Raw genomic sequence first — 230,686 nt, forward strand, 5'->3', positions numbered from 1 at the left:
TTGATGGCGTGACGACGAGCGACCACCTCCAAAATACGCAGCCCTTCTGGCATGACTTCCTTGCCGATCCCATCTCCCGCGATCACGGCAATACGATGAACGTTACTCATTCCTCTTTCCTTGTGGTTTTACATGGCCGCAACGGCCTTATTCTGACAAGATGCTGCCCCGCTCAGGAAACAGCAAGCGGCCTGCCCGCGTCCCCGGTGCTGGCAGGCTGACCGAAACTGAAAATGCTTAATACCCCAGCGTGTGATCGACTTGCCCTGAAGCAGGCTTGCCTTGCTGCAACAGCACGATACGCGAGCCGATCTGCTCCAAGGCCAGGTCACGCACGGTGATGCCCGAGATATGCGGCGTAACCATCACAGAGGCAATACCCCAGTAGGGATGATCAGCCGGCAAGGGCTCCTGGGTAAACGCATCGAGCAAGGCGCCAGACAAATGGCCACTTTGAAGTGCTTCCACCACGTCAGCATCCACCAGATGCCCACCACGAGCCACATTGATCAAAAAGCCGCCCGGCTGCAGATGCGACAGAAGCTCGCGATTGATCAGACCTTCGGTTTGCGCAGTCAAGGGCAACGCATTGACCAGAATACGACTGGCCGAGACACAGTCTTTCAGCCCCTGATCACCGGCATAGCAAGGGAAATCCGCTTCACGCAGCCGACGGGACCAACCCTGTACGGGATAACCCAGACTGGCGATCACCTGGGCTATCTTGCTGCCAATCGCCCCCAATCCCAACACCGCGACCGGCCACTGGCGACGATCAATCGGGCGATACGCCTTCCACGTACCCTTTCGCGCTTGCTCCTCATAAGGCGTGAAACGACCCACAGCACGCAAAACACCGTACAAGGCATATTCCGCCATTTGCTCGGCCATGCCAGCATCTTCAAGGCGATATAAGGGCATGCCAGCCGGAATAGAACCGGCCACTGCGTCCACGCCCGCGCCCAGATTAAACGTAGCGCGTAAGTCGGGCTCCTGCTGAAACAGGATCGGGTCCGGTTGCCACACCACGGCGTAAGTCGCACCCGTGCTGGGCTGTCCGGGGACGAACTCATCAACCTTCCAATCGGGATAGGCGTTGCGAAACTCCTGCGCCCACCGAGCGGTTTCAGTTGACCGCGCCGTAGCGATGATCAAATGAGGCTGTGATACTGGCATTAACGCTTCCCCCCGAACAAAGATCCCAACACCCCACGCAGCACTTTGGTCGCGGCCCGTTTGGTTTCCGTTTTGATCATGCTCTGCACCAAACCATCCTTTTTGCCACCTCGTGGCCCGGTTGATCCAAACAGAAAATCATTGACCACACCCATCAGCCCTTCGTCCTTGACTGCTGGGCCACCGGCTTGTGTTGCTCCAGCCGCCCCATTGGCAGCCGCATCCGCCGCCTTTTTCGCCAGCACCTCGTACGCCGATTCCCGGTCAATGGCCTGGTCATACTTCAAGCCGAGCAAGGAGGCCTGACGCACCATCTGTCGCTCAGCCTCCGTAGCCGGGCCAATCCGACTGCCCGGCGCCACCAGCCAGGCGCGCTCGGTAGGTGTGGGAATACCCTTGGCATCGAGCATGGATACCAGCGCCTCGCCCACACCCAGCTCGGTAATGGCCGCCTCAATGTCCAGGCCGGGATTGGGACGCATGGTTTGCGCCGCTGTTTTGACCGCCTTCTGATCGCGTGGGGTAAAAGCGCGCAAAGCATGTTGAACCCGATTGCCCAGTTGACCCAATACCGTGTCGGGAATATCCAGCGGGTTTTGCGTCACGAAATAAATACCTACCCCTTTGGAGCGGATCAGGCGCACCACCTGCTCGACTTTCTCCAGCAAGGCCTTTGGCGCGCCGGTAAACAATAAGTGGGCTTCATCAAAAAAGAACACCAGACGAGGCTTGTCCAGATCCCCCACCTCCGGCAGGCGCTCGTACAAATCAGCCAGCATCCAGAGCAGAAACACCGCGTACAAGCGCGGCGACTGCATCAGCTTGTCGGCAGCCAGTACATTGATCATGCCGCGCCCGGAGGCATCGGTACGAATCCAGTCCATGACATCCAGAGCAGGTTCGCCAAAGAAACGATCCGCCCCCTGGGTTTCCAGACGCAGCAAGGCGCGCTGGATGGCTCCGACACTGGCCGCGGCAATATTGCCGTACTGGCTGCGCAGTTGGGCCGCACGATCCGACACATCCAGCAGCAAAGCCCGCAAATCTTTCAAATCCAGAATCAGCTGCCCCTCGTCGTCGGCCACACGAAACACGATATTCAGAATGCCTTCCTGGGTATCGTTCAATTCCAGAATCCGGGAGAGCAGTAACGGCCCCATGTCGGAGATCGTGGCGCGAACCGGATGGCCCTGCTCGCCAAAGATGTCCCAGAAGGTGACCGGGTTTGCCCCCCAGACCGGCTCTGGCAGGCCCAGCCGCTGCAGGCGCTCCTGCAGTTTGGGGTTGGCTTGTGCTGCCTGGGATATGCCGCTCAGGTCGCCTTTGGCATCGGCCAGGAAAACGGGCGTTCCCAGCCGGGAGAAGGCTTCGGCCAACACTTGCAAGGTGACGGTCTTGCCGGTCCCGGTGGCGCCCGTAATGCAACCGTGACGGTTGGCCAGCGCAGGCAGCAGATAGACGGGAGTATGGCTGTTTTGAGCAAGCAAAATCGGATCGGCCATGATTGTTTGTTCTCTTCCAGATAGAATGCCAAGTGCCTAGATTCTAGCGACTTTCACCCAAGCTCGGGCCTTGTCGCCCAGACAGGTTAAAATAGATCTGTTTTTCTTTGAACGTAGTCTACTGAATTGGTAATACTTTATGGCCGGACATAGTAAATGGGCGAATATTCAGCACCGTAAGGGTCGTCAGGACGCAAAACGGGGCAAACTTTGGACCAAGATCATTCGTGAGGTCACCGTGGCCGCACGTACCGGCGGCCCTGACCCCGAGTCCAACCCACGTTTGCGCATGGCCTGGGACAAGGCAACCGCAGCCAATATGCCCAAAGACAATATCCTGCGTGCCATCCAGCGCGGCGCAGGCGGCGCGGATGATGCCAACTACGAAGAAATTCGCTACGAGGGCTATGGCATTAACGGTGCTGCCGTGATCGTGGACTGCATGACCGACAATCGTCAGCGCACCGTCTCGGATGTGCGTCACGCCTTTACCAAAAATGGCGGCAATCTGGGTCTGGACGGCTCGGTGGTGTTTCAATTCCGCCACTGCGGCCAGTTCCTGTTCGCCCCGGGCACCTCGGAGGACACCATCATGGAAATCGGCCTGGAGGCCGGTGCCGACGATATCGTCACGGACGAAGAGGGCCTGATTGAAGTGCTGTGCGCTCCCTCGGACTACCCGGCTGTGCAGGCTGCCTTTCAGGCCGCAGGCCTGACGCCTGAGGTCGAAGGCGTGGTCATGAAGGCGCTGAATGAAACCGAACTGAGCGGCGAGGACGCCGCCAAAATGCAAAAACTTCTGGACGCACTGGAAGGCCTGGACGATGTTCAAGAGGTCTACACCACCGCCGTCATGGACGAAGCCGAATAAGCCATTTCTGTAACCTCCTCTTTGCGGGCCCTGCCCGACTCATCACTATGAAGCTACTTGTTGTCGGCAGCGGCGGCCGTGAACACGCCTTGGCATGGCGCCTGGCCCAATCTGCACGTGTGCAGACTGTCTACGTTGCCCCTGGCAATGGCGGCACTGCGCGTGCCGAACGTATTGAAAACCTGGCCATCACCGATATCCAGGAACTGATTGCCTTTGTGAAGCAAGAGAAAATTGCCTTCACCGTCGTCGGCCCGGAGGCCCCGCTGGCAGCCGGTATCGTGGACGCTTTCCGGGCGGCCGGCCTGAAGATCTTCGGCCCCACCCAGGCAGCAGCCCAGTTGGAAAGTTCCAAAGACTACGCCAAGGCCTTTATGGTGCGTCACAACATTCCAACGGCGGCCTACGCCACCTTTACCGACCCCGAGGCGGCCAAGGATTACATCCGCCAGCAAGGCGCTCCGATTGTGGTCAAGGCCGATGGCCTGGCCGCCGGCAAGGGCGTAATCGTGGCCACCACGCTGGAAGAAGCGCTGGGTGCGATTGACGACATCCTCGGTGATGGCCGCTTTGGTGCTGCCGGTGCCCGCGTCGTGGTGGAAGAATGCCTGACCGGCGAGGAAGCCAGCTTCATCGTGATGTGTGACGGCAAAAATGTGCTGCCCATGGCGACCAGCCAGGACCACAAGCGTTTGAAAGATGGCGACCAAGGCCCCAACACCGGCGGGATGGGCGCGTACTCGCCTGCGCCTATCGTCAGCCCCACGCTGCACAACCGCATCATGCGCGAAGTCATTCACCCCACCATGCAGGGAATGGCCAAGGAAGGCCTGCCCTACTCCGGCTTCCTGTATGCCGGCGTCATGATTGGCGATGGCCCGGATGCCACCCGTCCCATCAAGGTACTGGAATTCAACTGCCGCATGGGCGATCCTGAAACCCAGCCCATCATGATGCGCATCAAGAGCGATCTGACCGAAACCTTCGAGCTGGCTCTGGCCGGCAAGCTGGACGAAGCCACGATTGAATGGGATCGTCGTACTGCTATTGGTGTGGTTCTGGCCGCGGCCAACTACCCCGAAGAACCCCGCACGGGCGATGTCATCACCCAGTTTGCCAACGATACCGACGAGTGCATCACTTTCCACGCTGGCACCCAGATGAAGGACGGCGTCGTGGTGACCACGGGCGGCCGTGTGCTCTGCGTGACCGCAATGGCCGATTCCATCCGTCGTGCCCAGGAAGCAGCCTACCAGGCCATTTCCCAGACTCATTTTGACGGCAAACAATTTCGCACCGATATTGGCTGGCGCGCCCTGCCCAGCAGCGAAACCTGATTCACGCAGCAAGGTCTTTCCATGTCTTTACCCATTGATACCGTCCAGGCTTATTTCCGTCAGTTGCAAAGCCACATCGTGGACACCCTGGAGCAATTGGACGGCACGCCCTTCGAGTCGGACCAATGGGATCGTCCAGAAGGCGGGGGCGGCTTGTCCCGCCTGCTGGAGAACGGCCCCGTGTTCGAACGGGCAGCCGTTTTGTTCAGCCACGTCAAGGGGCATACCCTGCCCCCCTCGGCCAGTGCTCACCGTCCAGAGCTGGCCGGTCGCCCCTGGGAGGCCATGGGGGTATCGCTGGTGATTCACCCGCGCAACCCCTTTGTGCCCACCACGCACATGAACGTGCGTATGTTTGTGGCTCAGGCCCAGACAGCGGACCAGGCCGATGTGTTCTGGTTTGGTGGCGGTATGGACTTGACGCCCTACTACCTGAACGAGGACGATGCCCGTCATTTCCATCAGGTCTGCCACGACGCCCTGGCCCCACATGGTGAGGATTACTATCCGCGCTACAAGCGCTGGTGCGACGAGTATTTCTATCTGAAGCATCGCAACGAAACCCGCGGTATTGGCGGCATTTTCTACGATGACCTGAACGAGCCCGGCTTTGAGGCCAGCTTCGCACTGACGCGCTCGGTAGGCAATGCCTTTACCGACGCCTACGTACCCATAGTGCGTGCCCGCATGGATCACGCCTATACACCAGCGCACCGGGACTTCCAGGCCATACGCCGTGGGCGCTACGTCGAGTTCAATCTGGTGTTTGACCGGGGCACCCTCTTTGGTCTGCAGTCGGGAGGACGTACTGAATCCATCCTGCTGTCCATGCCTCCTCAAGCAAACTGGCGCTACAACTGGTCGCCCGAACCGGGCACGCCGGAAGCGGCCCTGGCGCAATATCTGGTGCCGCGCGAATGGATTTAAAGCGTGTAGGGCTTCTGGGAGGCAGTTTTGATCCCATCCACAAGGCTCACGTCGCGCTGGCGCTCGCCGCGCTTGAGCAATTGCAGCTGGATCAGGTACAGCTTCTGCCTGCCGCCCAGCCCTGGCAACGCGATGCGCTGGGCGCCAGCGCCCAGGATCGTCTGGCCATGGCGGAACTGGCGGCGCAAGGCCACTCCGGCTTGCGGGTGAACCCGGTAGAGATCGAACGCGGCGGCCCCACCTACACCATAGACACCGTGCGCCAGTTGCCTGCCGGAACACGGTTTTTCTGGATTTTAGGCAGCGATCAGTTGCATAATTTTTGCAGCTGGAACGACTGGCAGGAAATTCTCGAGCACGTCGAACTGGCTGTTGCCCAGCGCCCTGGCAGCCCCTTGGAAACGCCCACGGCCTTGCAGCAGGAACTGAGCCGGCTTCAACGCCGTTTACATCAGATCGACTTTCTTCCCATGGATGTCTCGGCGACCCAGATTCGGGAGCGAGTGCAGCGTGGTGACAACATCACAGCCCTGGTCCCGGAAAAAGTCGCTCAATACATTGACAAAAAACGGCTCTATCTTTCCCACCCACAGGCGCGCCCTGTATAGTTCTTTTTATGAATATAGAAACACTTCAACGACTCGTCATCGATGCCCTCGAGGACGTCAAAGCTCAAGACATCAAGGTCTTTAGCACAACCCACATGACCGGCCTGTTCGATCGTGTGGTCATCGCCAGTGGTACGTCCAACCGGCAAACTCGCGCTCTGGCCCAGAGCGTTTCTGATAAAGCACGTCAAAACAAAGTCGAAGTCCTGGCGCATGAAGGCGAGGACACCGGTGAATGGGTGCTGCTGGACTTGGGTGACATCGTGGTGCATTGCATGCAACCCGCCATCCGCCAGTACTACAACCTGGAAGAACTGTGGGGCGAGCGCCCCGTCGAAGTGGAGCTGCTGCCGCAATCGCGTCAGGTCCCACCGGCTGGCTTCTTCGCCAGCGCTGCCGACGACGAAGACTAAGCCCCCCCTCCGCCCTTTCCCGGCGGTACTCAGGCCGCAACCAAGCTTGCGGCCTTTTTATTGCCGGGCCGCTCCCAAAGCTCGGCGCCTGCGGTAAAAAATGTCCCCTGGCGAATCCAAGCGGCTTGCTGGCCGCGAGGTGGAGCGCAAACCGAAGGCGCAGCGTGAGGGCTTTTTACCGCCGGGCCGCCCCAAGGTAACAAGCGCCCCGTCGGGAGAAGCAAGCCGAAGGCGTAGCGTGGGGGCCCTTTTTTCCTTCATTTCTTTTTTGTTTCTTCTGACGACGTTTCATGAAACTCATTGTCATCGCGGTAGGTCAGCGTATGCCCGACTGGGTGGAACAGGGCTGGCAGGAATATGCACGCCGCATGCCCCAGGACTGCGCCATAGAACTCCGTGAAATCAAGGCCGAACCCCGTACCAGCGGCAAAACGCCTGCCCAGATGATGCAGGCCGAGGCAAAACGTATTGAAGCGGCCATTCCCGCCCAGGCGATGCGCATTGCCCTGGACGAACGCGGCAAGGATCTGACCACCGTCAAACTGGCCCAGGAGCTGGAGCGTTGGCGCAATAGTGGTCAGGACATTGCGATTCTGGTGGGCGGCCCGGATGGCCTGGATTCGACCTTAAAGCAGAGCTGCCATGGCATGTTGCGTCTGTCCTCGCTAACGCTCCCCCATCCGCTGGTCCGCATCTTTCTGGCCGAACAACTGTATCGCGCCTGGTCCGTGATGACCGGGCACCCTTATCATCGCGCCTAAACCTATTTTTACTTCTGGTTCCTATGCCTTTTCAGCCCATCTACCTGGCTTCAGCCAGTCCTCGCCGCCACGACCTGCTCAACAGCATACAGATCACGCATGAGGTTCTGGCTGTTCCCAGCCCTCCCGGCGAGGACGAACCCCGTCTGGCACAAGAAACCGTACTGGAGTACGTACGTCGCACGGCTCGTGACAAGCTACAGCGGGCCCTGCAGTGGCGCGCGCAAAACAGCCAGCTGGATCAGGAGCGCGCCATTTTGAGCGCCGACACCACCGTGAGCATGGGCGAGGACATTTTTGGCAAACCCGCCGATCCGAGCGATGCGGCGCGTATCCTGCGCGAACTCTCGGGCCGCCGCCACAAAGTGACGACGGCCTTGTCACTGGGCGTAGGTGGAGTGGAATTTGAAAGCATCAGCATCAGTGAAGTCAGTTTCAAAACCTTGAGTGAGCAGGAAATCCAGGAATATTGCGCGGGCGGGGAACCGATGGGCAAGGCGGGTGCCTATGGTATTCAGGGTCTGGGCGGAGCGTTTGTCAGCCACCTGAGTGGCAGCTATACCGGTGTCATGGGACTGCCCGTCCATGAAACCTACCGCCTGCTGGAGCTGGCCAACCTGAAGCTGCGTACTTAAGTCCAGACCACAGCGGAAATACAGCCCGCTCGGAACAGGAATGGGGAACTATCCCTGCGCGACCTAGTCCCATTCTTTTATTCCATTTGGCTCTTAGTATATGTTTTCTGGATATATACATTCACCGACTGTTTTGCAGGATTAACACCATGCCGCTTTCCTCTTTTTCGATTCGTCTGGCTCTGGCCAGCCTACTGTACGCCGGCACCGCCGCTTACGCGGCTGAGCTTCCGGCTGCCTTGAAAGCCCTGGAAGAACAGGGGCTGTCTGTTGTGGGTGAATTTGACGCCCCGGGCGGGCTGAAAGCCTGGGGGGCCTACAGTGGTAATCAGGCGCTGGCCATTTACAAGCTGCCCGATGGACAACACATGATGGTGGGCACCATGATCGATGCCAAGGGCGAGGAAGTACGCCCGGCGGGTCTGGACAAGCTGGTGCAGCCGGTCATTGCCAAGGACATGCTGGGCAAGCTGGAAAAATCCCGCTGGATCAAGGATGGCGAAGACACAGCACCTCGCATAGTCTATGTCTTCACCGATCCCAACTGCCCTTACTGCATGCAGTTCTGGCAAATGGCCCGCCCCTGGGTCGAGTCCGGAAAAGTGCAGTTGCGCCATGTGATGGTGGGTATTCTGGCTCCCAGCAGCAGTCTGAAGTCGGCTGCCATTCTCGCCGCCGACAATCCCACCCAGGCCTTGAACGAGCATTCCCTGGCCATGCTGAAAGACCGCAGCGCCGGTATCAAAGGCCTGGACAGCGTGCCCAGCGACATTGAGGCCGACCTGACCCGCAACGAAGATTTGATGATGGGATGGGATCTGCGCGCCACGCCCGCCATGATCTGGCAAGATGAGCAGGGCCGTATCCAAATGCAGACCGGAGCCTCACCCGACATCAGCGAACGGGTTTTCGGCCCTCGCTAATTCACCAGGAAAACCGACTCATGACAAGCCGTGTACTCTTGCATGCCCCCACCCCCGACGCCCTGGAGCGGGCCCGCAGCAATGCGCGTAACCTGCTCAAGGACATGCCCGAGGCCCAGATTCGCATCATTGCCAACGCACAGGCCGTTCAGGCTTGTGTCCAGGGCATGGAACACGATCTGGACACCGTGACCTTCCTGTGCCCGAATACGCTGCGCAATCAGTCGCTCCGCGCACCTGAACGCTTTCAGGTTCTGGCGCAGGGAGCCATCACGACGCTGGTGCAATTACAGGCTGAAAACTGGATTTATATTCGCGCCTGAGGGCATGTAGGGTCAGAACAACAGACCATACAGACCGGTCATGATTTTGTCGCCGCTGCCCCAAACCTTGATACGATAACGAGGCCCGCCACAAGCGGGCCTGTTTTTACCCGTATCACAAGGAAATCTGCCATGCCCACTCTCATTCGTTCTGCACTGCGTCCCTGCCTTTTAGCCATTCTGTGTACCGTAGGAACCAGTCAGGCACTGGCGCAGCAAACCACGGTGGGCGTGGGTGTCGGTTTTGCACCCAAGTATGAGGGGGCTGACAGCTACGGCGGCCGCTTCTATCCCCTGCTGTCACACCGCAATGGGCACTTCTTTCTGGCCCCCAAAGCTGGCATGCCTGCCCTGGGCCTGCAAACCAATCTGACCGACAACTGGACCATCGGCACCTATGCGTCTTTGGCCCGTGCCCGTAAATCGGGTGATGCTGACCGCCTGCACGGCACGGACGATATTGACCGTCACGGCAACCTAGGGGTGTTTACGGCCTACCGTCTGGGCAATGCCAAAATCGAGGGCAGTTACTATCAGGCGCTGAAAAGCGGCTACGGTGCTACAGCCGTTCTGGACTTGAGCTACCGCCTGTGGAATGACCAGGACAGCAGTTTCTCGATGGGTGCCGAACTGAAATGGTCCAATGAAAAAGCCATGCGTACCTACTTCGGGGTGAAATCGCATGAGGCCGCCGCCAGCAATGGTCAGTTGCAACGCTACCGTCCCGATGCTGGCCTGCGCTCCTATGCGCTGTACGGCCAGTACACCCACAAGCTCAGCGAAAGCTGGTCCCTGCAAGGACTGGTGGGCGTAAACACCTTGGGGGAAGAGGCCAAAGACAGCCCCTTGGTGGAGAAAAAAAGCAGCGTCTTTGGCGGAGTAGGCCTGGGTTACAGCTTCTAATTGGCTCTCAGGGTCTGCCTACCCGTTTGACCGTCAAGCCCTTTTCTTCCAGGCGCGCCTGCACAAGGGCTCGATGGTCTCCCTGAATTTCCAGACCTGCCTCTTTCAGTGTCCCGCCTGCCCCGCAGGCGTTTTTCAGCTCCTTGACCAAGGCCTTGAGCTGCTCCTCAGGCATCACCAGTCCTGTGACCACGGTCACGCCTTTTCCTTTGCGCCCTTTGGTCTCCAGACTCAAACGCACTGGCCCCTGCTCCTGGGCCAGCTTTTCCTGACGGCGCTTCTCCTCGCAACAGCACTGGTTTTTCGGCTGTTCACAGTCCGGGCATACGCGCCCCTGGTCCGTGCTGTAGACCAATCTGGACAACTGATCCGCTAAGCTGGCCATTAAATCCGCTCCGTTTTAAACACAAGAAACAAAAAAGGCCACATCCACGGTTTGCAGCCCCACACTAAAAAGCCCACCGGACTCCGGTGGGCTTTGCACTGGACCAGGTCCAGACCAATTACATCATGCCCATCAGGACCAGGCCCAACAACTGCTCGGACGTAAAGCGCTGACCGTTGATGTCGAACACACGATCCTGACCGTTGTACTTGATCGTGGTCGAAATGCTGTTCTCATCATTGTTGAGCATCTTGGACTCGGCATAAGGAGCCACGGCGGCATCCAGAACCATGTCCAGCATGGCGGCATTGCCCTCCTCGGCGGACAGGCCCTCTGCCTTGTCCATCTCCGCGGCCAGGCCACGCAGCATAGGCTTGGAGATCAGGACATCCAGCTGGGCAGCAGGAATTGCCTCAACCCACAGCTCGGGGCTTTCCAGCAATTCTTGTTGCGTCGCATTGGGCTTTTGGAACTCCATGCGCAGATTGGCCTTGGATTCACCAGCCTCTGTGTACCAACGCAGGGGTTCGATACGCAGCACAGGCTTGTGCTCCAGCGCTTGCAGCGCCAGCTCCATCACCTTCTGGGCGGTAGGCCCGTCAACCGCTTCCAGATCGTCTTGCACCTTGGTGTCAGAAATCAGTTTGGAGATGGCGGAGATAGCCGGCGCATACACGCGATCAAAACCCATGACCAGCTCAACCGAGCCCAGCTTGACCTTGTCCTCAAACACCAGGTCGGTCAACAGGTAGCTCACCTTGGTATCGCTGATGGAGTCTTTGGTGACGGCATCCGAATTGACAGCGATCTGCTTGAAGGTAATACCCTCGGTCTCGGCCGACTGCATCTTGACATCATCTACGCTCAGCTTGCCGACCTGGTTACCATTGACATTGATGTCACCGGTCTGCTTGAAGTCCATGATGAAGTTGGAGGCTTCCAGCTTCAAGGGCTCTTCGCTGATGTCATCGACAAACAGCTTGGGGAAGCTGCCGGTCACAACAATATCCTTGCTCTTGCCACCGGCTTTGGTACGCAACTGGCCGCCGCTGAACTCGACCTTGATCTCATCGCCTTGATGCTTGATAGCTTCAAAGTGAACATTGGAGTCCACCGCGCCGTCAAAGCCCACCAGACTGTCGGCCCACAAGGGAGTCTTGTCGCCCGTCAGCTTGAACCAGCCTTCCGTATCTTTGGTCTTGACCAGGGTGCTGTGCGACAAGGCCGCAACAGGGGTGAAGTTGCCCATTGCCAAGGCGGACATGGGCAGCGGACCGTGGCTGATCTTGTCGTCGAAGGTCAACTCCAAGGGTTGCTCTTGTGCGTCGGCTGGCGTGAGTGTGAGGGTGTAACGAGCGGTAGAGGAAAACACGCCACGCTGGTAGTCGACTACATTCATGACGACCGTCTCGTTCATTCCCATTTGCTGCATTTGCTCGGCAGCCAGGGTGTTGAACTGGGCCACTTTCTCGCCCACGAGCGCTTCTGTTTTCTTGCCGGTGTACCAAGTCGAACCGCCATATGCGGCCGCTAGCACGACAACCAGTGTGACCAGCCCTGTACTTTTCTTCATGACTTCCCTTTTGTAGACCTACAGTCCCAACTTCAAATAGCCGACATAATACCGAAACTAAGTTTGACTGATGGTAGTTTATTCCCCGTAATTGTAACTATTCACCTGCGTAATGCGAGCGACATCTTCCTTACCCAGTCCCATCCGGTGGGCGTTGCGGTACGTTTGTTGGGCAGCATGGGCCACCGGCATGCTCGTATGACTGACACTGGCCAACTGCGCCACCGTGTTCAAATCCTTCAGCATGGTGTCCACCGATGCCTTGACCTGCGTGTCCGGACGGGTCATGCGGGGCACGAACAATTGCAGCAAAACCGAATCGGCCCAGCCGCCCCCCAGCGCCTCGCTGATTCGGGAAGCGTCCACGCCATTGTCATTGGCCAGGCTCAACGCCTCGGCAATCGCCGTCAAAGTTGTGGCCACAATGGTCTGATTGCATAATTTTGTTACCTGACCAGCGCCCACCGCGCCCATCAGGGTCACGCGCTGTGAATAAGCGGCCAGCACAGGACGAACCCGCTCCAATGCCGCTGCCTGTCCTCCGACCATAATGGCCAGCGTACCTTGTTCGGCGCCACCGACACCGCCTGACACGGGGGCGTCCAGCCAGTGCGCGCCACAACGTTGCTGCAACTGGGCTGCCATGTCACGGCTTGCCTGCGGTGAAATCGAGGAATGGTCCACTACGATGCGCAACGCGCCCTGGACGCTGGCCAGCCCCTGTTCACCCAGAACGGTATCGTATACCGCCTGCGCATCAAAAACGCACAGAAACACGGCCTCACATTGCTCGGCCATCTGTGCCGGCGTATCGCAACAAATGGCACCAGCCTCTACCAAGGGGAGCACCTTGTCCCGGGAACGATTCCAAACCCGAACCTGATAACCCGCCTGTAACAGACGCCTCACCATAGGCTGGCCCATCCGGCCCAGCCCACAAAAACCAATCATCATGTTTCGTCCTTTACGCCCTCCTGCCAGGAAGCTCCCAGCAAGAAGTCAAGAAAAACCCGCCTGACAGGCGGGTAACGTCCGGTCGGCCCCCGACCGGATCACCGTCACACCGCGCGTTCAAGCAGCATCGGGTTGACGGTCGGGAGCTGCTTCCTGAAAGGCAGACAGTTCCAGGCATTTCTCTTCTACGGCCAACAAGCGGGGGAAGGCGGTCAGATCGATGTCAAAGCGACGGGCATTAAACATTTGCGGAATCAGACAAATCTCGGCGATGCTGGGGAGATCACCAAAAATGAAGGCCTGACCCTTTTTGCCATGCCGCAGCACCAGGGCCTCCAGCCCTTCCAGGCCAACGCTGACCCAGTGGCGATACCACTGGTTGCGCGCATCCTCCTGAACATGTAAATCATTTTTCAGGTACTGCAATACGCGCAGATTGTTCAGGGGGTGAATATCGCAGGCTACCGTCTGAGCCATGGATCGCGCCCAGGCCCGATCTGCCGAGGCCTTGGGCAACAAAGGCAGCTCGGGATAACGCTCGTCCAGATACTCCAGAATGGCCAGAGATTGCGTAATGATCAGACCGTCATCATCCAGGGCGGGCAACAGTTGAACAGGGTTGACCTGCACATAATCGGGCTGATGCTGCTGTCCCCCATCTTTGAGCAGATGAACCGGCCTGATCTGGTAATCCAGACCTTTGAGATTCAGACCGATCCGCACCCGGTACGCGGCGGAACTGCGAAAGTAGCTATATAGAATCATCTTGTCTCCTGTCCACCCTGCAAAATTCGTTTTTTTATTTGTTCAGGCTTTCAATCTTGCGCGACAGCTCTCGGGGCAGCGGGAAGGCAATATTTTCTTCCACCCCATCCAGGGCCCGCACTTTGCCTACGCCCAATTCCTGCAAGCGCTGAATCACCTGATTGACCAGAACTTCTGGTGCCGATGCGCCCGCTGTCACGCCCACGCGCTTTTTACCCACCAGCCAGGCCGGATCAATCATCTCCGGCTTATCCAGCAGATAAGCTTCCGCGCCCTTGCGCTCGGCTACCTCACGCAAACGATTGGAGTTCGAGCTATTGGTACTGCCGACCACCAGAACCAGATCACACTGCGGCGCCATGATCTTGACCGCATCCTGGCGGTTCTGGGTGGCGTAACAGATATCGCTTTTCTTGGGCTCGACAATGGTGGGGAAACGTTCGCGCAAGGCTTGGGCCACGACCGCCGCATCATCCACCGACAAGGTGGTTTGCGTCACAAAGGCCAGTTTGTCGGGGTCGGCCACATTCAGCTTGGCTACATCTTCCGGCGTCTCGACCAAGTACATCCCTCCGTCGGCTTGACCCAATGTGCCTTCGACCTCGGGATGGCCCACATGACCAATCATGATGATCTCGCGACCTTCGGCCCGCATACGGGACACTTCAATATGCACCTTGGTCACCAGCGGGCAGGTGGCATCGAACACTTTCAGGCCACGCCGCTCGGCCTCGTCACGCACCTGACGCGACACGCCATGCGCTGAAAAGATGACGATCGCACCGGCCGGGGCCTCGTCCAGCTCTTTAATGAAGATGGCCCCCTTGCTGCGCAGATCTTCCACCACATACCGGTTGTGAACAATTTCGTGGCGCACGTAGATAGGCGCGCCGTGCAACTCCAAAGCACGCTCGACAATATCAATCGCACGGTCAACCCCCGCACAGAATCCGCGGGGTTGGGCCAGAACAACCTCAGCGTTCTGAACAGGAGCAACTTGACTCATTACAGAATCCCCAAAATATGAACATCCAGACGCAAGGCCACACCGGCCAAGGGATGGTTGAAATCGAACAAGGCAGTCTTGTCGTCAATTTCCTTGAGCACGCCCGAGTAGCGGCTGCCATTAGGGGCAGCAAACTCGACCATATCACCGGGCACGAACTCCACGCCTTCAGCGGCGTTGCTGGCCAGCATTTCGCGGGTGATACGCTGCAAAAGGTCAGGATTACGGGCGCCGTACGCCTCCTCAGGGGCGATGTCGAGCTGAAAACGCTCATCTTCACGGTGCCCCAGCAACTTCTCTTCCATACCGGGGGCCCACTGACCGTTGCCCATCTGCAAGGTCGCCGGACGGCCAGTAAAAGTATCCGCAAACACAGAGCCTGCTGCCGGGCCGCTGGCCAGCTCTATACGATAGTGCAAAGTCAGGTAGGAATCCTGACGGACAATTCCAAGCTCGGAACTAGCAGAGTTACTCACGATCGCTCACTATAGAAAATCATTCAATTACCGCATTTTAGCGTTTCTTATGGCCACATCCACTTTACGCCGCCAAGGGCCCCGTGAGCGCATGTTGGCGCACGGCCCCACCTGTCTGACGACCGCTGAACTGCTGGGTATTGTGCTGCGCACCGGGACACGCGAGCGCAACGCTGTCGAGCTGGGCCAGATGTTGCTGGACCATTTTAACGGACTCAAAGGATTATTATCGGCCGATGCTTCAGCCCTGCGCCAACTGGATGGAATCGGCCCAGCCAAATGCACGGAACTATTGGTCATCCGCGAGCTGCAACGCCGCTGCGCCCTGGAATCCCTAAACGGCCTGCCAGTGCTGAACCATGCCGACAAAGTGCGCGAATACTGTCTGGCCCATCTGGGTCATTTGCCAGTGGAACACTGTCTGGCCCTGTTCCTGGACAACCAGCTTCGCTTGATCTGTGCGGAAGAGATCGCCCGGGGGACGATAAATCAAGCATCGGTCTACCCTCGGGAAATTGTGCGCTCAGCCCTGCGCCATCACAGCTGCGCCTTGATTCTGGCCCACAACCACCCCTCGGGCGCCGCGCACCCCAGCGCCTCCGATATCCGTCTGACCCGCCATATTCGTCAGGCCTTGGCCTTGGTGGATATCCGCTTGCTGGACCATATTATTGTCACCCCCAGTCAGACCGTCTCCATGGCCGAACGCGGAGATCTGTAGCCTGCTGCCCGACGGCGCATATCAGTTTTTGCCACCGTTTGACACGCTTGCCCGTAAAATCCAGAACACACCAACGCTGAGTACGGAACCTTATGTCTGATACCGCCGTGAAGTCCTTTGTCGGACGCATACGTGACATTCTTCACGATCTCTCCCCATCTGAACGACGCCTGGCGGAATTTGCCCTGGACTTTCCGGGGGATCTGGCGGGCTACACGGCCTCCGAACTGGCGTCCCTGGCCCATGTATCCAATGCGACTGTCACCCGCTTCATCCGGCGACTGGGTTATCGCAATTATGAAGCGGCCCGCAAACAAGTCCGATCTGAAAAAAAAGCGGGTTCTCCTCTGCTGCTGGCAGCCACCGAAACGGAAGCCGAACGATCACTGACGACGCATTTGCAGCAAAGTCAGAACAATCTGGCCTCCACATACCGACGCCTGCCCGAATCGCTGCTCAAGGAAGTGGCTCAGTCCATTCTGGATGCGCGCAAGGTATGGGTGCTGGGATTTCGCTCCAGCCAGGCCCTGGCCAGCTACTTTCGCTGGCAATTGCTCCAAATCGTCCCCGAGGCTCAACTGATTCCTGGCCCGGGTGAGACCATGGGCGAACATCTGGCAGGCATACATGCCGACGACGTGGTGGTCATTTTTGCCCTGCGCCGTCGGGTGCGCAATATGGACCAGCTTATTGAACAGATGGCGCAGCTGAACCCGAATGTGCTGCACATCACTGACCAGCTCAGCGCAGAGAAAAGCGCCTGTCGCTGGACCCTGCGCTGTGACGTCCAATCGCCCGGTGTGCTGGATAACCATGTGGCCGTGATCGGCCTTTGCCATTTGATCCTGAGCCAGGTCATGGATCAAGCCGGTCCTGCCGGACGTCGTCATTTAGGCCTGGTAGAGGCTTTCCACGACAGCTTTCTGGAGCTGTAGCTTACCGCCCTCGCCTCACAGGCACTTATCCAGCACGCCCACCCAGCCAGGTGTGCCCGCCCCCGGCGATGTCATGGCAGGAATCGTATAAGGATCATACGCAAATTGCGATGATCCTTTTTTTATTAAAAATCCTTTTATATCAACACCCTGCCCTAGTCTTACGCAAGATATGCAAAAACTTTCTCGTTTACCCTAGTTTTGAAAAGATTTTTTCATTTTCATAATGAGTGAAAAAATGATGTTGGGCCATACGCGTCCTGAAACGAGGAGAAACCATGTCTAGCAAGCAGCAAACCTTGCCAGCCGACACCGGGCCGGCACCGGCCAGTTCTACGGCCAGCGATCACCCTACGGTTCAGCAGCAACTGGAAAACTCGCTGGAAACCATAGGCGTCACCCATTCGCACCGCAAAGTGCTGGCCCTGATTTTGCTGGGCGTGCTCTTTGATGTGCTGGAGCAAAATGCCGTGGGCCTGGTCGGCCCGCTGCTGCAGGAACACTGGGGGCTGACACCGCGTGACGTCGGCTTTCTGAACACCCTGACCTTCGCCGCTGCTGCCCTGGGGCGCTTGCTCTCGGGCTATATCGCCGACCACTATGGTCGACGCGTCATGCTGACCATCAATCTGGCGCTGTTTACGCTGGGAGCCCTGATCTGCGCCCTGGCCCCCAGCTACTGGGTGTTAGGGCTGGGCCGGGTCATTGTGGGCTTTGGTCTAGGCGGCGAAATCTCGATTGCCGTCACCATGCTGGCCGAGTTCTGCTCCTCGCGCTTTCGCGGAACCGCCGTGGGCACCATCAACGTGGCAGGCGGCGGCCTGGGCAATATGCTCGCCCCCGCTTTCGGCCTGCTGGTCTTCACCCTGTTCCCCGGCCCTGAAAGCTGGCGCTGGGTATTTGGCCTGCTGGTCATGCCCGCTTTTATGGTGCTGTTCTATCGTCGCTACATACCTGAAACGCCGCGTTTTCTGGTGTCGCAAGGCCGGATCGAAGAGGCCAATCAGGTTTTGAACATTCTGGCTTCGGGCAAGCTGGGCCGCCCTGTTGCCCAGCCCTACCCTTATCTGCACAGCGGTCCGCAAGGGCAAAAAGTCGAACGTGTGCGCTTGGGCGAGATTTTCCAAGGCCCTCTGGCCATGCGTACACTGGTCACCGGCATCGCCGTGTGCATGACCTACGGGGCACAACTGACGGTTCTGACGCTGATGCCCACCTTGCTGGTCGAACAAGGCTACTCGCTGGTGAAAAGCTACACCTTTACGATCCTGATGCAATCAGGCAGTCTGCTGGGTGCCTTGACCGCCTCCTGGCTGGGGTCGCGTCTGCCCCGCAAACGTGTCTTTACCACGGGAGCCTTGCTGGCCTGCGCCAGTGGCCTGGCCTTCGGATTTCTAAGTACCAATATTTATCTGGTGCTGCTGTTTGGCGCAGCTTTCCAGTTTTGCGTCCTGCTGCTGAACACCACCATCTGGATTTTCGCCCCCGAGCTTTATCCCACCCGTGTGCGAGCCTTTGGAACCGCATTCATTCTGGCCCTGGGTACCCTGGCGGGCGCTTTCATCCCGACGCTGAGCGGCTGGGTACTGGAAGCTCATGGCGTAGCCGGCATGTTCTCCCTGATGGCGGGGATGTACATCACCTTTGCCGCGGTTCTGCAATTGGCACCCGAAACCTTTGGTCGCCCCCTCGATACCTGATTTCAATTGGATAAGCCGTGTTGCTGCGGCCCTCGTATTTATGTCTCATACCGTACTGCTCATCAATCCCAACACCTCCCGCCCCACGACGGACATGATGGTGGCGCTCGCCCAGGCGTGCTTCCAAAGCCTGCAGCGAAGCGATATCCAGGTCCGGGGGCTAAGCGCTCCCCAAGGCCCAGGCATGCTGACCACCCAGGAGGAGTTGGAGCAGGCTGCCGCCATGGCGGAACACCCGCTGGTACTGGCTCAGGTCAGGAACGCGGACGGTGTCATCATCGGCGCTTTTGGTGACCCTGGCCTACAGCCCCTGAGCCAGAGCGTGAGCATACCGGTGATCGGCATAGGACAGGCTGCCATGCAGCAAGCCGTGCAGGCAGGCTCCCCTTTTGGCATCGCCACCACCACGCCACAGCTGGAGCAATCGATTCTGAATCAGGTCAGACGCTATGGCTGGATCGAACAATTCTCGGGCCTGCGCCTGACCCCCACCGCTCCGCTGGATCTGGCCCAGGCGCCGGAGCGTCAGTATCAGGAATTGGCCGACAGCGTCGCGGCATGTATTGAGCTAGACGGCGCGCGGGCCGTCATCATCGGCGGCGGGCCCCTGGCACAAAGCGCACAGGCGCTGCAAAACAAGCTGGCCGTCCCCGTCATCAACCCCATCGTTGCTGCCTGCGAGCTGATGGCCCAGCGCCTGCCCCCCACTTAGCCTTAACACGCGGTACCCACCTCAGGAGACTTCAATGACGAGCAGCACCCTCGTGGACGGCGCGCGCGCCTTGTCCGCTGATAAACAAGAACTGGACCAGATCTACAAGAAGGTCATGTGGCGGATCTTGCCCTTTATTTTTCTGCTGTGGATGCTGGCCTGGATAGACAGGCTCAATATTGGTTTTGCCAAACTGCAAATGCAGCCCGAACTCGGGTTCTCCGAAACGGTGTACGGCATAGGCGCGGGGATCTTCTTTCTGGGGTATTTCTTTTTTGAAGTACCCAGCAACTGGTTGCTGCTGCGCATTGGTGCGCGCAAGACCTTGGCCCGTATCGCCTTTGGCTGGGGGCTGATCTGTGTACTGATGATGTTTACCAAAACAGCTGCCTACTTTTATGTGATGCGCTTTCTGCTGGGTGCGTTCGAGGCCGGCTTTCAGCCTGGCGTGCTGCTGTTCCTGACGTTCTGGTTCCCGGCTCATCGGCGAGCCAAAGCCTTCGCGGTCTTCATCTCGGCCTCGGCGGTGGCCTCGGTGGTAGGCGCGCCCCTGGCGGGCCTGATCATGACCCGCCTGGACGGGGTCAACGACTGGTCTGGCTGGCAATGGTTGTTCCTGCTTGAAGGGCTGCCCACAATTTTTGCTGGCATTCTGGCCGTGATGTTCATCGTCGACAGCCCCGAAAAAGCCAGTTGGCTCAGTCAACGGGAAAAAGATCTGATCAAGCAAGAACTGGCTCTGGACGCCAAGGCCGCAGGACCACGCGAACACAGCTTCAAAAAAGCCTTGGGCAACCCCGACCTGTGGACCTTGACCCTGATGTTTTTTGGCATTGTGGCTGCCAACTCCACCTTGGCCTTTTTCGCGCCCACCCTGGTTCGCTCACTGGGCCCCAGCGATCCTTTACAGGTTGGCCTGCTGGTCGGACTGGTCTATGTCTTTGGAGCGGTCTTTCAACTGGCGCTGGGCTTTAGTGCCGACCGTCATCGCGAAGCCCGTCTGCACACCGGCGTCCCTGTCATCATCGGAGCAATCGGTCTGGCGGGGGTAGGACTGTTCCTGGGCAATAACACTGCCCTGGCCTTTATCAGCCTGATTATTGCCGTGTCCGGCACCATGGGATGCATTCCTGTTTACTGGCAATTGCCCAACGCGGTCCTGGCGGGCTCGGCGGCAGCTATCGGGGTGGCCTTCATTAACTCTGTCGCCAATCTGGCCGGCTTTGGCGCGCCCTTTATGTTGGGCGCCCTCAAAGACTCCAGCGGCAGCTTCCAAAGTGGCTTGTGGATTATCGCGGCTCTGGAGCTGGCTGTGGGCTTATGGATTCTGTCCTTTCGCAAGCGGCAGCATAAAGGCTGAAACAGTGTGCCCGCCTTGAGCGGGACGCAGCCCGAAACGCAACCGTGACACGGATTTCGGGCTGCTTTTTTACAGCGCACAATGGTGGCGCCCCGTGCAGTGAGACTGGGTAATACGCTGATTTCGATGCCCAATACAGGACCTTGTCACGTTGTCGCCCGGATCAGGCTAGAGCCAAGCGCACCGCCACGCCGATGGGCCGGGAATCCTCTACACTGACTCTTACTTCTTTTAGCAGCAGCGAGCACAGCATGCGTACGATCTGGGACATTTCCCCGCCTGTCAGTGATCGATCGCCGGTTTTCCCCGGTGACACCGCCTACCAGCAACGCTGGACAGCCACCCTGGACACCCACTGCCCGGTCAATGTGGCGGAAATCCGCTTGTCTACCCATCTGGGGGCGCATGCCGACGCCCCCCTGCACTACGACCCTCACGGCCCAAGTGCCGGCCACATGGCGCTGGAGCCATTTCTGGGACCCTGCCGCGTCATCCACGCCCGTCATGGCCGCCCACTGATCGAGCCAGCCGATCTGCTGCCTCATTTGAGCAATTGCCCGCCGCGCATCCTGGTCAGTACCACCGCCAAGGCCAAGTACGATGCCTGGAGCGATCATTTCACAGCCTTCGCCCCTTCAAGTTTGCAATTATTAGCCGACCAGGGCATACAGCTGGTGGGCATCGACACGCCCAGCGTCGATCCGGCCAGCAGCAAGACACTGGAAAGTCATCAGGTCCTACGTCATCATGCTATGCGCGTGCTCGAAAATCTGGTGTTGGACGAAATTGCTCCGGGCGACTACGAGCTCATCGCTTTGCCTCTGGCCCTGATTCAGGCAGATGCGAGTCCGGTTCGTGCCATTCTCCGCTCTCTGGACTGACAGCAGGACGCGAACTGCCAACCATCCACTGACCTTCTCGACTCGACCTGGTCCGCACGATAGGAAGCACCCGCCACCAGCACTAGGCACCCCGTGTTCGAACACATAGAGCTGCCACTTCTCTGCGGCACGGCCAGGCACGGTTTTGCGTGCTTTCCAGGCAGACACGGGGCGGTTCAATCCACGCCTTGTTGCACTTGTGCCGCGCTTTTGCCGAGTTTTCTTTGAAAAGCGCCTGCTCAATGCTAAAATTTCAGGCTTTATCGGATACGTGGCAAAAAGTCTTTAGGCATTATTCAATCGGGCGCTTTACAAACCCGGTTAAAAAAACAGTCCTCTAGCTTTTTAGTGCCGGTATTTACAGGACGAGGACGTGAGCCCTGCTTTACGCCATTTTTTGTAGATACGTGCCTTGCTGGCGGTCCTAACTTGTCAAAACAGGAATCATCATGAAAGAAGGCATTCACCCAGAATACCGTGACGTGGTGTTTCTGGACCTGCAAACGGGCAACTCCTTTATCACCCGTTCCACCGTCCAGACTCGCGAAACCACCGAAAAAGACGGCAAGACCTACCCGCTGTTCAAGTGTGACGTGACGTCCGAGTCGCACCCCTTCTACACGGGCGCTCAAACCCGTATCGTGGAAACTGGCCGCGTTGAAAAATTCCGCGCCCGTTTTGCCCGTACGGCTGGTACCGTCAAGAAAGGCGAATAAGCTCTCTTTCTCGGCATACCGCGTTCAGCGCAAAAAGGCAGCTTTGGCTGCCTTTTTTTATCCGCCGGGCCGCCCCAAGGTCAATAGCCCCCTCGGGGATGAGTCCGGATACACAACAGCTCATTGCGAACTGCTGTGTGCCTGGCGAATCCAAGCCGCATTCAGGCCGCGAGGTGGAGCGCAAGCCCAAGGCGCTGCGTGGGGGTCCTTTTTTACCGCAAATTTCGCGGCCAAGGCGCCCCCTTTGCATTAAGATAGGGCGAATCAACAGACTGTTTTACCCTAGACGTGTCATCCAGCCTCATACCCACCTCCACCCCTGCCCGCCTGACCGCCACCGCTGCCGTCAAACTCCCCCGCCTGGTTCTTCTTGTTGTTGGGACCATCTATATTCTTGCGGGCCTGTTTTTTCGTGACCCCTGGAAAGCAGACGATGTCATCGGGCTGGCGACCATGTTGACCGCTTTGTCTGACCCCAGCGGTCAGGCCCTGTTGTTGCCCCAGGTAGGAGATCTGGCCCATGCCCAGGACGGCCCACTGAGCACCTGGCTGGGTGCCCTGTTCATCACGCTCTTTGCCCCCCTGCTCAAACTCTTCACCTCCGAGCTGAATGCCAACATCGTGGCATCCCGCCTGCCCAATCTGCTGTGGTTCGGCATGCTGGCGGCCTCGGTCTGGCACAGTGCATACTGGTTGGCCCGCCGCCCAGAGGCTCAACCGCTGCGTCTGCCCTTCGGAGGCGAGCCGTCCTCCACCGCATATGGACGCATGATTGCCGATGCCACCTTGCTGCTGACCGTTGCAACCGTGGGCATCATCTGGCGCATGCACGAAACCTCGGAAGTGCCCGCCATCATCGCTTTGCAGGCACTGGCTTTATACAGCCTGGTGCGCATGTTCGACCGCCCGGCATCGGGAGCGATCATGCTGGGCCTGTCCCTGGGCGCCTGCTTCCTGACCCGTGGCTGGCTGGGAGCCGGCCCCATCATGCTGGCAACCGTTTTGTGCTTTATTCCCCGGGGCCCCTTGCGCCAGCATAGCCAATGGCTGGCCCTCAGTGCTGTCCTGACGCTGGCAATCATCATGGCATGGTGGATACCCGCCAAACGGGTCAGCGTGTATTGGACCGAGCAATGGCGTCTTTGGCATCTGGCCGCCTGGGGGTGGGCCGGCTTCAAGGAGCAGTTGAACAACCTGCGCGATCTGCTGTGGTTCCTCTGGCCGATCTGGCCTTTGGCCTTGCTGGCGCTGTGGCAATGGCGCAGTTGGCTCAAGGCGCCCCACATTTATGTGCCCGCCATCAGCTTTCTGGTCCCCTTGCTCAGCCTGCTCTTCATGCGCGATGCTTTCGAGCCAGAATATGCCTTGCTGGTGGTTCCCTGCGCCATTCTGGCTGCCTTCTCGCTGCCCACCTTGCGTCGGGGGGTCATCAACACCCTGGACTGGTTTGCCATCATGTGTTTCTCACTGACGGCAGCCACGGTCTGGCTGGGCTGGATCGCCCAGCAAACGGGCTGGCCACGGCAGATTTCACACAATATTGCCCGCCAGACCCAGGGATACGACACGTTCATCTCCTGGCCGGTCATGATCATTGCCGTGCTCGGCACGCTTGCCTGGATTGCGCTGGTGCGCTGGCGCCTGTCAAGCAATCCGCCTGGCTTGCTGCGCGGTACCGTCTTGTCGGCGGGTGGCCTGATTACGACCTGGCTCCTGCTGGTCACGCTGTGGATGCCTTCGTTAGACTACGTACGTAGTTACCGCGAAGTGTCTGGCGAATTGTCCGCGGCTTTGCGTGAACACAAGCAGCCCTGCGAATGCCTGCGCTCCTGGGGACTGGGCTCGGGACAACGGGCCTCCTTCCTGGTGTTTGACAACATCAACATCAACTTCGACAATCGCTGCTCCCTGGTACTGGAACAGTTCTCCTTGCGCGATCTGCAGGACGGCAAGGCCCCTATTCCGGACAATGCCGTCCAGCTCTGGCAAGGCAAACGCGGGCCAGATCGTCACGAAGCATTTCGTCTGCTGCGCATACAGGCTCACTAAGTTTTCATCATGTCCTCCGTGTTTCATCACAACTGGAAGGGTCAGGCAGGCCAGATCCTGCGCCAGGCCTGGCCCGTGCTGGTCGGCTCCTGGGCAGGTATCGCTTTTGGCGTTCTGGATACGGTGATGGTTGGCCACAGCAGCGCCATAGACCTGCAGGCCATGGGCCTGGGCGTTTCCATTTACATCACCGTTTTTATCGGTTTAATGGGGGTCATCCACGCCCTGATCCCGATCATTGCCCAGCAATTTGGCGCACGCCGCCTTACAGAAGTGGGCCGCTGGTGGGGGCAAGGAGTATGGCTGGCCCTTTTGCTCACCCTGATCGGCACCTTGGGGCTGGCGTTTCCGGATATATGGCTGCGCTGGTCAGGTGACCTGAGCCCTGAGGTTCATGAGCGGGTCACCTGGTATCTGCGCAGCCTGATACTGGCCTTGCCTGCCGCTCTGGTATTCAGGACAATTTACTGCCTGGGGACGGCAACCTCGCATCCCAAGGCGGTCATGTTGATCAACCTGTTCAGCGTGGCCTTCAAGGCTCTATTCAACTGGGTGCTGATTTTTGGCAAACTGGGTTTGCCGGCAATGGGTGCCGTAGGCTCAGGTCTGGCGACCACGGTCGTGTCCTGGCTGATGCTGGCCGCCGGCCTATGGCTGCTACGTGCCGACCGCTATTACCAACCCTTTAGCCTCAAACTGGGCCTGCCCACCTGGGCAGCACAGAAAGAACTGCTGCGCCTGGGTCTGCCCATGGGCGGCTCTTACCTGATTGAAATCTGCGCCTTCAGCTTCATGGCCTTGCTCGTCGCGCGTGAAGGTGTATTTGCGTCTGGCGCTCACCAGATCATGGCCAATCTGGCCGCCGTCTGCTTTATGGTGCCTATGGCAGTGGGCGTAGCAGCCGCCTCAGTCAGCGCACAGGCGATTGGCGCGGGACAGTTTCATCGTGCCCGCCATGTGGGCATGTTAAGCCTGGCCATCGTACTGGCCGGGGTTGCCCTTACCATTACCTTGCTGGTGCTGCTGCGACCCAGCCTGGCCAATGCCTACACCGACGATCCCGATGTCGCCCTGCTGGCCCTGCTCTTGCTGCAGCTACTGCCTTTCTTCCACTTTTGCGATGCGTTCCAGTGCCTGATCTCCTATCTGCTGCGCGCTTACAAAGTGGCTTTTGTACCCATGCTGCTGCAGTTTTTCGCCTTGAGCGTGCTGGGGCTGGGTGGAGGCTGGTGGTTTGGTTTTGGCCCAGGCGCCGGAGCATTGGACAGTATCATTCAATGGCTGGCACCAGGCGCTCCCCTAGGCGCCGCAAGCCTGTGGACCATGGCCAGTCTGGGATTGGGAGCCTCCGCCTTGCTGCTGCTGTTCTGGTACAGCCACATATTGCGTCTCTACAATCCCGCGCGGCGCAAGACTTGCACCCATCAATAGGCAAGAGGCTGCCGCTTAGCGCCTTGAGCTCGCCGCACTTATAAAAGGGCGGGTAAAGGCGCTCCTGAGTTGGGAGGAACAGGCACCCCTACCAGTGGGGGCCGACAAACCCATCCGGTACTGCCTGCAGCACGAAGAACCCAGCAAGAAAAGGGCCTGTTAGGAAACAGGCCCTTTTCTTGTTTGCTGCGAGCACAACAACACGTTCGTCAACGCACTTGGCTGCCCTCAATGGCCTCCAGAACTGCCGCAGTATCGTCTTTGACGGTGTTGGGTGATGCCTCGACCGCATCAATGAGTGGGCTAACCAGATCCACTACCTTGCTGCGCGAGAGCAAACCCAGAAACTCGTCGTTCTCACCAGTAACCGCCAAGGGCTCGCTGCTACGCAGCAATTGACCGAGAATCTCATCCAGTCCCATGGTGGCGGGTACCGAACTCATCTCATCTACGAACGCGGAAATATCCCGCGCACCTTGCTGCACAGCTTCCTGCGCCCGCGAACGCATCAGCACGCCCGCCAAGCGTTTGCCATCGAGCACCGGTGCATAACGCACGCCGCGCTCGCTCAAACGCTCAAGCGCATGAACCGCCCGGGTACGCATGGTAAAGGTCAGGGTCTTGCTGGAATCGCGCACGGCATGGGCGGCATTGAGCACTTTGCTGCGGTTCACGTCCTGCAGGAACGCCTGAACATAATCGCTGGCCGGTGACAGAAGGATGTCCTCGGGAGACCCTTCCTGAATCAGCTCGCCATCTTTCAGAATGGCTATCCGGTTCCCCAATCGCAGGGCCTCGTCAAGATCATGCGTAATGAACACAATGGTCTTGTTCAAACGAGCCTGCAGCTCCAGCAACTGATCCTGCATTTCGCGCCGAATCAAGGGGTCCAAAGCCGAGAAGGCCTCATCCATCAAAAGGATGTCGGCATCGGTTGCCAGGGCACGAGCCAGACCCACACGCTGCTGCATACCGCCAGACAACTGGTGCGGATACTGCCTTTCAAAGCCCTGCAACCCAACCTGCTCAAGCCAATACGTGGCTTTTTCTTCGCGAGCCGCGCGCCCCATGCCTTGTACCTGCAGGCCATAGGCCGCATTTTCCAGCACGGTGCGATGCGGAAACAGGCCAAAGCGCTGAAAGACCATGCTGATCTTTTGCTGACGGAACTGCATCAGTGCCTTGCCGTCCAGACTCATCACATCCACATCGTCCACCAGAATTTGCCCGGCAGTTGGCTCAATCAACCGGTTGAAGTGGCGGATCAAGGTGGACTTACCCGAACCGGACAAGCCCATAATGACGTAAATGCTGCCGTGCTCAATAGACAGGCTGATGTCACGCAAGCCCAGGGTATGGCCGCTTTTTGCCAGCAGTTCGTCCTTGCGCACACCATTGCGAGCCTCATCGAGCCAGCGCTCGGGTTGAGAGCCGAAGATCTTGTAAATATTGCGCACTTCAATCTTGCTCATGAGGCCTCCCGAGTCTGAAAGCGACGGCCGAACTCTTGCGTAATCCGGTCAAACAGGATGGCCAGCAGCACAATACCCAGGCCAGCCATCAGGCCACGGCCCACTTGCAGGCGGTTAATGCCTTGCAGCACTTCGTAGCCCAGCCCCCGCACACCAATCATGGAGGCGATCACCACCATGGCCAGGGCCATCATGGTTGTCTGGTTGATGCCGGCCATGATGTTGGGCATGGCTAGAGGCAATTGCACGCCATAAAGCTGCTGCCAACGATTGGAGCCGAAAGAGCGAGAGGCTTCCAGCACTTCGCTGTCGACCAGGCGTATACCCAGATCGGTTAGGCGAATGACGGGAGCAATGGCATAAATAATCGTGGCAATCAGTGCGGCGATCTTGCCCAGATTGAACAACATCACCACGGGGATCAAATACACAAAGCTGGGCATGGTTTGCATCACATCCAGCACCGGCATCATGATACGACGCAGCCAATTGAAGCTGGCCATCAGCAAACCCAGCGGTATGCCTATCAGCACAGACAGAAAAACGGCCACAATCATGAGCGCCAGGGTCTGCATGGCCGCATCCCACAGGCCAATCAGGCCGATCACAAACAACATGGCCCCCATGGCCACGGAGAACAGCACACGGCGGCTGGCCAGCCAACCGAGCAGAACCACCACCAGCACCACGGCCCACCAAGGGCTGCTGCGCAGGACCGACTCCATGAAAACCAGCATATCCAGCAGGGGCTGGGTCATGGCCCGCAGGGTACTGGAATAATTGGCCACCAGATCGCCAACGAACTGATCGATGGGCAAACGTAAGGCGCGCGGATCAATCAACTCAGGAAACATAAAAAACACTCCGTAAAACTCGTGCTTGCAGCGCGGGCTTGTGGCCCGGCCATAATCCTGCCGACCCAGGACGGGCCAGGCAGAAAAGCGAGGTACGGCTCGGTTCCTGCACCCAGACAGGATGCAGCCACCAAGGCCGGCCTCGCCCTACACCATCACGAATACTAAAGAGCGGCTTTTACGCGCTGAGCCACTTCCATAGGCACCCACTTGGACCAGGTGTCCTCGTGTTCTTTCAAGAACCAGTGCGCCACATCTTCGGGTTCACCTTCGGTTTTTTCCATGTGCGCCATGGTTTCGTTCATCAGCTCCAGGGGCATGCTGACATTGGCCAGGAAAGCCGTCAGTTCGGGAGCCTGCTTGGAGAATTCCGTATTCACGGCCGTGAATACCGGGTTTTCGGGGTAGTCACTAGGCTCTGGATTGGCACAATTGGGGTCGGTCAGACACCCATGCTTTTTCTCGTCGTAAGCCGGCAGTTCCAGCTTGACCAGATCCATGGAGCCCACCAGTGGCGTGGGGTACCAGTAGTAGAACACCACGTTTTCCTTGCGCTGATACGCAGAAGTCAGCGCAGCCTTCTGGGTGGCACCGGTACCGGGCGAGAACAAGGTGTAGGTATCCCCCAACTTCAGGGCATTGAACAAATTGCCACTGACCACTTCACATCCCCAGCCTGCCGGGCAGCCATAAAAACGGCCTTTACCAGGCTCTTCCGGGTCCTTGAACTCATCCTTGAATTTGGGCAGGTCGGCTGCCGACTTCAGTTCGGGCAGGCGCTCAGCGGTATAGCGTGGGATGAACCAGGCTTCGCCGCCCATATAGATGTCGCCAATACGTTTTACATTTCCCTTGGCCTCGGCCTGTTTCCAGGGGTCAGCCACACTGTTGAGCCAGATTTCCGAGTTGACATCCAGGTCGCCTCGCTCCAGTGCAGCCAAGGCCGGGAGCGTCTCGACCGAGACGACCTCGGTCTTGCAGCCATAACCTTTGTCAGCGATAAAACGCTCAACTTCAGTCAGGACCAGATTCGATTCCCAATTCATGCCACCAAAGCGGACTGCGCGGTCCAGCTCGCAGGCTGCCGGACTTGCCGCCTGCGCGGCAGAGGACAGCCCCAGCAGAAGGCTGGTCAGCACAGAGGCTTGAATCAGGGGAAAACGGTGCAAGCGCGACTTGGCACCGGCGTGAGGGAAGTATGAAGACATGATGCTCCTCCTTGAGTTACTGTGGACGCGTCCTGCATGATCAGTCGGCGCCAAGGCTAAAGGGGTGTGCGGAAGACGATGCTCTTATCGCCAATACATACCTACGTAAAGAGCGAGTGCCAGGCACTCACGAAAAACCCGGAACGGTCAGGGGGTCAAGCCCCTTTTTCCTACCGCTCCCTGCCTTGACCGAAACAACACGGCTGGGCCAGGGTTACACCGCGCGGGGCGATGATTGCTGCGAACAAAACACGCTGTTCGGGCGGTTCTGAATCGAATTGATGAATCTGATAAGGAGGCCATTCTACGGCCCTTTGCAATCAAAAACAAATTCTTACCGTATAAAAACCGAAAAAACAGCGAATATGTCAATGGTAAAAACACAACAAAACCCTTGTTTGACGTGGTTTTAGCCATTTTATGAATTTTTTTTTGTTACTTATTAATTCAAAATCTCAGGAACGAAGCGCTGCCAGGGTCGTTACGTGCACGAGAAAAACAAATGACAAGGCATCAAACCTTGTCATTTGCCATTTAAAACAAGAAGTTAGCGCTGGTACATATAATCCCGGCGCCAGGGGTACATCAAGTTCGGCGCGTAATCCAGCTCCTGCGCCCTGACAGCGCTTTGTGCCTGAGCCAAAACCTGATGAAGCGCAATCCAGCCGTGCTCAAACCCCATCGCGCAGCCGGCCAAGTACACCCGGTAGGCACGCAGGGACTTTTCCCCCTGCTCGGAATTAAGGGTTGCCCTGGCTTTATCCAACTGTTTCTCCAAGGCGTCGCTCCAGGCCCATAAGGTACGGGCATAGTGAGGGCGCAAATTCTCAATATCCAGCCCCTCCAAGCCTCCCTCGGCCAAGTGACGCAAGACGTGACTGATATGGGTCAGCTCTCCACCAGGGAAAATATATTTCTCGATGAAGTCGCCCATTCCCGCTCCCAGCTGGCTATTGTCAACCCCACCGGCGGTAATGCCATGATTGAGAATCAGCCCCCCTGGCTTTACCAAACGCCGCAGCTTGTCAAAATAGGCGCTGAGCTGAGCGCGGCCCACATGCTCGAACATCCCCACCGACGCCAGTTTGTCATACGGTTTGAGTTCATCCAGCTCGCGATAATCGAGCAACATCATGCGGGCCCGGCCCGACAGGCCTTTTTGCTCGATCAGCCCGTTCACATAGGCATGCTGGTTACGAGACAGGGTGATGCCTGTTACATCCACATCGTAGTTTTCGGCGGCCCACATCAACAATCCACCCCATCCGGCCCCTACATCCAGAAAGCGCTCGCCGGGCTGCAAACGCAGCTTGCGGCAAATGAGATCCAGCTTTGCTTCCTGAGCCTGCGCCAGTGTCATGTCCGGTTCACGATAATAGGCGCAGGAATAGACCCGGCGAGGGTCCAGCCACAAGGCATAGAAGTCGTCCGACAAATCATAATGAAACTGAATCTGCCTGGCGTCCTTTTCCTGAGTGTGACGCCACACGGAGGTCAAGTGCTTGATGATCGAAGTCAGCCAGCCTGCTTGGGCTGCATCAACAGGCGAACCGGGCAAAATATCGGCGGCCAGTTGCATCAGATCCCGCATGGAGCCTTCAAAATCCATGCGCCCTTCCACATAGGCCTCGCCCAACTGACCCGATTGTCCGGCAGCCAACTGCGCCAGCGTCGCATTGTCCTTGATGCTCAGATGCACTGACGCATTGGCATCGCCCACCTGCTCCCCGCTAGGCAGGGTCAGCCGAACCGGAATGCTGAGCTGATCGAGTTTGGCCTGGACCATTGATGAAATTGAACTCAACTTCGCCTCCTTGTATGTAAACAAACAAAGATGACGATGTGCCATCTGTGTCGACACACCGCCCGTAAGCCGTCAATCCTGTAGCCTAATACATCTTGACCCTAAATCCGTTGCACCAAAGTCACGGACCGTGTACTTCAAACCTAAAGCACTTACGCCGAAATTGATCGTCCCCCATGCTAAACTGCCTGCCTTTGGCCCTTTGCATCGGCTTGTATTGATGCGCGGCAGACGGTAGTGGGTTCAGGCTCTCGGCCAGGATCTGCCTCACCTTAATACTTGGCCCGATGACACGCAACCACTCTCCTGCATTTCCTCCCTGGCTCGTTTTGATGGGGCTGCTCACTGCCCTGGGCCCCCTGGCCATTGATATGTACCTGCCCGCCTTCCCGGCGATGGCCCAGGGCCTGAATACCTCGGCGGGCATGGTAGAGCGCACGCTGGCCGGTTTTCTGCTGGGCGTGGGCCTGGCGCAACTGGTCTATGGCCCCATGGCAGACCGCTTCGGGCGCAAGCGGCCGCTGCTGTTTGGCGTCCTGCTCTTTACATTGGCCTCTTTTTTCTGTGCTCGCGCCAGCACGATTGATGAGCTTACTGTCTGGCGCATTATCCAGGCCTTTGGGGGCGCGGCCGGTATGGCGATCCCACGCGCGGTCATCCGCGATCGCTTTGAAACCCGGGAAGCCGCCCGCGCCTTGTCCATGCTAATGCTTATCATGGGAGTGATGCCTATTCTGGCGCCTCTGATCGGCGGCCAGATCCTGCTGTTCAGTGACTGGCGAGGCATTTTCTTCTTCATGACCGGCAGTGGCATCTTGCTCTGGCTGCTGACTTTTTTCACCATGAAAGAGTCGCTCGCTCCCGAGCGTGTGCTGCCATTGCAACCTAAATTGATCGCTCATAATTACAGCGCCTTGCTGCGCGACCGGCCCTTCATGTTTTATTCCCTGGCCGCCGGTTTCAGTTCTGCGGGCATGTTTGCCTATATCGCCGGATCGCCCCGCGTCTTTATTGATTTATTTTCTGTCGAGCCGCGTCATTTCGGTTTTTATTTTGGCGCCAATGCCGCCTGTCTGATTGTTTTCTCTCAAGTCAGCGCCCGTTTGCTCAATACGTATAGCCCACCCACTTTGTTGCGCGTGGCACAGGGACTGCAGGTGATCGTTACCCTGCTGGGTGCCATTTTGACCCTGCTAGGCATGCTGGACCTGACCTGGTTGATGGTGACCTTAATGGGCTTTATGGCTTGTCAGGGTTTTGTAAACCCCAACTCCGCCGCCCTGGCCCTGTCCGAACAGGGCCATCGCCTGGGAACCGCCTCCGCCCTGATGGGAGCCTTGCAAATGCTGTGTGGCGCCCTGGCCGGTTTTGCAGTCAGCAGTTGGGCATCTTCCGATGCCTTGCCCCTGACCGCGGTCCTGGCCGGCTGTGGTGTCTTATCGTGGCTGTTTGGCCGCAATGCAGCAAGGAAAGCACGGTAAAACTTGATCTAAGTGATTTTTCCATATTAGAATAATCTTCTTTGTACCCCAGCACTGGGGTTAACACGATCCTAATTTTACAATCGCCCGCGGCTTTTTTCGTTTAGCGGAGGCTGATTTAGATCTCAAGGGGTATGACCATGGCACGCGTATGCCAAGTGACCGGAAAAGGCCCAATGTCGGGCAACAATGTTTCGCACGCCAACAATAAGACCAAGCGTCGCTTCCTGCCAAACCTGCAGTCCCGTCGTTTCTGGGTTGAAAGTGAAAACCGCTGGGTTCGCCTGCGCGTTTCCGCTAACGCTATCCGCACGATCGACAAGAACGGTATCGACTCCGTTCTGGCCGAAATGCGCTCCCGCGGCGAAAAGTACTAAGCTGCGCTTCTTAAACATTTAACCAGGAGCTCATCATGGCAAAAGGTATACGCGAAAAAATCAAACTCGAATCGTCCGCCGGTACGGGTCACTTCTACACCACCACCAAAAACAAGCGCAACATGCCTGAAAAGATGGTGATCAAGAAATTTGACCCCGTCGTTCGCAAGCACGTCGAGTACAAAGAAACCAAGCTGCGTTAATTCGCGCCCGCTCCTGCAGCGGATTGGTTTTCAAAAAAGCCCCTGCCCTGCAGGGGTTTTTTTTGCCCTTCACGGGCTGCTGTGGCAGGCCCACCTCCTGTCTGCCATTACGTTCATGCACACTGCCCGCCTTGCAGCCGTCCACAGCGAGATTTGCCCCGTATAATGGCGGATACTCCTTTACTTCTGTCTAAAACGGTATTGCCACTCATGCAGGAACGTTACAACCCCAGCGAGGTCGAACAACTCGCTCAGCAAAACTGGACCGATCGGGACGCCTATCGTGCCGTCGAGAACGCCACCGCTCCGGATGGCTCGCTCAAACCCAAGTTTTACGCATGCTCCATGCTGCCCTACCCCAGTGGCAAGCTACACATGGGCCACGTGCGCAACTACACCATCAACGACATGATGGCGCGCCAGCTACGCATGCGCGGTTTTAACGTTCTCATGCCCATGGGCTGGGATGCTTTTGGCATGCCCGCCGAAAACGCCGCCATCAAGTCACAAGTGCCGCCTGCCAAGTGGACTTACGACAATATCGCCTACATGAAAAAGCAGATGCAGGCGATGGGGCTGGCAATCGACTGGTCGCGCGAAATGTGCGCCTGCGATCCTGAATACTACAAATGGAACCAGTGGCTGTTCCTGAAGATGCTGGAAAAAGGCATTGCCTACCGCAAGACCCAGACGGTGAACTGGGACCCAGTGGACCAAACCGTTCTGGCCAACGAACAGGTTATTGAAGGCCGTGGCTGGCGCTCCGGTGCGCTGGTTGAAAAGCGTGAAATCCCCGGCTACTACCTGCGCATTACCGATTACGCCGAAGAGCTGCTGGATACCGTGAAAACCGGCCTGCCCGGATGGCCCGAGCGTGTACGCCTGATGCAGGAGAACTGGATCGGCAAGAGCCAGGGCGTACGCTTTGCGTTCCCTCACGACATTCGTGACGAGCAAGGCCAACTGATTCAGGACGGTCGTCTGTACGTGTTCACCACCCGCGTGGACACCATCATGGGCGTTACCTTCTGTGCGGTTGCTCCTGAGCACCCGCTGGCTGCCCTGGCTGCCCGCAACAATCCCGAGCTGACGGCCTTTATTGAAGAATGCAAGAAAGGCGGCACCACGGAAGCCGACATGGCTACCCGCGAAAAAGAAGGTCTGCCGACCGGCCTGAGCGTCAAGCACCCCTTGACGGGCGCGGACGTTCCTGTCTGGGTCGGTAACTATGTCTTGATGAGCTACGGTGACGGTGCCGTGATGGGCGTGCCTGCTCACGACGAGCGCGACTTCGCCTTCGCCCTGAAATACCAATTGCCTATCAATCAGGTCATTGGGGTAGAAGGCAAGGAATACGACGCCACCCAATGGCAAGACTGGTACGGCGACAAGCAGCAAGGTCAAACCATCAATTCCGGCAAGTACGACGGCCTGACGCACGTCGCGGCCGTGGATGCCATTGCCGCAGACCTGAACGCCAAGGAACTGGGCGAAAAACAAACCACCTATCGTCTGCGCGACTGGGGCATTTCCCGTCAGCGTTACTGGGGCACCCCGATCCCGATCATCCACTGCGACGATTGCGGACCGGTTCCTGTTCCAGAAAAAGATCTGCCCGTGGTCTTGCCCGAAGAGCTGATTCCCGATGGCAGCGGCAACCCGCTGAACAAGCATGACGCCTTCCTGAAGTGCGCTTGCCCTTCTTGTGGCAAACCCGCACGCCGTGAAACAGATACCATGGACACCTTTGTGGACTCGTCCTGGTACTTCCTGCGCTACACCACACCCAATCTGAACGATTCCATGACCGATCCACGCACCGATTACTGGATGCCCATGGATCAGTACATCGGTGGTATCGAACACGCTGTGCTGCACTTGCTGTACGCCCGCTTCTGGACCAAAGTCATGCGCGACATGGGCCTGGTCAAGATTGACGAGCCCTTCACCCGCCTGCTGTGCCAGGGCATGGTGCTGAACCACAGCTACACCCGCCGCACCCCACAAGGGGGTATCGAATACTTCTGGCCTGAAACTGTCGAAAACGTTTACGACGAAAAAGGCGCGATTATCGGTGCCCGCTTAAAGAGCGATGGTCAGCCCGTGCAGTACAACGGCATTGGCACCATGTCCAAGTCCAAGAACAACGGCGTGGACCCTCAATCCCTGATCGACACGCTGGGTGCGGACACCGCCCGCCTGTTCATCATGTTCGCCAGCCCGCCAGAACAGACGCTGGAGTGGTCTGATTCGGGTGTGGATGGCGCCAACCGCTTCCTGCGTCGCCTGTGGGCCTTCTGCTACAACCACGCCGATGCGCTGCGCGCCGGCAACGCCCAAGCTACCGATTGGAGTGATCTGGACGCCGCTGCCAAGCGCGCACGCCTGGAAATTCACTCGCTGCTCAAGCAAGCCAATTACGATTACGAGCGCATTCAATACAACACGGTTGTTTCGGCGTGCATGAAAATGCTCAACACGCTGGAACAGACGCAGTGGGAAGACACACCGGCAGCACAACGTGCGCTGGCCGAGACCACCTCCATCCTGTTGCGTGTTCTGTACCCGGTTGTCCCCCACATCACCTGGCAGTTGTGGCGTGAGCTGGGTTGGGCTGATACGCTGGGTGATCTGCTCGATGCAGCCTGGCCCGACGTTGATGAACAGGCCTTGATTGCCGACGAAATTGAACTGATGCTGCAAGTCAACGGCAAGCTGCGCGGCTCACTGGTCGTGCCTCAGGGAGCAGAAAAAGCCGCCATTGAACAAGCCGCTGCCCAACACGCCGCCGTGCTCAAGTATTTGGAAGGCCGCCCTGCCAAACGCATTATCGTCGTGCCCGGCAAACTCGTTAACGTCGTAGGTTAATCATGCACTCAGCCCGCCTATTTTCTTCCAGCTCCATGTCTGCTCCTGCACCCAGGTTCTGGGGACTGGCGGGCCTGATCGTCCTGCTCAGCCTGGTGTTGACCGCCTGCGGTTTCCATCTGAAAGGCGTGTCTCCGCTGCCGTTTGACACGCTATACACGAACATTACGGACAACAGCGCTTTTGGCGCGAACCTGCGCCGCACTTTATCGGCCAGCTCGCCGCAGACCCGCTTTGTTGAGCGCCCGCAAGAGGCAGAGGCCCTCTTGCAACAGCTCTCGCTCAACCGTAATCAACGTGAGATCTCCATCAACGCCAAAGGTCAGGTGGAAGAGTACGAACTGCAGCTGACCTTCGTGTTTGAACTGCTGGACGCCAAGGGCCGCCCCATCCTGCCTCCCACCACCTTGAACGTGATTCGAGAGGTGCCTTATGACGCTGAAGCGGTTCAGGCCAAAGACAGCGAGATCGAGATGATTTTCCGTGACATGGAACAGTCACTGATCAACCGAATCGTGCGCCGCCTGAGCTCTCCCGATGTCGCCAGCGCCTACCACTTCCTGCGCAGTCAGCCCGAGGCCAGCTCGATGGAAGAGATGGAACTGCTGCCCGCGCGAGAACAGGCGCCGTTGTAAGTATGGGACGCAGGGCCGACCACGACACCTTGCTGCGCGAACTGGCTACGCCATCCGCCGCTTTCCAACCACTTTATGTGGTGTCTGGCGACGAGCCCCTCTTGCTGGTTGAAGCAGCCGACGCGGTACGCGCCCGTGCCCGTCAGGATGGTTTTACAGAACGCAGCAGCTTTACGCTGGATGCACGCGCAGACTGGTCCCAGCTATTTGCGGTGGCCCAGAACATCTCCTTGTTTGGCGATCAAAAGCTGGTGGATATCAACATCCCCAGTGGCAAACCCGGCAAACCGGGGGGCGACGCCCTGCAAAAACTGTGCGAACTGATTAGCGGTGGCCAGATGGACGGCACCAGCTTTCTGATCCAACTGCCCAGATTGGACAAGGCCACGCGCAACAGCAAATGGTGTCAAGCTCTGGAACAAGCGGCCTACTGGGTTGAAATTCAGCCCATCAGTCGCCACTCCCTGGCGGGCTGGATTGCCCAGCGCCTCCAGGCTCAGGACCAAAGCCTGGAGCGCAACAGCCTGGAATGGATGGCTGACAAGGTTGAGGGCAATCTGTTGGCTGCGCATCAGGAAATCCAGAAACTGGCCCTGATTTACCCACCTGGACAGCTCACCCAGCAAGAACTGGAGAGCGCGGTACTGAATGTGGCACGATACAGCGTGTTTGATCTGCGCGACGCCATGCTGGCGGGCCATAGCCAACGGGCGCTCACCATACTGGATGGCTTGCAGGCAGAAGGCGAGGCCTTGCCTCTGGTCTTGTGGGCCGTGGGTGAAGAGGTCCGCACCCTGGCGCGCCTGTCGCAAGCGCGTCAGCAAGGGATGGATTTATCCAACCTGTTTCGTCAATACCGCATTTTCGGTCCGCGTGAAAAACTGGTACGCCAGGCGCTGGATCGCATCCCGCCCCACAGCTGGCCCGCCTCGGTTCTGCACGCCCACGATATAGACCGTTTGATTAAAGGCCTGCACCCCAACGGACGTCAGCAAGACCCGTGGGAAGAAATGCGCCGCCTGACCATGCGTATCGCGGTCGCGACACAAGCGCCCCGTCGCTAAGCGTCCAATACCCCTTAATGTCTTAATTGTTGCGATAATGCTCTCTTGAACCGGAGAGTTACACGGCTATGAACGATATCACCCAGTCCTCTGCCGCCACCCAGGTCGGCGATCTGTCCTCCATGATGCAAGATTTGGGCAAGCGTGCCCAGCTTGCTGCACGCCGCATGCGCGCCGCCACCGGCAAAGCCAAGGCTGACGCCCTGCGCTACATGGCTGACGCCCTGATTGAACAAAAAGCCCAGTTGCAGGCGGCCAACGAGCTGGACCTGCAAGCGGCACGTGAACGTCAGATTGCCCCGGCCATGATCGAGCGTCTGGCCCTGTCCGACCGTGCCCTGGAGATCATGACCACAGGCCTGCGTCAGATTGCCGACATGGACGATCCGGTCGGACAGATCAGCGCCTCGCGTACTCGCCCCAACGGCATGCGCGTCGCCCAGATGCGCGTGCCATTGGGCGTGATCGGCATCATTTACGAATCGCGCCCCAACGTGACCATTGACGCCGCCGCCCTGTGCCTGAAATCGGGCAATGCCACGATTTTGCGCGGTGGCAGCGAAGCATTCCACTCCAACCAGGCTTTGGCGCAGATTATTTCCAACAGTCTGGAGCGCGCCGGATTGCCCAAAGACGCCGTGCAAGTAGTGCCCACGACCGACCGCGATGCCGTCGGCCTGCTGGTGACCATGAATGACTACGTGGACGTCATCGTGCCGCGTGGTGGCAAAAGCCTGATCCAACGCCTGAGCGCCGAAGCAACCGTGCCGCTGATCAAGCATCTGGATGGCAACTGCCACGTCTATGTGGACGAGTTCGCCGATCTGGAAAAAGCCAATCGTATTGTCTTTAATGCCAAAACCTACCGCTATGGTATTTGCGGCACGATGGAGACCTTGTTGGTTCACCGCAGCATTGCGCCGGCTTTCCTGCCGGAAATGGCCCGCCAACTACAGGAAAAAGGCGTGGAACTACGAGGCTGTGAGCAGACCCGTGCGCTGGTCGCCAATGTCGCTCCCGCTACCGAAGAGGATTGGGAGACCGAGTTTGCCGCGGCCATACTGGCCGTACGCATTGTGGACTCCATGGATCAAGCCATGGACCATATCGCTCAGTACAGCTCCGAACACACCGAATCCATTGTGACGGAAAACCTGAGCCAGGCCGAACGTTTCCAACGTGAAGTCGATTCCAGCTCTGTCATGGTAAACCTGCCCACCTGTTTTGCCGACGGCTTCGAGTATGGCCTGGGAGCCGAAATCGGCATTTCCACCAACCGTCTTCATGCCCGTGGTCCAGTCGGCCTGGAAGGGCTGACGACTTATAAATGGGTGTTGCACGGCAACGGCCAGATGCGTGGTTAAATGATGCTTTGGCTAAAGACCTTTCACATCCTGTTTGTGACCTCCTGGTTTGCCGGGCTCTTCTACCTGCCCCGCATTTATGTCAACCTGGCCCAGGAGCACGACCCCAAAACCCATGAAACGCTGCTGGGCATGGCTCGACGCCTGTATCGCTTCATGGCGCCCCTAGCCGTCCTGACCTTGCTGACGGGCCTGGGGCTGTTTTTGTATTACGGCATAGGCAAAGGACAGGGATGGATGCACGCCAAGCTGACCCTGGTTCTGGTTCTGTTTGCCTTTCACGGTGTGTGCGGACGCTATCTGCGGCAGTTCCAGCAAGGACAGCAAAACCGCTCACACGTATTCTTCCGCTGGTTCAATGAAATTCCGGTCATCGTTCTGCTGCTGGTCCTCATCCTGGTGGTTATAAAACCCTTCTAATACCTTATTCATGTCAGACCAATCTGAACGCAAGACACTAAGCCTGAACCCAGGCGCCAAAAAGAAAGCCAGCAACGCGGAACCCCGCGTGCGTTCGGGTGCACGCGCCCGAGCAGCCAGCCTGCAGCAGGACCGCCAGGGCGGTGCCCAACGAGAGGCCCGTCCCTACGTAGAAAAGCGCGATCAGGAGCGCCGTGAACGCCCCGCATTTAACCGTGACCGCGACAGCCGCCCACAATCGGGTGAACGTCGTGAGTTCTCCGGCGAGCGCCGTGAACGCCCCGCATTTAACCGCGACCGCGACAGCCGCCCACAATCGGGTGAGCGTCGCGAGTTCTCCGGTGAGCGCCGTGAACGCCCCGCATTTAACCGCGACCGCGACAGCCGCCCACAATCGGGTGAACGTCGCGAGTTCTCCGGTGAGCGCCGTGAACGCCCCGCATTCAACCGTGACCGCGACAGCCGCCCACAATCGGGTGAACGTCGTGAGTTCTCCGGCGAGCGCCGTGAACGCCCCGCATTTAACCGCGACCGCGACAGCCGCCCACAATCGGGTGAGCGTCGCGAGTTCTCCGGTGAGCGTCGCGAACGCCCCGCATTTAACCGCGACCGCGACAGCCGCCCACAATCGGGTGAACGTCGTGAGTTCTCCGGCGAGCGCCGTGAACGCCCCGCATTCAACCGCGACCGCGACAGCCGCCCACAATCCGGTGAACGTCGTGAGTTCTCCGGTGAGCGCCGTGAACGCCCCGCATTCAACCGCGACCGCGACAGCCGCCCACAATCCGGTGAGCGTCGCGAGTTCTCCGGTGAGCGTCGCGAACGCCCCGCATTCAACCGTGACCGCGACAGCCGTCCACAATCCGGTGAGCGTCGCGAGTTCTCCGGTGAACGGCGTGAACGGCCTACCTTCAAAGACAACTCCGAATCCTCAGAGCGCCCTGCGGCTGGCAATATGCCTAGCGGGCTGTTTAGTCCGGCCAGTGATTCTGACGCTTTCCCCCAGTATGTCTCCCCTATTCAGCGTGTAGACAGCCCCCAGGCCCCTAAACCCGGCCAACGCCTGCCCGATAGCAATATCGAACAAAACGAGCGTGTCCAGGTCAAGGCCCTGCAAGGCGAGCGCTACCGGTTGTTTGCACCCTGCCCTCAAGGACTGGAAGAAGCACTGGCTTTGGAGCTGCAGGCTCTGGGCTATGAAAACGTTCTGGCCGGTCGTGCCGGCTGTCATTTTGATGCAGACTGGATTGGCGTCATGCGCGCTAACCTGTCCTCACGACTGGCGACGCGCATTTTGCTGGAAGTCTCGCATGCTCCTGTCACCAACGAGGAAGACATTCTGGCCTTGGCCCGTGTGACGCCGTGGGAGCGCTGGTTTGGCCCCGAGCACACACTGCGTGTCGATACCTCGGCCGTACGCAGTCCAATGCAAAGCCTGCAATACTGCAATCTTCGCGCCAAAGACGGAATTTGCGACCGACTCAGGGACCTGGAAGGTGCCCGTCCCTCGATCGACACGGTGCGCCCCGACGCCAAGGTACATTTGTTCCTGGACGAGACCACGGCCACTTTCTATCTGGACACCAGCGGCGAGTCCTTGTTCAAACGCGGCTGGCGTCATGACAAGGGCGACGCCCCCTTGCGTGAAAACCTGGCAGCCGGTCTGCTGGTCCTGTCAGGATGGGACCCAAGCAAACCCTTGATCGACCCCTTCTGCGGTAGCGGCACCATTCTTATCGAAGCCGCCTGGATGGCTCTGGGGGCTCCTCCCGGCATCTGGCGTCCATTCCACTTCGAACGCCTGCGCTGCCATGATCAGCGTCTGTGGCGTGACATCAAGGACGAAGCGCGTTCCATGATCGCCCCTCGTCTGGACACCCCGCTGATTGGCTACGACATCAACCCCACCGTTCTGGATGCCGCCCGTTCCAACCTGGAGCGCTCGCACCTGACCTTGGAGACGATTCGCTTCGAACAGGGCGATGCCCTGAAGATTCGCCCCGAAACAGAAGCTGGCTGGATTGTGACCAATCCTCCTTACGGAGAGCGTCTGGACCATCAGGACGAGGACTTCTGGCCCAGCTGGGCCAGTAACCTCAAGCAGAACTTTGCCAACTGGAGCGTAAACATGATCAGCAGCGACCTGGAGCTGCCACGTCATATGCGCCTCAAACCCAAGCGCCGTTACCCCTTGTATAACGGTGCGCTGGATTGCCGCCTGTTCTGTTTTGACATGGTTCCGGCCAGTTATCGCAATAACGATGCAGCCTCGGACGCCAGCGAAGACTCGGCCAGCGCTGAATAAGCGTCAAGCAGTCTTGTAAAAGGCGACAAGGGCCAGGACCATGCAAATGGCTTGGCCCTTGTTTATGGGGACAAGCCCCCCATATCATGGTTACCGCTCACATTTTTAACGCTTCTCTCGACACCAGGCCGTGTTCCAGACCCCAGCACACCTTGCTGGTCAGCCCTGAACGGGCAGCATTCCGTTAGCAGGCGATATACGCGATAATGGAAGTCTTCCCTGCATCAAGACGCACCATGACACCCTCCTTTACTACCCCAGGCCGCTGGCGACGCTTTGCCTGCATGATGTATGAATCCATTCTGCTGTTTGGCGTCATTTTTACCACTGGCTATCTGTTCGATACCTTGACCCAAAGCCGTAGCGGCCTGGATCTGCGGCATGTGCGTCAGGTCGTTCTGTTCATTGCTCTGGGGGTGTACTTTGTGCTGTGCTGGCGCAAAGTGGGTCAAACCTTGCCCATGAAGACCTGGCATATACGCCTGGTTGACGAGCACGGCCAGATTCCTGCCCTGCGCACCCTGGTGCTGCGTTATATTCTGCTATGGCCCCTGCCCTTGCTCGGGGCATTGCTGGTTCAGCTCCTGTCTGGCTACACAGGTTTTGCCTCCACAGACCTGCTTATCGTCTTTACGCCGTTTCTGAACTTTATCTGGACCTGGTTCGACAAAGACCAGCAGTTCCTGCACGACCGTCTTAGCAAGACTCGTCTGATCAATGCGCGCCCAAGCCGGGTTAGCTCGGCTGCTGCCTGATCGGGCAAGCTGCCTCTTCATTTTTTAGTAGTACAGCAAAGTCATGACTGACATTTTAAAAAAATACCTGTTCGCCGACCAAAGCACACGCGCCCAGATTGTTCATCTTGAGCAAGCCTGGCAAATGGGTCTGGAGCATCAGCACTATCCTGCCTGCATCCGCGACCTGCTGGGTGAACTGGTTGCGGCCTCGGTGCTGCTGGCCGGCAATCTCAAGTTCGATGGCTCCTTGATTCTACAGATTCAAGGCGATGGCCCAATTGCCCTGCTGGTCGTCGAATGCACCTCGGACATGGACATCCGCGCTACCGTGTCCCTGCGCGAAAATCATCCTGTCCCCCAAACGGGCACCTTGCAAACCCTGCTGAATCCACAGGGCCAGGGCCGCTTTACCGTCGTGCTGGCGCCACGCCAAAGCAGCAAGGACTTCCGCCCTTATCAGGGCGTCGTCCCTCTGGAAGGCGAGACTGTTGCCGAGGTATTGCAAACCTATATGCGTACCTCCGAGCAATTGGATACTCACCTGTGGCTGGCTGCAGATGAAAACCGATGCGCGGGCCTTTTGTTGCAACGCATCCCGCCACAAGGTGGCCACAGCCTGGCTCAGAACCTGGACACCTGGGAGCGTGCGCTGGCGCTGGGCTCAACCGTCCAGACGCAGGAACTGCTGCAGCTGGACAGCGATACCCTTATTCACCGTCTGTTCTGGGAAGAAGACCTGCAGGTCTTTGAACCCCAATCCGTGCGTTGGCACTGCCCCTGTTCCCGTCAACGGGTCAGCAATATGCTGCGCATGCTGGGACAGGCAGAAATCGAACAGATGCTGGCAGAGCAAGACACGATCAATGTGTCCTGCAATTTTTGCGGCAAGCCCTATCAATACGACGCAATTGATTGCGCCTCTCTGTTTGTCGATAAAGGGGATACGCAGCCCGGTGATGACACCCTGCACTAAGCCCTGATCCCTACGAAGCACTACGCCGGTACAAGTGCTTCTATCAGGCTCAAGGACAATCAGCCATGATGGCAACATCATGGCTGATTTCTTTCTCTCATCACATCGCCAATCGGGCCTGGCGGGCTCTCACATTCTGGGAGCCCTTCTAGCCATGATTCTGCTCAGCTGGCTGGTGCTGGACGTCTTGACGCTGTACTCCTTACGCGTGCGTCTGCAGCACGGCCTGCTACAAGCAGCCCGCCAAGCCAGCGTGCATCATGCCCGGCCTGAAACCATTGCCGTGGCATTCAGCCAAACACTGGCCGCTGCCAAAGTGCCACTGCACGATCAGTGGCAAATCCAGATTCTGTCTCCCTCAGCACAGGCTTTTATATTGCATGGCAGACCTTCCAGGCTGCATGGGGGGCGAACCAGCATTACCCAGGGCTGGCAGGCGCAACAAGCGGAACAAAGCAGCCATAGCGGCCCCAGCATTTACCAGGCCAACACACTACATTTGTATCTACTCTACGCCCATAAGCCCGGGCCCCTTTCCTTGCTTCGTCTGCTACCCAAGCTTGCCCTGAGTATGCCTAACCCCGTGGGGTCGACAGCAGTGTGGCTACGCCTGGAAATCAAACACCCCATGCAATCTGATGCCGTACAGTGGAATGATCTGGCTGACGGTCGAGTCATCTATGCCCAGCAGCTTGAGAACACGCGTGTCTTGCCCGTTTCCCAAACAAGCGGGTTAGCAGAACGGGAGCCCGCGAAAACGCCCTCACCGGACGTGAATGCCCGTCTACCGTCATGGGATGGTGCTGCCCCTGGGTCAGACACGGGTTCGCTTTCTCCACAGCCTGCCGCCCCCACTCCAGACTCAGGAGGAGCTCCAGCCCCGCCCCCAAACCCCGCCTGCTACTAATCGACGCATCAGCCAGTCTCAACAACGAAGGGCGCCACAAAGCCCGGATCACCGATCCAAACACACAACAGAAGAATCATCAGAAATGAACTGGCTGATCAGCCGTTCTAGCCGCACATTGCGCGCTGCTTGTTATCGCGGATTGGCATTCGTGGCCGACGAACCACCGGGAGGCACAATCTGCACAAAAATCTCGCCTTCCCGCATCATGCCAAACTCGCTGCGGGCACGCTCTTCGACAGCGTGGGTTCCCGAACGTAAATCCTGAACCTCGGCCAGCAAAGCGTTGTTGCGCGCCGTCAGGGCTTCATTGGTTTCTTTTTGCGCGACCAGCCTGGTCTGCATTTGCCGTACATCCAGCCAGCCGCCCTTGCCCCACCATAATGCGTAATGGGTGATCAGGGTCAGACATAGCAGCAGCAGAACAATAAGGCGCATGGTGATATAAGAACCGGGTCTTGCGACCCGGTTCCTCAAACAGAATTAGCGCAGATTATAGAACGCTTCGCGACCTGGGAAGGTAGCAACTTCTGCCAATTCTTCTTCAATACGCAACAACTGGTTGTACTTGGACATGCGATCGGAACGGGACAAGGAGCCTGTCTTGATCTGCATGGCGTTGGTTGCCACGGCGATGTCAGCAATAGTGGAGTCTTCGGTTTCGCCGGAACGGTGCGAAATAACAGCGGTATAACCGGCTCGCTTGGCCATCTCGATGGCGGCGAAAGTCTCGGTCAAGGTGCCGATCTGATTGATCTTGATAAGGATGGAGTTGCCAATACCCATCTCGATACCCTTTTTCAGGATCTTGGTATTGGTTACAAACAAATCATCACCCACCAACTGGATCTTGTCGCCCAGTTGCTGGCTCAGAATGCGCCAGCCATCCCAGTCGTCCTCGGCCATCCCGTCTTCGATGGAGATGATGGGGTACTTGTCGCACCAGTTAGCCAACAGATTGGCAAAGTCTTGCGAGCTTAGAGACACGCCGCCTTCGCCAGCCAGGTGGTATTTGCCGTCACGGTAAAACTCGGACGCTGCGCAGTCCAGAGCCAGTGCAATTTGCGTACCGGCTTCATAGCCTGCTTGTTCGATAGCACGCAGAATCAACTCGATAGCCGCTTCGTGGTTGGCCACGTTAGGAGCAAAACCACCCTCGTCGCCCACGGCGGTGGACATGCCTTGGTCGTGGATCAGGCCTTTGAGTGTATGGAACACTTCGGCACCCATACGCAAGGATTCGCGAAAGCTCTTGGCGCCCACGGGCATGATCATGAACTCTTGCAGGTCCAGGGTGTTGTTGGCGTGCGCACCACCGTTGATGACGTTCATCATCGGTACAGGCATGGCCATGGCACCACTGCCGCCAAAATAGCGGTACAGGGACAGGCCTGAGTCATCGGCAGCAGCACGAGCCACCGCCATACTGGCAGCCAGCATGGCGTTGGCGCCCAGGCGGCTCTTGTCTTCGGTGCCGTCCAGTTCGATCAGGGTGCGATCGATAAAGGTTTGTTCCTGCGCATCCAGACCCATCAACGCTTCGGAGATTTCTGTGTTCAGATTTTCGACAGCACGCAAGACGCCTTTACCCAGGTAACGGCTCTTGTCACCATCACGCAGCTCCAACGCTTCGCGAGCACCCGTGGATGCGCCAGACGGCACGGAGGCACGCCCCATTGCACCCGACTCGAGCAATACATCACACTCCACCGTTGGATTACCACGGGAGTCCAGAATCTCGCGGCCAATAATATCTACGATTGCACTCATGATTTTGACAGTCCTGCCTGAAGTAGCATTAAGCTAGATAAGTTAAACAATCCTGCTGCCGGGCCTACTGCGCCGGGCCAATCGGAAGATCGACTGGAAAAGGCGCCTGGCCTGGAAGTTGAAAAGATCAGCAAGCGCGACCGCTACCTTGCAATCTGCGCCCCCTGCCCTCCTGCTAAAACAGGATTGTACCTGCCCATGACACAGCCGTGCCATGTCTGGTTTCGAAAGCTGGAAAAAAGCCCGGATTCATACCGTGGCCCTTACGCAGCTGGAACCGGCACGTGTTTATTATCACCAGAAATTCCGAGACTAGGCGGCGTCTCTGTAAATACAAAAAGTACCGATGCGTCTCAAAGTAAATCTTTGTCGCCCGCTTTGAGCAAGGCGCTCTCCCAGTTGCTCAACAAGGTAATCAGCTGGTTCAAATCCTGATCGGAAAAGTCCTGCAGCATGGCTTCAACCAGGCGCCGCCGCCGGGGCAATGTGGCTTCCACCAGCTCACGCCCCGCCTGACTAAGGCGCACATTGGTGAGACGATTGTCCTGCTCATCGGTGAACCGTTCGATCAAACCCAGGGTTTCAATGCTTTTGAGCTGCCGGGTTACCGCGGCTGGATCAATGCGCAACAAGCGTACCAGTTGCTTTTGAGACAGGCAGCCATTTTCTTGATACAAGCCAATCAAAATACGCCAGCGGGGCAAGGGCATGCCCAATTGCTGGTCAAACGCGGCCATCAAACTGCGATACGTGCGCCCCAATTGTTGCGCCGCTTGAAGTTGCGGGAATTCGTTCATCATGCTCAAGACTGTTCTTGACGAGTAAATCGTATCGGTGGCACCTTACGTACCCAATAGAAACACCAGACGATCAGCAGCAAGGTCACCGCCATGCCCATATTGACGGCATGTGCCAGGGCATCGCGGGCCAAGCCCAGATACATCTGCCCCTGCTCCCCCGCCTGCTCCAGAAACTGCGTCTGTTCACTGACACTCATCAGTACCTGCGGGTCTTGCAAAGCATGAGCCACTGTTTCGGGCAAGGCGACCAACTGAGTGCGAATGGCCTCGCCGTACTGGTAATTGATCAGCGTTCCGATCACAGCGGTTCCCAACATGCCGCCCACCATGCGCATGGACTGTAGCATGGCCGTCGTTATCCCCAACATGGAGCGCTCGACAATTTCCTGCGCAAACACCGTCAGATTGGGCATGATGCAGCCCACTCCCGTACCGGCAAGCGTGGCATACAGCACGAAATGCCAATGCGGGTCGGTTTTCCTGTTAAACACCATACCCAGACACGCGATGGTGAGCAGTACCAGCCCCAGATACAACATCATGGCAGGGCGCCGCAAACGAGTAATTGTGCGGCCATTGATAATACTGCCTACCGTAATGAACACGACCAGCGGGGTAATCAAGAGGCCCGCAGTTTGCGGCCGCAACCCGTACCCGCCCTGCAACAATAAGGGGGCATAAAACAAAAGCCCGAACAAGATAAAGCCTAGGCCAGCCGATAACACCAGCAGAGACAATTGGGCGGGGCTACTAAACAACACCAAGGGCAGCAAAGGCTCAGCTACTCGACGCTCCCAGGCGACCAACAGCGAAAATGCGACCAGACTACATAGTCCCAGCAACACCATCAGGTAACTGCCCCCATAGAGCGGCAGCAATTCCACCAGCAACTGAATGCACGCCAAGCCGATCATCAGCAACACAGCCCCGAGCCAATCCAGACGGACCTTGTCCTGACGAAAATGCCGAATCTGCGGCAGGTAGCGATAAACGAAATACAGACTGAGCAAACCCACCGGTAAATTCACATAGAACACCGAGCGCCATCCATAGTATTGGGTCAGCACCCCGCCCAGAAACGGCCCAATGCCATTGGCAATACCAAACGAGGCGCTTAGCATGACCTGCCAACGCAAGCGCACCCGTGGGTCAGGAAACAGGTCCGGAACGCAGGCAAAGGCAGTGCCAACCAACATACCACCGGCCACGCCCTGCAACCCTCGGGCCAGCACCAGTTGCATCATGCTTTGCGCCATACCACAAAGCACAGAGGCCAGCGTAAACAGCACGATGGACACCAGCACAAACCGGCGGCGTCCATAAAAATCCCCCAGGCGCCCGAAAATCGGCACGGTGATCACGGACGTGAGCAAGTAGGCGGTCGCAACCCAGGCGTACAGCTCAAAGCCATGCAGCTCCGAGACAATAGTAGGCAAAGCCGTGCCCACGACGGTCTGATCAATGGCGACCAACATCACCACAAAGCACAGCCCCATCATCGCCAGAATGGATTCGGTGACCGACAAGACACGACCTGGGTTTTTTTGTTCTGTTTCCGATACCTTTGCCATTTTATTGACCAAACAATAATTGCCTAGTCAATGATTTTACGGGACAGTTAAAAACCTGACAAGCGAGCGCTGAATCTCAGTCGACCCAATCCAACTGGTTCACAATAACGATCTGGAAGAAAACCGACTCACCGCAGAATCTGCTTACAGGAAAAGTGCATGGACATCATGATTGTGGGCGCCAGTATGGGCCTGGGGCGCGCCTTGATGGATGGTCTGGCGCAAGACGGACATTCGATGCACGGCGTAGCCAGACGAGCTCCTGCTGCGGCAAGCAGCGCTTTACCCCCGGACGCCTTTTCCAAGCAGCATTGGATCAGCGCCGATCTCTCCCACGCCGACGCCGCGCCAGCGCTGGCCGCCGCCTGCCCCGATGCACTGGACGTACTGATCTATAACCTGGGTATCTGGGAAGACACGGCGTTCACCGAGCAATATGATTTCCTGTCGCAATCCGACCAGGCACTGCGTCGCCTGGTCGATGTCAACCTGACGGGTGCCTTATTGACCCTGCGCCACTTGCTGCCCTATCTGCTGCGCAGTAGCCAGCCTCGTTTGATTCTGACGGGCTCAACGTCGGGGCTGCGCCAAAGTGGTCGTCCCGAAGTAGCGTTCGGGGCCACAAAATTTGCCTTGAATGGCTTGGCAGACAGCCTGCGCGAAGGCTACCGCGATCAAGGGTTGGCGGTCACCTGCCTGCAACTGGGATACCTGAACACCACGGATGGACTGGACGTCCCCCTCCAGGCGGCAGCTCAACGAGACTTGGGTGAGACTATTCCCGTGCATGACGTGCTCACAATCGTGCGCAGCCTGCTGCAATTGTCCCCCGCCAGCTTTGTACGCGAACTGACGCTGCCCGCCCTGCGTGATTCCCGCTTTTAAGCTCCCGGCTTGATCTGTCTACGCTTCATAAGCCGCCCCCCATCGCCTCAGGGCAAGTTCAAGGCTCTCTCCCCGATCACAAAGATCTGTCCTTTGCTGGCTCCTACCTTGCCCCGCCCCCCTTTACACCCCAGAGCCAGGCAGCACCAACAGCCTCGCTCAGGCCTGGCAGGCGCTAAGTGCTCATCCAAAAAAAAAGAGAGTGTTTCCACACTCTCTTTTTCACGCGTTCCAGCAGAACATAAGCTGCTTTTTACAGCCCTTGCACCACGTACATGGTCATTTTGGCAGCACCTTCACGGGCTTTGCGGGCGCGACGGTATTCCTCGGAATCATGGAACGCCTGGGCCTGTTCCAGAGTATCAAACTCCATCACCACAGTACGCACAGGCGCATTCCCTTCCAGGGCAATCGTTTCACCACCCCGCACCAGAACTTTCACGTTGTGGGTTTTCATGGCAATGCTGGAAAATTCCTGGTATTGCTTGTACTGCTCGGGGTTGCTGACTTCAACATTAGCAATCAAATATGCGGACATAGTGTCTCCCAACTACCTTTAATAGCCGTGCTGCAAGGCACCGCTGTTTTTAACAATCGAATCAATCTGTTGCAGTGTCCGCAACAAGTCTGCCATCTGTGATAACGGAACAGCATTCGGGCCATCGGACAGGGCCTTGTCGGGATTAGGGTGGGTTTCCATGAAAACGCCCGACACCCCGGCAGCCACCGCAGCACGTGCCAATACCGGAACAAATTCGCGCTGACCACCCGACGAGGTCCCCTGCCCGCCCGGCAATTGCACCGAGTGAGTGGCATCAAATACGACAGGGCACTCGGTGGCACGCATAATCGCCAAGGAGCGCATGTCCGATACCAGATTGTTATAGCCAAACGAGGCGCCACGTTCACAGACCATGATGGTGGAGCCATCTCCGCCCATTTCCAGTGCAGCCGCACGCGCCTTTTCCACTACCTGCACCATATCCTGAGGGGCCAGGAACTGGCCTTTCTTGATGTTGACGGGTTTCAGCGTCGCGGCGCAGGCTTGGATAAAGTCCGTCTGACGACACAAAAATGCCGGTGTTTGCAGCACATCCACCACGGCGGCCACATCGTCGACCTGATCTTTATCGTGCACATCCGTCAGGACAGGCACCTTGTAGTGGGAACGCACATCGGCCAGAATCTGCAAGCCTTCCGCCATGCCGGGGCCGCGATAGGACTTGCCTGAACTGCGGTTGGCTTTGTCAAACGAGCTCTTGTAGATAAAGGGAATACCCAGAGCCGCGGTGATCTCAACCAATTGCCCCGCTGTGTCGAACGCCATCTGGCGCGACTCAATAACACAAGGGCCAGCGATCAGGAAAAAGGGCCGATCCAGGCCGACGTCGTAACCGCATAAATCCATAATAGACCTCGTTTCAGTATTGCTGCATTCTCCCACATTCCTGAAAGCCTGGACACCGCAGCGCAGCAGGACTGTCAGCCCAATCGTTTGGAGATTTCGATCAGTTTCTAATCCGGGTCGCACCCGTGGACGGCGCAAAGCCGCCCTGTTGCGCCGGCATGCTGAGCCGGCCCGGCCTACCAACCGCCCGTTTCGTCCTCTCATACGGAATGAAAAAGCCCGCATAACGCGGGCCTTTTCAATCATAACAAACGATCAAGCCGACTTTTTCTGGTGTTCCAGGGCCGCTTTGATATAGCTGGTAAACAGCGGGTGTCCATCACGCGGAGTCGACGTGAACTCCGGATGGAATTGCACCCCCATAAACCAGGGGTGGTTAGGCAATTCCATGATTTCCGGCAGGTTCTCGGTAGGCGTACGCGCCGAGATCACCATACCCACCTCTTCCAGACGCGGTACGTACAAGGTGTTGACCTCGTAACGGTGACGGTGACGCTCGTTTACCTCAGGCCCATAAATGGCTTCAGCACGCGAACCGGGTTTGACCGGGCAACGTTGTGCACCCTTGCGCATGGTACCGCCCAGATCGGAAGAGCCATCACGATGCTCGATCTTGCCATCGCGATCTGCCCACTCGGTAATCAAGGCCACCACAGGATGCACCGCCGAGGGATCAAACTCGGTGGAGTTCGCGCCCACCAGATTGCCCACATTGCGCGCAAACTCGACCACAGCCAATTGCATGCCCAGGCAGATACCCAGGAAAGGCACGCCGTTTTCGCGAGCGTATTGAATCGCGCGGATCTTGCCTTCGGTACCGCGTTTGCCAAAACCGCCTGGCACCAGAATGGCGTCCAGACCTTTCAGGCAATCGGTGCCTTCGTTCTCGATGACTTCCGAATCCAGATACTCGATCTGGATGCGGGTGCGGGTATGAATACCGGCATGAACCAGGGCTTCACTGAGCGACTTGTAGGACTCGGTCAGGTCCACGTACTTGCCGACCATACCGATGCGCACTTCATGCTCGGGATTTTCCAGGGCCTGCACCAAACGGTCCCACATCGACAGATCTGCCGGTGGTGGCGACAAGGCCAGTGCATCACACACCAGGCTGTCCAGACCTTGCTTGTGCAGCATGGCCGGAATCTTGTAGATGGAATCCGCATCCCACACCGAGATCACGGCATCCATGGGTACGTTGGAAAACAGCGAAATCTTGGCCAGCTCGTCATCAGGAATGACACGGTCGGCACGGCACAGCAAGGCGTGCGGGTGAATGCCGATTTCGCGCAGTTTTTGCACGGAGTGCTGGGTTGGCTTGGTTTTCAGTTCACCGGCCGAGGCAATGAACGGCACCAGTGTCAGATGAACAAACGCGGTGTTGTTGCGGCCCAGACGCAGATTCATCTGGCGGGCTGCTTCCAGGAAAGGCTGGGATTCAATATCACCCACTGTGCCGCCAATCTCGACGATGGCAACATCGGCCTCGCCATTGTAGGCAGCCTTGGCGCCACGAATGATGAAGTCCTGGATTTCGTTGGTGATGTGCGGGATAACCTGCACGGTCTTGCCCAGATAGTCCCCGCGACGCTCTTTGCGCAGCACGGATTCATAAATCTGGCCCGTGGTGAAGTTGTTGACCTTGCGCATGCGAGCGGAAATGAAGCGCTCGTAGTGGCCCAGGTCCAGGTCGGTTTCCGCACCATCCTCAGTAACAAACACTTCACCGTGCTGGAAGGGGCTCATGGTGCCCGGGTCTACGTTGATGTAGGGGTCCAGCTTGAGCATGGTCACGCGCAGACCGCGAGACTCCAGGATGGCAGCCAGGGATGCGGCCGCAATACCTTTGCCCAGGGAGGACACAACGCCTCCCGTTACGAATACATATTTGGTGGTCATTATAAAAGGCGCCTGAGGTCAAATCAGGCGATAGCGGGAAATTTGGATTATAACGGCAAGCGCCCATGCTTGGCGACCAGGCGAGTGGCTTTTCACAGCGGAAATACCACTAGCCTGTGCAACTATTGACAAGCGCAGACGATGACGATCAGATCGCCTGCGTTCTTTGTTCGAGCCACTGGCGTGCCTCACCCTGCACACGCGGCAAGAGACGTTCACGCACCTGCTGATGATATTCATTGAGCCAGTTACGCTCGGCAGCCGTCAGGAGTGCAGCATCTATACAACGCGTATCAATGGGGCACAAGGTCAGGGTTTCAAAACGCAGAAACTGGCCATACTCCGTGCGCATGGCAGGCACTGCCGCCACCAGGTTCTCAATACGAATGCCCCACTGGCCGGGGCGGTACAGGCCCGGCTCGTTAGAGGTAATCATGCCAGCGCGCATGGCCGAATGCGGCCCGATGCGACCACGCCAGGAAATGGACTGCGGGCCTTCATGCACATTCATGAAGTATCCCACGCCGTGACCGGTGCCATGACCAAAGTCCAGGCCCTGCTCCCACAAAGGCTGACGGGCCAGCACATCAATTTGCTGACCGGCAATGCCTTCGGGAAACACCAGCATGGATAAAGACACCATGCCTTTTAGAACCAGCGTGAAGTCCCGAATCTGCTCTGCTGAGACAGTCCCTACCGGCACAACACGAGTAATGTCGGTGGTACCACCCAGATACTGCCCACCCGAGTCGATCAACAACAAGCCATTTCCATCAATGCGGGCATGGGACTGCTGGGTAGCCTGATAGTGCGGCATGGCACCGTTGGCGTTAAAAGCCGCAATCGTGCCAAAACTGGGGCTGACAAACCCTTCCTGGCGGGCTCGGGCGGCACAGAGATGCGCATCCACATCCAGCTCGTTCACCTCACTTTGTTGCTCAAACCAAGCAAAGAACTCACACAGGGCAGCCCCATCTTTTTCCATGGTCTGGCGCACCTGAGCCAGTTCAGCATCGGTCTTGCAGGACTTGAGCAATTGAGCCGGGTTGATATATTCGATCACGTGCAAATGCGCCGCCAATTGGGCGGCCCAGGCCGTGGTTCGAGCCATATCCAGCAATAGGGGCATGGATGCCGGCAAGGCGCGCAAGAAGGAGGACAGCTCGGTGTAGTTTTGAACCTGCACACCATCTGCCGCCAACGCTTCCTGTAGGCCTGCCGTCAGCTTGTTGCTATCCACAAAAAGAAAAGCCTGGTCCGGGCCGATCAGCAAGTACGACAGGAATACCGGGTTATAGGACACATCGCTGCCGCGCAAATTCAAAGTCCAGGCAATATCGTCCAGCGCACTGAGCAAGTGCCAATGGGCGCCCTGCTCCTGCATGGCAGCCCGGGTGCGAGTCAGATTTTCCTGGCGAGTGCGACACGCAAAAGGCGGCTGATGCTCTACCACCTGCCCACACGGCGCGGCGGGCCGGTCAGTCCAGATCGGGCTGAGCAGATCGGCTTGCAGCACCCACTCGAACTCCTGCGCTTGAGTGGTTTTCTGCCAGGCAAGAAGGCTTTGAGCCGATACCGACTGACTGTCCAGGGCTACTCGCGAACGGGCAGGCAAATGATCGGCCAGCCAGTTGGCTGGCTCAGGCACGCCCGCTTCCCCTGCACGCTGCAGCTCGATGCCACTGCCGTGCAGCTCCTTGGCGGCCTGCTCCCAGTAACGGCTGTCGGTCCATAAACCGGCCCAGTCGGCTGTCACGACCAGCAAGCCGGCCGAACCAACAAAACCACTGAGCCACTGACGGCTTTTCCACCGATCGGGCAGGTATTCAGACAAATGGGGATCAGATGTCGGCCAGATGCTTGCCTGTACGGACTGAAATTGCATTTGTTCGCGCAGCGCCTGCAGGCGTGCGACCACGGGGGTAAGGGCCATACCAACTTCCTTTACATAAACAGCGTTCACGCACCGAACGAGCATAAAAAAAGCTTCGACTCGCGCCGAAGCTTTTCTAGCCAGAGTGAGCGCTCAGGCCAAAGCGCTGACGTCCAGCGGGACGCCTGTCTTGGACTGAATGTACTCAAGGCTGACTTCTGGTGCCAACTCAAGCAACTTTAAACCATTTTCCGTCACTTCCATCACTCCCAGATCAGTAATGATGAGGTCGACCACCCCAACACCGGTCAGGGGCAAGGTGCAGGCGGGCAAAATCTTCAGATCTTCGGTGCCATCTTTTTTAGTGGCCACGTGTTCCATCAGAACCACCACACGGCCCACTCCGGCTACCAGGTCCATGGCGCCGCCCATACCCTTGATCATTTTTCCAGGGATCATCCAGTTAGCCAGATCGCCTTTTTCCGACACCTGCATCGCGCCCAGAATCGCAATATTGATCTTGCCGCCACGAATCATCGCAAACGAATCTGCCGAGGAAAAAATGGACGAACCGGGCAGGGTTGTAATGGTTTGTTTGCCGGCGTTGATTAGGTCAGCGTCAATCTTGTCTTCGGTCGGGAATGGGCCAATGCCCAGCAAACCGTTTTCCGACTGCAACCAGACCTCAATACCTTCAGGCACATGATTGGCAACCAGCGTGGGCAAGCCAATGCCCAGGTTGACGTAAAAGCCGTCCTGAAGCTCCAGGGCAGCACGGGCCGCCATTTGATCTCTATTCCAAGCCATTATTATCTTGCCTCACTCATCAGGAAGAACGAACGGTACGCTGTTCAATGCGCTTTTCAGGATGGGCATTGAGCACGATGCGGTGTACATAAATGCCGGGCAAATGCACATCATCCGGGTCCAGGCTGCCGGTCTCGACGATTTCCTCGACCTCGACAATGGTGATTTTTCCCGCCATTGCCACGTTCGGGTTGAAGTTGCGCGCGGTCTTGCGAAACACCAGGTTGCCGCTGCGGTCCGCCTTGTAGGCTTTGACCAGCGACACATCAGGTACCAGCGCCTCTTCCATCACGTATTGCTGACCATTGAACTCGCGGATTTCCTTACCCTCTGCCACCACGGTACCCACCCCGGTCGCCGTGAAAAAAGCGGGAATCCCCGCCCCGCCGGCACGCAGCTTCTCAGCCAGGGTGCCCTGAGGGGTGAACTCCAGCTCGAGCTCACCGGCCAAGTATTGGCGCTCGAACTCTTTGTTCTCGCCCACATAGGAGGAAATCATCTTGCGGATCTGACGCGTTTCCAGCAACTGCCCCAGACCAAAGCCATCCACCCCGGCATTATTGCTAATGCAGGTCAGATCTTTGACTCCACTATCGCGCAGCGCAGCAATCAGCGCTTCGGGAATTCCGCACAGGCCGAACCCACCTACCGCAACTGTCTGTCCGTCGGCAACGACTCCCTGCAACGCCTCCTTGGCGCTTGGATAGACTTTATTCAATTGACTCTCCAATAACTCTTTAATTGGCCTAAACAGCAAACTTTGTCCAATAATGCCGCGGTGCACCCTACCGGGCTATCAGGCATTCTACGACTTGACTATGCTTTCCGTATACGTAAAGCTTAACCCTGAAAAACTGAATGTATCTGTTCGCGCTCTTTTTCGGTCCACGGTTGTGAACCGCCCTGGGGGTTGATGGACACCAGCACACATCGTCCGCGGGCGTACATGACATCGGCTTGATCTGCATCCCCGACAATGACTTCCAACTCAATGCTGCTACCACCGACCTTGATCAGTTTATGCTCGATGCGCACCGTGGCCGGATACAGGACCGAGCGCAGGAAGTCCAGACTGGCATGCGCCAGGACCCCGGTACGTGGCGACGGTGGCACCATGCCCAGCTTCATCATCAACTGAACACGGGCTTCCTCAATGTAGCGAAAATAGACCGTATTATTAACATGATTCATGGCATCCAGATCCCCCCAGCGCACGGCAATATCAAAGGTGGCTCCTGCACCAGAATCAACGACGTGTGTCATTACATGCTCTCCTTGCTGATAGTTACTGATGAACCCAACGCTGCCAATGACCGTTCCTGGCCGCTGAACTCAAAACGGAATTGCTCAGACTACAATACAATCGACCGTACGCACAGTACACGACCTTCACCCGCCAACAATCAAGAACAAAGCGCTAAGCCGTAATAGGAGATCAGCAGCAATGTCTGAACGTGAATCGATGGAATACGACGTCATTATCGTCGGTGCTGGCCCTGCAGGCCTGGCCACCGCGATACGTCTGAAACAGCTCGCCCAAGAAAAAGAACAAGAGATCAGCGTCTGTGTGCTGGAAAAAGGCGCGGAAGTGGGAGCCCATATTTTGTCAGGCGCCGTCATGGATACGCGTGCCCTGGACGAGCTGCTGCCCGACTGGAAAGCGCAAGGCGCCCCCATTTCGGTAGAAGTCACCGAGGACAAGTTTCTTTTCCTGACCGAGAAAGGCGCTCGTTCCACTCCCATGTGGTTGCTGCCTGACTGCTTTAAAAATCACGGTAACTACATCGTTCGCCTGGGCAATGTCGTCCAATGGATGGGAGAACAGGCTGAGGCCCTGGGTGTGGATATTTTCCCCGGATTCGCTGCCGCCCATATCCTGTACGACGACAAAGGCGCGGTACGGGGAGTGCTGACAGGTGATATGGGGGTGGCCCGCGATGGGACACATACTCCCCACTATCAACCCGGCATGGAACTACTGGCCTCCTACACCATTTTTGCAGAAGGCTCACGCGGTCATCTTGGCCGTGAACTGACGGAACGATTCAAACTGAACGAATCCCGCAATGCTCAGAGCTACGGCATCGGCATTAAAGAATTGTGGGAAGTGGACCCGTCCCAGTCCCAGCCTGGTCTGGTTATTCATACGGCTGGCTGGCCTCTGGATTCGGACACCTACGGCGGCTCCTTCCTCTATCACCTGGATAACAATCTGGTGATGGTCGGCATGGTCGTGGGCCTGGACTACGCCAACCCCTGGCTGTCGCCCTTTGAGGAATTTCAGCGCTACAAGACGCACCCTGCGCTGCGCGCCACCTTTGAAGGCGGCAAGCGGATTGCGTATGGTGCTCGTTCTCTGACCGCTGGCGGCTTGCTGGCGCTTCCCAAGCTCAGTTTCCCCGGTGGTGTACTGGTCGGTTGCGATGCAGGCTTTCTCAATGCTTCGCGCATCAAGGGTAGTCATGCCGCGATCAAGTCCGGCTCCCTGGCCGCTGAGGCCGCTTTCGACGCCTTGCAGGCTGGCCGCAAGCAAGACGAACTGTCGCAATACGCCGAGAAGTTCAAGCAGTCCTGGTTGCATGAAGAGCTGAACAAGGCTCGCAATTTCAAGCAATGGTTCAAGAAGGGTCGGTCAATCGCCTCCGTGATGACCTTTGTGGAACAGGGCCTGCTCAAGGGCAAAATGCCCTGGACACTGCGCAACAACAAGCCTGACCACGCCTGTTTGCAGCCTGCGGCCGAATGCGCCCGCATCGACTACCCCAAGCCCGATGGCAAGATTACCTTTGATCGCCTCAGCTCCGTGTTTATCTCCAACACTAACCACGAGGAAGATGAACCGGTCCACCTGACGCTGAAAGACCCCAGCGTCCCCGTTGCGATCAATCTGGCGCGCTATGGCGGTCCCGAAGCACGCTTTTGTCCAGCGGGCGTTTACGAATTCATCAAGACTGAAACCGGCGACGACAAGTTGCAAATCAACGCACAGAACTGTGTCCATTGCAAAACCTGTGACATCAAAGATCCGACCCAGAATATTGTGTGGGTGCCACCGCAAGGCGGCGAAGGTCCGGTCTACAACGGCATGTAAAAACAATCCTGGCCTTGGCGGGAACTCCAAGGCCAGCCGTGTTGATGCTGAAAAAAGCCACCCCAACGGGTGGTTTTTTTATGTTCTTTTGGACCTGCGCGAGCGGCTGGGCCAGTTCACCACAAACAGCCCCAATAGAATCAGACCTGTCCCCATCAATTCCAACAGTGTGGGCAATTCGTCCAGCAACAGCCAGGCCAGCAAGACAGTCAGTGCAGGCACCCCCAGACTGGACATTCCGGCCACAGTCGCGCTGACGCGACTGACTACCGCCATCCACAGCAGCCACCCTACCCCGGTTGCGATCACGCCCAGATACAGTACGCCGCTGAACATCTGCCACTCCGTCACTACGGAACGCTGGGGAATCAGGAAGCTCAAGGGCAAAACAATCACAATCCCCAGCAGGCACTGCCAGACGGTGGCATTGAGCAGTTCGACTCGATGGCGCTCAAAGAGCTGCTTGGAAAAAACCGCCCCCAAGGCCCAGCTCACGCCACTCAAGGTTGCAAGAACAGAACCGGGTAGGCCGCCCATTCCTTCCCAAGGTGCGATCAGGAGCATCAAGCCCAGAGTCGCGGGCACCATCCCCATTACATGACGCATCTGGGGACGCTGTCCCAGCATGGGCCAGGACAACAACAGAATCCAGATTGGCATGGTGTAGGCCAGAGCCACCATCTTGCCCGCCCCACCCGCCTGCAAGGAAAACTGGCTTAGCAACTGAAAGCCGGTAGTCTGAAAAACAGCCACGCCCAGACTCAGTTTCCATGGCGTAGGCCGTAAATGCCCTCCTTTAAGACGCAGTACCAGCCATAAAAAGACAAATGCCACGGCATAGCGTGCCGCAATCAGATCCACTGGCCCAATGTAGGCGGTCATCGCCTTCATCACAACCCAGCTCATGCCCCAGGTCAGTACCACCAAACCCATCAGCGCCAAAGCGCCTCTGTCTGTCTGCTGTTCCCCGCTCAAGCCTTACCCCTTTTTTGCATTCTTGGACCAATATTTTTGGCCCCAGCATAATGCTAGGCCAATTCCGGACCATTCAGTCTTTCAAGAGCCACATTGTCCAGGGGAATAAAAAAACCCTGGTTCTGCGAGAAAACCAGGGTCAAACAGGAACGGGGAAAAATTAATGCGCTTCGGACAACTGATCCAAGATGGCAGGATTTTCCAGGGTGGACACATCCTGGGTAATCGGCTCGTTATTAGCGACGAAACGCAGCAAACGACGCATGATCTTGCCCGAGCGTGTCTTGGGCAGGTTTTCACCAAAACGGATTTCCCGCGGCTTGGCAATAGGACCGATTTCCTTGCCTACCCAATTGCGCAACTCGGCAGCAATCTTGTCTGCCTCCGCCCCCGCTGGCAGATCGCCATTGAGCACCACAAACGCCACAATCGCTTCACCCGTTGTCGGGTCAGGCTTGCCAACAACCGCTGCTTCTGCCACAAGAGGGTGGGCAACCAACGCCGACTCCACTTCCATCGTGCCCAAACGGTGCCCGGAGACGTTCAGCACGTCGTCGATTCGACCCATGACCCAGAAGTAGCCATCGGTGTCACGCTGCGCACCATCACCGGCCAGGTAATAGCCTTTCAACTCAGGGGGGAAGTAACTTTTCACGAAACGGTCCGGATCACCCCAGATCGTGCGAATCATGTTGGGCCACGGTTTGCGAATGACCAGAAAACCGCCATTGCCACGCTCGGCTTCTTCGCCCACCTCGTCCACAATCGCCACGTCCATGCCGGGAAACGGCAGGCCGCACGAGCCGGGTTTCAACGGTGTAGCACCAGGGAGCGGCGTGATTACATGGCCACCGGTTTCTGTCTGCCACCAGGTATCCACAATCGGACAACGTTCACGACCCACATTCTTAAAATACCACATCCAGGCTTCGGGATTGATGGGCTCCCCTACCGAACCAATGATGCGCAAGGTATCCAGATTGTATTGTTTGGGATGAATGGCCTCGTCTGCTTCCGCGGCCTTGGTCAAGGAACGAATGGCTGTCGGCGCCGTGTAGAACACGGTCACACCGTGGCGCTCAATCATATTCCAGAAGCGGCCTGCATCCGGATAAGTTGGCACGCCTTCAAACACAACCTGAGTAAGCCCGGCGGCCAAGGGGCCATAGGTAATAAAGGTGTGACCGGTCACCCAGCCAATATCGGCCGTACACCAGAACACATCACTGTCCTTGGCGTCGAATGTCCACTGCACACTGAGGATGGCCCCCAACAAATAACCTGCGGAAGAATGCTGCACCCCCTTGGGTTTACCGGTAGAGCCAGAGGTATAGAGAACGAACAAAGGGTGCTCGGCATTGACGGAAACCGCCGGGCAGTCCGCGCTTTGGCCCTTGACGACCTCTTCCCACCACAGGTCACGACCTTCATGCCAGGCAACCGGGCCACCTGTGCGCTTGTAGACGATCACATGACGCACCGCCTGGCAATCACCTGCACTGAGGGCTTCATCTACCGCGTTTTTCAAGGGAATGGCACGACCGCCACGGCGCTGCTCGTCCGCCGTGATAACCAGCGTAGCGCCCACGTCCACGGCACGCTCGTGCAGACTTTTGGCGGAAAATCCGCCGAACACCACCGAGTGCGTAATCCCCAAACGAGCACATGCCTGCATGGCCACAATGGCTTGTACCGACATGGGCATATAAATCAGGGCGCGTTCGCCCGTTTTGTAACCCAGAGCCTTCAAACCATTGGCAAACTGACAAACCTGCTCATAAAGCTCGCGAAACGTGACCTTGGTAACTTCGCCGCCATCGGCTTCAAAGATAAGCGCAGTCTTGTGCTCGGTAGGGGTACCCAGATGCTTGTCCAGACAGTTGGCCGAGACATTCAGTTCACCATCGTGGAACCACTTATAGAACGGAGGCTTGCTATCGTCCAGAACCTGTGTGAAAGGTTTGGTCCAGACCAGGCGATCACGGGCCAGATCCGCCCAGTAGCCGGGATAATCCTGCTCGGCCTTCTGGCAAAGCTCCTCGTAGGCCGCCATGCCAGCGATGCGAGCATCGCGTTCCAGATTCGGGAACACAGGAAACACCCGGCTTTCCGACAGGACGGATTCAATAGACGTGGGACCGCTCATAGTTTGGCTCCTTTATTTTCCAGATTTGGTGTTTTTCTTGGGCCGCGCATGGCTAGCCCAGCTTAATTTTATATAAACGTAACGCGCCTTACTTACTCAATCCTGACAAGCCAGATCGGCCTGATTCTTGGCCAAAATGCCTCGTTGAAAATTCAAACGCGACAAGATAAACAGTCCGCTTAAAAAGAACAGACCGGTGCAGGCCAGCGCAAGTCGATGGTTGCCGCCGCTCAGCCAGGTCACCAGACCGTAGGACAGCGGCCCGCATACCGCTGCCAGCTGGATGGCAAAGGTCCACAAGGCAAAAAATTCGGCCAGCCGGCTCTTGGGCGCCAACAAACCCACCATTGCCCTGCCCGCACTCTGACTGCTGCCAATGCACAGCCCCGCCACGGCCGCGGCCGCCCAGAAACCGGCCAGGGAACTCGTGCTAACGGCAATGGCCACCATAATCAGCCAGGCGCACAGCGTCAGCGCCAGGGCGCGTCGATGACCTACCCGGTCCTGAATATGCCCAAACAGCAAGGCGCCCACTGCCGCCGCAATATTGACCGTGAAAATCAGGGTCATGGTTTGAGCCATGGTAAAACCCATGGCTTCCGTAGCGTAAACAGCCGAGAGCGTGATGATGACGGCGATGCCGGCCTGATACGCAGCCCCACAAAGCAACAAGGTGCGAAAATCGGGAAAATGATGATGTATGTCCCGAGCCGATTCCGCCAGACGGGACAGCATGCCCTGCGGTCTGGCTCCGCTGGGCGCAGTACGTTCATGCAGAAACAGAAAAGATGGCAGGGCGGACAGGGCAAACAAGCCGGCCGTAATCAAGGCGATCCCCGGCACATAATCCTGAGCGGTCCAACCCTGTGAGGTGGCCCACGTCAGAAAAGCCAAAGAAAGCCCCAGGGCCAACATGCCGCCAAAGTAGCCGAATCCCCAGCCCCAGCCCGACACGCGACCCAGCGCTTCAGGCCTGGCGATTTCGGGCAGGAAGGCCCCAATGACCGACTCGCCAATACAATAGCAATAGTTGGACAGTGCAATGAAAACCAGAGCCCAGACGATGTCACCGGGCCCTGCCCAATACAACATCAGCGTAGCCAGAACACACCCTATCGTGCTGCTGAACAAAAGCCGTCGCTTGCCCTGACGTGCGTCGGCTTTGGCTCCCAGGCCAGGCATGGTGAACATGATGCTCAGATACGAGATGGACAAGGCCGCTGTCCAGGCCAGCGTGGCCCAGCTGCGTCCTTGGGCCACGACACCCACAAAGTAGGCGCTATAGACACTGGTCAGGATGACGGTGGTGTAGCCAGAGTTTGCAAAGTCGTACATGGCCCACGCCCACAACTCGCGCAATCGCACACCATCATTCAGGGCTTTCCCTAGGGTCTGTCCCATAACTCGCATCATTCAATCCTATAAATACAAAAACGTCGCCCTACTTCCCGCAACTTGCAGCCAACTTCAAAAAAGAGCACTGGACTCATGCACAGCACCGGAAAATCCCGCTAAGACGCAGTTTGCAACAGTATGATTCAATCGCAAAATACCCTCCTACAACGCTTTACGGTGTAATTTTCCTCCGGTACACTGCCTGACAACCTAACGTACAGCACCCTCGGCAAGGTATGTGCTTTTAGCCATACTTACAGCCCTGATACCCATCAATTGCTGCTAATTTCAGCAAAAATAGGCATCAAGGTTGTGCTGCTGCCCACCAAGTCCTTAAAAAAGCCCTGGTCATGCCGCCACATTACCTGAATCCACACGCACTTTTGCATATTACTTATCGCAGCGCCAAATATCTTTTGCTCGCCGGTGCCCTGGCTCTGACAGGATGCGCCACCACGGGTACCCAGCAGTCCAGTCAAAACAGTGATCGTGCAGAACTGGATCACGGTTATTACGCCGATTACGAATTCCAGACCGAGTCCGATCCGCTGGGCACTTATCTGGCCAATCGAGCCCGTAACGACATCAATATTGCTTACAGCAGCGATCGCCGCCAAGGGCGCGCCGAAAGCCGCAACCAGCAGAATTCCTCTTCCACGCATGGTCTCGCCAACGCCGCACTCGATTTTCTGGGTGTGAAGTACAGTTTTGGCGGCGATGCTCCCAACACCGGCTTTGATTGCAGCGGACTGGTCTCCTATGTAGCCGAAAAGTCCCTGGGCCTGAAATTGCCCCGTCAGTCTAAAGACATTGCCAAGGAAGGGATTTCAGTCAATCGCAACGAGCTGCGTAAAGGCGACTTGGTCTTTTTCAATACCCGAGGCGCTCGCTTCTCTCATGTTGGAATTTACCTGGGTGACGACAAGTTTGTTCATGCTCCACGCACCGGAGCGGTCGTGCGGGTTGAAAACATGCAGGTGAGTTACTGGAAAAAACGCTACAACGGTGCACGCCGCCTGGCTGCTGCCGATACACAGCAATCCGAGACGCGGCTGCGCAGCGTTCGATAAAACGGCCCTGTCAATCGGCCCTCAGCACAAAAAAAGCCACTGTTATCAAACAGTGGCTTTTTAGTCTTTACCGATTCCTTCTTTGCCCCAGTCAGTCATGCGGCCACTCTAGTGCCTTTTGGACTTGCCCAGCGGACAAGCCTCACAATAGCCGCACTGAGTCAGCGCCTGCTTCATACTGCATACCGAGCGTCGGCAGGCGACGACCCGGATACCTGATTTCAAGGCCGCTGCGCGGAACGTTTTCATGACGTTATGCCCCAGAAAATCAGTCAGAAGAATCAATAGATCGGTTCCCGAGGGCAACTGCAAGGTCTTTTTCTGATGAGCCGGATCACGCCCGCTAATATGGTGTTTGATGGAAATATTGTGGATCTTGAGCAGATCGGGAATATTGCCCAGACGGTCCGCTCCAACCACGACTGCGCTGACGTATTGAGACACAGAAAACTCCATTGGCTAAGAAAGTTAGATAATGATAATCATTCTTATTATCATAGTCAATCGAGTCGATAGCTTGTTTCAATTTTTACTTATAGCCTTTAGCCATACATACTGGCGTAGGCCAACACCGCCCTGACGGCCGAGACAAAAGGGCCACCGTGCATTGACGGTGGCCCTGACCTGAACCCATGCAGCCAGCGCATGAGACTTACTGGCCGCTGGCCTGCTTCTCGTCCAACGCGCTCAACACCACATCGCGAGTCAATTCCGGGGCCAGCATCTCCAGCAACTCAAAAATATAATCGCGCAAAAATGCCCCCGCCTTTACCGCCACCTTGGTATGGTGAGCGCCAAACAAGTGCCCGGCAGGCAAACCCACCAGCCCTTTGTCGCGCCGTGGATCAAACGCAATACCGGCAATAATGCCAATGCCCAAACCGACATCCACGTAGGTCTTGATCACGTCCGCGTCGATCGCCTCAAGCACAATGTCGGGCGTAATGCCATGCTTGGCAAACGCCTCATCAATCGAGCCCCGGCCAGAAAAAGCATGGTCATAAGTGACGATGGGATATTGAGCCAGCGTCTCGATGGACAGTTGCTTGTTGGCGGGCAGGTCTGCCAGAGGGTGATCCGGTGTGACCACAACCGTGTGTTCCCAGGTGTAGACGGGCAAAGCGACCAGGCCCGGCGTCAGCGCCAGAGTCTCGGTAGCGATGGCCACATCGGCCTGCTCATGAATGACCATCTGAGCCAATACAGGCGGGCTGCCCTCGGCAAGGGACATATGCACCTTGGGAAAGCGGCGACGGAACTCGGGTATGACCTTGGGCAGCAAATAACGTGCCTGGGCGTGGGTACATGCGATCACCAATGTCCCTTCGTCCCGGCGGGCGAAGTCATCGCTGACTCGCTTGAGGTTATCGATCTCGCGCATGATGCGGTCAATCACCTCGGCGACGGCCTCTCCCGGTCGGGTCAGGCCCTTGATGCGTTTTCCATGACGTTCAAAAATCTTGATGCCCAGCTCATCTTCAAACTCGATGATCGCCTTGGACACTCCTGGTTGGGAGGTATACAGCGAACGAGCGGCTTCAGTCAGATTGAAGTTACGTCGGATGGTCTCTCGGACAAAGCGGAATTGTTGAATATTCATATAATAATAGCCCTAGGTACAGGGCTATTATATGTAATAAGAAACAGCTCGTTTATTGCATTAAGTTATATATTTAGATTCAACCATTACGTCATGCTGATGGTTGTGTTCATGGTATTGGCATGAGCCTGCCAACGGGCAGTCACTGTTTTAGTCTGTGTCCAGAACTGAACGGCCTGTTTGCCATTGGGGCCCAAGTCGCCCAGCTTGGACGCGCGCGAACCGGTAAAGCTGAACCAGGCCACGGGCACTGGGATGGGGATATTGATCCCGATTTGCCCCACATCGATACGGTTTTGAAAGTAACGCGCATGGCCGCCGTCCTGAGTAAAGATGGACACACCATTCCCATTGGGGTTGCGGTTGACGAACTGCACCGCCTCTTCCAAGGTGTTGACGCGCACGATACACAGGACAGGACCGAAAATCTCTTCCTGGTAAATACGCATATCGGTCTTGACATCGTTAAAGATGGTTGGCCCCACAAAGTTGCCATTCTCGTATCCCGGCACCTTCACACCCCGGCCATCAAGCAGAAGCGAGGCCCCCTCCTGTACGCCGGATTCAATCAAGGACTCAACTCGCTGACGGGCACGAGGCGACACCAGCGGTCCCAGATCGGCTTGGCGGTCTGTGCCCACATTCACCTTCATGGTTGCCGCGCGCTTGACCAGTTCATCAACCCACTCACCGGTTTCTCCCACCATCACGGCAACGGAAATTGCCATGCAACGTTGACCAGCCGCGCCGAAAGCAGCACCCAGGAGCTGGTTAATGGCGACATCACGATCTGCGTCAGGCATCACGATGCAATGGTTCTTCGCTCCCATCATCGCCTGCGAACGTTTGCCGGCTTCTGTCGCACGACGGTGAATTTCAGTGCCAACCGCAGTAGACCCAATAAAGGACACGGCCTTGACCTCGGGATGCGTCACCAAGGCATTGGCAATCTCGGCTCCGCCATGAACCACATTGAGCACGCCGGGGGGCAAGCCCGCTTCCAGCGCCAGTTCGGCCAGCATCAGACTGGCGCTAGGGTCCTGCTCGGAGGGTTTGAGCACAAAGGTATTGCCGCAGGCCACCGCCAGCGGGAACATGAAACAAGGCAGCATGACGGGAAAGTTGAACGCGGTGACACCGGCACACACGCCCAAGGGCTGGATTAGGGTGTACACGTCAATACCACCGGCCGCGTTTTCCGCATATTCACCCAACTGCATTGAGGCAATCGAGCAGGCGTACTCAATCACTTCCAGCCCCCGGCCTACTTCACCTTCCGCATCGGGCAAGGTCTTGCCGTGTTCACGGGAGATGGCTTCGGCCAGCCTGGCACTGTTTTCACGCACTAGTCGCTGCAAATTAAGCATGACGCGCATGCGGGCGCCCTGACTGGAATGACGCCAGCTTTCATAGGCTTTGGCCGAACTGGCGATGATTGTTTCCAGTTCGTCCATCGTGGCGTAAGGAACCTGGGCCACCACTTCCTGGGTGGCAGGATTGAGCACATCGTCCCAGCGGGTGCTCTTGGACTGCACATGTTGTCCATCAATCAGCAAAGGAACACGAACCACTTCCGTCATAACCTGTCTCCAATGAATTGCTCAGGCGGCTAAGCCTTATTTTGTTATCCCCCTTGTATGAGGGTTCTCATTGAGTGTAGAGGCCTCAGAACCTGTTTACCATGTTGAAAATTGCACAGGAGCTGGGCATTTATGCACAAGTCTTTTTCAGGGCGGGCTACTCACCATGGACTGGGATAATCTGCGGTATTTTCTGGAGGTGGCCCGCTGTCAACGAATCAGCGTGGCGGCACAGCGCCTTGGGGTGCAACACAGCACCGTGGCACGCCGCATCCAGGCTCTGGAACAGGAGCTGGGCTTGCGCCTGTTTCATAAGTCCACGGTCAGCGGCTATAGCCTGACCAGCGAGGGACAAAACCTCCAGCAGAAAATGGAACCGGTGGAAAGCCGTTTACTGGCCGCGCGCGATGCGATCACGGGCAAGGCAAGGCCGCTGACGGGCAAGCTGCGCCTGGGCTGTACCGAGGCCTTTGGCAGCTACGTACTGACCCCGCTCTTAAGTGTGTTCCAGGCCCATTATCCTGAACTGACGCTGGAACTGCTACCTGTCCCCCGCCCAATCAGCTTGTCGCGTCGGGACGCTGACCTGGCCATTGCGCTGGAACGCCCCCAACGCGGGCCTTATTGGTGTACCCGTCTGGCAGACTACAGTTTGCGGCTCTACGCCCATCAAGACTATCTGACCGCGCACGCGCCCATCGAGACGGTGCAGGATCTGTCTCAACACCGTTTTATCGCCTACGTGGATGATCTGGTATTCAGCGACAGTCTGCGCTATCTGGAGGAGATAGTCCGATCGGCTGCCGTGCGTTTTCGCAGCACCAGCGTCATTGCGCAATATCAGGCCACCTTGCAAGGCCAAGGCATTGCAGTGCTGCCCTGTTTTCTGGCGAAAACCGATCCGCGACTGCGCTGTGTCTTGCCCGATCAGGTCGAACTACGCCGTCGCTTCTGGATGTTCTGCAACGAAGAGCAACGCCAGAATCCCAGCCTGACGCGATTGTGGCATTTTCTCAAGCAATCCGTGGCGGAGCGGCAAGACCTGCTGGACGGCGCCTGAGCCGGCCACTTTATCCAGCGTAATGGGGAAAGCCCCAAAAAAGGGGCAGGACGCTGCCGGTATGCTCTCTATCAGCTCGCTGCAGGCGGTTTGGGGGCCTTGATGCGTAACTTACGCCACATCATAAAGACCATAATCAACAAGAAGATCGCATGGACCAGCCATAGACCCAGCTCAAAACCCAACTGACCGTTTCGGATCCAGCCTCGCGACAGGTTGATCAGATTCATGTACAGCAGCCCCACCAGTCCCGCCATCAGAATATTGCCGGAGCGGCCCAGACGCGGATTCACCGCTCCCAGGGGGATGGCCAGCAAGGCCAGATTCAAGGCAGCCAGGGGCAAGGCCACGCGCCACATGATCTGGGAGCGCGCTTCGTTGTTATCATCCGTCAGCAACATACCCGTCTGGCGGGCCTTGATCTGCTGCTCTGCACGAGCGCGGATGGTTTCAGCGGTATTGCCCGCATCCCGACTTTCCAGACGCATGCCATAGCTTTCAAAATCCACCATGCGAAACTCTGCCTGCCCCGGCTTCAAGTCATAACGGTGACCTTCGCTCAAAACCAGAAAACGGTCGCCATTGGGCTGCTCCTCCATCCGAGCGCTTTGCGCCGTCACAATGCTCAACCATTGCGGATCGATCACGCGAGCGATGACATTACCCAGTTCGTCCCCTTCTTGCTCCGGCGAATCCGCATAAAACACGCGCGCGCCGTCATCAGACTCGATAAATTGTCCGGCGGTCACCTTGCTCAAGTCCGAGCGTTGCTCAAAGCGCTGCCGGTACTCGGCGATCTGACGATACGCCCAGGGCGAGGCCTGCAAGGTCAACACAGCGATCAGGATCGCTACGGGTACGGCGCACTGAAGCACAGGCGTGATCCAGTTTTTCAGGGACAAACCGCTGGCGAACCAGACCACCATTTCAGACTCGCGATAACTGCGCGTCACGGTAGTGAGAACGGCAATAAACAGGGAAACGGCCAAAATGATCGGCAAGGCGGTAATACTGGAAAAGGCGGCCAGACCCAGCACCACATCCGGGCCAATGGCACCATTGGCGGCTTCGCCCAGCAAACGTACCAGAAGTACACTAAGCCACACAATCAGCAAAGTGGACAGCACCACGCCGCTGTGACTTAAGATTTCGGATACCGCAGAGCGTTTAAATAGAGACATATGAGAATTTGCGAGATAATCGCAGGTACGATTTGCGACACACTGAGGATAGTTGAATGGAATTTAGCACACAGACATCCGCTTCTTTGCACCAAATTAAGACAGCCGCGCTCGGCGTGGGCGTCTTTACCGAGGGCATTCTAAGCCCCGCAGCGGAACTTATCGACCGCGCCAGCAACGGAGCGGTGAGCGCTGCCGTGAAAGCCGAGTTTAAAGGCAAGCCCAACACCCATCTGGTGCTGCGCAATCTGCCCGGTGTGAAGGCCGAACGCGTTATTTTAGTCGGCTTAGGCGCCCAAGAGGAATACAAAGCAGAAACGCATACACAGGCACAGGCTTGTCTGGCCTCTTACTGCCTGAAAGCGGACCTGAAAGAAGCTGTGTCGGCCTTGGCCAGCATCGACTGCAAAGGCACGACCTTGCGCAGCCGGGCCCAAGATGCCGCCGTGGCGGTGTGCCGAGCCAGCTACCGCTATACGGCCACACTCAGCAAGCCCGAACCCGCACCCCAACTGAGCCAGTTCCTGCTGTGGACAGCCCGCACCCAAGCCAGCGAAGCCAAAGCCGGTCTGGAGCAAGGCCAGGCCATTGGTAACGGTGTCAACCTGACGCGTCTGCTGGCAGATCTACCCGGCAATATCTGCACGCCCACCTATCTGGGCAAGACAGCCAAGCAACTGGCCAAGGAATTCAAGACACTCAAAGCCGAAGTGCTCGAGCGCAAGCAGATTGAAGCCTTGAAAATGGGCTCGTTTCTGTCGGTGGCCAAAGGCTCGGATGAACCCCCAGCGTTCATCGTGCTGCGTCACACTCCCACCACCAAGACCAAGCACGAGGACGGCCCTATCGTTCTGGTGGGTAAAGGTCTGACATTTGACTCGGGCGGTATCTCCATCAAGCCAGCCGGCAATATGGACGAGATGAAGTACGACATGGGCGGTGCTGCCAGCGTTCTGGGCACCATGCGTGCCATTGCCGAACTCAATATTGATCGCGAAGTAATCGCTGTCGTGGCCTCTTGCGAAAACATGCCCAGCGGTCGCGCCAACAAGCCGGGCGATGTAGTGACCAGCATGTCGGGCCAGACCATTGAAATCCTGAATACGGATGCCGAAGGTCGCCTTGTCCTGTGCGATGCCCTGACCTACGTCGAGCGCTTCAAACCGGCCGCCGTGATCGACATGGCTACCCTTACCGGTGCCTGCGTGGTGGCCCTGGGCCACATCAATACAGGTCTGTTCTCGCCGGACGACGAACTGGCCGAGGAACTGCTGCAAGCGGGCAAGCAAACGGGCGACACCGCCTGGCGCATGCCGCTGGATGATGCCTACCAGGAGCAATTGCGCTCGAACTTTGCAGACATGGCCAATATTGGTGGGCCACCTGCCGGTTCCGTCACCGCCGCCTGCTTCCTGGCGCGCTTTACCAAAGCCTACCGCTGGGCTCACCTGGACATCGCCGGTACCGCCTGGCGCGGTGGCAAGGACAAGGGCGCCACGGGCCGTCCCGTGCCTTTGCTGGTTCAGTACCTGCTTAATCAGTGTCGCTAAGCATGACTCGCGTCGATTTTGCTTTCGGCGCGCCAGATCGCTTGCGCATGGCCTGCGAGGTCGTGCGCAAGCACTACGAGGCGGGTCGTCAGGTGGTGGTCTATCTCTCCGACCCCCGTCAACTGGCTCGCTTCGATCGATTGCTGTGGGGTTTTGAATCCACGGCCTTTGTGCCACATGTAGGCGTCGAAGACTCCCTGGCCGCCCAGACCCCTGTACTGCTGACCAGCACCGCCCCCATAGCCCGCGATGAGCAAAGCTGGCTGTTGAATCTGGATGTGCAGTGCCCACCCGGTTTTGAGCAGTTTTCACGCGTTCTGGAAATTGTCTCTGAACGGGAAACCGACCGTACCCAGGCCCGCGAACGCTGGCGTGTGTACCAGACACAGGGTTGCCAAGTGCATGCCCATAAGCTGGGTACTTGAACAATCAAGAAGCTTCTTGATTATTCAGGTAAATGTCAGTTATTCTTGATTCATGATCTCTCTGCATTCTAAGGACTCATCATGAGCGAATTTCGTCAATCAAGCTTGCCCGAGCATAACGGCACCCTGGGCGCCCAGTCGCTGATTGCTCGCAATCGCGTCCTGCGCAACACCTATTGGCTACTGGCCCTGTCCATGATTCCCACCGTCTTGGGAGCCTTGCTGGGCCTGTCTTCGGGCATTAACCGGGTCATGGGCGCCAGCCCTGGTCTGAGTGCCATTGTTTTTCTGGTCGGTGCCTTTGGCCTGATGTTCCTGGTCGAAAAGAACAAGAACAGCTCGCTGGGCGTCGCCCTGCTGATGGCCTTTACCTTCTTTATGGGCATCATGTTGTCGCGCCTGCTCGGCTTTGTGCTGGGCATGGGTAATGGCGCTCAACTAATCATGCTGGCTTTTGGCGGAACCGCTGCGGTCTTTGCCACCATGGCAACCGTCGCCAGCACCACCAAGCGTGACTTCAGCGGCATGCAGAAGTTTCTGTTTGTCGGTGCCGTTATCTTGCTGGTAGCCGCCCTGGCCAACATTTTTCTGCAACTGCCTGCATTGATGCTGACCATCTCCGTAATGGCGATTGGCATTTTTTCAGCCTTTTTGCTGGTGGACTTGCAACGCGTCATCAATGGCGGCGAGACCAACTATGTGTCAGCCACCTTGGCCATCTATCTGGATGTCTACAACATCTTCAGCAACCTGCTGATGCTGTTGGGCATATTGGGTGGTAACCGCGAATAAGATCGCAAACCCGAACACCCCTGCCCCCTTTGCGAAGGGGGCTTTTTTTATCCTATCCACCGCACTCGACGCTGAAAGACCCTTTTCAGGCCTTGCTCATCCAGCCTGAGCACCCCACCCTTCCATCGGCTTGGGGTGTGCCTGCGCGGACTTTTCAAGCGGGCTGTCGCGGCCCTGAATCACCCTGATGAATCATCCTGTTTTTCGTGTCCTTGCCCAGACGCGCAGGTATAGTAAACCTTATAGAAAAATTTCCCCTTTGGAGAACACTGGTGGCAGTCTTTGAAACTCAACATATTGTCGATAATCTGCGTGCGGCCCGCGAAGAATGGCGACAGGCGCATCAACGCCTGAACGAGCTTGAGGGACAGGAGTTTCCGTCGGTACAAGCTCTGATTCAAGTGATCGAGCAGCTCAAAGGAATTTTGTTTCCGATGCGTCTGGGCAGCCCGGAACTACGTCGCGAGTATGAAGACCACTTTGTAGGACACCACCTGGGACAGGCACTGAACACGCTGCTGCAACAAGCCCGTATCGAGCTGCAACGCGCAGCGCTGCTGCGTGGTGATCAATACGATCGTGAAACGATTGAAAACCAGGCTCATCAGGCCATCCAGGCCTTTGCCAATAAACTGCCCGACTTGCGCCGCACCCTGGATCTGGACGTGGTGGCAGCCTACCAGGGAGATCCAGCCGCCCGCAACGTGGATGAAGTGCTTTTGTGCTATCCGGGTCTGCTGGCCATGATCCATCACCGCATCGCCCACGCCCTGACCAATCTGGGCCTGCCCCTGACGGCGCGCATCATTGCTGAACTGGCTCACAGCCAGACGGGCATTGATATTCATCCAGGTGCGCAAATTGACCATTCGTGCTTCATTGACCACGGCACCGGCGTTGTCATTGGCGAGACGGCGATTATCGGCAAGCGGGTGCGTATCTACCAGGCAGTCACACTCGGTGCCAAGCGCTTTAGCAAGGATGAAAAAGGTTTGCTGCTCAAAGGCCAGCCTCGTCACCCGATTGTGGAGGACGACGTCGTCATTTACGCCGGCGCCACGATTCTGGGCCGTGTCACATTGGGGGCAGGCTCGACCATTGGCGGAAATGTCTGGATTACCGAAGACGTACCAGCTGGTTGTTCGGTGACCCAGGCCAACCTGTTGCGCAATCAGCCCGACTGTCCAGAAAAGCTGCTCTAAACCATCTGAGGCGGTGACACGGAACTGAGGCGGGCTTGCTGCCTCCGGTCTTTATGAAAAGATCACCCTCATAAAAAAACGACTCCATATCGCTGGAGTCGTTTTTTTTTACTGAGGATTCATTTCCGGCGCAACCCTCACGCCAGCGAGTTGCCCACTATCAGGCTTGGCAGGCGCAGCATGCCCAAGCCTCATACCTTGGGGGGCGGCACGAGGGGACCTGGACGCCACATGTTGATCAAGCCTTCCAGCGCCATTAAAGAAATCGCAATCCAGATCGGAATGTAGGTCCACCATTGACTGGCACTCATAGGCTCATTCAGCAGCAAATAGGCCACCCAGAACAACAGGACAGGCTCCACATAGCCCAGTATTCCGAAAAGGGCCAGGGGCAACTGCCGACTGGCAGACAAGTAGCTGACCAGAGCCACTGAACTGATCAGGCCCAGGACCGGCACCTGCCAGAACAAACGAGGCTCGTCCGCAAATACGCCCCACATCTGTGTATCTTGCACAAAGAGCAGCCAGCATGCGGGTAGAAACAAAAAGCTCAGATCAAACCACAGCGATGCCAACGAACCCAGCCGCAGGTGACGGCGCAACATAAAATACGGTGGGTAGCCTATCACCACCACAGCGGTCGCCCATGAGACGCTTCCCACGCGCAACAGCTCATGCAGCACCCCCAGGCCGGCCAGAGCAACAGCAATCCACTGCATGCGGCTTAGCCTGTCCTTGTAAATCACCCGCCCCACCAGCACCATCATCAGCGGCAACAGAAAGTAGCCCAGTGATACGTCCAGTGCCATTTGATGCAAGGGCGCCCATACGAAAATCCAGAGCTGCACGCCCACCAAGGCGGCGGCCAGCAGCAACAGGGCAAAATAGCGCCAGTTGCCGGGCCAGTGACGCAGTACCCAACGCACCTCTCGCCAACGTCGCGCGCGGGTGATCACCAATGCCAAAGCGGGCAAACCCAAGACAATACGCCAGGCAAAAATCTGCTCGCCACTGAGCGGATGCAAGACCGTGGCATAGTAATACAGACAAGCGAACAAGGCTGAGGCCAGAACCGACAGCAATACTCCCTGCTTCATGAATGTGCCTCGTCCATTTTCTGTCGCCGTGCATAAGCCTGGCCTACGCTAAACAAGCGATCACGCTTTAATAAGGTATGGGTATCCAACGCCTGGGCTTCGGGTGTCAACATCAAGGCTGGCAAGGCATCGAGCAAACGCTGCATCAGCTCGGGATAAGCGCTCATATACAAACCCAAGAGTTGGTCCGGCTCCCACAAGCTGATCCCCAGGCGACGCAATTCAGAACGATTGAAGTCTTTTAGATTACGCGTCAGGATACCGACTGCCTGATCGGGGTAGCGCTGCTGTGCTAGACGAGCACTGGCAATCACATGCCAGTCCTTGGCATCAGAGTAGCGCAGGTTTTTCTTGAACTCGCTGCTGTCGCCCAAATCCGCCTCGGGATAGCGTTGCTGTAACTGCTCCCATTGCTCTTCGATGGACAATGGCATGACCTTCCAGAGGCGGCCCGCATTGCGACGCCATTCATCCCCGATGACCGGGCTCCAGACAGGTTTGAACAACTGTTCGTCGGCCAGAGCCAAAAGCAGACGGCGCAACACATTGGAAATCAGTACGCAGGTATCGAGAACCAGCACGGCAGGAAGAGAGGCGGCCATATCAATAGCGTTGCAGCTGCATAAGAACAGAGCGGGTATGCAAGGGGCGGCCCAACAGGCTGTTGAGCCGTTCACGCAAGCGTATGCGCAATTCAGGCTCCCCAACAGGATCGTCAAAATCAGGCGTGGCCTCATCAAAGCCATAGCCTGTCTCGGTCAGCAGCACCCACTCAAAGCGCCGCAAGGCTCCCGCCACAGGAGGACGAGGTACCTGGGCCAGATGTACCAGGGCTTCCTCATAGGCATCGTATAAAACAGGATGGGGATCTTCGCGTGGCAACAAACGAATCAATAATTCATTCATATACCAGGCCGACATCAGGGCACGTCCCTTTAAAGGCCGAATTCCGGCACAGTCCGCTCGCGTCAATGTCTTGACTTCGTTTTTGCCCGACCAGGCCAACAACAAAGGCTGAAACACAGACAAAGCAGGCCGCAAAATGGAATGCGGCCTTTTCGCGCCTTTCGCGACCATCGGCACCAGTCCGTGGTTGCGTGTAAAGGCATGGCAGATCAGAGACGTTTCACGCCAGGCACTGGTGTGCAGTATGTAGCCCGCTTCGTCCTGAAAGCGATGACGGGGATTACTCATACCCCAGGTCACGCAGGACCGCTTCACGATCAGACCAGCCTTTACGCACCTTGATATACACGTCCAGGAACACCGGCTTGTCGATCAACTTGGCAATATCCTGGCGAGCTTCAGTTGCAATGCGCTTCATGTGCATGCCACCGGCTCCCAACAGAATCGGACGATGGCTCTCGCGCTCGACGACGACGCAAGCCGCAATGCGCGCGCCCTGCTCGTTCTCATCCCATTGTTCAATGACAACGGTGCAACCATAGGGCAATTCATCGCCCACCAGACGGAAGATCTTTTCGCGCAGCAGCTCTGAGGTAATGAAACGAACCGAGCGATCGGTGATGGTATCCGCATCGAACATGGCTTCGCCCTCGGGCAGACGCGAGGCGATCTCATCGAGCAAAGGTTCCAGTTGCAGGCGTTTTGCTGCACTGACCGGAATCACGGCACCGTACTCAAACTCCTGGGACAGGCGAGCAATGTAAGGCAACAAGTCATTCTTGCTCTTGAGTGCGTCAACCTTATTGATCACCAAAATGGTCTTGCCGCCTTTGGGCAGCATGGGCAACAGCTCAGCGTCTGCCGCGGACCACTTACCGGCTTCAACCACATGCACCACCACATCCACATCGGCCAGAGCCTGAGTCACCACGCGGTTCATCATGCGGTTCATGGCGCCGCCGTGCTTGGTTTGAAAGCCGGGGGTATCCACAAACACCATCTGATCATGCTCACGCGTCAACACGCTGTTGATGCGATGCCGGGTCGTCTGCGCCTTGCGCGATACGATCGAGATCTTGCTGCCGATCAGGGCATTGGCCAGTGTGGACTTGCCCACATTGGGCCGTCCTACGATAGCCACGAACCCGCAGCGAAAAGGGGTATCTGTCATTGTGTTTCCTGCGACACCGCCACGGGCAGAGTCAATTGTGAGGGGCGACGATGGCGGCTGGCGCGCGTCGTCTTGGCTGGAAATTCAGCTTCTAAAATAGCGATTGCCTGTGTGGCGGCGGCTTGTTCCGCAGCACGCCGGCTGCTGCCACTGGCTTGCACATGGATATTGAGCTTGGCGATCGTGCATTCAATATCGAAGAGCTGATCGTGAGCAGCGCCATGCGTGGCCACCACGGTATACACCGGCAAATCCAGCTTTCGGCCTTGCAACAACTCTTGCAGCAAGGTTTTGGGGTCTTTCCCCAAGGTCTTGGGGTCCACATCGACCAGCATGGGTTCATACAGCTGGGTGATGACGGTTTGGGCTTGCGTAAAGCCGGCATCCAGAAAAACAGCGCCAAATATTGCTTCCAGGGCGTCGGCCAGAATGGAGGGGCGACGAAAACCGCCGCTCTTGAGCTCCCCTTCCCCCAAGCGCAGATAATCCGACAAACCCAGGCGCGTTGCAATTTCAGCCAGGGCAGCCTGCTTGACCAGATTAGCGCGCAGACGCGACAGATCGCCTTCGTCAATACGTTGAAAGCGCTCAAACAACAAGGCCGCAACCGTGAAGTTCAAAACCGAATCGCCCAGGAACTCCAGACGCTCGTTATGACGAGCGCTGTGGCTGCGATGGGTCAAGGCCTGCTCCAGCAGGCCTATGTCTTTAAAGGAGTAGCCGATAGCGGCTTCAAGCAAAGCAAGACGTTTCATTAATGGAAGCGACCTATACGACTAAGTTCGCGGAAATTCATCCAGATAAAAAAGGCGCGTCCCACAATATTCTCATCGGGTACAAAGCCCCAATAACGACTGTCCAGACTATTGTCGCGATTATCTCCCATAACGAAGTAATTACCCTCTGGCACGACACACGAGATGCCATTGGAGAAATACTCACAGGAGTCGCGATGGGGGAACGCCACGATGGGCATCAGTCCCTGCGGCTGGGTCTTGTTCAACAGGATGTTGTGCTGCACCTTGCCCAGCTCTTCCAGATAGCGCCCGATATAGGCAGAACGATCCGGCTCATAATAATCACCACTGCGCACCTGGGTAATAACCTGTCCATTGACGGACAGCACTTTGTCACGGTACTCGATCCGGTCACCGGGCACGCCAACTACGCGCTTGATGTAATCCACGCTGGTGTCCACAGGGTAGCGAAACACAATCACATCGCCCCGCTCGGGCTGACCCAAGGGCACCACCTTGGTGCCACTGACGGGCAGACGAATGCCATATTCGTACTTGTTCACCAAAATGAGATCGCCATTTTTCAGTGTAGGCAGCATGGAGCCGGATGGAATGCGAAATGGCTCAATAATGAAAGAGCGCAGTACAAACACGAACAAAATGACCGGGAAGAAACTGACACCATACTCAATCCACCACGGCATGCGATTGGCCTGGTCATAGGCTTCCTGGCGCAACTGCTGCAAATGCTCGGGGTCTTGAGCTGCCGTTTCCGGTACCGCCTGCATCGCAGCCTGCGCGCGCGCCAGACGACGTGCCCGCAAGGAGAAACGATCCAAAAACCAGATTGCGCCAGTCAATATCAGCAGTACAAACAAAATCAGAGCGAAATCCCAGCTCATCGGTTTCCTTTAAAGAAATTAAAGCAGTCCTGGCTGTGGCCGGCTTGAACCGCCGGCCCCCAGCATTACTTATCCTCGACCTGCAAAATTGCCAAAAAGGCTTCCTGCGGAATTTCCACGTTTCCAACCTGCTTCATCCGCTTCTTACCGGCTTTTTGCTTCTCAAGCAGCTTCTTCTTGCGAGAGATGTCACCGCCATAACACTTGGCCAGCACGTTCTTGCGCAGTGCCTTGACGTTCTCGCGAGAAATCACTTCGGCACCAATGGCGGCCTGAATCGCAATATCAAACATCTGGCGCGGGATCAGGGATCGCATCTTGGCGACCACTTCACGGCCGCGGTAACGGGCGTTGCTGCGGTGCACGATCATGGACAGCGCATCGACCCGGTCACCGTTGATGAGGATATCGACCTTGACCACGTCCGCCGAGCGGTATTCCTTGAACTCATAATCCATCGAGGCATAGCCGCGCGAGACGGATTTGAGCCGATCAAAGAAGTCCAGCACGATCTCGGCCAAGGGCATTTCATAGACCAGGTTCACCTGACGGCCATGATAGGTCATATTTAACTGCAAACCGCGCTTGGCTGTACACAGGGTCATGACCGGGCCCACGTATTCCTGCGGCATTAGCAGCGAAACCACAACAATGGGTTCGCGTACGTCTTCAATATGCGCGACTTCCGGCATGCGCGAGGGGCTTTCAATCATCAGCACTTCGCCATCGCGTCGCTCGACTTCGTACACCACCGACGGCGCGGTGGTGATGATGTCCATGTCGAACTCACGCTCCAGACGCTCCTGGACGATTTCCATATGCAGCAGGCCCAAAAAGCCACAGCGGAAACCAAAACCCAGTGCCTGGGACACTTCAGGTTCGAACATCAGGGAGGAGTCGTTCAGCTTCAGCTTCTCCAGCGAGTCACGCAGTTGATCGTATTCACTGCTTTCCACCGGATACAGACCCGCGAACACCTGGGGCTTCACTTCTTTAAAGCCGGGCAGCGCGCTTTCAGCTGGTTTGCCCGCCAGTGTGATGGTATCGCCCACCTTGGCGTGCTCCAGTTCCTTGATGCCTGCAATGATAAAGCCCACCTCACCGGCAGACAGATGCGGACGGTTTTCAGACTTGGGCGTAAAGACCCCGATGTGCTCGACCAGGTGCGTCGCACGCGTGGCCATCAGCAGAATCTTTTCCTTGGGCTTGAGTACCCCATTGACAATGCGGACCAGCATGACCACGCCCACGTAGTTGTCAAACCAGGAGTCAATGATCAGAGCTTGCAGTGGAGCAGACGGATCACCCACTGGCGGGGGAACACGCGCCACAATGGTTTCCAGGATATCGTCAATACCCAGACCGGTCTTGGCGCTGGCCGCAATCGCATCGCTGGCATCAATGCCGATAACGTCCTCTACTTCCTGGCGTGCTGCGTCAGGATCAGCCGAAGGCAAGTCCATTTTGTTGAGCACGGGAATCACTTCCACGCCCTGGTCCAAGGCGGTATAGCAGTTGGCCACGGTCTGTGCTTCCACCCCTTGCGAAGCGTCCACCACCAGCAAAGCACCCTCACAGGCCGACAGGGAGCGGCTGACTTCGTAGGAGAAGTCGACGTGGCCGGGGGTGTCGATCAGGTTCAGGTTGTATACCTTGCCATCCCGAGCCTTGTAGTGCAAAGCCGCGGTCTGGGCCTTAATCGTAATGCCACGCTCTTTCTCGATGTCCATCGAATCCAGAACCTGGGTCGACATCTCGCGGTCGGCCAGGCCACCACAGCGTTGGATCAGGCGGTCAGCCAAGGTCGATTTGCCATGATCGATGTGGGCAATAATAGAGAAATTGCGGATGTGATCCATAAACCCGTTACTAAACAAAGAAATGTTGAGGCGCAATGCCAGAAGGGACGGCACAAGAAAGGGGCGCCCATGACGCCCCTTTTCAGTCCACGCGCCGAAAACGCAAGACCCGTCCTGTCAGACGGGCGCACGTGGAGCCATTATCTACTCGAAGCTGACTACACCCTCGAGTAGTGGCGGAGAAACTCCGGCCAGGGGCCGGAGTCCATCAATCACTACCATTTTAGCCGTTTTAGAAAAATTTTATTTCGATGGCGTAATCAAAATCCATTGCGACTGGCCTGCACGCAAAACCAGCAGGGCTGCTGCTTTGGATTTATCCAAGGAAGCCACCATTTTAGCGTATTGCTCTGGCGTCCCTACGTCTTTATCGTTGACACGCAAAATAAGGTCACCTGGTTGCAGACCGGCCTGGTTGGCAGGAGGGCCCACGTCGACGACCTGAACCGCACTTTCTACCCCCAGGCGCTTCAAATCGGCCTCCGGCACTGCCGTCACTTTCAGACCAAACGCATCGGTGCTGCTGGCAGCCGGCGCGTCTTTCTGATCTTTTCCGGCAGCAACCGGGTTGCCGGAAGGCATTTCCTCGACATTAATCTTGACGGTCTGCAGTTTGCCCTTGCGCCAGATTTCCAGCGTGGAGCTCTGGCCTGGCTTGGTGCTGCCCACAATACGTGGCAGATCCGTCATTTGGTCAATGCTGCGGCCATTGAATTTCAGGATGACGTCACCGGACTGGATGCCAGCCTTGGCGGCCGGACCACCCTCTTCCACGCTGCTGACCAAGGCGCCCTTGCTGTCTTTCAGGCCCAGCGCAGTGGCCACATCATCAGCCACCGGCGTGATCTGTACACCGATGCGACCGCGCGTTACCTTGCCGTCCGTCTTGAGCTGCTCGACCACGTTCATGGCTTCGTCGATCGGGATGGCCAGGGAAATACCCATAAAGCCGCCACTGCGCGAGATGATCTGCGAGTTCACACCCACAACCTCACCGTTCAGATTGATCAGCGGCCCACCCGAGTTACCGGGGTTGACGGCTACGTCGGTCTGAATGAAAGGCAGGTAGTCCCCTGTCTCACGATTGATGGCGCTGACAATGCCGGCAGTGACCGTGGACTCCAGGCCAAAAGGCGACCCAATGGCCAGAACCCATTGCCCTTTCTTGAGTTGCTTGGAATCGCCAATCACCATGGGTTTCAGATCTTTGGCCTCAATCTTGATCAAAGCCACATCCGTACGTTCGTCCGTACCGATGATCTTGGCCGGGTATTCCTTGCCATTGCTCAGGGTGACAAAAATGCCGTTGGAATCTGCCACCACATGATTATTGGTCAGGATGTAGCCGTCAGCTGAAATGATAAAACCCGAGCCGACGCCACGCGGTACGGTGCGCTCTTGAGCTTGTGGAGCGTTATTGCCGCCATGAGGACGCTGGGGCGTCATGCCAGGAGGCATGAAGTCAGGTCCGAAGAACCAACGGAACATATCGTACGGGTCTGAGCCGGGGCCCATGGCCGGTGACCGTACCTGCACTGCCTCTGTAGTGCGGATGTTGACTACCCCATCCTCGGTTTTGGCAACGATTCCCGTGAAATCAGGCAGACCGAGCGTTGTGCTCTGGACCTGCTCGCTTGTCGTGACAGCTTGGGCCTGCGCGTAAGCCATGGGCGCACCCGCTGCCAGTATCACGGCAGCTGTCAAAGCCGAGAGAACAGGAATACGCATTTTTTTACTCGATTTTTCCATTCAAATACTCCTGGTGGACGATAGTCAATGTGTCCGGGATAGTGGGGTGAACTGTGTGCCTTCAAGCAAAGCGCGCAGTGTCTGTACGGGAACTGCTCCCGTACTGGTCAAAACATAATCGTTGATACGACTGCGGTACATATTCATGGAACCACGATGGAAAGCTCCCAGACTGTTTTCCTCGGCCTCGGGGGTTCCAACCCGCTCCAGAAATACAGAAATGGCAGCCAGGCCATCAGACATCATCAAGTGCGTTACCTGGCGCCCAGCGCGCATAGGCCGGAGCATTTCGGAACGCAGGGTGAAACCGGCAGGCAAAGCGAACTGCCAACCCTGCTCACCTATATCAATCTTGCGCACCTCGGGTTCGACCACCTCCCACTTGCTGGGGTTCCAGCTGGTGCGCAACTCCTGCAAATCCACCTGTTCGCCAAAAGCGACCGAGGCAAAGGCAATCTGGTCTACTACCTCTTGTTGTGGGTCCAGAGTCTGCATTTTCAACAGCAAATGATGATCGACATCCGCACACACCCGATAACCATAGCGTTTGTCATCCTTGGGCACCAGCTCGATCAGCTCACAAGGACGGCCCGCAACACGTTCGCGCGATGGCAAACGACGCATATCGTAAAAATTGGGCAGCTGACTGACGTCGCCGACCAGAAAACTAGGAAAACGCTCGTTTTCACGGCGCTCGATCACCACCATCTTCTTTTCGGGAATCAGGCATTGCGTGACTTCGTTCTGGCGTAAAAACTCGCGCGGTTCACCGTCCAGAATTTCCAGGCGCTCACGTTCACCTGTACCGTCAATGATATGCACCAGTTTCATGGACTGGCTGGACTGACCCTGGGTATACATAATGACACCCGAATAATCCAGATCGCGCGCCGCCTTATGCACCTTCTGCAGCCAGGGCAAATCAAGGGGCTCGAGCCCCTTGGCCTCTTGAGCCAGCACGGGGGTACACAGCATCGCCAGAGAAAAGGCCAGCAAACCCTTGTAGAAGCGCGCCCGGCTCACCGGTGACGGCATGCGTACAGACCTCATTGACCCAGGGCTCCACTTTCAAAGGAAACATGGCGTACCGGACCGGTACCAACAAAATCGCGGTGCAAATCCGCGTAATCATTCCAGAGCTGATCGTCCTGGGCGCTGGCTACCAGAGTAGCCGGACCAGACGTGCCCCCCATATAAGGCAAGCCCACCCACAAGGCAGCCGCCACAGCAGCCACCACCGCCAGGCCGCTGACGCCGTAGCGTTGCACCAAGGGCCGCTTCATGGCGTTGGGCGCGAGCACTGTGGGCTCTTCATCAATCGCTTTGGACAGACGTGCGTAAAAGCGATCCGACGTACGGATCGCCAGCGCCTCCGTGCGCATGACATCACCGATCAAATGATAGGTATCCCAGACTTGACGCCCGTACGGGGAGTCCAGTTCCTCGGGGCGTATTTCAGCCTCACCATCCACCCAGGAAGACACGGCGGCCTCCCAGGCATTGAGTTGATCGTCATCGGAATGGGATTTCAGGGCTTGCATCATCAATCCTTACCACCGTCGTTCACTATCTTCACCATCGAGTATGGGACGCAACTGCGCGGCAATGGCGTCTCGGGCTCGAAAGATGCGTGAACGTACAGTTCCTATAGGGCAGTCCATGGTCTGAGCAATATCTTCATAGCTCATCCCTTCTATTTCACGTAGCACAATCGCGGTCCGTAACTCTTCGGGCAGTGCCTGAATTGCTGTATTTACCGTTTCAGCAATCTGGCGGCTGACCATCATGGATTCCGGTGTGCTTATATCGCTTAGGTTGTCAATTCGGTCAAAAGTTTCACCTTCTTCGGTTTCGACGTTCTGTAACGTGTTGGGACGTCGCGCGGCCGAGGCCTGCCAATTACGAGCCGTGTTGATCGCAATGCGATACAGCCAGGTGTAAAAAGCGCTCTCGCCCCGAAACTGGGGGAGAGCCCGATAGGCTTTGATGAAAGTTTCCTGAGCCACGTCCTCGATTTCAGACGGGTCACGGACCATGCGACTGAGCAGACGCATGATCTTGCGCTGATACTTGAGTACCAGCAGGTCAAAGGCTCGCTTGTCCCCACGCTGAACACGTGCAACCAGTTCGGCATCGGTATCGCGTTCACTCATTAAGAATCCTTATTCTGAGCACGGACCTGATGGGACAGCCGCTTGGCACAAAGACACAATGCCCACCAGGCCTGTGGGGGCTGAGCACTGCGCCATACGGTAACGGTGCGACAGCCCTTGCCAGGTGGAACACTGCGCAAACGCAAAGTCATAAACCAGGCAGAGCACCAGAGTTGCTCGACTTGGACACGCTGTTCCACAGCCTTAGCGTCTTGCAAGGAGTATAGCCCTGCATGATGCGCTAGTGTAGCGCGCTGACTCCATACCGGACGATAGCAAGCATACAGAAAATAAGCCCACAAAGCACTTGCCAGCAGGGCCACAATCCAGGGCACTTGCCAGCTATGCATCGTCCAGGCCAGAGCGGATGCAAGGACCGCATAGACAAAAGCGCCCAGTCGGCGCACCAGAGCCGGAGCTCCGATCGACCAGGACTGGGCGTGACGAGTGGGGCAGTCTGACTTAACGAAGACGACGAACCACCATCGAACCGTTCGTGCCACCAAATCCAAAGGAGTTGGACAAGGCCACATCAATCTTCATATCACGAGCCTGATTGGCGCAGTAATCCAGATCGCATGCCGGATCCTGATTGAAGATATTGATGGTTGGAGGCGAGATCTGGTTGTACACCGCCAACGTAGTGAATACCGCTTCAATGCCACCAGCTGCACCCAGCAGATGACCCGTCATGGATTTGGTGGAGTTGACCACCAGCTTGTAGGCGTGATCGCCAAAAGCCAGCTTCAATGCCTCGGACTCGTTCACGTCACCCAGCGGCGTAGAAGTGCCATGAGCATTGACGTACTGAACCTCATCCGGGTTGATGCCACCGTTGCGCAAGGCATTCATCACGCCACGACGTGGACCGTCACGGTCCGGCGAAGTGATGTGGTGAGCATCCGAGCTCATGCCGTAGCCGGCGAACTCACCATAAATGCGGGCGCCACGCTTTTTGGCATGTTCGTACTCTTCCAGCACCAGAACACCCGCGCCTTCACCCAGCACGAAGCCATCACGGTCCATATCCCAGGGGCGCGATGCCGTCTGCGGATCGTCATTGCGGGTAGACAAGGCACGCATGGCCGCAAAACCGCCGATGCCCAGTGGCGAAACGGTAGATTCCGCGCCGCCGGCAATCATCACGTCGGCATCGCCATACTCGATCAGACGAGCGGCGTCACCAATGGAGTGCAGGCCGGTTGTACATGCCGACACCACTGCATAGCTGGGACCTTTCAGACCCAGGCCAATCGACAACTGACCAGACACCAGGTTGACCAGGGAGCCGGGCACAAAGAACGGGGAAATCCGACGCGGCCCCCGTTCCAGATAATCTTTTTGGGTTTCTTCGATACGGGGCAAACCACCAATCCCCGACCCTACAATGACGCCCACACGCTCAGCATCGATGCTGTTGATATCCAGGCCGCAATCTTTCCAGGCTTGCATCCCTGCTACCACGCCGTAATGGATAAAGGTATCCATCTGCTTGGCTTCTTTGGACGAAATATAAGGTGTTAAATCAAAATCCTTGACCTCACCCGCTATCTGGGCGCTAAGGGCCGAAGGATCGAAACGGGTAATACGCCCGATGCCCGAACGCCCATTGACGATGTTATCCCACGCGGTAGGAATATCGTTGCCGACCGGGGAAACAATACCCAGCCCGGTAATGACGACACGTCGCTTCACGGATGACTCCTAAACACAAAAAAAGCGGTTTAAAGGGAATAACTGCGTCTTGCAAGCTAAAGCCGCCGGGCACAAGCTATTCTCTGGAAACCGCTCTGGAGCGAGGGCGTGCACGATGCCGCCCACCCTCTTAATTGAACTTACTGCTTGCTGTGAGAATTGATGTAGTCCACAGCTTGCTGGACCGTCGTGATTTTCTCAGCTTCTTCGTCTGGTATTTCGGTTTCGAATTCGTCTTCGAGCGCCATCACGAGCTCGACCATGTCGAGCGAGTCGGCACCGAGGTCGTCGAGAAAAGAAGATTCGTTTTTGATCTCGGCTTCGTTAACGCCAAGTTGTTCAGCGACGATCTTCTTGACGCGCTGTTCGATGCTTTCCATGCAGATTCTCCAAGTTGGGAAAAATTCCCGCAAATTATAGCCAATCCATACTATTAAGAGGGATAAGCTATGACAAAAAACGGCGTTCTTGTATGAGGCCCAACGTTATTCTTACAACGCCGGCTCAAGCAATAGGCCCCAAATAATCCCGCAATTTTACCTCAGCCGGGCACGATGCCAAGCCTTACATATGCATACCACCATTGACGTGGATGGTACTGCCCGTAATATATTGCGCTTGCGACCCGGCCAGGAAGGCGACTGCGTTAGCAATATCTTCCGCAGCGCCCAGTCGTCCCAGAGGGATTTGCGACAAAATGGCCGCCGACTGCTCAGGGGTCAAAGAGCGTGTCATGTCCGTATCGATAAAGCCCGGAGCGACGCAATTAACTGTAATGTTACGGCTACCAAGCTCGCGCGCCAAGGCGCGGCTCATGCCGGCCACGCCCGCTTTGGCGGCGGCGTAGTTGGCCTGCCCGGGATTGCCGCTCTCGCCCACCACCGACGTGATGCTGATAATGCGGCCCCAACGGGCTTTCATCATGGGGCGAATAACCGCCCGCGACAGGCGAAACACGGCACTCAGATTGGTCTGAATAACAGCGTCCCAGTCTTCATCTTTCAGACGCATGGCCAGATTGTCACGCGTAATGCCCGCATTATTAACCAGAATGTGCGGACCGCCGTCTTCTTTGCTCAAGGCCGAGACCAGCGCTTCGCAGGCCGCTGCATCATCAACGTTCAAGACATGGCCGTAGCTGCCATTCTGGTCGAGCACCGCGGAAATCGCCTGTGCGCCCGCCTCAGACGTGGCCGTACCCACGACCTTGGCGCCGCGTGCCATTAATGCTTTGGCAATCGCCTGACCAATACCACGCGATGCGCCGGTTACCAGGGCGGTCTTGCCGCTAAGATCCATTTCTTGCATTTATGCTCCCTCCAGGGCTTCCAAAGTGGCCTGCAAGGACGCAGGGTCGCTGATCGACAAGGCAACAAGATCACGATCAATGCGTTTGACCAGACCTGTCAGCACTTTGCCCGGACCACACTCGACCACATGGGTGACACCCTGGGCCTTCATGGCCTGAATCGTCTCCACCCAGCGCACGGGGTGCCAGGCCTGACGGACCAGTGCATCCTTGATCTGTTCCGGGTCGGTGGGCGCGGCTACGTCCACATTGTTGATCACGGAAATGGCAGGTGTATTCACCTGCACGGAAGCCAGGGCCTGGGCCAGCACCACTGCAGCCGGCTCCAGCAGGCTGCAGTGGAAAGGCGCCGATACGGGCAGCACCAAAGCACGCTTGGCACCGGCTTCTTTAGCCAGGGCACATGCACGATCTACCGCTTCCACATTCCCGGCTATCACAACCTGGGCAGGTGCATTGTAGTTAACAGCCTGAACAATCTGCTGTCCCTCAGAGGCACGAGCACACACATCGCGCACTTGATCGTCATCCAGACCCAGCACGGCAGCCATGGTACCGACACCCACAGGTACGGCAGCTTGCATGGCATCGGCACGGATGCGAACCAGCGGAACAGCTTGTTCCAGGCTCAGAGCACCGGCCGCAGTCAGGGCCGAGTATTCACCCAGGCTATGACCGGCCATCACGGCAGGAGCGGGGCCACCAGCCTGAATCCAGGCTTGGTACATGGCCACGGCGCTAGCCAGCATGACAGGTTGAGTATTGGTAGTCAGGTTCAGAGCCTCGGCAGGCCCTTGTGCCATCAGCTGAGCCAGGTCCTGGCCCAGCGCCTGGCTGGCTTGTGCAATGGCTTGCTGTACGACAGCCGACTCGGACCAGGCATCGAGCATGCCAACGGACTGCGAGCCTTGTCCTGGAAAGACAAACGCAATTTTCATGGAAGAAAAACCCAAAGAGATGAGGCGGTAATCCGGATCGCGCTACTTAGCAGCGGACCAGCACCGAACCCCAGGTAAAGCCGCCACCCACGCCTTGCAACAAGGCCAGATCACCGGCACGGATACGACCATCCCGGCGAGCGGCATTCAGGGCCAAAGGCACACTGGCTGCCGAGGTGTTGGCATGTTGATCAACCGTGATAACCACCTTCTCGGAGGGGATACCCAGCTTGCGACCCAGAAAATTGATGATGCGAACGTTGGCCTGATGCGGAACCAGCCAATCGATATCAGCCAGGGAAACACCTGCCTGTTCGCAAACTTGATTGGCCGAGGCGGCCAGAGAGGTGACAGCCAGCTTGAACACAGCCTGACCATCCATGCGCAGGAAGGGATCGCCCACCACCTGGCCATGCGAGACATTGCCTGCCGCGCACAAAATACCCATTTGGCTGCCATCAGCATTGAGTTGGGCGGCCAAAATACCGGGCTCATCACTGGCTTGCAGAACCACCGCCCCCGCCCCGTCACCAAACAGGACACAGGTGGCGCGGTCGTCCCAATCCAGAATGCTGGAGAACACTTCGGCGCCGATAACCAGCGCATTGCGTGCACGGCCAGCCTTAATCATGGCATCCGCCGTGGTCAAGGCATACACAAAGCCGCTGCACACTGCCTGTACGTCGTACGCGGCAGCGCCTTTATTACCCAGTTCGGCCTGCACAAGGCAGGCGGTGCTGGGAAAAACATAATCGGGGGTGGAGGTTGCCACCACGATCAGGTCCAGATCCTGGGCAGCCAGACCGGCATCTTCCAGCGCCTGACGTGCAGCCTGAGTCGCCAACTGACTGGTGCGAACACCGGGATCGGCAAGATGACGCTGGTGAATACCGGTACGCTCAACAATCCACTGATCGGAGGTTTCGATACCTTTTTGAGCCAGCTCAGCAGCCAGATCATCGTTAGACACAATCCGAGGAGGCAGGTAGCCGCCTGTACCGATAATCTTGGCAAATATCGTCATAATTAGGTTCCCGATCAAGCCCGTTCTTATGAGGACGAGGGCTCTGAAGTATGGCGTGTATCTGGTTCGCCGCTTTGCTCTTCATGCAGGCTGACGCTTTGCATGATGCGCTCGACTGCCTGGCTGGTGCCGCTGAGCAGACCATTGAGCACCGCACCGCGGGCTCGCTGCAAAGCATAACCGAAAGCGTAGGCATCGGCAGAACCATGACTCTTGATAACAATACCGCGTAAACCCAAAAGGGCCGCACCGTTATGTCGGCGATTATCCACCCTGTCGCGGAAACGATTCAAGACCGGACGAGCCAGCAAGGCGGATAATTTGCTCAAGGGGTCACGGGTAAATTCGTCGCGCAGCATACTGCCGACCATCTTGGCCAGCCCCTCAATGGACTTGAGGACCACATTGCCCACGAAACCGTCGCACACGACCACGTTGACGGTACCTTTGCAGATATCGTCACCTTCCACGTTGCCGTAAAAATTCAGTCCGCTGGAGCGCAACAACTCCGCCGCCTTCTTGACGACTTCGTTGCCTTTGATGACTTCTTCCCCAATATTGAGCAAGCCCACGGTGGGACGCTCATGGCGATCCACGATGCTGGCCAGGGCAGAGCCCATGATGGCGAACTGCAGCAGGTGTTGTGCGGAACAATCCACATTGGCACCCAGATCCAGCATGATCGTGGCCCCGCCCTTCTGGTTCGGAATGGACGTGGCAATGGCTGGGCGATCAATCCCATCCAGAGTTTTGAGTACGTAGCGCGAAATTGCCATCCATGCGCCGGTGTTGCCCGCGGAAATGCAGGCATCAGCTATCCCGTCCTTGACGGACTGGGCAGCCACACGCATGGAGGAGTCTTTTTTGCGGCGCAAGGCCACCTCAACCGAATCGGCCATGGTGACAACTTCGGATGCGGGAAGAATGTCGTACCAGGAGGTATCGACATTACCTTGCGCACGCAATGTTTGCTCGATGGCCTGAGGCTCGCCAACCAATAAGCAGTGCACATCCGGATAGCGCTTGGCAAAAAGAAGCGCTGCAGGGACAGTGACGGATAAACCGATATCGCCGCCCATGCAATCGATGGCAATACGTATTTTTTTGTTAGACATCAAGCATGCAACCTATGTTGCTTGCAACGACAAAGAGACTATTACTCGTCGTTCTTTGTTTTCAGGACTTTACGGCCACGATAGATGCCGTTGGGGCTGATGTGGTGACGCAGGTGCAATTCACCGGTCGTAGGCTCGATAGCCGTCGAAGGACCAGTAAGCGCGTCGTGCGAACGACGCATGTTACGCCGGGACGGGCTCTTTTTATTCTGCTGAACAGCCATGATGACTCCTGTAGATGGACAACCCCGAATAAATGGGTGCAGCCCGAAAAAATTAATGAATTAGTAACAACAATCAAGACTTCTTGAGCGAACCCAATACGGCAAACGGTGACGGCCGCTCAAAGGCGGACTCGTCCAGGTCGTCCGATTTAGCTTCCATGGACAGGGACTGAGCCTCGGGACAAACCTCATGGCGCGGCACATAGGGCACACTGAGAATCAGTTCATCCTCGACCAAGCCCAAGACATCCAGGTGGCCTTCGCACAAGATGCGATCAGGACCTTCGGCATCGTCATCATCCAGCTCAAGCTCGGCCTCGCTTGCCACAATCTGTACTTCGTTAGAAATATCGATGGGCCACTCGAAGGGCTTTACACAGCGCTGGCATTCCAGAATGACACTGCCTTTGGCCTGCACATGCACAAAACGGCGCCGGACAGAATCTTCCCGACCCGACACGCTCCAGTCAATGCGCAAATCGCCTTGATCGGGCAAATCGGACACCAGACGAGACAAATCTTCCACCCGCACCTGGCCCGCCATTTCCTGGGGAGCGCGAGCAAGGTTCAAAGTGTCGATATACAGTGTCGTCATAAGTATGCTCAGGGCATCAAACCGCGGCTTAACCAAGATTTGGATACCGCGTATTTGCTTTGCTTGTTTGCTGCTTGTTTACGGCTTATGTGCATTACGTGCATTTACTGCTTTGGTATCGCCTAAAGCTCTACCATTTTTTCTTGCACTGCTTTTTCCTGCCCTTCGTTATTCAAGCCTGTAAAACATGACCCGCTTATCGCCAAGCCCGCCCACAGCCATTTCAATAACGAAGAAAACATTAGATAATACCGTGCTAAACACAAGGCAGTCAAACCAAAGCACAGCTAAAACACACCATGCGTCTCATCCTTGCATCAAGCTCAGTCTATCGCCGCGCTATGTTAGCGCGTTTGGGCCTGCCTTTCACCTGTCAGTCCCCGGACATTGATGAAACCCCCTTGCCCGGAGAAGATCCGGCTGCGCTCAGCCTGCGGCTGGCACGGGAAAAAGCCGCCCGGGTCAGCCAGCTCAACCCGGGTGCGCTGGTTATTGGCTCCGATCAGGTCGCTACGTCCGGCAAAGATGCCATTGGCAAGCCCGGCGACCATGCTGGCGCGCAAAAGCAGCTACGACGGTTGAGTGGCCAGAACATCGATTTCCATAGTGCCTTGTGCGTCACAGACGGGAAGGAATTTCTCTGCCGCGATATTGTTACCAATTGTCGCTTTCGCGCCTTGAACGATGAGGAGATCGAGTATTACCTGCAACAAGAAAAACCCTATGACACTGCCGGCAGCGCCAAAGCGGAAGGGCTGGGAATTGGCCTGATGGAATCGATGCGTTCCGATGACCCCACCGCTATTATTGGCCTGCCCCTGATCGAGCTGTGTACCTTGCTGCGCCACTTTGGTCTGAACCCCTTGCTCCCCCACCCTTTCCCCCTTTCCGTTTAGGACCGCCCCCTCATGCCCCAAGTCGCCCCTCTGCATCTGATCCCCGTCGGCTTAAGCGAGAGCCCGATCAGTGGCTGGCTGCCTGCCGATGTCAAGGCGCTGACGCGCGAGCTGACCGTCTTTATTGCTGAGAACGCCAAAACTGCCCGCGCTTTCTTGAAGCTGGTCGAGCCCGCCGTGCCCCTGCAGGAAATCACGATCCACACCCTGGACAAGCGGGGCAACAAGCCAGGCGAAATGCGCGAATGGCTGAAACCAGCCCTGCAGGGCCAGGCCATCGGTCTGGTTTCGGAAGCCGGATGCCCCGCGGTGGCCGACCCCGGCGCGCTGGTGGTGGCCATGGCCCACGAGATGAAAATCCCTGTGCGTCCGCATGTCGGCCCCTCCTCCATTTTGCTCAGCCTGATGGCCAGCGGCCTGGAGGGCCAGCAGTTTGTCTTTCACGGCTACGCGCCCGTCGATAGCAGCGCACGGGCCAAGCAGCTCAAGCAATGGGAAAGCCAGTCCCAAAGCCTGAAACAAACGCAGATCCTGATCGAAACACCCTATCGCAACCAGGCCATGTACAGCACCTTGCTGCAGTCTTTGAAACCCACAACGCGTTTATGCCTGGCTCGTGACTTGACCGGCTCGCGTGAGCTGATCCAGACCGCCACGATAGAGCAGTGGCGTGAGCGTCAGCCGCCTGCTCTGGACAAAACCCCCTGCATCTTCCTGTTCCTGGCGGGCCGTTGACATGAGAGCCCTCTCTCGCGCCCTGCGCATCGGCGTAATCAGTCTGACTGCGTTGCTGGCTGCCTGTGGCAGCAGCGGCCCTTTTAAATTCGACGACAGCTACAGCGCTCAGGGTCAGAACAGTCGTGTTCGCTATCTGGTCCTGCATTACACGGCAGGCGATCACGCCACCTCCCTGAAGGTCCTGACGCAGCGGGATGTCAGCGCCCATTATCTAGTGAGCGACGAACGCCGTCCTACCGTCTACCGTCTGGTTCCCGAAGAGCGGCGCGCCTGGCATGCGGGCGTGGGTTCCTGGTACGGCTTCACAGACCTGAACACCGGCTCGATAGGCATCGAAATCGTCAATATGGGCCGTCTGCCCGACGGCCGTTGGGCGCCCTACACGCGCTCCCAAATCGAGGCTCTGAAGGTACTGATTAAAGATCTGGCCCAACGACATGGCGTCACCCCACGCAATATCATCGGTCACAGTGACGCCGCCCCTCAGCGCAAACTAGACCCGGGCCCTCATTTCCCTTGGAAGGAGCTGGCCCAGGCAGGTATAGGCCGCTGGTACAACGAAGCCCAGGCCCGCGCACTGCAAGCACAGTACGCCACCCGCCCCTTGCCGTCTGCTGCCCAGACCCAGGCCCTGCTCCGCAAGGCAGGTTATGACACCCCGGACAGCGGCGTTTTTGACAAAGCCACGCAGAATGTCATTGCCGCCTTCCAGATGCACTATCGTCCCGCACGCTATGACGGTTTGCTGGACGCAGAGACCGCCGCCATTTTGCAAAGCCTGAACTGATAAAAAAAACAGGTAATGAGCACAAAGCCCATTACCTGTTTTTCTGTTGATCTACTTCTTTTACTTCGCAGGCTGATTCAATACAGGCCAACGACGCAAGATCAGCAGCCCCACCAGTACCAGTCCGTAGACATACACCTCCACCACGTCATTTTTACCGATCCGAATCAGGTAGAAATGCAAAACGGATAGTGCCGCTGCCAAAAACACCGTCTGATGCAAACGGCCCCAGCCACGACCCAAACGCTTTTGCCAGCCATGCGTGGACGTCAAAGTCAGCAGCAAAAGAATGACGGTAGCGATCAGGCCAATCGCAATCAAGGGCCGCTGCACAATATCCTGCCACATGGACAGCCAGTTGCCTGATCGATCCCACCAGGCCCAGGCCAGCGTATGCAGGGCTACATAAAAGAAACTGAACAAGCCCAGCATACGCCGCCAACGCACCAGAGCCGGTTGCGCCAGCAAACGTCGTACCGGGCTTAAGGCAAGCGTCACCAACAGCAGCACCAAGGCCCAGGTTCCACTGGATCGGGTCAGAAACTCGGCTGGATTGGCACTCAGCCCGTTGTTAAAACCAAGCCATACCCAGCGCCCCAACGGAAACAAACCCACTAGGAACACCAACGGCTTGAGCCTGTCCAACTGCGCGGCTTTCCAGGTCTTCATCAGTAATAACGCCTCAAATCCATATTGGCATACAAACTGGCCACATCCTCGGCATAACCGTTAAAGGGCAACGTCGCTTTCTTGGTGGCAAAAAAACCGGAACCAATCACCCGCTCTGTTGCCTGACTCCATCGCGGATGAGGAACATCCGGGTTCACATTGGCGTAAAAGCCGTATTCATGCGGCGCAACTTTCATCCAGCTGGACTCGGGCATGGTGTCGGTCAGGGTAATTCGCACCAAGGACTTGGCCGACTTGAAACCATATTTCCACGGCACAATCAGCCGCACCGGCGCCCCGTTCTGTACCGGCAGGCTTTTGCCATACAAGCCGGTCGCCAATAAGGTCAGGGGGTGCATGGCTTCGTCCAATCGCAACGCTTCCACATAGGGCCAGTCCAGAATCCGGGAACGCAGGCCCGGCATGGTTTCCGGCTCCGCTGCCGTTTCAAACCGCACAAAGCGAGCCGACCCCATGGGCGAGGCCTGCTTTAACAGGGCCGACAGGGAATACCCCACCCAGGGCACCACCATGGACCAGGCTTCGACACAGCGCAGGCGATAAATACGCTCTTCCAAAGGAGCCAGCTTCAAGATCTGGTCCATATCCAAAGTCAGCGGTTTGTGCACCAACCCATCAACCTGCACGGTCCAGGGCTCGGTCTTGAACTGACCGGACTGGCGGGAGGGGTCTTCCTTGCCCGTGCCAAATTCATAGAAATTATTGTACGTGGTGACATCGGCCTCGCTGGTGGGCGTTTCATCCAACTTCCAGCGTTGGGAAGGGTTAAACGACAAGGCCTGCCCCACAGGGACAGCCTGGGCCAGCCCGGGCAAACCGGCCGCCAGGGCCAAAGCACCCGGCGCCTGCAAAAACAAGCGACGTCGAGCCCGCCACACCGATTCATCTGTAATTTCAGAGGACTGTATGGGCTGCGAGCGTGATTTGAACATTTCCATCTCCTGAAACTATCGGGCAAGATGGCTTTCACACCCGCTTGCCGCCTTTTAAGTACGTTCCAACACCCAGTCGCGCATTTGCGCCACATTATCAACCATGACCGTAGGTTCGGCTTTGGCCAGAGTCTGTGGGTCGTGCGCGCCATAGGTCACCGCCACGCTATCCATGCCGGCATTGGCCGCCATGTGAATATCGTGCACGGTATCGCCCACCATCAAGACCTGTTCAGGCTCCAGCATCAATTCCGCCAGCAATTGATGCAGCATTTCCGGATCAGGCTTGCTGCGGGTTTCATCCGCACAACGGGTGGCGTCAAAAAAAGTGCTGAGATTGACCTGCTGCAGCACTCTGTCCAGACCTTGACGACTTTTTCCCGTTGCTACCCCTAAGGCAATCTGACGGCCACGAAGTTCACCCATGAAAGGCAAAATTCCATCAAAAAGTTTGATATGCGGGTCGCGCTGCATAAAGTGATGACGGTAACGCTCCAGAAACAGCGGCATTTGCTCGGCCGTCAGGTCCGGCACGGCGCGGTACAGAGCGCTTTCCAGGGACAAACCAATCACCCAGCTGGCTTGCTGGATCGAGGGCACGGGCAACTCCAGATCCGCACTGGCCAACTGAATGGAGCTGGCTATGGAGTACGTGGAATCCATAACAGTGCCATCCCAATCAAACAGAACGGCGGCATAACGCGTCATAACGACTTCTCCAAACGCTCAAGAACCGCCTGACAGGCGGCAGGTAAAGGAGCCTCCAGAACCAGAGGCTGTCCGGTGACAGGGTGATTGAACTCCAGGCGCCCCGAATGCAGGAACATGCGTTTGAAGCCCTGTCGGGCGAACTGGTCGCGAATGGCATCGTCGCCATACTTATCGTCGCCCACTATCGGAAAGCCCGAATGGGCCAGATGCACCCGAATCTGGTGAGTGCGCCCGGTCTTCAGCTCCGCCTGCACCAAGGAAAAGCGGCCAAAGCGGCGCTGCATGGTGATGATGGTGTGAGCCGGCTTGCCTGTTGGGTCCACCCTGACACGCCGCTCTCCGCTGTCCGTCAGCCAACGCAACAAGGGGAGACGAATATGTTGACGATCATTCACCCAATCGCCTTGCACCAGAGCCCAATAAAACTTGCGGGCCCGGATTTCGCGAAACATGTCGTGCAATCCCACCAATGCTGCCCGACGTTTGGCAATAATCAGCAAACCCGACGTCTCCCGGTCCAGCCGATGGGCCAGCTCCAGAAAAGGCTCCTGGGGTCGTGCGGCGCGCAGTTGCTCAATCACGCCAAAGGACACACCGCTGCCGCCGTGCACGGCCACTCCGGCAGGCTTGTCGATCACCATCAGGTGTTCGTCTTCAAAAACGACCGGAAAGACCGCCGCAGGGACATGGCGTGGCTGCTCGGGCTCGGGCAGCCGCAAGGGCGGAATCCGCACCATATCGCCCTCTTGCAAGCGATAGTCGCTGCTGATGCGGCCTTTATTCACCCGCACCTGACCGCCGCGGATCGCTTTATAAATGTGGCTTTTTGGCACCCCTTTACATTCGCGTATCAAAAAATTGTCTATACGCTGACCCGCCCGCGTTTCATCAATGCGTAACATTCGCACTTGGGGGACAGATCTTTGTGATTCATGAGGTTTGCACATAACAAAAAGGGGCATATAATCGCTTCAGCCTATGGAAGCTGAGACTGGGTCCAGCGTAGAGATGCAAAGGGTGCGTCTCCGTTGGATGACCAAGGACTGATAATTGTATCCTTGAGTTCCAGCTTCCGGGTCATAAGGTCGCCGGGGTGAGTCCGAAATAGCGAAAGTCGTGTGGCAAGAAGGCCCGCTTTCCAAGAGATGTTTTCCTCCCGCGTGCGGCGCTGAATTCCTGCACAGATTGTCCCGCTCTTTTGCACCAGCCGCGTGATTCATGCGGCTGCCGTTCCCCCAGCAATTTTATATTCGTCAAACACATACCGTGACTCTGACCCCTCTGCTGATTGAACTTCGCGCTCTGGCGCGACTCGTGCCTCCCAGACTATAAGCCGGTAGGCCGATTTTGCCTGCCTGCACCAAACTGATGCAGCTATAGCGCTACACACCTGTGACCCGCGGTCGTGCGCCGATATTTCGGTGCTCCATGACAACGGAGATCCACACTCATGAAACGCATGTTGTTCAATGCGACGCATCAAGAAGAACTACGCGTCGCCATTGTCGACGGTCAAAAACTCATTGACCTCGACATCGAAACAGCCGGGCGCGAACAGCGCAAAGGCAATATTTACAAAGGGGTCATCACCCGCATCGAACCTGGCCTGGAGGCCTGCTTCGTCAGTTACGGCGAAGAGCGTCACGGCTTTCTGCCTTTCAAGGAAGTTGCTCGCAGCTACTTCAAGGAAGGGGTTGATGTACGCAGCGCACGCATCCAGGATGCACTGGTCGAAGGCCAGGAATTAATCATCCAGGTTGAGAAAGAAGAACGCGGCAACAAAGGCGCAGCCCTGACCACGTTCATTTCGCTGGCAGGTCGTTATCTGGTCCTGATGCCCAACAACCCTCGCGGGGGTGGCGTATCGCGTCGCGTAGAAGGCGAAGACCGCCAGGAACTGCGCGAAGCCATGGACCAGCTGGACATCCCGCAGGGCATGAGCATCATTGCCCGCACCGCAGGTATCGGCCGCAGCGTCGAAGAGCTGCAGTGGGACCTGAACTACCTGATGCAGTTGTGGACCGCCATTGACGGCGCGGCCCGCGACAATGCTGCCCCCATCCTGATCTATCTGGAATCCAGCCTGGTCATCCGGGCGATCCGCGATTACTTCTCGCCCGACATTGGCGAAATCCTGATCGATACGGACGAAATTCACGAGCAGGCCGCCGCTTTCATGAGCGTGGTCATGCCCGACAATCTGCATCGCGTGAAGATGTACCGCGATGACATCCCTCTGTTCTCGCGCTTTCAGATTGAGCACCAGATCGAGACCGCCTACTCGCGTACTGTGCAGTTGCCCTCGGGCGGTGCCGTCGTTATCGATCATACGGAAGCGCTGGTAGCCATTGACGTGAACTCGGCGCGCTCCACACGTGGCGCTGATATTGAAGAAACCGCCCTGCGCACCAACCAGGAAGCCGCGGACGAAGTGGCCCGCCAGTTGCGTCTGCGTGACCTGGGCGGCCTGATTGTCATCGACTTCATCGACATGGAAGACAGCAAGAACCAACGTGCTGTCGAGCAACGCCTGCGCGATGCGCTGCACCTGGACCGCGCTCGTGTCCAGATGGGCAAGATCTCACGTTTTGGCCTCATGGAACTGTCGCGTCAGCGCCTGCGCCCAGCCCTGAATGAAGGCTCCCACATCACTTGCCCGCGTTGCACCGGCACCGGCGTGATTCGTGATGCCGAATCCAGCGCCCTGCACGTGCTGCGTCTGCTGCAGGAAGAGGCCATGAAAGAAGGCACCGCCGCCCTGCACGCTCAAGTGCCAGTGGATGTCGCGACTTTCCTGCTTAACGAAAAGCGCGCTGACATCACCAAGATCGAGTCGCGTCTGAACATTGCCCTGATCCTGATTCCGAACAAGAATCTGGAAACGCCGCACCACATCATTGAGCGCCTGCGCCATGATGACCCGCGCCTGGACGAACTGCGCAGCAGCTATGAGCTGGTACAGCAGCCAGAACAGCAGGACAGCCTGGTGCCCCACCGCAGCCACGAAATCAAGCCTCGTCCGGAAGCCCTGGTCAAGAGCACAACACATGCCCAGCCTGCTCCCATGAGCAAGCCTGCTGCTGCGGCAGCCGCTGCAACCGCCGCGACTTCCGTTGCCAGCGACGACAAGCCCGGCTTGCTCAAACGCCTGCTGAACTGGCTATCCGGCAAACCCGCCGAGCCTGTGACCGAAACCACCAAAACCGAAAGTGACAAGTCCCCCTCGGGTCGTCGCCAGGGTCGCTCCGGCCAAGCCAATGCCGGCCGAGGCCAAGGTGGACGTGGTCGTCGCCAGGCGAATCGTCCAGAGGCAGCTCAGGAAGAAAAAGTCAGCACGGAAAGCGCCAGCAGCACGACACGCGGTCGCCGCCGTCAGGCATCGGCTGGCACCGAGTCCGCTCTGGAAACGCCTCAAAACACCAACGTCAGCACAACCCCCGCCACTGCCGAAGAAGGCAGCAGCAACAGCCGCAACCCGCGTAACCGACGTGGCCGTGGTCGTCAGCGCCGAGAAGAAGGCAATGCGGAAAACATCGAGCTGAACAAAGATGACAACACCACGGACGCTCAGCCAGAGCAAGCGCTTGCCGCCGCGGCTGTTGCCAGCGTTGCCGCCGTGGCCGCCAGCAAGCAAGAAGCACCAGCCCGCGCTGAACAGCAGATTGAGGTCGACACAAGTGATACGGGCGACAACCCGGATGCTGAAACAGACGAAAGCAGCGAAAACAGCGCCCTGGACCCAGAGCGCAAACGTCGTCGTCGTCGCAGCCGCCGTGGACGTCGCAACACAGACGCGAACGCCGTAGCTGAAAACGAAGAGAACAACGAAGAAGGCAGCACCAGCGCCTACGTTGCTCACGAAACGCCCAGCTTCAATCCCGCAGCTCTGGATGCCCAGGAACAAGCCGCTGCTCAGACTGCAACGGCTGAGCCTGAACAGCCCCAAACAGCGAAAGAAGCACCTGCCGTCCAAGAAGCCGCCCCTGTCGCCGTGGAAGCCGCACAGGAAGCTCCTGTCGCTGCCCAGGCTGCCCAACAAGCTGAAGAGGTCGTCACGACCCAAGCTGTCACTGTTGAAACCGCTCCCGCTCAGGAAGAGCTTGCTGCCGCTCAGGCCGAAGTAGCCCCAGAAGTTCCTGCCGCAGCCGAAACCGTTGCTCCTGTGCAAGCAGAAGCCGCTGCCGAAGCTGCTACAGCAGAAGTCGCCCAAGCTCCAGCTGAAGTCGTAGAAACAGCCGCCGCTCCTGCTCAAACCCAAGCCGTGACAGACGCTCCCGCCGTTGACGCTGCTCCGGTAGACACTGGCGCCGCAGAAACTGCTACTGCCCAGGAAGAAACGACTGCTCCAGCCGCCGAAGCAGCTCCAGAAGCTCCTGCAGCTGAAGAGGTCACCGCTCCTGTACAAGCAGAAGCTGCTGCCGAACCAGCCAAAGCAGAAGTTACTGAAGCTCCAGCTGAAGCCATGGAAACAGCAGCTATCCCTGCACAGGTTCAGCCCACAGCTGAAACGCCAGTCGTCGAAACCACTCCAGTGGAATCTGCAGCCGTAGAGACTCGCGTAGAGACTCAAGCTGCTGCAGAAAAAGCCCCTGCTGCTGAGCAAGCGCCGAAACCCGCTGCCGCTCCCCTGGAGGCCGTGCTGAACGCAGCAGGCATCGAACTGGTAGAAACTACTGCTCGCTCGGCAACACAGGACGACTACCAGCCCGCGCCCGTGCGCCTGGGTCGCCCACGCAAGCAACGTGCTGCAGAAACCGAGAACAGCGAACCGCTGCAACAGGTCGAAACGCAGTAAACAGCAAGACTAAAAACGCCGCCCTCTAGGGCGGCGTTTTTTTATGTCTGTTTGATCTGAAGACGGCAGGCACTCGGCATCCTTCTCCTTCTCCTTCTTCTTCCTGCTACTCCGAGCCGCTCCCGCAACAGCCACTACTCTCTCTCACTCAGGTTCCAGCCCAGGCCCATCTGCCTCAGTCTTGTACTCGACATTCAATCCGCCTTGGCCTTGGCCTCAAGCCCATAACGCTTTCAACTCCAGCGACAAACAACGCCGAAAATAGACGTAAAGAGAGAAAACAAAGCTAAAGCCAACAGCGCAGAAAAACGTACGCAGTTACACAGACGAACGAGGTATAGGCCCAAACACGGGGACAGAACAAGACAGGGCAGTTGCAGTTTCAGATAGCTTACACAGCCCTCTACCTGAGCCCTCCGCGATACTTCTTTTTTCCTGGGATGGGGGAACACGGCCCTGGTGCGAGTCAGGGCTTTAGCCGCGGTCTATTGAGCGATTCAGGATGCAAGCCCAGTGCTGTTTGGGCCAGGCGCTTGTACTGGGTACGGGGGACCCAGTACCTGGCGAGTTCAGTGGACGCCTGGACTGTTCCATCGCCAAGGGTACCCGTGCGCAGCGCGGGCCCAAGCCCCGCTCCAGGATCGTGCTCCCCCACCCTAAGAAAACCAAACCAATCTCGCCCCGAAGTCTTAACCAAGAAGCCCGAATCCAAAAAAGACAAACTTTTCTACAAAAAATACCAAATCACAGCAGGCAATAAAAAACGCCACCTGACTCCAGATGGCGTTTCCCCCTAAGCTCAAAGCCGTAGCAGTCAAGGATGGCGCGACACAGCCTCCGCCGGCTGACGAGTCAGCAAAGCCAACAACTCCGCCAACTCACGCTGCAATTCGCGTCGATCCACCACCATATCGATAGCGCCCTTTTCCAGCAGGAACTCGGCACGCTGGAAACCCTCTGGCAGCTTCTCACGCACTGTCTGCTCAATCACACGCGGACCCGCGAAACCGATTAAGGCGTTAGGCTCGGCAATCACCACATCGCCCATAAAGGCGAAACTGGCCGACACGCCACCCATGGTAGGATCAGTCAGAATGCTGATGAACGGCAAACCCGCCTCAGACAGTTCCGCCAAAATCGCCGTGGTCTTGGCCATCTGCATTAGCGAGAACAAACTCTCCTGCATTCGCGCACCACCCGAAGCGGCCACACAAATAAAGGGGCTGCGATTGGCTATGGCAGCCTGCACCCCACGCGTGAAGCGCTCGCCAACCACCGAACCCATGGAACCGCCCATGTACTCAAACTCGAAGCAGGCGACCACCGCGGGCACAGACAAGATCGTGCCGCTCATGACTACCATGGCTTCAGTTTCACCCGTTTGCTTGGTCGCCTCGGAAACACGCTCCGTATACTTGCGTGAATCACGGAACTTCAAGGGGTCCATAGGACGAGTATTGGAACCAATCTCGGTCTGGCCTTCGGGGTCCAGCAAGGATTTGATCCGGGCCCGAGCACCAATACGCATGTGATGGCTGCACTTGGGGCAGACATTCAACGTGGCCTGGAGATCTTCCTTATAGAGCACAGACTCGCACGACGGACATTTCACCCACAGCCCTTCGGGCACGCGACGGCTGCTTTCAGGGTTACGGTTAATTCGCGGCGGGAGTATTTTCTCGATCCAGCTCATTGTTAGATCCTGTTTTCGCTTGGCCGGCGCGAGGCCCACCAAGCTCTTTATTCTGAAAAAAAGCGCCTGTTCATCAAGAACAGGCAGATGATTCTATACGCGGAATAGGTATTTGGGCTAATTATCCAGCGCCTGGCGTATCTGCGCGAGCCATTGACCAGCTGCCGCTACTGCTGCCGCATCAATGTCCTTTTGCGCTTTGCCAGCATTTTCCTGCACCGCCTGCTCCATGGTCTGGATCAGCTTGGAACCGATGACCACCGCGTCCGCCGTGCGGGCAATCGCCCGGGCGCTTTCGGCGTCACGAATCCCAAAACCCACCCCGACCGGAATTTTGACGTGCTGACGTATCCGCTGCAAGTGCATTTCCACATCAGCCACATCAATCTGGGCTGAACCGGTCACCCCTTTGAGGGATACATAATACACATAGCCTTGGGCCAACTCCGCCACCTTGGCGATGCGTTCGTCCGTGGAAGTGGGCGAGAGCAGGAAAATGGTATCAACGCCCTGCTCGGTCAGCAAACGGGTGAAATCCTCGGACTCTTCGGGGGATAATCCACCGTCAGCACCCCGTCCACCCCGGCCTCGCCCGCCATGACGGCAAACTCGGCCTGACCAATGCGCTCAATCGGGTTGGCGTATCCCATCAGCACCACCGGAGTGTCCTGGTCGATCAGACGAAACTGCTGCACGATCTCCAGCACTTTGCGCAGACCCACGCCGCGGCTGATCGCCCGTTCGGCCGCCTGCTGAATCACCGGGCCATCGGCTGTGGGATCAGAAAAGGGCACGCCCAGTTCAATGACGTCCGCCCCTGCCTGACGCAAGGCATGCATCAACGCCACCGTCGCAGGCACCGAGGGATCACCGGCCGTAATATAAGGGACCAGGGCGCAGCGCCCGTTCAACCCGTCAAACGTCTTTTTCAGACGCACATTACTCGACATATCAGTTCCCGATTGCTTACAGTGTCAAGCCGCCGTACTCGGCGACCGTGTGCATGTCTTTATCGCCACGACCGGACAAGCTCACCAGGATAATCTTGTCTTTAGGCAGGGTCGGGGCGATACGAGCCGCATGAGCCAAGGCGTGCGAAGACTCGAGCGCCGGCATGATGCCTTCGATGCGGCAGCAATCGTGAAACGCTTTCAGGGCATCTTCATCGGTGCAGGTGGCATATTGGGCACGGCCGCAGTCCTTCAACCACGCGTGCTCAGGACCGACACCGGGGTAATCCAGGCCCGCCGACACCGAGTGCGTGGGCATGACGTTACCGTCATCATCCTGCAGTACATAGGTGCGGTTACCGTGCAACACTCCCACCATGCCCTTGTTCAGGGAGGCCGAATGTTCCAGCGTGTCCAGACCACGCCCAGCCGCTTCCACCCCGATCAGCTCGACATTCTTGTGCTCGATATAAGGGTAGAAAATGCCCATGGCATTGGAGCCACCGCCTACCGAAGCCAGCACATAATCGGGCTGGCGACCGGCATCCTGAGGCATCTGCTCCACACACTCGTTACCAATCACGCACTGGAAGTCGCGCACCATCATCGGATAAGGATGAGGCCCGGCAACCGTGCCAATAATGTAGAAAGTATTGCTGATGTTGGTAACCCAGTCGCGCATGGCTTCGTTCAGCGCATCTTTCAGGGTGCGCGAACCCGATTCCACGGGGACCACGGTCGCACCGAGCAGTTTCATGCGGTACACGTTGGACGCTTGACGACGCACGTCCTCGCTTCCCATGTAAACCACGCATTCCAGCCCATAGCGGGCAGCGACCGTCGCCGTTGCCACGCCATGCTGGCCTGCTCCGGTTTCCGCGATAATGCGTGGCTTGCCCATACGGCGAGCCAGCAGAATCTGTCCAATACAGTTGTTGATCTTGTGTGCGCCAGTGTGATTGAGATCTTCGCGCTTGAACCAGATCTGAGCTCCACCTAGTTGCTCCGACCATCGACGGGCATGGTACACGGGGCTGGGACGACCAACAAAGTGCTTGAGCTCATAGTGAAACTCATGCAAAAACTCAGGATCGTTCCGATACTGTTCGTAGGCTGCTTTCAACTCGTCCAGGGCGTGGACCAGCGTTTCAGCGACAAACGAACCACCAAACTGACCAAAATGTCCATCCGGGTCGGGCAAGGTATAGGTTTTCAAAGCTCGCTCTCTTGATTGACAAGAACAATCGCGGGCACAACGCCCGCGAGGTGTAGGTTGACTGATTTTAGCAGTTCAGGACGAGTAGCGGCGGGCGCTGACCCCCGATAACTCGTTCAAGGCCGCCAACGCCTTTTGAATTTGCTCGCCATCACGCACTTCAATCGTAAATATCATGCGCGTCAACGAGCGACGACTCAAGGTATTAATACCGGTCACGTTCAAACGCAAGCGGGCAAACACTTCCGACAGATCACGCAACAGGCTGGGGTGTTCCTGCGCCTCAATGGCCAGATCCACCGGATATTGCGTATCTCCCGTGTCGCCCCAATCCACACTGATCGCCCGTTCAGGCTGTCGCTCGGCCAGTTCCTGATAGGACTTGCAGTCAGCACGGTGTATGGACACTCCGCGCCCCCGGGTCACAAAGCCAGCAATCAGGTCCGGAGGAGCAGGACGACAGCAACGGGCCAGTTGCGTCATCAGCGAATCGACTCCCACCACCAATACACCGCTTTTTCCGGTTTTCGAGACACTTTCCCGGGCCGCGTCAAACACACGCTGAACAGGTTCCTCTTCCTGCACATCCTCACGGAACAAGGCGTCCACCTGCCGCAGACTGAACTCATCCTTGGCCACCGCAACATACAAGTCATCTGCCTTGGCAAAGCCCAGCTGTTGCGCCATCTGCTCCAGGTTCACGGCAGTGCGGCCCAACCTTTGCAGCTCTTTTTCGACCATGCTCTGGCCTTGGGAGATGCGCTGCTGCAACTCAATCGCATTAAACCAGGCCCGCACTTTGGAGCGCGAGCGTGGGCTGGCCAAAAAGCCCAGTTGCACATTTAGCCAATCACGCGATGGCCCTCCCGACTTGGCGGCCACAATCTCTACGGTTTGCCCTGTCGACAAACGGGTGGATAAAGGCACCATCTGCCCATCAACCCGCGCCCCCCGACAACGGTGACCCAAGTCGGTATGCAAGTAATAGGCAAAATCGACCGGGGTTGCACCCACAGGCAACTCAATGACACGGGCCTGTGGCGTCAACACATAAATATGTTCGTCCTCCTGCGCCTTCAAGGGGCGAGCCAGCGCCTCCTTTTTGCTGACAGGCGCATTGTCTGCCGCAGAGCCAGCTGACTCCGTGCGACTGTCAGGCAGAGACTCCGAGGCACTCGCGTTGGAGGTAGCCGCTTCCCTGTCCCAGGCCAGCAGTTGGCGCATCCAGGCAATCTTGCGGTCATCCTCGCCATCGGCCGTCTGCTGCCCGCCTTGCGCCCCCGCCTCCTTGTAACGCCAGTGAGCCGCCATCCCGTACTCTGCAAACTGATGCATGTCACGCGTGCGGATCTGAATCTCAAAGCAACGGCCCTGCGCGTCCGCAATCACGGTATGCAAGGAGCGGTAACCATTGGGCTTGGGCCGGGAGATGTAGTCGTCAAACTCCTCGGGCACGGGGGTCCACAGGGAATGCACCACCGCCAGGGTGTGATAGCAACTGCGTTCATCCTCGACAATGACGCGCAAGGCACGCAGATCAAACAGCTGCTCGAAATCCAGATGCTTGTTACGCATCTTGTTCCAGATACTGAAGATATGCTTGGGCCGGCCAGACACCTCGGCCACAATATGCTCGCGCTTTAGGGCTGCCAACAATTGGTCTCGCACCTGAGCAATCAAAGTCTCACGCTCTACGCGCTTGTCTTCCAGACGGCCTGCAATGTCCTTGTAGACCTCGGGGTTCAGGAAACGAAAGGCCAGGTCCTCCATTTCCCATTTGATCTGCCAGATACCCAGACGATTGGCCAGCGGCGTATACAGCTCCAGCGTTTCACGGGCAAACCCGACCGGACAAACTGTTTTGGACTGCCGATACCAGCGCAAGGACTGCAGCCGCGAGGCCAGACGCATCAACACAATACGCAAGTCGGCCGCCATCGCCAGCAACATCTTGCGCTTCATTTCTTTCTGATCGCCGCCGCCCGTCTGTTCCTTGGCCTGGCCGGTAATCGAGCCCAGTCGATACAGAGCACGCGAGCCTCGCACCAATGTCATGACTTCGGTGCCAAAGGCTTTTTGAACCGGGTCCTGCTTGACCTCCGGCCCCGGGGCCGGGGTCACGGCCAGCAAGGCACTGGCACGGGTTTGAGCGTCCACGCCCAGACCCGCCAAAATAAGCGCCACCTGAGCGCAATGACTGTCCAAGGGCTCGCCGGTGCTGCCAGTCAGATCCAGCAATACAGGCCCCGCCCAGTCGGCTGCCGCCTGCAAGAGCATGCGCCCTGCCTCATCCAGTCCGTGGCTGGCTTGCGCGAACCATAGCGGGGTAAAGGCCGACTCGGCCGTAGGGGGAGAAGCGGTGTGATTCATGTGGGTTACGTCGATGTGGCCACTCAGCGCGAAGAGGGCTCTCTATACTGTAGCCGCTAGTCTATCACCGCGAGTAAGAGCTTATGAGTCTGAACACATGCCGTCAGCTTCTGATGATCTGGCATTCCCGTACTGGCGCCGCCCGCCAGTTGGCCGAACAGGCCGAAGAAGGCGCGCTGGAGGTGCTCAGGGAGCTGGACATGACCGATCACCTCCGTATCAAACGTGTGCATTGCGATCGCGTGCAGGCACAGGATTTACGCGATTCCCAGGCCTACCTGTTCTGCGCCCCCGAGAATCTGGCCAGCCTGAGTGGGGCCATGAAAGAGTGTCTGGACCGGAACTACTACGAGGTGCTGGATCAGCTGAATGGGCGCCCCTATTCCGCCTTGATCAGCGCAGGTAGCGATGGGCAAGGTGCGCAACGACAACTGGAACGGATTTGCACAGGCTGGCGGCTGGAGCTGGTCGCCCCCATCCGTATCTTCAATTTCCACGCCCAGACGCCAGAAAGCATTCTGGCCCCCAAATCTTTGAGTAATGAACAAATTGCCCAAGCCCGTGAAGCCGGCGGGCATCTGGCGGCTTTGCTGTGTCTATGAAAAAAGCCCTCTGCCTGGGCAGAGGGCTTTGATTCGACGGATTCGCTTGGCAGCCTTATCGTCTTGTCGTTCAAGCGCCTTATCGCGTGGTAAGACGCTCGCTACAGGAACCACTCTTTGTACCGCCTTGCCTGCGTTACCGGAGGCACTGTATCCACAGAACCCGCGGCAATCAGCACGCGCTCAAGCCGGTGGCAGCTGGAAAACCTGTCGCAAGTAAGCCAGATAGGCCGGATCATCACACATGGTCTTTTCAGGAGCATCGGACACTTTCGCCACAGGCTGACCATTGCAACGCACCATCTTCATGACGATCTGCAAAGGCTCATGCCCCAGATCATTGGTCAGATTGGTCCCGATCCCGAACGACACTTTGCACCGACCGGCAAAACGCAGGGCCAGTTCAATCGCCTTGGGGATAGTCAAACCATCGGAAAACACCAAGGTCTTGGTGCGCGGATCGGTACGGTTGGCTTGATAGTGCGCCAGCAAACGCTCGCCCCAGATGAAGGGGTCGCCCGAGTCGTGACGAGCGCCATCAAACAGTTTGCAGAAATACATATCAAAATCGCGCAGGAAAGCATCCATGCCGTACACGTCCGACAAAGCGATACCCAGGTCACCACGGTACTCTTTCGCCCATACCTCCAGGGCGAACGTCTGCGAGTCCCGCAAGCGCGGACCCAGGGCCTGACAGGCCTGCAAGTACTCGTGACCCATGGTGCCCAGGGGCGTCACCCCGTACTTCATGGCCAGCCAGACATTGCTGGTACCGGCAAAATGCGGCTTCATCTGCTCGATCATGGTGGTGACCACTTCTTCGTGCCACTGCTTGGAAAAGCGGCGGCGCGTGCCATAGTCAGCCACACGAAAATCGCTTAACGCCGGATCATCCACCACCAGACGCATCTTGGATTGCAGGCGCTCGCGCCCTTCTGTCCAAGGCGGTTGCGGACATTCGTTGCGAAAGTAGACCTCGTTCACAATGGCCAGCACGGGGATCTCAAACAGAATTGTGTGCAACCAGGGGCCCTGCACCGAGATCTCGATCTCGCCGGGCACTTCGCCTGCCTGCACCTGAATGCAGCGTTCAGGCAAATGAAACAGACCCAGGAAATCCACAAAATCGCTTTTGATAAAGCGCAGGCTCCGCAAATAGTCCAGCTCGGCGTCTGAAAAACGCAACTGACACAGCGCATGAATTTCCGCCCGGATCTGGTCCAGATACTGGCTCAAATTAATATTGGGAGTACGGCATTTGTAGCGGTACTCCACGTGCGCAGCCGGGAAATGATGCAAAACAACCTGCATCATGGAAAACTTGTACAGGTCCGTATCAAGTAAAGAGGTAATGATCATCACAAACCTACCGATTTTGATTGCGCAACCATAGCACGGGCGCCCGTTCTTGCGTACCGCTATCTAGCGGAACAGCTATTGCGCCATCTCAATAAGCAAGACGCCGAATATTCGTTAAAATCGAAAGATTCGATTTAAATCCCATTTTTATCGTTCAGGCCCTGTGCGTTGTGGCGCACCCAGACACGGACCTTTCCGTGATTAACCGCCTTAGCGATACCGCAGGAGTGTTACTGAAATGACCCACGTCGTCACCGAAAACTGTATCAAGTGCAAATTCACCGACTGTGTGGATGTGTGCCCCGTCGACTGTTTTCGTGAAGGCCCGAACTTTCTGGTGATTGACCCGGACGAGTGCATCGACTGCGCCGTCTGTATTCCCGAATGCCCGGCCAATGCTATTTTTGCCGAAGAAGATGTGCCGCAGGACCAGGTTCCCTTCATTGCGCTGAACGCCGAACTCAGCCCCATTTTTGGCAGCATCAACCGCTCCAAAAAACCACTGGAGGATGCTGACGACTGGAACGGTGTGGAGAACAAACTACAGTATCTGGAGCGTTAAGCCCATCACGCTCCCTCTACCAGCCTGAGCAGGTGGCTGAGTTCATGTCCAGCCACGCTTGCGCCTAATCCCGCCTTTTGATAAAAATCTTGCTGCATTGCAGCAAGGGGAAAATCCCAAGTCCAGAGGAACGGTAAACATCGTATTGTTTCCCACAGGAAATAAGCATATACATTCCTCTGTATCAAACCTGGCAACACCAAGGCGCACTCTATGCTTTACGATCTGCACGAACTCCAGCGGGCTTTTCTGGCTCCGCTGGCCGCCTTTACCGGCACCAGCTCCCAATGGTTCTCCAATCCCTACAGTCCACTGGCCTATACCCCCCTGTCGCGCCAACTGGCGGCGGCCTCTGAACTGGTACACCGTATCGGCAAGGATTACGAAAAGCCCGCCTGGGGCCTGAGCGAAACCCAGATTGACGGCCAAGCCGTCGCCGTGCGCGAAACCGTGCGTCTGGACAAACCTTTTTGCAGACTGATCCATTTCGAGCGCAATCATCCCAAGGCCGATCAGGACCCCATCGTCTTGCTGGTAGCGCCGCTCTCCGGCCACCACGCCACCTTGCTGCGTGAGACTGTACGGGCGCTGCTGCCCGACCATCGCGTGTATGTCACCGACTGGATTGACGCACGCATGGTGCCCCGCTCCGCCGGCCCCTTTCATCTGGACGACTACGTCCTGTATGTGCAGGAGTTCATCCAGACACTGGGGCCGACTGTCCATGTCATGTCCGTCTGTCAGCCCACTGTGCCGGTACTGGCCGCGGTGTCACTGATGGCCAGCCGTCGCTCGGCTGTCATGCCCCGCAGCATGATCATGATGGGCGGTCCCATCGACACCCGTCAGTCCCCCACGGAGGTCAATCGTCTGGCCACCACCAAGTCCTACTCTTGGTTCGAGAACAATCTGATTCATCGCGTGCCGGCTAAATACCCCGGCGCGCATCGTCGTGTGTATCCCGGTTTTCTGCAGCATGCCGGTTTTGTAGCCATGAACCCGGATCGCCATGTCAGTTCCCACTACGACTTCTATCAGCATCTGATCAAGGGCGACGACGATGACGCCCAGGCGCACCGCCGTTTCTACGACGAGTACAATGCGGTGCTGGATATGCCTGCCGAGTTCTATCTGGACACCATACGCATCGTGTTCCAGGAGCACCGCCTGCCTAAAGGTCAATGGCATGTCCATGGCGAACAAGTTCGTCCTCAGGATATTGAAGGCGTGGCTCTGTTCACCATCGAAGGCGAGCTGGACGACATTTCGGGGCAGGGTCAAACCCATTCTGCCCAAGGACTATGCTCGAAAATCGCGCCTGCCCTCAAGCAACAATTTACTGCGCCCAACTGTGGCCATTACGGGATTTTCTCCGGAAGCCGCTGGCGCACGCTGATCTGTCCTAAAATCAGGGACTTCATCCGTCAGCACAACTGATTATCTGGCTTAAGCCGTTTCCAACGGGGCCGGAAGGCCCCGTTTTTGTATTCATGTCCGACACTTTGATACGGCGCATTGACGCCCTGCTTCCCCAGACCCAGTGCACCCGCTGTGGTTACGACGCCTGTCTGCCCTATGCCCAAGCCATTGCGCTTGAGGGTGAGGCCATCAATCGCTGCCCGCCTGGCGGGCAGGAAGGCGTACAGGCCCTGGCCGAGCTGCTGGGTCGTGCCCCCCTGCCTCTGGACCCGGACTGTGGGGAATTCACCGGGCCCAGCCGGGCGGTGATTATCGAAGAACACTGTATTGGTTGCACGCTTTGCATTCAGGCCTGCCCGGTAGATGCCATTATCGGCGCCAACAAACTGATGCATACCGTGCTGGCCGACCGCTGCACCGGTTGTGAGCTGTGCGTCCCTCCCTGCCCGGTAGACTGCATCAGCATGGTGCCTACCGACGAATGGAGCCAGGAGCAGGCTGCCCAGGCCCGCCAGGACACGGAGCAACGTCGCGAACGCCTGCTGGCCCGCCACAAAGAAAGCTCGGACCTGGCCGCCCGTACGCTGGCCAACAAGCCGGTACTGGCCAACCATGCCGACCAGGCCGACAAACGGGAGGCCTCCATCGCCTCTGCGCTAGCCCGCGCCCGTGCCCGGCGCGCCAGCAAAACCGCCGGTGAGACCACACCATGAATGCCGCCAAGCGCTACGAGATTTTCAGCCGTTTTCAGGCAGCCAACCCCAAACCCACCACCGAACTGGAATACGCTGACACGTTTCAACTGTTGATCGCGGTTATTTTGTCCGCGCAAGCCACAGACCGTTCGGTGAATTTGGCAACCGCCCGCTTTTTTCCGGAACATGGCACACCCGAGGGTATTCTCGCGATGGGCGAGGAAGGGCTACGCGAAGCCATCAAGACGATCGGCCTGTACAAAACCAAGGCTGCCAACGTCATCAAAACCTGCAAGATTTTGCTGGAACAACATCAAGGCCAGGTGCCCTGCGACCGCGCCGCTCTGGAAGCCCTTCCTGGCGTGGGCCGCAAAACCGCGAATGTTGTTCTGAACACTGCTTTTGGCTTGCCCACCATTGCTGTGGATACCCATATTTTCCGCGTCGCGAACCGCACAGGGATTGCACCGGGAAAAAATGTGGTGGAAGTGGAAAAAAAGCTGGAACGACTGATTCCCAAACCTTTTTTGCTGGATGCTCATCACTGGCTGATTCTGCACGGCCGTTATATCTGTGTTGCTCGCAAGCCCAAGTGTCCCCAGTGCGGGATAGCGGATCTGTGCGACTTCAAGCCCAAAACCGTTAACACTTAAGTAACAGATCAGTGGTTTGCCAACATTTGTTTACCAATCTGTGAAATAAAGCAAACCATCCTATGACAAACCCGCATGGTTTTGCGGGGCCAGGGCTCTCATACTGAAACGCATAAAGGACTCTGCCTAGCGTTTGCGAGAAATAACATCACCGCAGTCAAAGGCAAAGGACGCGTAACGGGTTCCTGCGCTGATCAGCCAACGTACAGGCCCATTTTGACGACTCACGACAAGGAGCGTTCTCATGATGCAGGCTGCCCTGGATATTGAGAATCTGTACGCTTGGCACCGAGAGTTTCCGCTCTTGCGCGGATTGAATCTACAGGTTGCCTCCGGCGAGATATGCACCGTCTTGAGCCGCAACCGGGCTGGCCGCAGCGCCATGTTACGTGCCATCGTGGGCTTGACGGACAGCCGTCGAGGCTCCATCCGCATTCAAGGCACCGAATCCATTCATCTGAGCCAACATCAGCTGGTGGATCTGGGGGTGGGCTACAGCCCTTATGAGCAAAGCATTTTTACGGGGCTAAGTTGTGAGGAAAACCTCCTGCTGCCTCCGGCTATCGGCACGACCTTGGGCGGCGGGATGTCGTTGATGCAAATTTATGAGCTGCTGCCCAGCCTGGAGCAGCGTCGGCATCATATGGCCACTCAACTATCGACGGGCGAACAAAAAATATTGGCGATTGCCCGACTGCTACGCACAGGGGTCAACCTGCTGCTACTGGACAAAGTCTCGGAAGGTCTGGCGCCGGTGCAGGCCCAGACCTTGATCAAACTCATCTGTACCCTGCGCGACGAAGGCTACACCGTCGTACTGGCCGAGCAATGCCCCCAATTCTCTGCTGCCTTCAGCGACCGCTTCTATGTATTGGAGCATGGGCAGATCGTAGAACGATTTACACGTAGCGAGCTGAGCCACAAATACGAAACCTTGCATGCCCTCCTGGGAGACTTAGACCTTTAGCCAGCGTCTTGCGCCTACATGGGGCCACCACCGCCGCTTGCCGGCCCTGCTCGCAAGTTGGCCGCCCTGCCCCAGCCATGCCCTCAGGCAAAAGCTGAAAAAAAGCACATAAGCCACGGGGTTTTTTATTTCCAGCGGTTTACCAAGTGATGCAAAAAAAACACACGAGGCTTGAATTGGCCTCAGACGATTTCCGCTTCCTTGATCTACAACAAGGTCAGGCAGTCAACTACTTCTGAAGCTTGCTTTGGATCAAGTCCGGGCCCTCTGGCCTCATGCACTCTGTAGGCTTTACACACACCTACGGAGCTCCTATGAAATCCCGCTACTTGTTTCCCGGTCTGCACCTGTCCTTGCTGGCTGCTGGGCTGGCCGCTGTTCTGTATGCCCCTCAAGGCCAAACACATGAAGCGGGTGATTTCTTGCTCAAGGGCGGCGTGACCTGGGTGTCCCCCAAATCCAACAATGGCACGGTTGCAGATGGCACCGTCAAGCTGGACGTGGGCAACAACGCCCGCCCCAGCTTCTCGCTGACCTACATGGCTACCCGCAATATTGGTGTTGAGCTGCTGGGCGCATTCCCCTTCCAGCACAATATCGACAGCAATCTGGGACGTATTGGCAAAACCAAGCACTTGCCCCCTACCCTGAGCCTGCAATATCACTTTCTGCCTGACAGCGACTTCCAACCCTATGTCGGCGTGGGCGTGAACTACACCATGTTCTTTGACACCGAATCGCGCGGTGCGCTGGCCGGTTCCGACCTGAAACTGAAAAACAGCTGGGGGTTTGCAGCCCAGGTCGGCGTGGATTACAAGCTGGACAAGAACTGGTTCCTGAATGCCGATGTGCGTTACATCAGCATCCGTCCCGACGTGCAACTGAACGGCCAGTCCATTGGCAAAGCCAAGCTGGACCCCGTGGTTGCCACCATCGGGGTCGGCTACCGCTTCTAAGCGTTCGCCTCTTCCTGCTCGCGTTTGCCCTGCCCCAAACCCAGATAGCTTTCTATCACTCGGGGATTATGAGCCAGGTCAGACGCGGGCCCTTGCAGCACCACATCGCCCGTCTCCAGAACATAACCGTAGTCAGCCACTTGCAAAGCGGCACGCGCATTTTGCTCGACCAGCAAGATGGCCACACCGGTACTACGCAGTCGGGCGATGATCATGAAGATTTCCCGCACCACACGCGGCGCCAAGCCCAGGCTGGGCTCATCGAGCATCAGGACTTTGGGTTGTGCCATCAAGGCACGTCCCACCGCCAGCATTTGTCGCTCACCGCCTGACAAGGTCCCGGCCAGCTGCGTACGACGCTCTTTCAGGCGTGGGAACAAGGTATAGACCTTATCCATGGTGTCACGCCATCCCGCTTGACGAGCCCGATACAGACGAAAGCCGCCCAGCAGAAGATTGTCCTCGACCGTCATGCTGCCAAACAATTCGCGGCGCTCGGGCACCAGGGAAATACCGGCCGCCACGCGACGCTCCACTTCCCAATGACTGATCTCCTGGCCCTCGTACTGTACCGAACCGGTGCTGCGTCCCACGCTGGGCAAAGAGCCCATCATGGAATTGAGCAAGGTGGACTTGCCCGCGCCATTGGCGCCGATCACCGTCACAATGCTACCTGCCCGCACGTCCAGGCTGGCCCCCGTCACCGCGGTGACCTTGCCGTATTGAGCGGCCAGATTGTCTACTTTAAGGATAATGTCTTTCGATTGTGCCGAACTCATAGCGCTGCTCCTGCCGAGGCGGGCTCATTGACCTGGTCCAGATCCAGGTCGTCATCAATACCACCCAGGTAGGCTTCCAGCACGGCTGGATTTTCCTGAATTTCCTTGGGCAACCCTTCGGCCAGCTTGGTGCCAAAATCCATGACAACCAGCTTGTCCGTCAAATTCATGACAAAGTCCATGTCATGCTCAACCAGCAAGATACTCATGCCTTCACTGCGTAACTGACTCAGCACTTTGGCCAGCTCCTGCTTTTCTTTGTAGCGCAGGCCGGCGGCAGGCTCGTCCAGCAGCAAAAGCAGCGGATCAGAGGCCAGGGCACGCGCAATTTCCAAAATACGCTGTTGACCCAGGGCCAGATTACCCGCCTCTTCGTACAGGTAGTCGCCCAAGCCCACCCGCTGCAGTTGCACCGCCGCTTCATGCAAAAGTTCCGCTTCACTACGACGCTCGGTATGCAGGACAGCGGACACCACGCCCACATTCCGACGCAAGTGAGCGCCCAATGCCACGTTCTCCAGAACCGTCATGGTAGGCAGCAATTGCACATGCTGGAACGTACGGCCCACACCGAGGCGGGAAATCTCGCGTGCAGGCTTGCCATCAATGCGTTGCCCCAGGAAGCTGACCTGTCCACTGGTGGCCGACAGCACGCCGGTAATCAGGTTAAAGGTCGTACTCTTGCCCGCACCGTTAGGACCGATCAGGCCCATGATCTGACCAGCATTCAAGGTGAAGCTGATGTCGTTCACGGCGACCAGACCACCGAACTCCTTGCGGATCTTGTTCACTTCTAGAACCAGCGAACCGGCCTGAGGACGCTCACGCTGAGGCAAAGCTTCGGCTTGTGGAGGAGCTGCCTGATTGCGCTTCTGTGCACCGAAGACCTGTTCCCAGACCTTGTGCAGGATGGGCCACAAACCGTCACGGGCGTACTGCAGAATAAGAACCATCAGGATACCGAAGACGATCAGCTCGAAGTTGATGTCGGTATTGAGCAGTTTAGGCAGCCAGTTCTGCAATTGATCTTTCAGGCTCAGCACCAGGGCCGAACCCAGAACAGCTCCCCAGACACTGCCTGCGCCCCCCAAGACGGCCATGAACAGGTACTCAATGCCGTAGTTCAGGCCAAAGGGGCTGGGCGATACCGCGCGCTGGTAGTGGGCATAGAGCCAACCGGATACGCAAGCCAGCAAGGCGGCATAAACGAACACAATGACCTTGTAGTTGGCCATGTTCACGCCAAAGGACTCGGCCATGCCGCTGCCATGCTTCAAAGCCCGAATGGCACGTCCAGGACGGGAATTGAGCAAGTTGCGTGTGCCCCACATGGCCAGCAAGGCAAAAGCCCAGATCAGGTAGTAAATATCCCGCCCCGAGGACAGTGAAATACCGAAGAACTCCAAAGGAGCAATACCGGAAATACCGTCGTACTGACCCAGAAACTCCAGGTTGCCAAACAGGTAGTACAAGGCCAGACCCCACGCCAAGGTACACAGGGGCAGGAAGTGGCCGGACAAGCGCAGGGTGATCGCGCCCAGAATGTAGGCCACCATCATGGTAATGGCCATGCCAATCAACAGGTTGAACCAGGGCGACCAGCCCAGGCGAGCGGTCAGATAAGCCGTGGTGTACGCGCCCAGACCCACAAACGCAGCCTGACCAAACGAAGTCAGGCCACCCACGCCCGTCAACAGTACCAGACCCAGCACGACCAAGCTGGTCAAGCCAATGTAGTTAAGCTGGGTAATCCAGAATTCGGGCGTTGCGCCCAACTGCGGCAAAATCAACAGAACCGCGATAAACAATAGCGTCAGCAAGTGTCTCATGTGATTTACTCCTCATCATCCACGTGCTTGCTACCGAAGGAGCGCCACAACAACACCGGTATCACCATGGTAAATACAATGACTTCTTTATAGGCACTGGCCCAGAAAGAGGAAAACGCTTCCAGAACCCCCAGGAACAAGGCGCCCAACAGGGTAACGGGATAACTGATCAGACCACCGAAGATCGCGGCCACAAAGCCCTTGAGACCGATCAAAAAGCCGGTGTCGTAGTAAATGGTCGTTACCGGAGCGATCAACATGCCCGAGAACGCACCGATGGCCGCCGCCAGGGTGAAGGTCAGCGAGCCGGACATGTTGGTACTGATCCCCACCAGACGGGCACCGCGACGATTGACGGCCGTGGCACGCAAAGCGCGACCATAAAGGGTCTTGCCAAAAAAACCCCACAAGGCCAGGATCAGCAACACGCAGGCCCCCATCACGAAGAAGGTCTGCGCCGACCAGCTCACCGCCCCCAGGGACACTTCACCTTCCATGAAGGGAGGCGTACGCCAGCCTTCGGGGCCAAAGAACACCAGACCCAGGCCCGTCAAGGCAAAGTGAACGGCTACCGAGGTAATCAGCAGCACCAGCACGCTGGCCTCGGCAATCGGCTGATAAACCAGTCGATACACCATCGGTCCCAGCGGGATCACAACGGCCAACGAGAACAGCACGGCCACCCACAGGGGCAACTGCGCGCTGACAATGGCAGGAGCGGCAAAATAAACCGCTACGGGAATGACGATATTGACCAGGAATTTGCGCGGCATACCGCTCAGGCTGCGGCTGCGCAAGGCAGAGAGCAGCTCCAGCAAAAACACCAGAGCACCGGCGATCAACAGCAAAATAACGGTTCCCGGCATGCGGCCATTGACCACAAAGGCCAGGGTCAAGGCGCCAAAGGTGACGAATTCACCTTGCGGGATGAAAATAACGCGGGTAACCAGGAAAACCAGAACCAGGGCAAGCCCGAGCAAGGCATAGATGGCACCATTCAATATGCCATCCTGCAACAAAATTAAAGCGATGGTGGTATCCATGTCGGACAACATCCTGTACAACAAAAAGGGCGGAGGGCTTACGCAAACGCAGGCCTGTAGCGGGAACGGGTGCCAGAACCTTCCAGCACCCGCCTCGGAAAAAACCGGCTATTGAGCCGGTTTTTGCCTGTCAGATATTACAGATCAGGCTGATAGGTCCATTTACCGTCGACCACTTTCACAATGACGTGGGCCCGTTTATCCAGACCGGCGTGGTCGGTGGCCGACATATTGAACACACCTTGGGAAGCCGCCAGTTCCTTGGTCTGCTCCAGTGCGTCACGCAGGGCGGCGCGGAACTCGGGGGTGCCGGGCTTGGCACCCGACTGCAAGGCTTGCGGAATGGCTTCGGTCACCAGCAAACCGGCATCCCACAGGTGGCCACCAAACGTGTTGATCGAGCCTGCGCCATACTTGGCCTCATATTTTTCCTTGTATTCCATGGCGGTCTTTTTAACCGGGCTGCTGTCAGGCAGCTGTTCGGCAACCAGCAAGGGACCGGCGGGCAAGATCATGTCGTTACAGTCTTTGCCGCAGACGCGCAGCACATCACTGTTGGCTGCCCCGTGGGTCTGGTAAATGATGCCGGCATAGCCACGGCCCTTGAGCTCGCGCTGGGGCAAGGCAACCGGCGTGCCCGAGCCGGCAATCAAAATGGCATCGGGCTTGGTGCCCAGCAGCTTGAGCACTTGTCCGGTCACGCTGGTGTCATTGCGACCATAGCGCTCGGCACCCAGCACCTTGATGCCTTTGGCCTGGGCGGCCTCGGTGATCACATTCAGCCAACCATCACCATAGGCGTCGTTGTAGCCGATAAACCCGAGGGTCTTGACGTTTTGCTTGACCATGGCCTCGGCCAGGGCGCCCGCCATCAACTGGTCGTTCTGAGGCGTCTTGAACACCCAGGTGCGAGCGCCTTCAACCGGCTCAACAATCTTGGCGTTGGCAGCCACACTAATCATGGGAGTCTTGGTTTCGCCGGCCACATCCACCATGGCCAAGGAACCCGGTGTCACGGATGTACCGATCACCACGTCCACTTTGTCATCGGTGATGAGCTTGCGCATATTGCGTACAGCCACCGTAGTGTCTGTGGCATCATCCAGCACAATGTATTCGACTTTCTGTCCGGCCACTTCGGTAGGCAGCAGGCTGACCGTATTGCGCTCAGGAATCCCCAGCGAGGCCGCCGGTCCTGTTGCAGCCACCGTCACCCCCACTTTGATCTGCGCGGACACCGCCACGGGCAGACTCAAAGCCAGGGCTGCAGCCAATGTCGTGAGGCGCCCAGTAGTAATGCAGTTCATCCTTTTCTCCCAATATTTGTTCATTGTTGTGGACCGGATTAACGGTCAAAAAATCGTAATACAGATAATCAACAGCACATACCAGAAACGTATCAAGTCACACGGATTTCAGATATTGGTGTTTACCTTAAATATTAAAAGTTTAAATAGTGCACTAACTAAACGGATTACTGACAGTTCAGGTGGTGCCAACAGGGGTTTTCCTGGTCAGGCAAGCGCAAGACCTTGCACTTTGGAACCCTCTGTTCCAAACACGCTCTAATTGTCGATTACTATGTAGGAATGCGCCTCCTGTAGGCATTGATCTGTTTTTCATAAGGCAGCACACGTGAAAAAAGTACATAAAACCGAGGCTGAGTGGCGCGCCCAGCTCAGCCCTGAAGAATTCTATGTCACCCGTCAGAAAGGCACCGAACGCCCTTTTACAGGCCGCTACTGGGACACCACGACGGCCGGCATCTATCGCTGCGTCGGTTGTGGCACCCCCCTGTTTGCTTCGGACACCAAGTTTGATGCCGGTTGCGGCTGGCCCAGCTACTTTACGCCCCTGAACCCGGACAATGTGCGCGAAGAACTCGACACCAGTCACGGCATGCGTCGTACCGAAGTGCTATGCAATGTCTGCGACGCGCATTTGGGCCACGTCTTTGAAGACGGCCCCCCGCCCACTGGGCTACGATACTGCATCAATTCCCTGTCCCTGACCTTTGAACCTGACGCATGAAGAAGCTTTTATTCGATCTGTTCCCGCTGGTTCTGTTCTTTCTGGCCTTTCGCTTCTCCGATATCTATGTGGCAACGGGTGTGGCCATGGCCGCCTCGATTTTGCAAATCGTATGGCTCAAGCTCACCAGCAAGGCCATCGAGACCTCGCACTGGATCAATCTGGCCGTGATTGTGGTCTTTGGAGGTGCCACCCTGTTTTTCCATAACGATGTCTTCATTCGCTGGAAACCCACGGTGCTGTACTGGATTTTCGCGCTGGTCCTGCTGGGCGGGCGCTACCTGATGCATCGCAACCTGATGCAAAAATTCATGGGCACCCATCTGGTACTGCCAGGCCATGTCTGGGACAAATTAAACCTGGTCTGGGCGAGCTTTTTCGTCGCTATGGGACTGGTCAATCTGTTCGTTGCCTTTTCGGGCCACTTTACCGAGTCCCAGTGGGTCAACTTCAAGGCTTTCGGCCTGCTTGGCTTGATGCTGGTGTTTGTCGTTGCCCAATCCTTGTGGCTGGGTCGCTACCTGCAAGACTCCTCGGACAACTCCACTCCCCCAAAATCCTGATTTCGCCATGACAGACGCACTTGCCTCCCTCATTCACGAACGGCTCCAGGCCCTGGAGCCTTCGGAGCTGGACATCATCAACGAATCCCATCTGCATGCGGGCCACGCTGGCGCACAAGGTGGTGCCAGCCACTTTCGGATCATCATCGCCTCGAAACAATTTGATGGAATTTCAACACTGGCACGACACAGACTTGTGTATGATCGCGTCCACGATCTAATGCCTTTCCCTATTCACGCATTGGCTATTCAAGCCAAACCCACCGCTTAAGGATGCTCATGAAACGTATTGCCGCATTTGCCTTGACCTGCGCCCTGGCTGCTCCCGTCTATGCACAGACGATTGCCACCGTAAACGGCAAAAACATCACGCAAAAAGACCTGGATCAGTTCGTCGCCGTTCTGGTCGAGCAAGGCGCCAAAGACTCGCCCGAGCTGCGTGAGCAGGTCAAACAGGAAATGGTCAACCGCCTGGCCGTGGTGCAAGCCGCTGAGAAGGCCGGTATCGACAAGACCAACCAAGTCCAGCAAGAGCTGGAACTGGCCCGCCAAAGCATTCTGGTCCGTGCCCTGATGGCGGATTACCTGAAGAAGAACCCCGTCACCGAAGCTGACCTGACCAAGGAATACAACACCATCAAGGCGATGGAAGAGGGTCAGCAGGAATACAAAGTACGCCACATTCTGGTCAAGGACGAAGCCGCTGCCAAGGACTTGCTGGCCAAGATCAAGTCCAAGAAAATCAGCTTTGCGGACGCTGCTAAAAAAGACTCCATTGATACCGGTAGCGGCCAGCAAGGCGGTGATCTGGGCTGGGCACCAAGCTCCACCTACGTGCCCGAGTTTGCCCAGGCTGTAGAAAAAATGAAGAAAGGCGAACTGAGCGCAGCCCCCGTGCAGTCTCAGTTTGGCTGGCATATCATTCAGGTGGACGATGCCCGTCCCGTGACCTTCCCGGCGATGGCGGAAGTCAAGCCTCAGCTGGAAGAGATGATGCGTCAGCGCAAGCTGGCCGAATACCAGCAAAAAATCCTGAAAGAAGCCAACATCAAGTAATGGCCTCAACCACCGCTTTGTCTGCTCGATAAAGCGGCTGTCAGGAAAAACAACGATGGCGCCTCCAGGGCGCCATCGTTGTTATTGATCACAGCGAGGCTCACGCGCTTTTTCAGACTTGTAGTCCAGGCTCGCTTGCCCTGGGCTGATCACCGCCAGCTTGAAACAAGGAGTAAGGCATCACGAGGCCTACCTGCGTTTGCCCCGACCCTAGTCCCCAGCCAGTAAAGCCAGGAACTGAGCCTCGTCCAGAATGGTCACGCCCAATTCCTGTGCCTTGGTGAGCTTGGAGCCAGCCTCGGCACCGGCCAGGACAAAGGCGGTCTTTTTGGAGACCGATCCACTGGCCTTGCCGCCGGCCTCCAAGACGCGGCGTGTCGCCTCATCACGGCTCATGCTGGGCAATGTGCCCGTGATGACAACCGTTTTGCCCGCCAAGGGCAAATTGGCACTATTTGCGCGAGCCTGCGCCTGTTGGGGGCTCACTCCCGCTGCCAGCAAGGCGTCCAGCGCCTCACGATTATGCGGCTCCTGAAAAAAATGCCGTACAGAAGCAGCTACGACAGGGCCAACTTCATTGACCTGCAACAGCGCCTCTTCATCGGCCTGCTCCAAGGCCTGCAAGGTGCCAAAATGCTGGGCCAGGTCTCGGGCCGTCGTCTCCCCAACATGGCGGATACCCAAGGCGTAAATCAGACGATTCAAGGCTGGCTCACGCACCTTGTTGATCGCTTCAATCAGATTCTCGGCAGACTTGCGTCCCATACGCTCGAGCAGGACAAGCTTTTCGACCTTCAATTTGAAAATATCGGCCAAGGTATGGACCAGTCCGGTTTCCACCAACTGATCCACCAGTTTTTCCCCCAGGCCTTCAATATCCAGAGCTTTGCGACTGGCCGCGTGAATCAGGGTCTGCTTGCGTTGAGCGGGGCAAATCAGGCCGCCTGTGCAACGCCAGGCAGACTCACCCTCCAGCCGCTCCAGGGCGGAATGGCATGCCGGACACTCCTTGACCATTTCAAACGGCACACTGTCTTGCGGACGCTGTTCCAGCACCACAGCGACGACCTCCGGAATCACGTCACCGGCTCGGCGTACCACGACCGTATCGCCAGCGCGCACATCTTTGCGACGCACCTCATCTTCGTTATGCAAGGTGGCATTGGTCACCGTAACCCCGCCCACGAAAACCGGTTTCAAACGCGCCACAGGAGTCACCACCCCGGTGCGGCCGACCTGAAACTCAATATTTTCCACGCGCGTCATTTCTTCTTGCGCAGGGAACTTATGAGCGACGGCAAAGCGCGGGGCGCGCGCCACATAACCCAGTACGCGCTGCGCGGCCAGGGAATTGACTTTATAAACCACACCATCAATTTCAAAGGGCAGGCCGGAGCGACGCTCCTGAGTCTGGGTATAAAAATCCAGCAGGCCCTGTACCCCCTTCACAAGCTTACGATCGCGACTCAGGGGCAAGCCCAGACTCTCGAGCCAGTCCATCATGCCTGACTGGGTATCACGAGGCAGCCCGTCTCCCGTCACGTCCGCAAACAAGGTATTTTGCGGCTGATTCGTAAGTGGCAGGGGGCTGATTTCACCCCATCCATAGGCAAAAAAACGCAAAGGCCGTTTCGCCGTGACTTTGGGGTCCAATTGGCGCAGGCTGCCTGCCGCGGCATTGCGCGGGTTGACAAAGACTTTCTCGCCACGCTTGAGCTGACTCTCGTTCAGACGTTCAAAGTCCGCCCGGTTCATCAGGACTTCACCACGCACTTCCAGCACGGCCGGCAATTGCGCAGCATCGCCACGCAAACGCAAGGGAATGGATTTGACGGTGCGAATATTGCTGGTGACGTCCTCGCCTGTGGTGCCATCACCCCGCGTCGATGCCTGCACCAACAAGCCTTGCTCATAGCGCAGACTGATCGCCAGGCCATCAAATTTGTATTCCGCCAGATAATCAACCCGACGATCCAGGCCCACCATACCAGCCTCGACAAGCGTGTCGGCAACCCGTTTATCAAATGCCTGGACTTCCTCATCCTCAAAGGCGTTGCCTAAAGAGAGCATGGGAACGGCATGCTGGACCGTCGCAAAGCCATCCAAGGGAGCCGCGCCCACGCGCTGCGTGGGAGAATCGGGGGTAATCCACTCCGGGTGCGCGGCCTCCAGCGCCAGCAGCTCGTTCATCAGTGCGTCATATTGCGCATCCGAAATGCTGGGCGCATCCTGAATGTAATAGGCCCAGTTATGCTGGGCCAGTTCTTCACGTAACTGCTGTACTCGCTTCAAACTCACGAAAAAATCCTGCCTGTACGTTCCTGACCTGCTGTGAAGCCTGCTTGCTCCAGACGCTCGTACAAGGTACGTAGTTGTTCATCAATATTCTGATCCGTGCTCTCGGGCAAGGGGCGGCCCTGGTCATCGAGCACCACACCATCCAAACGGCTGGCCAGATCGCGGGCCACGGTTGCCATTCTGCTGAAGGCGTGATCGTCCGCCGGGCTGTTGGGCAAATCCAGCAGCAGGTCGATGCGCTCGATGCTGGCGGACTGAATATCCTTGGGCTGGGCGCCGTCAAACATGGCCGTGAACCGGGGCTGGCCGGAATCGGCCAGCCAGGCCAGCTGCTGGCCAAACGGCAAGAAGCCCGCGTCCTTGACCATTTGAATGACGGACGAGGCCGGCAGGGGCCCAGGCAAACGCACCGACACGCCGACCAGCGCGTCCAGATCGGCGCAGGTATTGTCCAGGGCGGCCGCACGACGCAGCACCTCATCCTGCTCAGGACCCTCTACCGAGCCGTCAAACTGTTGCGCCAGACCCTGCGCAGCCATCCAGACCTGCGACCACTCAATGGCCGACAAGGGGCCGCTGCGATTGGCCAGCAAAACGGCAATCTGCATGCTGGCGTAGGATTCGCCCGCACGCAAACGGGCACGGTGCCCTCCCCCTTCGCATTCGGCAAAATAACGCACTGGTTTGGCGCCAGTACGCGACACAGCCTGTAGGGCCTGGGCCAAATCCTGGGCATCCACGGGCTGACTGAAACTGATGTCAATCACGGCCTCAGTGGTGCAGTCCACTTCGGACGGATCATGGTCCCCCTCGGTAGAGGCAGGATCACTGCCACGTCCCATGCTGGGCTCGCGCCGCTCCAATTCGCTGAGCTGGCTCATCAGAGGATCGGTGTCCCCGTCCGGGAATTGGCTTTGCATCTGCTGGCGCACCCGGCGGTCTTGCCACCAGTTAAAGACCACCACGAGCAAGATGAGCAAAATGCCCAATAAAATCAGTGCGATTTGCAAATCACTCATTGTCAGTTCCGTCGAATCAACACTACCGGATTAAAAAAAACAGGCTTACACATTGCTCATTTGCATGGCCGCGTCCACATCCACCGCCACGATACGGGACACACCTTGTTCTTGCATGGTGACACCAATCAGTTGTTTTGCCATCTGCATGGCAATTTTATTGTGAGAAATAAACAAAAACTGAGTTTGGTCACTCATACTGGCCACCAGATTGGCATAGCGTTCCGTATTGGCATCGTCCAGCGGCGCATCCACTTCGTCCAGCAAGCAAAATGGCGCGGGATTCAGTTTAAAGAAGGCAAAAACCAAGGCCGTCGCGGTCAATGCCTTTTCACCGCCAGAGAGCAAATGAATCGTGCTATTGCGTTTGCCCGGTGGCTGCGCCATCACTTGGACCCCCGCTTCCAGCACTTCGTCGCCCACCATCGTCAGTTTAGCCTCTCCACCACCAAATAGCCGTGGGAAAAGCTCGCCAAAGTGCTGATTAACGATGTTGAATGTTTCCATGAGCAACTGGCGCGTCTCGCGATCGATCTTGCGTATGGCGTCCTCCAGCGTCTCGATGGCATCACTCAGATCCTTGTGCTGCGCATCCAGGTAGGTCTTGCGTTCCTGGGCAGTGGTCAGCTCTTCAAGGGCGGCCAGGTTGACCGGCCCCAGGCTTTCAATCTGGCGTGAAATACGTTGCACTTCCGACTGCAGCCAGCCCACGCGTTGCCATTCTGGTGTTTTTTCCTGTAACAAGCTCCAGAGCTCGGAACGATTTACCTTTCGGCTGTCCAGTTGTTCTGCAAACTGCTCGACCGCCAGGCGCGAGGCTTGTTCCTGCAACTGCAATTCGGTGACCTGCTCACGCAAGGGGCCCAGATTCTTTTCGTGCTCGGCACGGGCCTGCTCATGTTCTCGTAATTGAGCAGCCAGCGTATCGAGCTGGATTTTTGCCAGTCGAACCGCCTCTTCACGCTCGGCGCGCAATTCCAGCGCGTCCTGCAACCCGGCTTGTGCGGCAGAAGCATCCAGATCCAGCAGCTCGCCTTGCAAGCCCTCCAACTGACCGACAGTGCGCTGCGCCTGCTCCTGCGCCAGGGCCAGATTGCGCTCCAACTCGGCCATACGCTGCACCAAGGCGCGCTCGGCAAACCGGGCGTCCTGTACCGCGCGTTCACGCTCATGCACCGTACGCCGGGCCTGCTCGGCCAGCTCCGCGCCCTGTTCGCCATCCATCTGCGCCTGGGCAAACGCCCCCTGATGCTCGGCCAGTTCTTCGTCCAAGGCTTCAAAACGGGCCTCGAATTCCTCACGGTTCGCCTGCAGCTCTTCACGCTGTACCGCCAACTCCTCCAGCTCCTCGTTGATTCGAGAACCTCGCTCCTGCGATTGCTGAGCTTGTTGCGCCAGCTTGGAATACTCCAGTTGCACATCGTGCATGCGGGCCGTCAGCTCACCGACACGGGCCCGGGCGGGAACCAAACCATTGCGAACCTGCTGCAAAGCCATTTCGGCCTGGGTGCTGGCATGCCCAAGCTCATCCACAATCAGTTGGGCACCACGCAGCTCACGCTCCAGATGAGCAATCTCCTGCTGGCGCGCCAACATACCCGCCTGCTCAGAGTCGGGGGCATAAAAGCGAATACTGTAGCGATCCACCACATGACCATCCCGCACCACGATGGCCATTTGATCCGTCAATTGCTCACGCAAGCTCAAGGCCTGCTTCAAATCTGGGCAGACATAAATCTGCTGTAACCAGTTGTCCAGCAAACTGCGTAAACCGCCGTCCTGCTGTCGCAAAACCGAGCTCAACAAGGGCAGGTCCAAGCCCGCCTTGCCTGACACCCCCGCCTCAGGCAACTGATAAAAACTTAAACGGGCCGGAGGGGCATCACTGGCAAACGCTGCGGTCATATCCAGCCGACGCAGCTCCAACGCCGTCATGCGCTCGCGCAGGACCGATTCCAGCGCCGTTTCCCAACCTTTTTCCACGTCCAGGCTTTGCCAGAGCCGCTTCATGCTCTCCAGCCCATGCTTGGCCAGCCAGGGCTCCAACGTTCCCTTGCGAGCCACATCCTCCTGCAGACGGCTCAGGGCCAGATGGCGTGCCTCCAGACGAGCCATATCCTGCCCGCCTTGCAAGGCCTGTTGCTGGGCTTGCTTGCGCTCTTCTTCGAGCCGGGGCAACTGAGCCTCCAGATGCTGCATGTGTTCCTGGGCCTGCTGCAGCTGGCTCTGCAGCATGTTCAGATCACCTTGCAAACGCTCCAGATTGTCCGGGTCCGGGGCATTGAGTTCGCACAGCTCTTGCCTGAGGCGTTCCTGACGCTGCTCCAGCCCCTGAATCTGCCGGTCGGCATCGCGTTGGGATTGTGCCGCCAGCGCCAGGTTTTGTTCCAGACGAGCCAGGACCATACGCATTTCGTCACGACGCTGAGCCTGCTCGCGTACATGCTGCTCCAGTTCGGGCAAGGCGGCTTGAGCCTCTTCCAGCAGAATCTGCAGCTCTTCCAGCTTTACCGCTGCTTCTTCGCGCTGCTGCTCGCTGTTTTCCAACTCCTGCTGACAGTGCTCCTGCTGCTCGATCCAGTCATGCTGCTGTTGCTCCAGCTGTTCACGACGTTGAGCCATGCGGCTGCGCGAATCGAGCACATGACGGATTTCCGCCTCCAGGCTGGACACTTGGGAACCCGCTTCGTAAAGCTGGCTTTGCGCCAGATGCAAGGCGTCGCCCGCCTGCAAATGAGCCTGTCGTTGCGACTCCAGGGTCGCTTCGGCATGGCGCAAACCGGCAATGGATTGTTCCAACTTGGTCTGAGCCTGCTCAATGGCCAGAAATCGGGCTTTCTGATCGCTCTGCGCGTTGGACTCTTTCAAGAGCCACAATACATTTTGCTTGAGTTCACCGTCTTGCTGCAGATCGCGATATTGACGGGCCACTTCCGCCTGGGCCTGCAGTTTTTCCAACTGCGCATCCAGCTCCCGCTGAATATCCTCAACACGCAGCAGATTTTCACGAGTGTCGCGCAAACGGCTTTCCGTTTCGCGACGGCGCTCCTTGTAGCGCGACACGCCCGCCGCTTCTTCCAGAAATACACGCAGCTCTTCGGGCTTGGCTTCAATCAGGCGGTTAATCATCCCCTGCCCAATGATCGCGTAACCCCGCGCGCCCAGTCCAGTACCCAAAAAGATGTCATGAATGTCACGCCGGCGAACGGCTTGATTATTCAAAAAATAGCTGCTGGTGCCGTCCCGGCTCAGAACACGCCGTACCGAGATTTCGGCATAGGTGCTCCACTGGCCCGAGGCGCGCCCTTCGGAATTATCGAAAACCAGCTCAACCGAAGCTCGCCCAGCCGGTTTGCGTTGCGAGGAGCCATTGAAAATCACGTCCTGCATGGACTCGCCACGCAGTTCTGACGCTTTGCTCTCGCCCAGCACCCAACGCACCGCGTCGATGATATTGGATTTTCCACAGCCGTTGGGCCCGACCACCCCGACCAACTGACTGGGAGTTGGAATGGAAGTCGGGTCCACAAAGGATTTGAAACCGGCTAGTTTGATCTGGGTTAAACGCACAGGGTAGAAATCAGCTCAGAAAAGACCACTTTTGAACAAGCGCACAGGCGCATTTCGATCTGCCTGGCATTGCGAGTCGTATGATACCGCAGCACCTGCCGCCCACAGCAAAGACACGGAAAAAACAAATGAAAACCACCGCAGGATCAGCGAGGTGATAAGGCAGTAAACTAATTGCTGCCGTCAAGACCGGTTTACCCTGCCCGCTCAAGCAGCCAGACGCTGCAGGCCGAGCTCTTACAATGGCGCTTTGCCCGTATCGGCCCGGTCTGAAAATTCGAGCATAGAGACAGGCGCAATGAATTTTCTAATACCACTGCCCCCGCAGTCCCTGTTATTCTTGCTCCCCATCTCTGTTCGTAAATTTCGCACCGGCTCAGGCTTTGTCAAGAAACTCAGGGCGAGCAGCCCACGGCAAGCTTGTTCTGTCTGATACCTGGCTTTGATTCGTGCCCGTGGTCCGGCGACCGCAGTTTGGCGCACACGCATTCGGGATGTATTTTGAATAAAGGATTTTATCTGGTCATGGCCGCGCAGGCATTGTCGTCAGTTGCCGACAATGCCTTGTTGATTGCCGCCATCGCCCTGATCGCAGACCTTCACGGGCCAATCTGGATGGTCCCCATGATGAAATGGTGGTTTGCGCTGTCCTATGTGCTATTGGCCGCGTTTGTGGGAGCCTTTGCCGACTCGTATCCCAAAGGCCGGGTCATGTTCGCCACCAACGCCATCAAGCTGATAGGGTGCATGCTGATGTTCTGCCATCAGTACTTTGGAATGAGCGACTCCCAGCAACTGGTGCTGGTCTTTGTGTCCTACACCCTGGTTGGCGTGGGAGCGGCCGCCTACTCACCAGCCAAGTATGGCATCGTGACCGAAATGCTCAAGCCTGAACAACTGGTCAAAGGCAACAGCTGGATCGAAGGCCTGACAGTCCTATCCATTATCGCAGGCACCGTACTAGGCGGCATCCTGATCAATCCTTCCATTGCAGGCGCCCTGGCCGAACACCCGTTGATTGCCTCCCTGGCGCAGACTCGTGCCGAAGTTGCCATCCTGCTTATTTCCCTGATTTACCTGGCGGCAGCCCTGTGCAATTTGCTCATTCCCCGCACCAATATCCACTATCCACCACAACAGAAAAATCCCGTCCTGCTGCTCAAGGAATTTCGTACCTATGTACAAATTCTGTGGCGTGACAAGCTGGGCCAGATTTCGCTGGCGGTCACCACCTTGTTCTGGGGCGCTGGCGCAACCTTGCAATTCATTGTGATCGAGTGGGGGGCACAGCATCTGGGCTACCGCCTGGATCAGGCTTCGGTTCTGATGGGGGTGGCGGCATTGGGAACCGTCTTTGGCGCGATTTTTGCCGCTCGGGTTCCCTTGAAAAAATCGCTGGCAGTCCTGCCCGTGGGCGTGGCGATGGGCTTTGTCGTGTTGCTTATGCCGCTGGTCCACGAAAAATGGGCTGTCTATACCCTGCTGATGGCTATTGGCGGTCTATCGGGCTTTTTCGTGGTACCCATGAATGCGCTGTTGCAACATCGTGGTCACGTCATGCTCTCGGCAGGCCACTCGATTGCGGTCCAGAATTTCAACGAACAGCTCAATATTCTGTTCATGCTGGCGCTATACAGCCTGCTGCTATGGCTGCGCTTGCCGATCAATTACATCATTGTGTTTTTTGGCCTGCTGGTGGCATCCCTGATGACCGTCTTTATCATGTGGAAAAACGCTAATCTGCGTGAACATCCTGAGCTGGAAGCCTGCATTGGACAGGAAGGTCATGGCCAAGCCCTGACGGCAAAATAAAGAGGTACAGGCAGAGCGCCCTGGGCCTGCCGCTGCGTGGCGGCGACCCGCTCAGGGCTGAGCCTGCAACTGCCGTAACAAGGACAGATCCCGCCAGGCGTTGGCCTTGTGCTGCGGGCGCAGCAAGAGCGAAGCAGGATGGTAAGTCACCACCAAAGGCACGCTACGGCCCAGCGTGTCGGTGTAACTCAGGACCTGACCGCGCAAAGTTTCCAGATCCTGCTCGCAACCACTAAGCGCCATTGCGGCCACATGACCGACCGCCAGCAAACGTCGCGGCTGCACCAGACGAATCTGCGCATCCAGAAAGGCCCGACATGCAGCCAGCTCCTCCGGGGCGGGAGGACGATTTCCCAGTGGGCGGCACTTGACCAAATGCGCTTTATAAATCGAGGCGTTAGGAATGGCGCTGTTGAGCATGGCCTGCAACAACAGCCCTGCCTTGCCATCAAAAGGCTGTGCGCTACGATCATCGCTGGTCCCTGGTGCTTCGCCCACAATCATCCAGTCGGGTTCGGCCACCAGCTCTGACCCAAAGACGACCTGCGCACGACCAGTATGCAGGCCACACTCCTGGCATGCCTGTGCCTGCTCCAACAAGCTGGCCATATCCCGCGCCTTCTCGGGCTGAATCAGCACGGCAGGGCGCTGAACCACCTCTTCGACTGGCACGGGAGCCGCTGGTCGGGCCCCCGATTTACGCAATACCGCCAAAGCCTGATCACGCGCTGACAGCGCATCGCTGGCTGCGCCGGAAACAGCGGCCACCGGCACAGGGCGGTCAGCAGGTGGAACCGCCCGCTCAAGTGCGGGGGCCGCAGCCGACGTCCCGACTGGCGGCGCAGGTGCCAGCGCTTGAACGGCAGGCTGGGCCTGGGGCAAACGGGCCAGAAAGGCGCGCTCCAGCCCCAGCTCCAACAGCCAGCTACGCTGTAAGGGGGAGATAGGCTGAAAGTCGATCATGCCTCTGCCTTATCGGCCAGGCTCAAGCTCATCAAGACCGCGTCTTCCCGCACGCCTTCTTTGAAAGGGTAATAGTTTTTACGCACGCCATCGGGCTTGAAACCATACTTCTCATACAAACCGATTGCTGCTGCATTTGAGGCCCGCACTTCCAGAACGAGCCGCTCCACTGCGCACTGTCGTGCCCATTGGAGACCGTCATCGAGCAACTGGCGCGCCAGACCTTGCCGCCGCTGCTCAGGAGCGACCCCGATCAGCAACAGCTCGATCATGTCCGGGGCCTGCAGCCAAATAGCATAGCCCTGTACCTGCCCCTGCTTATGGATAATCCGGCAGCAATACGCTGTGTTACCCAAGGCATCCGTCACGTTGCCCGCCGTCCAGGGGTGGCTTTCCACGCGCCGTTCTATATCCAGCACGGCCGACACATGCCCGGGCTGCATGGCTTCAATTTGCCAGGGCTGATCCAAAGCGGCCGGGTTGCCGCCCAAGCCCTGCTCGCGCTCCGAAATGGTGTAGGCGACTTTTTCGCGCACATACAACGGCATGGCCATATCAGGAGCAATACCCTTCCCCTGGTCCAGATCATGCAAGGCCAGGCGTGCAACACTGGCGCTTGTCGCGCGCCATGCCGGCCCGACCTGCCAATCGTGCGCCCGTACAGCCGATGTCAGATCGGGGAACTGCTGCAAGGCATCTCCCACCACCAGAATCTGCTGGTGTCTCGCAATCACGCCCTCGGCCTGCAAACGGGCAATCCAATCAGTAAGCTGGGCGGCATCCAGCAACACCGGGCTTTGCTGCACAGTCCAGGCCGTCTGAGCCGACCAACTGTAGACGGCTGCATACACCTCCTGCATGCGCGCATCCTGCGCCACCACATAGGCTGTATTTTCGACCGGTGAACCACTGGCGGCCGCCGCCAGGAGAGAAGACACGGGCAAGACGGGCAGACCCAGCGCAAAGGCCATGCCCTGAGCGACGCCGCAAGCCACGCGCAGACCGGTAAAACCGCCCGGACCCTGCCCGAACGCAATGGCACTTAAGGCCTGCCGGTCAAGGCCGGCCTGCTCCAGCAACTGCTCGGCCATCGGCAAAAGCCGTTCAGCATGATCACCACTGCCCTCGTGGCTCAGCCCCACAAGCGAGATACCCGCAGGTGTGCGAGACAACAAGGTCAGTTCACAGAGATTGGAGGAAGTCTCCAGGGCAAGAATATGTGCATCCATCACGCTATTTTAGTTTAAGCGGACTGAAAATAGGCGGCTCTGAATACACGGGCAAGGACAAAGCCCGGTTCGAAGCAGTCCGGGACAACTTGTTTGGCGGACGGGCGTTTTATAGACCAGAGCCAAAACGACCAATGAGACTATTTGCTGCCGTACAATCTCGCCGAAGAATGTGCCAAACCTGCCACAAGGCGCATAAATAGTACAAAACACTTAATGTGTAATATTTTTCTACACCCCCCTATACGCGCTTTCTGATGCCTGTTACATTTTCGCTATGAATACGCCGACCCCCCCCCTCACCCGCAAAATCCTTGTCGTTGACGACGATCCACGCTTGCGCGATTTGTTGCGCCGCTATCTGTCTGAACAAGGGTTCAACGTCTTCGTTGCCGAAGACGGTAAAGAAATGGCCAAACTCTGGCAACGCGAGCATTTCGATCTGCTGGTATTGGATCTGATGCTGCCCGGCGAAGATGGCCTGTCCATCTGTCGTCGGCTGCGCGGCGGACACGACAATACTCCAATCATCATGCTCACGGCCAAGGCCGAGGAAATCGACCGCATCGTGGGCCTGGAGATGGGTGCTGATGACTACCTCATCAAACCGTTCAACCCCCGCGAATTGCTGGCCCGTGTCAACGCTATCTTGCGACGCCGTGGTACCGAGGAACACCCCGGCGCACCTAGTCAGGAAAATGAATCGATCGAGTTCGGCCCGTATGTGCTGAACCTGTCCACACGCACACTGACCCGCAACAACGAAGTTGTCCCGATCACCACGGGCGAGTTCTCGGTGCTAAAGGTGTTTGCCCGCCATCCCAAGATCCCCCTGTCACGCGACAAACTGATGGAGCTGGCTCGTGGTCGCGAATATGAAGCCTTTGACCGCAGCCTTGACGTGCAGATTTCGCGTCTGCGCAAGCTGATCGAACCCAATGCCTCCAAACCCGTGTTTATCCAAACGGTGTGGGGCCTGGGCTACGTGTTCGTTCCAGACGGCGGTAACTGACCTTGTCTTCCGGTCAGCAAGAGGGGCGGCCCACCACGGCCGCCCAACGCCGAGCAAGAAAAAACTCGAGTATCCGGCTAGGTTTATTCAGCCGGTCTTTTTTATTGCTTGCCGCGTTAATGCTCGTCAGCCTGGGTGCCTGGCTGCAAGTATTCTTCAGTATGGAAGAAGGACCGCGTGCTGCCCAAATGGCGCAGCGCGTGGCATCCATTGTCAGCATCACCCGCTCGGCTCTGGTGTACGCGCCCCCGGCGGTACGCCCCGCCCTGCTGCTGGATCTGGCCACCAAGGAAAGTCTGCGCGTCCAGCCACGCGAGAACACCGACGAACTTGAACCCTTGCCACGCTCCAATTACTGGCAGCACGTCTCTACCGAAGTGCGTGGCGCACTGGGCAGCCAGACCCTGATCATGTGGTCGGTCAACAGCGTGCCAGGCATCTGGGTTTCCTTTGATATCAATGAAGACCAGTATTGGCTGGTTTTTGACCGCGAACAGTTAAGCCTGACTGCCGGCGTGGAGTGGCTAGGCTGGGGTGCCACCGCCCTGTTGCTGGCCTTGATCGGTGCCGCTGTCAGTGTGCGTTTCGTGAACCGGCCTTTGGCCCAGTTGGCCAAGGTGGCCCAGCAACTGGCCCGTGGCGAGACTCCCAGCACGCTTCCTGAAAAAGGTCCAGTTGAAATCCGCGACATGAATATCGCGTTTAACCGCATGGCTCGGGACATCCGCCAGACAGAGGCGGATAGGGAAATCATGCTGGCCGGTATTTCGCACGACTTGCGCACACCGCTGGCGCGCATGCGTCTGGAAATTGAATTAAGCCAGGTATCGGACGAAACACGCGCCGCCATTGACGAGGACCTGGCCCAGATCGACCACAGTATTGGTCAATTGATGGAATATGCCCGTCCCGCTACGGCTGTCCCTGAACATGGCATTGATGTTTCGGCCGTGCTCAATGACGTCTACGAACGCGAGCGCACGCATACCGAATCGCTGGGTGGGATTTTGACGGCCTCCGTCGAACCCAATCTGTATGCCCGCATCAGCGCCCACGACCTGAAACGTATCGTCTCCAACCTGATCGAAAACGCCCGTCGTTACGGACGCAGTCCCGAAGATGACCGGGCACGCATTGAGCTGTCTGCCCATCAGCACGGCAATATTCTGGTCATTGCCGTCAAGGATCAGGGCGCCGGTATTGCCAAAGGCGACATCCAGCGCCTGCTACGGCCCTTCTCCCGGGGTGTATCCGCGCGTACGGGGGTCAGTGGTGCCGGTTTGGGTTTGGCGATTGTGGAACGTCTCTTGGGCCAGGTAGGTGGGCACTTTGAGCTTATCAGCGCCCCCTCTGAAGGCCTGACAGCCCGCATTCAATTGCCCCGCATCCGCGCCAGTCGTAATGCACCAGGAACACAAGGCGATAAAGACACCAAAAACGCCTGAACCCACCGGGCCTTGGGTTGAAGGCCGCCTGCTTTTTGCCCAAGGCTTTCTTCAACCCTAGGTCCGATCAGGCTCGATACAGCAAGGCGACTGAAGTCACCGCGATCCCTTCCTGGCGCCCCACAAAGCCAATGGCCTCGTTTGTTTTACCCTTGATATTCACACTGCCGGGTTCCAGTTGCAGATCGGCCTCGATATTGGCCACCATCGCCGCAGCATGGGGAGCGATCTTGGGTTTTTGCGCATGAATCGTGGCATCCACATTCCCTACCAACCAGCCCGCAGCACGTACCTGTTCATAAGCATGACGCAGCAGCACGCGGCTATCGGCACCCTTGTATTTCGGATCGGTGTCGGGGAAATGGCGGCCAATATCCCCCAGGCCCGCAGCACCCAGGATGGCATCGGTAATGGCATGCAGCAAGGCATCGGCATCCGAATGCCCCATCAAGCCATGCGTATGCGGGATGGTGACACCGCCCAGAATCAAGGGTCGGCCTTCGCACAGCACATGCACATCAAAACCTTGTCCTACGCGAATCGGCATGCTCATAACCATTTCTCCATCAGTTCAAAATCTTCAGGCCAGGTGACTTTAAAATTCCGCGCCGAACCCAAGATTAATAAGGGTCGGCTACCCGCCAATTCCATGGCGCTGGCTTCATCCGTCACCGCAAAACCCTGTTCTTTAGCCACCAGCAAGGCCTCACGCAAGGCGTGGGCGGGAAACAGCTGGGGAGTCTGCGCTAGCCACAGCCCGTCCCTGTCCACCGTTTCCTGTACCGCGACCGGCTCGGTGGGGGTTGCGCGCTTGACCGTATCAGCAACGGGTAAAGCCAGCAAACCACCGCGTCGCGCTTGCAAGCAGGTATCAATCAGGCGCGCCAGGACTTGCTTGGGCAAACCGGGGCGCGCAGCATCATGAACCAGAACCCAGGCTTGCTCGTCCTTATCCAGGCTCTGCAAGGTATTGAGCACCGTTTCAGCCCGCGTTTGCCCACCACAAGGCAGACAGACCGTGCGCGGCAAATCTTGCAGTGCGTCGGCGGCCCAGATGTCACCGGGGGCCACAGCCACCCGCACCTGGCTGATACGTTCATCGGCCAGCAAAGCCTGTACCGAGCGGCGCAACATGGGCTGCCCGCCCAGCAAACGGTATTGCTTGGGCAAGCCTTGTGCCTTCGTGGCAGAATCCAGGGCGCGCGAGCCGATGCCGGCAGCTGGAACAATTGCAATCAAGGTAGTCTTCATAGGTGGGTGATTTTATAATGACAATCCTGATGGAAACCGAAAAACAGCACTCCCTGTCCCTGCCCAGCACCCAAGATGTGCTGGCTGCCCTACGTCCTGGTCAACGCTACACGCAACCCATGCCTCCGGGCTCCGGGGATGCCTGCCTGATTGCCGACCTGGCCCGCCAGCATAAGGCGCCTATTCTGGTGCTTTGCGCCGACCCCTTGACTGCCCAAAGGCTGGCCGAGGAAATCCTGTTGTTTGGCCCCGCCCTGCGCGTGCGCCAGTTGCCGGACTGGGAAACGCTGCCCTACGATAGCTTCTCCCCTCATCAGGACCTGATCTCAGAGCGCCTGCGCACCTTGCATGCCTTGACCATGCACGAAGTCGATGTACTGACCGTCCCGGTCACAACCGCCCTGTATCGGCTGGCGCCACCTTCTTTTCTGGCGGCCTATACCTTTTCCTTCCGTCAGGGTGATGAACTGGATGAAGCGCAGCTACGCGCCCAGTTGATGCTGGCCAATTACACGCACATGACCCAAGTCAGTGCCCCGGGCGAATTCAGCATCCGCGGCGGTCTGATTGACCTGTTTCCAATGGGTTCCGTGCTGCCCTACCGTCTGGACCTGTTCGACAACGAGATCGAAAGCATACGCAGCTTTGATATCGATACCCAGCGCAGCCTCTATCCGGTCAAGGAAATTCAGCTATTACCCGGTCGCGAGTTCCCCATGGACGAAGAAGCGCGCACCCAGTTTCGGGCCCGTTTCCGCGAGTTCTTTGAGGGTGATCCGTCGCGCGCCCTGCCCTATAAGGACGTAGGCAACGGCATTGCCTTTGCGGGCATTGAATACTACCTGCCGCTGTTCTTTGAAGAAACGGCGACCTTGATGGACTACGTGCCAGAAGGCAGCCTGGTGATCACGCACGGGGACGCGCAAAACGCCATCGCCCGATTCCAAAGTGATACGCACAGCCGCTTCTCGTTCCTGAAGAACGACCGTGAACGCCCGATCCTGCCACCTGAAAGCCTGTTTCTGTCCGATGAGCAGTTTTTCAATGGCATCAAGCCTTTCTGCCGTCTGAGCCTGAGTGCTCAGGCCGACAATCAGCCGATTGCTCACCCGGACTTTGAAGCCTTGCCCGTCGTGGCGGTCAACCGACGGGATAAAGACCCGCTGGCCCAACTGCGGCAAGAAGTCCTGGACCCGAGAAATCGCACCGTCTTGTGCGCCGACTCGGCTGGCCGGCGGGAAACACTGCTGCAAATGCTGCGCGAGCACAATCTGACGCCCGCGTCAGACTGCCAGAACCTGACGGATTTTCTGCAGTCAGACGCGGCTTTTGCCTTGGTCGTTGCGCCCTTGTCTCGCGGCTTTGCCCTGATTCATGACAATCTGAGCCTGCTCACCGAAAATGATCTCTACCCTACCCAGACACGCACGCAAAGCAGCCGCCGCCGCAACGAACGCAGCAGCGATGTCGAGGCCATGGTGCGGGACTTGTCCGAGCTGCGTGAAGGTGACCCGGTAGTCCATGCCGAGCATGGCATTGGCCGCTATTGCGGCCTGAAAGAAATGGATTTGGGTGAAGGCCCGGTCGAGTTTCTGCATCTGGAGTACGCCAAAGGCAGCACACTTTATGTTCCCGTTGCTCAGTTGCATGTGATCGCCCGCTATAGCGGCGCCGATCCCGAGCATGCCCCGCTGCATCAACTGGGCTCGGGTCAATGGGACAAGGCCCGCCGTCGTGCCGCCAAGCAAGCACGCGACAGTGCGGCTGAGCTGCTGGCCCTGTACGCCCAGCGAGCCGCCCGTGAAGGTTTCAAATTCAAGCTGCCCCTCAATGACTACCAGGCCTTCTCCGAAGGTTTTGGTTTTGAAGAAACCCCGGATCAGGCCGCCGCTATCGAAGCGGTCATCAACGATATGACGTCCGGCCAGCCCATGGATCGTCTGGTCTGCGGGGATGTGGGTTTTGGCAAGACCGAGGTTGCGCTGCGCGCTGCCTTCCTGGCGGTAGCCAATGGCAAACAGGTAGCCTTGCTCTGCCCGACCACCTTGTTGGCCGAGCAGCATGCCCAAACCTTCTCGGATCGCTTTGCCGACTGGCCCATCCGGGTTGCCGAGCTGTCCCGCTTTCGTTCCACGAAACAAACCCAGGCCGCCATCGCAGGACTTCAGGACGGCAGTGTGGATATTGTCATTGGAACGCACAAGATCCTGTCGCCCGATGTGCGCTTCAAGCATCTGGGCCTGGTCATCATCGACGAAGAACACCGTTTCGGCGTGCGCCAGAAAGAGGCCTTGAAGCAGCTACGTGCCGAAGTCGATATCCTGACCCTGACCGCAACCCCTATTCCACGCACCCTGGGAATGTCCCTGGAAGGCATACGGGACTTTTCCGTGATTGCCACAGCGCCACAAAAACGTCTGGCAATCAAAACCTTTGTCCGTCGTGAAGATGGCAGCACCATACGCGAAGCGCTGCTGCGCGAACTGAAACGCGGGGGTCAGGTCTACTTCCTGCACAACGAAGTCGAGACCATCCATAACCGTCGTGCCCGGTTGGAGGAATTGGTCCCGGAAGCCAGCATTGCCGTGGCCCATGGTCAAATGCCTGAGCGCGAGCTGGAAGCCGTCATGAAAGGCTTCTATCAAAAGCGCTACAACGTACTGCTATGTACCACCATTATTGAAACCGGCATTGATGTACCCACGGCCAATACCATCGTCATTCACCGTGCCGATCGTCTGGGTCTGGCACAGCTGCACCAGTTGCGTGGCCGCGTTGGCCGCTCCCACCACCAGGCCTATGCCTATTTGCTCACCCCAGGTGAGGACGCCATCACCAGCAATGCGAAAAAACGGCTGGAAGCGATTCAAGCCATGGAAGAGCTGGGTGCAGGCTTTTTCCTGGCCATGCACGATCTGGAAATTCGAGGTGCGGGGGAAGTGTTGGGCGAATCCCAGTCCGGCGACATTCAGGAAGTAGGCTATTCCATGTATGCGGATATGCTCAATACGGCCGTCAAAGCCCTGAAAGCGGGGGAGGAACCTGACCTGGATTCGCCCTTCGCCTTGCAATGCGAGGTCAATCTGCATACCTCCGCCCTGCTGCCCGCCAACTACTGCCCCGATGTCAATGCCCGTCTGGGGCACTACAAGACGCTCTCGCACGCCCGCACTGAGGACGACCTGATCCACATTCATGAAGAGCTGATCGACCGCTACGGCCTGCTGCCGGAGGCCGGCGAGAACCTGCTGGCCGTGCATCGTTTGCGCATCAAGGCCGAGCCCTTAGGTATTGTGAAGATTGATGCCAGTGAATCACAGGCGACGATTCAGTTTTCCTCCAAACCCAATGTAGATGCCGTCAGCATTATTGAACTGGTGCAGAAGAACAAACAGGTGCGACTGGCCGGCCCGGACAAACTGAAGATTGACATCACCAAAGGTGAAGAAATCAAGAATCGCATTCAGGCCGTACGCAATGTCTTGAACAGCTTGCGCCAAGAGAAGTAAGCCTTAATCGTCACGCTGGATGCAAAAAGAGCGCTGGACAAAGACAGCGCTCTTTTATGTTTGACCGTAACGCCCCTGACTGATGCATTTAGGCCTGCGAACCGAAACTTCTCAATACAGCCCCACCCCGGGTGCGGATGGACTGAAGCTAACATCCACCCTCCGATTTTGTAGCGCCAAACCACGCTGACGGTTCGTGTCCCTCACACGTCCAAACGGAACCAGTTCAATACGGCATCCAAGGGAGAATGATTCAAGGCAAAGCGGGCCTGCTCCTGCACGACAGGTTTGGCACGGTAAGCGACCGAGTACTTGGCCTTGGACATCATGGGCAGATCATTGGCCCCATCACCGATTGCAATACACTGCTCGGGGCTTGCCCCCAGATCGGCAGCCAACTCCTGCAAGAAGCGCGCCTTGGCCTGCCCATCCACAATGGCACCCAAGACTTTGCCAGTCAATTTACCGTCCACCACTTCCAAGGTATTGGAGTGGGCAAAACTCAGGCTGAAGCGATCTTTCATGCGCTCCGTAAAGAAAGTGAAGCCGCCCGACACCAGCAAGGTCTTCACGCCGTGCGCATGCGCGGTTGCGATCAGGCGCTCAGCCCCGGGATTGGGCTGCAAACGCTCTTCATAAACACGGCTCAGATCGCTGACCGGCACCCCTTCCAGAAACGCCACTCGACGAACCAGGCTTTCGGAAAAATCCTTGATCTCGCCCCGCATCGCCGCTTCAGTAATCGTGGCAACCTGCTCTTTGCGGCCCGCCATATCGGCAATCTCGTCAATGCATTCGATATTGATCAGCGTGGAATCCATGTCCATAGCCAACACGCGCATATCCTTGAGGCGATCGATCTGCTCCAGAAAGGCAAAGTCCATCGCGCCGCTCTTGCACAGGGTCTGCACGTCAGCACACTGCGAGGCATCCGCACCCAGAACGCGGACTGCAGTGGGGCCCAGTTCCTGCACGCCATCGGCTTGCACCACTGCCGCAATTTTTTCGATGATGGCGCTGTCAAGGCGCGGCCCTTGAAGAATGAGATGAGACATCAGATCGTCCACAAAGCAAAAATACAGCACAGGCACTGTGCCAAAAAACCAGTATTGTAGCCTGCCAACGGTCAGTCACAGCCTGGCCTTCACGCATCCCTGTCAGTTTTCAGTCTGAACTCATCCTGCTACGATAAACGCTATTGCGAAATGACCGAGGACGCCCTCCATGTACATCTGGCCCAACCATAGCTTGCTCGATCTGCTCCACATCGAACACCCCATTGTCCAATCTCCCATGGCCGGTGCCCAAGACAGCGAGTTGGCCATCGCAGTCGCTCGTGCCGGTGGCCTTGGCTCCCTGGCTTGCGCCATGCTCAGCCCGGACCAGATTCGTGAACAAGTGGCGCTATTTCGGCAAGCCGTCTCAGCGCCCATCAATCTGAACTTTTTTTGCCATGAAGATCTGCGTTTGGAGCAAGAGGCCCTGCAGGAATGGCGCTTGCGACTGATGCCCTACTACCAGGAATATGGGCTGGACCCGAACCAGGAGCTGCCCAAGGCGGCACGCGCGCCTTTCTCGCCGGTTCATGCTGAACTGGTGGAAGCGATCCGGCCCGAGGTGGTCAGCTTCCATTTTGGCCTGCCCACCGCTGACCTGGTTGAGCGCGTCAAAAAATCCGGCGCTTTGGTCATGTCCAGTGCCACTACCACCGCCGAAGCTGTCTGGCTGCAAGAACACGGTGCCGATATCATCATCGCCCAAGGCGTCGAAGCAGGCGGCCACCGCGGCATGTTTCTTGATAATAAAGTTCATACTCAAGTGGGCACCCTGTCTTTGGTTCCTCAGATTGCCGACGCCGTAAGCATTCCTGTCATCGCGGCTGGCGGCATTGCCGACGGACGGGGCATTGCGGCAGCGCTGGCCTTAGGAGCCTGTGCCGCCCAGATTGGGACCGCCTACCTGTTCTGCCCTGAGTCCAAGATCAGCCCACTACACCGTGAGGCCTTGGGACAGAGCCGCTCGGATGGAACAGCGCTGACCAATCTGTTCTCCGGCCGCCCCGCCCGCAGTATCCGCACTCGTCTGATGGACGAAATCGGCCCATTAAGTGACAGCGCTCCTGTGTTTCCTCATGCTGGTTCCGCGCTGAGCCCCTTGCGTATCGAAGCGGAGAAACAAGGCCGCAGCGAGTTCACCTCTCTATGGAGCGGTCAAAGCGCAGCATTGGGCCGCGCACTGCCTGCTGAGCAATTAACCTTGGTACTGGCTCAAGAAGCTCAGGGCGTATGTAAACGTCTGGGTTTGGCCGGCGCGACTCATGCCCCCCTGGATCAGCCCTGATTAAGGCCAGACCTTGCGACCTGAAGGGCCAGGCCCCCGTCCACACTGGCCGACAGACGGACTAAGTCACACATCCGAGACCTCCTAAAAAAAACCTCGCAAATAGTTTTGCGAGGTTTTTTTACACGGGCCAGTCTTAGTCAAATTTACCCTTGGGATGACGCATCAAGTAGCGATACACAAAGCCGGGGTAGGCCATGACCAAAAACAAAGCGAAAGTAATGGTGTAAAACACCCAGGTCTGCTTGAACGGATTACCAATGCTGGCTTCAAAGGCAAAACCAAATGCCCCCACGATACAGTACAAGGCGCACACCTCCAGAAGGCGGGACAGAAAGCCCTTGGAGATCTTTTGATGACGAGCACGCCACGCGGGAAAGAAAAACAAAGCAGCCGCTAACGCTAAGCCTAGAAGCAGCTTGCCTACCATGAGCGGCAAGGAATTCAGACCCGAGCTGGACGCAATCAAGGTGTAAATGCCCAGTCCCAAAGCCGCCAGGACAAGCAGATACACCAGACCGACTATCAGTTGCAGCCAGGGCGAAAGACCAGACCGTTCGCCCGGCAAGGACCAAGGCAATACCAGCAAGGGCTTCTCCACGAGAAACGGCAGATTAGCCGTTATCACGGAAAGAACAATCAAGACCCAGATGGAAAGGCTTTGGTCCATGGGGCTACCTATTTAAAACTGCAAGGAAGACTGGATCACGCGGATGCAGGTATCCATCAGACCGCCGGGCAACAAACCCAGGCCGATAATCAGCACACCATTTACCAGCATGACCAGCTTGGTCAACAAACCGGTTGCCACCGGATGCTCTTCCCCTTCGGGCTCGTCGAAGTAAACCACCTTCACAACGCGCAAATAGTAGAAGGCGCCGATCAAGGACATGATCACGGCAAACACGGCCAGCCAGATATAACCTGCGCCCACCACCGCCTGCAGCACACTGAGCTTGGCGGCAAAACCGGCCAGCGGAGGAATGCCAGCCAGGGAGAACATGGACAACAGCCAGACCAATGCCAGACCGGGATTGCGACGGTTCAGACCTTTGAGATCGCTGATGTTTTCACATTCAAAACCGCGACGGCTCAGGATCAGAATCAGACCGAAGGTGCTCAGCGTGGTCAGCACGTAGATCACCACGTAGAACAGCGAGGCACCATAGGCTTGAGAGTGAGTCTCGCCGTCAAACACGCCTGCCAGCAAGCCCAGGAAAATGAAACCCATGTGCGAGATGGTCGAATACGCAAGCATACGCTTGAGATTCTTTTGCATGATCGCAGTCAGGTTACCCAAGGCCAGCGACAGCACAGCCATGATCAGCAACATAGGCTGCCAATCCACGGCAATACCGTGCAGGGCTTCAACCAGGAAACGCATGGTTACCGCAAACGCAGCCAGTTTGGGAGCAGCACCGATAATCAGGGTGACCGTGGTCGGAGCGCCTTGATAGACGTCCGGTGTCCACATGTGGAAAGGAGCGGCCGTCAATTTGAAAGCCAGACCTGCCACCACAAACACCACACCGAAGACCAGCGCCAGACGCTCGGCCTGACCATTGGCAATCACTTCAGCAATGCGTGGGAACTCCAGATGACCGGTAGCGCCAAAAATCATGGACATACCGTACAGCAAGATACCCGATGCCAACGCACCCAGAACGAAGTACTTGAGCGCTGCTTCGATGGACTGACGATGTTCGCGACGCAAGGCAACCAGTGCGTACAGCGCGAAGGACATCAACTCCACACCCAGATAGGCGGTCAACATGCTGTTGGCCGAAATCATGATCATCTGGCCCAGCAGAGCCATCAGAGTCAGGGTATAGAGCTCACCGCCACGCTCCATCATGTCACGCTGTTCAGCGTACTCACGACCGTAAATCAGGGTAGCGGCCACAGCGGCACACGAGAGCAGCTTCAGGAAGTGCGCCATTTCGTCAACGACGAACAGACCACCGAACGAGACGCCGTTCACACCCTTGGACCATTGCCAGGCCACACTGGCCGCAACCACGGCAAGCGTCAGCAGGCTAAGAACAAAGGTCGAGTGGCGCTGTTTGTGTGTGCTGAACGCATCAAAAATCAGCACACACGAAGCCAGAACCAGGAGCAGGATCTCGGGCAAAGCCAGAGAAAAGTTAAAGGTAGTATCCATAGTGATTCGGCCTACAGTTTCGAGATGGAGACGTGTTGCAGCAACGCTTCAACCGAAACGTGCATGACCTCGGTGAATGGCTTGGGATACACACCCATGCCCAACACCGCAATCGCCATTACGCCAAGAACGAAGAACTCACGGCCGCTCAGATCGCTCATGCCAGCCACCTTGTCATTACCCACGGGGCCAAAAGCCACGCGCTTGAGCATCCACAACGAGTAGGATGCACCGGTAATCAAAGCAGTGGCTGTCAACAAACCGATCCAGAAGTTGTATTCGACCGCACCCATGATGACGGTGAACTCACCGATAAACCCGCTGGTGCCAGGCAAACCACTATTGGCCATGGAGAACAGCACGAAGAAGGTGACAAAGCGCGGCATAACCTTGACCACACCACCGTAATCGGCAATCTGGCGGCTATGCAGGCGGTCGTACAAGACACCAATACACAGGAACATGGCGCCAGAGACAAAACCGTGCGAGATCATTTGCATGATCGCACCTTCCATCCCCGTGGTGTTGAACACGAAAAAGCCCAGCGTGACAAAACCCATGTGAGCCACAGAGGAATACGCCACCAGCTTTTTCATGTCGTCCTGAACAATGGCAACCAGACCGATATAGATCACCGCGACCAGGGACAGGGCAATGATGATGCCGGCCAGACCTTGGGAGGCATCAGGCGCAATCGGCAGGGAAAAGCGCAGGAAGCCGTAAGCACCCAGTTTCAGCATGATGGCAGCCAGAACCACGGAACCGCCCGTGGGCGCTTCCACGTGAGCATCGGGCAACCAGGTGTGAACGGGCCACATAGGCACTTTCACGGCAAACGCCATAAACAGCGCAGCAAAGATCATCACCTGCGTGGTGTAATCCAGCGGCACTTTGTGCCAGGTCAGGATATCGAAGGTACCGCCAGACACATTCCACAAATAGATGAATGCAATCAGCGTCAGCAAGGAACCCAGCAGGGTGTACAGGAAGAACTTGACCGAGGCATAAACGCGGTTGGGGCCACCCCAGATACCGATGATCAGATACATCGGGATCAGCGTGGCTTCAAAGAACACGTAAAACAGCAAGCCATCCAGAGCCGCGAACACACCTACCATCAGACCCGACAGGATCAGGAAGGCGCCCATGTACTGGGCCACACGGCTGGTGATCACCTGCCAGCCCGCCAGCACCACAATCACAGTGATGAAGGCGGTCAGCAGAACAAACCACATGGAAATCCCGTCCACGCCAAGGTGGTAATTCACCTTGAAGGCGTCAATCCAGGGAGCCAGTTCGACAAACTGCATGTCAGCCGTGGCGGGATTAAAGCCCGTGTACAGAGGAATCGTGACAATCAGACCGGCAATCGAACCCAGCAGCGCCAGCCAGCGGGTGAAGGTGGGACGATCATCACGCCCCAGAGCCAGCACCAACAGGCCAGCGACGATAGGTACGAAAATCGCCAGCGTTAACCAAGGAAGAGTAGAAGACGCCATATCGCTAGCCATTTACCGAACTCGCCAGTACAAAAAAGGTTAAGAGCGCCAGAATCCCGAGGATCATGGCAAAGGCATAGTGGTAGACATAGCCGGACTGGATATGACGGCTGATTGCAGCCACCCAGCCCACCACGCGCGCACTACCATTGACCACCAGGCCGTCGATCAGGCCACGGTCAGCACCTTTCCAAAGGCCCGTACCCAGGCAGCGAACGCCGCGAGACAGCACCTGCTCGTTGAACCAGTCAACGTAGTACTTGTTCTCCAGGATACGGTAGATAAAAGAGCAGTTCTTCTTGATGGCTACAGGCAAGGCAGGATTGACCAGGTACATGTACCAGGCCACCACCGCACCAGCCACAACCAGCCAGAATGGCAAGGTCACAAAGCCGTGCAGAGCGTAAGCCATCCAGTCAGTCCAATGGCTGGCCAGGGTCGCCATGGCAGGATGATCCGGCAGAACCGTCACAATACCGTCAAAGTAGCCACCGAACAGCAAAGGTTCAACGAACCAGATACCGGCGAAAATGGACGGAATGGCCAGCAGAACCAAAGGCAGTGTCACCACCCAAGGCGACTCGTGCGGATCACCACCATGAGCGTGATGATCGTCATGACCATGATGCTCATCGTGCTTGACGTCACGGAAGCGCTCTTTGCCGTGGAACACCAGGAAGTACAGACGGAAGGAGTACAGCGAAGTGACGAACACACCGATCAGTGTGGCGTAGTAAGCGTAGGTCGAACCCCAGATACCGGCGTCGCCTGCCGCTTCGATGATGTGCTCTTTCGAGTAGAAGCCCGAGAAGAACGGCGTGCCCACCAGAGCCAGCGTACCGATCAGGAACGTCAGCCAGGTGATTGGCATGTACTTGCGCAGACCACCCATGTTGCGGATGTCCTGATCGTGATGCATGCCAATGATGACCGAACCAGCACCCAGGAACAGCAAGGCTTTGAAGAACGCGTGCGTCATCAGGTGGAACACCGCCGCCGAGTAGGCCGACGCACCCAGAGCCACGGTCATGTAACCCAGCTGGGACAAGGTGGAGTAAGCCACAACACGCTTGACGTCGTTCTGGATAATACCCAGCAGGCCCAGGAACAAGGCACCCGTAGCACCGATCACGATAATGAAGGACAAGGCGGTCGTCGACTGCTCAAAGACAGGCGAGAAACGGGCCACCATGAAGATACCGGCCGTCACCATGGTCGCGGCGTGAATCAGCGCCGAGATAGGAGTGGGACCTTCCATGGAATCTGGCAACCAGCTGTGCAAAGGCACCTGAGCCGACTTACCCATGGCACCCACAAACAGGGCCAGGGCGGCCACCGTCAGCAATTGCCAGTCAGTACCGGGGAATGTCAGGGTACTCAGTTCCTGAACCTTGGCGAACACGTCGCTGTAGTTCATCGAACCGGTGTAGGCATAGAGCAGACCGATACCCAGGGCAAAGCCGAAGTCACCCACACGGTTGACCAGAAAGGCCTTCATGTTGGCAAAAATAGCGGTCTTGCGCTCGTACCAGAAACCGATCAGCAGGTAGGACACCAGACCCACTGCTTCCCAACCGAAGAACAGCTGCAGCATGTTGTTGGACATGACCAGCATCAGCATCGAGAAGGTAAACAGCGAGATGTAGGAGAAAAAGCGCTGATAGCCCGGATCGTCCTTCATGTAGCCAATGGTGTAGATGTGAACCATCAGCGACACGGACGTCACCACGACCATCATCAGGGCGGTGAGCTTGTCGATCAGAAAACCGATATCCCACTGGATGCTGCCAATGGTGATCCAGGTGTAGACCGGACCATTGAACGTCTGGCCTTCCAGGACCTGCAGCAAGACCATGACCGAGCCGATAAAGGAAATCAGCACGCCCGCGATCGTGATCAGGTGAGCGCCTGTCTTGCCGACAAATCGACCCAGAAAGCCGGTACCGAACAAACCGGCTAGCGCCGAGCCCACCAGGGGAGCAAGCGCAATCGTTAAGTAAAGATTTATGGAGTTCATTAGTGTGCTATCCCATCAACCCTTGAGCTGGTCGAGATCCTGGACATTGATCGAATTAAGGTTACGGAACAACAGAACCAGAATTGCAAGACCAATGGCCGCCTCGGCCGCAGCGACCGTCAGGACGAAAAAGACAAACACCTGACCTGCCTCATTGCCCATCCACGTGGAGAAGGCCACGAAATTCATGTTGGCCGACAAAAGAATCAGCTCAACAGACATGAGCAAAACAATCAGGTTGCGACGGTTCAGGAAAAAGCCAAACAGGCCAATCGTGAACAGCACAGCGCCCAGGACCAAATAGTGCGCAAGCGTCAGCGTCATCATCATTTGTCTCCTGGCACGACAGCGTCAGCCGAACTGGACACCGACGGCTTTTCGGTTTGAGAAGGAATGGAAACCATGCGCAGACGGTCTTTCGAGCGAACCTTGACCTGTTCGCTGGAAACGGTGCGTTTGACGCCTTCACGTTTACGCATCGTCAGTGCAATGGCCGAGATCATGCCAACCAGCAGCACAATACCGCCCAGCAAAACAGCCAGGACGTACTGGGAATACATCAGCTCGCCAATAACGCGCGTGTTGTTGTAATCCGCAGCCACGGCTGCAGCAGGGGCAGTGGTGAACCACAGCTTGGTCAGCACAAAGCCCATTTCCAGAACCATGATGGCGCCGATCAACAGCCCCATAGGCACGTAAGCCTTGAATTTCTGGGCAGCGGACTCCTGACGCACATCCAGCATCATGATGACGAACAGGAACATCACCATCACGGCACCCACGTAGACCACAACCAGCAGCAGGCCCAGGAACTCGGCCCCCATCGTGATCCACATCATGGCAGCGGTGAAGAACACCAGAATCAAATGCAATACGGCTGTAACCGGGTTCTTGGCGGCGATCACGCGATACGCGGCCACCACCATCACCAGCGCCAGCACATAAAACAGAACAGTAGTAAATAACATGAGTGTAGAGCTCCGGCCTTAGCGATAAGGTGCATCTGCGGCACGACGACGAGCGATCTCGTCTTCGTAGCGGTCACCGATAGCCAGCAGCATGTCCTTGGTGTAGTACAAATCGCCGCGTTTTTCACCGTGGTATTCGTGAATATGCGTTTCCACGATCGAATCGACCGGGCAGCTTTCCTCACAGAAACCACAGAAAATACACTTGGCCAGATCGATGTCATAACGTGTGGTGCGGCGGGTGCCGTCCTCGCGCTCTGCCGATTCGATGGAGATGGCCATGGCGGGACAGACGGCCTCGCACAGTTTGCAGGCGATGCAGCGCTCCTCGCCGTTCTCGTAGCGACGCAAAGCGTGCAGACCGCGAAAACGTGGCGAAGCGGGCGTGGTCTCAACGGGGTAACGCAGCGTCACTTTACGCTTGAAAAAATACTTCCCCGTCAGGCGCATGCCTTTGAGCATCTCGGACAGCATCAGGCTGCCGAAGAAATCTTTGATTGCTTCCATAATCTTGCCCCTTAGCCTTAATGCCAGATGTTCCAGGGCGTCTGCATCCAGATCGCCACAATAACCAGCCAAACACCGGTCAGCGGGATAAATACTTTCCAGCCCAAACGCATGATCTGGTCATAGCGGTAACGTGGGAACGTCGCACGGAACCAGATGAACATGGAGACGACGACAAAAGTCTTCAGCCCCAGCCACAACCACCCCGGAATCCAGGTGAAGGGAGCGAACTCGACAATCGGAGTCCAGCCACCCAAGAACATGATGGACGCCAGCGCCGACAGGAAAATCATGTTGGCGTACTCACCCAGGAAGAACAGAGCGAAACCCGTACCGGAGTACTCCACCATGGGACCGGCCACAATTTCCGATTCGCCTTCCACCACGTCAAAGGGGTGACGGTTGGTTTCAGCAACAGCGGAAATCACGTAGATCACAAACAGTGGCAGCAAGGGCAGCCAGTTCCAGGACAGGAAGTTCAAGCCCTTGTCCGCAAAATAACCCTGGGTCTGACCGACCACGATGCCCGACAGATTCAAGGTGCCGGAAACCAGCAACACCGTGATCAAGACAAAACCGATGGCCAGTTCGTAGGACAGCACCTGAGCAGCTGCACGCAGACCGCCCAGCAAGGCGTACTTGGAGTTGGATGCCCAACCCGCCACGATCACACCATACACACCCAGCGAGGTGATCGCCAGAATGTAGAGCAGACCGGCGTTCACGTCAGACAGCACCACATCGGGGCTAAAAGGAATCACAGCCCAGGCGGCCAGAGCGGGCATCAGCGTCACGACGGGTGCCAGCAGGTACAGGACCTTGTTGGACTTCGCAGGAACGATCAGCTCTTTGGTCAGAAGTTTGAAAACGTCAGCAAAAGGCTGCAGCAGGCCGCGGTAACCGACACGGGTCGGTCCCAGACGAACGTGCATGAAGCCAATCATCTTGCGTTCCCAGTAGGTCAGGTAGGCAACACACAGAATGACGGGCACCGCAATAGCGACAACCTTCAGCAGCGTCCACACCACATACCATGCGTCCGGACCCAGCAGGTCCGTACCGTAGCTATTGATGGCAGAGAGAAAATCCATGTTATGCACGCTCCACTGTCAATTGACCGAATGCACTACCCAAAGCGGCAGTTTCAGAAAAAGCGGTGGCAACACGCACCGAGTTCAATGCCACGGTGTCATCCAGTTGAGCAGGCAAGCTGACTTCGCCTTGCGACGAACGAACCTTCACCAGATCACCGTCAACCAGACCCAACTGAGCCAGAGTGGTAGCAGCCATACGAGCTGTGGGCGGTGCCGAAGCCGGTGTTTGCTGAAGCGGAGCCGAACGACGTACCAGTGCATCGCTACGGTAAATAGGCACATCAGCCACACGCTCCAGGCCACTGCCTTCAGGCAGAACGCTGGCAGCCAGATTGATCTGATTGGACAGACGTGATTCCACACCGGCAGCCATGACAGAGTCACGCACCGACTCGGAGGTTTCGTCATCGAAACCGTCCAGCTGGAACAGATTGCCCAACACACGCAAAACTTTCCAGGCAGGACGTGTATCACCCACGGGAGCGGCTGCCCCCTTGAAGCTTTGTACACGGCCTTCGGCGTTGACAAAGGTGCCAGAGGTTTCAGTGAAGGGAGACACGGGCAACATTACATCGGCCCACTGCTCGGCAGCGGAACGATACGATGTCAGCGCCACCGAGAACGTAGCGGACTTCAATGTCTCGACAGCACGTTCGCCCAGATCGCTGTCCAGAGCAGGCTCAACGTTCAGAACCAGATAAGCACGCAAGGTTTGAGCCAGCATTTGCTCGGCGGTCAAGCCACCCTTGCCCGGTACGGCGTTAGCCAGATAACCACCCACGGTGTTACCACCCGCAGTCAGGAAACCCAGCTTGGCACCGCTAGCCTGTGCAATCGCATGAGCGTTGGCCGCAATCACGCTGGCCTGATCCGAGTTGACCGCCATATTGCCCAGCAGGACAGCGACACGCTCGCCAGACACCAGGCTGTCAGCGATCTGCTGAGCCTCAGCAGACACCTGCACGCTTTCCAGACCAGCAGGAACCGCAGTCTCCTTGGCCTTGGCAACCGCAACCAGCACTTGAGCCAGAGAATTGGCCAACTGGCTTGGAGCCACGGTCATACGGCCAGCAATCGCATTGAACAATGGATTATCGGCAGCCGAATCGATAAAAGAAACCTGTGCCCCCCGTTTGACAGCCTGGCGCAGACGCTGAGCCATCAAGGGATGATCTTTACGCAGGAAGGAGCCCACAACCAGAACGCGATCCAGCTCGTTCAAGGCAGTCAGAGGCATACCCAACCAAGGTACACCGGCCAAGGCGCCATCCAGACGGGCATCGGTCTGACGCAGACGGAAGTCTACGTTTTCAGTACCCAGAGCACGGCCCAGACGAGCCAGCAAAGCCAGTTCTTCAGTGGTGGAAGTCGCCGAACCAATACAGCCCAACTGATCCGCACCAAACTTCTCGCGCACAGCGTTCATGCCAGCCACAATGGTCTGCATGGCGTCGTTCCAGGAGGCCTCGCGCCACTGGCCGTCATCACCACGCACCATGGGACGGGTCAGACGATCTTCGGTATACAGACCTTCGTACGAGAAACGGTCACGGTCGCTGATCCAGCATTCGTTGACTTCCTCGTTCTCGAAAGGAACGACACGCAGCACTTTGTCCATCTTGGCCTGCAGCACCAGGTTGGCACCCACGCTGTCGTGCGGGCTAACGCTGCGACGACGGGCCAATTCCCAGGTACGGGCATTGAAGCGGAACGGCTTGGACAGCAAGGCGCCAACGGGGCAAACGTCAATCATGTTGCCCGACAGCTCGGACTCCACTGCGCGACCCACAAAGGTCGTGATCTCAGCGTGTTCGCCTCGGTTGAGCATGCCAACCTCTTGCACACCGGCGATTTCTTCGCCTGTACGCACACAACGCGTGCAATGAATGCAACGCTGCATGGCATCCGTGGAGATCAGCGGGCCCATGGACTTGGCAGCCACAACGCGCTTCTCTTCCTTGTAGCGCGACTCGGAGCCACCGTAACCCACGGCCAGATCCTGCAGCTGACACTCTCCCCCCTGGTCGCAGACAGGGCAATCCAGAGGGTGATTGATCAACAGAAACTCCATGACGCTCTTTTGAGCGGCAATGGCTTTTTCCGAACGAGTACGCACAACCATGCCGTTGGTGACGGGAGTGGCACAAGCAGGCAAAGGCTTGGGCGCTTTTTCCACATCCACCAAACACATGCGGCAGTTGGCGGCAATACTCAGTTTTTTGTGATAACAGAAGTGCGGCACGTAGACCCCGGCGTCATGGGCAGCCTGAATGACCATGCTGCCTTCCGGGGCGTCAACTTTAATGCCATCGATGGTGAGTTCTACCATTACGTTGTCCTGGCCTACAAATATTGAGGCACCACACAGCCTTTATGCTCGATGTGGTGTGCGAACTCGTCGCGGAAATGCTTAACGAAACTGCGCACCGGCATGGCAGCAGCATCACCCAGGGCGCAAATGGTGCGACCCATGATGTTATGTGCGATGTCGTCGAGCATGTCCAGATCTTCCGGACGACCTTGACCGTTCTCGATACGATGCACCATACGCCACAACCAGCCTGTGCCTTCCCGGCACGGCGTACACTGGCCGCAACTTTCGTGATAGTAAAAATAGGACAGACGCAGCAGGGACTTGACCATGCAACGTGTCTCATCCATCACAATGACGGCACCCGATCCCAACATGGAACCCGCCTTGGCAATCGAGTCGTAGTCCAGATTGGTGGCCATCATGATGTCAGCCGGCAAAACAGGCGAGCTCGACCCACCCGGGATCACCGCCTTCAGTTTGCGACCATCACGCATGCCGCCAGCCAATTCCAGCAAGGTGGCAAACGGTGTACCCAGAGGCACTTCGTAGTTACCGGGACGCTCTACGTCACCGGTAATGGAGAAGATCTTGGTACCGCCAGCGTTGGGGATACCTACTTCCAGGTATTCCTGACCACTGTTGCGCAAAATCCAGGGAACGGCCGCAAAGGTTTCGGTGTTATTGATGGTCGTTGGCTTGCCATACAGACCAAAGCTGGCGGGAAAGGGAGGTTTGAAACGGGGCTGACCCTTCTTGCCTTCCAGAGACTCCAGCAAAGCGGTTTCTTCACCGCAAATGTAGGCGCCATAACCGTGGAACGCATGCAGCTGAAAGCTGAAGTCCGAACCCAGGATCTTGTCACCCAGGAAACCGGCCGCACGGGCCTGCTCCAGCGCTTCTTCAAAACGCTGATAAATTTCGAAGACCTCACCGTGGATGTAGTTATAGCCAACGGTAATGCCCATGGCATAAGCCGCAATAGCCATGCCTTCGATCACGATATGCGGGTTGAAACGCAAAATGTCGCGGTCTTTGAAGGTACCTGGCTCGCCCTCGTCCGAGTTGCAGACCAGGTACTTCTGGCCTGGCAGGCTGCGGGGCATGAAGCTCCACTTCAGACCCGACGGGAAACCTGCGCCACCACGACCGCGCAAGGCCGAGGTCTTGACCTCTGCGATCACGTCTTCAGGCTTCATGCCGGTGGTCAGCACCTTGCGCAAGGCTTCGTAGCCACCGCGCTTGACGTAATCTTCCAGGCCCCAGTTATCGCCATTCAAGCCAGCCAGAATCTGCGGCTGGATGTGACGATCATGAAAAATCATGCTGCGCGACAGGTCGCCACCAGGGTTGGGTTCCAGTCCCTGTGCGAACTTGCGCAGAATGTCCGGTGCAATCATGCCGATTCTCCGTATGTCTTCAATTCTTCGAGCATGGCATCAATGCGCTCGGCTTCCATGCGCACGCACATGTGCTGATTGTTCAGCAACATGACGGGCGAATCACCACATGAACCCATGCACTCCCCCATGATCAGGGAGAACTGGCCATCTGCCGTGGTTTCACCGTAATCGATACCCAGCTTCTCTTTCAGGTACTCGCCGGCCTTGACGCCATCACGCAGCGCACAGGGCAAGTTGGTGCAAACGGAAATGGTGACGCGGCCAACGGGTTTGGTGTGGAACATGTTGTAGAAGGTCGCAACCTCCTGCACGGCAATAGGCTCCACGCCAATGTATTGGGCAACATCCTCGATAATTTCTGGCGATACCCAGCCTTTTTCCTGCTGGGCGATGGCCAGGGAGGCCATGATGGCAGAGCGACGTTGATCTGCCGGGAACTTGCTCAGTTCCTTATCTATCTGTTGGTAGGCTTTTTCGGAAAGCAACATAATTCGGTTCCGTTTTTCCAGGCGCGACCTTAACGGTCGATCTCGCCAAACACAATGTCCTGCGTGCCGATGATCGTGACCGCGTCGGCAATCATGTGACCGCGGCTCATTTCATCGAGGGCCTGCAAGTGGACGAAGCCCGGAGCACGGATCTTCATGCGGTAAGGCTTGTTACCACCGTCAGATACCAGATAAATGCCAAACTCGCCCTTGGGATGCTCCACACCGGCATACACTTCGCCAGTAGGCACGTGCATACCTTCGGAGAACAGTTTGAAATGGTGGATCAAATCCTCCATCCCGGTTTTCATGCGTTCGCGCGAGGGTGGCGCCACTTTGTGGTTATCCGTGATGACAGGGCCGGGATTGTTGCGCAGCCACTGGACACACTGACGGATGATGCGATTGCTCTCGCGCATTTCAGCGATACGAACCAGATAGCGGTCGTAAGAGTCACCGTTGCGACCCACGGGAATATCAAATTCGACGCGATCGTACACTTCATAGGGCTGCATCTTGCGCAGATCCCACTCCACGCCCGAACCACGCAGCATGGGGCCGGTAAAGCCCAGCGCCTTGGCACGATCGGGATCGACCACGCCCACACCCACCAGCCGCTGCTTCCAGATACGGTTATCCGTCAGCAGGGTCTCGTACTCGTCCACACAGGCTGGGAAGCGATTGGTGAAGTCCTCAATGAAGTCCAGCAGCGAACCCGAACGGGCTTCGTTCATGGCCTTCAATTCTTTGTCGGAACGGTACTTATTGGCCTTGTACTGAGGCATCGTGCCGGGCAAGTCGCGGTACACACCACCTGGACGGTAGTAAGCGGCGTGCAACCGAGCGCCAGAGACTGCTTCATAGCAGTCCATCAGATCTTCGCGTTCGCGGAAAGCGTACAGGAACACCGCCATCGCACCCACGTCCAGCGCATGCGAACCGACCGACATCAGGTGGTTCAGAATGCGGGTGATTTCGTCAAACATGACACGGATGTACTGAGCGCGCAAAGGAACCTCTACGCCCACCAGACGTTCCACGGCCATGCAGTAGGCGTGTTCGTTAACCATCATGGACACGTAGTCCAGACGATCCATGTAAGGCAGGGTTTGCAGGAAAGTGCGGTGCTCGGCCAGCTTCTCGGTGGCGCGGTGCAACAGACCAATATGGGGGTCGGCACGCTGAATAACTTCGCCGTCCAACTCGAGCACCAAACGCAACACGCCGTGCGCAGCCGGGTGCTGAGGACCAAAGTTCAGGGTGTAGTTTTGAATTTCTGCCATGATGCTTATCGCCCAATTCCGTAATCATCCTCGCGCACCACTCGCGGCGTGATCTCACGCGGCTCAATGGTGACGGGCTGGTAAATGACCCGCTTCTGCTCGGTGTCATAGCGCATTTCGACGTAACCGGAGATGGGGAAGTCTTTGCGGAACGGGTGACCGATAAAACCATAGTCGGTCAGAATGCGACGCAGATCAGGGTGGTTCTCGAAAATAATGCCGTACAGGTCGAACGCCTCGCGCTCGAACCAGTTCACCGAAGGCCAGACCTCGAACAGGGTCGGCAATGTTGGAAAATCATCGTTGGGCACAAAGCAGCGCACACGCAGGCGCCAATTGTGCTTCAAGGACATCAGGTGCAGCACAACGGCAAAGCGATGAGGGAACTGACCCGCAGCCGCCTGATAGGTAGGCGCTTTCCAGGCGGAGTAATCAATCCCGCACAGGTCAATACAGGTTTCAAAGCGCAAATCAGCATGGTCGCGCAGCAAGGTGCAGGTATCAACCCACGCATCAGCCGGCACTTCCAAAGTGAGCTCATTGCGCGCTTGCGTCAACGCAGCCTGCTCGCCCAGGATGGAGAGCAGGTTGGTTTTTAAAGTTTCTAGCCGTGTCATAGTCTTGTTTAGCCTGTTCTAACCGTTCAGCGTGCGATGGTATTGGTCAAGCGGATCTTGTTCTGCATTTGCAGCAAGCCGTAAACCAAGGCTTCAGCGGTCGGAGGACAGCCCGGCACATACACGTCCACCGGAACGATGCGATCACAACCGCGCACAACCGAATAGGAGTAGTGGTAGTAGCCGCCACCATTGGCACAGGAGCCCATGGATACGACCCAGCGTGGCTCGGCCATCTGGTCGTACACCTTGCGCAAGGCAGGCGCCATCTTGTTGCACAGGGTACCCGCCACAATCATCAAGTCAGACTGACGTGGGCTGGGACGGAAAATAATGCCAAATTGGTCCAGGTCATAACGAGCCGCACCAGCGTGCATCATTTCCACTGCACAACAGGCCAGACCAAATGTCATGGGCCACATAGACCCTGTTTTTGCCCAGTTCAGAAACTTGTCTGCACTGGTCGTCACAAAACCTTCTTTGAGAATGCCGTCGATAGCCATAGTAGTTGCCTTTTGCCGGATCAGAGCCAGGGAAGACCCGGCCTGTCCTGTTGCTGACCAAACCCGCTGTCATCAAGACGCATCCTCGTGCCCCTTATGCCCAGCAGCAGACGCGAAAACCCTCAGGCGGGTTCTCTGTGGATGGGTTACTCCCAGTCCAGAGCGCCTTTTTTCCATTCGTAGATAAAACCGACCGTCAAAACGGCCAGAAACGCCATAACGGTCCAGAAACCAACCAGGCCTACTGTTCCATTGGCCATGGCCCAGGGAAACAGAAAAGCGATTTCCAGATCGAACATGATGAACAGAATCGCGATCAGGTAGTAACGGATATCCACCTTCATGCGCGAATCGCCGAATGCTTCAAAACCGCATTCGTAAGGAGAGAGCTTTTCAGCATCGGGCCGGTTGGGACCGAGCACTCGACCGACCAAAAGTAGCGCCAGGCCAATCCCAGTGGCAACGATGATAAATAGCAAAACGGGAAAGTACTCTTGCAGGTTCATGCAAAGCATCCAATCGCAGTAAATAAACTCTTGGATTGTAGCATTTTGAGAGCACAGTTTTGGGGGATAACCCCAAAGCATTACATCTATGCGCGGGTGTTGCACCCACGCCGCAAAAACTGTCAGCTACCTGACCAAAAACCCTTCAACTATTGATTATTTATTCTATTAAGGGTTGCGATTTAAGATCATGATTACCCATCTTACTCCGTTTTGTAAGGAAAATGTCAGCAATTAGGCATTAGAAAACAAATTTTCCTTATTAATTTGTAAGCAAGAAGAACACAGCAGATGCCTGTCGGCCCCAAAAGCTCCACTCCAACATCCAGCACAAAATACACTCAAGCCCGATATAGCCCGGCATGCACACCTAAAGCTTTCGGCCAGCCCAAAACCTGCCGTCTACGCATATCCTTCCACACATCCAAACTCGCAGCCGCAGCTCAAACCTACCGCAGCCGGCAACCGACTTCCCATGCGCGCACCCTCCTACAAACCAGCAATAAAAAAGCCATCCCGAAGGATGGCTTTTTTTACTTCTGCAGTTCAGGCAAGTCCTAAGACCTGCCCTTCGCAACGCGTAGACATGCTACGCGAAACGATTAGAACTGGTGACGCAGACCAACGCCGACCAGAGTCGACTTGCCGTCTGGCAAGAAGTGAACGTTCTTGGCGTAGGAACCAATTGCGTACACGTTGGTGCGCTTGCTCAGTGGGTGGCTGTAACCCAGGCTGAAAGTGTGCTGTTTCTTCATTTCCCACGAAGCACCGGTGTTAGCCAATGCGTCTGGAGCCGAACGAGGATCAGCCATCGTCCAGGAACCCATCACAGTACCGGCACCAACTGGAGCGGACAAGCCGACCAGGTAGGTGTTAACTTTCAGGCCTTTCAGGTTGCTGGTGTCAATGCCAACACCGCTGAAGGACTGAGCTTCGAACAGACCGTCACGAGTTTGACCGAAAGCCAAGTGAGCTTTCACAACTTCAAAGTCGTAGCTACCGCCGATGTTCCAGGACTTGACAGTGTCGCCGCCAGTCACAGGAGCACCAACTGCAGCGCGGTTTTCACGAGTCTTGTACTGATCGTATGTCAGAGCAACACCGATAGGGCCGTTAGCGTAACGCAGACCGGTAGTGATACCGCGCTGGTTGCGCTCCAGACCATCTTCAGGGCTTACGCTGTTGGTGATCTTGTACTCTTCAGGACCATTGGTGTTGAAGGAGTAACCAACGCCGAACTGGAAGCCGGAGAAGTTAGGGGTTTGGTACATGACCATGTTGTCGTAACGAACGGTGTTAGCAGCTGTGAAAGCAGCACCGATGTTAGCTTGGTCGAAACCACCGCCGAATGGATCGGCTACGCCTGGCAGGTACTTGGAGGCGATGTTAGTTTGACGACCGAAGTCCAGTTGACCCCAGCTGTCACCAGCCAGACCCAGAGTGGCTTGACGACCGAACAGACGGTCACCTTGCTTGTGGGTACCGGTACCCAGATCGAAACCGCTTTCCAGAACGAACACAGCACGCAGGCCGTCACCCAGATCTTCAGAACCCTTCAGGCCCCAACGGTTGCCGGACTGGATGCCATTGATCATGCCGGTTTTCTTCTGGCTGATAGACTCCATACCATCACGGTTAGAAGCATAAGAATCAACACCTTTGAACTTCTGGTAACCGATACCACCGTCCAGAATACCGTACAGGGTGACAGACGTTTCTGCGTGTGCGACGCCAGCGAAGCCGGCCATCAGAGCAGCAGCGAGCAGAGTCTTTTTCATGTAAGAAATCTCCGTAGATTTGAGTAAATCAGAGCAGCCCAACTACAACAGTGCTGCTGCTCTTTCTAACTCCGCGATGGGAAGTTAACGTTATTGCATCAAAATTCCCGTCGCTTGACTACGAAAGCCTTCGGAAACGTGAATCTTTGTGCACAGGCTGTTGGCTATACACAACAAAAACCTGTTTAAAGAGGCTTTCCTGGCCACTTTGAGTGAGGGCGACTATTAGCAGGCTAAGCCGGAAATCATCTTAAGAACTTGCTTTAAGTCCTTACAGCAATGCATCGCCAATACTGGATTCTGACCAAATAGAGCCGACCCCGCCAGAAAGCGCAACCACCCACCCACGCCCCCATCACCTCTCCAGCAAAGCCTCCATCCAAGACATCGGGTTTTCAGCTTTTCCATAATGCGGGAATTTTTACGAGGGGCAGCCTGACCGCTATCAAGTGAGCCGGAAAAGCGGTCAGACGAGCCCCCATCACTCCACATTCCACACCCTCACCCCCACCGCACCGACAGCCAGGCGTCAAAAAAAGCAAAAAAAAACCTGTCCTTTTCAGGATCAGGTTTTATTTCAAAGCCACACAAGCGCACAGCTTTTTGTTTGGTGCCGACGACGAGACTCGAACTCGTACAGCTTTCGCCACTACCCCCTCAAGATAGCGTGTCTACCAATTCCACCACGTCGGCAAGCAATCAAGACAGCGATATTAGCACGATAAAAGTGAGACTGTCAGCACAAAACAGCCTAAAACACTTAAAAAAGCCGGTACTGGGGCATATTTCACACAATCAGCCATAAACAACAAAGCCCGCCTTGAGGGCGGGCTTTGTCTGCTTACTTTTCAAACTGCCTTGTGATCTTTCCAGCCTCTTATATAGAGAGACCAAATGCTCACAAGCCAGTCGCATTTACTTGGCCGCAGGAGTCGCGGGTACTTCCTGACTTTCCGAAGCTGCTGGAGGCACAGCTGCCGGTACGGACGCTGCAGGCGCGGGCGCTGGAACTGACGCTGCCCCCGTTGGAGCCGCACCCGGCACAGAGGATTCGTAACCTTGCATCACACCTGCGTCTGCCTTTTGCGCAGGATGGTGAGCCACCCATGCCAAACCGCCAGTAGAAGCAAAAAAGACGATAGCCGCCCATTTCGTCATACGCGACAGGAAGTTGGCCGCACCCGCAGCGCCAAAAACGCTACCTGCGGAACCACCACCAAAAGCAGATCCCATATCTGCGCCCTTACCCTGCTGCAACAGAACCAGACCAATAATCAACAGCGAGGAGATAACCTGCACCGCCATCAGAACGGAAGACATCCAATCTTGCATTTAAAGACTCCAGACCCTTTAAGCGGCCACAATACGTAAAAATTCTTGCGCATCCAAAGATGCACCACCCACCAAGGCACCATCAATATCCGGCATGGCAAATAGCTCAGCGGCGTTATCCGCCTTCACACTGCCACCATACAAAATGCGCACCTGATCCGATTCCATATAGGCACGAATCTGTTGGTGCATTTGCTGCGCTTGCTGCGGCGAAGCCGTCAGACCCGTGCCAATAGCCCACACGGGCTCATAAGCCAACACCAGACGAGACACGATCTGCGCGCCCAGCGCTTTAATCGGTTCGAGCTGGTCTTGTACCACGCAGACCTCCTGCCCTGCCTGGCGATCAGCTAACTGCTCACCAACACAGACTATCGGCGTCACGCCCGCATCCAAGGCAGCCAACACCTTGGCCGCAACCTGAGCGCTACTTTCCTGATGATACTGCCGACGCTCAGAATGCCCGACAATGACCCAGCGGCAACCGATATCGGCCAGCATCGCTGCCGAAACTTCCCCGGTGTAAGCTCCCTTGGCATGAACACTCACATCCTGAGCACCGACAGCAATAGCCGATCCTTTCAGGATCCTCACCGCCTGAGGCAAATACACGTAAGGAACGCATACAAGCACATCACACTCTGCCTGCATCTCAGGCCGAACAAGCAGTTCTTGCAGCAGACGGCTGTTGCCATCAAGCGAGCCATTTAATTTCCAATTGCCCGCAACCAGTCGTTTACGCGAAGAATGTACGCTCATTGCTCCCTTGATGCCAGTCAGAAAGTTACACCAACGCCTACAAATCAAGGCGCAGCTAACCGGCTATTGTAGCGCGAGCCAATCCTTTACGCGCATCTTTAGCTGAAAATTCCTTTCTTCAGCGCTAGAAAACGGGTGGCCGTGCCACCCTTTGCTGCTTTTAGGGAACAAGAATGATCTTGCCAACCTGCTCACCCGCCTCCATCATGGCGTGCGCCTCACTGGCTTTCTCCAGGGGGAAAGTAGCGTGAATCAACGGTCGTACCCGCCCGGCCTCGAGCAAAGGCCAGACATGCGTCCTCAGGGCCCGCGCCAACTGGGCCTTGAACGTAACGGGCCGAGAACGCAGGGTAGAGCCGGTAATCGTCAGGCGTCGGCGCAAAATCTCACCACAATTAATGGTCGCCTTCACGCCACCCAACATCGCAATAATGACGATGCGGCCATCGTCCGCCAAGCAAGCCAGATCGCGATTGATATAGTCACCGGCGACCATATCCAAAATCACATCCACGCCACGGCCTTCTGTTTTGCCTTTAATGACTTCTTCGTAAACCTGTGTTTTGTAGTTGATACCAATTCCGCCCAGACGATTGATGGCTTGCACACGCTCATCGCTGCCCGCCGTGGCATAAACCGTATGCCCTAGCGCCACAGCAAGCTGAATGGCGGTGGTTCCAATACCACTTGCTCCACCGTGAACCAACAAGGTTTCGCCTGCGCTTAACTGCCCACGCTCAAATACATTGCTCCAGACTGTAAAAAAGGTCTCGGGCAAACCGGCCGCCTCCAGCACACTGAAGCCGGCGGGCACCGGCAAACACTGCTCTACCGGGACCACGCAGTACTCGGCATAGCCGCCACCGCTTACCAGCGCACACACCCGATCACCTATCTTAAACTCACTACCCTGCAGATCGCCGGACACGATTTCACCCGCTACTTCAAGCCCTGGAATATCAGAAGCCCCAGCAGGTGGTGGATAGGCGCCGGCACGTTGCAACACATCAGGCCGATTGACACCCGCCGCCAACACCTTGACCAATACCTCCCCGGCACCCGCCTGCGGCATCGGTCGCTCGCCAATTCGCAATACTTCTGGTTTTCCAAACTCGGTAATTTCCACTGCTCGCATGCCTGCTCCCTGTGATATCTCTACTATTTGCTTATAGCGGCCCGGATAGAAAACACCATGCGGCCACCATACCTGCTGCAATCTATCATATGCGCCGCTACAGGTGCCCGGCTTCGTAGTGGAAAACCGATTATTTCCATGACGTTGGCGAATTTATACGTTACACTTTAAGGCTTTCCTGGCCGCGGTGCTTAAAGGCACTAGTATGCGTCCAGTAAAAAAAGTGCGATTGATAGGAAGCGTGCCAGAGCGGTTGAATGGACCGGTCTTGAAAACCGGCGATGGGGTAACCCATCCGTGAGTTCGAATCTCACCGCTTCCGCCATCAACTCCCGCTGCATCCATGGCGGAATTGGTAGACGCAAGGGACTTAAAATCCCTCGATCCTTGATCGTGCCGGTTCGATTCCGGCTGGATGCACCATATATTCTCGATAGTGGCGGATATCTTCGCCCGCGATAAAAGCATCCGTTTTTATTCGCTCATGGCCTCTGTCCAGTCATAAAAAACCCGCCCTAAAGCGGGTTTTTTTATGTCGACTCCCGGCCGAAAGCCAAGCCTGCGATGCAGGCACTTAGCAGGCACTACTTCAAGCAGCAGCCGCTCACCCCCAATGTCCTCCCCTGCCCGCATCGTACACACCAAGGCTGGCCCTTGCTAAGCCCCATGCAACACAGGCACAACAAAAAGCAGGGATGCCGCCAGCAACCTCCCACTAACTGCTACTGCTACTGCTACTGCATCAATAATGTAGTCACCCAGACTTCCGGCACTGCACAGCACGTGCTGCCTTTGCTCTGTCTTACAGATGGCCGGGCACAAAAAAACCCGCCTTTGAGCGGGTTTTTCTTTCACCAAACAGCAGACTCTATCAAGAAGCAGCAGGAGCAGCCGGGCCGCCTTGAGCTTCAATGCCACCAATAGCCTTGATCGACAGACGCAGACGACCTTTCTCATCAGCCTCAATGATCTTGACCTTCACAATCTGGCCGACTTTCAGTACGTCATTGATATTGGCAATACGGTAGTTGGCAATCTCAGAGATATGCAGCAAACCGTCACGACCTGGCAGAACCTGAACGATCGCACCAAAATCCAGCAAGCGCATCACTGGGCCTTCGTATTCCTGACCCACTTCAACTTCAGCCGTCAGTTCTTTGATACGACGCTCCGCTTCGCGAGCCTTGTCCAGATCAGCGCTGGCGATGGTAATCGTACCGTCGTCCGAAATATCGATCTGCGTGCCCGTCTCTTCGGTCAGAGCGCGGATGGTGGCACCACCCTTACCAATCACGTCACGAATCTTCTCGGGGTTGATCTTCACGGTCAACATGCGAGGAGCAAATTCGGACATCTCGGTACGGGAACCGTCGATGGACTCTTTCATCTTGCCCAGGATGTGCATACGGCCTTCATGGGCCTGAGCCAATGCAACCTGCATGATTTCCTTGGTAATGCCCTGGATCTTGATGTCCATCTGCAAAGCAGTAATACCTTTCTCGGTACCGGCTACCTTGAAGTCCATATCACCCAGGTGATCCTCGTCGCCCAGAATGTCGGTCAGTACGGCAAACTTGTTGCCTTCCTTGATCAGACCCATGGCCACACCCGCCACGTGATCTTGCACCGGAACACCCGCATCCATCATGGACAGAGAGCCACCGCACACGGACGCCATAGAAGACGAACCGTTGGATTCGGTGATCTCGGACACCACGCGGATGGAGTACTGGAAATCCTCAGCTGCTGGCAGCAAAGGGGTCAGAGCACGTTTGGCCAGACGACCGTGACCAATCTCACGACGCTTGGGGGCACCGAAACGGCCGGCTTCGCCGGTAGCGAAAGGAGGCATGTTGTAGTGCATCATGAAGCGATCGCGGTACTCACCCATGATCGAGTCAATAATTTGCTCATCTTGCTTGGTGCCCAGCGTCGTCACCACCAAAGCCTGGGTTTCGCCACGCGTAAACAAGGCGCTACCGTGAGCACGAGGCAATACGCCCAAACGGATGCTGATAGGACGAACAGTGCGGGTATCGCGACCGTCAATACGGGACTCGCCACTCAAGATGCGCGAGCGCACAATCTTGCTTTCCAGATCAAACAGCATGTTTTCAACAGCCACCATGTCAGGCTGTTCCTGACCGTTAGCCTCTGCTTGAGCCAGAACGGTTTCTTTGGCGTGGGCGTATACCGCGCGAAGCTGCTCCGTGCGAGCCTGTTTTTCACGCGTTTGATACGCTTGCTTCAAACCTTCCTCGGCAGCGGCGCTAACCGAAGCCAATAGGCTTTCGTTGACAGCAGCCGGCTGCCAATCCCACTCGGGCTTACCTGCTTCCTCAACCAACTCATGAATGCAGTTGATGGCAGCTTGCATTTGCTCATGAGCAAACACCACACCGCCCAGCATGACTTCCTCAGACAATTGCTTGGCTTCGGACTCAACCATCAAGACAGCTTGTTCGGTACCGGCAACCACCAGATCCAGATCCGAAGACTTCAGCTGAGTGGCCGATGGATTCAGCACATACTGACCATCGATGTAACCAACGCGCGCCGCGCCCACCGGACCATTGAAAGGAATACCCGAGATGGCCAGAGCAGCGGACGCGCCAATCATGGCAGCGATGTCTGGGTCAATTTCAGGGTTGACCGATACGGTGTGAATGATGACCTGAACTTCGTTGTAGAAGCCCTCGGGGAAAAGAGGACGCAAGGGGCGATCGATCAGGCGGGAGATCAGGATCTCGCGCTCGGACTGACGACCTTCACGCTTGAAAAAACCACCGGGAATTTTGCCGGCAGAGTAGGTTTTTTCAACGTAATCCACGGTCAAAGGAAAAAAGTCCTGACCGGCTTTCGCTTTGCTGGCGCCCACAACGGTGGCCAGCACAACAGTATCTTCGATGGAAACCAGCACGGCACCTGACGCCTGACGTGCGATTTCTCCGGTTTCCAGCACAACGGTGTGCTCACCGTACTGGAAAGACTTGGTGACTTTATTGAACATTAGGAGAATCCTTACAATAAAAAAACCGTGCACACAGCGAAACCAGTTCGCCGAATGCACGGTTGTTTAGCGGGGAGCCAGCCCCGGTATCACTTACGCAGACCGAGTTTTTCGATCAAAGCACGGTAAGCGTCTGGATTACGACCTTTCAGGTAATCCAGCAATTTGCGACGACGGCTAACCATGCGCAACAGACCACGACGGGAGTGGTGATCTTTGTTGTGAGCCTTGAAGTGGCCGGTCAATTCGTTGATGCGAGCGGTCAGCAAAGCCACTTGCACTTCTGGGGAGCCTGTATCGCCTTGTTTACGCTGAAACTCGGAAACGATATCGACTTTTTTGATATCTGCAACTGCCATTTTATATAGCCTCTAAGACTTGCGTTAGGACCGAGGTGCCCTAACGTGTTGAAAATGAAATTGAGTACACCGGCCCAACGGGCCCGTGCAAGCAAACGATTATAACGAAAAACCAGGATCAGCGTTAAGCATTTCGCCTTGCGCCTCCACTGAAGCCGACAACTTTAGTTGTTTCCACGCCGTAGTCGCGCCAAGGCACGGGCACGACGCCAACGCCAGGCCATCACAAACCATCCCGACAGCCCATACAGGCAGAACAGACCAAACAGAAAGACGGGCGGATCGGTCGACACAAATACAAAGACCAGCACAAACAGCAACATGCCCCAAAATGGAACGCTGCGGCTGATGGCAAAGGACTTGCCGCTATAAAACGGCGCATTGGATACCATGGCCAGGCCGGCGTAAATAGTCAGACCAAAGGCTACCCAGGGGATCACATTGACTTGCAGCGACAATTTATTGTCCACGGCCAGCCAGACAAAACCGGCTACCAGCGCGGCGGCGGCCGGACTGGGTAAACCTTGAAAGAAACGCTTGTCGACCACTTCAATATTGGTGTTGAAACGAGCCAGACGCAAGGCGCCACCCGCCACATAGATAAAGGCGGCCAACCATCCCCAGCGTCCCAAGCCCTGCATGGCCCAAACATACATGACCAGCGCAGGAGCCGCACCAAAAGAGATCATGTCTGCCATGGAGTCATACTGCTCGCCAAAAGCAGACTGCGTATTGGTCAGCCGAGCAACCCGCCCATCCATCCCATCGAACACCAAGGCCAGGAAAATGGCGATGGCCGCCGCTTCAAAGCGACCGTTCATCGCTTGCACAACGGCATAAAAGCCCGCAAACAAATTGGCGGTGGTAAAGGCGTTGGGCAAAAGATAGATGCTACGCCGACGACGGGTTTCATCATTGAGCAAATTGGGCATAATTTATGCTTTAAGAGTTGTTGCTAAAGACTGAACACTCGAATGTAGCATTGTCCACAAGGCTACAGAGCGCAAATAGTTCAAGCAAATATAAGCCAGGACAAGCAAAAAAGACCGAGAGGCCTGCGACCAGGGCGTTCGCGAAGAACGAGTAGATTTTATCGAACTCGCTTGCGCAGCATGCTGACAAGGACGCGATGCTCACAGCAAGAGCACTGCATTTTATCGCGCAGTCATCAATACAGCCACAAGACAAGGACACAACGCGGGTATGCCTCCCTTGGCCTGGGCAGCCGCGCTGCGCGCCCAACGCGTCCTGCAATAAAAAAACCGGCTGACGCCGCGAGACGTCAGCCGGTTCAGGTTCAAGACCAGAGCAGACTAGGCGCCTGCCCCGATATCAAACTTAGTTCTTGGACTTATCGACCAATTTGTTGGCCGCAATCCAAGGCATCATGGAGCGCAGCTTGCTACCCACTTGCTCAATCTGCGATTCGGCATTGATACGACGACGCGAGATCAAGGTAGGAGCGCCGGCGGCGTTTTCCAGGATGAAGTTCTTGGCATAAACGCCGGTCTGGATGTCTTCCAGGCACTTGCGCATAGCCTTGCGGGTTTCTTCGGTAACAATCTTCGGACCGGTCTCGTACTCGCCGTATTCAGCGTTGTTGGAGATCGAGTAGTTCATGTTGGCGATACCGCCTTCGTAGATCAGGTCCACGATCAGCTTGAGCTCGTGCAAGCACTCGAAGTAAGCCATTTCAGGCGCGTAACCCGCTTCTACCAGCGTATCGAAGCCTGCTTTGATCAGCTCAACCGCACCGCCGCACAGAACAGCCTGTTCACCGAACAAGTCGGTTTCGGTTTCTTCGCGGAAGTTGGTTTCGATGATACCGGCACGACCACCGCCGTTAGCCGATGCGTAGGACAGAGCCACGTCGCGAGCAGCGCCGGTCTTGTCCTGGTAAACAGCGATCAGGTGAGGAACGCCGCCGCCTTGGCTGTAGGTGCCACGAACCGTGTGACCAGGAGCCTTGGGAGCAATCATGATGACGTCGATATCGTCACGGGGCACAACCTGGCCGTAGTGAACGTTAAAGCCGTGAGCAAATGCCAGAGCGGCGCCAGGCTTGATGTTCTCGGCAACCTGGTTGCGGTAAACCTCAGCAATGTTTTCGTCGGGCAACAAGATCATGACGACGTCAGCGCTCTTGACGGCTTCGGCCACTTCCTGAACTTTCAGGCCAGCGTTCTCGGCTTTGCTCCAGGAAGCGCCGCCTTTGCGCAGACCCACAACCACATTCACGCCGGACTCGTGCAGGTTCAGGGCGTGGGCGTGGCCTTGCGAACCGTAGCCGATGATGGCAACGGTCTTGCCTTTGATCAGGGAAAGATCACAATCCTTGTCGTAGAAAACTTTCATTTCAGGTGCTCCAAATTTAATAATTTCGCTTAAACAGCAATTCGAGAATGGCCGCTCATGCAGCAGCGGCACAAAAAGGACCTTGACTCATTACTTCCAGGACGGGGACACCGGCGTCTACACAGCACCAGACTGTGCATACCCTTTATAAGGCGCTGCCGTGAACGGCAGCCCCTTGAATAAAAGCGGTCATTCTGTCCTGAAAGAGCCTTGGCTTACAGCTTTAAGACACGCTCGCCACGGCTGACACCAGAGACCCCGGTGCGCACTGTTTCAAGAATGGCCGTGCGATCCAGCGCATTAATGAAAGCAGCAATTTTGTCTTGAACACCGGTCAGTTCGATGGTGTATGTCTTGTCCGTCACATCGATGATGCGGCCACGGAAAATATCCGCCATGCGCTTCATCTCTTCACGTTCCTTGCCGACAGCCCGCACCTTGATGAGCATCAGTTCACGCTCGATGTGAGGGCCTTCGGACAGATCCACCACCTTGACCACGTCAACCAGACGGTTCAAGTGCTTGGTGATCTGCTCGATGACGTCGTCCGCCCCTCGCGTCACGATGGTCATGCGAGACAGGGTGTCGTCCTCGGTAGGAGCAACCGTCAAGGTCTCGATGTTATAGCCACGAGCCGAAAACAGGCCAACCACACGGGACAGTGCGCCGGGCTCGTTTTCCAGAAGGATAGAAATGACGTGTTTCATGATTCTCTCCTTACAGATCGTCAGGGCCCAAGAGCATTTCTGTCAGGCCACGGCCTGCTTTCACCATCGGGAACACGTTTTCGGTTTGGTCCGTGATGAAGTTCAGAAATACCAGGCGGTCTTTGTGCGTGGTGAAGGCTTCGCGAATAGCGGGGACCACATCGGCTGGCTTGTCGATTTCCAGACCCACGTGACCGTAGCTTTCCACCAGTTTGACAAAGTCAGGCAATGCATCCACGTAGGACTCGGAATAGCGCGAGCCGTAATCGATCTGTTGCCACTGGCGCACCATGCCCAGATAACGATTGTTCAGACAAAGAATCTTGGGACTCAAGCGGTACTGTTTACACGTAGACAGCTCCTGGATATTCATCTGGATGGAGCCTTCACCGGTGATGACGGCAACATCCTGGCCTGGATTGGCCATCTGCACACCCATTGCGTAAGGCAAGCCCACGCCCATCGTGCCCAGGCCACCGGAATTGATCCAGCGACGAGGCTTATTGAATTTGTAGTACTGCGCCGCCCACATCTGGTGCTGACCCACATCGGAAGTCACGAATGCGTTGCCGCCCGTCACTTCCCACAGGGACTCCACCACAAATTGCGGCTTGATCAGTTCGTCCGACTTGGCGTAGGCCAGCGAGTTCTTGCCCCGCCAGACATTGATCTGCTTCCACCAGTCGTTCAGGGAAGGCTGGTGCTGCGATTCCTGACGGCTTTGCGCATACAGCTCATTGAACTCGGTCAGCACGTCTTTGACACAGCCCACAATCGGCACATCCACTTTCACGCGCTTGGAGATCACGGAAGGATCAATATCGATATGAATGATCTTGCGCGGATTCTGACCGAAATGACGGGTATTGCCGATCACGCGGTCATCAAACCGCGCACCGACAGCGACCAGCACGTCGCAATGCTGCATGGTCATGTTGGCTTCATAGGTACCGTGCATGCCGGGCATGCCGATGTACTGGTCGGCCGTGCCGGGATAGGCACCCAGACCCATCAAGGTCGTGGTGCAGGGTGCGCCACTGAGCTTGACCAGGTCATTGAGTTCGCTTTCTGCATTACCCAGCACCACGCCACCACCCACGTAGATCAGCGGGCGCTCGGCGCTGTTGAGAATCTGGACAGCCTTTTTGATTTGCCCCTGATGGCCCTTGGTCACCGGCGCATAGGAGCGCATCTTGACCTCGCCACGCTTGGGCGTGTACTTGCACGTTGCGGTCGTAATATCTTTGGGGATATCAATCAGCACGGGGCCTGGACGGCCGGTAGTGGCAATAAAGAATGCCTTGCGAATGGTATCGGCCAGATCACGGACATCGCGCACCAGAAAGTTGTGCTTGACGCAGGGACGGGTAATGCCAATGGCATCACATTCCTGGAAAGCATCTTCGCCAATGGCCTGCGTGCTGACCTGACCACTGATGATGACCATCGGAATGGAATCCAGGTACGCGGTCGCAATACCGGTCACGGCATTGGTGACGCCCGGGCCACTGGTTACCAGTGCCACGCCAACTTTCTGGGACGAACGGGAATAGGCATCCGCAGCATGAACAGCGGCCTGTTCATGACGCACAAGAATGTGCTGGAAGCGGTCCTGCTTGAAGATTGCGTCGTAAATATAGAGAACGGCACCACCCGGGTATCCGAAAACGTGTTCTACGCCTTCGTCCGCGAGCGTGCGCACAACAATATCTGCGCCATTTAATTCAGACATGAGTTTTCCTTTCAGTCTTGCTCTGCAATATCGATCGACCACGACGGTCCGAGCTTGAACCGATGTCAGCAACATGATCTGGCGCTTCATGGTCCACAGGACCACACCACCCAGACACATTACCGTCCGGCCTGCACTCTTCGACACCCAGTGCGTGCACACAAAAACGTATGCGTTAGCTTGAAACGGAAGTCCTGGCATCCCACGCTTGTGACGCGGCCAGCAACAAAGTTTTTAGGCGCAAAAAACCGGGCGGATGGCCCGGTTAACAGTGCCTCGCTACAATTTGCTCGGATACGGAGCAAAAACACCTGGTTACTTTACCTTGCCTGCACAAAGCGAGCAACTGTGATTGTTGGTAAAGTGCAAAAAAACAGGCTTAAAGCGGGCATACGTAAAACGATATACTGTCTACCTATGACGAGCTGTCCGGGTATTTTATGGCATCGCCCATTCCACAATTAAAACAATTCCTGTATAGCCACTACTTTTTCGGTGGACTGCGCCAGTCCATCGGGGTACTGCTGCCGGTCATTATTTTGGGCCGGTTTTTTGGTCACTATGACATCGGGGTCATTGCGTCCATGGGCGCGACCTGCGTTGCCATCATTGACCAGCCCGGCGGCCCGCGCCGCTACCGCAACAATGAAATGCTCGGCGGTATTGCCTTGGGCACGGTCACCGTGGGCCTGACCGGCTTAGCCTCCAGTTCCCCTTTGCTGCTGGTGCTGTGCGTCCCCTTGCTCTGCTTTCTGTACAGCATGTTTTCTGTCTTTGGTCGCCGCGGCGGGCTGATCGGTTTTGCTGCCCTGCTGCTGATGACCTTGACGATGCGCTTTCCCATGCAGCCTCATGAAGTGCTGGCGCACACCCTTTACTCGTTTGCCGGCGGCCTGTCCTATTATCTGTTCAGCACGCTGTTTCGACGCTTGTTCTGGTATCGGGAAGAACGTCAGACTCTGGCTGTTGCACTGTTTGCCACCGCTGAGTACATGGAAGCCCGATCACAGTTCTATGACTCCAGCTCGGATCTGGACGCTTGCTATCGGCGGCTGATCAACCTTCAATCCAATATGACCGAAAAGCATCAGGCGGCCCGCGATGTGGTACTGCGCGAACTGCCACGCGGTCATGGGCGGGGAGATCATCACCGCAAGGCGCTGCTGACCATCTTTCTGAACATGGTCAGCATTCTGGACTCGCTGGTTGCCACTTACACCGACTACACCGTCCTGCGCCGCCAGCTTTCCGACAGCGATTTTATGGTTTTTGCGCGTGACGGCTTGCACAAGCTGTCGCTGGATATTGGCCGCATCGCCATGAATGTTTCACGCAGCGCTCGCACAACCCGTCGCTCCAGCGTCAAAGCGGAAATCCGCGCCATGGAATACGAGCTGGAGAAATACAAACGTCAGGGTATGTCTCAATCCGACCCCGAAACGTATGCCCTGTTAGTCCAGGTGCTGCGCCGCATGCGCAACCTGAACCGGATCGTCGACAGCATGGCCAGCCTGTCACACAGAGCCAGCCAGAATCTTCCGGTCGACCAGTACCTGAACAAATCACTCAGCCGCATGCTGTCGCGCGAAGAACTGCGTATGGGCATGCTGACCAGTAATCTCAAGCTGAAGTCCTCGCACTTCCGCTATGCAGCACGTGTCAGCATCGCCTCCATCGTGGCCCTGGGAATTGGTGCACTTAGCGCTCACTTCCAAAGCGAACTGGGCCTGGTCAGTGCCCTGACCGCTCACAGTTACTGGATCATCCTGACAATTCTGGTGATCATGAAACCGGGCTTTGCCATCACCCGTCAACGTAATGGCTGGCGGCTGTTTGGCACGATACTGGGCTGTGCGGCGGCCTTTCTGCTGCTCAAGCTCACCGATAACCGTGAGCTGTATCTGATTGCCATGTTGCTGGCCTATCTGCTTGGCAACAGTCTGGTTCAATTGAACTTCTTGTTATCCGCCCTGTTCAATACCATTTTTGTCATTCTGTCCTTCCAGTTCCTGTCTACAGGCGGCTCTTTCATTATTGGAGAGCGCCTGGTCGATACGCTGATCGGTTGCGGCATTGCCATGGCGGCCAGTTATTTGCTCCCGAACTGGGAATCCACGGCTATGACGGGCCTGGCACGCGCAGCCTTGGCCGCCAATAAAGAGTTCTGGCGGGCCGGTCTGGAGTTCGCTCGTCTGAGTCGTCTGCACAACCAGAACCTCAGAAATGATAAAGCGGGCGAACCCACGATGACAGAGGCTCAGAAAGCTCAGGTGGATCTGGATTTGATGGAAGCCGACACCGCCTGGCAGGTGGCGAACAAGAATGTTCACATTGCCTTTAGCAACTTTGCCTCGGCCTTCTATCGCATGATGGACGAACCTGTCAGCCGACAAGCCAATGTGTCCCTGCTGAACAATCTGCTGATTCAGAACCATGTGCTGGCCTCGCAGATCAGTGCCGCAGCCCCGCTTCTGGCTAATTTGAGCCAGATTCCGCCAGGCATCCAAAACGCTCTGGATGCGATTGGTGCACTCATCAACGATCAGGATGCAGACCCGCCCGCCTCCATCGAAACGGAAGGCGAACTGGCCATGCTGGCCTACCCAATCCGTCAAATGAGCAAGGCAGCCCAGTTGATTCGCCAGGATATGAGAGGGCTGGAATACAGTGCTGGCCCACAGCTGCCACCCGAGCGCAAGCAGGAGCTGAACCAGCAAGGGGCTTGATGACCATGCCCCGCTTACCTAAGGAACTCACTGTCAGAGCCGAATAAACAAAAGCACAAAGCACAAAGCACAAAGCACAAAGCACAAAGCACAAAGCACAAAGCACAAAGCACAAGAGCATAGGGCGCGAAGCCCTCATCTGGTCGCAGCACTAAAAAGAAAAAGGCAAGGCGCAATATACATGGCCTTGCCTTTCCTTTTCATCTCTGCAACACCGCTGATCCGCTAACGAGCTGCCCCTACGGCGCAAGCCATAAATCTATCTGCGCATCAAGCCTTGGCGTCCTGCTCGGAGCGACGAAACACCAGCTTGTCCTCGCTGGAGAGCTCAGGCTGGAACACATAGCCTTCACGATCAAAGGCCTTCAAAGCCTCTACCGTTTGAACACGATTATCAATCACAAAGCGGGCCATCAAACCACGCGCTTTCTTGGCATAAAAACTGATGATCTTCCAGACGCCATTCTTCTCGTCCTGGAAAACACACTGCACCACGCGAGCTCGCAGGGATTTTTGATCCACCGCCTTGAAATACTCTTCCGACGCAAGGTTCAAGACAACAGGATCAGCATCACCTTCCTGACGCTCGTTCAGATAATTGGCAATACGGCTTCCCCAATAAGCGTACAAATTCGCACCACCGGGATTCCTCAAACGAGTGCCCATTTCCAAACGATAGGGCCGCATCAAGTCCAAAGGACGCAAGGCTCCATAAAGCCCACTCAAGATCACGATGTGATCCTGAGCCCACTTGAGTTCCTTGTCCGACAAATCCGTGGCAGCCAAGCCCTCATACACATCGCCGTTAAACGCCAAAATAGCCTGTCGTGCGTTGGAGCGGTCAAACTTGGGCTCCCACTCCTGATAGCGCTGAACGTTCAGCCGTGCCAGATCGTCACTCAGCTTCATCAGGCCCGCTATATCCTCTTCGGACTGAGTGCGCAAAATATCAATCAAGCCTTGCGCCTGCTCCACAAACAAGGGTTGGGTTTCCAGCTGTGTACGTACAGGAGAATCGTAATCCAGCTTCTTGGCTGGCGAGAGCAATAACAACATGCGCCTATATCCTTTCTAACCAAACAGATAAAGGGAGCCCCCTTTATCTGCCATGAACAAAAAACGCGCTGACCGCGATTAGCGCGCCGTCCAGCCACCATCCAGGCTGAGCGTCGTCCCCGTCATCTGATCTGCAGCAGCCGAACACAGGAACACCGCCGCCCCACCCAATTGCTCGGGCGTCACAAACTGCAGGGAAGGCTGCTTCTCTGCCAGCAACTCGCGAGCAGCGGCTTCAATATCCATGCCTTTTTGCTGACTGATGGCCTCAATCTGCTTTTCCACCAGCGGTGTGCGGACCCACCCGGGACAAATCGCATTGCACGTAATGCCCTTGCCGGCATTTTCCAGCGCCGTCACTTTGGTCAGCCCAACAACGCCATGCTTGGCCGCCACATACGCCGACTTATTCACCGAGGCCACCAAACCATGGGCCGAAGCGATATTGATGATTCGTCCCCACCCCTGCTTTTGCATGATGGGCAAGGCAGCGGCCGTACCATGAAAGACAGCAGACAGGTTCAGCGCAATAATGGCGTTCCATTTGTCGACAGGAAAGTCCTCAATGGTTGCTGTGTACTGGATGCCAGCGTTATTGACCAGAATATCCAGGCCACCCAGGGCTTGCGCGGCCTTGGCAACAAAATCACGTGTCGCCTGGGCGTCACTCAGGTCCGCATTCAGATAATAGGCGTGGATGCCGAATCTGGACTCCAGAGAACTGCGCTCGCGCTCGATATCTTCAGGCTGACCAAAACCGTTGATCACCACATCCGCACCTGCTTTTGCCAATTCGGTGGCCATGGCCAGACCAATACCACTGGTCGATCCCGTTACGATCGCTTTTTTACCTTTCAGCATAGATACCTCGTGAGTATGGACAACAGAGAACTGAAACCTCAAGTGTACTCGCCGCTCTGCATGGCCGGACAAGACGTCAGGAGAGTTTTGTCCGAGCTGAGCGCCCACCCCGCGGGGCGACAGATAGCCCCGTAACACCGGAGTAATCTGTGCTCACGTGGGCATCGACACAGGTCATGTCTGCCCAATCGGAACGGAGAACCCGCGTTTCGGCAGGCAATTGCCCGTCAGACAGCCATACGTTTCCCACTTTAACGCCGCAACATGACAGGCAACTGGCCAACAAAACCGACAAGGCAAATAGAAAACAAAAAAGCCCTTGAATAATCAAGGGCTTTTAAAATTCTAAGTGGCGGACAGGGTGGGATTCGAACCCACGGTACGCTTGCACGTACGCCTGATTTCGAGTCAGGTACATTCGACCACTCTGCCACCTGTCCGCGATTGCTTATATGGTTACAAGCAAGCCCATAAATATAGATGAAAGAATGCGTTTTGACAAGCACTAACCGTGTAGAGTGACTCGTTCCACGCGCACGGTCAGTCGGCGGAACCTGCCTCAGAACCCAAAGTATTCTTTTCGATCAAGGGTTTACCCTTTATTTTCGACTGTTTTGCTTGTTTGCTCTGGTAGGCGGGCCTATATTGGAATCACACATTGATGCATCGCAGCCCTGCCTTTTCTCCGGCAGTCCTTGTAATTCCAGTGCAAAACACTGGACTTGATAAAAGGAATTGTCATGCAAACCTTCCAATGGATTATTGATGCCAACGGCGATGGCCTGTACAGCCTGAATGAAATCCTCCAGACCTTGCGCTGGGCTTTCCGAATTCCAGGCAGTCTAGTAGTGGAGACATTGGGCTCTGTTCCATATCTGTCAGACGTACTTCGTATCCAGGCCTCGGAAGCGACGGGCTACGCCTCCTTGCGAGGTGGGCTGGTCAATATCCTATCGCTATTTTTCTGGGCCGGCCTGTGCCTCTGGTTTCTGGAGATCAACTCCAAGCCCCGTGCGGAACCCCCACAGCGTAAAACTCGCCTGACCCCGCATCTGCATAAACAGAGTGATTCCGCGCACGCTCAACAACTGCACGCGAACCACAATCGCCGCCCGGTCCGTCACCGTCAGGTTGAACGGCACACCTTCTGACCCGACTGCATGGCTCCCCTGTCCATCCGGACAGGGGAAATAGTTGTTAAGAAAGGTAAATCCTGAGCATAGCTCATACGAGTCATGTTGCTTTTGGAAGTGCTTTGGCAGGTTTGCCTAACGTTTGAGCCTGCAAATCCGGGCAACAATCGCTGCAGCTAGAGTCACGTGAGGTGCAGCATATGAAAAAACTACTGTTCGCCAGTTTGATGGCCTTGAGCACCAGCACCGCCTTTGCGGGCGGTGTGAATGTGGACATCAATGTTGGTATTCCCGGGATTGGTTATGGGCCCATCTTCTACCCACCCGCACGTGTTGTGGAGCGCCCGGTTTATGTCGCGCCCCCGCCAGTGGTTTACCATCCACCCCGTTACGTCTATCGTCCCGGCTACGTGGAGTATGGACGCGGCAGCAAAGAGTGGCGCAAAGAACAACGGCGGGCTCACAAACGCTGGCGCAAGCATCAGGAGCGCTACTGGGATGATGACTGACCCATCTGAACGGAGCCAAGCATAAAAAAGGGCTGAGGACCACAACGGTCATCAGCCCTTTCTCTTTTAAGACAGCCGCTTTACTGCGCAGGCACCAGACGTTCCAGACCACCCATGTAGGGGCGCAGAACCTTGGGCACAATCACGCTGCCATCTTCTTGCTGGTGATTTTCCAGCACCGCCACCAAGGCGCGTCCCACCGCCAGACCCGACCCGTTCAATGTGTGCACAAACTCGGGGCGAGCCTTGCTGTCAGCACGAAAACGCGCTTGCAAGCGACGAGCCTGGAAAGCTTCGCAGTTCGAGACCGAAGAAATCTCGCGGAACGTATCCTGTGCGGGCAACCACACCTCCAGATCATAGGTTTTGGCCGCCGAAAAGCCCATGTCGCCCGTACAGAGCTGCACCACACGGTAAGGCAGCTCCAGAGCCTGCAGCACGTGTTCAGCGTGGCCGACCATAGCCTCCAGCGCCTCGTAAGATTTTTCAGGGTGGACAATCTGCACCATTTCTACTTTGTCGAACTGGTGCTGACGAATCACACCGCGGGTGTCCCGGCCACCGCTACCGGCCTCCGAACGGAAGCAAGGCGAGTGAGCAGTCAGACGCATGGGCAACGCATCACCAGCCAGAATCTCGTCGCGCACCATGCCCGTCAAACTGATCTCGGAGGTGGAGATCAGGTACAGGTCTTCGGGCTTGGATTCGGCCGGATCGGCTGGCTCATTGTCCTGACCACCCTTGGTGACCCAGAACATATCATCCTTGAACTTGGGCAGCTGGCCAGTACCGTACAAGGTGGAGGCGTTCACGATGTAGGGGGTATAGCATTCGGTGTAACCATGCTCTTGCACTTGCGTGTCCAGCATGAACTGAGCCAGCGCACGGTGCAAACGGGCCAGAGGGCCACGCAAGACCATGAAACGGGCACCCGCCAGCTTACGAGCCGACTCAAAATCCAGGCCCAGCTTTTCACCCAGATCCACGTGATCGCGCGGCTCAAAGGTGATGTGCGCGGGCTTGCCCTGTTCATCTTTAGGGCCGGGAATCCAACGGCGCACTTCGACGTTGTCTTCTTCGGACTCGCCCACCGGCACGCTTTCGTGCGGCAGGTTGGGAATTGTGGCGAACCAGGAGGACAGCTCGGCCTGTACTTGGGACAGATCCTGCTCCAGCTGCTTCAAACGCACCGGGATTTGCTGGGATTGAGCCAATGCCTCGCTAGCGTCTTCGCCCTTGGACTTGAGCTGGCCAATACGTTTGGCCAGTGCATTGCGCTCGGCCTGCAGAGTTTCTGTTTCCACCTGCACCGCTTTGCGGCGGGCTTCCAGCTGCTGGAAACGCTCGGTGTCAAATTGCACGCCACGTTTCGCCAAGCCCTGTACCAGCGGCTCCAAGTCTTTGCGTAATTGGTTCAGATCTAACATTTAATAGCCATATAGGTGATGGTTCAATCCCGATTGATGTGGTGATTTTAACCGCAAGCCACCACAAGCGCAGCACAGCGCACGCAGTAGCGGGATATCGGGAAATACGGGGGTGACAGGCCCAGCAAGCGCCCGTCCTGTCTTAAGTGTCTTTTTTACCGGCCTGCTCGTCCAGTTGACGCAGGCGTTCCATTTTTTCAGCAATCTTGATTTCCAGACCGCGAGGTACTGGCTGATACCAATGGGGGTCGGGAATGCCGTCCGGCAGGTAGGTCTCGCCCGCCGCGTAGGCATTGGGCTCGTCGTGAGCATAGCGATACGCATGACCGTGGCCCAGCTCTTTCATCAGCTTGGTCGGCGCGTTGCGCAAATGCACGGGTACTTCACGGCTCTTATCCTGCTTTACAAAGGCGCGAGCCTGGTTGTAGGCCTTATACCCCGCATTGCTCTTGGGAGCGATGGCCAGATAGATGACTGCCTGTCCCAGGGCCAGTTCGCCTTCGGGGCTGCCCAGCCGCTCGAAGGTCAAGGCAGCATCGTTAGCAATTTGCATGGCGCGCGGATCGGCCAGACCGATATCCTCCCAAGCCATGCGAATGATACGACGCGACAAATAACGGGCATCCGCCCCGCCGTCCAGCATCCGAGTGAGCCAATACAAAGCCGCATCCGGGTTGGAACCACGCACCGATTTATGCAAAGCAGAAATCTGGTCATAGAAATTATCGCCCCCCTTGTCAAAGCGTCGGGAGTTCAAGGTCAAGGCGTTTTGCAAAAAGTCTGTGGTAACCAGCTCGGTGCCCGAGGTCTTGGCAGCTGTATTGGTCTGCTCGAGCAGGTTCAAAAAACGTCGCGCATCGCCGTCGGCATAGCCGATCAAGGTATCAACAGCTTGATCCTCAAACTCCAGACCCTCCAGCGCGTTTTGCTCCTGTACGCGGCGCAGCAGCCGTTTAAGTTCATCATCCGTCAGGGATTTAAGTACATAAACTTGCGCCCGCGACAGCAAGGCCGAATTGACCTCAAACGAGGGGTTTTCCGTCGTGGCACCAATAAGGGTCACCAAGCCGCTCTCGGCATAGGGTAGCAGTGCATCCTGCTGGGACTTGTTGAAGCGATGAATCTCGTCCACAAACAGGATGGTGTGCTTGCCCATGGTCAGGTTGTGCTGGGCTTGCTCCATGGCGGCACGAATATCCTTCACGCCCGAAAAAACGGCCGACAAGGCAATGAACTCGCACTCAAACGCACTGGCCGTCAAACGAGCCAAAGTGGTTTTACCAACACCCGGTGGCCCCCAGAAAATCATGGAGTGGGGTTTGCCAGACTGAAACGCCAAGCGCAAGGGCTTGCCCTCGCCCAGCAAATGGGACTGCCCTACTACTTGATCCAGTGTTTTGGGGCGCAGTGCTTCGGCCAAGGGTGCGGCGGGTTCCTGAGCGAACAAATCACGCATGGCGATCGCCCTTCCTAAAATGGCAAGACCTGGCCAAGCAGACCAGGTCTATATTGAAAACGTGTGGTACTAAAGCGAACGGCACGCTGGCTCTGACTGTCTTGGCACCAGAGCCACAACGCCTTAGGGCATGGACACCACATCCACGCCGGCGGGAGCTTTGAAAGTAAACGTGCTGGCGCTAATACGGGGGTTGGGTTCCAGAGCGGTGAAATCAATATAGGTGGTCTGCCCAAATGAGTCCTGCAACTCAAGACGACGAGGCTCACTGCCCTTGAAGCCAATATCCACATAGGAAAAGCCAGCATCAGTTTGCAAAGGCGTGGCTCGTATCCACTCCATCCCATCCCGCGACGCCTGCTCGACCAGTCGGAACGAATCTTCCAGATTGCCAGTACCAAACAATATAGCGGCAGGCGAAGCGCCAATAGACTGATCCACTCCACGCTCGGTGACCTGTGCCAGATCCGGGTCGTATTGATACAGTACCTTGCCGTCCGACACGATCAACTGCTCATAAGGGCGCTGCACATGCCACTTGAACTGGCCCGGACGCTGAAACACGAACTGCCCTGACTGCGGCGCACCTTTGGATTGGCCGTTGCTGTCTACGGTGCGCTGAGAGAACTCTCCCTTGGCGGCACGTACATCCTGCACAAAGGAGCGCAATTGCTCGCCGCCCGATGCGGCCAGGGTCAAGGCAGGTGTGGCAGCCAGCAACATGCTGGCCAACAATGTCTTAATCTTCATCTTTGGCACCTCCTGCGGGGACCAGAATTTCACGGTTACCATTGGGCTGCATGGCCGATACCAGCCCCGCCTGCTCCATTTGTTCCAGCAGCCGTGCTGCCCGGTTATAACCGATACGTAAATGACGCTGTACCGAGGAAATCGAAGCGCGACGATTTTTGATAATGACCTGAACAGCCTGGTCGTACAAGGGATCGGCTTCCGCATCCGCCATGCCCGTTATGGGATTGACGCCCTCGCCCGACTCTCCTTCGATGGCGCCTTCCAGCAAACCTTCAATGTAATCGGGCTCACCATGTTCTTTCAGATGCTCGACCACCCGGTGAACCTCGTCATCGCTGACAAATGCACCGTGTACACGTTTGGGCAAACCGGTGCCAGGAGGCAGATACAGCATATCGCCCTGTCCAAGCAAGGTTTCCGCACCCATCTGATCCAAAATGGTGCGCGAGTCGATCTTGGAGGACACCTGAAAAGCGATACGGGTAGGAATGTTCGCCTTAATCAGACCCGTAATCACATCCACACTAGGACGCTGTGTAGCCAGAATCAAGTGAATACCGGCCGCACGGGCCTTCTGAGCCAAACGGGCAATCAACTCTTCGATCTTCTTGCCTTGCACCATCATCAGGTCAGCCAGCTCGTCAATAATGACGACAATCATGGGCAGAACGGACAGTGGCTCGGGAGCATCCGGCGTCAAGGAGAAAGGATTGGGGATAGGCTCTTCACGCTTTTGCGCTTCGCGTATCTTGGCGTTGTAACCGGCCAGATTGCGCACGCCCAGCTTGCTCATCAAGCGGTAGCGTTTTTCCATCTCCGCCACACACCAGTTCAAGGCGTTGGACGCCAGACGCATATCCGTGACCACCGGCGCCAGCAAATGAGGAATCCCTTCATAGACACTCATTTCCAGCATCTTGGGATCGATCAGGATCAGGCGCACATCGGCCGGGTCTGCCTTGTACAGCAACGACAAAATCATGGCATTAATCCCGACAGACTTACCGGAGCCCGTCGTACCCGCCACCAGCAGGTGAGGCATTTTGGCCAAATCTGCCACCACAGGCTTGCCGGCAATATCCTTGCCCAACGCCATGGTCAGCAGGGATGCACTGCTGTGATAGGTCTGCGATCCGACGATTTCCTCCAGACGCACCATTTGACGACGAGGGTTGGGTAGCTCCAGCCCCATCAGGTTCTTACCGGGAATGGTTTCCACCACCCGGATGCTGACCAGACTCAAGGCGCGGGCTAGGTCTTTGGCCAGATTCACGATCTGGCTGCCCTTCACGCCCGTGGCTGGCTCGATCTCGTAGCGTGTAATAACCGGACCGGCCTGGGCAGCCACCACCGTTACTGCCACGCCAAAATCCGACAGCTTCTTTTCGATCAGCCGCGAAGTGAACTCAATGGTCTCTGGCGATACGGTCTCCACATTGTCAGCGGCCGGGTCCAATAAGGACAGTGGGGGTAAATCACTCACCTCGCCCGCCTGACGGGGTGCCTTGAACAAGGTTTGCTGCTTTTCTTTCTCGACACGTTCGGATTTGGGCACGGCTACAAAAGCGGGCTCGATCCGAACAGGCTGCTCATGAACCAGTTGTTCCTGCTTGGCCACGACGCTTTCCGTACGCTCGGCACGTTTGACCTCGCCCACACGCCGATCCTGACGGGCCGACCAAAATGTCATGAGCCGGGCAATCGCCCCTTCAATCAAGCCGCCCAGACGTTCCGCCAGCGTCAACCAGGAAAAACCGAAGAACAAACTGGCCCCGCCGGCAAGCAGGCCCATCAGCACCAACGTAGCACCACCAAAGCCTATCGACGTTACCAACAGTTGCGATAATAATTGGCCCAACTGCCCGCCAGCGCCAGCCGGAAGCTGCCACTGCTGGCCTAGCTCTTTAAAAAAGAGTGATTCCAGGCCCATGCTGCCCAGAAACAGAAAGAAAAACCCGATACCCGTTTCCCATCGCACTCGGGGCAACACGTCCTCGTTCTTGGTGCTGGGCAAAAGTAACGCAGTCAGCCGGTAAAAACCCACGGCAACGCGTTGCACCAGCAGCACAACCCAAAGCCAGGACGTCAGCCCGAAAAGAAACAATAGAAAATCGGCGATGTGGGCACCAAAGATGCCCCCGCCATTTTGTGTAAGGCCGGAATGCACAGAGTGCGACCAGCCGGGATCACCCGGGTCCCAGGTTGCCAGTACCAGACCTAGCCAGGCTGCCAGTGCAGCGAAGATGATCCACCGTGCTTCGCGCAGCAATCCTGTCAGGCGCTGCTGCAAGGCAGAGGGCCCATTGCGCACATTTTTGGATGACCGGGACGAACGAGGGGATGTTGCAGGTATTCTTGCCATGGACTCATTATAATTGGAGATCGTCTTTTTCGGATTTTCTGTGATGTCGACTACTAAGCACGCAAAAGTACTCATTCTGGGCTCAGGCCCGGCCGGCTATACCGCAGCGATCTACGCCGCCCGCGCCAACCTCAAGCCTGTCTTGGTCACTGGCATGGAGCAAGGTGGCCAACTGATGACCACCACGGATGTAGACAACTGGCCGGCCGATGCCCAGGGCGTCCAGGGACCTGATCTTATGGCACGTTTCCAGGCTCATGCAGAACGATTCGAAACAGAATTAATCTTTGACATGGTGTCCTCGGTCGATCTCTCCACCCGCCCCCTGACCCTGCACGGCGATAGTGGCACAGTCTACACCTGCGATGCGCTGATCATTGCGACAGGCGCATCGGCTCAGTACCTGGGCTTGCCAACAGAACAGGAGTTCATGGGCCGTGGTGTGTCCGGTTGCGCAACCTGTGACGGTTTCTTCTACAAGAATCAGGACGTGGCTGTGGTCGGAGGTGGTAACACGGCCGTTGAAGAGGCTCTGTACCTGTCCAATATCTGCAAAACCGTGACGCTGATTCACCGTCGCGATACCTTCCGCTCCGAACCCATCCTGACCGACAAGCTGATGGATCGCGTCCAGAACGGCAACATCCGTCTGAAACTGCACAGCGAACTGCAGGAAGTACTGGGTGATGCATCCGGCGTGACAGGTGCTCGCATCATCAACAATCAGACTCAAGCCACGGAAGACCTGGCAGTGACCGGCGTATTCATCGCCATTGGCCACAAGCCCAATACCGGTATCTTCGAAGGCAAGCTGGATATGCACGACGGCTACATCACTACGCGCAGTGGTCTGCAAGGCATGGCAACCATGACTTCCGTTCCGGGCGTATTTGCAGCGGGTGATGTACAAGACAATATCTATCGTCAGGCCATTACCAGTGCAGCCAGCGGTTGCATGGCCGCCCTGGACGCACAGCGCTGGTTGGATGAAAACCAATAAACCCAAAGCCGTGGGCCGTAGCCTGGCAGACCTGAAGAAGTTGCAAGGTCAGGTCCGCCAGGATCTCAATCCGCCTCCAGCCCCCGCCCGTCCTCAAGCCCGCAAGCGCCCGCGCCCGCCCGACCCGGGTGGCAAGCCAGCCCGACGAGCAGCCCTTGCCAGCACGGGAGTCCAAGATCAAGTTTCTTTACTGGACCCCAGCGACAGAGCCTGGCTGCGCCAGTCCCTGCGCGATGTGGCGCCCTTGAAAAAGCGCGGCCAACGCCTGATCGCCAATCGCCCCGCAGCCAGCCCGGAGCAATTGGAGCAGCGTCGCCGCCACGCAGTGGGCGCGCCCGCTTCTACCCCTGCCCTGCCGCAGGCCTCTGACCTGTATGTCAGCGCACAGGTTGAGAGCAATGATATCCGGCACCTGCGTGCGGGCTGTGGCCCCGATGTCTTGCGCGATCTGGAACGCAATCGTTGGCCCATCGAATCCAGTCTGGATTTGCATGGCTCGGATGTAGAGCAGGCCCGCGAACGACTGGACAATTTCTTGCGTTCCTGTCTGGAACATGGCCTGCGCTGTGTACGCATTGTCCATGGCACGGGCTATGGCTCGCGCAATGGGGAACCCGTTTTACGCCATGCGGTGCGTCGCTGGCTGACCCAATTGCCCGACGTTCTGGCTTATGTTGAATGTGCCCCCAATGAAGGGGGGCAGGGCGCTGTCAAACTCCTGCTGCAGGCTGTGACTGAGCCCGGCGTTTGATTGTCCTGCGTGGGATAGAGACGTAAAAAAGGCCAGCTTTCGCTGGCCTTTTTTTTGTTGTTGTTATGTTGTACTGCCTATTGCTTTTATAGTAGTGACCGTTTTGCTTCGGTCTTTATTGCCCAGCTTTGCGGGCTATGTCTCCTCACCTGCATGGAACGTATTGTGCCCCATTTATAAAAGTGTCACACTTAGGGAATGCACTGATACCCGCATGGTAAGAAAATATCAGCCACTACCTTCGGCGCTTCTTATTGGGTTGCCGGGCCCTGCCCCTTCACAGCCCGTTTCAAAAACACCTGCATTTCTTTCTCTGCCTGTTTGTCGCCCTGCTCCTGGGCAATCACCAGACCTTGCTCCAGAACGTGCTGCGCCTGCGTAAATTGCCCCAGGTTGACCAGTACCCGCCCCAACAACTTCCAGGCTGCGGTGTAACGCGGATTCATTTCTACGGCTTTAGAAAAATGCTCGCGAGCCGCCTCCAGATCGCCCTCGCCCATACATGCGTTACCCAGGCCAAAGCGCAGTAAAGCGTTATCCTTGCCAGCAACCAGCAATTTTTCCAGTCCTTCACGCATAATCCGTACCCTTGAAAACAAAGCAAGTCGTGGTTGCGCTGTCTTCGTACAAAACACAATAGCGACTCGCACAAGCCTAAATAGCTTGATAGCTCTTGAACGGTCCGGCCATCAAGCATTGAGCCTGGTTTTGTACCACGGAATATCAAAAGGCGGCCTCAGCAGGCCAGGCTCTGTAGGTCCATTCTCCGGCGAGTGCCGCCTTTAGGCCAGATCGCCTTGCAAAACCCCCTTGCTGACGACCTCACGCCCATCCAGACTCACGGTGCAATTGCGCATGGGGTAGTCAAAATGGCAATCAGAAAAACGGCCTGCAGCGGGATTCGCTCCGGTAGAGAAAAGGAAGTTACCGGCAAAGGCACGCAACTCGGTTCCGTTGGTATCGCGCTTGTCGTACATGGCCATGGAATCCCAGCGAGCCGCCGGTGCCATGCCCCAGCCCACATGACTGACGGCATAGGCATCCTTGTCGTTCCAGCTGGCGTAATAAGAACGGATCAAATCAGCGTCTACACCCTTGCCCTCAATCGCCACGACATAATCATTTTCGATACGCAGGGTCACGGCCGACTCCAGATAGCGCTTGAAGGTCAAGTTCACATCTCCGCTATCGAGCACCAACGTCCCATTCACACTACCATTGCTGGGGTAGCAAATGCACAGACCTGCCGGCCAGTATCCAAAACTGCCCGGCTTGTCGGCAATTCCGGCGCTGCCGCGTCCAATCACCCCCTCCAGGCTGACTGTCAGATCCGTGCCGGCCTCGGAGCTAATGTGCATGACACTCGCATCGGTAATCAGCTTGCCGCCAAGATCGCACTTGCCTTGCAGGTAAGGACTGGGTTTGACCCGCTCCAGAATCTCGGGGTGCTCGTCGCTAATCATCATGATGCGGGCCCCTTTGGCCAGCAGTGCGGCACGCTCGGGCGAATGCAGCAGCCCTTCTACGGTGCAGTCCACGATGAACTGGCTGCCTGCCAAAGCCTGGACTATCGGGTCCATGCCTTCCAGAGCCAAGGAAGTCCCAGTCGAGCGCAGGGCAATATTGCTTTTCAGTCGTGGCGAGACCAGTTTCACATGACAAACCCGCGCCCCCATTTGCGTCAGGGCCAACTCGGCCAGCTCGGCCAGCACAGAGCGCGATTGCGTCTCGGACAGCACGACTGCCATTTCGCCGGGCTGCACCTTGCACAGTCCAAACACTTCTACAAAATCAGCAATCCACTTGCCTTCAATATGCTCACGCAACATCTCACTACTCCTTGAAAATTCAAAAAAGGCGCTGCGCGGCTTTTTCAGCCGGGCGGCGCCTCTGCACATCAGTCGTGCAAATCCTTGCCCCTGGTTTCAGGCGAGGCAATCGTGGCCCACAAAGCCAGAACACACAGGCCGATCAAATACCAGTCAAAAACCTGCTTTTGATTGATCGAATGCAGCCAGGCTTGCAAATAGGGAGCAGTCCCGCCCGTCAAGGCACCGGCAACCGAATACGGCAGCCCCATGGCGACCGCACGGATGCGTGTCGGGAACTGCTCAGGAAAAAAAGCGGGCATGATGGCGGTAGGCGCCGAGATCAGAAGCATGCCGCCCATCATGAATACCACCAGACGCCAGATCTCGCCCTGTCCGCCGGTCAGCACCATCGTCAATGGAATGATGCTGATGATTGAACCGATGGAAAAAAAATACCAGTTCACCTTGCGACCGAAACGATCGGAGAACGCCCCCCAGAAGATCAGGCACAAGATCAAAAATATATTTGCTCCTACGCCCACCCACATCACCTTGGCAGCAGGCATGCCCAGGGAGGTGATGGCAAAGGTCGGCGCCATGATGGCCCAGACGTAATACAAGACGGTGCCGCCTGCCGACAAAGCGAATACACGCAAGCAGGCGCTGCGGTACTTCCAGACCTCGGCCCAGAACACGCGCGCGCCAGGGCGTGCCGTTTTGCCCGAGGCTTGTGCTGCAGCCTGACGGGCTTTGAACATGGGGGTTTCATCGAGCTTTCTGCGCAGATACAGCGCATACACTCCCAAGGCACCCCCCAATACAAAGGGAACACGCCATGCCCAGGCTCGAACGACCTCCTCCCCCAGCAGACTGGTCAGGCAGGCACTGAGCAAGACCGCGGCCAGCACGCCAATTGTGACAAACACAAAAACAGAGGACGACCACAGCCCGCGTTTATGAGCGGGCGCCATTTCCGTGACATAAGTGAAGGAAGAAACCACCTCACCACCATGACCAATCCCTTGTAACAAGCGCCCCATCAACAAGAACAAAGCGGCAATCGGCCCCACCATGTCATAAGTGGGCGCAATGCCGATCACCAGACTGCCCAACGCGGTAATCAACATGGACAAGGTCATGGTGAACCGTCGTCCCTTGCGGTCGGCCAGCCAGCCAAAAAAGATGCCTCCCAGAGGGCGCATGAAAAAACCAACGGCAAATACTGCCAGCGTGCCCAGCAATGCGGCCAGCGGGTCCTCGCTATGGAAAAACTGCTTGGCAAAATAGGCGGCAAAAATCGAATAAGCCGTCCAGTCATACCACTCCAGGGCGTTGCCCGCCCCAACCCCCCAAATAACGCGTCGACGCTGCGCGGCAGTCATGGGCTGCTCGCGCAAAGATGATGTAGGTGCGTCCAAGAGATGTCCCCTTCACTGTGATAGTTGTGCTTCTTGTTTTTTGTTGTTGATCCGGCGGCTTAGGCCACCAACTGCGTGAAACGAGAGCGATGGAAGATCAATGGCGAGACTTCGCGCTCGATCTGCACATCGTGGATAAGCAATTGCACGGCATCGTGGTCCCCAGCCGGATGCACTTGAAAAACACTGCAGTCAAACCAGACTGATGCCCCTTTTATATGGACGGCCCCCTCCTCGGTCAGCTCGACCTCGACATCGCTGAAGCGGCTGTCCTTATCCGGCCCGGCCAGCTGACGACAAATAGCCGCATGTTCAGCACTCAAAATGGATACCCCCAGACGCGAGGCGCGAGACAGCAGCGCCCAGGTCGAGGAACTTTTCTGTACAAAAAAGGCAGCCAAAGGCGGGGCTAGCGAGACCCCTACGGAAAAGCTGGACGCAACAATGACGTGCGGCTTGCCATCGAGCACGGCTGCAATGGCTGCAACCCCCGACGGAAAATGCCCGAAGGCTTCGCGTACCGCCCTGGCCCCCAACCCACTTATGCTTTCTTTCATGACGATGACCCTGCTCAGGCGTTAAAGAACCAGAACCCAATAGGTGAAGAGCGTTCCTAGCGCTCACTCACCTGAACTCAATTCTGTTTCGATCGTCATTTATTTGCAATAACAAATTTGCTTTTACTAGGGTTTGTTTATTGATTTTAGGTATTAACCCTATGAAAAAACGTCGTTTTAAAAGCTATAGACCTATACAATTTATATAAATTTTATTGCGTATTATCTTTCTCGATAATTTATTTGCAACAAAACAAGTTATTCTGCAAAGGACAATATGTACCTGCATATCGTTTTGATGGCGCCCCACGCCCCCATTAAGCCCGAGCTGGCATCTACACTGGATCACGCTTTTATCCGCATACGGCAAGAGTGCCCAGGGATAGAACGCTTTGAGTGGGTGCCAAATCTGTCACGCAGCTCCGCACGCTACAGCCATGCTCTGCTATCGGTATTCCGCTCCCAGGAAGCGCTGGACGCTTATAGAGAAAGCGACGCTCATCAGGCCATGCTGGAGGCCATCACCCCGCACATTCAGGACATTGTGGTGCTCGATAGCGTGCTGGAGGAAAGCTTGTCCTAAAACGCCTGAGCGCCCGCTCAGGTACATAGCCCCCCTGCAAGTCCCAATCCGACAACGCTAGCGCCGCTGGGGTACGCACGGTAAAATGGCTCGCTGCAAACCTACTATCAAAAATGGGTAGCCATCCGCCCCACCACCGGAAAACAGAATGAAAGCAAGCATCGCGATTGATGAGTTCATCGCCAGCCGCGACCATGGCGAACACGAACAACTTGCCCCGCATCATTACATTCTGACGCTTTATGGTTTGTTCGCCCGCCCCGCCGGCATCACCATCCCCGTGGCCAGCGTCGTTCAGTTGCTGTCCGATCTGGGCGCAGAGCCCTCCAGCGTGCGCTCTGCCATCTCACGACTCAAGAAAAAAGGCGTGCTGATCAGCCAGCCGGCCGCCTCAGGAAAAGGCTATGCCTTGGCCGCCGAGCTTGAGCCTCACATGCAAGCGGGCGACGAACGGATTTTCTCCTCGCCCTCCATGAATATCCGAGACCCTTGGCTCCTGGTCTCTTTCTCCGTTCCCGAAAGTGAGCGTCAGAATCGCCACAAGATTCGAACGGGCCTGTCACGGATGGGGTTCGGCACGGTAAATGCTGGCTTGTATATAGGCCCGGCTCGCTTGCAGGCCGAAGCCGTGGAGTACATCCGCGAGCACCAACTGTGGCCTTATATTGAGCTGTTCACCTGTGAGCCTAGCGGCCTGAGCGATATTCAGGAAAAAATCTCCCGCTGGTGGAATTGGGACAAGCTGGCTAATGAGTACCAGTCTTTTTTGAACGCGTATCAGGACGAGGTTGAAGTCTGGCAAACCGCTTTGCGCCAAGGCACGGGCGACCCTCTGGAAGCCTTCCGCCTCTATATGCCCATGGTGACCCGTTGGCGCCGACTGCCCTTTCTGGACCCCGGCCTGGCACCCGAGCTGTTGCCAGACAACTGGGTAGGCAATTCGGCCCGCAAACTGTTTGGTGACTTGCATCGACTGCTGAGCCCCTTGAGCTCGCAACACGTGCAGCAGGCCATTCCAAACTGGAAGGCCCGCGGGACGGACTAAGTCCACTCCTTTCGTTACGCCCCTGCAAAACGAGCGATGTCACCCATCAAGTCCTGGGCGACACGCTCAAACCGCTCCAGCGTCACCCCCTGCATCATGGGTGCATCCTGCCAGGCCTGGAAGTTGCCAAACTGGAACGGCAAATCAAAACAATGCCCACTGAACACAGCCTCCAGCGGGCTTTGTTCCGTGAAGTCACTCCAAATCACAGAATGCCCCGCTGCCTTCAAACTGGCCGCATAGTGCGTGGGAAAACGCTGAAATTGCAACCATGACGAGGCTGCAACAACTTGCCGATACGGCGTCAGGCCCGACCCCGCTCCCTGATACATTCCATTTCGTAACAGAATGGCGGGCAAATCCCCCACAGGCCATTCACCCAACGCCTGATCAACCTGCTCTTGCGTCGCCTGCCGATGAAAAGGCACGTCAAAAAAGAACACCGAGGACTCTTGGGCAGTACAGCGCAGATACACCGCCTGTGCATGGCAGGCGTGCGCCGCCCAGTCAGGATTCCATAAATCCGGTGGCATCCCGGCACTGATCACAGGCAAGAATGCTGACGGAGCATGAGCCAAACGTGGTGGTTCTTTGTCCAAAGCCATCATGCCGTGCTGCATCACGATATCCACATCCGCGGTCAGCCACTGATCGCCCAGGCTTTGTCGCACGCGTTCCGTGGTTTTTCTTTGCTGCTCGGGCGACCATGGCGTGCGCGTTCCCATGCTGAGCAAGGCCACACGATCAATCCAGCCTCGTGTGGACTCCAGCACGCTAAGCAAATGCGCGTACCAGCCACCCGCCGACTGCCCCATCAAGGTGATCCTGTCCGGATCGCCACCAAAGGCGTGGATGCGATCCTTCACCCATTGGAGCGCCAAGCGCAAATCGGCTGCCGGCAAGGGCAAGTCGTCCGCTTGTGCATCACCCAAGTGCCCCAAGGCACCGAGGCGATAATTCACATTGACCACCACCATGCCCTGCGCTGCCAGACGGGTGCCGTCATACCAGTCCAAAGAAGCGCCGCCACTCATCCAGGCACCGCCGTGGATAAAGAACAGCACGGGCAGACCTTGCGCTTGGGCAGGTGCCCACACATTCAGAAAATATGCGTCTTCAGATTGCGGATTGGCACTGCCTGCGCCCATGACCGCAGCAAGACGGCTAGGGCGCTGCGGAAAGACAGGCACCTGATCCAGCGATGTCGCTGCCATCCGCCCGATCGCCGCCTGCGCCGCTTCAAAACGGCGCGTGCCTTGGGCGTAACGCAGGCCATACCAGGCCTGCACTTTCACGCCATCGGCACGACAACGACGCGAGGGGGCATGGATCCGCAATGTCGCCGTCATGGCTTAAAGCTTGTTGGAAATATAAGGCGTACCGGTCATGCCGTTGCCGTGAAGCTCGTAGCCCATCGGTGCCGTAATCGAAGCATGGCGAGTGCCTGTATTGATATCGCGCCACATGCGGCCCAGCAGACTGTTTTCCGCAAAGGAGGCAGTGCCATGCAACCAGCACAGATTATTCACCGCATCCACCAGTTCATGCCCAGCATGACCGATCCCGGCGCGGTGGCGGGCACGCAGCGCCAAGGGCATGGGCACTATGCCAGAAGCAGCCGCATCAATCTGCGCTGCAGCGCGCTCCAACAATAAACGCGCGCTATCAATCTGAATACTGGCTGCCCCCAGGTTCTGAACGAACGCCCCTGAGTCCGACTGTTTCGTGTAATGGGTGTAGGTAATGCCACGCTTGCCACTGACGCCGCTGGTGAAATCCATCGCGGCCTGAGCCGCACCTAACGATGGCGCTTGAATGCAGGTCGACATGGTCAAATGCGGGGTCAAACGACGGCCAAATGTGGCCAGAGGGTCTTGCTCCTGTACATCCCCCATCAATTGCTGAAAGGTAATCAGTCGCTCTTTAGGCACCCACAGGTTTTCAGCCACCATCGTGTTGGAGCCCGAACCGCGCATACCGATGGTGTACCAGGTATCCTGAATTTCAAACTCATCACGACGCATTAACACAAAGCCCACGGTGGGCTCGGCCTGCTCGCTTTCTTTAATGAACAAAATCCCAAGCGCCCAGTCCGAGTGATTGCTGTTCGAGGCGAAGGGCCACTTGCCTGTGATACGCCAGCCTTCGCCGTCGGGCCTTGCTGTGCCTTGGGGCTGGGCAAAGATAGACGCAGCGCGGATGGGGCCATCCGCAAACACTTCATCCAGCATGGCATCGCTGAAACGATTGGCAAGCATCACCGAACCATTTGAAATCACCACACACCAGGCGGCCGCCGGATCGTAATAGCCCACCGCGCTGGCGCACTGTAACAGCATCTCGGCCCCACCCTCGTAACCACCGTAACGCTTCAAGGCTGAAATACGCCAGGCTCCGGTGGACTCCAAAGCTTGAACCGTCTCGTCTGACAACACGCGATTACGGTCAGCCTGAGGGGCCAACTCGCGTAGCAGCGGGCCGATGTCGTGGATACGTTCCAGAATCTCCTCTGTCTCCTGACGGGACGGGGCCTGCGTGACGATCGTCCGCTCACGCTCGACAAGCAATGGTGCTCCTGTGATAGCCATAACCGCTCCTTAGAATTATTTGATATTTCAAATTTATAGCCATCGTTAAATAATCGCAATATTAATAACCAGAAAAACATACAAAACCCCTTGTTTTATTGGGTTTATAGGGGTATTTACCTAGTAAAAATTACAAATCATCCGCCGTTTCAATTGCATAAAACTAACGATCAAAAATATTTTGAGCACAAAAGCAGAAATAAAAAAGGCGCAGAACAGCCTGCCAAAGCATGGGGCGAAAAAAAACCGCCGACCCGAAGGTCGGCGGTTTGTCATGTAGAAAACTGGCTTAAAAGCCTGTTTTCATTACATGTTTTCGATCATCACGTCACCGAAGCCGGAGCAGGACACTTGGGTCGCACCTTCCATCAGACGGGCAAAGTCATACGTAACTTTGCGCGAGGTGATGGATTTTTCCATGCTGGAGATGATCAGATCAGCAGCTTCTGTCCAACCCATGTGACGCAGCATCATTTCAGCAGACAGGATCAGCGAACCTGGGTTCACGTAGTCTTTGCCAGCGTACTTGGGAGCCGTACCGTGGGTAGCTTCGAACATGGCTACGGAGTCGGACAGGTTGGCGCCAGGAGCGATACCAATACCACCCACTTGTGCAGCCAACGCGTCGGAGATGTAGTCGCCGTTCAGGTTCAGTGTGGCGATAACGTCGTACTCGGCAGGGCGCAGCAGAATCTGTTGCAAGAAGGCGTCAGCAATCGAATCCTTGACGATGATCTCACGACCGGTCTTGGGATTCTTGAATTTGCACCATGGGCCGCCGTCGATCAGCTCGGCGCCGAATTCTTTTTGAGCCAGTTCGTAAGCCCAATCACGGAAGCCACCTTCGGTGAACTTCATGATGTTGCCCTTGTGAACGATCGTCACGGAAGAGCGATCATTGTCGATGGCGTACTGGATGGCCTTGCGCACCAGGCGCTCGGTACCTTCGCGGGACACGGGCTTGACACCAATGCCGGAGGTATTGGGGAAGCGAATCTTGTTCACGCCCAGGGTGTTTTGCAGGAAGTCGATCAGCTTCTTGGCGTTTTCGGACTCGGCAGCAAACTCGATACCAGCGTAAATGTCTTCGGAGTTTTCGCGGAAAATGACCATTTCGGTCTTTTCTGGCTCACGCACAGGCGAAGGAACGCCCTTGAAGTAGCGCACAGGGCGCAGGCAGACGTACAGGTCCAGTTGTTGACGCAGGGCCACGTTCAAGGAACGGATGCCACCGCCAACGGGAGTGGTCAGAGGGCCTTTGATGGAAACAACGTAGTCTTTAACGGCATCCAGGGTTTCTTCTGGCAGCCACACGTCGGAACCGTATACCTTGGTGGATTTCTCGCCGGCGTACACTTCCATCCATTCGATCTTGCGCTTGCCACCGTAAGCTTTGGCAACGGCAGCATCGACCACTTTGATCATGACTGGCGAAATATCCACACCCGTACCATCACCCTCGATGTAAGGAATAATGGGTTGATCGGGAACATTCAGGGAAAAATCCGCGTTAACTGTAATTTTCTGCCCCGACGCGGGGATCTTGATATGCTGATAGGACATGGATGCTCCAGTTGTGCTCCAATATTAGGGATAGCTGAACACGGAACGCTTTCGCGTTTCCGAAGTCTTATATAAGAGTTTAACTTAATTCGCGCGTATTCAGGCACCTGTAAACTCAAAGCTTGCCAAAAATGCTTGCATTCTTGACAACTTATCTATTCTACACGGCCCCGTTTGCCGCTTGTATGGGCCTATCGCCTACACAACTGGACGCCACTGACGCAGCATCCGTACCGATTTCCTGACCCTTTTTTCTTGATTCCACCATGTTCAACCCCTCTCGCGAACAGGTTCGCCAATTTTTCATCGAAGCCTGGGATAAGCACCAGAGCGGTCATCTGTTGACGGCTCTGGAGACCATGGCGGTGGATCTGGTGCAACAGCACCCCGAATACCACGAAGATTTGCGCAACGCCGATGCCCTCAACCAGGACTACTCGGTCGAGCAAGGACGCAGCAACCCCTTCTTGCATCTGTCCATGCATCTGGCCATTAATGAGCAGCTATCCATTGATCAGCCACCCGGCATCAAAAACGCCTACCAGCGCCTATTGGCCACGCACGACCCACATGCCGCAGCCCATATCATCATGGAAGCGCTGGGCGAAGTCATCTGGGAGGCACAACGGCTGGGCACACCGCTGAACAACGAACGCTACATCGAACTCATCTTGCGCCACAGCACGCGCGATTAACAGCGCCACGCCTCTGCGCCGGGTAATGCTTACTTGCGGGTGCTCAAGGGACCAGGCTGGCGCGAGAGCCAGACTGACACGCTGTCAATGTCGGCCTGACTCATGGTGTTGGCCATGGCGCCCATGACGGCATTTTTGCGAATGTTAGAGCTGGCCGGCGCCCCCTTTTGTCCACGCTGATAAGCCATCAAGGCCTGACGCAGGTAATCTGCATGCTGACCGGCCAACACAGGGTATTCAGGGTTCAAGGGGGTTTTCGCGTCCTCTCCGTGACAGGATGCGCAATTGAGTCTCTTCCAGGCTTGCCCACCTGCCGTAACCAGATCGTCGGCCGCCATGGCTTGAGCGCCCGCACCGGCCATCAATCCCACCAGCACCAGCACGACTGCTTTTTTCATATCCACCTCCCCGTCCTTAAGGTTTGATGGCCGCGTAGTACGCGGCAATATCGGCCATGTCCTGCTCTGACAAACTCTGGGCAATGGCCTGCATGGTGGGGAAGGTTCGGGCACCACTGGCGTACTCTTTAAGCGCTGCTTCGATGTACGCGGCTCCTTGCCCGGCAATCATGGGGACGTGATAGACCTCGGGAAAGCTGGCCTTGTAACCGGGCAAGCCATGACAGCCTATACACATGGAAATCTTGTCGCGCGCCGCCTCGGGATCGGCCTTGATCGGCGCGGAATCCTGCGCCTTGGCTGCCAAGGGCAGACAGGCGCTTGAGGCCAGAAGAAAGAAAGAGACATACCGCTTCATTTGCAACTTCATCATCGCTATTCGCTTTGTTGTGGAGTTGAAAACGGTCTGGGTCAGGCTCTGCGTCCATTGCAGCAAAAGGTGAAACAACGCGACACCTGGCTCTGTGATGCTGACCGACGAGTACTGAGTCGATTGTATGATAATTGCCAAGGATGACTGATACTAGTATTTATACCCGAGTTTCTATTCTTGACAGATCAACATTTTAAGTACAAGTTTGAGCCGCTTTATGACTACTACGACCCGTTTTGAAGGCACCGATCAATACGTTGCCACCGATGATCTGAAGCTGGCCGTCAACGCCGCGTTGACACTGCAGCGTCCGTTGTTGATCAAAGGTGAACCTGGCACCGGCAAGACGCTGCTGGCCCTGGAAGTGGCCCGCGCCTTGGGCCGCCCGCTACTGCAGTGGCACATCAAGTCCACCACCAAGGCACATCAAGGCCTGTATGAATACGATGCGGTCTCGCGTCTGCGCGATTCGCAACTGGGCGATGAAAAAGTCCGCGATATTGGCAACTACATTGTGCAGGGCACACTGTGGCAAGCCTTTGAGTCCGAAGAGCCGGCCGTCGTATTGATCGACGAGATCGACAAGGCCGACATCGAGTTCCCCAACGATTTGCTGCAGGAGCTGGATCGCATGGAGTTTCATGTTTACGAAACTCGCCAGACCGTCAAGGCACGCCATCGCCCTTTAATCATCATTACGTCCAATAACGAAAAAGATCTGCCCGACGCGTTCCTGCGCCGCTGTTTCTTTCACTACATCCGTTTCCCCGAGCGCGAGACCATGGAACAGATTGTGGCCGTGCATTACCCCAATCTGCGCAGCGACATCCTGGCTAGCGCCTTGGATACTTTTTTTGCCTTGCGCGAGGTACCGGGGCTGAAGAAAAAGCCCTCCACCTCGGAGTTTCTGGATTGGCTGCGTCTGCTGCTGGCCAACGACATTCCTGCCGAGGCCCTGCACGAACTGGACGAAGGTCTGCCCCCGATGGCCGGTGCCCTGTTGAAAAACGAACAGGATCTGTCCTTGATGCAACGCCTGGCCGCCATGAGCCAACGCAGCCAGCGCAGGAGCTGATATGCAAGCGAGCGCTTTCTCCCAGCCGCTTGCCCCCCTGACACTGGAAGGATGGGGAGTGCGACTTGAGCCTTTGCAACTGGCGCATGCGGAACTGCTGGAAGCCGCCGCGGCCGACGGCGAGCTCTGGAATGTACGGGTGACCAGCGTGCCCGCCCCCGGCCAGGCCCAGGACTATGTCAAAAAGGCATTGGACGGTCTGGAGCAAGGCCATATGCTGCCCTTTCTGGTACGCGATCTGACGACGGCACGCGCCGTCGGCACCACTCGCTACCATGACATTGTCGCGCCAGTGGCCCGGCTGGAAATTGGCTACACCTGGTACGCACGCAGCGCGCAGCGCAGCCATGTCAATACAGCGGCCAAGCTACTCTTGCTGCAACACGCCTTCGAGACCTTAGGGGCTGGCGTCGTGGGCTGGCGTACCGATCATCTGAACCTCAAATCCCAACAAGCCATCACTCGCCTGGGAGCGCGTTTTGATGGGCGGGTTCGCCACCATGCCCTCCGCCGCGACGGTACCATCCGCGACACGATGTTCTACAGCCTGATGGCAGGCGAGTGGCCCGACACACGCGCCCACTTGCTCGACAAACTAAGGCAGCACAGCCATGTTGCTTGATTTTTTCTACCACCTGCGCGAGCGCGGACTACCGGTTTCGATCCAGGAGCACCTGACCCTGCTGGACGCCCTGTGCAAAGGCATCATGCCGCCCACCCTGGACGATTTCTATCATCTGTCCAGGTTGGTGCTGATTAAAGACGAAACGCTGTACGATCGCTTTGATCTGGCCTTTGGCGAGTTTTACCAGCCACAACTGGAAGCGCTGGCCAAAGACAAAACCTTGCCGGAAGATTGGCTGCGCAAAACGCTGACGCGTCATCTCAGCCCCGAGCAAAAAGCCGCTCTGGAAAAGCATGGCCTGGACAAACTGCTGGAGATGTTCAAGGAACGTCTGAAAGAGCAGCAGGGACGTCACGCGGGGGGCAGCAAGTGGATTGGCACCGGCGGCTCCTCGCCCTTTGGCCACGGGGGCTACCATCCCGAAGGTATCCGTATCGGTGGCCCATCGGCCGGCAATCGCACCGCCATCAAGGTCTGGGAAAAACGCGAATTCGTGGATTACGATGACCAGCAGGAGCTGGGCACTCGCAACTTCAAGATGGCCTTGCGTCGACTGCGACGCTTCGCACGGCAAGGTGCCGCCACCGAACTGGATCTGGAGAGCACCATACGCGAGACCGCCCGTAATGCGGGCATGCTGGATCTACACATGCAGGCGGAGCGGCAAAACCGCGTCAATGTGCTGATGTTGCTGGATGTGGGCGGCAGCATGGATGACCACATCGCTCAGGTGGAATCTCTCTTCTCGGCGGCCCGCTCGGAGTTCAAGCACCTGGAAGCGTATTACTTCCATAACTGCGTGTATGAGTCGGTATGGCGACACAATTCACGACGGCAAAGTGAACGACTGGATACCTGGGATTTGCTGCGCAAGTACAACGAGGACTGGCGCATCATCATTGTGGGCGATGCCACCATGAGCCCCTATGAAATCATGGCGCCTGGCGGCTCGGTCGAGCACTACAACAAGGAGACCGGCGCGGCCTGGCTGCAAAGGCTCAACGACCACTGGCCCCGCATCGTCTGGCTCAACCCCGAGCCGAAGGCTTACTGGCCTTACCGCCAGTCCATCGCCATCATCCAGAACCTGATGTCCGATCACATGTACCCCGTTACCAGCGCAGGGCTGGAAGAGGCGATGCGGTACTTGTCACGCTAGCGTCAGCCTTCTATCAAGCAGGAAACAAAAAGACCCGGGTTTCGGGTCTTTTCAATCAGCTGTAAAAAACCCGCAGAGCCATGAAACCATGCGGGTTTTTCTTCACATTTTTAAAATGGAGCGATCAGCGCCCTTTCTGCCGCTGCAACATCCCTGCCCGTTGCTGCTCCAGTTCCTTGATCTGCCGCTGCAATTCACGCAGCTGCTCACGCGCCTCCCGTTCCTGCTCGGCCAGGGCCTGTGCCTCACGGCGCGACTCCTCACGCTGGGCAATGGCCAAGGCTTCCTGCTGGCGCTGCAAAGCCAGATCGTTTTGCAAAACCGTCAATTGGTCTGCGCTTTCATTGAGTTTCTTTTCTGCATTGGCCACTTCTGCCTGCAGCTTGATGCGTTCCAGATCGGCGGCAGCAAAATCAACCGTATCCTGACGGTACTGGGTGTACATGCGTTCAGCCAGGGATTCGTCCGTGGTCTTGAAGACACGCCAGAACTCACGCTGCTGGAACAGAGCCACGTAGTAGGTCATGGTTTCGGCCGAGAACAAGAGACTGGCTCCAAAGCGACCGTTGTAGGCCGTGCGCAGCTCCTGTACCCCACGCGCCTGGATCAACTGCTGCAACTGGGCCACGGTGGTGTTCTGATAAGCTGGTGCTGCTGGCGCAGAGGCAGGCTCGGCTGCCGCGACCGGGGCCACTTCCTGGACTTCCTGCTCTTGGGTTTGCGCCACCACGGGACGCTCCGGCTCCTGGACCAAAGACACCGAGCTGCACGCCGACAATAAAAGAAGTCCGCCCACGGACAGCAACATAGCCGTCTTCTGACTAAGGTTCACCATACCCATCCCTTGTTAATCAATTTTTTGTGTTTAGCTTGATACACAGAATCAGCCCCGTATTCTAAACGCGCGATGTCGCGTCTTGTGCCTTTATGTTGAATTTGCGCATCTTTTCCCACAACACTTTACGGGAAATGCCTAAAACAGCCGCCGTGTCCTGGCGCCGCCAGTTCTGCGTGTCCAGCACAGCGATAATGCGGGCGCGTTCTTCCTGCTCCTGAGCACTGAGGCTGATGGCCGGCTCGGGCCGTTCCAGAATGGTCGCGCCTTCGGGCAGGGCCGTCGCCGGGGTCCTGACCGGCGCATTAAAGCGTTCGAGCACCTGCCGCAACTGCACGGACTCCCAGGCTCCGAACTGCTTGCTCATGACCGCCACGCGCTCCACCAGATTGGCCAGCTCACGCACATTCCCGTTAAAGCGCATGCTGCCTACGGCATCCAGGACCCACTGGGGAATGTCCTCGACATCACACTCCAGAGCCTGCTCCAGCAGGGCACAGAAAATAGCAATTTTTTCTTGCGGGCCCCGCTGCTCCAGGTTCGGGACCAATAGTTCCACCACCGCCAGACGGTAATACAGGTCCGCACGGAACTGACCCTGCTGTACCAGTCCCAACAGGTTCTTGTTAGTGGCGGCCACCATCCGGAAATCCACCGGAATCACTTGCGTTGATCCGAGGCGCGTCACAGAACGCTGCTCCAGTACACGCAGCAGCTTGACCTGCTGATGCAAGGGCAAATCTCCGATCTCATCCAGAAACAAGGTTCCCTGGTCGGCTTGTTCAAAATAGCCCTTGTGAGCCCCGATTGCGCCGGTGAAAGCCCCTTTTGCGTGACCGAAGAAATGCGCTTCGAACAAGCCTTCTGGCACCGCTCCGCAGTTCACGGGAACAAAAGGGCCTTGGGCACGCGAGGAGCGCTCATGCAGCAATTGGGCAATGCGCTCCTTTCCCACCCCGGTTTCCCCATGGATCAGCACGCTGGCCCCGCTGTCAGCATACATATCCGCCTCGGCAATCAGGGCCCGCATCACAGGCGAGACGGCCACCAAAGGCTGTGGCCCACCCCGCCCTTCCCGCTCGAGCTGTGCAGTCAGTCCGGCCAGTTTGGCCACTAGCGTACGCAACTCGGCTGGACTGAAGGACAAGGGTAATGTGTAGGAATACGCCGAGGGATAAAAGCGAGGGTCGTAGCCCCGCTCCTCCGACGCCACCCAGATAACCGGAATCGCATGCTCCACCAGCCACTGATGCTGCTCGAACCGGCCCTGCGCCATCACACTGACCGACACCAGCGCGACCGCATGGCGCGTGGGATGGCGCTCGGCGTCCAGTACCAGGGACGGCTCCACGCGCATGACCGCGACCGAGCTGGGCTCCATGGCGCGCTCAGCGCGGGTCACCAGGTCAGAACTCCCCTCCCAGACATACAAAACAGGCTCATTACCCATAAAGCTGACACTCATTGCCGTGCTCGCCTCCCGCCTTATTGCACCAGATAGGCAGTACCACACTGCACATCATGAAGTTTCACATCGGCCTCGACCAGACTGAGGCCCAGCAGTTTAAGCAACTCCTCCAGCAACAGGCTCAAGCCCTGCAAGACTGGGTCCAGCAAGGCAACGACCAGGCTCAATACCGCGCCGACCAGGTTGGAATCCTTGAAAACCAACAGTTCCACGGCGCCGGTACGGCACTCACGCATGGCTGTCTGGCCCCCGATTCCACCAATCACACAGGCCAGATCACTTAAGGGGGCCCCTAATAACGTGGTGAGCAAATTATCGACAAAACCCAGGGTCCCGCCCAGTACACCAATCAAGCCGTTCTGACTCATGGTCCGGGCCAGTTGGTCCATGCGTTCCTTGGACCAGTTCATCTCGTTGACGACCTCAGACACGGAGCGCCCCGCCCCATCCCCGACCAGACTCTCGGCCATCTGGCGCTTGCCAGAGGCGCCACTCCAGGGCGTGTTGAGCAAATCGCCCAAAATGCCCGACAAGACCGCGTCCGAGAGCAAACGCACGCTGCGGGACAGATCCAGTTGAGTGGCGTTCACGGTCTTTTCGGAGGGTTCGCCCGGCGGCGCGGTCAGTGTTACCTGAACGGGATTCTTGGTATCAATCAAGGGCAGGGTCACTTTGGCGGTCAAGGGCAAAATACCGAGCACATTAATGACGCGATGACGCTGAATCTGCCCGAAAGAGTCATCCTTGCAACTGTTGCTGGTAGAGAAAAAGTCCGAATGCGGGAACTTGCCCAGACACACGTTCACCAGCGAGGAACTGACCGCGATCGTGGCTTGATTTTCAGCAATCGGGGCGCGGCAGACATTCACCAGTTCCCCGGTTGCTTGGGACAGTTCGATAATAATAGGCAGACTCACTTCGGTGCCCAGCACTTTCAGGATCGGGCCCGCCAGTGGAATCTTGGAGCTGTCCAGATTCACATACACCCGCACTCCCGCCGAGTTTGCCTTGGTGCCTACGCCACCCATGGCAATGCTGGGCGGCTCCACCACCCGCACCCGCAAGTCCAGGGCGTTATTGAACATATTGGTCAGGCTCGAGGGCAAGGCCGTCAGGTTCAAATCAATCAGATTCTGTCCATTGGCCACCACCAGCCCGGTATTGACCAGTTGCAGCACATCCAGATTCACATTCAACGCTGACAAGGGGTCCACCCCGTTGATCAGGGCCAAGATGCCGCCCTCGCCCAGCAATTTGACTGGCAAATCCAACGGCCCCACCCCAAGCAGCAGCCTGATGTAATCCTGCAAAGCGCCCACATCCAGGCCCAATGTCTTTTGCTGATCCAGCAAATCCAGACTGGCACTGAGCAAATCAGCCAGAGTCAGCCGCTCCAGGCGGGCCAGCTCCTCAGGCGTACCCACACCGGCAATCACCGTTGCCGGCAGGCCCAGTGCCTTCAACAGTCCCGACGGGGTGATCTTGGCATTGACCAGTCCGGCCGAATCCAGCACCGTCAACTGATCGGGACGCAGGCCCACGCCACGTAGCAGGTTATAGACCAAGCCGTTGCGTTTTAAGGACAACAGACGACTGCCCACCGAAAACGTGGCCACCGGCTCACTGTTCCTGGCCGTGGCCACAGCCTCAATCACCGGAGAAGTATAAAAAGGGAATAAGGAAGGCGGCTGATAGCTCAACTTCACTCGCACCGCGTCCGCCGGCAAGGTGGGAACAAAGCGTTGTGCCGGCTCGCTATGGCTGCTATTCCATTTCCCACACAGAACGATGACCCCGTCCCCTTTCAAGGCGGCAGCCGGTGAATCTGGCTGGCTACGCAGGCTGAATCGGGCCATGCCCTCACCCTGCTGGCAACCAGCCTGATCCCCGGAGCCCAGGGCCTGTGCTCCCGCGAGGGCTGCCAGATCCGCGGCATTTTGCAGACTGCGCTTCACGTAGAAACTGTGTCCCACATGGGCCGCCCCCAGCAGCACCACCCCGACCAGCAGTGCAGCGGCCGCGGGCACAATAATTGAGCCTTGCTGCTTGTGCGCCGGTTCACCCTGGGTTCGCGTTCTTCCCCATTTCATCTCGCTCTCCTGACCCGCCCTGGCCTCGCAGGCCTTAATCGCCACTGTTGGTTTTGATGCGCTCTGTCATGTACTCAGGGATGGGATGCTTAAAGCTGTTCAAATAGCGCTCCCAGGCCAGATTGGCGGCGGCTCCATGCACAGGCAGCACCTGACCTTCACGCTCAGGGTCCGCCTGCATACTGAGCAGGCTGCGAGTATCCGGCCCCACTTCCAGACGCGGTGGAATATGACGACGTTCGTTCTGTACATGCACGGGCAACCCTTCTACTTCTGGCCAAGGATGCACCTCCTTGTCAGTCAAACGGTACGTTTCGTAAGGCTGTCGTGGCGCTGACGTGGCCGCGGGCGGCTCATCGGCAGGCACTGCCGGCGTGTGAACGCCCTGATTGCCGGCGGCGACCGCAGGGGCATTGAGCGGATAAGTCCTTGTGCCAGAGCCCATGGTGCCGGTGAGCGGCGCTTGTGTCTGCGCCCACGCGCCCGTGGCCATCAACAAAGTGCAGCAGGCCAAAATTCGGGATCGATTCATTGCGATATCCTTGAAAAAACGGCAATCAATTCATTGAAGAAGGCACAGAGCCCAGGCTCTCGAGCAAGGGCCGGTTCAGGCCCGCTTGGGACGAAGAAACCACGGCCGGGACTACACGCGATGCCGCCTGCGGCGGTGACGGCACAGCGCGATTACCCCCCTGAACCGGCCTGATCGAGGCGGACGGACGCAATGCCACCGCCTGGACACGAGCCTGTTCATCCCGGGTCGCCTCGGCCAGATACTGCTCCTGCTGTTTTTGCTGCTGCTGACGCGCGTGCAGTTGTTCGAGCTCCTGCCCGATTTGCTCGGCCATTTGAACCACCGCCTGTTGGGTCGCGGCATCCATACCGGCTTGCTGCATGACAAAACCAGCGCGTTGCGTCTCCTGACTGACCAGTAGATACAAAGCCATATTGCTCAGAATCTTCGGGTTCTCCGGAGCCAGCTCGGCCGCCTTGCCCAAGGCCAGGCGCGCTTCCTGAGGTCGGCCGGAACGCAGATAGGCGTAAGCCAGGTCACTTTGCAAAATCGCATTGGTCGGATCTCGCCCGGCAGCCTGTTTGAGAAAATGGGCGGCCTGTTCAAAGTGCTGTTGTGAGCCGGCAATCAGCCCCAAACCTTGATATGCCCTGGCGGCAACCGGTGTGTTGAGCAGCGCGTTAAAGGTGTGCGCGGCTTGCTCAAGCTGGCCGGTTTGACGCTGGGCCTCCGCTCGCAACACCATGATCTCAGGGTCGGCCCCATACTCTTTTTCCATGGCCTCGGCATAAGCCAACGAGGCAAAATACCGCCCTTGCGTCTGCGTCTCTTGCAGCATGCGCACGGCCATCTGTCTGTCGGTAGGCTTGCGCTTTTCCCAGTGCTCAATTTCCTTGCTCTGCAAAAAGGCCTCCTGTTCCTGTTGCTGACGCACCAGTTCGTAGGCAGAGTCCGTGGTAGAGCACGCCACCAGCCAGGTGCTGCTCAAGCCCAGTGCAGCCCAGCGCAGCACGGGACGAATCCAAGTCGATATCTTCATCACAATCATCCTCCGGCCACTTGGCTCAAGCCACGGAACAAAGCCAGAAAGCCTGACCCTGCCGTAATAATCAATAAAGCAGGCAGCAAGGTCAGGACCATGACACCTGTCATCTTCACGGTTAATTTGCCTACCTTGGCTTTCAGCTCCAGACGTCGTTGCTCGCGCAAACGCACACCAAAACGGTGCAAAGGTTCCTGCATGGCGCCACCATGCTGATCCACCTGCACAATCAAGCGGCAGATCACGGCCAGATCCTCGTTGGTAAAGCCGTTGGCAATCCGCTCCAATGACTGCTCGCGGGTACGGCCGCGGGCATATTGTTCGACAGCGATGGTCAGCTCTGAACCCATAACCGGGATCACATCGTGAAATTCGCGCTCAATGGTATGCAAGGTCTGGTCCATCGACAGGCCCACTCCCTGCAGCAAACGCAGCAGGTCTACAAACAAGGGCAGCTCGGTCGCGATACGCTGGCGGCGTTGTGACACACGGCGCAACAACCACCATTTGGGCAGCATCCAACCCAGTGCAAAACCGATGAACACCGACACAAAGGGCACGAAGTCATTGAGTTGGCGGATCATCGGCAGCAAGCTGAATACAAGGATCAACACGACGCTCAAGCCCACTCGACTCAAGACAAAATATTGACGCGCCACATCCAGCTGCCTGAAACCCGCATTGGCGATCAACAAGCGGTCTTCCTCGCTCAGCAAACTGGAGCCGAAGCGGCCTTTGAGCCAGCGCTCCCCCAGACTGCCCGCCTGCATCTTGATTTGTTCCACCGTCTGGCGAGACTGACTGGGCGTATGCCCCCCCTGTGGTGCCCCTTTCAGTCGCTCATCGACCACCTGGCTCAAGCGCAGAGCCTGCTGGCGCTGCTGCCAATAGTGATGCAACCACAAAGCCAACAGGATCAGGCCGGCCAACGCACACGCCACCGCGGCCCAGACCAAAACAGTTTGTGCTTCCAAGGCCATCATGTCTTGCTCCTAGACATTACGCGCCATCCAATACAGCCAATAACAGCCCACACACTGCAGGACCGCTGCAAACAACAACATGCGAAACCCCACCGGGTCATTCCACATGGTCAGAAAAAGCTCGTTATTGAACATCAGGATGTAGACGCCGATCAGGATCGGCAATAAAGCCAGTATCCAGGCCGACAACCGCACTTCCGCCGACAGGGCCACCAGCTCGCTGCGGGCGTTCTCCCGGTCACGCATGAAGCCGGCCATCCGTTCCATGGTCTGATCACTGCGCCCCCCAAAACGCATCGCCACACTAATGACTGCAGCCACCAGAAAAAGCTCATGCAAGCCGTGCTGACGCGAGACCGTACGCAAGGCCACATCCAGATCCTGACCGGAGCGATGTAAGGAGTTGGCATCTTGCAGCACCTGACCCAAAGGCTGTGGCGTGTTGTCGGCTGCATTCAGAAATGCCGCTCCCATGCTATTACCGATGGTGATCAGGCGCACCATCAAGTCCAGAAAATCCGGGATCTGGGAGACGATCTTGCGGTGACGCTTGTCACTTCGAAACCAGAGGTAGGTGTAGGCGCCCAAAACGGTCGCAATCAGCATGGCCAGGCCAGCCACCGGGCCGACCAGAGCCAAAAGAAGCGCGGGCGGGACCAGTGTCCCGAGCAGAAGGATCAGATAGAAACGACGCGACGGCTGAATCCCTGTGCGCAACATGAACTCGCGCCAGCCTTTGGGCGCAGCCAGCCAGGCATCCTGAGCGGCAGGCTGGGCCCGTACGCTGCTTTGAACGGCAGGACGCAATGCCAACTGCTGTTCAAGCACTTGTGCCGAGCGCCGGGCCTGCTGGCGCTGAGCGCCTTTGGCCCAGAGCAACAAAGCGACCAGCATCAAGATGACCGCCGCCAAGGCGCTATACAAAGCCATCATTTAGCGTCTCCAATCCCAGAATCCGCCACCCTCCTTGGGCGCATTTTCCTGAGCCTGAACCTGCTCATTGGCCAGTTGATCGCGATACTGCATCAGCTTGCGCGTATGTGGGTGAATGCCCAGGCTGACCCAGCGATCCTGTTCGGTGCCGTCATCGAGCACATAGGACTCGTGGCGATACAGCTCTTGCATGGCGATGACACCATCGCCCATGCCGGTGATTTCCGTGATGGACAAGACCCGGCGTTTACCGTTGGGCAAACGACCGATTTGAATGATGAAGTCCAGCGCACTGGCAATCTGCCGACGCAAACTGTCCTCACTGCCCTGAAAGCCGGCAAAACCGGCCAGCATTTCGACTCGGTAGACACATTCGCGCGGCGAGTTGGCATGGATTGTTGCCATGGAGCCTTCGTGGCCGGTGTTCATGGCCTGCAACATATCGATTACCTCGGCCCCTCGCACCTCGCCCACGACGACCCGATCCGGGCGCATACGCAAGCTGTTGCGCAACAGTTCACGAATCGAGATTTCACCACTGCCGTCATACCCGGCCTGACGCGCCTCCAGCCGCACCACATGGGGATGGTTCAAAGCCAGCTCGGCGGTATCTTCCACCGTCACCACCCGTTCTGTTTTGGGGATGTAAAACGCCAGTGCATTTAACAAGGAGGTTTTGCCCGAGCTGGTGCCACCCGAAATCAGGATGTTGCAGCGCGAGGCTACGGCGGCCTGCAACAGACGGTCCACCGGCTCATCAAACGCCCCCAGTCGCAGCAAGTCTTCTGGTTTGAGCGGGTCCTTGCGAAACTTGCGGATAGACACCATGGGGCCATCGACCGCCAAAGGATGAATCACCACATTAAGGCGACCACCATCGGGCAAACGGGCATCGACCATGGGCACGGATTCATCCAGCCTGCGCCCCAGAGGGGCCAGAATACGGCGCACAATGCGCAGCACATGCTGATCATCGGTAAAGCCACTGGGTTCACGCTGCAGAACGCCACCGCGCGAGACGAACAACTTGTCATGACCGTTGATCAGAATGTCTTCAACGCTAGGATCTTCCAGCAAGTCCTCCAGCGGCCCCAGCCCTGCCAGTTCGCGGGTCAAGGCCTGGACGATCTCCCGAACCTCCTGTTCGTTGACCGGCACCCGTTTCAAACGAACAAAGCTGGCCAGCTCAATGCCAACAAAATCCTGAATGGCCTGCCGTGTCCAGCGACCAAACTCGGCTCCCAACTCCTCGATACGAGCCAGCAAATGTTCATGGGCCTGTTCCCGGACCTGAATCAGGTCGGGACGCCCACCGAGCAATGAAGTATTGTTCATGCCTTACTTTTCCATGCTTGGGCCTGTTCAGCCCCCGAACCTGAATTTCAACCGTCCCAAAACCGTACTGACCTTGTTTTGCGACAGCCCCTGCCTGCGTCCCGTCAACCCCGATGCCAGATTCTGCAACGCGCGGGTATACGGGTCCCTCTCATCGACCTGCACTAAAATCTTGCCCAGGCCCGCGCTGCGCATATGCCCCAGACGCCGGTCCGGCAGCACGGCAGCCAGCTCCAGATCAAAACGCTCGGCAATCGCCTGACCGGAAAAGCCATAGGCGGGATCGAACTGATTGACCACCAGGCGCACATTGGCCAGCGCATCAAACTGGGTCCTTAGCGCCAGGAACTCGGCCAGCGAGACCAGCGCACCCATGCTCTGATCCGTGACAATCAACACCTCATCGACCAATGACTCCAGCTCCACCAGAAAACGCGGGTTGGGAAAGCCACCGGCATCAATGACCAGACATCCCATGCGTTCGCGCAGGTAACTGCACAGACTCAGGGAGTCCTCCAGGCTGATCTGATTGAGCGTATTGACATCAGCCGGCAAGGACAGCAGGTTCAATCCGCTGCTGTGCTGGGCCAGCGCCGAGTGCAGCATGGTGTCGTCCATGCGATGACGCTGCGCGGCAGCCTGAATAAAGTCAAAATCCGACCGCAAGCCCATGTAGAGCGCACAGTCTCCCGTCGGAGCCCCCAGATCCAGCAGACCCACACGTTCACTCAAGGGCACCAGCTCGACAGGCAAGGGCTTGGCCGATGACACTCCCCGCTTCTCTTTGCCCAAACGGTTCATTTCCTGCTGCAACAACCAGGCCAGACTGCTGGCTGCCGTACTGCAGCCAACGCCGATACGGGCACTCATCAGCAAAATGCTGCGAAAAGGTTTGTCCAACAAAGGGCTATGCTGGGTCTGGCCCAGCTTTTCTATCAACACCTGCAATTGATGATGCAGGTCCTCCCTGGCATCCAGATCCAGAAATTCATTCGCTCCGGCTCGCAGGGCATTGACCGGACCTTGCGGAACCGACGCCCGGCCCACTGCCACACGCTGCACGCTGGCATCGAGTCGGGCCAGGCTGCGCACCAGCGCCACCACCTGCCCGTTCTCGTCCCCATGCTGCCCATGAACGAAATCAAAAAACACCAAAGGCTCTGCCTGCTGGGCCAGCTCCCGGCGCAAACTCTCGGTCGTGGGTTCAATGGCCCGCACCGTCAGCAGCCCCGCGGCGGCCGCGTTAATCATCACGGCCAGCTCGGGGTGCTCTGTACACAAGAGATATTCCCGGTATCGTTGCACGTCACCACTCCACGCGCTTAGCGCGAAAACCCTGGCATCTGCTCATAGCCGTGTCGGCCCAGCAAGAAATAGCCCCAGGCATTCGGCGCGTCATCCAGCTTTTCCTGACGCCCTCCCGGCAGGGCTATCGTTGCCCCCTTCTGGATCGGTTTAATCAGACGAGGGGTGACGACAATGACCAGCTCCAGTTCGCTCTGGCTGTACTGCACATTGCGGAAAAAACTGCCCAGAATCGGCAAGTCACCCAAGAAAGGAATCTTTTTGACCGCTGCGGCAGTCTGACGGGACACCAGGCCACTGATGATGTAGCTCTGGCCATCACCCAGCTCGATCGTGGTGTCGGCTCGTCGGGTACGCAAAGACGGCATCACGCCCCCGCCCGGCATTTCCACAACGCGCGAGTAATCCAGCTCGCTGGCTTCTGGCGCGACTTTCAAGGCAATACGTTCGGCTGAGAGCACCGTCGGCGTGACCGTCAACCCAATACCAAAAGGTTTGTACTCCACCGTGGTGGTTCCCAGGCCCCCTGAGCTGGGGATAGGAATCTCACCACCGGACAGGAAGCTGGCGCTATGACCGGACATGGCGACCAAGGTTGGCTCGGCCAGAATCCGGGCCAGTCCGTTTTGCTCAAGCAGATTCAACGCCGCACTGAAGTTGCGGGAGTTATACGCCAGACTCAATCCGCCCGAAATCGCCTGGGGCAGCAAGTTCACCCCGCCTGTCCAGGGCTTGCCACCGATGGCATTGGCACTGAGGCCAATGTCTTTCATGACTTCGCGGGAAACTTCCACCACTTTGACTTCCACCTGGACCATGCCGCTGGTACTGACCTCGGACAGGTCCAGCACGGGCGCATCCGGGCTTGCGCCGGAACGCGCGGCCGCCATGGCATCCTGATGGTCCAGCAAAGAGGGGCTGCTGCCGGTAATCAAAGCCTGTTGTCCGGCGCTGGAGACCTGCGCCGACATGGGACGACCGGCCTGCGCCAGTTGCTGTTGCACCTGACTGCTCACTTCAATCGTCCACCGATCCGGATTCGTGCGGCCCGGCATCCAGACACGCAGATCCGCCGTGCCCGCGCGTTTACCAATCAGCAGCACCTCGCCGCGTTGCCCGGCCGATGCGGACAGAATTTGCACATCCGCCACGCTTTCATCGCTAATCGCCACACGCAGCGGGACTTGCGACAAACGTAAAATATCCTGATCGTTGGCCACCAGGCGTATCACCTTCTGGCTGGCGCTGGTTTGAGCCGCTTGCGCCATGACAGGCACCGGTGCCAAAACCGACAAGCAGAGCGCATACCAGCACCCCAAACCCAGACCTGCTTTTCTGATTTTCTGTCTCATGTGTTTAATCCATGCTGCCTTGCGTCGCTTCTCGTCAACCGCCTCTGGCAGGCTGACCCGTCCCCACAACAAGCTCCTTGCTGCTTAATGCTGAATAAGCTCTAAACGCCCACCGCGAATCACCTCTGTGCGCCGTGGCGGCGCGGCATTCGGCTGCCCGCTGGCCTGAGCTCGCGCCTGAACCTGCTCTTTCTCGCTCTGGCTGATCGTGAACTCCCGTAAGCCCAGACCTGCCATGGCACGGTTATCGGGTAGCTTCAAGGCCTCCCGCTGCTCCGCATCCAGCCCGGTGCGCGCTGGGATCAGCCCCGCAAACTCGGGAAACAAGGAGGGATCAGGCAGGCTCTCGTCCTTGGGTGCACGCAAGACAACTTGCAAACTGCCACTGCGACTGGCCAGCAAAAGCTCGTTTACCGACTCCAGAGGGACTGCCAGCATGGCATGGCGAACCTGCGTGTCAGCACGATTGCCCGAGGTGTTTTCGGCGGGGTCCGGCCCGGACAGGGAGGCACTACCATAGGCCAGCACCCGTACCCGTGGCATCAGCAAGCGAGCCTGGGTGTCCTTGACCTCGTTGCCATTGTTGAAGGTCATGAAGATATCGACCAGGTCGCCGGGTTCGACCCGGTTGCTGGCGCCCGAGATCACATCAACCGGAATCGTGACCGCGCGCTCGCCTGCGTCCAGATAGCTGGCCAGACTTTTGGCGATGAAGCTGCTCAATACCGGCTGCCCCTGCCCCAGATCAAAACGCAGCGTCTTGCCCGTCAAGGATTCCAGCGTATCGAAAGACTGTGCCGGCGCGGCAGGCCACTGGGCCAGCTCCAGCGCGTCGGCCTGCAAGGCCTCTCCCGCTTTAACATCCCGTTTAGCGACTACGACCGGGTAAAGCGTCGCCGCTGGCTTGGCGCTGTGCGTGCTCACTACAGGCTGGACCACTTCAGGTTTGGGCTGCATGCCCAGGTACAAAGCAACTGCAACCAATACGGCTGCGACCAGCAATAAAAGGACTGCTGCCCCCTTCATCATGCCGCTCATGAATGTGGTCTCCTGAGTACAAGTAATGTCTTGGCGCTTAAGCTGCGCAATGGATCCGCCCCTTCCTTTTCAGGGGTGAGCAGGTCCAGGGTTTGAGAAAGAATGCCGGGCTCGAGATCCAGCTTCAACGAAAGTTGCGCGCAGTCGTACAGGGGCTCGGACGTGCAGGCCTGGGACTGGACCTCGGCGCTGAGATCACCGAACCAGTTCAAAAATGCGTCGCTCTTTGCTTGGCCCTTGCCATAGTTCTCGGCCAGTTGCTCATTGACAAAGGACTCTATCCCGTCAGCCGCCTTGACCTGCATGCTTACTTGGCGCGAAAGGTCGCCCAGCAAATGGTTCATCTTTTGCTGGGCCAGAAAGAATGAGCTGAAGGTAAGGATGCCGCTGAAAATCACCAGCAACAGCCCCACCATCAATGCAAACTCGATGGCGGCCACGCCATGCTGACGCTGGGCAACGGCAATGGACGCGCGGGCATGAGTCATGGCGTGCCCCCCTCTAAGCCCACCTCACCCGCAACCAGCAGATTGATGCGGGCATGCCCTTTTAGCTGTTCGGGCACGACCAGTGAAAACAGGGTATCGGGTGCAAAACGCGGAATCAGCGGTGCCTGCACGTAGTCGTAAACAATCCCGACGCTGATTTCCTCGCGTGACAAATCGGCGCTGACGCGCACATGCTCACTTCCCACCCAATGGCTTAACCATTGAACGTGATCGGCAGCTACTTGCCGGGCCCGGTCCGCCCGTGCCTGCAAGCGAGCCGGGCTGCTCATCGGATCGCTGTTTCCTGCCGCTGGCTCAATCAACGCCGCCCGCGCACCGGATTCGGCGGCAAAATTCAGAGACTGCTGCGCGGTCATAATCAAACCGAAAGTCAGCAAGCCGTACATAAAAAGAAACAACAATGGAAAAACCAATGCAAATTCCAGCGCGTAGGCTCCGTATTGATAGTTTTTATCGACGCCTCGCCGCTTTGGTAATTGACCCTGTCGTGGGAGCATTATTGATTTTGCATCCATACCCACCCCATTGTTGCAAGGGATAACCAGGCCCCCAAGGGGACACTGCGCGCCTTGACCCGGGTACCCGGCAAGGCGAATCCGTACTTGCGCTCCAATGATGGAATCAGCACCAACGCCAAGGCATGCAAACCCGCCAGCACTGTGCCGAACAACACCACCATGCCTGCCTCTTTCCACCCCAGCGCCAACCCTAACACGGCCATCAGTTTCACATCGGCTGCCCCCATCAGGCGTGCGAGCCAAATGGGATAAAACACGAGCAAGGCAGCGGCAAAACCGATCAGCGAATCTCCCCACCCCACCACCGATCCCCAGGGAAGGCCATAGAACACACTGACCAGGATCTTGTGTAGCAGAAGCGCCAAACCATAGAAAACTAGTACGGTATTAGGGATTTTCCGGAATTTCAGATCGCAATAAATAATCTGAATGGAAAAGAAAAGCAGAAGAAAAACAAAAGAAAGTTTTATTAAAACAAACATAAGCATCAGCCATTCAAACTTAAAGGCTCAGCCATTGTTTAATTGGCTGATGCTCAAACAATCGCCCTACTCGGCTTCTGCAGCAGAAGTCAGCTCAGTAGATATCCTTGTAAACAAACCCTTCAAATCTCCACTTAGGGTGCTCAAAACACCAATGATCGCCACAGCGATCAGACCAGCGATCAAGCCATACTCGATAGCGGTCGCACCGTCTTCGTCTTTCCAGAATTGCTGAAGTTGAGTCTTCATGACTGTCCCCATGTAAAAAGAAAAAAGCACCCTCAAGCGCGAGGGTCAGATACCCCTGAAGGCACAAAACGTTGCCAAATCCGGCAACAACCACTGCGAACTGTTATCAATTTTTGTATTTTTCCGTTGAAATCATCTTAAACCTTCGTATGTCTATGTTTTTACTAGGGTTTACGTGTAACAGCCGTCAAATACACAAACGAATTCTAGCCTAAAGATACGAAAAACGCATGATTGTGTATTTACAACAGCCAAAATCCCATGAAAAAAGGCTAAAAAACCGCTAATTTGAAACCTTTTCTTACTTGAAATGTGTCTAAATTTGATAATGTTACCGTTTTTATCATTTCAAAATGCAACAGAAAATGCTGCTCCTGTTCCCTGACAGGACACGCTGATGACACTTTAATTACTTGAAAGAAAGTAACTTTTTCTTTTGGGCTTGCGGCGGAAGTGAGCCATTTTGCAGCGCCGCAAGTAGACGTGAATACAGCCATAAAGGACTGTTTGCCAACACCCTAAATCAGGCCTATTTTTTTTACGTTTCAAAATGTAATATTTGCGGTCTTTTAAATCACTATGTGGAAATAGATTGTTTTCAAACAGCAAAAAGTGACAGCGAAGTTAAACTACGGCACAGTAGAAAAAAGCGCCCGATTTTCAGCGAATAATGATTAATGCAAATGAATGACAAGCACCCCGTATCACTGGCCTTCCTTAGAAAAAAAAATCCCAGCCTGATTGCGAGCGTGGGATGCATGATGGGCCTGGCAGCGACAAGTCCGGCTAGCTGGGCAGACGCGCCCCTGCGGGGTAACCCCGTCGACGCGTTGCCGCCCATCAGCGCACCAGCCCCCAGGACGACTACGCCGTCTTTAAGCATCCCCCCCGCCGCGGCACAAAACCAACTTCAACAACAACTCCAGCAGCAAGTGCTCGTTCGCAGCTTTGACGTCAGTGGCAGTCGCAGCATCCCCTTTGAACAGATCACGGCCATTCTGGAGCCGCTGGCGGGCAAAACACTGACCATCGCCCAGTTGATCAACGAAGTGAACAAGATCACTGCGCTTTATCAACAAAAAGGCTACCCGCTGTCCTTTGCTGTCTTGCAGCAACAAGACTTCGCGCAAGGTCACATCAAGGTTACGGTCGTGGAAGGCCATGTTGGCAGTGTCCGCATTGAAGGCGATCCGGGCCGCAGCCGGGCGCGGATCGAACGCATTGCCCAGGCGATGGTGGACGAAAAGCCGCTGACCCAACGCACGCTGGAGCGCACCATGAACTTGCTGCGCACCGTGCCTGGCCTGAAGATCGACCCCAAGCTGGACATGCCTGTGCGCACGGATGGCGCCTCCGAGCTGCTGATAGAGGCTCAACACAAATCATTTAGCGCAAATGCCAGTATCGCGGAGATGGGGTCCAGCAAACAGGCGCTGGTGCAACTGAGCGCCAACAGCCTGACCCCCTTGGGAGAAGAGCTCAAGCTAACCGCCGCCATTCCCACCGGCCCCGAAGACGTCAAATACGTCAGCGGCAATCTGACCATCCCTCTTAACGGCAACGGTCTGAACCTGGAAATAGACGGCTACCACTATCGCTCCGAGCCACGCGACGAAGTCCTGGAAAGACAGGGCTGGAATCGCAAGGTTATCAACGAGCGCATCGGCGCAGCCATCAGCTACCCCTTCATTCTGAACAATCAGCGCAGCCTCAAAGGTACGGCCGGCTTTTATGCCAGCCGGTCTCTGGACGATTACACCCACAAAACGCTGGACAATGTCTGGATCGAAAACACCACCGATGTACGCGCATTGAAGGCCGAGCTGCGCTATACCGATGCCTCGGCCCGACAGTCGCGGGAACTGAACCTGGGGGTATACAAGGGCTTGGACGCCATGGGCGCTCGTAAATCCTTGAACACGTACTTGCAGCGTGACGCCGAATCCGATCTGGACCTGGATTTCACCCGCTGGACCGCTTCCTTCAGACAGAATCTGGCCTTGCCGGGACAATTTGGCATGAGCTTTTCTGCCAGTGGCCAATACAGCTCCAATGTCCTGCCCAATTCCGAACAGATCTCGTTTGGCGCATGGCGACACGGCTACGGGTATCCCCAAGGTGAACTGGCCGGTGACAAAGGCCTGGGCGCGACCTTGGAAATCAATCGTCGTTTTACCAACTCCTCGCGCTGGCTCAATAGCATCCAACCCTATATCGCTTATGACTGGGCACGCGCTTGGTATAACCTGGATCGCCTGAACAGCTACAACAACCGTGAATTGCGATCGGCAGCCATTGGGGTACGGCTGTCCAATAACAAGCATTACTTGTTTGATATCAACGTGGCAAAACCGCTGGGAGATTTGCCGGTCAATTCCGACCAACGAAAACTACGGTTGAACACGAATTTCCTGTTCTTCTACGACGGCTTTTAAAGTCGAGCCGTTGGCCGGACACATGTTTTTTTCTCAGGCCATCGCAAGATGGCCTTTTTTTGTATTCCATCGAGCCATTTTTTGGGCTCAGGTGTTACGAAAAACGTTACGTAACAGGAACAGAACAAAGCGTTAAAACCGGGCTACCCCCCTCTTATCCAGGCTTAAAAACCACACACCAGCGTGCCTGAAAACACAAAAACCAAGCCCAAGCCAATGATTTAAAACCAAAAAACAAAAAACAAAACCATACACAATAAATTGGCACTATTTTTGCTTAAAGACTGACAACAGCCCTTGAAGGGCGTGCTTACACTTCAAACCGGAGTCAGTCATGAAAGCAAGGAATTCAGCAAGAAACGCCTCAAGCCAACGCAACTTGCAACGTGCGCTTGTCGCGACATTGATCATCAGCGCTACCGTTCTGGCCGGATGCTCCTCACGCGGCGGCGTGCGTGATGGTCTGGACCTGTCGGCTCGCCCGCCGGCTATCGATCCCAACCTGCCCACACCCGGCGACGGGGGCACAGGAGGCGGCGGCGATGGTGGCGGTGGCAACAACGGCGGAGGGGACAACGGCGGTGGTGACAACGGCGGCGGCAAAGACAACAGCCTGACCCAAAATGCGTTGGGTAATCTGGGCCAGGCAGTCGACAACGTGGTTCCCCTGAATCTGAGCAAGACTGGCAATCAACTGGGCGAAACACTCGATGGCGCATTGAAACCGGTTACGGATATCGTGACCGACACAAGCCGTACTGTCGGTAGTGTGACCGGACTGGGTCAGCCTGTTAATGGACTGACTCAACAAGTCGGCGGAGTAGTGACCAATCTGGGCGACCAATTGGGCAAGACCGGCCTGCCGCTGAATCTGGGTGAAGGTGCAGGCGGCCTGCTCTCTCATCTGGGTCAAGCCGTCGGATCGGTTGGCGGGTTGCTGGTAAATGACCCGCAAAATCTCAACCCGCTAGGCGACACACTGCACCACGCCACCAAGGGCGTAGAAGTCCTGACCGGTTCTTTGCTGGGTGAGGGCAGTCTCCTGCATCCCCTGACCGCTCAACTGGGACTGGGTGGTCTCTTGCTGGCAGAAGAAGGGGAACCGGTGCTCAAACCGGCCTTGGGCAATGTCGGACAAACCGTAGATAACATTTTGCCTCTGGGCCTGAACCCCATTTTAGGTGACGTGGGCGGCGCTCTGGACAATACCGTTGCACCGGTGGTCGCTACCGTCACCAATGTGACTCAGCAAGTCGGCGACGGTCTGGGCGTCGGGCAGCCTATCAATGCCCTGCTTGGCGGCGTGGGTAGTGCTTTGGGGAATGTAGGCAGCCAATTGGACCATGCTGCGCCGTTGGGGCTGGGTGGTGTGGTAGGTCATCTGGGCCAGGCCGTGGCTTCAGCAGGTGGTTTGCTACACCACACAGACAGCAACACCAATCCCTTGGGTGACACCCTGAATCACGCTACCCAGGCGGTTGCCTCCCTGACAGGCGGGCTGGGCGGAATTACGGGTGGAGAGGGAGGTGGCCTACTAGCTCCTGTAACTGGCCTGCTGGGCGGGCTGGGTGGCGGCGAAGCTGCTAATGGCGGTTTGCTCGCACCCGTGACCAACCTGGTCGGCGGGCTGACGGGCGGACTGGCCGGCGGTGACGCAGCCAACGGCGGTTTGCTCGCGCCAGTGACCAACCTGGTCGGCGGGCTGACGGGCGGACTGGCCGGCGGTGACGCAGCCAACGGCGGTTTGCTCGCACCCGTGACCAACCTGGTCGGCGGGCTGACGGGCGGACTGGCTGGCGGTGACGCAGCCAACGGCGGTTTGCTCGCACCCGTGACCAACCTGGTCGGCGGGCTGACGGGCGGACTGGCTGGCGGTGACGCAGCCAACGGCGGTTTGCTCGCGCCAGTGACCGGTTTGGTCGGTGGGCTGGTTGGTGGCCTGACAGGCTCGGTCAGTGCCCCGGCCAATACTGGCGAGAGCGGCGCTCAAGCCAATGGAGGATTGCTCTCACCCGTCACCGGCCTGGTCGGTGGCTTGCTCGGAGGTGGCCGCAAATGATGAATAAAGTCATGAATCCGGTAAGTTTGCCGGTCAACTTTCACCCAGGTACATCAGGCGCAGGCAGCCGTTCCAACTGGTCCTCCCACGATGAACAGCAACACATGCTGTCAGAAAAGATGTTGATGGATCTGGGCAAAATGCTGGGCCGTCAGTTCACCATTTATGCAGAGGCCCTGAAAGCCAGTCTGGCCGAACAGGCCAATATGCCCCTGAATGATTTCAAGGCCTTGGAATACATCATGGAGTTCGATGCCCTGCCAACAGGACAACTGGCACACCTGATGGACTTAAGCGCCAGTGGCGTCAGCGCCCTGATTAATCGCCTGGAGCACAAAGGATACATCACCCGCGGTCGCCACCCCTTGGACAAGCGGGTCATTGCCCTGCACCCGGTCATGGACAAATGTCGCGAAGTCCTTGCCGTGAAAGAGCGTGCCATCAATCAAGCGATCAACACGGCGGCCAGCCAGAATCCCGCCCAACTGATCGCCATGTATGACTTTTTGGTCGACAGCATGAGCACCTTCCGACAAAACACCAAAGCATGGCTGGATGCGAAGGCACTGGTACCGCGGTCCTCCTGAACCTGTTGCCACGCCTTTAAGAACCGCTGCTTGTCAGCGGTTCTTTTTTTGTTACGTAACACGTTCCTCCCAAGCGCCGAAACCCGTAACAAATAGCCCTCTTTTTTTCTCGTATTTTGCACCAAACCGAGCATCGATGCGGGTTTCATAAAACCAAGAAAATTGGCATGCGAATTGCTTGAACCTCAACCAAGAAGCAAGCAGGTACCCCGATCATTTATTGGAGCAAGCAATGCATAACAATACAGACAGCAAGAAACCAGGCCTTCGCCTGACCATCCTAGCCACCTTGATGGCCAGTACTCTGGCTTTAACCGCCTGCGGCAGCCTAAGCGGCGGCGGTTCTTCGGGAGGCTCTGACAATTCCATCCCAACCAATCCAGACACAGGCAACGGAGGTGGTACAGGCGGCGGTGGTGACAACGGCGGTGGTGACAACGGCGGTGGCGACAACGGCGGTGGCGACAACGGCGGCGGTGACAACGGCGGTGGCGACAACGGCGGTGGTGATAACGGCGGAGGTGATAACGGCGGTGGTGACAACGGCGGCGGTGACAACGGCGGTGGTGATAACGGCGGTGGTGATAACGGCGGTGGTGATAACGGCGGCGGTGACAACGGCGGTGGCGACAACGGCGGTGGTAATCCTCGCACTCCCGGACCACTGGAAACCACGCTCAACAATGTCGGTGAAGCAGTCGATAACGTGCTGCCGGTAGGCTTGCAAGATACAGGAGCAGGCTTGGGCCAAGCACTGGATACCGTCGTCGCCCCGGTTGTGGATACTGCCACAGGCCTGACCCAACAAGTTGGAGGTGCCACAGGTTTGGGCGAGCCCGTCAATAATCTGCTGGGGCAGACGGGCGGCGTGGTCGTCAATCTAGGCGAGCAACTGGGTAATACCGGCCTGCCACTAAACCTGGGTCAAGGTGTGGGCGGTCTGTTGACCGGGCTGGGCAATGCGGTGGGCAGCGCGGGTGGTTTGCTGCATGCAGACGCCAGCAACCCGAAGCCATTGACCGCCGTGCTAGGTCATGCGACAGGAGGGGTTGCCGCTTTGACCGACTCCTTGTTGGGTGAAGGCAGCCTGCTCTATCCATTGACGGGTCAGTTGGGTTTGGGTGGCCTGCTGGACGGCACAGACGCCGCTCCCATTCTTGAGCCATCACTGGCGAATGTAGGCCAGACGGTAGACAACATCCTGCCCCTTGGACTGAACCCCATTCTGGGCAATGTCGGCCAGACTCTGGATACCGTCGTTGCTCCAGTCGGCGCAACGGTCACTCATGTGACGCAACAAGTCGGTGACGGCCTGGGCGTGGGCCAACCCATCAACGCCCTGCTAGGCGGCGTGGGCAGCGCCCTGGCTAATGTGGGCACGCAGCTAGATGGCGCTGCCCCTGTGGGGCTGGGCGGTGTTGTGGGTCATCTGGGCCAGGCAGTCGCCTCGGTGGGCGGACTGGTTCACCAAACCGATAGCAACACGAACCCCCTGGGTAATACCCTCAACCACGCGACACAAGCCGTTGCCTCTTTAACCGGTGGTCTGACTGGCAATGGTGACGGCGGCTTGCTTTCGCCTGTAACCGGCTTGCTGGGCGGGCTGACGGGCGGTTTGGCCGGTGGTGATGCTGCCAATGGTGGCTTGCTCGCTCCCGTCACCAATCTGGTCGGTGGCCTGACGGGCGGTTTGGCCGGTGGTGATGCCGCCAATGGTGGCTTGCTCGCCCCTGTCACCAATCTGGTCGGCGGGCTGACCGGCGGTTTGGCCGGTGGCGATGCCGCCAATGGTGGCTTGCTCGCTCCTGTCACCAATCTGGTCGGCGGGCTGACCGGCGGTTTGGCCGGTGGTGATGCTGCCAATGGTGGCTTGCTCGCTCCCGTCACCAATCTGGTCGGTGGCCTGACGGGCGGTTTGGCCGGTGGTGATGCCGCCAATGGTGGCTTGCTCGCCCCTGTCACCAATCTGGTCGGCGGGCTGACCGGCGGTTTGGCCGGTGGCGATGCTGCCAATGGTGGCTTGCTCGCTCCTGTGACAGGCTTGGTCGGTGGCTTGACGGGAGGACTGCTGGGTGGGACAAGCGTCTCGGTTGACGTGGGAGCTTCGGGCAGCGTGGACGCGGGCGGTCCCGCTACTGCAGGCAACAACAATGGCGGCCTGCTGGCACCGGTAACCGGTTTGCTGGGCGGCTTGCTCGGTAGCGGGCCTCGCTAAACCAGAGGAAGGGGCGCATCCCGCCCCTTCCTTCAAAAGCTCATCCATTTCTCATGGAGTAAGTCATGACTCGCAGAAGACACAGGCATTATGAATCTGGCAGACTTGGCTTACTCAGCCCAAGGATTACCTTCTTGACAGCATTTGCCAGCTTGGCAAGACAGGCTGCCAAGTCATCACTCACACCCGGCACGGTGAGCATGACAACGGCTGTCACAACGCCCCGTACAGGGGCCGCTTCCCCCTCTTTCGCACACACTAAACAAACCTGGTCCATCAGGGGCCAGCTCATGGTCGCCCCAGCATCCAGTCCCCAGCAGTCCGCTGCTCTTGCCCACTCTGCCCGCTGCGTATCGGGCGCTCCTGACGGCGACCCTGCTCTTTACCACAAGCGTCTGACACCCTTTACCGGTTTGCTGGGTGCTCCCCCACGCTAGGGATATATGCGTATGCCCAATAAACAGCCCCTGACAACCGTGTGGACCGAGCCAGAAGCAAGGGACGAAGTTTTGTCAGGGCATATGCAAAACGATATCGTGCGCATGATGTTGCGCCAGTTTGATGTCTACCTGGAAGCAAACAAGCACCAGTTGGCACGAGCCGCTGGTTTGAGTCTGAATGAGTACAAGGCCCTGGAGTTTGTGCTGGAACTCAAACCCCTGTCTCCGGGGAGGCTGGCCCAATTACTGGATCTGAGCCCCAGCGGCACTCAAGCCTTGATTACCCGACTGGAAAACGCAGGTTACTTGCTGCGCAAGCCCCATCCGCGCGACGGACGCATGACCAGCCTGTATCCCAACCAGGAACGCTGCAAGCGCTTGATGGGCGACATGGATTTACCCGCGCAGCAGGTCATGCAGGCCGCGGCACACTACAACCCTAAACAAATCACCGCTCTTTACGAATTTCTTCTTAAAAGTCTTGAGCATCTGCGTCAGGATGCCCTGGACAGGCTCAAGCACAAAACCACCTAGGGGTGCCGTTTTCTTGCTGTTTTGCCCACCAGCCACCACTGGTGGGCTTTTTTTTGACAGAACAAACTTTTTGCAGGGATTGCCGCCTACCCAGCTAAACGGCCCCATGCTACAAAAGACACTGGTCGGCCTGGCTGGCTTATTTCTCGCTAAAACCGTAAGGATGTGTTCATGAAACTCTCTGTACTGATTGCCGCCCTGCGCCTGCGCCATCTTGCAGGAGCTGCGCTGCTGTCAAGTTCACTGGCCGCTTATGCGCTACCCCCTGGCCTGGCCCAAGGCCCCTCTGTCGAAGGCGTTACGCAATATACGCTGGACAATGGTCTGCGCCTTGTTCTGGCCCCTGACGATTCCAAGCCTACGACCACCGTCAACATGACCTATCTGGTCGGCTCACGGCACGAGAATTATGGGCAGACCGGCATGGCGCACTTGCTCGAGCACATGCTGTTTCGCGGCACGCCCACCTTGCGCAATGCGTTAGGGGAGTTCTCCAAGCGTGGTCTGGAGGCCAATGGCACCACATCCAGTGACCGTACCAATTACTTTGCCAGTTTCGCTGCCGATCCTGAAACCTTGAAATGGTATCTGGACTGGCAGGCCGATGTCATGGTCAACGCCCTGATCGACAAGCAGGATCTGGAAGCAGAAATGCCCGTGGTGCGCAATGAAATGGAAAGCGGCGAGAACAGTCCTTTCCGGGTGCTGATGCAAAAGCTCACTGCCGCCGCTTATCAATGGCATAGCTATGGCAAGACCACCATCGGCGCACGATCGGACGTAGAGAACGTAGACGTAGAACAACTGCGCAAGTTCTATCACGACTACTATCAGCCTGATAACGCCGTACTCTTTGTAACCGGGCAGTTCGATACGGACCAGACCCTGGAGAACATTGCTAAGGCCTTTGGCTCCATCCCCAAACCCACCCGCCACTTGCGCCCGGAATACACGGTCGAACCCGTGCAAGATGGCACGCGTACGGTGACCTTGCGTCGCCAGGGCGGCACGCCGCTGATCATGTCGCTCTATCATCTGCCCAGCGCCGCCAGCCCGGACTATATGAACCTGAGCCTGGGCATCAGTGCCTTGGGTGACACACCTAGTGGCCAGCTTTACAAGAACCTGGTCAACAACAATCTGGCTACCAGCGTATTTAGCTTTGACTCCGAAAATCACGATCCAGGCTACGCCCTGTTTGGTGCGGAACTCAAGTCCGATATGGACCCGCAAAAAGCCTTAAAGGTCATGAATGAAACGGTGGAAGGTGTCGCCAAGTCCCCACTGAAAGAGGCGGACCTGGAACGCGTGCGCAGCCAGTGGCTGACGGGCTGGACGCAAACCTACGCCAATCCCTCACGCCTGGCCAGCGCCTTGTCCGAGGCAGCGGCCAGCGGCGACTGGCGTTTGTTCTTTCTACAGCGTGATCGGGTAGAAGACGCTAAGCTACCACAAGTGCAAAAGGCCTTGGAAACCTGGCTGGTGGCCAGCAACCGCAGCAATGGCTTGTACATTCCCACCGACAAACCGGTACGTGCTCCTGAGGCCACACCAGTGGATGTCGCCAAGCTGGTGCAGGATTACACCGGCAAGGACAGCGGCAAAGCCGTCGAAGCGTTTGATCCCAGCCCAGCAAACATCATGGCTCGCACTGATTTGCAGCCCCTGTCCTTAGGCAAGGATCTGGGCGAAGTCAAAATGGCACTGCTTCCCAAAGCGACCCGCGCCGAGCGTGTCGAGGCCCGAATGTCCTTCAAGTTTGGCTCGCCTGAGCAACTGAAAAACCAGAGCGCCACAGCCGCGGCAGTGGCCAGTCTGCTAAGCACCGGCACCAAAAAGCTCAACCGGGAACAGATTTCCGACCAGTTTACGGCCATGCAAACCCAGTTCAGCACTAGCGGCTCCAATGGCCGTCTGTATCTGAGCCTGTCGTCCAACCGCGAAAATCTGCCCAAGGCCATTGCGCTGGCACTGGACGTGCTGCGCGAGGCAAACTTCCCGGAGGACGAACTGAAGAAATACCAGCAGGCCGTCGTTACGGACCTGAAATCGGCCAGCACCGAGCCGGCTGCCCTGGCAAGCCAAACCATTGAACGCTACACCAACCCCTGGCCCAAAGACGATATCCGCTACACCCCTACTTTTGAAGAAGGGATAGAGCGGGTGCAGGCCGTCACCCTCAAACAGGTACGGGATTTCCATCAGAAATTTTATGGAACAGGCGATGTCGCCTTTAGCGCCGTGGGTGACTTTGACGAGGAGCAGGTTCGCAAGGCTCTGTCGGACGGTTTGAAAGGATGGCGTAAAGCGCCGACGTATCAACGGCCGGACGACCCGCTGCACCCTGTCCCGCCCAAGGTATTCGATATCAATACGCCGGACAAAGCCAACGCCTTTTATCTGGCTGAACTGGGCCTGAAGCTGCAAGATACCGACGCTGACTTCCCGGCCGTCTATCTGGCGAATTACTTGCTGGGCCTGTCGGAAACCTCGCGTCTGTGGAATCGTGTGCGGGTGGAGGATGGCCTGTCCTACAACGTACGCAGCCAGCTCGATGCGTCCAGCTATGAGCCCCATGGCTCATGGACGGTCTACGCCATCCACGCTCCCACCAACAGCGAAAAACTGGGCAACACCATTAATGAGGTGCTGAACCAGACACTGAAGGACGGTTTTAGCGAACAAGAGGTCAAGGAAGGCATCACTGCCCTGTTGAACTATCGCCGCCTCTCGCGCAGTCAGGATGCTGTGGTTAGCAGTGCCTGGTTGAACTACCTGGATCTGGGCCGCAGCTTTGAATGGTCCGAGAAAATGGATCAGGACCTGCAAAAACTCGATGCTCAACAGGTCAACGCAGCCTTGCGCAAATATCTGAAACCTCAGGACATGGTGGTTGCCATTGCCGCCGACCATGAGCGTCAGAAAGACGATGTTGCACCTGCAACAAAGACGGCGACAGACGTCCCGGACAGCGCTGCTGAACCGGCCCTGATGGAGGCCCAACCCTAAGAGGCAGGATGGGCCCTGAAGCCGTCCTGAACAGAAAGAAAAAAGCCCGGTACAGCAGTACCGGGCTTTTTGTTTCGCTATGCCTTGGAGGACTCAGGAAAAGAAACTTTTTACCTTGTCCGTCCAGGACTCACTTTTGGGCGAGTGCTTGACACCTCCATCATTGAGAGCCTGTTCAAACTGACGCAGCAATTTCTTTTGCTCTTCGTTCAGGCGTACAGGCGTCTCGATCTGAATGTGACAATACAAGTCACCGGGGTAACTGGAACGCAGGCCCTTGATCCCCTTGCCACGCAAGCGGAAGGTCTTGCCCACCTGAGTACCTTCAGGGATGGTGATTTCACCTCGTCCAGTCAGCGTAGGCACCTCAACGGTGCCGCCCAAGGCGGCGGTCGTAAAGGGGATGGTCAGCTCGCAATGCAGATCCTCGCCGTCACGCTGGAAGATTCCGTGCGGCTTGATGCGGATTTCCACATACAAGTCACCGGGTGGCCCACCGTTCACGCCCGGTTCGCCATTGCCGCTGGAACGGATGCGCATACCGTCATCAATACCGGCAGGAATCTTGACCTGCAAGGTTTTGGTCTTCTTGACCTTGCCCTCGCCGTGGCACACCACGCAGGGATCAGGAATTTCCTTGCCGCTACCGTGACAGGTTGGGCAGGTTTGCTGCATGCTGAAAATACCCTGCTGCATACGAACCGCGCCACTGCCCTGGCAGGTGCGACACGTCTGTGCCGACGTCCCAGGCTTGGCACCCGTACCCGAGCAGGTATCGCAGTTTTCCCAGCTTGGTACTCGAATTTCCGTATCAAAACCGGCAGCCGCCTGCTCCAGGCTGATATCGAGCGAATAGCGCAAATCCGCGCCGCGGTAAACCTGAGGGCCACCGCCACGGCGCCCACCGCCACCACCGAAGATCTCGCCAAAAATATCACCAAAGGCGTCTGCAAATCCGGCCCCGCCCATGCCGCCACCCATACCGCCCATGCCAGCGTTGGGATCGACTCCGGCATGACCATAGCGGTCATAGGCTTCGCGCTTCTGTTCATCGGACAGGATTTCGTACGCTTCCTTGGCTTCCTTGAACTTTTCCTCGGCGTCCTTGCTATCCGGATTACGGTCAGGGTGGAACTTCATGGCCAGCTTGCGATACGCCTTGCGGATTTCATCCTGCGTCGCATTTTTGGCCACACCGAGAATTTCGTATAAATCGCGTTTTGCCATGATTGATTAACGACGTCCAAACGCCGCTGTTTGAATAATAATGCCCGATCTCCAGCGTAAGCCGCCAAAGATCGGGCCAGGGAACCTTACTCAGGCTCGCAATTACTGATCGCGTTTGACTTCTTTAAAGTCGGCGTCGACCACGTTCTCGTCGGCGGGCTGCTGAGCCGTCGCTTCCGCACCTTGTTGTGCAGCGGCTTGGGCCTGCATGTCGGCGTACATCTTCTCGCCCAGTTTCTGCGAGGCCACGCCCAGCGCTTCCACCTTGGCGTCGATCGCTTCCTTGTCACCGTCTTTCAGCGTTTCTTCCAGATCGGCGATCGCCTTTTCGATGGCTTCTTTCTCTGCAGCTTCCAACTTGTCGCCGTAGTCCGTCAAGGACTTGCGGGTCGAGTGGATCAGGGCTTCAGCCTGGTTGCGCGCCACTGCCAGTTCCGCGATGCGGTGGTCTTCTGCCGCGTTGATCTCGGCATCTTTCACCATGCGCTCGATCTCCTCATCGGACAAACCGGAGTTCGCCTTGATGGTGATCTTGTTTTCCTTGCCCGTACCCTTGTCTTTGGCGGATACATGCAAGATACCGTTGGCGTCGATGTCGAAGGTCACTTCAATCTGTGGCAGGCCACGTGCTGCTGGTGGAATGCCTTCCAGGTTGAACTCGCCCAATGCCTTGTTACCAGCAGCGATTTCACGCTCACCCTGGAACACCTTGATGGTCACGGCAGGCTGGTTATCATCAGCCGTGGAGAACACCTGCGAATGACGCGTAGGAATCGTGGTGTTCTTCTGGATCATCTTGGTCATGACACCACCCAGGGTTTCAATCCCCAGGGACAGCGGAGTCACGTCCAGCAGCAGAACGTCAGTGCGGTCGCCCGACAGCACAGAACCTTGAATCGCGGCACCGGCAGCAACCGCCTCATCTGGGTTGATGTCTTTGCGAGGATCGCGGCCAAAGAACTCTTTAACACGTTCCTGTACCTTGGGCATGCGGCTCATGCCACCGACCAGGATCACGTCGTCGATTTCCGAAACCTTCACACCAGCATCCTTAATGGCTACGCGGCAAGGCTCGATCGTGCGTTCAATCAGGTCCTCAACCAGCGCTTCCAGCTTGGCGCGGGTGATCTTCAGGTTCAAGTGCTTAGGACCGGAAGCATCAGCCGTGATGTAAGGCAGGTTGATTTCGGTCTGCTGCGTCGAAGACAGCTCGATCTTGGCTTTCTCAGCGGACTCTTTCAGGCGCTGCAAGGCCAGCACGTCTTTGGACAGATCAACGCCGCTTTCCTTCTTGAACTCGGCAATGATGTAGTCAATGATGCGCTTGTCAAAGTCCTCGCCACCCAGGAAGGTGTCACCGTTGGTCGAGAGCACTTCAAACTGCTTCTCACCGTCGATGTCAGCGATTTCGATGATGGACACGTCAAACGTGCCGCCACCCAAGTCGTAAACAGCGATCTTGCGGTCACCTTTGTCAGCCTTGTCCAGACCGAAAGCCAAGGCAGCAGCAGTAGGCTCGTTGATGATGCGCTTGACGTCCAGGCCAGCAATACGGCCGGCGTCCTTGGTTGCCTGACGCTGGCTGTCGTTAAAGTAAGCAGGCACGGTAATGACGGCCTCGGTTACTTCTTCGCCCAGGTAGTCTTCGGCGGTTTTCTTCATTTTGCGCAAGATGTCGGCAGACACTTGCTGAGGAGCCATCTTCTTGCCTTGAGCTTCCACCCAGGCGTCACCGTTGTCGGCAGCGACAATGGTGTAAGGCACGTGTTCAATATCTGTTTGAACTGCCTTTTCAGTGAACTTACGACCAATCAAACGCTTGACCGCGAAGATGGTGTTGGCAGGGTTGGTAACCGCCTGGCGTTTGGCTGGAGCGCCAACCAGGATTTCGCCATCCTGCATGTAAGCCACGATGGAAGGCGTTGTGCGACCGCCTTCGGCATTTTCGATAATACGAACCTGGTCGCCATCCAACACCGATACACAGCTATTGGTGGTTCCAAGGTCAATACCAATGATTTTGCCCATGATTTTTTACCTGACTAAAAGATTGATTGCGAAAGCAAATTATTCGATGAAATGCATATGGGGAAAGGTACGTGCATTTCAAGAGCCACTGCCTTAATTTTTTTCACTGGGCAAGCGGCAGGTCCGAAGCAAGCACGCAAATGCGTCTATATTCTGGACGGCCTGCCGGCCCAGTTTGCCAGGCGCGATTACTTGGGCGCCGACACCATCACCAAGGCAGGACGCAAAACCCGGTCCGAAATGGTGTAGCCTTTTTGCAGCAGCTGGGCCACCGCGCCTTCTTCAAACTCCGAGGGCACAGCCGAAATGGCCTGATGCAGGTGTGGATCAAACTTGTCCCCGGCTTGCGGTGCCACTTCTTTCAAGCTATTGCGCTCGAAGGCCTTGTTCAACTGGCGCAACGTGGTTTCCACGCCTTCCTTCCAGGCCTCCGGGGTTTGCTCGGTCTGGGCCAGAGCGGCTTCCAGACTGTCGCGCACCGGAATCAGGCTTTCAGCGAAAGACTCGGTACCGAACTTGCGGGCTTTGGCCACATCGTCGTCCGCACGGCGGCGGATGTTTTCCACTTCGGCTTTGGCACGCAACAACTGGTCGTAGTACTGCGACACTTTTTCCTGAGCCTGGGCCAACTCGGTCGCCAGATCAGCTGGGTTTTCCTCGGGCTGCTGGGCCAAAATCTCTGGCTGGTCCTGCTCGACAGCGCCCTGTTGTGCCTGTTCAGGCGTGTTTTCCGTCACTTCCCCGTCCAGAGGCTTATTGGGATCGGCATGTGTAGCCATTCGATGTATCTCCACTACAGAATTCGTTGATCGCATAAAAATGGGGGCATCTGCCCCCAGTTCAAGACCCGCGTTCGTATTTTGCTGAGCTGAGCCTGAAACACTGCCTCATCCTACCGGGCGGGCACCAGACGACTGGGTAGCCAGCCGCCCAAGTGCTGCACGGCCAGCCGTCCCAGGCCCTCTATCCACTGGGGATCGTCATTCAGACAAGGGATGTAATGAAACTGGCCGCCCCCTTCTTGCAGAAAGGCGTCTCGACACTCCACCTGGATCTCCTCCAGGGTTTCCAGGCAGTCGGCCACAAAGCCGGGGCAAACCGCATCCACGCGCCCCACACCCTGCTTGCCCCATTCACGCAAAGTCGGCTCGGTGTACGGCTCGAGCCAACGCTCCGCACCAAAGCGGCTTTGAAACGCCATATGCACCTCTACGCCGGGCTCATCGAGCGCGGCACGCAAGGCATTGGTCGTTTCACGACAATCCCGGTAATACGGGTCACCCAGTTCCACGCAACGGCGCGGCAAGCCATGAAAGCTCAACAACAAGCGCTCGGGCTTGCCGTGCTCATCCCAGTAACGACGGATCTTGGCCGCCAGCGGGCCGATATAATCCGGATGGGTGTGGTAGCGCTTGATAAAGCGCAATTCAGGCTGATTGCGCTGTTTGGCCAGATGCCCGGCCACGCAATCCACGGCGGTCGCGGTGGTGCTGGCGGCATATTGGGGATACAGCGGCAGGCCCAAGATGCGTTCGCAACCGGCCGCTTTCAACTTATCCAGCCCACTGGCAATGGACGGGTTGCCATAACGCATGCCCAGCTCCACCTTGACATCATGGCCTTGCGCCTGCAGCAGCGCCTGCAATCCATCGGCCTGCGCCTGGCTGTAAACCAGCAACGGCGCGCCCTGCGGCAACCAGATATCCTGATAACGCGGGGCCAGCTTGCGCGGGCGCAGCGGCAAAATGAACAGGCGCAGAATAATTTGCCAAAGAGGCTGAGGGATTTCGATCACCCGGGGGTCCGACAGGAACTCGCCCAGATAACGGCGGATGGACGCAGCATCAGGCTGATCGGGCGTACCCAGGTTAAGCAGCAAAATACCGACAGGCCCGGCCGGTCTGACCGGAGCCTGGGCATTGAACATATCAGCATCCTTTGCTTCGGGCAAATAAGGAGAGGCAAACAACTTGGGCATGATTTGATTAATACCTTAGACAGCCAGCGAACCTTGCGCCTACCAACAGGTTAAAGGTCTATCCATTAACTGGCCGAGTGATGGCTCAGGGCATTGGACAATAGCCGGGCTGTAATGTCTACGATCGGAATCACACGATCATACGCCATCCGTGACGGCCCGATCACACCCAGCGTGCCCACGACTTTACCGTCCACCCCATACGGTGCGGTAATCACGGAGACATCGTCCAGCGGCAGGAGCTGGGAGTCGCCACCAATATAAATCTGCACCCCTTCAGCCTGGCTGGACACATCCAGCAGATGCAGCAGATCGGTTTTTTTCTCGAACAGGGAAAACAGGCGGCGAAGCCTGTCCATATCCGCCACCATTTCAGTGACGTTCAGCAACTTGCTCTCGCCTGCAATCACCACCGCTTCCTCGCTGTCGGGTTGGTGACTGCCAACATCCACGGCTTGTTGCATGAGGCGCGAGATATCCAGCTGCAAAGAGCTGAGCTCTTTTGACAAAGCCAGCTTGACGGCCTCAAAGGACATGCCCGAAAAATGCTGGTTGAAAAAATTGCTGGCCTCGATCAGTTCCTGTTCCAGATAGTCGCGCGGCACAAACAGGATACGGTTTTGCACATCCCCATCCGGGGTGACGATAATCAGCAACACCCGCTTGTCGGACAAACGGATAAATTCAATTTGCCGAAAGGTCTGTGCTTTTTTGGGTGCCAGAACCACGCCGGCGAATTGCGACAGGTTCGATAGCAGGGACGCGGCGGAACTGACCGCACGGTTGGGTTCATCAAAGGGCAGGTACTAGCTGAGATTGCGGGCATCGGGGCGCTCAAAACGCTCGGCTGCCAGCAGACGGTCCACAAACAAGCGGTAGCCTTTAGGCGTGGGGATGCGCCCCGCCGAGGTGTGAGGACTGTGAATCAGGCCCAGACCCTCCAGTTCCGCCATCACATTACGAATCGTGGCCGGAGAAAAATCAAAAACGGTCGATAAGGTGCGAGACCCCACCGGCTGACCATCGGCGATGTAACGCTCGATCAGCACCTTCAACAAGGC

206 protein-coding genes, 4 tRNA genes and 2 pseudogenes (2 of these 212 running past the window's edge) are annotated in these 230,686 nt (G+C 56.9%); 79 read left to right on the top strand and 133 right to left on the bottom strand.

The genetic code is table 11. From position 1 onward, the window contains the following. From FE795_RS11630 to FE795_RS11640, 3 genes are all read right to left on the bottom strand, one after another. Nucleotides 1-110, bottom strand: partial view of a tartrate dehydrogenase gene (locus FE795_RS11630; protein WP_059317973.1) — the 5' end (the start) only. It extends 961 nt beyond the left edge of the window; 110 of the gene's 1,071 nt are visible here — the first part of the coding sequence; the start codon lies at nt 108-110; its stop codon lies beyond the left edge, outside the window. Between the two features lie 127 nt (nt 111-237). Next, a complete protein-coding gene (locus FE795_RS11635; protein ID WP_131070715.1) occupies nt 238-1,176 on the bottom strand; it encodes a 2-hydroxyacid dehydrogenase in 939 nt (312 codons plus the stop codon). Next, on the bottom strand, nt 1,176-2,678 hold the full coding sequence (locus FE795_RS11640; protein WP_131070716.1) for a helicase HerA-like domain-containing protein: 1,503 nt from the start codon (nt 2,676-2,678) through the stop codon (nt 1,176-1,178). Before FE795_RS11640 ends, FE795_RS11635 begins: the two co-directional genes overlap by 1 nt. Before the next feature lie 139 nt (nt 2,679-2,817). Here FE795_RS11640 and FE795_RS11645 point away from each other — a divergent pair, with 139 nt between their 5' ends. The 10 genes from FE795_RS11645 (at nt 2,818) to FE795_RS11690 (ending at nt 10,379) form a co-directional block, all read left to right on the top strand. After that, nucleotides 2,818-3,549, top strand: a complete 732-nt coding sequence (locus FE795_RS11645) for a YebC/PmpR family DNA-binding transcriptional regulator (RefSeq protein ID WP_003802844.1) — start codon at nt 2,818-2,820, stop codon at nt 3,547-3,549. Nucleotides 3,550-3,596: 47 nt separating this feature from the next. After that, on the top strand, nt 3,597-4,886 hold the full coding sequence (purD, locus tag FE795_RS11650; RefSeq protein ID WP_003802842.1) for a phosphoribosylamine--glycine ligase: 1,290 nt from the start codon (nt 3,597-3,599) through the stop codon (nt 4,884-4,886). A 21-nt stretch (nt 4,887-4,907) separates the two neighbouring features. Continuing rightward, a complete protein-coding gene (hemF, locus tag FE795_RS11655; protein ID WP_003802840.1) occupies nt 4,908-5,813 on the top strand; it encodes an oxygen-dependent coproporphyrinogen oxidase in 906 nt (301 codons plus the stop codon). After that, nucleotides 5,804-6,421 (top strand): nicotinate (nicotinamide) nucleotide adenylyltransferase, encoded by a 618-nt coding sequence (gene nadD, locus FE795_RS11660; RefSeq protein ID WP_131070717.1) that lies wholly within the window; start codon nt 5,804-5,806, stop codon nt 6,419-6,421. Before hemF ends, nadD begins: the two co-directional genes overlap by 10 nt. Nucleotides 6,422-6,429: 8 nt before the next feature. After that, nucleotides 6,430-6,834, top strand: a complete 405-nt coding sequence (gene rsfS / locus FE795_RS11665; protein ID WP_039943627.1) for a ribosome silencing factor — start codon at nt 6,430-6,432, stop codon at nt 6,832-6,834. A 290-nt stretch (nt 6,835-7,124) separates the two neighbouring features. Further along, complete coding sequence (gene rlmH, locus FE795_RS11670) at nt 7,125-7,595, top strand: 23S rRNA (pseudouridine(1915)-N(3))-methyltransferase RlmH (RefSeq protein ID WP_003802834.1); 471 nt, start codon at nt 7,125-7,127, stop codon at nt 7,593-7,595. A 23-nt stretch (nt 7,596-7,618) separates the two neighbouring features. Next, nucleotides 7,619-8,230, top strand: a complete 612-nt coding sequence (locus FE795_RS11675) for a Maf family protein (RefSeq protein ID WP_003802832.1) — start codon at nt 7,619-7,621, stop codon at nt 8,228-8,230. A 149-nt stretch (nt 8,231-8,379) separates the two neighbouring features. Next, entirely contained in the window at nt 8,380-9,153 is a 774-nt protein-coding gene (dsbG, locus tag FE795_RS11680) for a thiol:disulfide interchange protein DsbG (RefSeq protein ID WP_003802829.1), read from the top strand. Nucleotides 9,154-9,173: 20 nt separating this feature from the next. After that, a complete protein-coding gene (locus FE795_RS11685; RefSeq protein ID WP_003802825.1) occupies nt 9,174-9,476 on the top strand; it encodes a DsrE family protein in 303 nt (100 codons plus the stop codon). A gap of 132 nt (nt 9,477-9,608) precedes the next feature. Further along, nucleotides 9,609-10,379: a MipA/OmpV family protein gene (locus FE795_RS11690; RefSeq protein ID WP_059317974.1), complete on the top strand. Its 771-nt coding sequence runs from the start codon at nt 9,609-9,611 to the stop codon at nt 10,377-10,379. A gap of 7 nt (nt 10,380-10,386) precedes the next feature. Here the strand turns inward: FE795_RS11690 and FE795_RS11695 are convergent, their stop codons facing one another. From FE795_RS11695 to FE795_RS11720, 6 genes are all read right to left on the bottom strand, one after another. Further along, a complete protein-coding gene (locus FE795_RS11695) occupies nt 10,387-10,764 on the bottom strand; it encodes an SUI1 family translation initiation factor (RefSeq protein ID WP_059317975.1) in 378 nt (125 codons plus the stop codon). 118 nt (nt 10,765-10,882) lie between these two features. Continuing rightward, complete coding sequence (locus tag FE795_RS11700; protein WP_003802816.1) at nt 10,883-12,337, bottom strand: YdgA family protein; 1,455 nt, start codon at nt 12,335-12,337, stop codon at nt 10,883-10,885. A 78-nt stretch (nt 12,338-12,415) separates the two neighbouring features. Next, nucleotides 12,416-13,291: an NAD(P)-dependent oxidoreductase gene (locus FE795_RS11705; protein WP_059317977.1), complete on the bottom strand. Its 876-nt coding sequence runs from the start codon at nt 13,289-13,291 to the stop codon at nt 12,416-12,418. A 117-nt stretch (nt 13,292-13,408) separates the two neighbouring features. Further along, nucleotides 13,409-14,056 carry a maleylacetoacetate isomerase gene (maiA, locus tag FE795_RS11710; RefSeq protein ID WP_131070718.1) on the bottom strand — a complete coding sequence of 216 codons (648 nt, stop codon included), beginning with the start codon at nt 14,054-14,056 and terminating at the stop codon, nt 13,409-13,411. Between the two features lie 34 nt (nt 14,057-14,090). After that, a complete protein-coding gene (ispH, locus tag FE795_RS11715) occupies nt 14,091-15,062 on the bottom strand; it encodes a 4-hydroxy-3-methylbut-2-enyl diphosphate reductase (protein WP_003802811.1) in 972 nt (323 codons plus the stop codon). Beyond that, complete coding sequence (locus FE795_RS11720; RefSeq protein ID WP_230406177.1) at nt 15,062-15,538, bottom strand: FKBP-type peptidyl-prolyl cis-trans isomerase; 477 nt, start codon at nt 15,536-15,538, stop codon at nt 15,062-15,064. Before FE795_RS11720 ends, ispH begins: the two co-directional genes overlap by 1 nt. 49 nt (nt 15,539-15,587) lie before the next feature. Between FE795_RS11720 and radC the strand changes: the two genes are divergently transcribed. The 9 genes from radC (at nt 15,588) to FE795_RS11765 (ending at nt 26,043) form a co-directional block, all read left to right on the top strand. Continuing rightward, nucleotides 15,588-16,259, top strand: coding sequence for a RadC family protein (gene radC / locus FE795_RS11725; protein WP_003802807.1), 672 nt, complete (start codon nt 15,588-15,590; stop codon nt 16,257-16,259). Nucleotides 16,260-16,351: 92 nt separating this feature from the next. Next, on the top strand, nt 16,352-17,194 hold the full coding sequence (locus FE795_RS11730; RefSeq protein WP_003802806.1) for a MurR/RpiR family transcriptional regulator: 843 nt from the start codon (nt 16,352-16,354) through the stop codon (nt 17,192-17,194). A gap of 278 nt (nt 17,195-17,472) precedes the next feature. Next, nucleotides 17,473-18,894 carry an MFS transporter gene (locus FE795_RS11735; RefSeq protein WP_131070719.1) on the top strand — a complete coding sequence of 474 codons (1,422 nt, stop codon included), beginning with the start codon at nt 17,473-17,475 and terminating at the stop codon, nt 18,892-18,894. Nucleotides 18,895-18,934: 40 nt separating this feature from the next. Then, nucleotides 18,935-19,606 carry an aspartate/glutamate racemase family protein gene (locus FE795_RS11740; RefSeq protein ID WP_059317980.1) on the top strand — a complete coding sequence of 224 codons (672 nt, stop codon included), beginning with the start codon at nt 18,935-18,937 and terminating at the stop codon, nt 19,604-19,606. Between the two features lie 34 nt (nt 19,607-19,640). After that, nucleotides 19,641-20,966 (top strand): MFS transporter, encoded by a 1,326-nt coding sequence (locus tag FE795_RS11745; RefSeq protein WP_003802800.1) that lies wholly within the window; start codon nt 19,641-19,643, stop codon nt 20,964-20,966. Nucleotides 20,967-21,217: 251 nt separating this feature from the next. Beyond that, a complete protein-coding gene (gene kynB / locus FE795_RS11750; protein WP_003802798.1) occupies nt 21,218-21,847 on the top strand; it encodes an arylformamidase in 630 nt (209 codons plus the stop codon). 449 nt (nt 21,848-22,296) lie between these two features. Beyond that, nucleotides 22,297-22,563 carry a type B 50S ribosomal protein L31 gene (locus FE795_RS11755; RefSeq protein WP_003802796.1) on the top strand — a complete coding sequence of 89 codons (267 nt, stop codon included), beginning with the start codon at nt 22,297-22,299 and terminating at the stop codon, nt 22,561-22,563. A gap of 288 nt (nt 22,564-22,851) precedes the next feature. After that, entirely contained in the window at nt 22,852-24,612 is a 1,761-nt protein-coding gene (locus FE795_RS11760) for an ArnT family glycosyltransferase (RefSeq protein WP_219234941.1), read from the top strand. Between the two features lie 9 nt (nt 24,613-24,621). Next, nucleotides 24,622-26,043 (top strand): MATE family efflux transporter, encoded by a 1,422-nt coding sequence (locus tag FE795_RS11765; RefSeq protein ID WP_003802793.1) that lies wholly within the window; start codon nt 24,622-24,624, stop codon nt 26,041-26,043. Nucleotides 26,044-26,252: 209 nt separating this feature from the next. Here the strand turns inward: FE795_RS11765 and FE795_RS11770 are convergent, their stop codons facing one another. The 4 genes from FE795_RS11770 to FE795_RS11785 all read right to left on the bottom strand — a co-directional run bounded on the left by FE795_RS11770 (nt 26,253) and on the right by FE795_RS11785 (nt 31,363). Then, on the bottom strand, nt 26,253-27,515 hold the full coding sequence (locus FE795_RS11770) for a quaternary amine ABC transporter ATP-binding protein (RefSeq protein ID WP_131070720.1): 1,263 nt from the start codon (nt 27,513-27,515) through the stop codon (nt 26,253-26,255). Then, nucleotides 27,512-28,369, bottom strand: a complete 858-nt coding sequence (locus FE795_RS11775) for an ABC transporter permease (RefSeq protein WP_003802789.1) — start codon at nt 28,367-28,369, stop codon at nt 27,512-27,514. Before FE795_RS11775 ends, FE795_RS11770 begins: the two co-directional genes overlap by 4 nt. Before the next feature lie 164 nt (nt 28,370-28,533). After that, nucleotides 28,534-29,577, bottom strand: a complete 1,044-nt coding sequence (locus FE795_RS11780; protein ID WP_003802787.1) for an ABC transporter substrate-binding protein — start codon at nt 29,575-29,577, stop codon at nt 28,534-28,536. 547 nt (nt 29,578-30,124) lie between these two features. Further along, nucleotides 30,125-31,363: a class I SAM-dependent methyltransferase gene (locus FE795_RS11785; protein ID WP_003802786.1), complete on the bottom strand. Its 1,239-nt coding sequence runs from the start codon at nt 31,361-31,363 to the stop codon at nt 30,125-30,127. 350 nt (nt 31,364-31,713) lie between these two features. Here FE795_RS11785 and FE795_RS11790 point away from each other — a divergent pair, with 350 nt between their 5' ends. The 12 genes from FE795_RS11790 to FE795_RS11845 all read left to right on the top strand — a co-directional run bounded on the left by FE795_RS11790 (nt 31,714) and on the right by FE795_RS11845 (nt 44,715). Beyond that, nucleotides 31,714-32,862 carry a Bcr/CflA family multidrug efflux MFS transporter gene (locus FE795_RS11790; protein WP_059317981.1) on the top strand — a complete coding sequence of 383 codons (1,149 nt, stop codon included), beginning with the start codon at nt 31,714-31,716 and terminating at the stop codon, nt 32,860-32,862. A gap of 140 nt (nt 32,863-33,002) precedes the next feature. Continuing rightward, nucleotides 33,003-33,239 carry a 50S ribosomal protein L28 gene (gene rpmB, locus FE795_RS11795; protein WP_003802782.1) on the top strand — a complete coding sequence of 79 codons (237 nt, stop codon included), beginning with the start codon at nt 33,003-33,005 and terminating at the stop codon, nt 33,237-33,239. Nucleotides 33,240-33,274: 35 nt separating this feature from the next. Then, on the top strand, nt 33,275-33,442 hold the full coding sequence (gene rpmG, locus FE795_RS11800) for a 50S ribosomal protein L33 (protein ID WP_003802781.1): 168 nt from the start codon (nt 33,275-33,277) through the stop codon (nt 33,440-33,442). 210 nt (nt 33,443-33,652) lie between these two features. After that, entirely contained in the window at nt 33,653-36,310 is a 2,658-nt protein-coding gene (gene leuS, locus FE795_RS11805; protein ID WP_059317982.1) for a leucine--tRNA ligase, read from the top strand. A gap of 2 nt (nt 36,311-36,312) precedes the next feature. Beyond that, nucleotides 36,313-36,945 (top strand): LPS-assembly lipoprotein LptE, encoded by a 633-nt coding sequence (locus tag FE795_RS11810; RefSeq protein ID WP_003802779.1) that lies wholly within the window; start codon nt 36,313-36,315, stop codon nt 36,943-36,945. 2 nt (nt 36,946-36,947) lie between these two features. After that, nucleotides 36,948-38,009, top strand: coding sequence for a DNA polymerase III subunit delta (holA, locus tag FE795_RS11815; protein ID WP_003802778.1), 1,062 nt, complete (start codon nt 36,948-36,950; stop codon nt 38,007-38,009). Between the two features lie 68 nt (nt 38,010-38,077). Further along, nucleotides 38,078-39,373, top strand: coding sequence for a glutamate-5-semialdehyde dehydrogenase (locus FE795_RS11820; protein ID WP_131070721.1), 1,296 nt, complete (start codon nt 38,078-38,080; stop codon nt 39,371-39,373). A 3-nt stretch (nt 39,374-39,376) separates the two neighbouring features. Next, nucleotides 39,377-39,793 carry a CopD family protein gene (locus FE795_RS11825; protein ID WP_003802776.1) on the top strand — a complete coding sequence of 139 codons (417 nt, stop codon included), beginning with the start codon at nt 39,377-39,379 and terminating at the stop codon, nt 39,791-39,793. 10 nt (nt 39,794-39,803) lie between these two features. Next, nucleotides 39,804-42,098, top strand: a complete 2,295-nt coding sequence (locus FE795_RS17455) for a THUMP domain-containing protein (RefSeq protein ID WP_219234943.1) — start codon at nt 39,804-39,806, stop codon at nt 42,096-42,098. A 236-nt stretch (nt 42,099-42,334) separates the two neighbouring features. Then, nucleotides 42,335-42,853, top strand: coding sequence for an RDD family protein (locus tag FE795_RS11835; RefSeq protein WP_131070722.1), 519 nt, complete (start codon nt 42,335-42,337; stop codon nt 42,851-42,853). A gap of 43 nt (nt 42,854-42,896) precedes the next feature. Beyond that, the gene (gene hslO / locus FE795_RS11840; protein ID WP_003800884.1) at nt 42,897-43,808 is read left to right on the top strand and encodes an Hsp33 family molecular chaperone HslO; all 912 of its coding nucleotides are present in this window, start codon (nt 42,897-42,899) and stop codon (nt 43,806-43,808) included. A 79-nt stretch (nt 43,809-43,887) separates the two neighbouring features. Next, on the top strand, nt 43,888-44,715 hold the full coding sequence (locus FE795_RS11845) for a hypothetical protein (protein ID WP_131070723.1): 828 nt from the start codon (nt 43,888-43,890) through the stop codon (nt 44,713-44,715). 132 nt (nt 44,716-44,847) lie between these two features. On the opposite strand, the gene ftsB is transcribed toward FE795_RS11845, so the two are convergent. The 4 genes from ftsB to FE795_RS11865 all read right to left on the bottom strand — a co-directional run bounded on the left by ftsB (nt 44,848) and on the right by FE795_RS11865 (nt 48,856). Beyond that, entirely contained in the window at nt 44,848-45,153 is a 306-nt protein-coding gene (gene ftsB / locus FE795_RS11850; protein ID WP_003800886.1) for a cell division protein FtsB, read from the bottom strand. Between the two features lie 45 nt (nt 45,154-45,198). Then, entirely contained in the window at nt 45,199-46,485 is a 1,287-nt protein-coding gene (gene eno, locus FE795_RS11855) for a phosphopyruvate hydratase (RefSeq protein WP_003800888.1), read from the bottom strand. Between the two features lie 353 nt (nt 46,486-46,838). Next, nucleotides 46,839-47,285, bottom strand: coding sequence for a MarR family winged helix-turn-helix transcriptional regulator (locus tag FE795_RS11860; protein WP_003800890.1), 447 nt, complete (start codon nt 47,283-47,285; stop codon nt 46,839-46,841). Nucleotides 47,286-47,287: 2 nt separating this feature from the next. Further along, a complete protein-coding gene (locus FE795_RS11865; RefSeq protein WP_131070724.1) occupies nt 47,288-48,856 on the bottom strand; it encodes an MDR family MFS transporter in 1,569 nt (522 codons plus the stop codon). A gap of 159 nt (nt 48,857-49,015) precedes the next feature. Between FE795_RS11865 and FE795_RS11870 the strand changes: the two genes are divergently transcribed. Next, nucleotides 49,016-49,741, top strand: a complete 726-nt coding sequence (locus FE795_RS11870) for an SDR family NAD(P)-dependent oxidoreductase (protein ID WP_131070725.1) — start codon at nt 49,016-49,018, stop codon at nt 49,739-49,741. 253 nt (nt 49,742-49,994) lie between these two features. Here FE795_RS11870 and FE795_RS11875 read toward each other — a convergent pair whose 3' ends face one another. The 7 genes from FE795_RS11875 to FE795_RS11905 all read right to left on the bottom strand — a co-directional run bounded on the left by FE795_RS11875 (nt 49,995) and on the right by FE795_RS11905 (nt 56,994). Next, on the bottom strand, nt 49,995-50,279 hold the full coding sequence (locus FE795_RS11875) for a DUF1330 domain-containing protein (RefSeq protein ID WP_059317988.1): 285 nt from the start codon (nt 50,277-50,279) through the stop codon (nt 49,995-49,997). An 18-nt stretch (nt 50,280-50,297) separates the two neighbouring features. After that, nucleotides 50,298-51,149, bottom strand: coding sequence for a 3-deoxy-8-phosphooctulonate synthase (gene kdsA / locus FE795_RS11880; RefSeq protein WP_003800897.1), 852 nt, complete (start codon nt 51,147-51,149; stop codon nt 50,298-50,300). A 255-nt stretch (nt 51,150-51,404) separates the two neighbouring features. Further along, a complete protein-coding gene (locus tag FE795_RS11885) occupies nt 51,405-53,051 on the bottom strand; it encodes a CTP synthase (RefSeq protein ID WP_003800899.1) in 1,647 nt (548 codons plus the stop codon). Between the two features lie 148 nt (nt 53,052-53,199). Further along, a complete protein-coding gene (locus FE795_RS11890; protein WP_219234946.1) occupies nt 53,200-54,984 on the bottom strand; it encodes an aminopeptidase P family protein in 1,785 nt (594 codons plus the stop codon). Between the two features lie 93 nt (nt 54,985-55,077). Further along, nucleotides 55,078-55,731 (bottom strand): CoA transferase subunit B, encoded by a 654-nt coding sequence (locus FE795_RS11895; RefSeq protein WP_059317990.1) that lies wholly within the window; start codon nt 55,729-55,731, stop codon nt 55,078-55,080. Nucleotides 55,732-55,750: 19 nt separating this feature from the next. Continuing rightward, nucleotides 55,751-56,449 (bottom strand): CoA transferase subunit A, encoded by a 699-nt coding sequence (locus FE795_RS11900; protein WP_059317991.1) that lies wholly within the window; start codon nt 56,447-56,449, stop codon nt 55,751-55,753. A 122-nt stretch (nt 56,450-56,571) separates the two neighbouring features. Further along, nucleotides 56,572-56,994 carry an acyl-CoA thioesterase gene (locus tag FE795_RS11905; protein ID WP_219234948.1) on the bottom strand — a complete coding sequence of 141 codons (423 nt, stop codon included), beginning with the start codon at nt 56,992-56,994 and terminating at the stop codon, nt 56,572-56,574. Between the two features lie 181 nt (nt 56,995-57,175). Here FE795_RS11905 and FE795_RS11910 point away from each other — a divergent pair, with 181 nt between their 5' ends. Continuing rightward, nucleotides 57,176-58,822 (top strand): electron transfer flavoprotein-ubiquinone oxidoreductase, encoded by a 1,647-nt coding sequence (locus FE795_RS11910; protein ID WP_165477519.1) that lies wholly within the window; start codon nt 57,176-57,178, stop codon nt 58,820-58,822. A gap of 78 nt (nt 58,823-58,900) precedes the next feature. On the opposite strand, the gene FE795_RS11915 is transcribed toward FE795_RS11910, so the two are convergent. The 3 genes from FE795_RS11915 to FE795_RS11925 all read right to left on the bottom strand — a co-directional run bounded on the left by FE795_RS11915 (nt 58,901) and on the right by FE795_RS11925 (nt 63,344). Next, nucleotides 58,901-59,797, bottom strand: coding sequence for a DMT family transporter (locus FE795_RS11915; protein ID WP_230406179.1), 897 nt, complete (start codon nt 59,795-59,797; stop codon nt 58,901-58,903). 160 nt (nt 59,798-59,957) lie between these two features. Next, complete coding sequence (gene acs / locus FE795_RS11920; protein ID WP_003800913.1) at nt 59,958-61,943, bottom strand: acetate--CoA ligase; 1,986 nt, start codon at nt 61,941-61,943, stop codon at nt 59,958-59,960. A 96-nt stretch (nt 61,944-62,039) separates the two neighbouring features. Then, complete coding sequence (locus FE795_RS11925) at nt 62,040-63,344, bottom strand: MFS transporter (protein ID WP_219234950.1); 1,305 nt, start codon at nt 63,342-63,344, stop codon at nt 62,040-62,042. Nucleotides 63,345-63,688: 344 nt separating this feature from the next. Between FE795_RS11925 and FE795_RS11930 the strand changes: the two genes are divergently transcribed. Continuing rightward, nucleotides 63,689-64,408 (top strand): C40 family peptidase, encoded by a 720-nt coding sequence (locus FE795_RS11930; RefSeq protein ID WP_193353487.1) that lies wholly within the window; start codon nt 63,689-63,691, stop codon nt 64,406-64,408. Nucleotides 64,409-64,516: 108 nt separating this feature from the next. On the opposite strand, the gene FE795_RS11935 is transcribed toward FE795_RS11930, so the two are convergent. The 3 genes from FE795_RS11935 to FE795_RS11945 form a co-directional block, all read right to left on the bottom strand. Beyond that, nucleotides 64,517-64,852: a DUF2325 domain-containing protein gene (locus tag FE795_RS11935; protein WP_131070728.1), complete on the bottom strand. Its 336-nt coding sequence runs from the start codon at nt 64,850-64,852 to the stop codon at nt 64,517-64,519. A gap of 208 nt (nt 64,853-65,060) precedes the next feature. Continuing rightward, nucleotides 65,061-66,008 carry a CysB family HTH-type transcriptional regulator gene (locus tag FE795_RS11940; protein ID WP_003800920.1) on the bottom strand — a complete coding sequence of 316 codons (948 nt, stop codon included), beginning with the start codon at nt 66,006-66,008 and terminating at the stop codon, nt 65,061-65,063. An 86-nt stretch (nt 66,009-66,094) separates the two neighbouring features. Next, nucleotides 66,095-67,588, bottom strand: coding sequence for a CoA-acylating methylmalonate-semialdehyde dehydrogenase (locus FE795_RS11945; RefSeq protein ID WP_059317996.1), 1,494 nt, complete (start codon nt 67,586-67,588; stop codon nt 66,095-66,097). A 166-nt stretch (nt 67,589-67,754) separates the two neighbouring features. On the opposite strand from FE795_RS11945, the gene FE795_RS11950 reads away from it, so the two are divergent. Further along, a complete protein-coding gene (locus tag FE795_RS11950; RefSeq protein ID WP_219234952.1) occupies nt 67,755-68,648 on the top strand; it encodes a LysR family transcriptional regulator in 894 nt (297 codons plus the stop codon). 71 nt (nt 68,649-68,719) lie between these two features. Here FE795_RS11950 and lptF read toward each other — a convergent pair whose 3' ends face one another. Continuing rightward, nucleotides 68,720-69,829, bottom strand: a complete 1,110-nt coding sequence (lptF, locus tag FE795_RS11955) for an LPS export ABC transporter permease LptF (protein WP_003800927.1) — start codon at nt 69,827-69,829, stop codon at nt 68,720-68,722. Between the two features lie 56 nt (nt 69,830-69,885). Here lptF and FE795_RS11960 point away from each other — a divergent pair, with 56 nt between their 5' ends. From FE795_RS11960 to epsC, 4 genes are all read left to right on the top strand, one after another. Next, nucleotides 69,886-71,379, top strand: a complete 1,494-nt coding sequence (locus FE795_RS11960) for a leucyl aminopeptidase (RefSeq protein ID WP_003800929.1) — start codon at nt 69,886-69,888, stop codon at nt 71,377-71,379. Nucleotides 71,380-71,381: 2 nt separating this feature from the next. Then, entirely contained in the window at nt 71,382-71,804 is a 423-nt protein-coding gene (locus tag FE795_RS11965) for a DNA polymerase III subunit chi (protein WP_219234954.1), read from the top strand. Between the two features lie 81 nt (nt 71,805-71,885). Then, entirely contained in the window at nt 71,886-72,596 is a 711-nt protein-coding gene (locus FE795_RS11970) for a Bax inhibitor-1/YccA family protein (protein WP_003800932.1), read from the top strand. Nucleotides 72,597-72,868: 272 nt separating this feature from the next. After that, nucleotides 72,869-73,798, top strand: coding sequence for a serine O-acetyltransferase EpsC (gene epsC / locus FE795_RS11975; RefSeq protein WP_003800935.1), 930 nt, complete (start codon nt 72,869-72,871; stop codon nt 73,796-73,798). 191 nt (nt 73,799-73,989) lie between these two features. Here epsC and rarD read toward each other — a convergent pair whose 3' ends face one another. The 19 genes from rarD to FE795_RS12070 form a co-directional block, all read right to left on the bottom strand. Further along, nucleotides 73,990-74,895: an EamA family transporter RarD gene (gene rarD / locus FE795_RS11980; protein WP_219234956.1), complete on the bottom strand. Its 906-nt coding sequence runs from the start codon at nt 74,893-74,895 to the stop codon at nt 73,990-73,992. Continuing rightward, nucleotides 74,892-75,497 (bottom strand): PIN domain-containing protein, encoded by a 606-nt coding sequence (locus FE795_RS11985; RefSeq protein WP_003800938.1) that lies wholly within the window; start codon nt 75,495-75,497, stop codon nt 74,892-74,894. The genes rarD and FE795_RS11985 overlap by 4 nt, the downstream gene beginning before the upstream one ends. 1 nt (nt 75,498) lies before the next feature. Further along, the gene (gene recO, locus FE795_RS11990) at nt 75,499-76,089 is read right to left on the bottom strand and encodes a DNA repair protein RecO (protein WP_003800939.1); all 591 of its coding nucleotides are present in this window, start codon (nt 76,087-76,089) and stop codon (nt 75,499-75,501) included. Further along, a complete protein-coding gene (gene era, locus FE795_RS11995) occupies nt 76,082-76,972 on the bottom strand; it encodes a GTPase Era (protein WP_003800941.1) in 891 nt (296 codons plus the stop codon). Before era ends, recO begins: the two co-directional genes overlap by 8 nt. Beyond that, entirely contained in the window at nt 76,969-77,727 is a 759-nt protein-coding gene (rnc, locus tag FE795_RS12000; protein WP_003800943.1) for a ribonuclease III, read from the bottom strand. Before rnc ends, era begins: the two co-directional genes overlap by 4 nt. Next, the gene (gene lepB, locus FE795_RS12005) at nt 77,727-78,611 is read right to left on the bottom strand and encodes a signal peptidase I (protein WP_003800944.1); all 885 of its coding nucleotides are present in this window, start codon (nt 78,609-78,611) and stop codon (nt 77,727-77,729) included. The genes rnc and lepB overlap by 1 nt, the downstream gene beginning before the upstream one ends. A gap of 65 nt (nt 78,612-78,676) precedes the next feature. Then, nucleotides 78,677-80,470: a translation elongation factor 4 gene (gene lepA / locus FE795_RS12010; protein ID WP_219234958.1), complete on the bottom strand. Its 1,794-nt coding sequence runs from the start codon at nt 80,468-80,470 to the stop codon at nt 78,677-78,679. Nucleotides 80,471-80,713: 243 nt separating this feature from the next. Further along, nucleotides 80,714-82,219, bottom strand: a complete 1,506-nt coding sequence (locus tag FE795_RS12015) for a DegQ family serine endoprotease (RefSeq protein WP_003800949.1) — start codon at nt 82,217-82,219, stop codon at nt 80,714-80,716. Between the two features lie 24 nt (nt 82,220-82,243). Further along, nucleotides 82,244-83,269 (bottom strand): MucB/RseB C-terminal domain-containing protein, encoded by a 1,026-nt coding sequence (locus FE795_RS12020; protein WP_230406180.1) that lies wholly within the window; start codon nt 83,267-83,269, stop codon nt 82,244-82,246. Further along, a complete protein-coding gene (locus tag FE795_RS12025; RefSeq protein WP_003800953.1) occupies nt 83,266-83,763 on the bottom strand; it encodes a sigma-E factor negative regulatory protein in 498 nt (165 codons plus the stop codon). The genes FE795_RS12020 and FE795_RS12025 overlap by 4 nt, the downstream gene beginning before the upstream one ends. A gap of 6 nt (nt 83,764-83,769) precedes the next feature. After that, a complete protein-coding gene (gene rpoE / locus FE795_RS12030) occupies nt 83,770-84,372 on the bottom strand; it encodes an RNA polymerase sigma factor RpoE (protein WP_003800955.1) in 603 nt (200 codons plus the stop codon). 462 nt (nt 84,373-84,834) lie between these two features. Then, the gene (fabF, locus tag FE795_RS12035; RefSeq protein ID WP_003800959.1) at nt 84,835-86,067 is read right to left on the bottom strand and encodes a beta-ketoacyl-ACP synthase II; all 1,233 of its coding nucleotides are present in this window, start codon (nt 86,065-86,067) and stop codon (nt 84,835-84,837) included. A 140-nt stretch (nt 86,068-86,207) separates the two neighbouring features. After that, nucleotides 86,208-86,447, bottom strand: coding sequence for an acyl carrier protein (gene acpP, locus FE795_RS12040; RefSeq protein WP_003800961.1), 240 nt, complete (start codon nt 86,445-86,447; stop codon nt 86,208-86,210). Between the two features lie 184 nt (nt 86,448-86,631). Beyond that, nucleotides 86,632-87,366, bottom strand: a complete 735-nt coding sequence (gene fabG, locus FE795_RS12045) for a 3-oxoacyl-ACP reductase FabG (RefSeq protein ID WP_003800963.1) — start codon at nt 87,364-87,366, stop codon at nt 86,632-86,634. Between the two features lie 9 nt (nt 87,367-87,375). Continuing rightward, a complete protein-coding gene (gene fabD / locus FE795_RS12050; RefSeq protein WP_131070730.1) occupies nt 87,376-88,314 on the bottom strand; it encodes an ACP S-malonyltransferase in 939 nt (312 codons plus the stop codon). A gap of 46 nt (nt 88,315-88,360) precedes the next feature. Further along, complete coding sequence (locus tag FE795_RS12055; protein ID WP_059318003.1) at nt 88,361-89,338, bottom strand: beta-ketoacyl-ACP synthase III; 978 nt, start codon at nt 89,336-89,338, stop codon at nt 88,361-88,363. A 26-nt stretch (nt 89,339-89,364) separates the two neighbouring features. Next, complete coding sequence (plsX, locus tag FE795_RS12060) at nt 89,365-90,453, bottom strand: phosphate acyltransferase PlsX (RefSeq protein ID WP_003800967.1); 1,089 nt, start codon at nt 90,451-90,453, stop codon at nt 89,365-89,367. Nucleotides 90,454-90,494: 41 nt separating this feature from the next. Next, nucleotides 90,495-90,677 (bottom strand): 50S ribosomal protein L32, encoded by a 183-nt coding sequence (rpmF, locus tag FE795_RS12065; protein ID WP_003800968.1) that lies wholly within the window; start codon nt 90,675-90,677, stop codon nt 90,495-90,497. Between the two features lie 73 nt (nt 90,678-90,750). Further along, a complete protein-coding gene (locus FE795_RS12070) occupies nt 90,751-91,272 on the bottom strand; it encodes a YceD family protein (protein ID WP_003800969.1) in 522 nt (173 codons plus the stop codon). Nucleotides 91,273-91,613: 341 nt separating this feature from the next. Between FE795_RS12070 and FE795_RS12075 the strand changes: the two genes are divergently transcribed. From FE795_RS12075 to FE795_RS12085, 3 genes are read left to right on the top strand one after another with little or no spacing between them, the layout of a single operon-like run. Beyond that, nucleotides 91,614-92,168 carry a Maf family protein gene (locus tag FE795_RS12075; protein ID WP_003800970.1) on the top strand — a complete coding sequence of 185 codons (555 nt, stop codon included), beginning with the start codon at nt 91,614-91,616 and terminating at the stop codon, nt 92,166-92,168. A gap of 12 nt (nt 92,169-92,180) precedes the next feature. Next, nucleotides 92,181-92,903: an SAM-dependent methyltransferase gene (locus FE795_RS12080; RefSeq protein WP_131070732.1), complete on the top strand. Its 723-nt coding sequence runs from the start codon at nt 92,181-92,183 to the stop codon at nt 92,901-92,903. 1 nt (nt 92,904) lies between these two features. Continuing rightward, on the top strand, nt 92,905-93,693 hold the full coding sequence (locus tag FE795_RS12085) for an N-acetylmuramoyl-L-alanine amidase (protein ID WP_003800972.1): 789 nt from the start codon (nt 92,905-92,907) through the stop codon (nt 93,691-93,693). Nucleotides 93,694-93,753: 60 nt separating this feature from the next. On the opposite strand, the gene FE795_RS12090 is transcribed toward FE795_RS12085, so the two are convergent. Genes FE795_RS12090 through FE795_RS12105 form a run of 4 tightly spaced genes read right to left on the bottom strand, consistent with a single transcriptional unit; the run spans nt 93,754 to nt 96,988 of the window. After that, complete coding sequence (locus tag FE795_RS12090) at nt 93,754-94,362, bottom strand: protein-methionine-sulfoxide reductase heme-binding subunit MsrQ (protein WP_219234961.1); 609 nt, start codon at nt 94,360-94,362, stop codon at nt 93,754-93,756. Next, the gene (gene msrP, locus FE795_RS12095) at nt 94,362-95,315 is read right to left on the bottom strand and encodes a protein-methionine-sulfoxide reductase catalytic subunit MsrP (RefSeq protein ID WP_219234964.1); all 954 of its coding nucleotides are present in this window, start codon (nt 95,313-95,315) and stop codon (nt 94,362-94,364) included. Before msrP ends, FE795_RS12090 begins: the two co-directional genes overlap by 1 nt. Nucleotides 95,316-95,369: 54 nt before the next feature. Then, the gene (locus tag FE795_RS12100; RefSeq protein ID WP_003800976.1) at nt 95,370-96,023 is read right to left on the bottom strand and encodes an HAD family hydrolase; all 654 of its coding nucleotides are present in this window, start codon (nt 96,021-96,023) and stop codon (nt 95,370-95,372) included. After that, nucleotides 96,020-96,988 (bottom strand): RluA family pseudouridine synthase, encoded by a 969-nt coding sequence (locus FE795_RS12105; RefSeq protein WP_407927700.1) that lies wholly within the window; start codon nt 96,986-96,988, stop codon nt 96,020-96,022. The genes FE795_RS12100 and FE795_RS12105 overlap by 4 nt, the downstream gene beginning before the upstream one ends. A gap of 488 nt (nt 96,989-97,476) precedes the next feature. Here FE795_RS12105 and FE795_RS12110 point away from each other — a divergent pair, with 488 nt between their 5' ends. After that, nucleotides 97,477-100,821 carry an Rne/Rng family ribonuclease gene (locus FE795_RS12110; RefSeq protein WP_219234968.1) on the top strand — a complete coding sequence of 1,115 codons (3,345 nt, stop codon included), beginning with the start codon at nt 97,477-97,479 and terminating at the stop codon, nt 100,819-100,821. A gap of 814 nt (nt 100,822-101,635) precedes the next feature. On the opposite strand, the gene accD is transcribed toward FE795_RS12110, so the two are convergent. The 4 genes and pseudogenes from accD to FE795_RS12130 form a co-directional block, all read right to left on the bottom strand. Continuing rightward, a complete protein-coding gene (accD, locus tag FE795_RS12115) occupies nt 101,636-102,514 on the bottom strand; it encodes an acetyl-CoA carboxylase, carboxyltransferase subunit beta (RefSeq protein ID WP_039943198.1) in 879 nt (292 codons plus the stop codon). 117 nt (nt 102,515-102,631) lie between these two features. Then, nucleotides 102,632-103,464: pseudogene (gene trpA / locus FE795_RS12120) on the bottom strand (tryptophan synthase subunit alpha). Between the two features lie 16 nt (nt 103,465-103,480). Then, nucleotides 103,481-104,680 carry a tryptophan synthase subunit beta gene (gene trpB / locus FE795_RS12125; RefSeq protein WP_003800983.1) on the bottom strand — a complete coding sequence of 400 codons (1,200 nt, stop codon included), beginning with the start codon at nt 104,678-104,680 and terminating at the stop codon, nt 103,481-103,483. Nucleotides 104,681-104,755: 75 nt separating this feature from the next. Next, on the bottom strand, nt 104,756-107,050 hold the full coding sequence (locus tag FE795_RS12130) for a RelA/SpoT family protein (RefSeq protein WP_003800985.1): 2,295 nt from the start codon (nt 107,048-107,050) through the stop codon (nt 104,756-104,758). An 83-nt stretch (nt 107,051-107,133) separates the two neighbouring features. Here FE795_RS12130 and FE795_RS12135 point away from each other — a divergent pair, with 83 nt between their 5' ends. Then, on the top strand, nt 107,134-107,652 hold the full coding sequence (locus tag FE795_RS12135) for a flavodoxin family protein (protein WP_219234969.1): 519 nt from the start codon (nt 107,134-107,136) through the stop codon (nt 107,650-107,652). Nucleotides 107,653-107,835: 183 nt separating this feature from the next. Here FE795_RS12135 and pncB read toward each other — a convergent pair whose 3' ends face one another. Next, entirely contained in the window at nt 107,836-109,011 is a 1,176-nt protein-coding gene (gene pncB, locus FE795_RS12140; protein WP_003800989.1) for a nicotinate phosphoribosyltransferase, read from the bottom strand. Between the two features lie 238 nt (nt 109,012-109,249). Here pncB and fdxA point away from each other — a divergent pair, with 238 nt between their 5' ends. The 6 genes from fdxA to FE795_RS12170 all read left to right on the top strand — a co-directional run bounded on the left by fdxA (nt 109,250) and on the right by FE795_RS12170 (nt 114,263). Next, a complete protein-coding gene (gene fdxA, locus FE795_RS12145; protein WP_003800991.1) occupies nt 109,250-109,573 on the top strand; it encodes a ferredoxin FdxA in 324 nt (107 codons plus the stop codon). 213 nt (nt 109,574-109,786) lie between these two features. Beyond that, nucleotides 109,787-111,010, top strand: coding sequence for a polyhydroxyalkanoate depolymerase (locus FE795_RS12150; RefSeq protein ID WP_003800993.1), 1,224 nt, complete (start codon nt 109,787-109,789; stop codon nt 111,008-111,010). Between the two features lie 53 nt (nt 111,011-111,063). Continuing rightward, nucleotides 111,064-111,705, top strand: coding sequence for an RnfABCDGE type electron transport complex subunit B (locus FE795_RS12155; RefSeq protein ID WP_003800996.1), 642 nt, complete (start codon nt 111,064-111,066; stop codon nt 111,703-111,705). Then, the gene (gene nth / locus FE795_RS12160) at nt 111,702-112,340 is read left to right on the top strand and encodes an endonuclease III (protein ID WP_003800998.1); all 639 of its coding nucleotides are present in this window, start codon (nt 111,702-111,704) and stop codon (nt 112,338-112,340) included. Before FE795_RS12155 ends, nth begins: the two co-directional genes overlap by 4 nt. 244 nt (nt 112,341-112,584) lie before the next feature. Next, the gene (locus FE795_RS12165; protein WP_219234971.1) at nt 112,585-113,307 is read left to right on the top strand and encodes an ABC transporter ATP-binding protein; all 723 of its coding nucleotides are present in this window, start codon (nt 112,585-112,587) and stop codon (nt 113,305-113,307) included. Nucleotides 113,308-113,621: 314 nt separating this feature from the next. Further along, nucleotides 113,622-114,263: an OmpW/AlkL family protein gene (locus FE795_RS12170; RefSeq protein WP_003801001.1), complete on the top strand. Its 642-nt coding sequence runs from the start codon at nt 113,622-113,624 to the stop codon at nt 114,261-114,263. Here the strand turns inward: FE795_RS12170 and FE795_RS12175 are convergent. The 4 genes from FE795_RS12175 to FE795_RS12190 form a co-directional block, all read right to left on the bottom strand. Further along, nucleotides 114,260-115,042 (bottom strand): ABC transporter ATP-binding protein, encoded by a 783-nt coding sequence (locus FE795_RS12175; RefSeq protein WP_003801003.1) that lies wholly within the window; start codon nt 115,040-115,042, stop codon nt 114,260-114,262. The two genes, FE795_RS12170 and FE795_RS12175, sit on opposite strands and share 4 nt — an antisense overlap. After that, nucleotides 115,039-116,871 (bottom strand): branched-chain amino acid ABC transporter ATP-binding protein/permease, encoded by a 1,833-nt coding sequence (locus FE795_RS12180; RefSeq protein WP_003801006.1) that lies wholly within the window; start codon nt 116,869-116,871, stop codon nt 115,039-115,041. The genes FE795_RS12175 and FE795_RS12180 overlap by 4 nt, the downstream gene beginning before the upstream one ends. A gap of 5 nt (nt 116,872-116,876) precedes the next feature. Beyond that, the gene (locus tag FE795_RS12185) at nt 116,877-117,914 is read right to left on the bottom strand and encodes a branched-chain amino acid ABC transporter permease (protein WP_003801008.1); all 1,038 of its coding nucleotides are present in this window, start codon (nt 117,912-117,914) and stop codon (nt 116,877-116,879) included. A gap of 137 nt (nt 117,915-118,051) precedes the next feature. Continuing rightward, nucleotides 118,052-119,221 carry an ABC transporter substrate-binding protein gene (locus FE795_RS12190; RefSeq protein WP_003801010.1) on the bottom strand — a complete coding sequence of 390 codons (1,170 nt, stop codon included), beginning with the start codon at nt 119,219-119,221 and terminating at the stop codon, nt 118,052-118,054. Between the two features lie 328 nt (nt 119,222-119,549). Between FE795_RS12190 and msrB the strand changes: the two genes are divergently transcribed. From msrB to FE795_RS12210, 4 genes are read left to right on the top strand one after another with little or no spacing between them, the layout of a single operon-like run. Beyond that, nucleotides 119,550-119,945 carry a peptide-methionine (R)-S-oxide reductase MsrB gene (msrB, locus tag FE795_RS12195; protein WP_003801011.1) on the top strand — a complete coding sequence of 132 codons (396 nt, stop codon included), beginning with the start codon at nt 119,550-119,552 and terminating at the stop codon, nt 119,943-119,945. Further along, nucleotides 119,942-120,508 (top strand): septation protein A, encoded by a 567-nt coding sequence (locus FE795_RS12200; protein ID WP_003801013.1) that lies wholly within the window; start codon nt 119,942-119,944, stop codon nt 120,506-120,508. Before msrB ends, FE795_RS12200 begins: the two co-directional genes overlap by 4 nt. A gap of 7 nt (nt 120,509-120,515) precedes the next feature. Beyond that, nucleotides 120,516-120,779: a BolA family protein gene (locus tag FE795_RS12205; protein WP_003801015.1), complete on the top strand. Its 264-nt coding sequence runs from the start codon at nt 120,516-120,518 to the stop codon at nt 120,777-120,779. An 8-nt stretch (nt 120,780-120,787) separates the two neighbouring features. After that, nucleotides 120,788-121,564, top strand: coding sequence for a peptidylprolyl isomerase (locus FE795_RS12210; protein WP_003801016.1), 777 nt, complete (start codon nt 120,788-120,790; stop codon nt 121,562-121,564). Between the two features lie 210 nt (nt 121,565-121,774). On the opposite strand, the gene ligA is transcribed toward FE795_RS12210, so the two are convergent. From ligA to smc, 3 genes are read right to left on the bottom strand one after another with little or no spacing between them, the layout of a single operon-like run. After that, nucleotides 121,775-123,862, bottom strand: coding sequence for an NAD-dependent DNA ligase LigA (gene ligA / locus FE795_RS12215; protein ID WP_003801017.1), 2,088 nt, complete (start codon nt 123,860-123,862; stop codon nt 121,775-121,777). Beyond that, complete coding sequence (locus FE795_RS12220) at nt 123,859-124,881, bottom strand: cell division protein ZipA C-terminal FtsZ-binding domain-containing protein (RefSeq protein WP_003801018.1); 1,023 nt, start codon at nt 124,879-124,881, stop codon at nt 123,859-123,861. The genes ligA and FE795_RS12220 overlap by 4 nt, the downstream gene beginning before the upstream one ends. Before the next feature lie 45 nt (nt 124,882-124,926). Continuing rightward, a complete protein-coding gene (gene smc / locus FE795_RS12225; protein WP_219234973.1) occupies nt 124,927-128,451 on the bottom strand; it encodes a chromosome segregation protein SMC in 3,525 nt (1,174 codons plus the stop codon). Nucleotides 128,452-128,952: 501 nt separating this feature from the next. Here smc and lplT point away from each other — a divergent pair. Then, nucleotides 128,953-130,263, top strand: a complete 1,311-nt coding sequence (gene lplT / locus FE795_RS12230) for a lysophospholipid transporter LplT (RefSeq protein WP_003801020.1) — start codon at nt 128,953-128,955, stop codon at nt 130,261-130,263. 51 nt (nt 130,264-130,314) lie between these two features. On the opposite strand, the gene FE795_RS12235 is transcribed toward lplT, so the two are convergent. Together FE795_RS12235 and FE795_RS12240 are read right to left on the bottom strand one after the other, a co-directional pair. Then, nucleotides 130,315-131,226 (bottom strand): uracil-DNA glycosylase, encoded by a 912-nt coding sequence (locus tag FE795_RS12235; protein ID WP_003801021.1) that lies wholly within the window; start codon nt 131,224-131,226, stop codon nt 130,315-130,317. Further along, nucleotides 131,223-132,455, bottom strand: coding sequence for a bifunctional tRNA (adenosine(37)-N6)-threonylcarbamoyltransferase complex dimerization subunit type 1 TsaB/ribosomal protein alanine acetyltransferase RimI (locus tag FE795_RS12240; RefSeq protein ID WP_003801022.1), 1,233 nt, complete (start codon nt 132,453-132,455; stop codon nt 131,223-131,225). Before FE795_RS12240 ends, FE795_RS12235 begins: the two co-directional genes overlap by 4 nt. A 277-nt stretch (nt 132,456-132,732) precedes the next feature. Between FE795_RS12240 and ompR the strand changes: the two genes are divergently transcribed. Both ompR and FE795_RS12250 read left to right on the top strand, forming a co-directional pair. Next, complete coding sequence (gene ompR / locus FE795_RS12245; RefSeq protein ID WP_003801024.1) at nt 132,733-133,467, top strand: osmolarity response regulator transcription factor OmpR; 735 nt, start codon at nt 132,733-132,735, stop codon at nt 133,465-133,467. A gap of 104 nt (nt 133,468-133,571) precedes the next feature. Next, on the top strand, nt 133,572-134,912 hold the full coding sequence (locus FE795_RS12250; protein ID WP_440163694.1) for an ATP-binding protein: 1,341 nt from the start codon (nt 133,572-133,574) through the stop codon (nt 134,910-134,912). 67 nt (nt 134,913-134,979) lie between these two features. Here FE795_RS12250 and ispF read toward each other — a convergent pair whose 3' ends face one another. Together ispF and ispD are read right to left on the bottom strand one after the other, a co-directional pair. Further along, complete coding sequence (ispF, locus tag FE795_RS12255) at nt 134,980-135,465, bottom strand: 2-C-methyl-D-erythritol 2,4-cyclodiphosphate synthase (RefSeq protein WP_039943200.1); 486 nt, start codon at nt 135,463-135,465, stop codon at nt 134,980-134,982. Beyond that, nucleotides 135,462-136,163, bottom strand: coding sequence for a 2-C-methyl-D-erythritol 4-phosphate cytidylyltransferase (gene ispD / locus FE795_RS12260; protein WP_219234975.1), 702 nt, complete (start codon nt 136,161-136,163; stop codon nt 135,462-135,464). The genes ispF and ispD overlap by 4 nt, the downstream gene beginning before the upstream one ends. Before the next feature lie 29 nt (nt 136,164-136,192). On the opposite strand from ispD, the gene mfd reads away from it, so the two are divergent. Beyond that, on the top strand, nt 136,193-139,672 hold the full coding sequence (mfd, locus tag FE795_RS12265; RefSeq protein WP_039943202.1) for a transcription-repair coupling factor: 3,480 nt from the start codon (nt 136,193-136,195) through the stop codon (nt 139,670-139,672). 203 nt (nt 139,673-139,875) lie between these two features. On the opposite strand, the gene serB is transcribed toward mfd, so the two are convergent. Then, nucleotides 139,876-140,727, bottom strand: coding sequence for a phosphoserine phosphatase SerB (gene serB / locus FE795_RS12270; RefSeq protein WP_039943217.1), 852 nt, complete (start codon nt 140,725-140,727; stop codon nt 139,876-139,878). A 169-nt stretch (nt 140,728-140,896) separates the two neighbouring features. Here serB and FE795_RS12275 point away from each other — a divergent pair, with 169 nt between their 5' ends. After that, entirely contained in the window at nt 140,897-142,012 is a 1,116-nt protein-coding gene (locus tag FE795_RS12275; protein WP_219234976.1) for an NAD(P)H-dependent flavin oxidoreductase, read from the top strand. A gap of 136 nt (nt 142,013-142,148) precedes the next feature. On the opposite strand, the gene FE795_RS12280 is transcribed toward FE795_RS12275, so the two are convergent. The 20 genes from FE795_RS12280 to FE795_RS12375 all read right to left on the bottom strand — a co-directional run bounded on the left by FE795_RS12280 (nt 142,149) and on the right by FE795_RS12375 (nt 162,373). After that, nucleotides 142,149-142,682, bottom strand: a complete 534-nt coding sequence (locus FE795_RS12280) for a DUF2818 family protein (RefSeq protein WP_003801038.1) — start codon at nt 142,680-142,682, stop codon at nt 142,149-142,151. 12 nt (nt 142,683-142,694) lie between these two features. Then, complete coding sequence (gene nuoN, locus FE795_RS12285) at nt 142,695-144,173, bottom strand: NADH-quinone oxidoreductase subunit NuoN (protein ID WP_003801040.1); 1,479 nt, start codon at nt 144,171-144,173, stop codon at nt 142,695-142,697. An 11-nt stretch (nt 144,174-144,184) separates the two neighbouring features. Beyond that, the gene (locus tag FE795_RS12290; protein WP_003801041.1) at nt 144,185-145,672 is read right to left on the bottom strand and encodes an NADH-quinone oxidoreductase subunit M; all 1,488 of its coding nucleotides are present in this window, start codon (nt 145,670-145,672) and stop codon (nt 144,185-144,187) included. A gap of 4 nt (nt 145,673-145,676) precedes the next feature. Further along, entirely contained in the window at nt 145,677-147,689 is a 2,013-nt protein-coding gene (gene nuoL, locus FE795_RS12295; RefSeq protein ID WP_131070744.1) for an NADH-quinone oxidoreductase subunit L, read from the bottom strand. Between the two features lie 15 nt (nt 147,690-147,704). Next, nucleotides 147,705-148,013 (bottom strand): NADH-quinone oxidoreductase subunit NuoK, encoded by a 309-nt coding sequence (gene nuoK, locus FE795_RS12300; RefSeq protein ID WP_003801046.1) that lies wholly within the window; start codon nt 148,011-148,013, stop codon nt 147,705-147,707. Nucleotides 148,014-148,015: 2 nt separating this feature from the next. Further along, complete coding sequence (locus FE795_RS12305; RefSeq protein ID WP_003801048.1) at nt 148,016-148,657, bottom strand: NADH-quinone oxidoreductase subunit J; 642 nt, start codon at nt 148,655-148,657, stop codon at nt 148,016-148,018. 18 nt (nt 148,658-148,675) lie between these two features. Then, entirely contained in the window at nt 148,676-149,164 is a 489-nt protein-coding gene (nuoI, locus tag FE795_RS12310; protein ID WP_003801051.1) for an NADH-quinone oxidoreductase subunit NuoI, read from the bottom strand. Between the two features lie 17 nt (nt 149,165-149,181). Further along, complete coding sequence (nuoH, locus tag FE795_RS12315) at nt 149,182-150,255, bottom strand: NADH-quinone oxidoreductase subunit NuoH (RefSeq protein ID WP_003801052.1); 1,074 nt, start codon at nt 150,253-150,255, stop codon at nt 149,182-149,184. 1 nt (nt 150,256) lies between these two features. After that, nucleotides 150,257-152,587: an NADH-quinone oxidoreductase subunit NuoG gene (gene nuoG, locus FE795_RS12320; protein WP_219234978.1), complete on the bottom strand. Its 2,331-nt coding sequence runs from the start codon at nt 152,585-152,587 to the stop codon at nt 150,257-150,259. 14 nt (nt 152,588-152,601) lie between these two features. Next, nucleotides 152,602-153,969 carry an NADH-quinone oxidoreductase subunit NuoF gene (gene nuoF, locus FE795_RS12325; protein ID WP_003801054.1) on the bottom strand — a complete coding sequence of 456 codons (1,368 nt, stop codon included), beginning with the start codon at nt 153,967-153,969 and terminating at the stop codon, nt 152,602-152,604. Beyond that, nucleotides 153,966-154,460 (bottom strand): NADH-quinone oxidoreductase subunit NuoE, encoded by a 495-nt coding sequence (gene nuoE / locus FE795_RS12330; RefSeq protein ID WP_003801055.1) that lies wholly within the window; start codon nt 154,458-154,460, stop codon nt 153,966-153,968. The genes nuoF and nuoE overlap by 4 nt, the downstream gene beginning before the upstream one ends. 29 nt (nt 154,461-154,489) lie before the next feature. Then, complete coding sequence (locus FE795_RS12335; protein ID WP_003801056.1) at nt 154,490-155,743, bottom strand: NADH-quinone oxidoreductase subunit D; 1,254 nt, start codon at nt 155,741-155,743, stop codon at nt 154,490-154,492. 5 nt (nt 155,744-155,748) lie between these two features. Beyond that, nucleotides 155,749-156,360, bottom strand: coding sequence for an NADH-quinone oxidoreductase subunit C (locus FE795_RS12340; protein ID WP_003801057.1), 612 nt, complete (start codon nt 156,358-156,360; stop codon nt 155,749-155,751). A 26-nt stretch (nt 156,361-156,386) separates the two neighbouring features. After that, entirely contained in the window at nt 156,387-156,863 is a 477-nt protein-coding gene (locus tag FE795_RS12345; protein WP_003801059.1) for a NuoB/complex I 20 kDa subunit family protein, read from the bottom strand. Between the two features lie 146 nt (nt 156,864-157,009). Then, nucleotides 157,010-157,369: an NADH-quinone oxidoreductase subunit A gene (locus FE795_RS12350; protein ID WP_003801061.1), complete on the bottom strand. Its 360-nt coding sequence runs from the start codon at nt 157,367-157,369 to the stop codon at nt 157,010-157,012. A gap of 602 nt (nt 157,370-157,971) precedes the next feature. Further along, on the bottom strand, nt 157,972-159,147 hold the full coding sequence (locus FE795_RS12355; protein ID WP_059318018.1) for a porin: 1,176 nt from the start codon (nt 159,145-159,147) through the stop codon (nt 157,972-157,974). 608 nt (nt 159,148-159,755) lie between these two features. Beyond that, nucleotides 159,756-159,840, bottom strand: a tRNA-Leu gene (locus tag FE795_RS12360). 222 nt (nt 159,841-160,062) lie between these two features. Further along, nucleotides 160,063-160,479, bottom strand: a complete 417-nt coding sequence (secG, locus tag FE795_RS12365; RefSeq protein ID WP_003801063.1) for a preprotein translocase subunit SecG — start codon at nt 160,477-160,479, stop codon at nt 160,063-160,065. A gap of 18 nt (nt 160,480-160,497) precedes the next feature. Continuing rightward, the gene (tpiA, locus tag FE795_RS12370) at nt 160,498-161,238 is read right to left on the bottom strand and encodes a triose-phosphate isomerase (RefSeq protein ID WP_131070746.1); all 741 of its coding nucleotides are present in this window, start codon (nt 161,236-161,238) and stop codon (nt 160,498-160,500) included. Between the two features lie 160 nt (nt 161,239-161,398). Then, complete coding sequence (locus FE795_RS12375) at nt 161,399-162,373, bottom strand: NAD(P)H-quinone oxidoreductase (protein WP_059318020.1); 975 nt, start codon at nt 162,371-162,373, stop codon at nt 161,399-161,401. A 235-nt stretch (nt 162,374-162,608) separates the two neighbouring features. Between FE795_RS12375 and FE795_RS12380 the strand changes: the two genes are divergently transcribed. Both FE795_RS12380 and FE795_RS12385 read left to right on the top strand, forming a co-directional pair. Then, nucleotides 162,609-162,698: transfer RNA gene (locus tag FE795_RS12380), tRNA-Ser, on the top strand. Between the two features lie 12 nt (nt 162,699-162,710). After that, nucleotides 162,711-162,796 (top strand) — tRNA-Leu (locus FE795_RS12385). Nucleotides 162,797-163,244: 448 nt separating this feature from the next. Here FE795_RS12385 and pnp read toward each other — a convergent pair. The 6 genes from pnp to ilvB all read right to left on the bottom strand — a co-directional run bounded on the left by pnp (nt 163,245) and on the right by ilvB (nt 170,536). Further along, nucleotides 163,245-165,383 (bottom strand): polyribonucleotide nucleotidyltransferase, encoded by a 2,139-nt coding sequence (gene pnp, locus FE795_RS12390; RefSeq protein WP_003801066.1) that lies wholly within the window; start codon nt 165,381-165,383, stop codon nt 163,245-163,247. A gap of 89 nt (nt 165,384-165,472) precedes the next feature. Beyond that, nucleotides 165,473-165,742, bottom strand: coding sequence for a 30S ribosomal protein S15 (gene rpsO / locus FE795_RS12395; RefSeq protein ID WP_003801068.1), 270 nt, complete (start codon nt 165,740-165,742; stop codon nt 165,473-165,475). A gap of 164 nt (nt 165,743-165,906) precedes the next feature. Beyond that, entirely contained in the window at nt 165,907-166,674 is a 768-nt protein-coding gene (gene pssA / locus FE795_RS12400) for a CDP-diacylglycerol--serine O-phosphatidyltransferase (protein WP_003801070.1), read from the bottom strand. A 406-nt stretch (nt 166,675-167,080) separates the two neighbouring features. Beyond that, nucleotides 167,081-168,097, bottom strand: coding sequence for a ketol-acid reductoisomerase (gene ilvC / locus FE795_RS12405; RefSeq protein WP_003801073.1), 1,017 nt, complete (start codon nt 168,095-168,097; stop codon nt 167,081-167,083). Between the two features lie 215 nt (nt 168,098-168,312). Continuing rightward, nucleotides 168,313-168,804 carry an acetolactate synthase small subunit gene (gene ilvN, locus FE795_RS12410; protein WP_003801075.1) on the bottom strand — a complete coding sequence of 164 codons (492 nt, stop codon included), beginning with the start codon at nt 168,802-168,804 and terminating at the stop codon, nt 168,313-168,315. A 10-nt stretch (nt 168,805-168,814) separates the two neighbouring features. Next, entirely contained in the window at nt 168,815-170,536 is a 1,722-nt protein-coding gene (ilvB, locus tag FE795_RS12415; RefSeq protein ID WP_003801077.1) for a biosynthetic-type acetolactate synthase large subunit, read from the bottom strand. 440 nt (nt 170,537-170,976) lie between these two features. On the opposite strand from ilvB, the gene FE795_RS12420 reads away from it, so the two are divergent. Then, entirely contained in the window at nt 170,977-173,262 is a 2,286-nt protein-coding gene (locus tag FE795_RS12420) for an FUSC family protein (protein ID WP_131070747.1), read from the top strand. 270 nt (nt 173,263-173,532) lie between these two features. Here the strand turns inward: FE795_RS12420 and yaaA are convergent, their stop codons facing one another. From yaaA to FE795_RS12435, 3 genes are all read right to left on the bottom strand, one after another. Then, a complete protein-coding gene (yaaA, locus tag FE795_RS12425) occupies nt 173,533-174,318 on the bottom strand; it encodes a peroxide stress protein YaaA (protein WP_131070748.1) in 786 nt (261 codons plus the stop codon). Between the two features lie 78 nt (nt 174,319-174,396). Continuing rightward, nucleotides 174,397-175,179, bottom strand: a complete 783-nt coding sequence (locus FE795_RS12430; protein ID WP_003801083.1) for a 3-hydroxybutyrate dehydrogenase — start codon at nt 175,177-175,179, stop codon at nt 174,397-174,399. 350 nt (nt 175,180-175,529) lie between these two features. Then, nucleotides 175,530-175,619, bottom strand: a tRNA-Ser gene (locus FE795_RS12435). 300 nt (nt 175,620-175,919) lie between these two features. On the opposite strand from FE795_RS12435, the gene FE795_RS12440 reads away from it, so the two are divergent. After that, nucleotides 175,920-176,330 (top strand): hypothetical protein, encoded by a 411-nt coding sequence (locus FE795_RS12440; protein WP_003801086.1) that lies wholly within the window; start codon nt 175,920-175,922, stop codon nt 176,328-176,330. Nucleotides 176,331-176,512: 182 nt separating this feature from the next. Beyond that, the gene (locus FE795_RS12445) at nt 176,513-176,821 is read left to right on the top strand and encodes a hypothetical protein (RefSeq protein WP_003801088.1); all 309 of its coding nucleotides are present in this window, start codon (nt 176,513-176,515) and stop codon (nt 176,819-176,821) included. Nucleotides 176,822-176,901: 80 nt separating this feature from the next. On the opposite strand, the gene serS is transcribed toward FE795_RS12445, so the two are convergent. The 4 genes from serS to FE795_RS12465 all read right to left on the bottom strand — a co-directional run bounded on the left by serS (nt 176,902) and on the right by FE795_RS12465 (nt 182,819). Beyond that, nucleotides 176,902-178,248, bottom strand: a complete 1,347-nt coding sequence (serS, locus tag FE795_RS12450) for a serine--tRNA ligase (protein ID WP_003801090.1) — start codon at nt 178,246-178,248, stop codon at nt 176,902-176,904. Between the two features lie 142 nt (nt 178,249-178,390). Further along, a complete protein-coding gene (locus FE795_RS12455; protein ID WP_219234981.1) occupies nt 178,391-179,704 on the bottom strand; it encodes a replication-associated recombination protein A in 1,314 nt (437 codons plus the stop codon). 123 nt (nt 179,705-179,827) lie between these two features. After that, nucleotides 179,828-180,454, bottom strand: coding sequence for an outer membrane lipoprotein chaperone LolA (gene lolA / locus FE795_RS12460; RefSeq protein ID WP_003801094.1), 627 nt, complete (start codon nt 180,452-180,454; stop codon nt 179,828-179,830). Further along, nucleotides 180,444-182,819 carry a DNA translocase FtsK gene (locus FE795_RS12465; protein ID WP_039943203.1) on the bottom strand — a complete coding sequence of 792 codons (2,376 nt, stop codon included), beginning with the start codon at nt 182,817-182,819 and terminating at the stop codon, nt 180,444-180,446. The genes lolA and FE795_RS12465 overlap by 11 nt, the downstream gene beginning before the upstream one ends. 43 nt (nt 182,820-182,862) lie before the next feature. Between FE795_RS12465 and trxB the strand changes: the two genes are divergently transcribed. Together trxB and FE795_RS12475 are read left to right on the top strand one after the other, a co-directional pair. Further along, nucleotides 182,863-183,819 (top strand): thioredoxin-disulfide reductase, encoded by a 957-nt coding sequence (gene trxB, locus FE795_RS12470; protein ID WP_003801097.1) that lies wholly within the window; start codon nt 182,863-182,865, stop codon nt 183,817-183,819. Continuing rightward, entirely contained in the window at nt 183,806-184,570 is a 765-nt protein-coding gene (locus FE795_RS12475; RefSeq protein ID WP_131070793.1) for a Smr/MutS family protein, read from the top strand. Before trxB ends, FE795_RS12475 begins: the two co-directional genes overlap by 14 nt. A gap of 251 nt (nt 184,571-184,821) precedes the next feature. Here the strand turns inward: FE795_RS12475 and FE795_RS12480 are convergent, their stop codons facing one another. The 4 genes from FE795_RS12480 to FE795_RS12495 all read right to left on the bottom strand — a co-directional run bounded on the left by FE795_RS12480 (nt 184,822) and on the right by FE795_RS12495 (nt 188,356). Then, complete coding sequence (locus tag FE795_RS12480) at nt 184,822-185,148, bottom strand: tetratricopeptide repeat protein (protein WP_003801101.1); 327 nt, start codon at nt 185,146-185,148, stop codon at nt 184,822-184,824. A gap of 204 nt (nt 185,149-185,352) precedes the next feature. Then, nucleotides 185,353-186,399 carry a M29 family metallopeptidase gene (locus tag FE795_RS12485; protein WP_131070794.1) on the bottom strand — a complete coding sequence of 349 codons (1,047 nt, stop codon included), beginning with the start codon at nt 186,397-186,399 and terminating at the stop codon, nt 185,353-185,355. Nucleotides 186,400-186,467: 68 nt separating this feature from the next. Further along, nucleotides 186,468-187,799 carry an MFS transporter gene (locus FE795_RS12490; RefSeq protein ID WP_230406181.1) on the bottom strand — a complete coding sequence of 444 codons (1,332 nt, stop codon included), beginning with the start codon at nt 187,797-187,799 and terminating at the stop codon, nt 186,468-186,470. A 59-nt stretch (nt 187,800-187,858) separates the two neighbouring features. After that, nucleotides 187,859-188,356: a flavin reductase family protein gene (locus FE795_RS12495; RefSeq protein WP_003801104.1), complete on the bottom strand. Its 498-nt coding sequence runs from the start codon at nt 188,354-188,356 to the stop codon at nt 187,859-187,861. A 277-nt stretch (nt 188,357-188,633) separates the two neighbouring features. Between FE795_RS12495 and FE795_RS12500 the strand changes: the two genes are divergently transcribed. Together FE795_RS12500 and FE795_RS12505 are read left to right on the top strand one after the other, a co-directional pair. Beyond that, nucleotides 188,634-188,939 carry a Dabb family protein gene (locus FE795_RS12500; RefSeq protein ID WP_131070795.1) on the top strand — a complete coding sequence of 102 codons (306 nt, stop codon included), beginning with the start codon at nt 188,634-188,636 and terminating at the stop codon, nt 188,937-188,939. 148 nt (nt 188,940-189,087) lie between these two features. Next, nucleotides 189,088-189,984 (top strand): PaaX family transcriptional regulator, encoded by an 897-nt coding sequence (locus FE795_RS12505; RefSeq protein ID WP_131070796.1) that lies wholly within the window; start codon nt 189,088-189,090, stop codon nt 189,982-189,984. Between the two features lie 14 nt (nt 189,985-189,998). Here FE795_RS12505 and FE795_RS12510 read toward each other — a convergent pair whose 3' ends face one another. The 3 genes from FE795_RS12510 to icd form a co-directional block, all read right to left on the bottom strand. Next, nucleotides 189,999-191,333 (bottom strand): carboxylesterase family protein, encoded by a 1,335-nt coding sequence (locus FE795_RS12510; protein ID WP_131070797.1) that lies wholly within the window; start codon nt 191,331-191,333, stop codon nt 189,999-190,001. A gap of 3 nt (nt 191,334-191,336) precedes the next feature. Beyond that, the gene (locus tag FE795_RS12515; RefSeq protein WP_003801110.1) at nt 191,337-192,572 is read right to left on the bottom strand and encodes an acyl-CoA dehydrogenase family protein; all 1,236 of its coding nucleotides are present in this window, start codon (nt 192,570-192,572) and stop codon (nt 191,337-191,339) included. 306 nt (nt 192,573-192,878) lie between these two features. Continuing rightward, nucleotides 192,879-194,135, bottom strand: coding sequence for an NADP-dependent isocitrate dehydrogenase (icd, locus tag FE795_RS12520; protein ID WP_003801112.1), 1,257 nt, complete (start codon nt 194,133-194,135; stop codon nt 192,879-192,881). A 266-nt stretch (nt 194,136-194,401) separates the two neighbouring features. On the opposite strand from icd, the gene FE795_RS12525 reads away from it, so the two are divergent. Further along, on the top strand, nt 194,402-194,830 hold the full coding sequence (locus FE795_RS12525) for a DUF1841 family protein (RefSeq protein ID WP_003801114.1): 429 nt from the start codon (nt 194,402-194,404) through the stop codon (nt 194,828-194,830). A gap of 29 nt (nt 194,831-194,859) precedes the next feature. Here the strand turns inward: FE795_RS12525 and FE795_RS12530 are convergent, their stop codons facing one another. After that, on the bottom strand, nt 194,860-195,228 hold the full coding sequence (locus FE795_RS12530; protein ID WP_003801116.1) for a c-type cytochrome: 369 nt from the start codon (nt 195,226-195,228) through the stop codon (nt 194,860-194,862). Between the two features lie 16 nt (nt 195,229-195,244). Beyond that, complete coding sequence (locus tag FE795_RS12535) at nt 195,245-195,586, bottom strand: c-type cytochrome (RefSeq protein WP_219236115.1); 342 nt, start codon at nt 195,584-195,586, stop codon at nt 195,245-195,247. Between the two features lie 232 nt (nt 195,587-195,818). Between FE795_RS12535 and FE795_RS12540 the strand changes: the two genes are divergently transcribed. The 3 genes from FE795_RS12540 to FE795_RS12550 are packed head-to-tail and all read left to right on the top strand — an operon-like array spanning nt 195,819 to nt 198,460. Further along, nucleotides 195,819-196,676, top strand: coding sequence for an AAA family ATPase (locus FE795_RS12540; RefSeq protein ID WP_003801120.1), 858 nt, complete (start codon nt 195,819-195,821; stop codon nt 196,674-196,676). A gap of 1 nt (nt 196,677) precedes the next feature. Further along, nucleotides 196,678-197,298, top strand: coding sequence for a GNAT family N-acetyltransferase (locus FE795_RS12545; RefSeq protein WP_131070798.1), 621 nt, complete (start codon nt 196,678-196,680; stop codon nt 197,296-197,298). Next, nucleotides 197,288-198,460: a vWA domain-containing protein gene (locus FE795_RS12550; protein WP_059318026.1), complete on the top strand. Its 1,173-nt coding sequence runs from the start codon at nt 197,288-197,290 to the stop codon at nt 198,458-198,460. Before FE795_RS12545 ends, FE795_RS12550 begins: the two co-directional genes overlap by 11 nt. A 124-nt stretch (nt 198,461-198,584) precedes the next feature. Here the strand turns inward: FE795_RS12550 and FE795_RS12555 are convergent, their stop codons facing one another. From FE795_RS12555 to FE795_RS12625, 15 genes are all read right to left on the bottom strand, one after another. Beyond that, entirely contained in the window at nt 198,585-199,268 is a 684-nt protein-coding gene (locus FE795_RS12555; RefSeq protein WP_219234983.1) for a DUF2968 domain-containing protein, read from the bottom strand. 88 nt (nt 199,269-199,356) lie between these two features. Further along, nucleotides 199,357-200,760, bottom strand: a complete 1,404-nt coding sequence (locus tag FE795_RS12560; protein ID WP_003801127.1) for a sigma 54-interacting transcriptional regulator — start codon at nt 200,758-200,760, stop codon at nt 199,357-199,359. A 20-nt stretch (nt 200,761-200,780) separates the two neighbouring features. Continuing rightward, on the bottom strand, nt 200,781-202,853 hold the full coding sequence (locus tag FE795_RS12565; RefSeq protein ID WP_219234985.1) for a pilus assembly protein TadG-related protein: 2,073 nt from the start codon (nt 202,851-202,853) through the stop codon (nt 200,781-200,783). Between the two features lie 34 nt (nt 202,854-202,887). Then, nucleotides 202,888-203,385 carry a DUF3613 domain-containing protein gene (locus FE795_RS12570; RefSeq protein ID WP_219234988.1) on the bottom strand — a complete coding sequence of 166 codons (498 nt, stop codon included), beginning with the start codon at nt 203,383-203,385 and terminating at the stop codon, nt 202,888-202,890. 25 nt (nt 203,386-203,410) lie between these two features. Beyond that, nucleotides 203,411-204,406, bottom strand: a complete 996-nt coding sequence (locus tag FE795_RS12575) for a tetratricopeptide repeat protein (protein ID WP_059318062.1) — start codon at nt 204,404-204,406, stop codon at nt 203,411-203,413. Nucleotides 204,407-204,411: 5 nt separating this feature from the next. After that, nucleotides 204,412-205,392: a type II secretion system F family protein gene (locus FE795_RS12580; RefSeq protein ID WP_059318030.1), complete on the bottom strand. Its 981-nt coding sequence runs from the start codon at nt 205,390-205,392 to the stop codon at nt 204,412-204,414. Between the two features lie 9 nt (nt 205,393-205,401). After that, nucleotides 205,402-206,325, bottom strand: a complete 924-nt coding sequence (locus tag FE795_RS12585) for a type II secretion system F family protein (protein ID WP_003801132.1) — start codon at nt 206,323-206,325, stop codon at nt 205,402-205,404. Then, complete coding sequence (locus FE795_RS12590; RefSeq protein ID WP_059318031.1) at nt 206,326-207,660, bottom strand: CpaF family protein; 1,335 nt, start codon at nt 207,658-207,660, stop codon at nt 206,326-206,328. A 27-nt stretch (nt 207,661-207,687) separates the two neighbouring features. After that, nucleotides 207,688-208,941 (bottom strand): AAA family ATPase, encoded by a 1,254-nt coding sequence (locus FE795_RS12595; protein ID WP_230406182.1) that lies wholly within the window; start codon nt 208,939-208,941, stop codon nt 207,688-207,690. Nucleotides 208,942-208,982: 41 nt separating this feature from the next. Continuing rightward, nucleotides 208,983-210,317: a type II and III secretion system protein family protein gene (locus FE795_RS12600; RefSeq protein ID WP_219234990.1), complete on the bottom strand. Its 1,335-nt coding sequence runs from the start codon at nt 210,315-210,317 to the stop codon at nt 208,983-208,985. A gap of 84 nt (nt 210,318-210,401) precedes the next feature. Next, the gene (cpaB, locus tag FE795_RS12605; RefSeq protein ID WP_219234992.1) at nt 210,402-211,355 is read right to left on the bottom strand and encodes a Flp pilus assembly protein CpaB; all 954 of its coding nucleotides are present in this window, start codon (nt 211,353-211,355) and stop codon (nt 210,402-210,404) included. Next, nucleotides 211,352-211,843, bottom strand: coding sequence for a TadE family protein (locus FE795_RS12610; protein WP_003801141.1), 492 nt, complete (start codon nt 211,841-211,843; stop codon nt 211,352-211,354). The genes cpaB and FE795_RS12610 overlap by 4 nt, the downstream gene beginning before the upstream one ends. Further along, complete coding sequence (locus FE795_RS12615) at nt 211,840-212,379, bottom strand: TadE family protein (RefSeq protein WP_230406183.1); 540 nt, start codon at nt 212,377-212,379, stop codon at nt 211,840-211,842. Before FE795_RS12615 ends, FE795_RS12610 begins: the two co-directional genes overlap by 4 nt. After that, entirely contained in the window at nt 212,361-212,870 is a 510-nt protein-coding gene (locus tag FE795_RS12620) for an A24 family peptidase (RefSeq protein ID WP_230406184.1), read from the bottom strand. Before FE795_RS12620 ends, FE795_RS12615 begins: the two co-directional genes overlap by 19 nt. Before the next feature lie 60 nt (nt 212,871-212,930). Next, nucleotides 212,931-213,113 carry a Flp family type IVb pilin gene (locus FE795_RS12625; protein ID WP_059318064.1) on the bottom strand — a complete coding sequence of 61 codons (183 nt, stop codon included), beginning with the start codon at nt 213,111-213,113 and terminating at the stop codon, nt 212,931-212,933. Between the two features lie 683 nt (nt 213,114-213,796). Here FE795_RS12625 and FE795_RS12630 point away from each other — a divergent pair. The 7 genes from FE795_RS12630 to FE795_RS12660 all read left to right on the top strand — a co-directional run bounded on the left by FE795_RS12630 (nt 213,797) and on the right by FE795_RS12660 (nt 224,392). Further along, nucleotides 213,797-215,548, top strand: coding sequence for a ShlB/FhaC/HecB family hemolysin secretion/activation protein (locus FE795_RS12630; protein ID WP_230406185.1), 1,752 nt, complete (start codon nt 213,797-213,799; stop codon nt 215,546-215,548). A gap of 334 nt (nt 215,549-215,882) precedes the next feature. After that, nucleotides 215,883-217,607 (top strand): collagen-like triple helix repeat-containing protein, encoded by a 1,725-nt coding sequence (locus FE795_RS12635; protein ID WP_230406186.1) that lies wholly within the window; start codon nt 215,883-215,885, stop codon nt 217,605-217,607. Continuing rightward, complete coding sequence (locus FE795_RS12640) at nt 217,604-218,194, top strand: MarR family winged helix-turn-helix transcriptional regulator (protein ID WP_003801147.1); 591 nt, start codon at nt 217,604-217,606, stop codon at nt 218,192-218,194. The genes FE795_RS12635 and FE795_RS12640 overlap by 4 nt, the downstream gene beginning before the upstream one ends. A 232-nt stretch (nt 218,195-218,426) precedes the next feature. After that, complete coding sequence (locus tag FE795_RS12645; protein ID WP_219234995.1) at nt 218,427-220,409, top strand: collagen-like triple helix repeat-containing protein; 1,983 nt, start codon at nt 218,427-218,429, stop codon at nt 220,407-220,409. Between the two features lie 290 nt (nt 220,410-220,699). Then, nucleotides 220,700-220,846 carry a hypothetical protein gene (locus tag FE795_RS12650; protein ID WP_219234997.1) on the top strand — a complete coding sequence of 49 codons (147 nt, stop codon included), beginning with the start codon at nt 220,700-220,702 and terminating at the stop codon, nt 220,844-220,846. A gap of 12 nt (nt 220,847-220,858) precedes the next feature. Then, on the top strand, nt 220,859-221,383 hold the full coding sequence (locus FE795_RS12655) for a MarR family winged helix-turn-helix transcriptional regulator (protein ID WP_003803326.1): 525 nt from the start codon (nt 220,859-220,861) through the stop codon (nt 221,381-221,383). 171 nt (nt 221,384-221,554) lie between these two features. Further along, nucleotides 221,555-224,392: a M16 family metallopeptidase gene (locus tag FE795_RS12660; RefSeq protein ID WP_131070802.1), complete on the top strand. Its 2,838-nt coding sequence runs from the start codon at nt 221,555-221,557 to the stop codon at nt 224,390-224,392. Nucleotides 224,393-224,485: 93 nt separating this feature from the next. Here the strand turns inward: FE795_RS12660 and dnaJ are convergent, their stop codons facing one another. The 5 genes and pseudogenes from dnaJ to hrcA all read right to left on the bottom strand — a co-directional run. Beyond that, the gene (dnaJ, locus tag FE795_RS12665; RefSeq protein ID WP_003803324.1) at nt 224,486-225,619 is read right to left on the bottom strand and encodes a molecular chaperone DnaJ; all 1,134 of its coding nucleotides are present in this window, start codon (nt 225,617-225,619) and stop codon (nt 224,486-224,488) included. A gap of 102 nt (nt 225,620-225,721) precedes the next feature. After that, nucleotides 225,722-227,647 carry a molecular chaperone DnaK gene (dnaK, locus tag FE795_RS12670; protein WP_003803323.1) on the bottom strand — a complete coding sequence of 642 codons (1,926 nt, stop codon included), beginning with the start codon at nt 227,645-227,647 and terminating at the stop codon, nt 225,722-225,724. 188 nt (nt 227,648-227,835) lie between these two features. Then, nucleotides 227,836-228,426 (bottom strand): nucleotide exchange factor GrpE, encoded by a 591-nt coding sequence (gene grpE, locus FE795_RS12675; RefSeq protein ID WP_003803322.1) that lies wholly within the window; start codon nt 228,424-228,426, stop codon nt 227,836-227,838. Nucleotides 228,427-228,539: 113 nt separating this feature from the next. Then, the gene (gene hemH, locus FE795_RS12680) at nt 228,540-229,625 is read right to left on the bottom strand and encodes a ferrochelatase (RefSeq protein WP_003803321.1); all 1,086 of its coding nucleotides are present in this window, start codon (nt 229,623-229,625) and stop codon (nt 228,540-228,542) included. Nucleotides 229,626-229,690: 65 nt separating this feature from the next. Continuing rightward, a pseudogene (gene hrcA, locus FE795_RS12685) lies at nt 229,691-230,686 on the bottom strand (heat-inducible transcriptional repressor HrcA) (it continues 18 nt past the right edge of the window).

The organism is Alcaligenes ammonioxydans (genome assembly GCF_019343455.1).
Classification (GTDB): domain Bacteria; phylum Pseudomonadota; class Gammaproteobacteria; order Burkholderiales; family Burkholderiaceae_B; genus Alcaligenes; species Alcaligenes ammonioxydans.

Coding starts and splice junctions, on each gene's coding strand:
- FE795_RS12530 (WP_003801116.1), bottom strand. CDS start 195,228: ATGAAAAAAGCAGTCGTGCTGGTGCTGGTGGGATTGATGGCCGGTGCG.
- nuoK (WP_003801046.1), bottom strand. CDS start 148,013: ATGACGCTGACGCTTGCGCACTATTTGGTCCTGGGCGCTGTGCTGTTC.
- FE795_RS12085 (WP_003800972.1), top strand. CDS start 92,905: ATGAGAGCCCTCTCTCGCGCCCTGCGCATCGGCGTAATCAGTCTGACT.
- FE795_RS11755 (WP_003802796.1), top strand. CDS start 22,297: ATGAAAGAAGGCATTCACCCAGAATACCGTGACGTGGTGTTTCTGGAC.
- FE795_RS12025 (WP_003800953.1), bottom strand. CDS start 83,763: ATGATGCAAGCCCTGAAATCCCATTCCGATGACGATCAACTCAATGCC.
- FE795_RS11775 (WP_003802789.1), bottom strand. CDS start 28,369: ATGTTTCCTGAGTTGATTGATCCGCGCGCCTTACGTTTGCCCATCGAT.
- rnc (WP_003800943.1), bottom strand. CDS start 77,727: ATGAAACGTCTTGCTTTGCTTGAAGCCGCTATCGGCTACTCCTTTAAA.
- nuoL (WP_131070744.1), bottom strand. CDS start 147,689: ATGAACTCCATAAATCTTTACTTAACGATTGCGCTTGCTCCCCTGGTG.
- hemF (WP_003802840.1), top strand. CDS start 4,908: ATGTCTTTACCCATTGATACCGTCCAGGCTTATTTCCGTCAGTTGCAA.
- FE795_RS17455 (WP_219234943.1), top strand. CDS start 39,804: ATGTCAGACCAATCTGAACGCAAGACACTAAGCCTGAACCCAGGCGCC.
- FE795_RS12645 (WP_219234995.1), top strand. CDS start 218,427: ATGCATAACAATACAGACAGCAAGAAACCAGGCCTTCGCCTGACCATC.
- FE795_RS12440 (WP_003801086.1), top strand. CDS start 175,920: ATGCAAACCTTCCAATGGATTATTGATGCCAACGGCGATGGCCTGTAC.
- FE795_RS12500 (WP_131070795.1), top strand. CDS start 188,634: ATGTACCTGCATATCGTTTTGATGGCGCCCCACGCCCCCATTAAGCCC.
- serS (WP_003801090.1), bottom strand. CDS start 178,248: ATGTTAGATCTGAACCAATTACGCAAAGACTTGGAGCCGCTGGTACAG.
- FE795_RS11965 (WP_219234954.1), top strand. CDS start 71,382: ATGACTCGCGTCGATTTTGCTTTCGGCGCGCCAGATCGCTTGCGCATG.
- FE795_RS12590 (WP_059318031.1), bottom strand. CDS start 207,660: ATGAACAATACTTCATTGCTCGGTGGGCGTCCCGACCTGATTCAGGTC.
- FE795_RS12105 (WP_407927700.1), bottom strand. CDS start 96,988: ATGCCCCTTTTTGTTATGTGCAAACCTCATGAATCACAAAGATCTGTC.
- FE795_RS11950 (WP_219234952.1), top strand. CDS start 67,755: ATGGACTGGGATAATCTGCGGTATTTTCTGGAGGTGGCCCGCTGTCAA.
- FE795_RS12275 (WP_219234976.1), top strand. CDS start 140,897: ATGTACATCTGGCCCAACCATAGCTTGCTCGATCTGCTCCACATCGAA.
- maiA (WP_131070718.1), bottom strand. CDS start 14,056: ATGATTCTATATAGCTACTTTCGCAGTTCCGCCGCGTACCGGGTGCGG.
- recO (WP_003800939.1), bottom strand. CDS start 76,089: ATGAGTAATCCCCGTCATCGCTTTCAGGACGAAGCGGGCTACATACTG.
- plsX (WP_003800967.1), bottom strand. CDS start 90,453: ATGTCTAACAAAAAAATACGTATTGCCATCGATTGCATGGGCGGCGAT.
- grpE (WP_003803322.1), bottom strand. CDS start 228,426: ATGGCTACACATGCCGATCCCAATAAGCCTCTGGACGGGGAAGTGACG.
- FE795_RS11745 (WP_003802800.1), top strand. CDS start 19,641: ATGACGAGCAGCACCCTCGTGGACGGCGCGCGCGCCTTGTCCGCTGAT.
- nuoN (WP_003801040.1), bottom strand. CDS start 144,173: ATGGATACTACCTTTAACTTTTCTCTGGCTTTGCCCGAGATCCTGCTC.
- FE795_RS11970 (WP_003800932.1), top strand. CDS start 71,886: ATGAGCGAATTTCGTCAATCAAGCTTGCCCGAGCATAACGGCACCCTG.
- FE795_RS12020 (WP_230406180.1), bottom strand. CDS start 83,269: ATGAGGTCTGTACGCATGCCGTCACCGGTGAGCCGGGCGCGCTTCTAC.
- FE795_RS11645 (WP_003802844.1), top strand. CDS start 2,818: ATGGCCGGACATAGTAAATGGGCGAATATTCAGCACCGTAAGGGTCGT.
- rpoE (WP_003800955.1), bottom strand. CDS start 84,372: ATGAGTGAACGCGATACCGATGCCGAACTGGTTGCACGTGTTCAGCGT.
- FE795_RS12585 (WP_003801132.1), bottom strand. CDS start 206,325: ATGATGGCTTTGTATAGCGCCTTGGCGGCGGTCATCTTGATGCTGGTC.
- nth (WP_003800998.1), top strand. CDS start 111,702: ATGAATGCCGCCAAGCGCTACGAGATTTTCAGCCGTTTTCAGGCAGCC.
- FE795_RS11790 (WP_059317981.1), top strand. CDS start 31,714: ATGGGGCTGCTCACTGCCCTGGGCCCCCTGGCCATTGATATGTACCTG.
- kdsA (WP_003800897.1), bottom strand. CDS start 51,149: ATGGATTTATGCGGTTACGACGTCGGCCTGGATCGGCCCTTTTTCCTG.
- tpiA (WP_131070746.1), bottom strand. CDS start 161,238: ATGAGCGTACATTCTTCGCGTAAACGACTGGTTGCGGGCAATTGGAAA.
- fdxA (WP_003800991.1), top strand. CDS start 109,250: ATGACCCACGTCGTCACCGAAAACTGTATCAAGTGCAAATTCACCGAC.
- era (WP_003800941.1), bottom strand. CDS start 76,972: ATGACAGATACCCCTTTTCGCTGCGGGTTCGTGGCTATCGTAGGACGG.
- FE795_RS12420 (WP_131070747.1), top strand. CDS start 170,977: ATGGCATCGCCCATTCCACAATTAAAACAATTCCTGTATAGCCACTAC.
- rpmG (WP_003802781.1), top strand. CDS start 33,275: ATGGCAAAAGGTATACGCGAAAAAATCAAACTCGAATCGTCCGCCGGT.
- FE795_RS11640 (WP_131070716.1), bottom strand. CDS start 2,678: ATGGCCGATCCGATTTTGCTTGCTCAAAACAGCCATACTCCCGTCTAT.
- FE795_RS11845 (WP_131070723.1), top strand. CDS start 43,888: ATGGCTGATTTCTTTCTCTCATCACATCGCCAATCGGGCCTGGCGGGC.
- FE795_RS11675 (WP_003802832.1), top strand. CDS start 7,619: ATGCCTTTTCAGCCCATCTACCTGGCTTCAGCCAGTCCTCGCCGCCAC.
- FE795_RS12100 (WP_003800976.1), bottom strand. CDS start 96,023: ATGACGCGTTATGCCGCCGTTCTGTTTGATTGGGATGGCACTGTTATG.
- nuoH (WP_003801052.1), bottom strand. CDS start 150,255: ATGGATTTTCTCTCTGCCATCAATAGCTACGGTACGGACCTGCTGGGT.
- FE795_RS12190 (WP_003801010.1), bottom strand. CDS start 119,221: ATGAACTGCATTACTACTGGGCGCCTCACGACATTGGCTGCAGCCCTG.
- nuoF (WP_003801054.1), bottom strand. CDS start 153,969: ATGATTGCACCGGACATTCTGCGCAAGTTCGCACAGGGACTGGAACCC.
- rpsO (WP_003801068.1), bottom strand. CDS start 165,742: ATGGCAGTTGCAGATATCAAAAAAGTCGATATCGTTTCCGAGTTTCAG.
- FE795_RS11875 (WP_059317988.1), bottom strand. CDS start 50,279: ATGTCCGCATATTTGATTGCTAATGTTGAAGTCAGCAACCCCGAGCAG.
- ispF (WP_039943200.1), bottom strand. CDS start 135,465: ATGAGCATGCCGATTCGCGTAGGACAAGGTTTTGATGTGCATGTGCTG.
- FE795_RS12635 (WP_230406186.1), top strand. CDS start 215,883: ATGAAAGCAAGGAATTCAGCAAGAAACGCCTCAAGCCAACGCAACTTG.
- FE795_RS11895 (WP_059317990.1), bottom strand. CDS start 55,731: ATGGCTTGGAATAGAGATCAAATGGCGGCCCGTGCTGCCCTGGAGCTT.
- kynB (WP_003802798.1), top strand. CDS start 21,218: ATGCGTACGATCTGGGACATTTCCCCGCCTGTCAGTGATCGATCGCCG.
- leuS (WP_059317982.1), top strand. CDS start 33,653: ATGCAGGAACGTTACAACCCCAGCGAGGTCGAACAACTCGCTCAGCAA.
- FE795_RS11730 (WP_003802806.1), top strand. CDS start 16,352: ATGTCTGATACCGCCGTGAAGTCCTTTGTCGGACGCATACGTGACATT.
- FE795_RS11690 (WP_059317974.1), top strand. CDS start 9,609: ATGCCCACTCTCATTCGTTCTGCACTGCGTCCCTGCCTTTTAGCCATT.
- FE795_RS12510 (WP_131070797.1), bottom strand. CDS start 191,333: ATGACGGCGACATTGCGGATCCATGCCCCCTCGCGTCGTTGTCGTGCC.
- FE795_RS12625 (WP_059318064.1), bottom strand. CDS start 213,113: ATGAAGACTCAACTTCAGCAATTCTGGAAAGACGAAGACGGTGCGACC.
- yaaA (WP_131070748.1), bottom strand. CDS start 174,318: ATGTTGTTATTGCTCTCGCCAGCCAAGAAGCTGGATTACGATTCTCCT.
- FE795_RS12345 (WP_003801059.1), bottom strand. CDS start 156,863: ATGGCTATCGACGGCATTCTCAAAGAAGGTTTTGTGACGACCAGTGCA.
- FE795_RS12205 (WP_003801015.1), top strand. CDS start 120,516: ATGACAGACGCACTTGCCTCCCTCATTCACGAACGGCTCCAGGCCCTG.
- holA (WP_003802778.1), top strand. CDS start 36,948: ATGGGACGCAGGGCCGACCACGACACCTTGCTGCGCGAACTGGCTACG.
- rarD (WP_219234956.1), bottom strand. CDS start 74,895: ATGAAGCAGGGAGTATTGCTGTCGGTTCTGGCCTCAGCCTTGTTCGCT.
- FE795_RS12455 (WP_219234981.1), bottom strand. CDS start 179,704: ATGCGTGATTTGTTCGCTCAGGAACCCGCCGCACCCTTGGCCGAAGCA.
- lptF (WP_003800927.1), bottom strand. CDS start 69,829: ATGTCTCTATTTAAACGCTCTGCGGTATCCGAAATCTTAAGTCACAGC.
- FE795_RS12355 (WP_059318018.1), bottom strand. CDS start 159,147: ATGAAAAAGACTCTGCTCGCTGCTGCTCTGATGGCCGGCTTCGCTGGC.
- FE795_RS11940 (WP_003800920.1), bottom strand. CDS start 66,008: ATGAATATTCAACAATTCCGCTTTGTCCGAGAGACCATCCGACGTAAC.
- FE795_RS12475 (WP_131070793.1), top strand. CDS start 183,806: ATGAAAACCAATAAACCCAAAGCCGTGGGCCGTAGCCTGGCAGACCTG.
- pnp (WP_003801066.1), bottom strand. CDS start 165,383: ATGTTCAATAAAGTCACCAAGTCTTTCCAGTACGGTGAGCACACCGTT.
- FE795_RS11785 (WP_003802786.1), bottom strand. CDS start 31,363: ATGGTCCAGGCCAAACTCGATCAGCTCAGCATTCCGGTTCGGCTGACC.
- dnaJ (WP_003803324.1), bottom strand. CDS start 225,619: ATGGCAAAACGCGATTTATACGAAATTCTCGGTGTGGCCAAAAATGCG.
- FE795_RS12240 (WP_003801022.1), bottom strand. CDS start 132,455: ATGGATGCACATATTCTTGCCCTGGAGACTTCCTCCAATCTCTGTGAA.
- hslO (WP_003800884.1), top strand. CDS start 42,897: ATGACTGACATTTTAAAAAAATACCTGTTCGCCGACCAAAGCACACGC.
- FE795_RS11925 (WP_219234950.1), bottom strand. CDS start 63,344: ATGGGACAGACCCTAGGGAAAGCCCTGAATGATGGTGTGCGATTGCGC.
- FE795_RS12650 (WP_219234997.1), top strand. CDS start 220,700: ATGGTCGCCCCAGCATCCAGTCCCCAGCAGTCCGCTGCTCTTGCCCAC.
- FE795_RS12305 (WP_003801048.1), bottom strand. CDS start 148,657: ATGTTATTTACTACTGTTCTGTTTTATGTGCTGGCGCTGGTGATGGTG.
- pncB (WP_003800989.1), bottom strand. CDS start 109,011: ATGATCATTACCTCTTTACTTGATACGGACCTGTACAAGTTTTCCATG.
- FE795_RS12150 (WP_003800993.1), top strand. CDS start 109,787: ATGCTTTACGATCTGCACGAACTCCAGCGGGCTTTTCTGGCTCCGCTG.
- rpmB (WP_003802782.1), top strand. CDS start 33,003: ATGGCACGCGTATGCCAAGTGACCGGAAAAGGCCCAATGTCGGGCAAC.
- FE795_RS11835 (WP_131070722.1), top strand. CDS start 42,335: ATGACACCCTCCTTTACTACCCCAGGCCGCTGGCGACGCTTTGCCTGC.
- serB (WP_039943217.1), bottom strand. CDS start 140,727: ATGTCTCATCTCATTCTTCAAGGGCCGCGCCTTGACAGCGCCATCATC.
- FE795_RS12180 (WP_003801006.1), bottom strand. CDS start 116,871: ATGAGACACTTGCTGACGCTATTGTTTATCGCGGTTCTGTTGATTTTG.
- FE795_RS11740 (WP_059317980.1), top strand. CDS start 18,935: ATGTCTCATACCGTACTGCTCATCAATCCCAACACCTCCCGCCCCACG.
- FE795_RS11945 (WP_059317996.1), bottom strand. CDS start 67,588: ATGACGGAAGTGGTTCGTGTTCCTTTGCTGATTGATGGACAACATGTG.
- FE795_RS11885 (WP_003800899.1), bottom strand. CDS start 53,051: ATGACCACCAAATATGTATTCGTAACGGGAGGCGTTGTGTCCTCCCTG.
- FE795_RS11700 (WP_003802816.1), bottom strand. CDS start 12,337: ATGAAGAAAAGTACAGGGCTGGTCACACTGGTTGTCGTGCTAGCGGCC.
- nuoI (WP_003801051.1), bottom strand. CDS start 149,164: ATGGAAGCAATCAAAGATTTCTTCGGCAGCCTGATGCTGTCCGAGATG.
- FE795_RS12220 (WP_003801018.1), bottom strand. CDS start 124,881: ATGAGTGATTTGCAAATCGCACTGATTTTATTGGGCATTTTGCTCATC.
- radC (WP_003802807.1), top strand. CDS start 15,588: ATGGCCACATCCACTTTACGCCGCCAAGGGCCCCGTGAGCGCATGTTG.
- FE795_RS12080 (WP_131070732.1), top strand. CDS start 92,181: ATGCCCCAAGTCGCCCCTCTGCATCTGATCCCCGTCGGCTTAAGCGAG.
- ispD (WP_219234975.1), bottom strand. CDS start 136,163: ATGAAGACTACCTTGATTGCAATTGTTCCAGCTGCCGGCATCGGCTCG.
- FE795_RS12535 (WP_219236115.1), bottom strand. CDS start 195,586: ATGAAGCGGTATGTCTCTTTCTTTCTTCTGGCCTCAAGCGCCTGTCTG.
- pssA (WP_003801070.1), bottom strand. CDS start 166,674: ATGCCCAATTTGCTCAATGATGAAACCCGTCGTCGGCGTAGCATCTAT.
- FE795_RS12210 (WP_003801016.1), top strand. CDS start 120,788: ATGAAACGTATTGCCGCATTTGCCTTGACCTGCGCCCTGGCTGCTCCC.
- FE795_RS11695 (WP_059317975.1), bottom strand. CDS start 10,764: ATGGCCAGCTTAGCGGATCAGTTGTCCAGATTGGTCTACAGCACGGAC.
- eno (WP_003800888.1), bottom strand. CDS start 46,485: ATGAGTGCAATCGTAGATATTATTGGCCGCGAGATTCTGGACTCCCGT.
- mfd (WP_039943202.1), top strand. CDS start 136,193: ATGGAAACCGAAAAACAGCACTCCCTGTCCCTGCCCAGCACCCAAGAT.
- FE795_RS12560 (WP_003801127.1), bottom strand. CDS start 200,760: ATGAGTGTCAGCTTTATGGGTAATGAGCCTGTTTTGTATGTCTGGGAG.
- FE795_RS12350 (WP_003801061.1), bottom strand. CDS start 157,369: ATGAACCTGCAAGAGTACTTTCCCGTTTTGCTATTTATCATCGTTGCC.
- FE795_RS12485 (WP_131070794.1), bottom strand. CDS start 186,399: ATGTTGCGTGAGCATATTGAAGGCAAGTGGATTGCTGATTTTGTAGAA.
- FE795_RS11930 (WP_193353487.1), top strand. CDS start 63,689: ATGCCGCCACATTACCTGAATCCACACGCACTTTTGCATATTACTTAT.
- FE795_RS12480 (WP_003801101.1), bottom strand. CDS start 185,148: ATGCGTGAAGGACTGGAAAAATTGCTGGTTGCTGGCAAGGATAACGCT.
- FE795_RS11770 (WP_131070720.1), bottom strand. CDS start 27,515: ATGAGCAAGATTGAAGTGCGCAATATTTACAAGATCTTCGGCTCTCAA.
- FE795_RS12570 (WP_219234988.1), bottom strand. CDS start 203,385: ATGAATCGATCCCGAATTTTGGCCTGCTGCACTTTGTTGATGGCCACG.
- FE795_RS12630 (WP_230406185.1), top strand. CDS start 213,797: ATGAATGACAAGCACCCCGTATCACTGGCCTTCCTTAGAAAAAAAAAT.
- FE795_RS12375 (WP_059318020.1), bottom strand. CDS start 162,373: ATGCGAGCAGTGGAAATTACCGAGTTTGGAAAACCAGAAGTATTGCGA.
- FE795_RS12235 (WP_003801021.1), bottom strand. CDS start 131,226: ATGATCGACTTTCAGCCTATCTCCCCCTTACAGCGTAGCTGGCTGTTG.
- FE795_RS12445 (WP_003801088.1), top strand. CDS start 176,513: ATGAAAAAACTACTGTTCGCCAGTTTGATGGCCTTGAGCACCAGCACC.
- accD (WP_039943198.1), bottom strand. CDS start 102,514: ATGAGCTGGATCGAGAAAATACTCCCGCCGCGAATTAACCGTAACCCT.
- FE795_RS12200 (WP_003801013.1), top strand. CDS start 119,942: ATGAAGAAGCTTTTATTCGATCTGTTCCCGCTGGTTCTGTTCTTTCTG.
- FE795_RS12655 (WP_003803326.1), top strand. CDS start 220,859: ATGCCCAATAAACAGCCCCTGACAACCGTGTGGACCGAGCCAGAAGCA.
- FE795_RS12015 (WP_003800949.1), bottom strand. CDS start 82,219: ATGGAAAAATCGAGTAAAAAAATGCGTATTCCTGTTCTCTCGGCTTTG.
- FE795_RS11960 (WP_003800929.1), top strand. CDS start 69,886: ATGGAATTTAGCACACAGACATCCGCTTCTTTGCACCAAATTAAGACA.
- FE795_RS11810 (WP_003802779.1), top strand. CDS start 36,313: ATGCACTCAGCCCGCCTATTTTCTTCCAGCTCCATGTCTGCTCCTGCA.
- FE795_RS12280 (WP_003801038.1), bottom strand. CDS start 142,682: ATGGACCAAAGCCTTTCCATCTGGGTCTTGATTGTTCTTTCCGTGATA.
- acs (WP_003800913.1), bottom strand. CDS start 61,943: ATGAGCGGTCCCACGTCTATTGAATCCGTCCTGTCGGAAAGCCGGGTG.
- ilvB (WP_003801077.1), bottom strand. CDS start 170,536: ATGTCTGAATTAAATGGCGCAGATATTGTTGTGCGCACGCTCGCGGAC.
- FE795_RS12335 (WP_003801056.1), bottom strand. CDS start 155,743: ATGGCAGAAATTCAAAACTACACCCTGAACTTTGGTCCTCAGCACCCG.
- trxB (WP_003801097.1), top strand. CDS start 182,863: ATGTCGACTACTAAGCACGCAAAAGTACTCATTCTGGGCTCAGGCCCG.
- fabD (WP_131070730.1), bottom strand. CDS start 88,314: ATGAAAATTGCGTTTGTCTTTCCAGGACAAGGCTCGCAGTCCGTTGGC.
- lepA (WP_219234958.1), bottom strand. CDS start 80,470: ATGGATCACATCCGCAATTTCTCTATTATTGCCCACATCGATCATGGC.
- FE795_RS11905 (WP_219234948.1), bottom strand. CDS start 56,994: ATGACACACGTCGTTGATTCTGGTGCAGGAGCCACCTTTGATATTGCC.
- FE795_RS12075 (WP_003800970.1), top strand. CDS start 91,614: ATGTTAGCGCGTTTGGGCCTGCCTTTCACCTGTCAGTCCCCGGACATT.
- FE795_RS12565 (WP_219234985.1), bottom strand. CDS start 202,853: ATGAAATGGGGAAGAACGCGAACCCAGGGTGAACCGGCGCACAAGCAG.
- FE795_RS12165 (WP_219234971.1), top strand. CDS start 112,585: ATGATGCAGGCTGCCCTGGATATTGAGAATCTGTACGCTTGGCACCGA.
- FE795_RS12525 (WP_003801114.1), top strand. CDS start 194,402: ATGTTCAACCCCTCTCGCGAACAGGTTCGCCAATTTTTCATCGAAGCC.
- ompR (WP_003801024.1), top strand. CDS start 132,733: ATGAATACGCCGACCCCCCCCCTCACCCGCAAAATCCTTGTCGTTGAC.
- FE795_RS12340 (WP_003801057.1), bottom strand. CDS start 156,360: ATGACACGGCTAGAAACTTTAAAAACCAACCTGCTCTCCATCCTGGGC.
- cpaB (WP_219234992.1), bottom strand. CDS start 211,355: ATGAGCGGCATGATGAAGGGGGCAGCAGTCCTTTTATTGCTGGTCGCA.
- FE795_RS12495 (WP_003801104.1), bottom strand. CDS start 188,356: ATGAAAGAAAGCATAAGTGGGTTGGGGGCCAGGGCGGTACGCGAAGCC.
- FE795_RS12170 (WP_003801001.1), top strand. CDS start 113,622: ATGAAATCCCGCTACTTGTTTCCCGGTCTGCACCTGTCCTTGCTGGCT.
- ftsB (WP_003800886.1), bottom strand. CDS start 45,153: ATGCGCCTTATTGTTCTGCTGCTGCTATGTCTGACCCTGATCACCCAT.
- FE795_RS11635 (WP_131070715.1), bottom strand. CDS start 1,176: ATGCCAGTATCACAGCCTCATTTGATCATCGCTACGGCGCGGTCAACT.
- FE795_RS12155 (WP_003800996.1), top strand. CDS start 111,064: ATGTCCGACACTTTGATACGGCGCATTGACGCCCTGCTTCCCCAGACC.
- FE795_RS12615 (WP_230406183.1), bottom strand. CDS start 212,379: ATGGATGCAAAATCAATAATGCTCCCACGACAGGGTCAATTACCAAAG.
- ilvC (WP_003801073.1), bottom strand. CDS start 168,097: ATGAAAGTTTTCTACGACAAGGATTGTGATCTTTCCCTGATCAAAGGC.
- hemH (WP_003803321.1), bottom strand. CDS start 229,625: ATGCCCAAGTTGTTTGCCTCTCCTTATTTGCCCGAAGCAAAGGATGCT.
- FE795_RS12090 (WP_219234961.1), bottom strand. CDS start 94,362: ATGAAGACCTGGAAAGCCGCGCAGTTGGACAGGCTCAAGCCGTTGGTG.
- FE795_RS11765 (WP_003802793.1), top strand. CDS start 24,622: ATGTCCTCCGTGTTTCATCACAACTGGAAGGGTCAGGCAGGCCAGATC.
- FE795_RS12185 (WP_003801008.1), bottom strand. CDS start 117,914: ATGGATACCACCATCGCTTTAATTTTGTTGCAGGATGGCATATTGAAT.
- FE795_RS12555 (WP_219234983.1), bottom strand. CDS start 199,268: ATGTTGCTGTCCGTGGGCGGACTTCTTTTATTGTCGGCGTGCAGCTCG.
- FE795_RS11820 (WP_131070721.1), top strand. CDS start 38,078: ATGAACGATATCACCCAGTCCTCTGCCGCCACCCAGGTCGGCGATCTG.
- FE795_RS12110 (WP_219234968.1), top strand. CDS start 97,477: ATGAAACGCATGTTGTTCAATGCGACGCATCAAGAAGAACTACGCGTC.
- FE795_RS11825 (WP_003802776.1), top strand. CDS start 39,377: ATGCTTTGGCTAAAGACCTTTCACATCCTGTTTGTGACCTCCTGGTTT.
- rlmH (WP_003802834.1), top strand. CDS start 7,125: ATGAAACTCATTGTCATCGCGGTAGGTCAGCGTATGCCCGACTGGGTG.
- FE795_RS11780 (WP_003802787.1), bottom strand. CDS start 29,577: ATGTCTTCATACTTCCCTCACGCCGGTGCCAAGTCGCGCTTGCACCGT.
- FE795_RS12610 (WP_003801141.1), bottom strand. CDS start 211,843: ATGACTCATGCCCGCGCGTCCATTGCCGTTGCCCAGCGTCAGCATGGC.
- FE795_RS11860 (WP_003800890.1), bottom strand. CDS start 47,285: ATGATGAACGAATTCCCGCAACTTCAAGCGGCGCAACAATTGGGGCGC.
- icd (WP_003801112.1), bottom strand. CDS start 194,135: ATGTCCTATCAGCATATCAAGATCCCCGCGTCGGGGCAGAAAATTACA.
- FE795_RS12505 (WP_131070796.1), top strand. CDS start 189,088: ATGAAAGCAAGCATCGCGATTGATGAGTTCATCGCCAGCCGCGACCAT.
- FE795_RS11985 (WP_003800938.1), bottom strand. CDS start 75,497: ATGGCCGCCTCTCTTCCTGCCGTGCTGGTTCTCGATACCTGCGTACTG.
- msrP (WP_219234964.1), bottom strand. CDS start 95,315: ATGTTCAAATCACGCTCGCAGCCCATACAGTCCTCTGAAATTACAGAT.
- FE795_RS12660 (WP_131070802.1), top strand. CDS start 221,555: ATGAAACTCTCTGTACTGATTGCCGCCCTGCGCCTGCGCCATCTTGCA.
- ispH (WP_003802811.1), bottom strand. CDS start 15,062: ATGAGTCAAGTTGCTCCTGTTCAGAACGCTGAGGTTGTTCTGGCCCAA.
- FE795_RS11685 (WP_003802825.1), top strand. CDS start 9,174: ATGACAAGCCGTGTACTCTTGCATGCCCCCACCCCCGACGCCCTGGAG.
- FE795_RS12620 (WP_230406184.1), bottom strand. CDS start 212,870: ATGCTTATGTTTGTTTTAATAAAACTTTCTTTTGTTTTTCTTCTGCTT.
- FE795_RS12055 (WP_059318003.1), bottom strand. CDS start 89,338: ATGACGATATTTGCCAAGATTATCGGTACAGGCGGCTACCTGCCTCCT.
- FE795_RS12175 (WP_003801003.1), bottom strand. CDS start 115,042: ATGAGTTCGGCACAATCGAAAGACATTATCCTTAAAGTAGACAATCTG.
- fabG (WP_003800963.1), bottom strand. CDS start 87,366: ATGGATCTTAGCGGCAAGACCGCCCTGGTAACCGGCGCATCGCGTGGT.
- FE795_RS12545 (WP_131070798.1), top strand. CDS start 196,678: ATGCAAGCGAGCGCTTTCTCCCAGCCGCTTGCCCCCCTGACACTGGAA.
- nuoE (WP_003801055.1), bottom strand. CDS start 154,460: ATGTTGCTTTCCGAAAAAGCCTACCAACAGATAGATAAGGAACTGAGC.
- dnaK (WP_003803323.1), bottom strand. CDS start 227,647: ATGGGCAAAATCATTGGTATTGACCTTGGAACCACCAATAGCTGTGTA.
- purD (WP_003802842.1), top strand. CDS start 3,597: ATGAAGCTACTTGTTGTCGGCAGCGGCGGCCGTGAACACGCCTTGGCA.
- rsfS (WP_039943627.1), top strand. CDS start 6,430: ATGAATATAGAAACACTTCAACGACTCGTCATCGATGCCCTCGAGGAC.
- rpmF (WP_003800968.1), bottom strand. CDS start 90,677: ATGGCTGTTCAGCAGAATAAAAAGAGCCCGTCCCGGCGTAACATGCGT.
- FE795_RS11910 (WP_165477519.1), top strand. CDS start 57,176: ATGTCTGAACGTGAATCGATGGAATACGACGTCATTATCGTCGGTGCT.
- FE795_RS12575 (WP_059318062.1), bottom strand. CDS start 204,406: ATGAAGATATCGACTTGGATTCGTCCCGTGCTGCGCTGGGCTGCACTG.
- FE795_RS11865 (WP_131070724.1), bottom strand. CDS start 48,856: ATGGCAAAGGTATCGGAAACAGAACAAAAAAACCCAGGTCGTGTCTTG.
- FE795_RS12600 (WP_219234990.1), bottom strand. CDS start 210,317: ATGAGACAGAAAATCAGAAAAGCAGGTCTGGGTTTGGGGTGCTGGTAT.
- FE795_RS12130 (WP_003800985.1), bottom strand. CDS start 107,050: ATGAATCACACCGCTTCTCCCCCTACGGCCGAGTCGGCCTTTACCCCG.
- FE795_RS12540 (WP_003801120.1), top strand. CDS start 195,819: ATGACTACTACGACCCGTTTTGAAGGCACCGATCAATACGTTGCCACC.
- nadD (WP_131070717.1), top strand. CDS start 5,804: ATGGATTTAAAGCGTGTAGGGCTTCTGGGAGGCAGTTTTGATCCCATC.
- ilvN (WP_003801075.1), bottom strand. CDS start 168,804: ATGAAACACGTCATTTCTATCCTTCTGGAAAACGAGCCCGGCGCACTG.
- FE795_RS12515 (WP_003801110.1), bottom strand. CDS start 192,572: ATGGCTATCACAGGAGCACCATTGCTTGTCGAGCGTGAGCGGACGATC.
- FE795_RS12430 (WP_003801083.1), bottom strand. CDS start 175,179: ATGCTGAAAGGTAAAAAAGCGATCGTAACGGGATCGACCAGTGGTATT.
- lolA (WP_003801094.1), bottom strand. CDS start 180,454: ATGAAGATTAAGACATTGTTGGCCAGCATGTTGCTGGCTGCCACACCT.
- FE795_RS12135 (WP_219234969.1), top strand. CDS start 107,134: ATGAGTCTGAACACATGCCGTCAGCTTCTGATGATCTGGCATTCCCGT.
- secG (WP_003801063.1), bottom strand. CDS start 160,479: ATGCAAGATTGGATGTCTTCCGTTCTGATGGCGGTGCAGGTTATCTCC.
- FE795_RS12465 (WP_039943203.1), bottom strand. CDS start 182,819: ATGGCAAGAATACCTGCAACATCCCCTCGTTCGTCCCGGTCATCCAAA.
- FE795_RS12550 (WP_059318026.1), top strand. CDS start 197,288: ATGTTGCTTGATTTTTTCTACCACCTGCGCGAGCGCGGACTACCGGTT.
- FE795_RS12070 (WP_003800969.1), bottom strand. CDS start 91,272: ATGACGACACTGTATATCGACACTTTGAACCTTGCTCGCGCTCCCCAG.
- nuoG (WP_219234978.1), bottom strand. CDS start 152,587: ATGGTAGAACTCACCATCGATGGCATTAAAGTTGACGCCCCGGAAGGC.
- FE795_RS12290 (WP_003801041.1), bottom strand. CDS start 145,672: ATGGCGTCTTCTACTCTTCCTTGGTTAACGCTGGCGATTTTCGTACCT.
- lepB (WP_003800944.1), bottom strand. CDS start 78,611: ATGAGCTGGGATTTCGCTCTGATTTTGTTTGTACTGCTGATATTGACT.
- FE795_RS11705 (WP_059317977.1), bottom strand. CDS start 13,291: ATGATGATTGGTTTTTGTGGGCTGGGCCGGATGGGCCAGCCTATGGTG.
- FE795_RS11870 (WP_131070725.1), top strand. CDS start 49,016: ATGGACATCATGATTGTGGGCGCCAGTATGGGCCTGGGGCGCGCCTTG.
- FE795_RS11735 (WP_131070719.1), top strand. CDS start 17,473: ATGTCTAGCAAGCAGCAAACCTTGCCAGCCGACACCGGGCCGGCACCG.
- FE795_RS12580 (WP_059318030.1), bottom strand. CDS start 205,392: ATGATGGCCTTGGAAGCACAAACTGTTTTGGTCTGGGCCGCGGTGGCG.
- FE795_RS12640 (WP_003801147.1), top strand. CDS start 217,604: ATGATGAATAAAGTCATGAATCCGGTAAGTTTGCCGGTCAACTTTCAC.
- acpP (WP_003800961.1), bottom strand. CDS start 86,447: ATGGAAAGCATCGAACAGCGCGTCAAGAAGATCGTCGCTGAACAACTT.
- dsbG (WP_003802829.1), top strand. CDS start 8,380: ATGCCGCTTTCCTCTTTTTCGATTCGTCTGGCTCTGGCCAGCCTACTG.
- FE795_RS11890 (WP_219234946.1), bottom strand. CDS start 54,984: ATGGCCCTTACCCCCGTGGTCGCACGCCTGCAGGCGCTGCGCGAACAA.